Annotated in this window: 216 protein-coding genes, 3 tRNA genes, 3 pseudogenes and 2 riboswitches (2 of these 224 only partly in view); of the genes and pseudogenes, 104 read left to right on the forward strand and 118 right to left on the reverse strand. The window is 64.4% G+C overall.

Going from position 1 to position 229,835, the window contains the following annotated elements; translation table 11 throughout:
- The 9 genes from E3T51_RS00825 to E3T51_RS00865 form a co-directional block, all read right to left on the reverse strand.
- Nucleotides 1–317, reverse strand: the beginning of a protein-coding gene (locus E3T51_RS00825; RefSeq protein ID WP_134526260.1) for a hypothetical protein. It extends 586 nt beyond the left edge of the window; the window shows 317 of its 903 coding nt (coding positions 1–317); it begins with the start codon at nt 315–317; the stop codon falls past the left edge of the window.
- 275 nt (nt 318–592) lie between these two features.
- On the reverse strand, nt 593–1,897 hold the full coding sequence (locus E3T51_RS00830) for a thymidine phosphorylase (RefSeq protein WP_134526263.1): 1,305 nt from the start codon (nt 1,895–1,897) through the stop codon (nt 593–595).
- Complete coding sequence (locus tag E3T51_RS00835; RefSeq protein WP_255412011.1) at nt 1,894–2,310, reverse strand: cytidine deaminase; 417 nt, start codon at nt 2,308–2,310, stop codon at nt 1,894–1,896. Before E3T51_RS00835 ends, E3T51_RS00830 begins: the two co-directional genes overlap by 4 nt.
- A gap of 5 nt (nt 2,311–2,315) precedes the next feature.
- Nucleotides 2,316–3,614 carry an ABC transporter permease gene (locus E3T51_RS00840; RefSeq protein ID WP_134526266.1) on the reverse strand — a complete coding sequence of 433 codons (1,299 nt, stop codon included), beginning with the start codon at nt 3,612–3,614 and terminating at the stop codon, nt 2,316–2,318.
- Nucleotides 3,611–4,903, reverse strand: a complete 1,293-nt coding sequence (locus tag E3T51_RS00845; RefSeq protein ID WP_420898394.1) for an ABC transporter permease — start codon at nt 4,901–4,903, stop codon at nt 3,611–3,613. The genes E3T51_RS00840 and E3T51_RS00845 overlap by 4 nt, the downstream gene beginning before the upstream one ends.
- Nucleotides 4,900–6,420: an ABC transporter ATP-binding protein gene (locus tag E3T51_RS00850; protein WP_134526269.1), complete on the reverse strand. Its 1,521-nt coding sequence runs from the start codon at nt 6,418–6,420 to the stop codon at nt 4,900–4,902. Before E3T51_RS00850 ends, E3T51_RS00845 begins: the two co-directional genes overlap by 4 nt.
- Nucleotides 6,421–6,518: 98 nt before the next feature.
- Complete coding sequence (locus E3T51_RS00855) at nt 6,519–7,622, reverse strand: BMP family lipoprotein (protein WP_104191168.1); 1,104 nt, start codon at nt 7,620–7,622, stop codon at nt 6,519–6,521.
- A gap of 142 nt (nt 7,623–7,764) precedes the next feature.
- The gene (locus E3T51_RS00860) at nt 7,765–8,826 is read right to left on the reverse strand and encodes a BMP family lipoprotein (protein ID WP_134526271.1); all 1,062 of its coding nucleotides are present in this window, start codon (nt 8,824–8,826) and stop codon (nt 7,765–7,767) included.
- A gap of 63 nt (nt 8,827–8,889) precedes the next feature.
- Nucleotides 8,890–10,011: a mannose-1-phosphate guanylyltransferase gene (locus E3T51_RS00865; protein WP_134526274.1), complete on the reverse strand. Its 1,122-nt coding sequence runs from the start codon at nt 10,009–10,011 to the stop codon at nt 8,890–8,892.
- A gap of 96 nt (nt 10,012–10,107) precedes the next feature.
- On the opposite strand from E3T51_RS00865, the gene E3T51_RS00870 reads away from it, so the two are divergent.
- The 10 genes from E3T51_RS00870 (at nt 10,108) to E3T51_RS00915 (ending at nt 19,255) form a co-directional block, all read left to right on the forward strand.
- Complete coding sequence (locus tag E3T51_RS00870) at nt 10,108–11,292, forward strand: glycosyltransferase family 4 protein (RefSeq protein ID WP_134526277.1); 1,185 nt, start codon at nt 10,108–10,110, stop codon at nt 11,290–11,292.
- Nucleotides 11,293–11,402: 110 nt separating this feature from the next.
- Entirely contained in the window at nt 11,403–11,816 is a 414-nt protein-coding gene (gene sdhC, locus E3T51_RS00875) for a succinate dehydrogenase, cytochrome b556 subunit (RefSeq protein ID WP_104191172.1), read from the forward strand.
- An 11-nt stretch (nt 11,817–11,827) separates the two neighbouring features.
- On the forward strand, nt 11,828–12,280 hold the full coding sequence (locus tag E3T51_RS00880; protein ID WP_134526280.1) for a succinate dehydrogenase hydrophobic membrane anchor subunit: 453 nt from the start codon (nt 11,828–11,830) through the stop codon (nt 12,278–12,280).
- A gap of 18 nt (nt 12,281–12,298) precedes the next feature.
- Nucleotides 12,299–14,107, forward strand: a complete 1,809-nt coding sequence (gene sdhA, locus E3T51_RS00885; RefSeq protein ID WP_104191174.1) for a succinate dehydrogenase flavoprotein subunit — start codon at nt 12,299–12,301, stop codon at nt 14,105–14,107.
- The gene (locus tag E3T51_RS00890; RefSeq protein WP_134526283.1) at nt 14,107–14,868 is read left to right on the forward strand and encodes a succinate dehydrogenase iron-sulfur subunit; all 762 of its coding nucleotides are present in this window, start codon (nt 14,107–14,109) and stop codon (nt 14,866–14,868) included. The genes sdhA and E3T51_RS00890 overlap by 1 nt, the downstream gene beginning before the upstream one ends.
- A gap of 73 nt (nt 14,869–14,941) precedes the next feature.
- On the forward strand, nt 14,942–16,015 hold the full coding sequence (locus tag E3T51_RS00895; RefSeq protein WP_134526286.1) for a YihY/virulence factor BrkB family protein: 1,074 nt from the start codon (nt 14,942–14,944) through the stop codon (nt 16,013–16,015).
- A gap of 9 nt (nt 16,016–16,024) precedes the next feature.
- A complete protein-coding gene (locus E3T51_RS00900) occupies nt 16,025–16,879 on the forward strand; it encodes an exodeoxyribonuclease III (protein ID WP_134526289.1) in 855 nt (284 codons plus the stop codon).
- Complete coding sequence (gene trpS / locus E3T51_RS00905; RefSeq protein WP_134526292.1) at nt 16,876–17,880, forward strand: tryptophan--tRNA ligase; 1,005 nt, start codon at nt 16,876–16,878, stop codon at nt 17,878–17,880. Before E3T51_RS00900 ends, trpS begins: the two co-directional genes overlap by 4 nt.
- Nucleotides 17,881–17,927: 47 nt before the next feature.
- Nucleotides 17,928–18,485, forward strand: coding sequence for a GNAT family N-acetyltransferase (locus E3T51_RS00910; RefSeq protein ID WP_166806332.1), 558 nt, complete (start codon nt 17,928–17,930; stop codon nt 18,483–18,485).
- Nucleotides 18,482–19,255 carry an HAD family hydrolase gene (locus E3T51_RS00915; RefSeq protein ID WP_134526298.1) on the forward strand — a complete coding sequence of 258 codons (774 nt, stop codon included), beginning with the start codon at nt 18,482–18,484 and terminating at the stop codon, nt 19,253–19,255. The genes E3T51_RS00910 and E3T51_RS00915 overlap by 4 nt, the downstream gene beginning before the upstream one ends.
- A gap of 79 nt (nt 19,256–19,334) precedes the next feature.
- On the opposite strand, the gene E3T51_RS00920 is transcribed toward E3T51_RS00915, so the two are convergent.
- The 4 genes from E3T51_RS00920 to E3T51_RS00935 form a co-directional block, all read right to left on the reverse strand.
- Nucleotides 19,335–20,276: an endonuclease domain-containing protein gene (locus tag E3T51_RS00920; protein ID WP_166806333.1), complete on the reverse strand. Its 942-nt coding sequence runs from the start codon at nt 20,274–20,276 to the stop codon at nt 19,335–19,337.
- 415 nt (nt 20,277–20,691) lie between these two features.
- The gene (gene glpK, locus E3T51_RS00925) at nt 20,692–22,206 is read right to left on the reverse strand and encodes a glycerol kinase GlpK (RefSeq protein WP_134526304.1); all 1,515 of its coding nucleotides are present in this window, start codon (nt 22,204–22,206) and stop codon (nt 20,692–20,694) included.
- 67 nt (nt 22,207–22,273) lie between these two features.
- Nucleotides 22,274–23,008, reverse strand: coding sequence for an MIP/aquaporin family protein (locus E3T51_RS00930; RefSeq protein ID WP_134526812.1), 735 nt, complete (start codon nt 23,006–23,008; stop codon nt 22,274–22,276).
- A gap of 162 nt (nt 23,009–23,170) precedes the next feature.
- A complete protein-coding gene (locus E3T51_RS00935; RefSeq protein ID WP_134526307.1) occupies nt 23,171–24,952 on the reverse strand; it encodes a glycerol-3-phosphate dehydrogenase/oxidase in 1,782 nt (593 codons plus the stop codon).
- 194 nt (nt 24,953–25,146) lie between these two features.
- Here E3T51_RS00935 and E3T51_RS00940 point away from each other — a divergent pair, with 194 nt between their 5' ends.
- From E3T51_RS00940 to E3T51_RS00970, 7 genes are all read left to right on the forward strand, one after another.
- Nucleotides 25,147–26,049 (forward strand): sugar-binding transcriptional regulator, encoded by a 903-nt coding sequence (locus E3T51_RS00940; RefSeq protein ID WP_241989117.1) that lies wholly within the window; start codon nt 25,147–25,149, stop codon nt 26,047–26,049.
- An 84-nt stretch (nt 26,050–26,133) separates the two neighbouring features.
- Nucleotides 26,134–26,275, forward strand: a riboswitch (FMN riboswitch).
- Between the two features lie 87 nt (nt 26,276–26,362).
- Nucleotides 26,363–27,406 carry a bifunctional diaminohydroxyphosphoribosylaminopyrimidine deaminase/5-amino-6-(5-phosphoribosylamino)uracil reductase RibD gene (gene ribD, locus E3T51_RS00945; protein ID WP_241989093.1) on the forward strand — a complete coding sequence of 348 codons (1,044 nt, stop codon included), beginning with the start codon at nt 26,363–26,365 and terminating at the stop codon, nt 27,404–27,406.
- An 8-nt stretch (nt 27,407–27,414) separates the two neighbouring features.
- A complete protein-coding gene (locus tag E3T51_RS00950) occupies nt 27,415–28,074 on the forward strand; it encodes a riboflavin synthase (protein ID WP_134526313.1) in 660 nt (219 codons plus the stop codon).
- On the forward strand, nt 28,071–29,330 hold the full coding sequence (gene ribB, locus E3T51_RS00955; protein WP_134526316.1) for a 3,4-dihydroxy-2-butanone-4-phosphate synthase: 1,260 nt from the start codon (nt 28,071–28,073) through the stop codon (nt 29,328–29,330). Before E3T51_RS00950 ends, ribB begins: the two co-directional genes overlap by 4 nt.
- Nucleotides 29,330–29,806, forward strand: coding sequence for a 6,7-dimethyl-8-ribityllumazine synthase (gene ribH / locus E3T51_RS00960; protein ID WP_134526319.1), 477 nt, complete (start codon nt 29,330–29,332; stop codon nt 29,804–29,806). The genes ribB and ribH overlap by 1 nt, the downstream gene beginning before the upstream one ends.
- A 33-nt stretch (nt 29,807–29,839) precedes the next feature.
- Complete coding sequence (locus tag E3T51_RS00965; protein WP_104191188.1) at nt 29,840–30,196, forward strand: hypothetical protein; 357 nt, start codon at nt 29,840–29,842, stop codon at nt 30,194–30,196.
- A 153-nt stretch (nt 30,197–30,349) separates the two neighbouring features.
- Nucleotides 30,350–31,702, forward strand: coding sequence for an MFS transporter (locus E3T51_RS00970; RefSeq protein ID WP_134526322.1), 1,353 nt, complete (start codon nt 30,350–30,352; stop codon nt 31,700–31,702).
- A 72-nt stretch (nt 31,703–31,774) separates the two neighbouring features.
- On the opposite strand, the gene E3T51_RS00975 is transcribed toward E3T51_RS00970, so the two are convergent.
- From E3T51_RS00975 to E3T51_RS00985, 3 genes are read right to left on the reverse strand one after another with little or no spacing between them, the layout of a single operon-like run.
- Nucleotides 31,775–32,614 carry an ABC transporter permease gene (locus E3T51_RS00975; RefSeq protein ID WP_134526325.1) on the reverse strand — a complete coding sequence of 280 codons (840 nt, stop codon included), beginning with the start codon at nt 32,612–32,614 and terminating at the stop codon, nt 31,775–31,777.
- On the reverse strand, nt 32,611–33,474 hold the full coding sequence (locus tag E3T51_RS00980; RefSeq protein ID WP_134526328.1) for an ABC transporter permease: 864 nt from the start codon (nt 33,472–33,474) through the stop codon (nt 32,611–32,613). The genes E3T51_RS00975 and E3T51_RS00980 overlap by 4 nt, the downstream gene beginning before the upstream one ends.
- Nucleotides 33,471–34,412, reverse strand: a complete 942-nt coding sequence (locus tag E3T51_RS00985) for an ABC transporter ATP-binding protein (protein WP_104191192.1) — start codon at nt 34,410–34,412, stop codon at nt 33,471–33,473. The genes E3T51_RS00980 and E3T51_RS00985 overlap by 4 nt, the downstream gene beginning before the upstream one ends.
- Before the next feature lie 190 nt (nt 34,413–34,602).
- Here E3T51_RS00985 and E3T51_RS00990 point away from each other — a divergent pair, with 190 nt between their 5' ends.
- On the forward strand, nt 34,603–36,429 hold the full coding sequence (locus tag E3T51_RS00990) for an ABC transporter ATP-binding protein (protein WP_420898396.1): 1,827 nt from the start codon (nt 34,603–34,605) through the stop codon (nt 36,427–36,429).
- Between the two features lie 178 nt (nt 36,430–36,607).
- Here E3T51_RS00990 and E3T51_RS00995 read toward each other — a convergent pair whose 3' ends face one another.
- The gene (locus tag E3T51_RS00995) at nt 36,608–38,458 is read right to left on the reverse strand and encodes a phosphoenolpyruvate carboxykinase (GTP) (RefSeq protein ID WP_134526334.1); all 1,851 of its coding nucleotides are present in this window, start codon (nt 38,456–38,458) and stop codon (nt 36,608–36,610) included.
- Nucleotides 38,459–38,637: 179 nt separating this feature from the next.
- Between E3T51_RS00995 and E3T51_RS01000 the strand changes: the two genes are divergently transcribed.
- The 3 genes from E3T51_RS01000 to E3T51_RS01010 are packed head-to-tail and all read left to right on the forward strand — an operon-like array spanning nt 38,638 to nt 42,124.
- Complete coding sequence (locus E3T51_RS01000) at nt 38,638–40,080, forward strand: helix-turn-helix domain-containing protein (RefSeq protein ID WP_134526337.1); 1,443 nt, start codon at nt 38,638–38,640, stop codon at nt 40,078–40,080.
- A gap of 56 nt (nt 40,081–40,136) precedes the next feature.
- Nucleotides 40,137–41,108, forward strand: coding sequence for a nitrilase-related carbon-nitrogen hydrolase (locus E3T51_RS01005; RefSeq protein ID WP_134526340.1), 972 nt, complete (start codon nt 40,137–40,139; stop codon nt 41,106–41,108).
- 8 nt (nt 41,109–41,116) lie between these two features.
- Complete coding sequence (locus E3T51_RS01010; RefSeq protein WP_241989094.1) at nt 41,117–42,124, forward strand: agmatine deiminase family protein; 1,008 nt, start codon at nt 41,117–41,119, stop codon at nt 42,122–42,124.
- 251 nt (nt 42,125–42,375) lie between these two features.
- Here E3T51_RS01010 and E3T51_RS01015 read toward each other — a convergent pair whose 3' ends face one another.
- The 8 genes and pseudogenes from E3T51_RS01015 to E3T51_RS01045 form a co-directional block, all read right to left on the reverse strand.
- Nucleotides 42,376–43,158 (reverse strand): 3-hydroxyacyl-CoA dehydrogenase, encoded by a 783-nt coding sequence (locus E3T51_RS01015; protein ID WP_134526346.1) that lies wholly within the window; start codon nt 43,156–43,158, stop codon nt 42,376–42,378.
- On the reverse strand, nt 43,158–44,342 hold the full coding sequence (locus E3T51_RS01020; RefSeq protein ID WP_134526349.1) for a thiolase family protein: 1,185 nt from the start codon (nt 44,340–44,342) through the stop codon (nt 43,158–43,160). The genes E3T51_RS01015 and E3T51_RS01020 overlap by 1 nt, the downstream gene beginning before the upstream one ends.
- Nucleotides 44,343–44,391: 49 nt before the next feature.
- Nucleotides 44,392–45,198 (reverse strand): TrmH family RNA methyltransferase, encoded by an 807-nt coding sequence (locus E3T51_RS01025; RefSeq protein WP_134526352.1) that lies wholly within the window; start codon nt 45,196–45,198, stop codon nt 44,392–44,394.
- Nucleotides 45,199–45,400: 202 nt separating this feature from the next.
- Nucleotides 45,401–46,090, reverse strand: a complete 690-nt coding sequence (locus tag E3T51_RS17465) for a DUF4397 domain-containing protein (protein WP_134526818.1) — start codon at nt 46,088–46,090, stop codon at nt 45,401–45,403.
- 147 nt (nt 46,091–46,237) lie between these two features.
- A pseudogene (locus E3T51_RS17470) lies at nt 46,238–46,726 on the reverse strand (DUF4397 domain-containing protein); the annotation flags it as partial.
- A gap of 85 nt (nt 46,727–46,811) precedes the next feature.
- Nucleotides 46,812–47,618 carry an anti-sigma factor gene (locus E3T51_RS01035; RefSeq protein WP_134526355.1) on the reverse strand — a complete coding sequence of 269 codons (807 nt, stop codon included), beginning with the start codon at nt 47,616–47,618 and terminating at the stop codon, nt 46,812–46,814.
- On the reverse strand, nt 47,605–48,159 hold the full coding sequence (locus E3T51_RS01040) for an RNA polymerase sigma factor (RefSeq protein WP_241989096.1): 555 nt from the start codon (nt 48,157–48,159) through the stop codon (nt 47,605–47,607). The genes E3T51_RS01035 and E3T51_RS01040 overlap by 14 nt, the downstream gene beginning before the upstream one ends.
- Nucleotides 48,160–48,440: 281 nt before the next feature.
- Nucleotides 48,441–49,922 (reverse strand): NAD-dependent succinate-semialdehyde dehydrogenase, encoded by a 1,482-nt coding sequence (locus E3T51_RS01045; RefSeq protein ID WP_134526361.1) that lies wholly within the window; start codon nt 49,920–49,922, stop codon nt 48,441–48,443.
- Between the two features lie 175 nt (nt 49,923–50,097).
- Between E3T51_RS01045 and E3T51_RS01050 the strand changes: the two genes are divergently transcribed.
- From E3T51_RS01050 to E3T51_RS01080, 7 genes are all read left to right on the forward strand, one after another.
- Nucleotides 50,098–51,555 (forward strand): fumarylacetoacetate hydrolase family protein, encoded by a 1,458-nt coding sequence (locus E3T51_RS01050; RefSeq protein WP_134526364.1) that lies wholly within the window; start codon nt 50,098–50,100, stop codon nt 51,553–51,555.
- Nucleotides 51,543–52,250 carry a GntR family transcriptional regulator gene (locus tag E3T51_RS01055; RefSeq protein ID WP_134526367.1) on the forward strand — a complete coding sequence of 236 codons (708 nt, stop codon included), beginning with the start codon at nt 51,543–51,545 and terminating at the stop codon, nt 52,248–52,250. The genes E3T51_RS01050 and E3T51_RS01055 overlap by 13 nt, the downstream gene beginning before the upstream one ends.
- Nucleotides 52,251–52,252: 2 nt before the next feature.
- Nucleotides 52,253–53,767, forward strand: coding sequence for a 5-carboxymethyl-2-hydroxymuconate semialdehyde dehydrogenase (hpaE, locus tag E3T51_RS01060; protein ID WP_134526370.1), 1,515 nt, complete (start codon nt 52,253–52,255; stop codon nt 53,765–53,767).
- 61 nt (nt 53,768–53,828) lie between these two features.
- Complete coding sequence (gene hpaD, locus E3T51_RS01065) at nt 53,829–54,905, forward strand: 3,4-dihydroxyphenylacetate 2,3-dioxygenase (protein ID WP_134526373.1); 1,077 nt, start codon at nt 53,829–53,831, stop codon at nt 54,903–54,905.
- A gap of 11 nt (nt 54,906–54,916) precedes the next feature.
- Nucleotides 54,917–55,702, forward strand: a complete 786-nt coding sequence (gene hpaH / locus E3T51_RS01070) for a 2-oxo-hept-4-ene-1,7-dioate hydratase (protein ID WP_134526376.1) — start codon at nt 54,917–54,919, stop codon at nt 55,700–55,702.
- A complete protein-coding gene (locus tag E3T51_RS01075) occupies nt 55,687–56,508 on the forward strand; it encodes an HpcH/HpaI aldolase family protein (RefSeq protein WP_134526378.1) in 822 nt (273 codons plus the stop codon). The genes hpaH and E3T51_RS01075 overlap by 16 nt, the downstream gene beginning before the upstream one ends.
- 61 nt (nt 56,509–56,569) lie before the next feature.
- Nucleotides 56,570–57,310 carry an IclR family transcriptional regulator gene (locus E3T51_RS01080; protein WP_241989097.1) on the forward strand — a complete coding sequence of 247 codons (741 nt, stop codon included), beginning with the start codon at nt 56,570–56,572 and terminating at the stop codon, nt 57,308–57,310.
- Here the strand turns inward: E3T51_RS01080 and E3T51_RS01085 are convergent, their stop codons facing one another.
- Nucleotides 57,311–57,781 carry a hypothetical protein gene (locus tag E3T51_RS01085; RefSeq protein ID WP_134526381.1) on the reverse strand — a complete coding sequence of 157 codons (471 nt, stop codon included), beginning with the start codon at nt 57,779–57,781 and terminating at the stop codon, nt 57,311–57,313. It lies immediately after the preceding gene.
- Nucleotides 57,782–57,950: 169 nt separating this feature from the next.
- The gene (locus E3T51_RS01090) at nt 57,951–58,196 is read right to left on the reverse strand and encodes a hypothetical protein (protein WP_134526384.1); all 246 of its coding nucleotides are present in this window, start codon (nt 58,194–58,196) and stop codon (nt 57,951–57,953) included.
- Nucleotides 58,197–58,428: 232 nt separating this feature from the next.
- Between E3T51_RS01090 and E3T51_RS01095 the strand changes: the two genes are divergently transcribed.
- The gene (locus E3T51_RS01095) at nt 58,429–59,775 is read left to right on the forward strand and encodes an MFS transporter (protein WP_104191212.1); all 1,347 of its coding nucleotides are present in this window, start codon (nt 58,429–58,431) and stop codon (nt 59,773–59,775) included.
- Between the two features lie 82 nt (nt 59,776–59,857).
- Here E3T51_RS01095 and E3T51_RS01100 read toward each other — a convergent pair whose 3' ends face one another.
- Genes E3T51_RS01100 through E3T51_RS01120 form a run of 5 tightly spaced genes read right to left on the reverse strand, consistent with a single transcriptional unit; the run spans nt 59,858 to nt 65,071 of the window.
- A complete protein-coding gene (locus tag E3T51_RS01100) occupies nt 59,858–60,559 on the reverse strand; it encodes an alpha/beta fold hydrolase (RefSeq protein ID WP_134526386.1) in 702 nt (233 codons plus the stop codon).
- A 26-nt stretch (nt 60,560–60,585) separates the two neighbouring features.
- Nucleotides 60,586–61,176, reverse strand: coding sequence for an isochorismatase family protein (locus E3T51_RS01105; RefSeq protein WP_134526389.1), 591 nt, complete (start codon nt 61,174–61,176; stop codon nt 60,586–60,588).
- A gap of 18 nt (nt 61,177–61,194) precedes the next feature.
- Nucleotides 61,195–62,673 (reverse strand): D-alanyl-D-alanine carboxypeptidase/D-alanyl-D-alanine endopeptidase, encoded by a 1,479-nt coding sequence (gene dacB / locus E3T51_RS01110; RefSeq protein WP_241989098.1) that lies wholly within the window; start codon nt 62,671–62,673, stop codon nt 61,195–61,197.
- Between the two features lie 32 nt (nt 62,674–62,705).
- A complete protein-coding gene (locus tag E3T51_RS01115; protein ID WP_134526395.1) occupies nt 62,706–63,692 on the reverse strand; it encodes a Gfo/Idh/MocA family protein in 987 nt (328 codons plus the stop codon).
- On the reverse strand, nt 63,689–65,071 hold the full coding sequence (locus E3T51_RS01120) for a DHA2 family efflux MFS transporter permease subunit (RefSeq protein ID WP_134526398.1): 1,383 nt from the start codon (nt 65,069–65,071) through the stop codon (nt 63,689–63,691). The genes E3T51_RS01115 and E3T51_RS01120 overlap by 4 nt, the downstream gene beginning before the upstream one ends.
- Before the next feature lie 58 nt (nt 65,072–65,129).
- Here E3T51_RS01120 and E3T51_RS01125 point away from each other — a divergent pair, with 58 nt between their 5' ends.
- Nucleotides 65,130–65,399 (forward strand): hypothetical protein, encoded by a 270-nt coding sequence (locus E3T51_RS01125; RefSeq protein WP_134526401.1) that lies wholly within the window; start codon nt 65,130–65,132, stop codon nt 65,397–65,399.
- Here the strand turns inward: E3T51_RS01125 and arsA are convergent.
- Nucleotides 65,396–67,147 (reverse strand): arsenical pump-driving ATPase, encoded by a 1,752-nt coding sequence (gene arsA, locus E3T51_RS01130; protein ID WP_134526403.1) that lies wholly within the window; start codon nt 67,145–67,147, stop codon nt 65,396–65,398. The genes E3T51_RS01125 and arsA overlap by 4 nt on opposite strands.
- A 4-nt stretch (nt 67,148–67,151) precedes the next feature.
- Complete coding sequence (gene arsD / locus E3T51_RS01135) at nt 67,152–67,544, reverse strand: arsenite efflux transporter metallochaperone ArsD (RefSeq protein WP_104191235.1); 393 nt, start codon at nt 67,542–67,544, stop codon at nt 67,152–67,154.
- 95 nt (nt 67,545–67,639) lie between these two features.
- Here arsD and arsM point away from each other — a divergent pair, with 95 nt between their 5' ends.
- The 5 genes from arsM to E3T51_RS01160 all read left to right on the forward strand — a co-directional run bounded on the left by arsM (nt 67,640) and on the right by E3T51_RS01160 (nt 71,632).
- A complete protein-coding gene (gene arsM, locus E3T51_RS01140; protein ID WP_134526406.1) occupies nt 67,640–68,392 on the forward strand; it encodes an arsenite methyltransferase in 753 nt (250 codons plus the stop codon).
- A gap of 156 nt (nt 68,393–68,548) precedes the next feature.
- The gene (locus tag E3T51_RS01145) at nt 68,549–69,007 is read left to right on the forward strand and encodes a hypothetical protein (RefSeq protein WP_134526409.1); all 459 of its coding nucleotides are present in this window, start codon (nt 68,549–68,551) and stop codon (nt 69,005–69,007) included.
- 96 nt (nt 69,008–69,103) lie between these two features.
- On the forward strand, nt 69,104–69,697 hold the full coding sequence (locus tag E3T51_RS01150) for a DUF305 domain-containing protein (RefSeq protein WP_134526412.1): 594 nt from the start codon (nt 69,104–69,106) through the stop codon (nt 69,695–69,697).
- A 137-nt stretch (nt 69,698–69,834) separates the two neighbouring features.
- Complete coding sequence (locus tag E3T51_RS01155; protein ID WP_134526415.1) at nt 69,835–70,686, forward strand: M23 family metallopeptidase; 852 nt, start codon at nt 69,835–69,837, stop codon at nt 70,684–70,686.
- Nucleotides 70,687–70,807: 121 nt separating this feature from the next.
- Nucleotides 70,808–71,632, forward strand: coding sequence for a F510_1955 family glycosylhydrolase (locus E3T51_RS01160; protein WP_134526418.1), 825 nt, complete (start codon nt 70,808–70,810; stop codon nt 71,630–71,632).
- Nucleotides 71,633–71,786: 154 nt separating this feature from the next.
- On the opposite strand, the gene E3T51_RS01165 is transcribed toward E3T51_RS01160, so the two are convergent.
- Complete coding sequence (locus E3T51_RS01165; RefSeq protein WP_241989099.1) at nt 71,787–72,860, reverse strand: tellurite resistance/C4-dicarboxylate transporter family protein; 1,074 nt, start codon at nt 72,858–72,860, stop codon at nt 71,787–71,789.
- Between the two features lie 1,054 nt (nt 72,861–73,914).
- Between E3T51_RS01165 and E3T51_RS01175 the strand changes: the two genes are divergently transcribed.
- The 6 genes from E3T51_RS01175 to E3T51_RS01200 all read left to right on the forward strand — a co-directional run bounded on the left by E3T51_RS01175 (nt 73,915) and on the right by E3T51_RS01200 (nt 78,747).
- Complete coding sequence (locus E3T51_RS01175; RefSeq protein WP_198417816.1) at nt 73,915–74,544, forward strand: RNA polymerase sigma factor; 630 nt, start codon at nt 73,915–73,917, stop codon at nt 74,542–74,544.
- Nucleotides 74,541–75,626, forward strand: coding sequence for a CU044_5270 family protein (locus E3T51_RS01180; RefSeq protein ID WP_134526421.1), 1,086 nt, complete (start codon nt 74,541–74,543; stop codon nt 75,624–75,626). The genes E3T51_RS01175 and E3T51_RS01180 overlap by 4 nt, the downstream gene beginning before the upstream one ends.
- A 548-nt stretch (nt 75,627–76,174) precedes the next feature.
- Nucleotides 76,175–76,534 (forward strand): hypothetical protein, encoded by a 360-nt coding sequence (locus E3T51_RS01185; RefSeq protein ID WP_134526423.1) that lies wholly within the window; start codon nt 76,175–76,177, stop codon nt 76,532–76,534.
- Nucleotides 76,535–76,639: 105 nt separating this feature from the next.
- Complete coding sequence (locus tag E3T51_RS01190; protein WP_134526426.1) at nt 76,640–77,101, forward strand: hypothetical protein; 462 nt, start codon at nt 76,640–76,642, stop codon at nt 77,099–77,101.
- Nucleotides 77,102–77,481: 380 nt separating this feature from the next.
- Nucleotides 77,482–77,922 carry a hypothetical protein gene (locus tag E3T51_RS01195; RefSeq protein ID WP_134526428.1) on the forward strand — a complete coding sequence of 147 codons (441 nt, stop codon included), beginning with the start codon at nt 77,482–77,484 and terminating at the stop codon, nt 77,920–77,922.
- Between the two features lie 306 nt (nt 77,923–78,228).
- On the forward strand, nt 78,229–78,747 hold the full coding sequence (locus E3T51_RS01200) for an adenylyl-sulfate kinase (RefSeq protein ID WP_198417817.1): 519 nt from the start codon (nt 78,229–78,231) through the stop codon (nt 78,745–78,747).
- Between the two features lie 180 nt (nt 78,748–78,927).
- Here E3T51_RS01200 and E3T51_RS01205 read toward each other — a convergent pair whose 3' ends face one another.
- The 7 genes and pseudogenes from E3T51_RS01205 to E3T51_RS01235 form a co-directional block, all read right to left on the reverse strand.
- Nucleotides 78,928–79,668 (reverse strand): class I SAM-dependent methyltransferase, encoded by a 741-nt coding sequence (locus E3T51_RS01205; RefSeq protein ID WP_134526431.1) that lies wholly within the window; start codon nt 79,666–79,668, stop codon nt 78,928–78,930.
- 187 nt (nt 79,669–79,855) lie between these two features.
- Entirely contained in the window at nt 79,856–80,635 is a 780-nt protein-coding gene (locus E3T51_RS01210; RefSeq protein ID WP_241989100.1) for an alpha/beta fold hydrolase, read from the reverse strand.
- Nucleotides 80,636–80,982: 347 nt separating this feature from the next.
- Nucleotides 80,983–81,573: pseudogene (locus E3T51_RS01215) on the reverse strand (transposase); the annotation flags it as partial.
- 370 nt (nt 81,574–81,943) lie between these two features.
- Nucleotides 81,944–82,453 carry a DinB family protein gene (locus E3T51_RS01220; protein ID WP_134526437.1) on the reverse strand — a complete coding sequence of 170 codons (510 nt, stop codon included), beginning with the start codon at nt 82,451–82,453 and terminating at the stop codon, nt 81,944–81,946.
- Nucleotides 82,454–82,598: 145 nt separating this feature from the next.
- Complete coding sequence (locus E3T51_RS01225; protein WP_166806335.1) at nt 82,599–83,147, reverse strand: DUF6578 domain-containing protein; 549 nt, start codon at nt 83,145–83,147, stop codon at nt 82,599–82,601.
- Nucleotides 83,148–83,267: 120 nt separating this feature from the next.
- Entirely contained in the window at nt 83,268–83,984 is a 717-nt protein-coding gene (locus E3T51_RS01230) for a hypothetical protein (protein WP_134526444.1), read from the reverse strand.
- A 329-nt stretch (nt 83,985–84,313) separates the two neighbouring features.
- Nucleotides 84,314–84,922: an LCP family protein gene (locus E3T51_RS01235; protein WP_241989101.1), complete on the reverse strand. Its 609-nt coding sequence runs from the start codon at nt 84,920–84,922 to the stop codon at nt 84,314–84,316.
- A gap of 60 nt (nt 84,923–84,982) precedes the next feature.
- Here E3T51_RS01235 and E3T51_RS17010 point away from each other — a divergent pair, with 60 nt between their 5' ends.
- A complete protein-coding gene (locus tag E3T51_RS17010; protein ID WP_241989102.1) occupies nt 84,983–85,165 on the forward strand; it encodes a hypothetical protein in 183 nt (60 codons plus the stop codon).
- 411 nt (nt 85,166–85,576) lie between these two features.
- Here E3T51_RS17010 and E3T51_RS01240 read toward each other — a convergent pair whose 3' ends face one another.
- Nucleotides 85,577–86,218, reverse strand: coding sequence for an amino acid deaminase (locus E3T51_RS01240; RefSeq protein ID WP_134526447.1), 642 nt, complete (start codon nt 86,216–86,218; stop codon nt 85,577–85,579).
- 164 nt (nt 86,219–86,382) lie between these two features.
- Between E3T51_RS01240 and E3T51_RS01245 the strand changes: the two genes are divergently transcribed.
- The 10 genes from E3T51_RS01245 to E3T51_RS01295 all read left to right on the forward strand — a co-directional run bounded on the left by E3T51_RS01245 (nt 86,383) and on the right by E3T51_RS01295 (nt 95,221).
- Nucleotides 86,383–87,054 (forward strand): HAD family hydrolase, encoded by a 672-nt coding sequence (locus E3T51_RS01245; protein WP_134526449.1) that lies wholly within the window; start codon nt 86,383–86,385, stop codon nt 87,052–87,054.
- Between the two features lie 45 nt (nt 87,055–87,099).
- The gene (gene phnD, locus E3T51_RS01250) at nt 87,100–88,101 is read left to right on the forward strand and encodes a phosphate/phosphite/phosphonate ABC transporter substrate-binding protein (protein ID WP_134526452.1); all 1,002 of its coding nucleotides are present in this window, start codon (nt 87,100–87,102) and stop codon (nt 88,099–88,101) included.
- 22 nt (nt 88,102–88,123) lie between these two features.
- Nucleotides 88,124–88,945 (forward strand): phosphonate ABC transporter ATP-binding protein, encoded by an 822-nt coding sequence (gene phnC / locus E3T51_RS01255; RefSeq protein ID WP_134526455.1) that lies wholly within the window; start codon nt 88,124–88,126, stop codon nt 88,943–88,945.
- Nucleotides 88,942–89,739, forward strand: a complete 798-nt coding sequence (phnE, locus tag E3T51_RS01260; protein ID WP_134526458.1) for a phosphonate ABC transporter, permease protein PhnE — start codon at nt 88,942–88,944, stop codon at nt 89,737–89,739. The genes phnC and phnE (E3T51_RS01260) overlap by 4 nt, the downstream gene beginning before the upstream one ends.
- Nucleotides 89,736–90,602: a phosphonate ABC transporter, permease protein PhnE gene (gene phnE / locus E3T51_RS01265; protein WP_134526461.1), complete on the forward strand. Its 867-nt coding sequence runs from the start codon at nt 89,736–89,738 to the stop codon at nt 90,600–90,602. Before phnE (E3T51_RS01260) ends, phnE (E3T51_RS01265) begins: the two co-directional genes overlap by 4 nt.
- Nucleotides 90,583–91,446 carry a MurR/RpiR family transcriptional regulator gene (locus E3T51_RS01270; RefSeq protein WP_134526463.1) on the forward strand — a complete coding sequence of 288 codons (864 nt, stop codon included), beginning with the start codon at nt 90,583–90,585 and terminating at the stop codon, nt 91,444–91,446. Before phnE (E3T51_RS01265) ends, E3T51_RS01270 begins: the two co-directional genes overlap by 20 nt.
- Nucleotides 91,447–91,955: 509 nt before the next feature.
- Nucleotides 91,956–92,261 carry a hypothetical protein gene (locus tag E3T51_RS01275; protein ID WP_134526465.1) on the forward strand — a complete coding sequence of 102 codons (306 nt, stop codon included), beginning with the start codon at nt 91,956–91,958 and terminating at the stop codon, nt 92,259–92,261.
- A 49-nt stretch (nt 92,262–92,310) separates the two neighbouring features.
- Complete coding sequence (locus E3T51_RS01280) at nt 92,311–93,261, forward strand: permease prefix domain 1-containing protein (protein WP_134526467.1); 951 nt, start codon at nt 92,311–92,313, stop codon at nt 93,259–93,261.
- A 187-nt stretch (nt 93,262–93,448) separates the two neighbouring features.
- Nucleotides 93,449–93,970, forward strand: a complete 522-nt coding sequence (locus E3T51_RS01285) for an HXXEE domain-containing protein (RefSeq protein ID WP_166806336.1) — start codon at nt 93,449–93,451, stop codon at nt 93,968–93,970.
- Nucleotides 93,971–94,747: 777 nt separating this feature from the next.
- The gene (locus tag E3T51_RS01295; RefSeq protein WP_134526835.1) at nt 94,748–95,221 is read left to right on the forward strand and encodes an RES family NAD+ phosphorylase; all 474 of its coding nucleotides are present in this window, start codon (nt 94,748–94,750) and stop codon (nt 95,219–95,221) included.
- Nucleotides 95,222–95,276: 55 nt separating this feature from the next.
- Here the strand turns inward: E3T51_RS01295 and E3T51_RS01300 are convergent, their stop codons facing one another.
- The 8 genes from E3T51_RS01300 to E3T51_RS01335 form a co-directional block, all read right to left on the reverse strand.
- Entirely contained in the window at nt 95,277–95,669 is a 393-nt protein-coding gene (locus E3T51_RS01300) for a VOC family protein (RefSeq protein WP_134526472.1), read from the reverse strand.
- A 51-nt stretch (nt 95,670–95,720) separates the two neighbouring features.
- Nucleotides 95,721–96,245, reverse strand: a complete 525-nt coding sequence (locus E3T51_RS01305; RefSeq protein ID WP_166806337.1) for a GNAT family N-acetyltransferase — start codon at nt 96,243–96,245, stop codon at nt 95,721–95,723.
- 133 nt (nt 96,246–96,378) lie between these two features.
- A complete protein-coding gene (locus tag E3T51_RS01310) occupies nt 96,379–96,639 on the reverse strand; it encodes a Txe/YoeB family addiction module toxin (RefSeq protein WP_134519586.1) in 261 nt (86 codons plus the stop codon).
- Nucleotides 96,636–96,887: a type II toxin-antitoxin system Phd/YefM family antitoxin gene (locus tag E3T51_RS01315; RefSeq protein ID WP_035878994.1), complete on the reverse strand. Its 252-nt coding sequence runs from the start codon at nt 96,885–96,887 to the stop codon at nt 96,636–96,638. Before E3T51_RS01315 ends, E3T51_RS01310 begins: the two co-directional genes overlap by 4 nt.
- A 230-nt stretch (nt 96,888–97,117) precedes the next feature.
- Entirely contained in the window at nt 97,118–97,777 is a 660-nt protein-coding gene (locus tag E3T51_RS01320) for a DUF4166 domain-containing protein (protein WP_241989118.1), read from the reverse strand.
- Between the two features lie 5 nt (nt 97,778–97,782).
- On the reverse strand, nt 97,783–98,391 hold the full coding sequence (locus E3T51_RS01325; protein WP_134526480.1) for an SRPBCC family protein: 609 nt from the start codon (nt 98,389–98,391) through the stop codon (nt 97,783–97,785).
- 276 nt (nt 98,392–98,667) lie between these two features.
- Nucleotides 98,668–99,459 (reverse strand): hypothetical protein, encoded by a 792-nt coding sequence (locus E3T51_RS01330; RefSeq protein ID WP_134526483.1) that lies wholly within the window; start codon nt 99,457–99,459, stop codon nt 98,668–98,670.
- The gene (locus E3T51_RS01335; protein ID WP_134526486.1) at nt 99,459–100,034 is read right to left on the reverse strand and encodes an RNA polymerase sigma factor; all 576 of its coding nucleotides are present in this window, start codon (nt 100,032–100,034) and stop codon (nt 99,459–99,461) included. Before E3T51_RS01335 ends, E3T51_RS01330 begins: the two co-directional genes overlap by 1 nt.
- A 283-nt stretch (nt 100,035–100,317) precedes the next feature.
- Between E3T51_RS01335 and E3T51_RS01340 the strand changes: the two genes are divergently transcribed.
- A complete protein-coding gene (locus E3T51_RS01340) occupies nt 100,318–100,593 on the forward strand; it encodes a hypothetical protein (RefSeq protein WP_206751166.1) in 276 nt (91 codons plus the stop codon).
- 161 nt (nt 100,594–100,754) lie between these two features.
- Here the strand turns inward: E3T51_RS01340 and E3T51_RS01345 are convergent, their stop codons facing one another.
- Complete coding sequence (locus E3T51_RS01345; protein WP_134526491.1) at nt 100,755–101,330, reverse strand: DUF4232 domain-containing protein; 576 nt, start codon at nt 101,328–101,330, stop codon at nt 100,755–100,757.
- Nucleotides 101,331–102,490: 1,160 nt separating this feature from the next.
- On the opposite strand from E3T51_RS01345, the gene E3T51_RS01355 reads away from it, so the two are divergent.
- Nucleotides 102,491–103,336 carry a sigma-70 family RNA polymerase sigma factor gene (locus E3T51_RS01355; protein WP_134526497.1) on the forward strand — a complete coding sequence of 282 codons (846 nt, stop codon included), beginning with the start codon at nt 102,491–102,493 and terminating at the stop codon, nt 103,334–103,336.
- Nucleotides 103,337–103,527: 191 nt separating this feature from the next.
- On the opposite strand, the gene E3T51_RS01360 is transcribed toward E3T51_RS01355, so the two are convergent.
- Both E3T51_RS01360 and E3T51_RS01365 read right to left on the reverse strand, forming a co-directional pair.
- Nucleotides 103,528–103,920: a hypothetical protein gene (locus E3T51_RS01360; protein WP_134526500.1), complete on the reverse strand. Its 393-nt coding sequence runs from the start codon at nt 103,918–103,920 to the stop codon at nt 103,528–103,530.
- A 609-nt stretch (nt 103,921–104,529) separates the two neighbouring features.
- Nucleotides 104,530–105,054, reverse strand: coding sequence for an SRPBCC family protein (locus E3T51_RS01365; protein ID WP_134526502.1), 525 nt, complete (start codon nt 105,052–105,054; stop codon nt 104,530–104,532).
- A 109-nt stretch (nt 105,055–105,163) separates the two neighbouring features.
- Here E3T51_RS01365 and E3T51_RS01370 point away from each other — a divergent pair, with 109 nt between their 5' ends.
- Nucleotides 105,164–105,640 (forward strand): winged helix-turn-helix transcriptional regulator, encoded by a 477-nt coding sequence (locus E3T51_RS01370; protein ID WP_134526505.1) that lies wholly within the window; start codon nt 105,164–105,166, stop codon nt 105,638–105,640.
- A gap of 127 nt (nt 105,641–105,767) precedes the next feature.
- Here the strand turns inward: E3T51_RS01370 and E3T51_RS01375 are convergent, their stop codons facing one another.
- The 6 genes and pseudogenes from E3T51_RS01375 to E3T51_RS01400 form a co-directional block, all read right to left on the reverse strand.
- Entirely contained in the window at nt 105,768–106,409 is a 642-nt protein-coding gene (locus tag E3T51_RS01375) for a hypothetical protein (RefSeq protein WP_134526508.1), read from the reverse strand.
- A gap of 535 nt (nt 106,410–106,944) precedes the next feature.
- Nucleotides 106,945–107,412 (reverse strand): annotated as a pseudogene (locus E3T51_RS01380) (recombinase family protein); the annotation flags it as partial.
- 340 nt (nt 107,413–107,752) lie between these two features.
- Nucleotides 107,753–107,825, reverse strand: a tRNA-Thr gene (locus E3T51_RS01385).
- Nucleotides 107,826–108,011: 186 nt separating this feature from the next.
- Entirely contained in the window at nt 108,012–108,236 is a 225-nt protein-coding gene (locus tag E3T51_RS01390) for a hypothetical protein (protein ID WP_134526514.1), read from the reverse strand.
- Nucleotides 108,237–108,306: 70 nt separating this feature from the next.
- Nucleotides 108,307–109,842: an alpha/beta hydrolase gene (locus E3T51_RS01395; RefSeq protein ID WP_134526517.1), complete on the reverse strand. Its 1,536-nt coding sequence runs from the start codon at nt 109,840–109,842 to the stop codon at nt 108,307–108,309.
- Nucleotides 109,843–109,905: 63 nt separating this feature from the next.
- Complete coding sequence (locus E3T51_RS01400) at nt 109,906–111,078, reverse strand: DNA polymerase III subunit delta' (protein ID WP_134526520.1); 1,173 nt, start codon at nt 111,076–111,078, stop codon at nt 109,906–109,908.
- Between the two features lie 218 nt (nt 111,079–111,296).
- Here E3T51_RS01400 and E3T51_RS01405 point away from each other — a divergent pair, with 218 nt between their 5' ends.
- The 3 genes from E3T51_RS01405 to E3T51_RS01415 all read left to right on the forward strand — a co-directional run bounded on the left by E3T51_RS01405 (nt 111,297) and on the right by E3T51_RS01415 (nt 113,372).
- Nucleotides 111,297–111,629, forward strand: coding sequence for a hypothetical protein (locus tag E3T51_RS01405; RefSeq protein ID WP_134526523.1), 333 nt, complete (start codon nt 111,297–111,299; stop codon nt 111,627–111,629).
- On the forward strand, nt 111,595–112,851 hold the full coding sequence (locus tag E3T51_RS01410; RefSeq protein WP_166806339.1) for a phosphotransferase family protein: 1,257 nt from the start codon (nt 111,595–111,597) through the stop codon (nt 112,849–112,851). The genes E3T51_RS01405 and E3T51_RS01410 overlap by 35 nt, the downstream gene beginning before the upstream one ends.
- A gap of 131 nt (nt 112,852–112,982) precedes the next feature.
- Nucleotides 112,983–113,372 (forward strand): superantigen-like protein SSL4, encoded by a 390-nt coding sequence (locus E3T51_RS01415; protein WP_104193249.1) that lies wholly within the window; start codon nt 112,983–112,985, stop codon nt 113,370–113,372.
- A gap of 86 nt (nt 113,373–113,458) precedes the next feature.
- Here E3T51_RS01415 and E3T51_RS01420 read toward each other — a convergent pair whose 3' ends face one another.
- From E3T51_RS01420 to topA, 4 genes are read right to left on the reverse strand one after another with little or no spacing between them, the layout of a single operon-like run.
- A complete protein-coding gene (locus E3T51_RS01420; protein WP_134526528.1) occupies nt 113,459–114,115 on the reverse strand; it encodes a response regulator transcription factor in 657 nt (218 codons plus the stop codon).
- A complete protein-coding gene (locus tag E3T51_RS01425; RefSeq protein ID WP_134526530.1) occupies nt 114,112–115,587 on the reverse strand; it encodes a sensor histidine kinase in 1,476 nt (491 codons plus the stop codon). The genes E3T51_RS01420 and E3T51_RS01425 overlap by 4 nt, the downstream gene beginning before the upstream one ends.
- Nucleotides 115,588–115,641: 54 nt before the next feature.
- Nucleotides 115,642–116,259 carry a dTMP kinase gene (gene tmk, locus E3T51_RS01430; protein WP_241989103.1) on the reverse strand — a complete coding sequence of 206 codons (618 nt, stop codon included), beginning with the start codon at nt 116,257–116,259 and terminating at the stop codon, nt 115,642–115,644.
- The gene (topA, locus tag E3T51_RS01435) at nt 116,256–119,294 is read right to left on the reverse strand and encodes a type I DNA topoisomerase (RefSeq protein ID WP_134526536.1); all 3,039 of its coding nucleotides are present in this window, start codon (nt 119,292–119,294) and stop codon (nt 116,256–116,258) included. The genes tmk and topA overlap by 4 nt, the downstream gene beginning before the upstream one ends.
- A 206-nt stretch (nt 119,295–119,500) precedes the next feature.
- Between topA and E3T51_RS01440 the strand changes: the two genes are divergently transcribed.
- Entirely contained in the window at nt 119,501–119,737 is a 237-nt protein-coding gene (locus tag E3T51_RS01440; protein ID WP_104193254.1) for a hypothetical protein, read from the forward strand.
- Nucleotides 119,738–119,768: 31 nt separating this feature from the next.
- Here E3T51_RS01440 and E3T51_RS01445 read toward each other — a convergent pair whose 3' ends face one another.
- The 5 genes from E3T51_RS01445 to E3T51_RS01465 form a co-directional block, all read right to left on the reverse strand.
- Nucleotides 119,769–120,146: an Rv3654c family TadE-like protein gene (locus E3T51_RS01445; protein WP_166806340.1), complete on the reverse strand. Its 378-nt coding sequence runs from the start codon at nt 120,144–120,146 to the stop codon at nt 119,769–119,771.
- Nucleotides 120,143–120,493 (reverse strand): TadE family type IV pilus minor pilin, encoded by a 351-nt coding sequence (locus E3T51_RS01450; RefSeq protein WP_241989104.1) that lies wholly within the window; start codon nt 120,491–120,493, stop codon nt 120,143–120,145. The genes E3T51_RS01445 and E3T51_RS01450 overlap by 4 nt, the downstream gene beginning before the upstream one ends.
- Nucleotides 120,474–120,677 (reverse strand): DUF4244 domain-containing protein, encoded by a 204-nt coding sequence (locus E3T51_RS01455; protein WP_134526542.1) that lies wholly within the window; start codon nt 120,675–120,677, stop codon nt 120,474–120,476. Before E3T51_RS01455 ends, E3T51_RS01450 begins: the two co-directional genes overlap by 20 nt.
- A gap of 85 nt (nt 120,678–120,762) precedes the next feature.
- The gene (locus E3T51_RS01460) at nt 120,763–121,962 is read right to left on the reverse strand and encodes a type II secretion system F family protein (protein ID WP_134526545.1); all 1,200 of its coding nucleotides are present in this window, start codon (nt 121,960–121,962) and stop codon (nt 120,763–120,765) included.
- Nucleotides 121,963–122,004: 42 nt separating this feature from the next.
- The gene (locus E3T51_RS01465) at nt 122,005–123,210 is read right to left on the reverse strand and encodes a TadA family conjugal transfer-associated ATPase (RefSeq protein ID WP_134526548.1); all 1,206 of its coding nucleotides are present in this window, start codon (nt 123,208–123,210) and stop codon (nt 122,005–122,007) included.
- Nucleotides 123,211–123,650: 440 nt separating this feature from the next.
- Here E3T51_RS01465 and acs point away from each other — a divergent pair, with 440 nt between their 5' ends.
- Nucleotides 123,651–125,624 carry an acetate--CoA ligase gene (acs, locus tag E3T51_RS01470; protein ID WP_134526551.1) on the forward strand — a complete coding sequence of 658 codons (1,974 nt, stop codon included), beginning with the start codon at nt 123,651–123,653 and terminating at the stop codon, nt 125,622–125,624.
- A 206-nt stretch (nt 125,625–125,830) separates the two neighbouring features.
- A complete protein-coding gene (locus E3T51_RS01475) occupies nt 125,831–127,057 on the forward strand; it encodes an acyltransferase family protein (RefSeq protein ID WP_166806341.1) in 1,227 nt (408 codons plus the stop codon).
- Nucleotides 127,058–127,068: 11 nt separating this feature from the next.
- Here the strand turns inward: E3T51_RS01475 and E3T51_RS01480 are convergent, their stop codons facing one another.
- Nucleotides 127,069–127,539, reverse strand: coding sequence for a RidA family protein (locus tag E3T51_RS01480; protein WP_104193261.1), 471 nt, complete (start codon nt 127,537–127,539; stop codon nt 127,069–127,071).
- 2 nt (nt 127,540–127,541) lie between these two features.
- The gene (locus E3T51_RS16640; RefSeq protein WP_166806342.1) at nt 127,542–127,709 is read right to left on the reverse strand and encodes a Sp36 family protein; all 168 of its coding nucleotides are present in this window, start codon (nt 127,707–127,709) and stop codon (nt 127,542–127,544) included.
- A 71-nt stretch (nt 127,710–127,780) separates the two neighbouring features.
- On the opposite strand from E3T51_RS16640, the gene E3T51_RS01485 reads away from it, so the two are divergent.
- From E3T51_RS01485 to E3T51_RS01520, 8 genes are all read left to right on the forward strand, one after another.
- The gene (locus E3T51_RS01485) at nt 127,781–130,393 is read left to right on the forward strand and encodes a transglycosylase domain-containing protein (RefSeq protein ID WP_241989105.1); all 2,613 of its coding nucleotides are present in this window, start codon (nt 127,781–127,783) and stop codon (nt 130,391–130,393) included.
- Nucleotides 130,390–131,382 carry a metallophosphoesterase gene (locus E3T51_RS01490; protein WP_420898395.1) on the forward strand — a complete coding sequence of 331 codons (993 nt, stop codon included), beginning with the start codon at nt 130,390–130,392 and terminating at the stop codon, nt 131,380–131,382. Before E3T51_RS01485 ends, E3T51_RS01490 begins: the two co-directional genes overlap by 4 nt.
- A gap of 63 nt (nt 131,383–131,445) precedes the next feature.
- A tRNA-Pro gene (locus E3T51_RS01495) sits at nt 131,446–131,519 on the forward strand.
- A 134-nt stretch (nt 131,520–131,653) separates the two neighbouring features.
- Complete coding sequence (locus E3T51_RS01500) at nt 131,654–133,147, forward strand: MFS transporter (RefSeq protein ID WP_134526559.1); 1,494 nt, start codon at nt 131,654–131,656, stop codon at nt 133,145–133,147.
- A 30-nt stretch (nt 133,148–133,177) separates the two neighbouring features.
- Nucleotides 133,178–133,651 carry a VanZ family protein gene (locus E3T51_RS01505; RefSeq protein ID WP_134526562.1) on the forward strand — a complete coding sequence of 158 codons (474 nt, stop codon included), beginning with the start codon at nt 133,178–133,180 and terminating at the stop codon, nt 133,649–133,651.
- Nucleotides 133,652–133,720: 69 nt separating this feature from the next.
- On the forward strand, nt 133,721–134,578 hold the full coding sequence (locus E3T51_RS01510) for a hypothetical protein (RefSeq protein ID WP_134526565.1): 858 nt from the start codon (nt 133,721–133,723) through the stop codon (nt 134,576–134,578).
- Nucleotides 134,579–134,588: 10 nt separating this feature from the next.
- The gene (locus E3T51_RS01515) at nt 134,589–135,716 is read left to right on the forward strand and encodes an acyltransferase family protein (protein ID WP_134526567.1); all 1,128 of its coding nucleotides are present in this window, start codon (nt 134,589–134,591) and stop codon (nt 135,714–135,716) included.
- Between the two features lie 59 nt (nt 135,717–135,775).
- Nucleotides 135,776–136,282: a YdcF family protein gene (locus E3T51_RS01520; protein ID WP_134526570.1), complete on the forward strand. Its 507-nt coding sequence runs from the start codon at nt 135,776–135,778 to the stop codon at nt 136,280–136,282.
- On the opposite strand, the gene E3T51_RS17370 is transcribed toward E3T51_RS01520, so the two are convergent.
- On the reverse strand, nt 136,266–136,790 hold the full coding sequence (locus tag E3T51_RS17370; protein WP_277613338.1) for an acyltransferase: 525 nt from the start codon (nt 136,788–136,790) through the stop codon (nt 136,266–136,268). The genes E3T51_RS01520 and E3T51_RS17370 overlap by 17 nt on opposite strands.
- Before the next feature lie 193 nt (nt 136,791–136,983).
- Here E3T51_RS17370 and E3T51_RS01530 point away from each other — a divergent pair, with 193 nt between their 5' ends.
- From E3T51_RS01530 to E3T51_RS01555, 6 genes are all read left to right on the forward strand, one after another.
- Nucleotides 136,984–138,411 (forward strand): hypothetical protein, encoded by a 1,428-nt coding sequence (locus E3T51_RS01530; RefSeq protein ID WP_134526576.1) that lies wholly within the window; start codon nt 136,984–136,986, stop codon nt 138,409–138,411.
- Between the two features lie 84 nt (nt 138,412–138,495).
- A complete protein-coding gene (locus E3T51_RS01535) occupies nt 138,496–139,515 on the forward strand; it encodes a glycosyltransferase family protein (RefSeq protein ID WP_166806343.1) in 1,020 nt (339 codons plus the stop codon).
- Nucleotides 139,512–142,463, forward strand: a complete 2,952-nt coding sequence (locus tag E3T51_RS16645) for an oligosaccharide flippase family protein (protein WP_166806344.1) — start codon at nt 139,512–139,514, stop codon at nt 142,461–142,463. The genes E3T51_RS01535 and E3T51_RS16645 overlap by 4 nt, the downstream gene beginning before the upstream one ends.
- Entirely contained in the window at nt 142,460–143,692 is a 1,233-nt protein-coding gene (locus E3T51_RS01545) for a glycosyltransferase (RefSeq protein ID WP_134526579.1), read from the forward strand. Before E3T51_RS16645 ends, E3T51_RS01545 begins: the two co-directional genes overlap by 4 nt.
- Complete coding sequence (locus E3T51_RS01550; protein WP_134526582.1) at nt 143,689–144,738, forward strand: polysaccharide pyruvyl transferase family protein; 1,050 nt, start codon at nt 143,689–143,691, stop codon at nt 144,736–144,738. The genes E3T51_RS01545 and E3T51_RS01550 overlap by 4 nt, the downstream gene beginning before the upstream one ends.
- On the forward strand, nt 144,735–145,739 hold the full coding sequence (locus E3T51_RS01555) for a glycosyltransferase family 2 protein (RefSeq protein ID WP_134526585.1): 1,005 nt from the start codon (nt 144,735–144,737) through the stop codon (nt 145,737–145,739). The genes E3T51_RS01550 and E3T51_RS01555 overlap by 4 nt, the downstream gene beginning before the upstream one ends.
- Before the next feature lie 157 nt (nt 145,740–145,896).
- Here E3T51_RS01555 and E3T51_RS01560 read toward each other — a convergent pair whose 3' ends face one another.
- The gene (locus E3T51_RS01560) at nt 145,897–146,211 is read right to left on the reverse strand and encodes a transcriptional regulator (protein WP_166806345.1); all 315 of its coding nucleotides are present in this window, start codon (nt 146,209–146,211) and stop codon (nt 145,897–145,899) included.
- Nucleotides 146,204–146,662, reverse strand: coding sequence for a hypothetical protein (locus E3T51_RS01565; protein ID WP_134526588.1), 459 nt, complete (start codon nt 146,660–146,662; stop codon nt 146,204–146,206). Before E3T51_RS01565 ends, E3T51_RS01560 begins: the two co-directional genes overlap by 8 nt.
- 364 nt (nt 146,663–147,026) lie before the next feature.
- On the opposite strand from E3T51_RS01565, the gene E3T51_RS01570 reads away from it, so the two are divergent.
- Together E3T51_RS01570 and E3T51_RS01575 are read left to right on the forward strand one after the other, a co-directional pair.
- Complete coding sequence (locus tag E3T51_RS01570) at nt 147,027–148,583, forward strand: right-handed parallel beta-helix repeat-containing protein (RefSeq protein ID WP_134526591.1); 1,557 nt, start codon at nt 147,027–147,029, stop codon at nt 148,581–148,583.
- Between the two features lie 478 nt (nt 148,584–149,061).
- A complete protein-coding gene (locus E3T51_RS01575; RefSeq protein WP_134526593.1) occupies nt 149,062–151,002 on the forward strand; it encodes a right-handed parallel beta-helix repeat-containing protein in 1,941 nt (646 codons plus the stop codon).
- On the opposite strand, the gene E3T51_RS01580 is transcribed toward E3T51_RS01575, so the two are convergent.
- From E3T51_RS01580 to E3T51_RS01615, 8 genes are all read right to left on the reverse strand, one after another.
- Entirely contained in the window at nt 150,980–152,179 is a 1,200-nt protein-coding gene (locus E3T51_RS01580; RefSeq protein ID WP_134526596.1) for a glycosyltransferase family 4 protein, read from the reverse strand. The genes E3T51_RS01575 and E3T51_RS01580 overlap by 23 nt on opposite strands.
- The gene (locus E3T51_RS01585; RefSeq protein WP_206751168.1) at nt 152,176–153,276 is read right to left on the reverse strand and encodes a polysaccharide pyruvyl transferase family protein; all 1,101 of its coding nucleotides are present in this window, start codon (nt 153,274–153,276) and stop codon (nt 152,176–152,178) included. The genes E3T51_RS01580 and E3T51_RS01585 overlap by 4 nt, the downstream gene beginning before the upstream one ends.
- Nucleotides 153,273–154,259: a glycosyltransferase gene (locus E3T51_RS01590; RefSeq protein WP_198417819.1), complete on the reverse strand. Its 987-nt coding sequence runs from the start codon at nt 154,257–154,259 to the stop codon at nt 153,273–153,275. The genes E3T51_RS01585 and E3T51_RS01590 overlap by 4 nt, the downstream gene beginning before the upstream one ends.
- Nucleotides 154,260–154,329: 70 nt before the next feature.
- A complete protein-coding gene (locus tag E3T51_RS01595; RefSeq protein ID WP_134526605.1) occupies nt 154,330–155,850 on the reverse strand; it encodes a tyrosine-protein kinase domain-containing protein in 1,521 nt (506 codons plus the stop codon).
- Nucleotides 155,851–155,910: 60 nt separating this feature from the next.
- Entirely contained in the window at nt 155,911–156,822 is a 912-nt protein-coding gene (locus E3T51_RS01600; protein ID WP_166806346.1) for an alpha/beta hydrolase, read from the reverse strand.
- On the reverse strand, nt 156,819–157,874 hold the full coding sequence (locus E3T51_RS01605; protein WP_166806347.1) for an acyltransferase family protein: 1,056 nt from the start codon (nt 157,872–157,874) through the stop codon (nt 156,819–156,821). The genes E3T51_RS01600 and E3T51_RS01605 overlap by 4 nt, the downstream gene beginning before the upstream one ends.
- A 50-nt stretch (nt 157,875–157,924) precedes the next feature.
- A complete protein-coding gene (locus E3T51_RS01610; RefSeq protein ID WP_166806348.1) occupies nt 157,925–158,935 on the reverse strand; it encodes an LCP family protein in 1,011 nt (336 codons plus the stop codon).
- A gap of 156 nt (nt 158,936–159,091) precedes the next feature.
- On the reverse strand, nt 159,092–159,859 hold the full coding sequence (locus tag E3T51_RS01615) for an HAD-IIB family hydrolase (protein ID WP_134526617.1): 768 nt from the start codon (nt 159,857–159,859) through the stop codon (nt 159,092–159,094).
- A gap of 155 nt (nt 159,860–160,014) precedes the next feature.
- Between E3T51_RS01615 and E3T51_RS01620 the strand changes: the two genes are divergently transcribed.
- Nucleotides 160,015–160,638, forward strand: coding sequence for a flavin reductase family protein (locus E3T51_RS01620; protein WP_134526619.1), 624 nt, complete (start codon nt 160,015–160,017; stop codon nt 160,636–160,638).
- Nucleotides 160,639–160,759: 121 nt separating this feature from the next.
- Here the strand turns inward: E3T51_RS01620 and E3T51_RS01625 are convergent, their stop codons facing one another.
- Nucleotides 160,760–162,970, reverse strand: a complete 2,211-nt coding sequence (locus E3T51_RS01625; protein WP_134526622.1) for an acyltransferase family protein — start codon at nt 162,968–162,970, stop codon at nt 160,760–160,762.
- Nucleotides 162,971–163,256: 286 nt separating this feature from the next.
- On the opposite strand from E3T51_RS01625, the gene E3T51_RS01630 reads away from it, so the two are divergent.
- Together E3T51_RS01630 and E3T51_RS01635 are read left to right on the forward strand one after the other, a co-directional pair.
- A complete protein-coding gene (locus E3T51_RS01630) occupies nt 163,257–163,607 on the forward strand; it encodes a TFIIB-type zinc ribbon-containing protein (RefSeq protein ID WP_134526625.1) in 351 nt (116 codons plus the stop codon).
- 98 nt (nt 163,608–163,705) lie between these two features.
- Entirely contained in the window at nt 163,706–164,182 is a 477-nt protein-coding gene (locus E3T51_RS01635) for a hypothetical protein (RefSeq protein WP_134526628.1), read from the forward strand.
- A gap of 27 nt (nt 164,183–164,209) precedes the next feature.
- Here E3T51_RS01635 and E3T51_RS01640 read toward each other — a convergent pair whose 3' ends face one another.
- The 6 genes from E3T51_RS01640 to E3T51_RS01665 all read right to left on the reverse strand — a co-directional run bounded on the left by E3T51_RS01640 (nt 164,210) and on the right by E3T51_RS01665 (nt 170,453).
- Entirely contained in the window at nt 164,210–165,247 is a 1,038-nt protein-coding gene (locus tag E3T51_RS01640; protein ID WP_134526631.1) for a YeiH family protein, read from the reverse strand.
- A gap of 190 nt (nt 165,248–165,437) precedes the next feature.
- Entirely contained in the window at nt 165,438–166,748 is a 1,311-nt protein-coding gene (locus E3T51_RS01645) for a UDP-glucose dehydrogenase family protein (RefSeq protein ID WP_134526633.1), read from the reverse strand.
- A 210-nt stretch (nt 166,749–166,958) separates the two neighbouring features.
- A complete protein-coding gene (locus tag E3T51_RS01650) occupies nt 166,959–167,846 on the reverse strand; it encodes an aminotransferase class IV (protein WP_134526636.1) in 888 nt (295 codons plus the stop codon).
- An 82-nt stretch (nt 167,847–167,928) separates the two neighbouring features.
- Complete coding sequence (locus E3T51_RS01655; RefSeq protein WP_134526639.1) at nt 167,929–168,852, reverse strand: anti-sigma factor; 924 nt, start codon at nt 168,850–168,852, stop codon at nt 167,929–167,931.
- A complete protein-coding gene (locus E3T51_RS01660) occupies nt 168,849–169,433 on the reverse strand; it encodes a sigma-70 family RNA polymerase sigma factor (protein WP_241989106.1) in 585 nt (194 codons plus the stop codon). Before E3T51_RS01660 ends, E3T51_RS01655 begins: the two co-directional genes overlap by 4 nt.
- A gap of 390 nt (nt 169,434–169,823) precedes the next feature.
- Nucleotides 169,824–170,453 carry a DNA-directed RNA polymerase subunit beta gene (locus E3T51_RS01665; RefSeq protein WP_134526645.1) on the reverse strand — a complete coding sequence of 210 codons (630 nt, stop codon included), beginning with the start codon at nt 170,451–170,453 and terminating at the stop codon, nt 169,824–169,826.
- A gap of 102 nt (nt 170,454–170,555) precedes the next feature.
- On the opposite strand from E3T51_RS01665, the gene E3T51_RS01670 reads away from it, so the two are divergent.
- A tRNA-Lys gene (locus E3T51_RS01670) sits at nt 170,556–170,628 on the forward strand.
- A gap of 65 nt (nt 170,629–170,693) precedes the next feature.
- Here the strand turns inward: E3T51_RS01670 and E3T51_RS01675 are convergent.
- Nucleotides 170,694–171,200 carry a MarR family winged helix-turn-helix transcriptional regulator gene (locus tag E3T51_RS01675; RefSeq protein ID WP_166806349.1) on the reverse strand — a complete coding sequence of 169 codons (507 nt, stop codon included), beginning with the start codon at nt 171,198–171,200 and terminating at the stop codon, nt 170,694–170,696.
- 61 nt (nt 171,201–171,261) lie between these two features.
- Between E3T51_RS01675 and E3T51_RS01680 the strand changes: the two genes are divergently transcribed.
- The 3 genes from E3T51_RS01680 to E3T51_RS01690 are packed head-to-tail and all read left to right on the forward strand — an operon-like array spanning nt 171,262 to nt 174,863.
- Nucleotides 171,262–172,371: an ABC transporter substrate-binding protein gene (locus tag E3T51_RS01680; RefSeq protein WP_134526651.1), complete on the forward strand. Its 1,110-nt coding sequence runs from the start codon at nt 171,262–171,264 to the stop codon at nt 172,369–172,371.
- Nucleotides 172,372–172,429: 58 nt separating this feature from the next.
- The gene (locus tag E3T51_RS01685) at nt 172,430–173,848 is read left to right on the forward strand and encodes an APC family permease (protein WP_241989107.1); all 1,419 of its coding nucleotides are present in this window, start codon (nt 172,430–172,432) and stop codon (nt 173,846–173,848) included.
- Between the two features lie 4 nt (nt 173,849–173,852).
- Nucleotides 173,853–174,863, forward strand: coding sequence for an acetamidase/formamidase family protein (locus E3T51_RS01690; RefSeq protein WP_134526654.1), 1,011 nt, complete (start codon nt 173,853–173,855; stop codon nt 174,861–174,863).
- Between the two features lie 167 nt (nt 174,864–175,030).
- Here E3T51_RS01690 and E3T51_RS01695 read toward each other — a convergent pair whose 3' ends face one another.
- From E3T51_RS01695 to E3T51_RS01705, 3 genes are all read right to left on the reverse strand, one after another.
- Complete coding sequence (locus E3T51_RS01695; RefSeq protein WP_134526657.1) at nt 175,031–175,549, reverse strand: pyridoxine/pyridoxamine 5'-phosphate oxidase; 519 nt, start codon at nt 175,547–175,549, stop codon at nt 175,031–175,033.
- 90 nt (nt 175,550–175,639) lie between these two features.
- Entirely contained in the window at nt 175,640–176,887 is a 1,248-nt protein-coding gene (locus E3T51_RS01700; RefSeq protein WP_134526660.1) for a GAF domain-containing protein, read from the reverse strand.
- A 101-nt stretch (nt 176,888–176,988) separates the two neighbouring features.
- Complete coding sequence (locus E3T51_RS01705; protein WP_134526663.1) at nt 176,989–178,275, reverse strand: DUF445 domain-containing protein; 1,287 nt, start codon at nt 178,273–178,275, stop codon at nt 176,989–176,991.
- A gap of 195 nt (nt 178,276–178,470) precedes the next feature.
- Here E3T51_RS01705 and E3T51_RS01710 point away from each other — a divergent pair, with 195 nt between their 5' ends.
- The 4 genes from E3T51_RS01710 (at nt 178,471) to E3T51_RS01725 (ending at nt 183,762) form a co-directional block, all read left to right on the forward strand.
- Entirely contained in the window at nt 178,471–180,642 is a 2,172-nt protein-coding gene (locus E3T51_RS01710) for a heavy metal translocating P-type ATPase (RefSeq protein WP_134526665.1), read from the forward strand.
- 434 nt (nt 180,643–181,076) lie between these two features.
- Nucleotides 181,077–182,207 carry a hypothetical protein gene (locus tag E3T51_RS01715; RefSeq protein ID WP_134526667.1) on the forward strand — a complete coding sequence of 377 codons (1,131 nt, stop codon included), beginning with the start codon at nt 181,077–181,079 and terminating at the stop codon, nt 182,205–182,207.
- Nucleotides 182,204–182,524 (forward strand): hypothetical protein, encoded by a 321-nt coding sequence (locus tag E3T51_RS01720; RefSeq protein WP_134526670.1) that lies wholly within the window; start codon nt 182,204–182,206, stop codon nt 182,522–182,524. The genes E3T51_RS01715 and E3T51_RS01720 overlap by 4 nt, the downstream gene beginning before the upstream one ends.
- The gene (locus E3T51_RS01725; protein ID WP_134526673.1) at nt 182,521–183,762 is read left to right on the forward strand and encodes a hypothetical protein; all 1,242 of its coding nucleotides are present in this window, start codon (nt 182,521–182,523) and stop codon (nt 183,760–183,762) included. Before E3T51_RS01720 ends, E3T51_RS01725 begins: the two co-directional genes overlap by 4 nt.
- A 363-nt stretch (nt 183,763–184,125) precedes the next feature.
- Here E3T51_RS01725 and E3T51_RS01730 read toward each other — a convergent pair whose 3' ends face one another.
- Nucleotides 184,126–185,118, reverse strand: a complete 993-nt coding sequence (locus E3T51_RS01730) for a DMT family transporter (protein WP_134526676.1) — start codon at nt 185,116–185,118, stop codon at nt 184,126–184,128.
- A gap of 72 nt (nt 185,119–185,190) precedes the next feature.
- Between E3T51_RS01730 and E3T51_RS01735 the strand changes: the two genes are divergently transcribed.
- The gene (locus E3T51_RS01735; RefSeq protein ID WP_134526679.1) at nt 185,191–186,096 is read left to right on the forward strand and encodes a LysR family transcriptional regulator; all 906 of its coding nucleotides are present in this window, start codon (nt 185,191–185,193) and stop codon (nt 186,094–186,096) included.
- Here E3T51_RS01735 and E3T51_RS01740 read toward each other — a convergent pair.
- A complete protein-coding gene (locus E3T51_RS01740) occupies nt 186,093–187,058 on the reverse strand; it encodes an aldose 1-epimerase family protein (RefSeq protein WP_134526682.1) in 966 nt (321 codons plus the stop codon). The two genes, E3T51_RS01735 and E3T51_RS01740, sit on opposite strands and share 4 nt — an antisense overlap.
- A gap of 9 nt (nt 187,059–187,067) precedes the next feature.
- On the reverse strand, nt 187,068–187,937 hold the full coding sequence (locus E3T51_RS01745; protein WP_174844547.1) for a DeoR/GlpR family DNA-binding transcription regulator: 870 nt from the start codon (nt 187,935–187,937) through the stop codon (nt 187,068–187,070).
- 85 nt (nt 187,938–188,022) lie between these two features.
- Between E3T51_RS01745 and galT the strand changes: the two genes are divergently transcribed.
- The 9 genes from galT (at nt 188,023) to E3T51_RS01790 (ending at nt 198,827) form a co-directional block, all read left to right on the forward strand.
- A complete protein-coding gene (gene galT, locus E3T51_RS01750; RefSeq protein WP_134526685.1) occupies nt 188,023–189,204 on the forward strand; it encodes a galactose-1-phosphate uridylyltransferase in 1,182 nt (393 codons plus the stop codon).
- 38 nt (nt 189,205–189,242) lie between these two features.
- Nucleotides 189,243–190,406, forward strand: coding sequence for a galactokinase (gene galK, locus E3T51_RS01755; RefSeq protein WP_134526855.1), 1,164 nt, complete (start codon nt 189,243–189,245; stop codon nt 190,404–190,406).
- 144 nt (nt 190,407–190,550) lie between these two features.
- Nucleotides 190,551–191,090, forward strand: coding sequence for a gamma carbonic anhydrase family protein (locus E3T51_RS01760; protein ID WP_134526688.1), 540 nt, complete (start codon nt 190,551–190,553; stop codon nt 191,088–191,090).
- 719 nt (nt 191,091–191,809) lie between these two features.
- On the forward strand, nt 191,810–192,397 hold the full coding sequence (locus tag E3T51_RS01765) for an acyltransferase (RefSeq protein ID WP_420898397.1): 588 nt from the start codon (nt 191,810–191,812) through the stop codon (nt 192,395–192,397).
- Nucleotides 192,398–192,455: 58 nt separating this feature from the next.
- Nucleotides 192,456–194,300: a WecB/TagA/CpsF family glycosyltransferase gene (locus E3T51_RS01770; protein ID WP_134526691.1), complete on the forward strand. Its 1,845-nt coding sequence runs from the start codon at nt 192,456–192,458 to the stop codon at nt 194,298–194,300.
- Nucleotides 194,301–194,426: 126 nt separating this feature from the next.
- Complete coding sequence (locus E3T51_RS01775) at nt 194,427–196,244, forward strand: glycosyltransferase (protein ID WP_134526694.1); 1,818 nt, start codon at nt 194,427–194,429, stop codon at nt 196,242–196,244.
- On the forward strand, nt 196,241–196,885 hold the full coding sequence (locus E3T51_RS01780; RefSeq protein WP_134526697.1) for a hypothetical protein: 645 nt from the start codon (nt 196,241–196,243) through the stop codon (nt 196,883–196,885). Before E3T51_RS01775 ends, E3T51_RS01780 begins: the two co-directional genes overlap by 4 nt.
- Entirely contained in the window at nt 196,882–197,508 is a 627-nt protein-coding gene (locus tag E3T51_RS01785; RefSeq protein ID WP_134526700.1) for a hypothetical protein, read from the forward strand. Before E3T51_RS01780 ends, E3T51_RS01785 begins: the two co-directional genes overlap by 4 nt.
- A complete protein-coding gene (locus E3T51_RS01790) occupies nt 197,505–198,827 on the forward strand; it encodes an O-antigen ligase family protein (protein WP_134526703.1) in 1,323 nt (440 codons plus the stop codon). The genes E3T51_RS01785 and E3T51_RS01790 overlap by 4 nt, the downstream gene beginning before the upstream one ends.
- Here E3T51_RS01790 and E3T51_RS01795 read toward each other — a convergent pair.
- The 9 genes from E3T51_RS01795 to E3T51_RS01835 are packed head-to-tail and all read right to left on the reverse strand — an operon-like array spanning nt 198,824 to nt 209,256.
- Nucleotides 198,824–200,164, reverse strand: coding sequence for a hypothetical protein (locus E3T51_RS01795; RefSeq protein WP_134526706.1), 1,341 nt, complete (start codon nt 200,162–200,164; stop codon nt 198,824–198,826). The genes E3T51_RS01790 and E3T51_RS01795 overlap by 4 nt on opposite strands.
- An 11-nt stretch (nt 200,165–200,175) precedes the next feature.
- Nucleotides 200,176–201,303 carry a glycosyltransferase gene (locus E3T51_RS01800; RefSeq protein WP_134526708.1) on the reverse strand — a complete coding sequence of 376 codons (1,128 nt, stop codon included), beginning with the start codon at nt 201,301–201,303 and terminating at the stop codon, nt 200,176–200,178.
- Nucleotides 201,300–202,568 (reverse strand): glycosyltransferase, encoded by a 1,269-nt coding sequence (locus E3T51_RS01805; protein ID WP_134526711.1) that lies wholly within the window; start codon nt 202,566–202,568, stop codon nt 201,300–201,302. Before E3T51_RS01805 ends, E3T51_RS01800 begins: the two co-directional genes overlap by 4 nt.
- Entirely contained in the window at nt 202,565–204,052 is a 1,488-nt protein-coding gene (locus E3T51_RS01810; RefSeq protein WP_134526714.1) for an oligosaccharide flippase family protein, read from the reverse strand. The genes E3T51_RS01805 and E3T51_RS01810 overlap by 4 nt, the downstream gene beginning before the upstream one ends.
- Nucleotides 204,053–204,059: 7 nt before the next feature.
- Nucleotides 204,060–205,199: a DegT/DnrJ/EryC1/StrS family aminotransferase gene (locus E3T51_RS01815; RefSeq protein ID WP_134526717.1), complete on the reverse strand. Its 1,140-nt coding sequence runs from the start codon at nt 205,197–205,199 to the stop codon at nt 204,060–204,062.
- Nucleotides 205,196–205,990: a NeuD/PglB/VioB family sugar acetyltransferase gene (locus tag E3T51_RS01820; protein ID WP_134526720.1), complete on the reverse strand. Its 795-nt coding sequence runs from the start codon at nt 205,988–205,990 to the stop codon at nt 205,196–205,198. Before E3T51_RS01820 ends, E3T51_RS01815 begins: the two co-directional genes overlap by 4 nt.
- Nucleotides 205,983–207,131, reverse strand: coding sequence for a DegT/DnrJ/EryC1/StrS family aminotransferase (locus E3T51_RS01825; protein WP_134526723.1), 1,149 nt, complete (start codon nt 207,129–207,131; stop codon nt 205,983–205,985). The genes E3T51_RS01820 and E3T51_RS01825 overlap by 8 nt, the downstream gene beginning before the upstream one ends.
- Entirely contained in the window at nt 207,131–208,177 is a 1,047-nt protein-coding gene (locus E3T51_RS01830; RefSeq protein WP_134526726.1) for a GDP-mannose 4,6-dehydratase, read from the reverse strand. The genes E3T51_RS01825 and E3T51_RS01830 overlap by 1 nt, the downstream gene beginning before the upstream one ends.
- Entirely contained in the window at nt 208,174–209,256 is a 1,083-nt protein-coding gene (locus E3T51_RS01835) for a Gfo/Idh/MocA family protein (protein ID WP_134526729.1), read from the reverse strand. The genes E3T51_RS01830 and E3T51_RS01835 overlap by 4 nt, the downstream gene beginning before the upstream one ends.
- A gap of 337 nt (nt 209,257–209,593) precedes the next feature.
- On the opposite strand from E3T51_RS01835, the gene E3T51_RS17025 reads away from it, so the two are divergent.
- Complete coding sequence (locus E3T51_RS17025) at nt 209,594–209,695, forward strand: FAD-dependent oxidoreductase (protein ID WP_255453205.1); 102 nt, start codon at nt 209,594–209,596, stop codon at nt 209,693–209,695.
- A gap of 322 nt (nt 209,696–210,017) precedes the next feature.
- Here the strand turns inward: E3T51_RS17025 and E3T51_RS01845 are convergent, their stop codons facing one another.
- The gene (locus tag E3T51_RS01845) at nt 210,018–210,902 is read right to left on the reverse strand and encodes a bifunctional methylenetetrahydrofolate dehydrogenase/methenyltetrahydrofolate cyclohydrolase (RefSeq protein WP_134526732.1); all 885 of its coding nucleotides are present in this window, start codon (nt 210,900–210,902) and stop codon (nt 210,018–210,020) included.
- A 150-nt stretch (nt 210,903–211,052) separates the two neighbouring features.
- Nucleotides 211,053–212,345: a serine hydroxymethyltransferase gene (glyA, locus tag E3T51_RS01850; protein WP_277613339.1), complete on the reverse strand. Its 1,293-nt coding sequence runs from the start codon at nt 212,343–212,345 to the stop codon at nt 211,053–211,055.
- A 23-nt stretch (nt 212,346–212,368) separates the two neighbouring features.
- Nucleotides 212,369–212,457: riboswitch (ZMP/ZTP riboswitch) on the reverse strand.
- A 124-nt stretch (nt 212,458–212,581) separates the two neighbouring features.
- On the opposite strand from glyA, the gene E3T51_RS01855 reads away from it, so the two are divergent.
- A complete protein-coding gene (locus E3T51_RS01855; RefSeq protein WP_134526734.1) occupies nt 212,582–213,739 on the forward strand; it encodes an LLM class flavin-dependent oxidoreductase in 1,158 nt (385 codons plus the stop codon).
- A gap of 1 nt (nt 213,740) precedes the next feature.
- Nucleotides 213,741–214,379 (forward strand): FMN reductase, encoded by a 639-nt coding sequence (locus E3T51_RS01860; RefSeq protein WP_134526737.1) that lies wholly within the window; start codon nt 213,741–213,743, stop codon nt 214,377–214,379.
- 102 nt (nt 214,380–214,481) lie between these two features.
- Here the strand turns inward: E3T51_RS01860 and mnhG are convergent, their stop codons facing one another.
- Genes mnhG through E3T51_RS01890 form a run of 6 tightly spaced genes read right to left on the reverse strand, consistent with a single transcriptional unit; the run spans nt 214,482 to nt 220,796 of the window.
- The gene (gene mnhG, locus E3T51_RS01865) at nt 214,482–214,814 is read right to left on the reverse strand and encodes a monovalent cation/H(+) antiporter subunit G (protein ID WP_134526740.1); all 333 of its coding nucleotides are present in this window, start codon (nt 214,812–214,814) and stop codon (nt 214,482–214,484) included.
- Between the two features lie 37 nt (nt 214,815–214,851).
- A complete protein-coding gene (locus E3T51_RS01870; protein WP_174844548.1) occupies nt 214,852–215,121 on the reverse strand; it encodes a monovalent cation/H+ antiporter complex subunit F in 270 nt (89 codons plus the stop codon).
- Nucleotides 215,118–215,720, reverse strand: coding sequence for a Na+/H+ antiporter subunit E (locus E3T51_RS01875; protein ID WP_134526743.1), 603 nt, complete (start codon nt 215,718–215,720; stop codon nt 215,118–215,120). The genes E3T51_RS01870 and E3T51_RS01875 overlap by 4 nt, the downstream gene beginning before the upstream one ends.
- The gene (locus tag E3T51_RS01880; protein ID WP_134526746.1) at nt 215,717–217,324 is read right to left on the reverse strand and encodes a Na+/H+ antiporter subunit D; all 1,608 of its coding nucleotides are present in this window, start codon (nt 217,322–217,324) and stop codon (nt 215,717–215,719) included. Before E3T51_RS01880 ends, E3T51_RS01875 begins: the two co-directional genes overlap by 4 nt.
- A complete protein-coding gene (locus E3T51_RS01885; RefSeq protein ID WP_134526749.1) occupies nt 217,321–217,851 on the reverse strand; it encodes a sodium:proton antiporter in 531 nt (176 codons plus the stop codon). The genes E3T51_RS01880 and E3T51_RS01885 overlap by 4 nt, the downstream gene beginning before the upstream one ends.
- Nucleotides 217,848–220,796, reverse strand: coding sequence for a Na+/H+ antiporter subunit A (locus tag E3T51_RS01890; protein WP_134526752.1), 2,949 nt, complete (start codon nt 220,794–220,796; stop codon nt 217,848–217,850). The genes E3T51_RS01885 and E3T51_RS01890 overlap by 4 nt, the downstream gene beginning before the upstream one ends.
- 419 nt (nt 220,797–221,215) lie before the next feature.
- Between E3T51_RS01890 and E3T51_RS01895 the strand changes: the two genes are divergently transcribed.
- Complete coding sequence (locus E3T51_RS01895; RefSeq protein WP_420898398.1) at nt 221,216–222,673, forward strand: amino acid permease; 1,458 nt, start codon at nt 221,216–221,218, stop codon at nt 222,671–222,673.
- 36 nt (nt 222,674–222,709) lie between these two features.
- Here E3T51_RS01895 and E3T51_RS01900 read toward each other — a convergent pair whose 3' ends face one another.
- Nucleotides 222,710–223,975, reverse strand: a complete 1,266-nt coding sequence (locus E3T51_RS01900; RefSeq protein ID WP_134526754.1) for an MFS transporter — start codon at nt 223,973–223,975, stop codon at nt 222,710–222,712.
- A 197-nt stretch (nt 223,976–224,172) separates the two neighbouring features.
- Here E3T51_RS01900 and purU point away from each other — a divergent pair, with 197 nt between their 5' ends.
- Together purU and E3T51_RS01910 are read left to right on the forward strand one after the other, a co-directional pair.
- Nucleotides 224,173–225,033: a formyltetrahydrofolate deformylase gene (gene purU / locus E3T51_RS01905; protein ID WP_104193316.1), complete on the forward strand. Its 861-nt coding sequence runs from the start codon at nt 224,173–224,175 to the stop codon at nt 225,031–225,033.
- Between the two features lie 121 nt (nt 225,034–225,154).
- A complete protein-coding gene (locus E3T51_RS01910) occupies nt 225,155–225,511 on the forward strand; it encodes a YrdB family protein (protein ID WP_241989109.1) in 357 nt (118 codons plus the stop codon).
- 57 nt (nt 225,512–225,568) lie between these two features.
- Here the strand turns inward: E3T51_RS01910 and E3T51_RS01915 are convergent, their stop codons facing one another.
- The 4 genes from E3T51_RS01915 to E3T51_RS01930 all read right to left on the reverse strand — a co-directional run.
- Complete coding sequence (locus E3T51_RS01915; protein ID WP_241989110.1) at nt 225,569–226,261, reverse strand: alpha/beta hydrolase; 693 nt, start codon at nt 226,259–226,261, stop codon at nt 225,569–225,571.
- Entirely contained in the window at nt 226,254–227,258 is a 1,005-nt protein-coding gene (locus E3T51_RS01920; protein ID WP_134526757.1) for a ring-cleaving dioxygenase, read from the reverse strand. Before E3T51_RS01920 ends, E3T51_RS01915 begins: the two co-directional genes overlap by 8 nt.
- 73 nt (nt 227,259–227,331) lie before the next feature.
- Nucleotides 227,332–228,579: an MFS transporter gene (locus E3T51_RS01925; RefSeq protein WP_241989111.1), complete on the reverse strand. Its 1,248-nt coding sequence runs from the start codon at nt 228,577–228,579 to the stop codon at nt 227,332–227,334.
- Between the two features lie 146 nt (nt 228,580–228,725).
- Nucleotides 228,726–229,835 carry the 3' end of a S8 family serine peptidase gene (locus E3T51_RS01930; protein ID WP_241989112.1) on the reverse strand. Its footprint extends 2,589 nt past the window's final position, so the window shows 1,110 of its 3,699 coding nt (coding positions 2,590–3,699); its start codon lies beyond the right edge, outside the window; the stop codon is at nt 228,726–228,728.

Below are 229,835 nucleotides of genomic sequence, written 5' to 3' on the forward strand. Positions count from 1 at the left end.
GCTCGCGGAGCCCGATCCGGGTCCACCACCGTCACGTGGATAAGCGGGTCAGCCTCGAGGTTTTCCGGCAGAGGTACCCCGTACAGGCGGGCAGCAGTGGCGTGGCTGAAGAAGGCGCCTGCAGGCATCCGTTGTTGAAATGCCCGGCAACGGTCTTGCAGGTTCTGAACGCTGCCAGCCGCAACGCAGATCCCCCAGAACGGATGCTCGATATCGCGCGACCGCAGGCGCTTAGCCGAGATGCCCGCTGCCAGCGCCTCGACACAGGTGAACGCTCCGGTCCCGAAGCCGGGAGGGAGCGAAGTTTGGATATGCATGGCCTGAGAGTGCCACGGTCGGCGACCGGCCCGGCAGTTATCCACAGGGTTGCCGGCGGTCGTATGCAATCTCACTCCGCGACCTCGCCCGAGCCAAGTGAGGTGCCACCTTTCGCCCCACGAGCACGGCCCGACTCAGGCGAGATGCCACCTTTCGCCCCATAAAAGCTCACCAAGGGGCCAAAAGCGGCACCTCACCCAGATCAAGGGGCCAGAGATGGCGCCTCACGCTATCACTGGTGCGCGAGAGGGCGCCGGGCACGCGGGTGACGTCGCTAGCGGCTCCCGATGCGCTCCGCGATCAGCGGCCCGCCATACTGCACGGGCTCGCCGGGGTCGCCGATGCGCCAGGCACCAGCGACGGCCTCGAGCGCCCGGGCGAACCGCGCCGGCTCGTCGGCACTGAGTGTGAAGAGCGGCTGGCCGGCCACGACGGTGTCACCGGGCTTGGCGTGCAGGTCGATTCCGGCGGCGTGCTGCACCGGATCCTGCTTGCGCGCCCGGCCAGCCCCAAGCCGCCAGGCACCGATCCCAAACGGCAGCGCCTGCTGTTCGACCAATACGCCGCTCCGCTCAGCGTGCACGACGTGGGTTTCGCGGGCGACCGGCAGCGTGGCATCCGGGTCGCCGCCCTGTGCCCGAATCACGGCACGCCACTTGTCCATGGCCCGGCCGTCGGTGAGGGCCGCGGCTACGTCGACGCCGGTGATTCCGGCGAGCGAGAGCATTTCCTCGGCGAGGGCCACCGTGAGTTCGACCACATCGGCGGGCCCACCGCCAGCGAGCACCTCCACCGATTCGCGCACTTCGTTGGCGTTGCCGATGGCAAAACCGAGCGGCACGTTCATGTTGGTCAGCAGAGCGGATGTTGCCACCCCGGCGTCCTCACCGAGCTCGACCATCGTGCGGGCCAGCTCCCGCGACCGCTCGATGTCTTTCAGAAAGGCGCCAGAGCCGAACTTCACGTCGAGTACGAGCGCACTGGTGCCCTCGGCGATTTTCTTCGACATGATGGACGACGCGATCAGTGGAATCGACTCGACCGTGCCGGTGATGTCGCGCAGGGCATAGAGCTTGCCGTCGGCGGGGGCAAGTCCGCTGCCGGCCGCACAGACCACCCCACCGATCTCCTGCAACTGCTTGAGCATCTCGGCGTTGGTGAGGTTGGCCCGCCAGCCCGGGATGGACTCGAGCTTGTCGAGGGTGCCGCCGGTGTGGCCGAGCCCGCGGCCGGAGAGTTGCGGAACGGCAGCCCCGAACACCGCCACGAGCGGCATCAGCGGCAGGGTGATCTTGTCGCCGACACCGCCGGTGGAGTGCTTGTCGGTGGTCGGCTTGCCGAGGCCGGTAAAACTCATCCGCTCGCCGCTCGCAAGCATGGCCATGGTGAGGGCGCGAATCTCGATCCGGCTCATGCCGTTCAGAAAGATGGCCATGGTCATGGCAGCCATCTGCTCGTCACCGACAAAACCACGCGTATACGCGTCGATCAGCCAGTTGATTTGCGATTCGCTGAGTTCGCCGCGGTCGCGCTTGGTGTGGATCAGGTCGACGGCGTCGAACGCTTCGATGGTGGTCATGGTGTGGGTCCCACAGCAGCGCGGTAGTCGGCGAGTTGGCGGGGCCCGAAGGCATCCGGCAGTACCTCGTCGATGGTTTTCACGCCGGACACCGTTTCAAGCAGCATGCCCGGCGCGGAGTGTTCGTAGAGCAGCTGTCGGCAGCGACCGCACGGCATGAGGATGTTGCCAGTGCCGTCGACGCAGGTGAATGCCACGAGCTGGCCGCCGCCGCTACGGTGCAGGGCGGAAACCAGACCGCACTCGGCGCAGAGGGTGAGGCCGTAGGAGGCGTTCTCCACGTTGCATCCGCTGATCACTCGCCCGTCCGTGACGAGCGCGGCAACGCCCACCGGAAACTTCGAGTACGGCACGTAGGCGGTCTTCATGGCAGCGAGGGCCTGCGAGCGCAACGCCACCCAGTCGATGGTCACTGTGCTCACTTGATGTACGGCTTTCCGTCGGCGGCGGGTGCCCGCGAGCGGCCGACGAACCCGGCGACGGCGAAGATCGTCACGACGTAGGGCAGCATGAGCATGAACTCGCTCGGTACCGGCGAGCCGATGATGCCCAGCACGTTCTGCAGGTTGGTCGCGAAGCCGAACAGCAGCGCCGCGAGGGTGGCCTTGATCGGATGCCACTGGCCGAAGATCACCGCGGCGAGGGCGATGAAGCCCATACCGTTGGTCATCTCCTTGTTGAACGCACCGACCGCGCCGAGAGTGAAGTACGCCCCGCCGAATCCGGAGACGACGCCGCCCAGGGTGACGGCAATGAATCGGGTGCGGTTGACGTTGATGCCGACCGTGTCGGCGGCTTGCGGATGCTCACCCACGGCCCGCACGCGTAGGCCCCACTTGGTGCGAAACAGGCCGAAGAACACCAGGGCGACAGCGACATACATGACGTAGACGATGATGGTCTGGCGAAACAGAACCGGGCCGATGATCGGGATTTCACTGAGCAGCGGAATGTTCAGCCGCGGAAAGACATCCGGTGAGTTGAGGTTGGCACTCGGGGCGAGCACCTGCGAGTAGAGAAAGCTCGTGAGCCCGATCACGAGCACGTTCAGCACGACACCGACGATGACCTGGTCGACGAGGTACTTGAGTGCGAAGGCAGCCAATACCATCGACACGAGCGCCCCGGCCACCATGGCGGCGAGCAGGCCGAGGTAGGGGTTGCCCGTGGCAGAGGCGACAACGGCGGAGCTGAAAGCCCCGGCGAGCAGCTGCGCCTCGATGGCTACGTTCACGACGCCGGCGCGTTCCGACAGCACGCCGCCGAGAGCGCCGAAGATGAGCGGGGCGCTGAGGGTGACGGTGCCGATCAACAGTCCGGGAACGGGAATGGTCGAGCCGGACGCCGCCCAGGCCAGAAAGCCGATCAGGAACAGCAGCGCGAACACGATGGTCAGCACGATCGGGATCTTGCGGTGGCGATAAACCAGCCAGGCCGACGCCACCGCCATGAGCACGAGCACAACGGCGACGACCACCCCGGTCACGAAGGTCGGTAGGGCAACCTCGGGGAGTTGGATGAAGTCACGCGCCTCCGACAGTCGGAAGGTGCTGAGCTCACCCCGCTGACCGCGTCCGAGCCCGACAAACAGGAGCACCGAGGCGATGGCAAAGGCGCCGAACGTGATCGGAATCTTCCAGCTGCGAACCTGCGCCGTCAGCTTGACGATCGGGGCCGACGACGGCAGCGGCGCGGAATCTTGCGTGATCGTACTCATTTCGCCACCACCTCATTGGTCTTGCGCGTCTTGACGTCGCGAATTTCGGGTCCTTTGGTGGTGCCCGGAGTCGGCAGGTGGAATATGGCCCGCACCAGCGGCGGGGCTGCGATGAACAGCACGATAAGCGCCTGCACGACCACGACGATATCGATTGGCACCCCTTCAGCAGCCTGCATCGCGAACCCGCCGGCCTTGAAAGCACCGAAGAGGATACCGGCGGCAAAGATGCCCCAGGGTTTTGAACGACCGAGCAGCGCGACGGTGATGGCGTCGAAGCCGATGCCGGCGTCGATGCCGGCACCGAACCCGGTGGTCACCGTGCCCAGGACTTGGTTGATGCCAGCCAGGCCCACAAGCGCGCCCGAGATGGCCATGGCGTACAGGTAGACGTTCTTCACGTTGATGCCGGCTACCCGGGCCGCGCTGGGGTTTTGTCCGACGGCGCGAAACTGAAAGCCCAGGTTGGACCGGCTGAGCAGCCACCAGACGAAGATTGTGGCCGCGATGACCGTGAGAAAGCCGGCATGGAGGTTGTAGCGCGGGCCGAACAGTTCAGGGAACACCGCCGTCGCTGCCATGGGCGGCGTCTTCGGGTTGTTGCTGCCTGGAGCCTGCAGCGCACCGGGGGTGCGCAGCAGGAACTGAATCAAGTACAGCGCCACGAAGTTCAGCATGATCGTGACGATCACCTCGTGGGCTCCGGTGCGGGCTTTGAGCAGGCCGACAATTCCACCCCAGAGCGCACCGCCGAGCAGACCGGCAACAATCGCGACGATCAAGTGGATGCCGGCGGGCAGTTCCACTGCAAAGGCCACCCAGCCGGCCGCGCCGGCAGCGATGAGCATCTGCCCGCGGCCACCGATATTGAACATGCCGACCCGGAAGGCGAGGCCGACGCCGAGACCCGCCGCGATCAGCGGCGTGGCAAAGGTGAGGGTCTCGGTCAGGGGGCGAATAGCGTTGAAGAAGTTTGGGGCGCGAAAGTTATAGATGGACCCTTGAAACAACGCCGAGTATGCACCCGCAACGGCCTCCCAGACGGCCCCGACCAGGTCGGTCGGTCGGGAAAAAAAGTAGCCGGCCGTTTCCTGCACGCGATCGTTCGTGAACGCGATCAGTACCGCGCCGACAACGAGGGCGAGCACCACTGCGAGCACGGAGATCATTGCGCTGCCGCCGGTGATATCGCGCAGGGCCTGGGTCCACCGTTCGGAGCCGTCCTTCTTCACAACGCCGGGTACCGGATCGGGACCTGGCGCCGGCGCGGCGGCTGTCGTGTCACTCACCGCGCGGCCTCTGCTGCCGGGGCGGGCTCGCCAGCCATCATGAGGCCGAGCGTGGCCCGGGGGGTGTTGCCGGGAACGATGCCCACTATTTCTCCTCGATACATCACCGCGATGCGGTCGGCAAGAGCCACGACCTCGTCGAGCTCGGTGGAAACGACAATGACCGGAATGCCGGAGTCCCGGGTTTCAATGATGCGGGTGTGCACGAATTCGATCGACCCGACATCGAGCCCGCGGGTCGGCTGCGCCGCGACGAATAAGCGCAGGTTGCGGCTTAGCTCGCGCGCGAGCACGACCTTCTGCTGGTTGCCACCGGAAAGCCGACCGGCTTCCATCTCGCTGCCCTGCGACCGAATGTCGAACTCCGCAATTTTCTCGGCGGCGAACTTGGCCCGAAATCCCAGCTGCAGGTTACCGGCCTTCACAAACGGTGCCCCCGAGCTGCGGTCGAGCATGAGGTTCTCGGCGATGCTGAAGTCGGCGACGAGACCGTCTTCGGTGCGGTCTTCGGGTACGAATCCGACGCCGGAGTCGAGAATGTGCCGCACGCTGTAGCCGCGCAGTGGTTTGCCGTCGAGCTCGATCGACCCGGTGACGTGGTGCTGCAGGCCCAGTAGCGCTTCGGTAAGTTCCGTCTGGCCGTTGCCCTGCACTCCGGCAATGGCGAGCACCTCGCCGGCCTGCACGTCGAAGCTGACGTTGTTTACGACGATCTGGTTGCGCGAATCGACCACCGAGAGGTTCTGCACCGATAGCGCGGTGCCTCGCAATTCGGGTGAATTCTTGTGCACCGTCAGTTCGACGGCACGGCCGACCATCAGGGAGGCAAGCTCCGCGTTGGTCGCGGTCGGCGAAGCTTCACCAACCACGGTTCCCAAGCGGATGACCGTGATGCGGTCAGCGACGGCGCGCACCTCCCGCAGTTTGTGCGTGATGAACACGATCGAGGTGCCGGACTCGGCGAGCTGACGCATGATGATCATGAGCTCGTCAGTTTCCTGCGGGGTGAGCACGGCGGTGGGTTCGTCGAACACCAGCACCTTGGCGTCCTGGGATAGCGCCTTAATGATTTCCACTCGCTGCTGCACACCGACCGGAAGGTCTTCGATGAGCGCGTCGGGGTCGATGTCAAAGCCGAAACGGTCAGAGACCTCCCGCACCTTGGCCCTGGCTGCGCTCAGATCAAGTCGACCACCGAAGGTGGTTTGCTCGTGGCCGAGAACGACGTTCTCGGCCACGGTGAATACCGGAACGAGCATGAAGTGCTGGTGCACCATGCCGATCCCGGCCTTCATGGCGTCGCCCGGACCGGCAAACTTCTGGACCTTGTCGTCGAGCAAAATTTCGCCCTCTTCGGCGACATACAGTCCGTACAGCACGTTCATCAGGGTGGACTTGCCAGCGCCATTCTCGCCCAGCAGGGCGTGAATTTCACCCGACTCGACGGTGAGGGAGATGTTGTTGTTGGCGACCAGCGCACCAAAGCGCTTGGTGATGCCGCGAAGTTCGAGCTTCATTCATCCTGAATTCTTGGGGTAGCGCCGGCGGGATCACTGCGCGGGGGGAACGAAATGGGGAGGCCGACAATTCGGCCTCCCCAGGTCACTACAGCGTATTACTGCTTGGGCGAAGCGGGCGATTCGACCGTGATCGAACCGTCGATGATGCCGGCCTTGATCGCGTCGAGCTCGTCAACCATGGTCGCGGCAACCTTGGATTCGAAGTTGTGGAACGGAGCAACGCCCACGCCGTCGTTGTCCAGGGTCCCGACGAACGGGGTGGCGTCGAAATCGTCGGCGCCAGCCTTTGCCACCACCTCGGCCACGCCGACCTTCATGCCCTTGAGGATGCTGGTCAAAAACAGGTCAGCACCGTCTGGGTAGGTCTCGTAGAGGTCGGCGTCCACGCCGATCATGGCGATGTCCTTACCCGAGCTCTTGACGGCCTCGATCGCGCTCAGGAAGATCGGTCCACCAACGGGCAGAAGCACGTCGGCGTTCTGGTCGATCAGGGCCTGAGCCTTGGCGAGCGAGTCGACTCCGGCGGCGAAGCCACCGGTGAACGAACCCGTCTGGGATGCGACGTCCCAGCCGACGGTCTGAACGGTGGTGTCGTTCTGCTCGTTGTAATATGCGACGCCGTCAGCGAAGCCATCCATGAAGATGGTGACCGGCGGGATCTGCAGTCCACCGTAGGTTCCAACGACGCCGGTCTTGCTGTAGCCAGCGGCCGCATAGCCGGCCAGGAAGGCGGCCGGAGCGGTGTCGAAGACAATGGGCTTGATGTTCGGCGCGTCGATCTCACCGTTGAAGTCGAGGTCGGCCGTGTCATCGATGATCGCGTAGTTGACCTCGGGGTTGGCCAGGGCCGACTCCACGGTCGCGGCAGCGAGGTTGAAGCCGACGGTGACGATCAGGTTGCAGCCCTGGTCGACAAGGTTCTGAACGTTGGACTGGTAATCGGTCTCGGCGGCGGATTCGACCGTGATCGGTTCAACCCCAAGGGTCTCGGAGGCCTCGGTAAGCCCCTCAAAACCGAGCTGGTTGAACGATTTGTCGTCGAAACCACCCTCGTCAGACACCATGCAGGGCAGAAAATCGCTCGCCGCGGCGGAGTTGTTGTCGGTGGTGGCGGGAGCCTGAGCACAGGCGGCGAGCATCGCCACGGTACCGAACATTGCAAGACCGGTAAGTACGGTCTTCCGGGTCGAAATTGTCAAGAGGACCTCCAGGGTGCTGCCCAGCGAGATTTCACGGGCGTGGTGGGGTCCACGTTACCCAATGTGAAGCTGCGCGGATGAGCATTGTGGGTGCGCGACCGAGTCGTTACCAAGCCGCGACATTAACTAGGCGATTCTTCTCTTATTGGGGCGAACTGGGGCCCTCGACGACGATGATCCCCGCTATGATCGCGGACCGTATCTGCTCGATTTCGTCGACCAATTCCACCGAGACCAGGGCGGACTGATCATGGAAGTCAGCAATTTCGACGCCGCCGTTCTTGAGCGTGCCGACGAACGGCTCATTGTCGAAGTTGCCGTCCAGGTCGGCTCCGATCGCTTCCACGACCGCAGCGGATGTATTTTTTAATACGCTGGTGAGTACGACCGACTGAAACTGGGTCGGCAGGGTGACGTATCCGTCGTTGTCGACCCAAATAATGGAGACGCCCGGTGTCTCGATCGCAGCAGCGGCTGCGCCCTGCCCCACCTGGCCCGCTACCGGCAGGATGATGTCTGCGCCCAGGTCGATGAGCGACTGGGCGAGAGCCTTCCCCTTGTTGACATCTTCGAAGTCGCCGGTGAAGCTGCCGTCCTGGGTGTCCTTGTTCCAGCCAAGAACTTGCACGTCAGCCTGGTGCTTGTCGTTGTACATGGCGACGCCGTCGACGAAGCCATCCATGAACAGGGTGACGGGCGGCTGGTTGCCGCCACCGAAGGTGGCCACTATGCCGGTCTTGCTCACGCCGGCGGCGAGATAGCCGGCCAGAAACGAGGCCTGAGCGGTGTCGAACACGATCGGTTTCACGTTGGGGGCTTCGACGACCTCGTCGACGATCGCGAAGTGTACGTCGGGGTTGGCGGTCGCCTCGGCGAGGGTGGCATCGGCGAGTTCAAAGCCGACGGTGAGAACGAACTGGCATCCGGTCGCGACGGCCTGACTCACATTGGGTGCCAGGTCGGTCTCCGATGTCGACACGATCGCATCGGTGTCAATGCTGTACTTCGTCGCCGCCTCCTGCAGCCCCTCCCAACTGGACTGGTTGAAGGACCGGTCGTCGAGACCGCCCGAGTTCGTGACCATGCGAGCGCAGTAGTCGGGCTCCGTCGCATCCGTTGTCGCGGTGGGTGTCGGCGCCTGCGCGCAACCGACCAGCAGCAGAGCAGACGCCGCGAGGGCAGAAACAGCAATCAAGTGACGCATAGAGACACTCCCTTAAGCATGAACTGGAATTCTAGTCAGTGCGAACCCAACACCGGTACGGGTCTAGAGCACATCGCTCGACCCGGACAGCTTCAGCGCGTCGACGACCGCCTTGACCTTCTGGGCGTTCGCGCTCGTGGTGACCAGCAACGCGTCGGGCGTGTCGATCACGACAATGTCTTCGACGCCGATCAACGCGATCATGCGGCCGGTGTGGCTGACCACGATGCCGCTCGACGAGTCGGCGAGCACCCGTGCTCCTTCGCCGAGGATGGCAAGGTTAGCTTTGCGTCCACCCGAGTGCAGCTTGGCGATCGAGGCGAAGTCACCCACGTCGTCCCAGTCGAATTGGCCGGGAATCACGACAAGCTTGCCGGCGGCGGCGGCCGGTTCGGCTACCGAGTAGTCGATGGCGATTTTCTTCAGGCGCGGCCAGACTTGATCGACGACGGCGCCACGGGCCGGGGTATCCCAGGCTGCGGCCAGTTCGAGCAGCCCGGCGTGCAGCTCGGGCTCGGCCGCCTCAATCTCGGCCAACAGGCGATCGGCACGGGCAATGAAAATGCCGGCGTTCCACAAGTAACAGCCATCAGCGAGGTAGCGCTCAGCGACGTCGGGGCTGGGCTTTTCGACAAAGGAGTCAACGGCCAGGGCACTCGGTGCCCCGTCGATAGCCAAAGAAGCGGCGCTTTTGATGTACCCGAAGCCGATCGCGGGCTCGGTCGGCCGAATGCCGATCGTGACGATATAGCCGGCATCCGCTGCGACAACCGCCTCCGTCACCGCCGAGCGAAACAGCGCATCGCCCTTGATGACATGGTCGGCAGGGAACGACCCGATGATCACGCCGGGTTCACGCAGCTCTAAGATGGCCGCGGCGAGGCCAATCGCGGCGGTCGAGTCGCGCGGTTCGCTCTCGAGTACGACGTTCGGGTCGGTCAGTTCGGGCAACTGCTGTTCAACGGCCGCACGGTGCGCCCGCCCGGTGACGACCATGATGCGCTGTTCGTTCGAAAGCGGAACGAGGCGGTCCCACGTGTCGCGCAGCAGGGTGTGCCCTGACCCGGTGAGGTCGTGCAGAAATTTAGGGGCATCCGCTCGCGACAGCGGCCACAGCCTTGAGCCGATGCCGCCGGCGGGGATGACGCTATACAGGCGGTCGATGGGCTCAGTGGACGTAATCATGGGCCCAGACTATCCGGCGCCTGCACTCCGACGGCCCGCGACCACTGTTCATGCGCCCGTTACTCGGCGGCAATGCTCGTTGCTTACTCTCAAACCATGCGGATCGCAGTAATCAGCGAAAGTTTTCTCCCCACCGTGAGCGGTGTGACCACGAGCGTCTGCAGGGTGCTCGAGCACCTGGCCGCCACCGGTCACGAGGCCATGGTCATCGCCCCCCACGGCGCCCCCGCCGAGTACGCCGGTTTTCCGGTGCACACCGTCTCCGCGGTCCACTACCGTGAGTTTCCGGTCGGCATGCCGAGCCCGCAGGTGCAGAAACTGCTCGCCGACTTTCGCCCCGATGTGCTGCACGCAGCCTCGCCGTTCCTGCTCGGCGCCCAGGGCATCAGCGCCGCCAACCGGCTCGATATTCCCTCGGTCGCGATCTTTCAAACGGATGTCGCCGGCTACGCACACCGAAACCACCTCGGTCCCGCCACGGCCCTGGCCTGGCGGTTTGTGAAGTGGGTGCACGAGGGCGCCACCCGCACTCTCGTTCCATCGTCGTCGTCGATGGCTGCCCTGGTCCGCCTCGGCGTTCCCCGGCTGGCGATGTGGACTCGCGGAGTCGACCTCGCCGCGTTCCACCCAAATCTGAAGAATGACCCGGCGGTCGCCGCCCTGCGGGAACGAATTGCGCCGCAACACGAAGCCCCCACGGGCTCCGGCGCGAAGCGTGACGTGATTGTCGGGTATGTCGGCCGTATGGCCCCGGAAAAGCAGGTGGAGCGACTGCGTGCGCTGCGCGGGGTGCCGGGCATCCGCTTGGCCCTCGTCGGAGACGGGCCGAGCGTTCCTTCTATTCGGCGCGCTCTCTCGGGCATGCCGGTCACCTGGCTGGGACGCCTGTCGGGCCGCGAACTGGCCGTTGCCTATGCGAGCTTTGACGTGTTCGTGCACGCGGGCACCGAGGAAACCTTTGGACAAACGCTGCAGGAAGCGCACTCCGCCGGCCTGCCCGTGATCGCCCCGCACGCTGGCGGACCGATCGACCTCGTGACGCACGGCGTAAACGGCTACCTGTTTCGGCCGGACGACGACGGTGACCTGCGGCACTGGGTGTGCCAGCTCGTGCGTGACCCCATGCTGCGCGCACGCATGGGCGAAGCTGGTCGTCGCGCTGTGCTCGGGCGCTCCTGGCCGACGGTCTGCGCCGAACTCGTCGAGTACTACGAGCAGGCCATCGACGAGCGTCTGGCCGTGCGCGCCGACACGCACGTGCCACCCTCGATGCAGCGTTAGGTCACCCTAACCGGCACAAGCGGGCGGAGCGCTTGTAGAATAATGTCAGGTGCGGATAGCGCATTCTCGGTCTCACTAAAGAGCCATTATTCAGCCAGGGAGGGTTGTTCATGCCACAGACGGCAGGAACCCTAGATTCTCAGCAGAAGACGACGTCACGTCGCCCCGCCGGCACCCTTTATCGGGGTAACACAGGCATGTGGTCGTGGGTATTGCACCGCATCACCGGCGTCGCAATTTTCTTCTTTCTGCTCGTTCACATTCTCGATACGGCACTCGTACGAGTCAGCCCCGAAGCATACAACGCGGTCATCTCGCAGTACCAGACGCCGATTATGGGACTCGGTGAAGTCGCACTCGTTGGCGCCATCGTGTTCCACGCGTTCAACGGACTGCGCATCATTCTGATCGACTTCTGGAACGCCAAGTACCAGCGGGTGCTGTTCTACGTCGTCATCGGCCTCTGGGTCGTCACCATGCTGGGCTTCGTGCCACGCCACCTCATCAACGTGTTCAGCCACTAGGGGGCGACAAAATGACTTCAACAATCGAAGCTCCCCGCAGCCCGTACACCCGCTCTACCAGGAAGAGCGGTGTCAACTGGGAAAAGTGGGGCTGGATCTACATGCGTGTCTCCGGCGTCGTGCTGGTCGTGCTCATCTTCGGCCACCTGTTCGTCAATCTCATGATCGGCGAGGGCGTCAGTGCCCTGAACTTCGCGTTCGTCGCCGGCAAGCTGGCGAGCCCGTTCTGGCAGACCTGGGACGTACTCATGCTTTGGCTCGCCCTTATTCACGGCGGCAACGGAATGCGCACCCTCGTCAATGACTATGCGACCTCGCGAATCAGCCGCGGCATCCTGAAGGTCGCGATTCTGGTCAGCGTCGTCTCACTGATCGTTCTCGGAACCCTTGTGGTTTACACGTTCGATGCCTGCCCGGCCGGTTCGCCCGCCGACCTTCTTCCCGCTGTCTGCTCAACCCTTTAGGAGCTGCACAAACTCATCATGACGACACCTGCACCCGCGCCCACCTCCACCCTTGTGGACGGCGTTCACTACCACCAGTTCGACATCGTGATCGTGGGAGCGGGTGGGGCTGGTATGCGTGCCGCCATCGAAGCCGGCCCCCACGCCAGCACAGCAGTCATCTCCAAGCTCTACCCGACGCGTTCACACACCGGTGCAGCGCAGGGCGGTATGGCTGCGGCCCTGGCCAACGTCGAGGAAGACAACTGGGAGTGGCACACCTTCGACACGATCAAGGGTGGCGACTACCTGGTCGATCAGGACGCTGCCGAGATTCTGGCCAAGGAAGCCATCGACGCGGTCATCGACCTCGAGAACATGGGCCTGCCATTCAACCGCACCCCAGAGGGCAAGATCGACCAGCGTCGTTTCGGCGGCCACACCCGCGATCACGGCAAGAGCCCGGTTCGCCGCTCCTGCTACGCCGCCGACCGCACCGGCCATATGATTCTGCAGACGCTGTACCAGAACTGTGTCAAGCGCGGCATTAACTTCTTCAACGAGTACTACGTGCTCGACCTCGTCATGACCAACGTCGACGGCGTCGACCAGCCGTCGGCCGTGGTCGCCCTCGACCTGTCGAGCGGCGAGCTGCACGTGTTCCAGGGCAAGGCGTTCATCTTTGCCACCGGCGGTTTCGGCAAGATCTACAAGACCACCTCCAACGCGCACACCCTCACCGGTGACGGTGTCGGTATCGTCTGGCGCAAGGGACTTCCGCTCGAGGACATGGAGTTCTTCCAGTTCCACCCGACCGGCCTGGCCGGGCTGGGCATCCTCTTGACCGAGGGAGCCCGCGGTGAGGGAGCCATTCTGCGGAACGCCAGCGGTGAGCGCTTCATGGAACGCTACGCGCCGACCATCAAAGACCTCGCCCCGCGGGACATCGTCTCGCGCTGCATGCTCAAGGAGGTCGCTGAGGGTCGTGGCGCCGGGCCGGAGAAGGACTACCTCTACCTCGACTGCACGCACCTCGGCAAGGAACTGCTCGAGACCAAGCTGCCCGACATCACCGAGTTCGCCCGAACCTACCTCGGCGTTGACCCGGTTACCGAACCGGTGCCGGTCATGCCGACCGCGCACTACGCGATGGGTGGAATCCCCACCAACGTGAAGGCCGAAGTCTGGCGCAACAACGAGCAGGTCGTTCCCGGCCTGTACGCCGCCGGCGAATGCGCCTGCGTCTCGGTGCACGGCTCCAACCGCCTCGGCACCAACTCGCTGCTCGACATCAACGTGTTTGGCAAGCGCGCCGGCAACAACGCGGTCGAATACGTCAAGACGGCCTCGTTCACTCCCCTGCCGGAAGACCCGGCCAAGGAGGTGCGCGAACTGCTGGAAGGCATCCGCTCGTCGACCGGAACCGAACGCATTTCCGTGCTGCGCAAGATTCTGCAGGAAGAAATGGACAAGAAGGCCCAGGTGTTCCGCACCGACGAGTCTCTCGCCGAGGTCACCGAGACCATTCACCTGCTGCGTGAGCGTTACAAGAACATCGGCGTGCAGGACAAGGGCCGACGGTTCAACACCGACCTGCTCGAGGCGGTCGAACTGGGCTTCCTGCTCGACCTCGCTGAGGTTGTCGTCTACTCCGCCCGCAACCGCAAGGAAAGCCGCGGCGGACACCAGCGTGAGGATTACCTCGTGCGCGACGACGAGAACTACCTCAAGCACACCATGGCGTACCTGAAGGGTGACGCCCTGAGCGCGGATGCCGCCGACCACATCAAACTCGACTGGAAACCGGTTGTCATCACCCGCTACCAGCCGATGGAGAGGAAGTACTAGTGAGTTCCGCCACGATTGATCAAAAGCCCGTCGTTCCCGAGGAGATCAAGTCCTTCACGGTCACGCTCATTATTCGTCGGTTCAACCCGGAGGTCGACAGCGAGCCGCACTGGCAGGACTTCGACGTGCAGATGTACCCGACCGACCGTGTGCTCGACGCGCTGCACAAGATCAAGTGGGACCAGGACGGTTCGCTGACCTTCCGTCGCTCCTGCGCCCACGGCGTCTGCGGCTCGGATGCCATGCGCATCAACGGCCGAAACCGCCTGGCCTGCAAAACGCTCATGAAAGACCTCGACATCACGAAGCCCATCTACGTGGAGGCCATCAAAGGCCTGCCGCTGGAGAAGGACCTCATCGTGGACATGGAGCCGTTCTTCGACTCGTTCAAGGCGGTGCAGCCGTTCCTCATGAACAGCGTCACCCCGGAGAAGGGTAAGGAACGCATTCAGACGGTTGCCCAGCGCGCCCGTTTCGACGACACCACCAAGTGCATCCTGTGCGCCGCGTGCACGTCGAGCTGCCCGGTGTTCTGGACCGACGGCCAGTACTTCGGGCCGGCCGCGATCGTCAACGCGCACCGCTTCATCTTCGACTCCCGCGATGAGAATGCGGCCGTGCGCCTCGACATCCTCAACGACAAGGAAGGCGTGTGGCGTTGCCGCACGACCTTCAACTGCACCGAAGCCTGCCCTCGCGGGATTCAAGTGACCCAGGCCATCGCCGAGGTCAAGCAAGCCATCATGCGCGGCAAGGCGTAACTGCTCGATCTGTTGTGAAGATACCCCCGTCGATTCGACGGGGGTATTTTGGTCGGTCGAATAAGCTGACACGGTGAAAGAGCTTGTAGAGCGCGTTTTTGCTTGGCGCCCCGTGCGGGTCGTGACCCATTTCAACACCGTGGGTGGTGGCATCCTGGCCGCCGGAATGTCCTACCAGGCGATCTTCGCCATCTTCGCGGCCGTCTGGGTGGGCTTCTCTATTGCCGGTTTGTACCTGACCGCGAACCAGGGACTGCTGAATGCCCTGTACGCGATCATCAACCAGTCGGTTCCCGGCCTTATCGGTACCAACGGCATCATCGACCCTGAGCTGCTCGCTACCGCTGGCATTCTTACCTGGACCGGTGCCATCGCACTAATCGGACTGCTCGTGACCGCACTGGGGTGGCTCTCCGCGACGGCGCAGGCCGTGCGCACCGTGTTCGACATGCCCCAACAGACCACATTTTTTCTCTGGGTCAAGTTGCGCGAGCTCGGCCTCGGGCTGGTGTTTGGCCTCGCCCTCATTCTGTCGGCGTTGGTCTCACTCGCGAGCACCGCGCTGCTCGGTGCGTTGTTCGGGATCTTTCAGATACCCCAGGACTCGTTTTTCTACGAGGCTTCGGCCAGGGTGACCGGCCTCATCGTCGTACTTGTCATCGACACCCTCACGCTGGTCGGTCTATTCCGGGTGCTGTCCCGGGTGCGCATTCCCTGGCGGCGGCTGTTCACTGGCGCTCTGCTTGGCGGAATCGCACTCGGCGTGCTCAAGTATCTTGGCGGCGCCCTACTCGGCGGAGCCAGCCGCAATCCATTGCTCGCGACCTTCGCCGTGATCATCGGGCTGCTGATCTGGTTTAATCTGGTGAGCACGGTGACGTTGGTCGCCGCGTCCTGGATTGCGGTCGGCATGAACGACGCGGGAATTCCGCCCCACACGCTCCGTGCTGATGAAGCCGCCGAAAATCAGGAGCGGCGCATGCACGATGCCCTGCGGCTGACCGCGCACTCCGAACTGACCGCAGCGAGGGCCGACCTCGATGCATCGCCCTGGTATGCCCGCTGGAGCGCACGTCGACGGCTCCGCGCGGCTGAAAACGTCGTTGACGGGTATGCCAGGGCGGATGCGGCCGACGCCCGTAAGTAGACTTGACCCATGCCTCAAGCCAAACCGCTCCGCATTGCCAGCATCAACACAAACGGGGTGCGAGCCGCCTACCGCAAGGGTATGGGCGAGTGGCTGAACGAGCGTGACGTGGATATCCTTGCCATTCAAGAGGTGCGCGCCTCCACCGAAGACCTTGAAGGGTTGCTCGGGCCGGACTGGAACATTCTGCACGACGCCGCTACGGCCAAGGGCCGGGCCGGGGTCGCGCTCGCCAGCCGTTCTGGCGCATCCATTCACCGGATAACTCTGGGGGCAGAGGAATTCGACAGTGCCGGCCGCTGGCTCGAGGCCGACTACGAGGTCAATGGCCAGATCATTACCGTCGTGAGCACCTATGTGCACTCGGGCGAGACCGACACCCCCAAGCAGATCGAGAAGTATAAATTTCTCGACGCCATGATCGCCCGGCTGCCCGAACTGACCGCGCACAGCCCGCTCGCGCTCGTGCTCGGCGACCTCAACGTGGGCCATCGCACGCTTGACATCAAGAACTGGCGCGGTAACAAGAAACACGCGGGTTTTTTGCCGGAAGAGCGTGAGTATTTCGACCGTATCCTCGGGGCAGAAGGTGACGAGCGCTACAACGCGGGTGCCGGACTGGGCTGGGTCGATGTCGGGCGCAAATGGGCCGGTGAGGTCGAAGGACCATACACGTGGTGGTCCCAGCGCGGGCAGGCCTTCGACAACGACACCGGGTGGCGCCTGGACTACCATCTGGCCAGCCCAGAGCTGGCGGCATCCGTTCTGAATTATGCGGTCGACCGGGCCGCGGCGTACGACCAGCGCTGGAGCGACCACTCCCCCGTCGTTGTCGACTATGACCTTTCTGGAGACAAGTCATGACCAAACCACGCTTGTATTCGGGCATGCAGCCCTCCGCCGAGTCTCTGCAGATTGGCAACTATATTGGAGCGCTCCTGAACTGGAAGTCGCTGCAGCAGACGCACGATGCGTTCTTCTCCATCGTCGACCTGCACGCCATCACCGTCGCTCAGGAGCCGGCCAAGCTACGCGAAAACACGCGTGGCACGGCGGCGCAGTACATTGCGGCCGGGATCGACCCGTCGGCGTCGACTCTGTATGTGCAGTCGCACGTCGCCGCGCACGCCCAGCTGGCCTGGGTGCTCAACACGATCACCGGGTTCGGTGAGGCGAGTCGCATGACGCAGTTTAAGGACAAGTCCGTGCGGCACGGCGCCGACGCGACATCCGTTGGACTGTTCGCCTACCCGACGCTGATGGCGGCGGATATTCTGCTGTACCAAACCACGGTCGTGCCGGTTGGGGAAGACCAGCGTCAGCACGTGGAGCTCACCCGCGACCTCGCCCTGCGCTTCAACTCACGGTTCGGCGACACCTTCACGATTCCCGAAGTGGCCATCGTGAAGGAGACCGCGAAGATCTACGACCTGCAAAATCCCACGTCAAAAATGAGCAAGTCGGCCGAATCGCATGCCGGTATCATCTGGCTGCTTGATGAGCCCGGCGTCACCAGGAAGAAGATCATGCGAGCCGTGACGGATGCCGACGGCGGCGTGGTCTTCGACCGCGAGAACAAACCGGGCGTGGCCAACCTGCTCACGATCTACTCCGTACTGGCGTCGCAATCAATCGAGTCGCTGGAAAACGAGTACGCCGGGCGTGGCTACGGCGACCTGAAGAAGGGACTCGTCGAGGTAGTTCTGGGTACGTTCGATCCAATCCGCCAGCGTGTGGCTGAGCTGCTGGGTGATCCGGCCGAGCTCGACCGGGTTCTCGCATCCAACGCGGCCCGGGCTGCTACTGTCGCAAATGAAACCCTGGCAACCGTCTACGACCGCGTCGGTTTTCTGCCCCCTCGCTGATGCAGCCGTTCTCGCTTTCCTCACCGCTGGTGCTGCTTGGTGCACCCGTGGCCAAAGACACCGACCGGGTCTTCGAGTATTGCCAGGACCCGCTCTTTGAGCGCTACCTGACCGTTCCGTGGCCCTACCGCTTGGAGCACGCCGAAGGATTCCTCGGTGAGTATGTTCCCGCCGGATGGATGTCGGATCGGGAATATACCTGGGCGTTGCGGGACCCCGCCGGGCCAGAACTGCTGGGCGTGATCGCTCTGCGCTTGACGGGCGAATCCGTCGCTGCGGACGCCTCCGTTCACCGAGTGGGATCAATCGGATTCTGGCTGGGCGCCCCGCACCGTGGCCGCGGGCTCATGCCCGAGGCGCAGCGGCTCGTCGCCGATTGGGCGTTCGCGGCGCAAATCATCAATGTGATGCACTGGGAATGCCTGCTCGGAAACGTCGCGTCAGCCCGAGCGGCGTGGAAGTCGGGCTTTCGATATTCCGGCATGGGGCCATCCATCGCAGCCTACCGGGACGGAAGCCACCCCGACTCCTGGCAGGGCCACCTTTGCGCGGAAGATGACCGCAGTCCGCAGCCCGGTTGGCCCGCAGAGGCCCTCGCCCGATGAAGCCGCCGAGGGTTGTATTGTTCGACCTCGACGACACCCTGTTCGCGCACCGCGCCGCGGTCGCTGACGGCATTCTGCTGCACCTCGACCGGGTCGGTGGCGCCTTCGCATCCAGCGACCGCACAGCGGCGGCGGTGCTCTGGCGTGCCCTCGAAGAGGAGCACTATCACTCGTACCTCGCTGGCGCCCTCACCTTTGCCGGCCAGCGCCGTGCCCGCGCCCAGGACTTCGCCGCCTCGTTCGAGATCGTGCTGACCCACACCGAAGCAGATCAGTGGTTCGACGAGTATTTCCAGAGCTACCGGTCTAGTTGGCGGCTGCACGACGATGCGCTCCCCTGCTTCGAGGAGCTGTCCGAGGTGATTCCCGCGGTGCGCTTTGGCCTCATCACGAACGGCGACCCTGTTTTTCAGGGCGATAAAATTCGTCGTGTCGGCTTGGCCGACAAGTTCGAGCAGGTCGTCACCTCGGGTGCGCTCGGCTTTGCCAAGCCCGACGCCCGCATCTTCGAGCATGCCTGCGCGCTCTTTGGCGTGCCGGTCGAGGAGGCGGTTTACGTGGGAGATCGACTACGCACGGATGCGGTGGGCGCGGCCGCCGCGGGGCTGACAGGGGTCTGGCTCGACCGAGCCGGAGCATCCGCTGCCGCCGTCGCCGGCGTGGCCGCTGCCGCCGTGGCCGACACAAACGATGCCGCCCGCCTCGGAGTTCTTCGCATCGACACTCTCGCCAGCCTGCCGGGCCTGTTTGCCGCCCGTCCCGGGGCATAACTCCTGCAAATTACCAGCTCTGCTCGTCGAGGGCCCGAATTGCGGGCTTCTGTGTCGGCTCGCGCAAAATCTGCAGGAGTTACGCGCCACGGATGCCCGCTGCCTGGGCGATGCTGAAGACTCGGGGGCTCCCATGCCGGCAAATGTCGACGAGCTTCTGAAGGGCCCGAAGTACGCCTTCCGGATCGAACATGATGTCCTGATAGAGCACGCGGAGTGTCACATAGCCGAGGGCTGCCAACAAACGATCCCGGGTGCGATCGCGAATGTGCTCCTCCCAGGTTTTGTGGTGACTCTGACTGTCCGCCTCAACGACTACACAGCCCTCAACCAGTATGTCGACCCGGCCGACCCTGTCGATGTACACCTGGATGTCGCAGCGGTACCCGGCGGAGCGGAACAAGTCGCGAACGACGGACTCTTGGCCTGCATCCACTCGTGCGTCGATGCGGGAACGAAGACCGCCGTGCTTATCGGGGATATGGGCGAAGATCTCATCGAGGTCGGCTGCCCGAATCTTGTGCTCGTGTAGGGCTGTGTCGAGCGCCGCCAAAGCGAAGCGAGGTTCCTGACACTGGATAATCTGGGCGAGGGCGTCACGGGGCCCGACGCAGTATTCGGTGCCATCCGCGCTGTCGATGAGCGGCCACCAGTGCAGCTCGACGCCGTCCCGCGGCGCGGCAGCCAGCGGAACGTGTCGACTTTGGGGGCTACGCAGACGGGAGGCCTCCCGCGGAATGTGCACGTGCGTAAATTGCGAATCGAAGGCAAAAAAACCGATCTCCCGGGCCGCCGATACGCACGCTTCGCGCCCACCGACGCGAACCGCCTCCAGGGTGTGGCGGTCAGTTTCCGGCAACGCATAATGATCGCGACGCACTCGGATGAGCGTGTTGCTACGCACTGCTGCCGTGATGTGTTTGGGTCGCATGCCGCTGTTCAATAAGTCCTGTCGGCTGACGATGCGGCACTGGCCAGCCTGGGAGGTGAGAAATGGGTTCATGCAGACGATCGTCGTCATTCTCCAGTCACTGTGACCTCCCCGCAACCAATCTGGGGACAGCGCTTTGAGCCGCCTGTGCATAACTCTTCCGTGGTTACTCTTCCATTCCGCACCTCACAAGTGGGGCGCATAACTCCTGCAATCTCTGCCCCCGTTCGCAATCTGGCCCCGAAACACGCGGGTCGACCGGACCACGACATCAATTTGCAGGAGTTACGCGTTCGGGTCATCGCCGAGTAACGCCGGTCACCCAAAGGGCCCTCGAGCCGGATTCACGGATCGCCGGGCGCACACCGGGGCATAACTCCTGCAAATTGCAGGCGTTGTAGTTGAGAACCGCGAAAACACGGGCCTACAAAAATTCCACGCGGCAAATTGCAGGAGTTATGCGGCCAGGCAGAGAAGAAGCGCCCGGCGTTCAGAGGGGTGAGGTCTACCGCACGTCGTCGTCTACCCAGTCGAGGGTCTTCGTTACGGCTTTCTTCCAGTTGCGCAAGAGACGAGCGGCTTCCTCTGGATCCAGGGCAGGCTCCCAGCGGGAGTCCTCCTGCCAGTTGGCGCGGAGGTCGTCGAGCCCGCTCCAGAAGCCGACCGCCAGGCCGGCCGCGTAGGCGGCGCCGAGCGCGGTGGTCTCCGCGACGACCGGACGAACGACGGGTACGCCGATGATGTCGGCCTGGAACTGCATGAGCAGGTCGTTGGCCGTGGCACCACCGTCGACCTTCAACTCGGTCAGCGGCACCCCGGAGTCTGCGTTGACCGCATCGAGCACCTCGCGGGTCTGATACGCGATGGCCTCAAGCGCAGCACGGGCGATGTGGCCCTTGTTCACATAGCGGGTGAGACCCACGAGCGCTCCGCGGGCGTCCGACCTCCAGTACGGAGCGAACAGGCCGGAGAAGGCCGGCACGAAGTAGGCTCCACCGTTGTCGGTGACCGTCTTGGCCAGGTCTTCGATCTCGGAGGCATTCTTGATGATGCCGAGCTGGTCCCGCATCCACTGCACGAGCGAGCCGGTGACGGCGATCGAACCCTCGAGCGCGTAGTGCACCGGGGCGTCGCCGAGCTTGTAGCCCACGGTGGTCAGCAGCCCGTTCTTCGAGTGGATGATGTCGGTTCCGGTGTTGAAGATCAAAAAGTTACCGGTGCCGTAGGTGTTCTTCGCCTCGCCTTGGTCGAAGGCAGCCTGGCCGAAGGTCGCGGCCTGCTGGTCGCCGAGGATTCCGGCGATCGGCACCTCGCGCAGCAGGCTGTGTCCGCTTGCAGTGCCGTACACTTCTGAGGACGATTTGATCTCGGGCAGCATCGACTTCGGCACATTGAAGATGGCTAGGATCTCATCGTCCCACTGCAGGGTTTTCAGGTCCATGAACATGGTGCGGCTGGCGTTGGTGACGTCGGTCGCGTGCACGCCGCCCTCGATGCCGCCGGTCAGGTTCCAGAGCACCCAGGAGTCGGTGGTGCCAAACAGAAGGTCGCCGGCATCCGCTTTGGCGCGGGCGCCCTCGACGTTTTCCAGGATCCAGACGATCTTGGTGCCGGAGAAATAGGTGGCCAGCGGTAGGCCGACCGTCGCCTTGAACCGGTCGACGCCGCCATCCGCTGCGAGTCGATCGACGATCGGCTGGGTGCGGGTGTCCTGCCAGACGATGGCGTTGTAGACGGGCACACCGGTGTTTTTGTCCCAGACGACAGCGGTTTCGCGCTGGTTGGTGATGCCGACGGCCTCGATGTCGTGGCGGGTGATGTTTGCCTTCGACAGCGCCTGGCCGATGGCCTCACGGGTGTTGTCCCAGATCTCTTTCGGGTCATGTTCGACCCAGCCGGCCTGCGGCAGAATCTGTTCGTGCTCAAGCTGACCGGTCGAGATGATCGACCCGGCCTTGTCAAAGATGATCGCGCGGGAGCTCGTGGTTCCCTGGTCGATGGCGAGAACGTACTTGGCCATGTGTAACTCCTTTGTTGTTCCAGGTGAGAAATACGATGTTGAAACGATAAAGACTACGTCGGCAGTCCTAGCCCAGGACGGGCAGCAGCACACCCGATGAGGCGCCGGCGAGCACACCGCCGATGATAGGGCCGAGAACCGGAACCCAGGAGTAAGACCAGTCGCTGCCGCCCTTGCCCTTGATCGGCAGCAGGAAGTGCGCGATGCGGGGACCGAGGTCACGTGCGGGGTTGATGGCATACCCGGTGGGCCCACCGAGTGAGGCACCGATGGCGATCACGAGCAGCGCCACCGGCAGTGCGCCGAGTGCGGCCAGCCCGCCAGCCTCGCCGTTGCGGCCGAAGCCGATGACGACGAAGACGAGTACGAAGGTGCCGATGATCTCGGTGACGAGGTTCCACCCATATGAGCGGATGGCCGGCCCGGTCGAGAAGACCCCGAGCTTGTTGGCGGCATCCGGCTCTTGGTCGAAGTGGGGCTTGTAGGCGAGCCAGACGACAACGGCCCCGAGAATGCCACCGATCATCTGCGCCCCGATGTAGGTCAACGTTGATACCACGTTGACGGGCACGCCGGAGCCGAAGGTGTCTTCCCCGCTCGCGATGAGACCAAGGGTGACAGCCGGGTTCAGGTGGGCGCCGGAGTTGTAGGCGGCGATAACGCCGGCGTAGACCGCGAGGCCCCAACCGATCGTGACCATGAGAAAGCCACCGCCGACGCCCTTGTTCTTGGCGAGTGCGACGTTGGCCACCACACCACAGCCGAGTAATACGAGGATGGCCGTTCCCACGACCTCTGACATAAAGACGACACCGAGATTGTCCACATTGACCTTTCAGATGGGGTGCTGTTCACCGCACGGAACAGTGTTGTCGAGCGCGGCTGTCGAGCGTGCTGTCTATCAACGTATCGGCGCACGGGCCAAAGTGAGCAGGTTTCTCTTGCACGTTCGTGCAGATTGTCACTACTCGTCAGCCCCCAGGCGGGCTTGGTCGACCAGGACGGCTTGGTCGACCAGGACGGCTTCGGCGACCGGGGCGAGGTCGACCCCGTGCACGTCGATCAAGGTACCGCGAGCCAGCTCGATCTCGGCAGCGCAGCGTGCGGCATTCCAGCCAAGAACGGGAGCGACAACGAGCGCGATCTCCTCGATCAGAGGAGTGGTCACCGCGCCGACGAAGGCCAGGCTGGTGCGGCGCAACAGCACGTCACTCAGCCGCACGACGCCTTCGGAACCGGCTAAAAACTCGATTTCGCGGCGCGTATAGTCGGTGTTGTGCCGGAGGGGGGCATCCGCTGGGCCGACCGGATCGATGAGAAAGTCAATAACCTCGTTCGCTCTGGTGCCGTAGCGAGCGAGCAGGGCCGCGGCGCGATCGGTGCCGACCGCGTCGCCGTGGGCTTGGACCCAAACCAGTTGGGCTTCCTCCGACGCTGGCCAGTCGCGGCCGCCACCGATAGCGAGACCCTCGGTAGAGACGGTGCGAGGCAGTCCGAGCAGTTTCAGGATGTCGGTGCCCAGGTTCTCGGCGAGAGCGCGGAAGGTGGTCCACTTGCCGCCGACCAGGCTGAGAAGGGTGCCGTCGGCCGCGTCGGTGCGGGGCAGCGGACGGGACTCGATGCGGTAGTCGCGGGAGACGAAACCCGGTGTTTCATCGTCGTGTCGCGGCAATGGACGCACACCGGCGAAGCGAAACACGATGTGCGAACGATCGACCCGCACCGTTGGAAAAACGTGCGCGATCAGATCGAAGAAGTAATCGATCTCGTCTTCGGTGCAGCGAATGGGCTGGGTCATGTCGTGCTCGAGGTCGGTGGTGCCGACCAAAACGCGGCCCTTGAGCGGGTAGATCAACACGATGCGGCCGTCTTCGTGCTCGAAGAAGATCTCCCGACCTCCGGTCGCTGCGAGCAGTTCCGGGTTGTCCAGCACGACGTGGGACCCCTTGGTGCCGCCCATAAATGTGCTCGGCTGGCCGAGAGCATCATTGGTCAGGTCGGTCCATGGCCCGCTCGTGTTGACGACGACATCCGCTTGAAATCGAAATTCCTCGCCGGTGATCACGTTGCGCAGGAGCACGCCGCTTTCATCCATGCCGGCCGCCTCGACATAGTTGGCGGCACGAGCGTGCGGGCCGGCATCGAGGCCGTCGCGCAGGACGTCGAGGGCGAGGCGTTCGGGATCGTGCATGGCGGCGTCGTAGTAGGTGGCCGTGTACTTCAGGCCGGGGTTCAGCAGCGGCAGGGCGGCGAGTGCCTTGGTGCGGCCCCTGAATTCGTGGCGGGGTACCGATCCGCCGTCACGCGAGAAGGCGTCGTAGATCATCATGCCGATTTTGATAAGCATCGCGCCGCGCTCGACGTGCTTGGCGCCTTGCTTGTGGGTGAGAAAGCGCAGCGGCGCGGCCATCACGCCCGAAAAGGTCGAAAAGATGGGGATGGTCGTCTGCAAGGGCTTGACGTAGTGCGGCGCGATCTTGAGCAGGCCGTTGCGTTCCTCGACCGACTCCTTGACCAGTCGGAACTCGCCATTTTCGAGGTAGCGCACGCCGCCGTGGATCATGTGCGAGCTGGCCGAGGAGGCGCCGGAAACGTAATCGTTCTTCTCCACGATGACCACGTCGACGCCCTGTAGGGCTAGATCACGAAAGGTCGCGATGCCGTTGATACCAGCACCGATGATGAGCACCTGGGCGCTCGGGCGATCGGCGATTGCGGTCGAAGTCTGTGAGTTGAGGAACGACATTGTTGTCACCTTTGTCTCGGGGATTGCCCGATAATCTGCACGGGACAAGCCGTATGAATAGATGTAGTCTGACACTTCGACACAATTTCTCAATCGTATTGAACATACGTGCAAGGAGCCCCGTGACCTTCGATACCGATCCCGCGCAGTCCGATCGCAGCCGCGACGCCCTGACCGCCGCGCACCTGTACTACATGCAGGACCTTACGATGGATGCCATCGCTCAGGAGCTGCACACCTCCCGTTCCTCGGTCTCCCGCCTGCTCAGCCACGCGCGCGAGACCGGTCTGGTCGATATTCAGATCAAGTCTCCGCTGGATGCCCCGAGTCGCCTCGAGCAGCAGATCGAGGCTCGATTTCAGATCACCGCTCACGTCGTTCCGGTTCCGGACAGCGCGAGTGACGTCGATCGGCTCGAGCGTGTCGCCCTGTCGGTTGCACGGATTCTCGGACAGTATTTCGACTCAAACATGACCATGGGCATCGCCTGGGGGTCCACCATGAACGCCATCAGCCGGCACATCACCCCCAAACAGACCCACAACTCCCAAATCGTGCAGCTGAACGGTGCCGGAAACATGCGCACCACCGGCCTGGGTTACGCGAGCGAAATTCTCGGTCGTTTCGGCACGGCGTTCGGCGCGCACGTGCAGCAGTTTCCCGTGCCCGCCTTCTTCGACGACCCGGCGACCAAGCATGCACTGTGGCGGGAGCGCAGCGTCAGCCGCCTGCTTGAGATGCAGGCCATCATGGACATCGCCTTATTCGGTCTCGGTTCTCCCTTCTCCGGCGTGGTCAGCCGCGTCTACGCGGGCGGCTACCTCGAACAGGCCGAATTCGATGCGCTCGGCGCAGCCGGCGTGGTCGGCGACGTGGCGACAGTGTTCTACCGCGCCGACGGTTCGGCCGACGGTATCGCCTTGAACGAGCGATCCACCGGCCCGGACTTCACCGTGCTGCGCCGCACACCGCGCCGCATCTGCGTCGTGGCTGGCCGCTCCAAGCTCGCTAGTCTGCGCGGCGCCCTCGCCGCATCGCTCATCACCGACCTCTTCGTCGATGAGAGCACCGCCCGCGCGTTGGTCGAGGCCCCCTGACGTCATTATCACGACAGCGCTTGTCGCCGGGAATAACACGTCACGCAGGCTGTTGCACTATAACTAGAAGAAGAACTTGCAATACACGTGCTCCGGGGTCGGCGTAATTCCGAACCGGCGGTTAGAGTCCGCGACCCGCTAGTTTCTCGGCACCATCGAGGGACCAGCGGTTGAGCTGGTGAAACTCCAGCACCGACGGTCAAAGTCCGGACGGGAGGCGCACGAGTTGGTTGGCCCCTACGGTTGACCGACGGGTTTGTGCATGCTGTACACCCACACCCCCCGGAGCTCGTCCGATACGGATGAGGGCGGGATGACCAACAACGCGGCAGTCGGCCCTGACCGCCCTATCTTGGCCAGCGCAATGCGCCGTGCCCTCGAACTCGCCGCCCGCGGTCCGGCCACCGGCTTGAACCCACGGGTGGGCTGCGTCATCCTGAACGCCAACGGCGAGACGCTCGCCGAAGGCTGGCATCGCGGCGCCGGCAGCCGGCACGCCGAAGTCGATGCGCTCTCCCAGCTCGCCCCAGGCCTGTCCCGCGGCAGCACCGTCGTCGTCACCCTCGAACCGTGCAATCATTTCGGCCGGACCAGTCCGTGCGCCCTCGCCCTCATCGACGCCGGCGTCGAACGCGTCGTCTACTCCGTGACCGACCCCGGCGAGCACGCCTGCGGCGGTGCCAAGCGGCTGCGCACGGCCGGCATCGCGGTGGAGGGTGGCCTGCTCGCGGATGACGGCGAGGCCCTTCTCGGCGACTGGCTTGTCGCCGCCCGCCTTGGCCGCCCCTTCATCACACTGAAGTGGGCCTCAAGCCTCGACGGTCGCGCGGCCGCTTTCGATGGCTCCAGCCGTTGGATCACGGGCGCGGCGGCACGCGTTGACGTGCACCGGCGTCGTGCCGCCAACGACACGATCCTGGTCGGCACCGGCACCGTGCTCGCCGACGACCCGGCGCTGACCGCCCGCGACTCCGCTGGCGACCTCCTCGCCCGGCAGCCCATTCCCGTGGTCGTCGGCCGACGAGCACTGCCGGCATCCGCTGCGGTGCACGCACACCCGCACTCACCACTGTTTTTCGACGGCTTTGACCTGCCCGGCGTGTTGGCCGACCTGCACAGCCGGGGCCTGCGCAGCGTGTTCATCGAGGGCGGGCCTACCGTGGCGAGCGCCTTCGTCGCCGCTGGCCTGGTCGACGAGTACCTCATCTACCTCGCACCAACTCTCCTCGGTGGCCCCCGGCTGGCTCTCGGCGATTTCGGCGTGACTACCATCGGCGACCAGCGCCGTCTCTCCATCCATTCCCTCGATCGGCTTGGCGACGATATTCTCATCGTCGCCAGACCCCTCACTACCTAAGGAACCCCATGTTCACCGGAATAATCGAGGAGCTCGGCCAGATCGAGCGCATCGAGCACACAGCGGATGCCGCCCGCTTCACCATCTGTGGCCCGCTCGTAGTCGATGGCGCCGGCCACGGCGACTCGATCGCCGTCTCGGGGGTCTGCCTCACCGTGGTCGAGCGCACCGCAGAGACTTTCACCGCCGACGTGATGGCGCAGACCCTGCACATGTCGACACTGTCCGACGCCCACGTCGGCTCCCCGGTCAACCTCGAACGTGCAGCGCTCGTCGGCGGGCGCCTCGGCGGTCACATCGTGCAGGGCCACATCGACGGCACCAGCACCGTACTTGCTGTTACTCCGGGCAACGCCTGGCGGGTGCTGCGATTCAGCGTCTCTGCCCAGCTTGCCAAGCTCGTCGTCGACAAGGGCTCGATCGCAATCGACGGTGTCTCGCTTACGGTGAGCAACATCAGCCCGGCCACCGACGAGGCCCAGTGGTTCGAGGTGTCACTCATACCCGAAACCCTCGCCGCCACGACCCTCGGCGAGCGCCGGGTCGGCGATCTCGTCAACATCGAGACCGACATTCTGGCCCGCCACGTTGAACGAATGCTGGCCCTCAGCGCCGCCACAAAGACCAAAGAACCCCAGAACGCAACCGCACCAAGGAGCGCATCATGAGCCTCGCCGATATTCCCGCCGCACTGGACGCCCTGCGCCTCGGCCGACCGGTCATCGTCGCCGACGACGAGGGCCGCGAAAACGAGGGTGACGTCATCATCTCGGCCCAGCTTGCTACCCAGGAATGGATCGCCTGGACCGTGCGCTACTCCTCCGGTTTCATCTGCGCGCCGATGACCAACGAGCTTGCCGACCGGCTTGATCTGCCGGTGATGGTCGTGAACAACGAAGATCCGCTCGGCACCAACTACACGGTGAGCGTCGACGCCGCCGACCGACTGTCGACCGGGATCAGCGCTGCTGACCGCGCCCACACCCTGCGGGTGCTCGCCGACCCCGCGTCGGCACCGGCGAGCCTGCACCGCCCCGGCCACATCCTGCCACTGCGTGCCAAAGACGGCGGTGTGCGCGAGCGCGGCGGCCATACCGAAGCCGGTGTCGACCTGATGAAACTGGCCGGTCTGGCTCCCGTCGCGGCGATCGCCGAAATCGTCGGCGAAGACGGTGAGATGATGCGCCTCCCCGGCTTACTCGAACTCGGCGAGCGCGAGGGTCTGCTCGTCATCACGATCAAAGACCTGATCAGCTACCTCAATGAGCTGCACCCGAATGAAGCCCTACCGACGACCATGCCGCTCACCGAGGCGCCACGGGTCGACTTCGAGGTAGAGACCACGGTGCCCACCCGGCACGGCGCTTTCCGGGTACGCGCATACCGGGACCGCTCGACCGGCGCCGACCATGTCGCTCTCGTGGCGGGCACCCCCGTCGACGGTTCCATCGTGCGGGTGCACTCCGAGTGCCTCACCGGCGAAGCCTTCGGCTCGCTCAAGTGTGAGTGCGGACCGCAGCTGACCGCTTCGCTCGACATCATCCAGGCGGAGGGCGGCGTGGTCGTCTACCTGCGCGGCCAGGAGGGGCGCGGCATCGGCCTCATCAACAAGCTGCGGGCCTATGCACTGCAGGAAGACGGCATGGACACCCTGGACGCCAACCTGGCGCTGGGTCTGCCCGGTGACAGCCGCGACTATGGCGCGGCCACAAGCATTTTGCACGAGCTGGGATTGCGCAAGGTACGACTGCTGACCAACAATCCCGAAAAAGTGCGCCAGCTCGAGCTGCACGGCATCACCGTGACCGAGCGTGTACCGCTTGTCGTGGGCATCGGGGAGTTCAACGAGGACTACGTTGCTACCAAACGTGACCGGATGGGGCACCATATCTCCAACATCGAAATCATGAATGGAATCGCCTAATGGCTGGAACAGGACCAACAATCTCGGTCGACGCCGCGGGCCTGCGGGTCGTCATCGTGGCAGGTCTTTGGCACGACGTGATCACCGACGGTCTCATCGCCGGTGCCACCCGAGTACTTGAAGAAAGCAACGCCGAGTTCTCGCTCGTACGGGTACCGGGCAGCTTCGAACTGCCCGTCACCTGCAAGGTCGCCCTGGACAGCGGGGCCGATGCTGTCGTCGCCCTCGGCGTAATCATCCGCGGCGGCACCCCCCACTTCGATTTCGTGTCGAATGCGGCAACGGATGGCCTCACCCGGGTCGCCCTCGACACCGGCAAGCCGGTTGGCTTTGGCGTGCTGACGCTGGACGATGAGCAACAGGGTCTCGACCGGGCCGGACTGCCCGGTTCGAAGGAAGACAAGGGCGCGGAGGCAGCATCCGCTGCTCTGGCCACCGCACTCGTGCTGCGGGAGCTACGCGGACACATCGGGTAACTGCGGCTGCGTTTGAGTCCCTAGGCTGAACGCATGGACCTTCTACGCAACATTCTGCTCATTCTGCACTTTGTCGGCTTGGCCTCGCTGCTCGGTGGCTTCCTCGTGCAGATCAAGCCGATCATTGCCGGCAAGGGCACGATTGTCACCGCGATGTTCCACGGCGCGCTCACCCAACTGGTCACCGGTCTGCTGCTCGTCGGCATCATCGAGATGGGCTCGCTCGGCCACATCGACAACGCGAAAATCGGCATCAAGCTGCTCGTTCTCATCGTTATCACCGTGCTCGTAATCGTCAATCGCAAGAAGCCGACCGTGTCGTCCCTCGTGCTGTGGGCCATCGGCGCCCTGACCTTCGCCAACGTCGTGATTGCGGTGCTCTGGAAATAACCGGTCTCGAAGGCGATAGCACCGGGGTAAAGTCAGATGGTGTCCCCTACACGCGGCCACACCACTATTCGTGCGTAAACGCTTCCGCGGGAAGTCAGATCGACTTGCGGGTTTCGTTGGCGCCCAGCCACCTTTGCGGAGCGTTCCACCCTCATGACTACAACCACAGCGTCAGTTTCGACGCCGACCACGCCTCTCAATCCGAAGAGCCGCGTCATTATGGCGAGCCTCATCGGCACGACCATCGAGTTCTACGACTTCTACGTCTACGCGACCGCCGCCGTGCTCGTTTTCCCACACCTGTTCTTTCCGACGGGCAACGAGACCACTGCGCTGCTCGCTTCCTTCGCCGTCTTCGGCGCCGCCATGGTCGCCCGCCCGATCGGCGCGCTGTTCTTCGGCCACTTCGGTGACCGCAAGGGACGAAAGGCCACCCTGGTCGGCGCGCTGCTCACGATGGGCATCGCGACGTTCTTGATCGGCCTGCTGCCGACCTACGACATGATCGGCTGGTGGGCGCCGTTCATGCTCGTCCTCCTGCGTCTCGCGCAGGGTTTCGCCCTCGGCGGGGAGTGGAGTGGCGCGGCCCTGGTCGCAACCGAGAACGCACCCGTCGGCAAGCGTGCCTGGTACGGTACCTTCCCGCAGGTCGGCGCCCCGCTCGGCTTCATCATCGCCAACGGCCTGTTTCTCGCCCTTGCCCTCGCCCTTCCGTCGACCGACCCGACCCGTCCCTCAGAGGCGTTCCTCGACTGGGCCTGGCGCATCCCGTTCCTGTTCTCGGCCGTCATGGTCATCATCGGACTCTGGGTGCGTCTGCGCCTGGTGGAGAGCGAAGTCTTCACCAAGGTCGTCAAAGCCGACCGGGTCGAGAAGCTGCCGCTCGCGGCCGTGTTCAAGTCGAACTGGCGCGAACTCATCCTCGGCACGTTCATCATGCTCGCGACCTACGTGCTGTTTTACCTGATGACCACGTTCACGCTCGGCTACGGCCGCGCCGCGACGGATGCCCTGGTTCCGGGACTCGGCTTCAGCTACAACAACTTCATTCTCATGATGATTCTCGGCGTCGTGTTCTTTGGAATCTTCACCCTCGCCTCTGGACCCTGGGCGGACAAGCACGGCCGGCGTAAGACACTCATCATCGTGACCCTGGCCATCATCGTGTTCGGTGCGCTGTTCGTGCCGCTGCTCGGCGCCGGCTTCCCCGGCGTGATGCTGTTTCTCATCGTCGGCTTCTCCCTGATGGGGATGACCTTCGGCCCGATGGGCGCGCTGCTGCCCGAGCTGTTCCCGACCAGCGTGCGCTACACCGGCTCAGCTTTCGCCTACAACATGAGTTCAATCCTCGGCGCAGCCGTCGCCCCGTTCATCGCCATCTGGCTGTGGACCCTCGGTGAGGGAAGCCCGTTCTGGGTCGGCATTTATCTCTCGGTCATGGCTATCATCACCTTGATCGCGCTTCTGTTGAGCCGAGAAACCAAGGATCTCGACCTGCAACGCTAACGGATTGGTTTTAAGAGCGGGAAAATTGTTGCTTCGAGATACTTCCGGCAACGATTTTCCCGCTTTCGCGCGTTAGTCGAGGAATAGTGCGCGCAAGCGGCGCGTGGTCAGGACCAGACCGATGATGATCATCACGACGTAGTAGAGCACGTGCCAGAGCAGACCCGGGTCGATCTGCCCGGTGGTCAAAGCACGCACCAGCTCGACGCCGTGCCAGAGCGGCAATGCCTGGATCACGTACTGGATACCCTGCGGGTAGACGCTGAGCGGATAAAACGTAGCCGAGAACAGAAACATCGGCAGCAACACGAAGTTGATCCAGTCCATCTGCTGGAATGTCTTCATGTAGCTCGTGACCGCCATGCCCACGCTCGCGAAACCAAACGCGATGAGGAGCACCGCGGGCAGTGCGACCAGCGCCCACCACGACAGATTGAGTCCAAGCGCCTGCATGACGAGCAGGAATCCGGTCGCGTAGAGCAGCCCGCGCAGCAGGGCGAGCGAGATCTCGCCCAGCGCTACGTCGAGCGGGCCGAGCGACGTGGACAGCATGCCCTCGTAGAGCTTGGCGAACTGCATTTTAAAGAACACGTTCCAGGTTGAATCGTAGATCGCACCGTTCATCGCGGCGACGGCGAGCAGGGCCGGAGCAATGAACGCCGCGTAGGTCACCTGAGTGCCGTCAGCGGTCTGCACCTGGCCGATCAGGGCTCCGAGGCCGAGGCCCATTGACAACAGGTAAAAGATGGGCTCGACGAATCCGCTGACCACCACGAGCGAATTAGTGCTGCGTGTGGCCCGCCAGCCGCGCGCCATCACACTGCGCGCGTTGCCGGCATACAGAGTGCCAAATGGTCGGGGCGAGCGAGCGGATGCCGCGATCGTCGACGGGGAGAGCTGCGGCCCGGTCATTTGTTCAACCGGCGCACGGTAATACGGCGCGCCCAGATCCAGCCGATGGTCAACAGGGCGGCGAGGTAGAGCACGTGCACCAGGCTCAGCCAGATCGGCTCCGGCAGGCCGTAGGCGAAGACGCGAGAGAGCTCCGTGCCGTGCCAGAGCGGCGAGATCCAACCGATCCACTGCAGGTACGGTGGCAGCACGTCGAGCGGAAAGAACGTGCCCGAAAACAGGGTCATCGGTAAAATCACGAAGCGTTGCACCATGGCGAGTTGACCGGTGTCGTCCTTGAGGGTGGCCGTGTAGGCCATGACGAGCGCACCGAAGGCGAGGCCGGTGAGCAGCGCCACCAGCACGGCCACAAACCCGAGCGCACCGGGCACTGCCCCGAAGACCAGCATAAAGATGTAGAAAATTGTGCAGGTGAGCAGCATGCGCGCGGCGACCGAGATGACGATGCCGTTGATGATCTGGCCGGGTTGGATGGAGCTCGCGTTCATACCGAAAAAGGTCGGGTTCCACTTGAAACCGAGCATGATCGGGTAGGTGAACTCCTCAGCGGCCACGGCGATCGCACTGCTCGCCAGCAGCGCCGGCGCTAAAAAGGCGAGATAACTCACCCCGGCGACGGCGCCATTGCCGAGATTGCCGTCTACCAGGCTGGCCAGGCCGACGCCCATCGCATAAAGGTAGACGAGCGGGCTGCCGACCGCGGTGAAGAGCACGGTCTGGGTATACGACCGCATCACCCGGAACCGGTGCTCGGCCACGTACCAGGAGCCGTAACGCCGGGTGCGCGCCGCCGCCGCGACGGCCGCGGCCAGAGTCTGTGAGCGGATGCTGTCGCTCACGCCGTGCTGAAAGTTGCTCATTCGATCAAATTCCGGCCGGTGAGACGCAGGAACACGTCTTCAAGGCTTGCGCGGCGTACGAGGCTGGTGATCGGGTGAAGGCCGGCCGCGGACATCCGCTCTAATTCGTATTCACCGCTGTCGCTGTAGACCAGGATGCGGTCGGGCAGCACGTCGACCCGCTCACCGTAGCCCTGGATGCGACCGGCGACCTCGGCATTCTGGGTAGAACCGAAGCGCACTTCGAGTACTTCACGGGAGGAATAGCGGCGAATGAGGTCGGCCGGCGAACCCTCGGCCATGATGCGACCCTTATCGACGACGACGAGGCGGTCGCAGAGTTGTTCGGCTTCGTCCATGTAGTGGGTGGTGAGAAGCAGAGTCGTGCCCTGTTCCTTGAGGCGGAATAAGCGGTCCCACAGAATGTGGCGCGCTTGCGGGTCGAGGCCGGTCGTCGGTTCGTCGAGCAGCAGGATGCGCGGGTCGTTGATAAGGGCCCTGGCGATAGTGAGGCGGCGTTTCATACCGCCAGAGAGGTCGTCAACCTTGGCGCCGGCTTTGTCGGCAAGTTGGGCGAATTCGAGCAGTTCGTCGGCGCGGCGGGCGACGCGGGCGCGTGGCAGCCCGAAGTAGCGGCCGTAAACCAGTAGGTTCTCGCGCACCTTCAGTTCCAGATCGAGGTTGTTTTCCTGCGGCACGACGCCGAGCTGCGAGCGAATCTCGGGACCGTAGCGATTGGGGTCAAGACCGAGCACGTCGAGGTCACCGCTGGTGCGGGTGGAGACCGCGCCGATCATGCGCATCGTCGTGGACTTGCCTGCGCCATTGGGCCCGAGCAGCCCGAAGGACTCCCCCGGCGCGACCTCAAAACTGATGCCGTCGACAGCGACGAAATCCTTCGAATTTTTGACGGGATAACTCTTGACGAGATTCTGGGTGGCGATGACAGGCGCTGGCACAGTTCTAACCTAGACCGCCCCCGCTCCAGTGGGCATGGTTCGCATCTGCGGCGGTTAAGATTTACGAGTGACTTCCGCTACCCGTGCGCCCGAAACCTCCGCTGCCTCCGCTTCTCCCACCGCAGTCAAGCCGCCGCGCGGCCGACGCGGTCACCCAGCCCCCACCGGGCCGAGGGCGACGTTCAGCCAGTTGCTGCCCTACCTGTTCGAGCACAAAAAGGTGCTCAGCGTCGTCATCGTGCTGAGCGTGCTCGGCGCTGCCGCGAGCCTGGCCCAGCCTCTGCTCGTCAGCCGAGTCATTACGATCGTGCAGGTTGGCGATCCGCTCGGATCCCTCGTCGGCCTGCTGATCGCCCTCGTAGTCATTTCGGGTTTGATCAGCGGCTACCAGCATTATCTGTTGCAGCGCACCGGCGAGGGGGTTGTGCTCTCGAGCCGCCGCAAACTGGTCGGGCGCCTGCTGCGCCTGCCGATCAGCGAGTTCGACGCACGTCGCACCGGAGACCTCGTCTCTCGCGTCGGCAGCGACACCACCCTGTTGCGTGCGGTGCTCACGCAGGGCCTGGTCGAAGCCATCGGCGGATCGCTCACCTTTATCGGTGCGCTCGTGGCAATGCTCGTCATCGACCCGGTATTGCTCGGCCTGACCGTGCTCGTCATCGCGGTGTCGGTGGTCACCGTTATCCTGCTCTCGCGTCGCATTCGCACCGCGAGCACAGCCGCGCAGGTCAAGGTCGGCGACCTCGCGGCCAGCGTCGAACGCGCGATCAGCGCCATCCGCACCGTCCGTGCGGCCAATGCAACCGAACGTGAAGTTGCCGTGATCGACGAGGATGCCCGCGGAGCCTGGCGCATGGGGATCAAGGTCGCCAAGATCAGCGCCCTCGTCGTGCCGATCGCCGGCATTGCATTGCAGGTCTCCTTTCTCGTGGTGCTCGGCGTCGGCGGTTTTCGGGTCGCGAGCGACGCCATCACCATTGCCGATCTGGTCGCGTTCATTCTCTTTCTCTTCATGATGATCATGCCGCTCGGCCAGTTCTTCGGCGCGATCACCTCGGTCAACTCCGCGCTCGGCGCGCTCGGCCGCATCCAGGAAATCATCGATCTGCCCGCCGAGGACCAGTTCGACCGCGATATCGCCCCACTCGCCATGACGGTTGGCGCCGCGAACGAAAAGGTTCGCCCCGAGGCGGCCGCAATCAGCTTCGAGGATGTGCACTTTGGGTATGCTGCGGCGCCGGTCGAGGTTGACGCCGAAGCAGATCCTGACAGCCCAGCGACAACGGATGCTGCCGGCTCGGTCACTTCCGCCGCCCCCGCAGGCGCCGCGGAAGCCCGTTCGGTACTCAAAGGAGTCTCCTTCAATGCCCCGCGCGGGCTGCGCACGGCGCTCGTCGGGCCCAGCGGTGCCGGTAAGAGCACGATCCTCGCCCTGATCGAACGGTTCTACGACGTCACCGATGGCACTGTGCGGCTCGGCGGGCTGGACATCCGCTCGCTGGATCGCACGGCGCTCCGCTCACAGATCGGTTACGTCGAGCAGGATGCCCCGGTACTGGCGGGATCGTTGCGCGACAACCTCACCCTGGCAACTCCCGACGCCACCGATGACGAGTGCATCAAGGTGCTGCACGCAGTCAACCTGGGCGAGGTACTCGAACGCGACCCGGCAGGGCTCGGAGCTGCCGTCGGCGAAGCGGGCGTGAAACTCTCCGGTGGCGAACGCCAGCGGCTTGCAATCGCCCGGGCGCTGCTCGCGGCTCCGCCGATTCTGCTGCTCGACGAATCCACGTCGAGCCTCGACGGCAAGAACGAGCAGATGATGCGGGAGGCCATCGACGCCGTCGCGGCCGATCGCACGCTCATCGTGATCGCGCACCGTCTGTCGACCGTGGTCGACAGCGACCAGATCGTGGTGCTCGACCACGGCGAGGTGGTCGGCGTCGGCACCCACTCCGAGCTCGTCGTCTCCACCCCGCTCTACCGGGATCTCGCCAAGCACCAGCTGCTCGTCTAGCGCGGCCTGCCGGTACTATTGCCGGTCAATGTGCGACACGCCGGGCAAACGGCGCTGAGGTGACGGCGTGTCGCGAAATCTACCGGCGTTACGTACGCCGATAGCGCAGAGTCAGCAGCTGGCATAACGCGAATGGCTCCGCCACGGGAGGTGACGGGGCCATTTGCGCGGTACGAGACTAGTCCTTCAGGTGGTAGCGCACGCTCGCGAGTTCGGCGCGCAGTGCTGGCGGCACCTTATCGCCGAACTTGTCGAAGTACTCCTCGGTGAGGTCGCACTCGGCGAGCCAGCTGGTCTGGTCGATCGCGAACAGCGAGTCAACGGCTTCCTTCGACAGGTCGAGACCGTCGAGGTTCAGGCCGTCCTCGGCCGGCAGCAGCCCGATCGGGGTGTCGATGGCGTCGGCTGTGCCCTGGATGCGGCGAATCATCCATTCGAGGACCCGCGAGTTCTCGCCGAATCCGGGCCAGATGAAGCCGCCATCCGCGCCCTTACGGAACCAGTTGACCTGGAAGATCGCCGGGGCGTTGGTGCCGAGTTCCTTGCCAACCTTGAGCCAGTGACCCCAGTAGTCGGCCATGTTGTAGCCACAGAACGGGAGCATCGCGAACGGGTCGCGACGCAGCTCGCCGACGATGCCGTCAGCGGCTGCGGTCTTCTCGGATGAGATCGTGGCACCCATGAAAACGCCGTGCTTCCAGCTGCGGGCCTGCGCCACCAGCGGAACGTTGGTGGCCCGACGACCACCGAAGACGATGGCATCGATCGGCACGCCGCCAGCGGCTTCCCAGTCGTCGGCGATCGACGGGCACTGAGCGGCCGCAACGGTGAAGCGCGAGTTGGGGTGGGCTGCGGTACGACCGGAGTCGGGCGTCCAGTCTTTGCCCTGCCAGTCGATCAGGTGGTCGGGAGCCTTGTCGGTGAGGCCTTCCCACCAGACGTCTCCGTCGTCGCGCAGGGCGACATTGGTGAAGATGGTGTTGCCCCACATGGTGGAGACGGCGGTGGGGTTGGTGGTTTCACCGGTTCCGGGGGCGACTCCAAAGAAGCCGGCCTCAGGGTTGATCGCCCAGAGACGACCGTCTTCGCCCTGGCGCAGCCAGGCGATGTCGTCGCCGATGGTTTCGACCTTCCAACCGGGGATGGTCGGGCGCAGCATCGACAGGTTCGTCTTTCCGCAGGCCGATGGGAACGCGGCCGCCATGTGGAACACGCCGCCCTCGGGCGAGATCAGCTTGATGAGCAGCATGTGCTCGGCCAGCCAGCCCTCGTCACGGCCCATGACCGACGCAATGCGCAGAGCAAACGACTTCTTCGACAGCAGGGCGTTTCCGCCGTAGCCGGAACCGTAGGACCAGACCTCGCGGGTGTCGGGGAACTGCACGATGTACTTGTCGTCGTTGCAGGGCCACTCCACCTCGGGGCGAGTGATGCCCGACTGGTCGACGAGCGGGTAGCCGACGCTGTGCACGGTGTGCACCCACGGTTCGCCCGCTTCGATCATGGTCAGCACGGTCTCGCCCATGCGCGTCATGATGCCCATGTTGAGTACGACATAGGGAGAGTCGGTGATCTCAACGCCGAGCTGCGAGATGGGGCCGCCAAGCGGGCCCATCGAGAACGGCACGATGTACATGGTGCGTCCGCGCATGCAGCCGGCGAAGACACCGCGCAGTTCGGCGCGCATGGCGGACGGTTCGGCCCAGTTGTTGGTGGGGCCGGCATCCGCTTCATCGTTAGAGCAGATGAAGGTGCGGTTCTCGACGCGGGCGACGTCCTTCGGATTGGTGCGAGCGAGAAAGCTGTTCGGGCGCCATTCCGGGTTCAGCCGGATGAGCTGGCCGGAGGCGACGAGCAGTTTGGACAGCTCGTTGGCCTCGCGCTTGGAGCCGTCGCACCAGACGATCGCGTCGGGTTCGGTCAGGCGCGCGATCTCATCGACCCAGGCCTGCAGGTTGGGGTCGGTGCTACCCGTGCGGGCCGAGTTGGCGTCCCCGGTGGTCTGGCGGGAGGAGTTGGTGAGGGTCATCGTCTGGCCTTTCTGTTCTGCTCGGGTAGGTGCAAAGTTGTGGAACGCCGGGCTGCGTTGCTCACGTGGCGTTGCGTACGGCCATAATTTTGGCCACAAACCAAGGATGGCCCCCTCTGCAGGAGAGAAACCGTGATATTGCGAGTTAAAAACCACTGTTCTTTAGATATCGTTAAGGAATGGCGCCTCAAGCTTCCGATCTGATCACCCTCGGCCATCGCATCCGTCATTTTCGAAGCGAACGCGGCCTCACCCTCGACCAACTCGGTGAGCGCGTCAGCCTCGCCGGCAGCCAGCTGTCACTGATCGAGAACGGCCGTCGCGAACCAAAACTCTCCACCCTGCAGGAGCTTGCGACGGCCCTGACCGTCGACCTGGCCGAACTGCTCCGCCGGGAAGCACCGAATAACCGGGCGGCCCTTGAGATCGAACTGGATCGGGCGCAGAAAAATCCGCTGTACAAAGCGCTGGGACTGCCCATTGTGAAAGTCACGAAGGGGATGCCGCTGCCGGCCATCGAGTCGCTCCTCGGCCTGCACCGCGAACTGTCGCGCCGGGCCAGCGAAGCCATCGCGACGCCGGAGGAGGCGCGGCGCGCCAATACCGAATTGCGTGAGCGGATGCGCGAACAGGGCAACTACATGCCCGAGATCGAGGAGCTCGTCGAGGAGCGGGTGCGCGCCAGCGGGCACGTGTCGGGCGCCCTCACCCACCGCGAGGTCAGTGTCATGGCCGATCAGCTCGGCTTCAGCCTGATCTATGTAAATGATCTGCCGGCCTCCACCCGGTCGGTCACCGACCTCGCCAACGGGCGCATCTACCTGCCACCCGCCTCGATTCCCGGCGGCCACGGGCTGCGTTCGATGGCGTTGCAGGCGATGGGCCATCGGCTGCTCGGGCACGAACGACCCGGCAGCTATGCCGAATTCCTTTGGCAGCGACTCGAGATCAACTACTTCGCGGCGGCCTGTTTGATGCCGCGCGATGCATCCGTTGCTTTTCTTTCACATGCCAAGCAGGAGCGCGAGTTGGCCGTGGAAGACTTTCGTGACGCCTTTGGCGTCACCCACGAGGCGGCGGCTTTGCGGTTGACCAACCTCGCGACGTCGCACCTGGATATGACGCTGCATTTTCTGCGGGTCAACGGAGACGGCGCACTGCAGAAGGGGTACGAAAATGACGACCTGCCGTTTCCGGTGGACGTCACCGGGTCGATCGAGGGACAGTACGTCTGCAAGCAGTGGAGCGCCCGCAGTGCCTTCACCCACACCAACCGCACCACCGAGTACTACCAATACACCGACACCCCGGCCGGCACCTACTGGTCGGCCACCCAGACCGGGTCAACGGACGCCGGTGAGTTCTCGATCAGCGTCGGTGTACCGTTTGCGCAGGCGAAGTGGTTTCGCGGACGAGAGACCACGCAGCGCACGGTGTCGCGGTGCCCAGACGAGTCATGCTGCCGGCGCCCCAACTCGGATGCCGCCGCCCGGTGGGCGGGACGGGCCTGGCCAAGCGCGCGGCTGCACGCGCACGTACTGTCGCCGCTGCCGTCTGGAACCTTTCCCGGCGTTGACGACTCCGAGGTGTACGCGTTTTTGGAGGCGCACGCGGCGGAGTAGCCGGACCATATAGTTTGAAGCAGATCGTTGATCGCCCAGAACCTCAGGAGAACAGCATGCACCTGATTACGGCCCCGACCAGCCCCGCCTCGCCCACGCGGGTACATCAGCCCGACCGCGCTCCCCTGCGCGTCGGCCTCGTGCAGCACCGCTGGCACGCTGACGAGGCGACGCTGCGGGCCGAGCTGGCCGACGGCATCCGTCTGGCCGCCGAGGCCGGTGCCCGCATCGTTTTTCTGCCCGAGCTCACCCTCAGCAAGTACCCCGGGAATGTGCGTGCCACCGGAATTCCCAAAGCGGACGCCGAGCCGCTCCAAGACGGCCCGACCTTCGCCTTCGCGGCCGCCCAGGCGCGACTGCACAGTGTCATCGTGCACGCGTCACTCTTTGAAAAGCCGGCGGAAACCGACGCCCCCGACGACCCGCGCGGGTACAACACAGCCATCCTGGTATCGCCGACCGGTGAGCTGCTCGGCCGCACCCGCAAAATGCACATCCCGGTCACTGCCGGCTACTACGAGGACACCTACTTTCGGCCGGGGCCCGCCGAAGACGCCTACCCGGTCTACAGCGTGGCGGGCGCACGCCTCGGCCTGCCGACCTGCTGGGACGAGTGGTTTCCCGAGGTTTCCCGGCTGTACGCGCTCGGCGGAGCAGAGATTCTGGCCTATCCCACCGCGATCGGATCCGAACCCCTCTTTCCACACTTCGACACCCAGCCGATCTGGCAGCAGGTCATCGTGGCTAACGGCATCACGAGCGGACTTTTCATGGTCGTGCCGAACCGGCACGGCGACGAGGGTGACCTCACGTTCTACGGCTCGTCGTTCATCTCCGACCCGTTCGGACGGGTGCTCGTCGAGGCGCCGCGCGGGAAGTCCGTGGCGCTTGTGGCGGATCTCGACCTGGCCCAGCGCGCGGAGTGGCTGAGCCTGTTCCCGTTTCTGGTCACCCGCCGCCCGGGCAGTTACGCGCGGCTGACGGCGGCCGTTGACCCAGCGCATCCGTTTGGCGGGCCGGGCGAATGACCTGGCGGATGCCGGCCGAAACCGCCCCGCAGGACCGCGTCTGGATGGCGTTTCCAGCCTCCGGCTACACCCTCGGCGACAGCGCAGAGTCGGCGCACGAGGCACGAAGCGCCTGGGCCGCCGTGGCACACGCCGTGGCCGACTTCGAGCCGGTGACGATGGTCGTCGACCCGGCTGCCCGCGCCGACGCCGCCCGCTATCTGGGGAACGGCATCAAAATTGTCGAGGCCGCGCTGAACGACAGTTGGATGCGCGATATAGGCCCGAGCTTTGTGCATGACGATGAAGGCCGCCTCGGCGCCATCGACTGGACCTTCAACGGCTGGGGCGCGCAGGACTGGGCCAGCTGGGACAAGGATGCCTCGATCGGCCGTTTCGTAGCGGATGCCGCCGGTGCGACCGTGGTCTCGTCGAGGCTCGTGAACGAGGGCGGCGGAATCCACGTCGACGGCGAGGGGACCGTGCTCGCGACGGAAAGCGTGCAGCTCGACCCCGGGCGCAACCCCCGGGCCACCCGGGCCTCGGTCGAAACGGAACTGCGGCGCACGATCGGTGCCGAGCACGTGGTCTGGCTGCCGCGCGGCCTCACCCGCGACCAGGCGCGGTTCGGCACCCGCGGCCACATCGACATGGTCGCCGCAATGCCGTCGCCCGGCACGATTCTGCTGCACGCGCAGAACGATCCGGGGCATCCCGACTATCCCCTCACCCGGGAATTTCGGATTCTGCTGGCTGACGCGCACGACGCGTTCGGGCGACCCTTCACGATCATCGACCTGCCGGCGCCCGCCGTGCTGCGCGACGATGAGGGTTTCGTGGACTACAACTATGTCAACCACCTCGTCGTCAACGGCGGCGTCATTGCCTGCAATTTCGGCGAGGAGCGCACCGACGCAGCAGCCCGGGAGGTGCTCGCAGCCGCCTACCCGGGGCGACGGGTGGTGTCGGTCGACGCGCGGCCACTGTTCGCGCGCGGCGGCGGCATCCACTGCATCACGCAGCAGCAGCCGTCTTAGCCGGTCAGGGCGCTGCGGCGTCATGACGTTGCCCCCCAGATCACGAGAGCGACGGCGTCGACGTTCAGTAGAACGGATGCCCGCGGCCAGCTGGGCGGGCTGGTGAACAGCGGCAACGGAACGGCTAAGTTTGCCCAGACGAGGTGGAGAACAGCGAGGATGCCGCAGGCGAACCCGGCGAGAACGAGGTGCCGAAGATGACTGCCATGCGATTTGCTCCCCTGATGACTTGCTACCTCGACGAACTAACCCTACTTCGGCTGCATCCGAATGGCCCCGTCGAGACGGATAGTTTCTCCGTTGAGCATGGGATTTTCAATGATATGCCGCACCAGGAATGCGAATTCGTCGGGGTCGCCAAGTCGGGACGGGTGTGGCACCTGCGCGCCCAGGGAATCCCGCACCGACTGCGGCAGCCCCTGCAGCATGGGGGTGTCAAAGATGCCGGGCGCAATCGATACGACTCGAATCAGGCTCTGCGCAAATTCGCGGGCGAGCGGAAGGGTCATCGCGGCCACGCCACCCTTGGACGCAGCGTAGGCCGCCTGCCCGATCTGCCCGTCAAACGCGGCGACCGATGCCGTGTTGACGATGACGCCGCGTTCGGCGCCGCCTTGGCGGTGTGGGTCACCCACGGGTTCGGTGCGCTGCATCGCCGCGGCGGCCAGTCGCACGACGTTGAACGTACCCACAAGGTTGATGCGAATGGCGCGCTCGAAGTCTTCAAGCGGCAGCGGCCCGTCGCGGCCCACCGTGCGAGCGCCCGGCGCGATGCCGGCGCAATTGACCACGATACGGAGCGGGCTCAACGCCATCGCGGCGTCGACGGCGGTCTGCACGTCGCCGGCGCTCGTCACGTCACCGGCAACGAACCGAGCCCGGTCGCAAAGCGACGCGGCGATCTCCTCGCCGGGAGCGCCAGGCAGATCCAGCAATACCACGGATGCCCCGGCTTCGTGCAGGGTGCGAACGCAGGCCAGGCCGAGGCCGGAGGCGCCTCCGGTGATGAGGGCGGAGCATCCGTTTATATTCACTAAATCCTCTCGATCAGGGTGGCGTTGGCCATGCCGCCGCCCTCGCACATGGCCTGCAGGCCCCACCGGCCACCGGTCATTTCCAGGTGGTTGAGCAGGGTACCGAGCAGGCGGGTGCCCGAGGAACCGAGCGCGTGGCCGAGGGCGATGGCGCCGCCCCGCGGGTTGAGGCAATCGGGGTCGGCGTGAAGCTCGCGCAGCCACGCCAGCGGCACACTCGCGAAGGCTTCGTTGATCTCGTAGGCGTCGATGTCGTCGATATTCAGGCCAGCCCGAGAAAGGATGCGCTGGGTCGCCGGAATCACGCCGGTCAGCATGAGCAGCGGGTCACTTCCCACCACGGTGAAACTGTGAAATCGGGCACGGGCGTTGAGACCGAGCTGGGCCGCCCGCTTGGCGCTCATGATCAGGGTCGCTGAGGCGCCATCGGTCAGCGGCGAGGAGTTGCCGGCTGTGACATGCCAGCCGAGCTTCGGAAACCGGGCGGCGAGGGCATCGGTGCGAAAGGCGGGGCGCAGGCCGCCCAGCGAGGCGTGTGACGTGCCGGCGCGAATGGTCTCGTCCTCGCTGACCACGCGGCCGTCCGGCCGGGTGACGGTCACGATTTCACCGGAGAAATCGCCCCGTTCGGTCGCCGCAGCGGCGAGCCGGTGGGAGCGGGCCGCGTAGTTGTCGAGGGCGTCGCGGCCGAGGTTCCATTTTTGGTTGATGAGCTCGGCGGAGACGCCCTGGTTGACGAGGCCGTCGGGGTAGCGCGCATGCATGAGCGTGCCGAAAGGGTCCTGTCCGCCGGCCGATGACCCGAGCGGAACCCGGCTCATCGACTCGACGCCACAGGCGATGACGATGTCAGCACTGCCGCTCATGACGGCCTGGGCGGCGAAGGCGGTTGCTTGCTGGCTGGATCCGCACTGCCGGTCGATCGTGGTGCCGGGAACGGTGTCGGGAAACCCGGCGCTGAGCAGAGCGGTGCGGGTGACGTTGGTGCTCTGCTCGCCGACCTGGCTGACGCAGCCTCCGATCACGTCGTCAACGAGCGCCGGGTCGAGGTTGTTGCGGCCGACCAGTTCGCGCAGCACGATGGCCAGGAGGTCGGCCGGATGAATGCCATCGAGAGCTCCCCCGGGTTTGCCCCGGCCCGACGGGGTACGCAAAACATCCACGATGACAGCTTCATTGCTCATGACCACAGCCTAGGCCCGGCGGGGCGACCAAAGCGGGCGCTGTGTTCGGTTACCCGGAGAGCGCCCACATGGCCACTGCACTCGCCGCGGCGACGTTGAGCGAGTCGATGCCGTGCTTCATTGGAATCTGCACAACGCTGTCCGACGATGTGAGCGCCTCGGGCGTGAGCCCCTCGCCTTCGGCGCCGAGCAGCAGTGCCAGGCGTTCATGCCCGGTGCCGTCGAAGTCGCGCAGGCTGACCGCGCCCGGGGTCAGGGCGAGAGCGGCGACGTGAAAACCGTGCCGGGTGAGCAGGGCGCGGGTTGTTGTCCAGTCACCGACGCGGGTCCACGGCACCTGCAGCACGGTGCCCATGGACACCCGGATGGCCCGGCGGTAGAACGGGTCTGAGCAGCGGGGCGTGACCAGAATGGCATCCGCTCCGATCGCGCCGGCGGAGCGAAAGATGGCGCCGACGTTGGTGGGGTCTGACACGTTTTCGATAATGACGATGCGGCGCGCACCGGCCAGTAATGTGTCGGCGTTCGGCAGCTCGGGCCGGTGCATCGAGGCAATCAGGCCGCGGTGCAGAATGTACCCGGTGAGTTCGGCGAGCATTTCTCCCGAGCCCACGAACACGGGAACCTCGGCCGCGTAGTGGCCGAGCACCGAGAGTGCCTCGTCGGCCGTATTGCCGAGCGCGAGCACCGACCGCGGAACATGCCCGGCGCGCAAAGCCCGTTCCAGCACGAGCGCCGATTCGGCGATGTAGAGTCCGTGCTCGGTGCCGCGGGCCTTTTTCAGCGCCACATCGGTGAGGTGGGCATAGTCGACCAGTCGCGCATCGCTCAGGTCGTCGATCGCGATCAGGGGCATCCGCAAAGTCTAACCAGCCACCCGGACTCCGCCCCTCGCCCGGGCGCTCGGTCTCCCGGCCCGGACCACTCCGCGCCTAACTCCTGCAATTTTCCGGCCGAGGCCGTTCGACCCCCGAATTTCCGGGGGGCGAACGGCCTCGCGTCGCAGATTGCAGGAGTTATGCGCCACGGTGGCTCGAACTGGCGCAGCGGAGGTAGAACTACTTCTTGGTGGGCACCGTCTGCACGGCCAGGGCGAGCGTGCCGTCGGCGAGGCTGCCCCAGGCGTACACGATGGTGTTCGTGCTCGAGGCGATGTCGACGTCGGCCGGCCCGATCAGCGCCGCCGTGGTACCGGCAGCGGCAACCGCTGCCGAGATGGTGCCGACCGGCAGCACGAGCAGGGATTCGTTGGGGTTGGTCAGGCCGGTGATGGCGGGGGCGCCGTTGGCGAGCACGTCGACGGCCGGGGCGGCAGCAACGTGGCGCACGGTCAGGCGGCCCTGGCCGTCACCGGGTGCGGACGTGTCGTTGGTGAACAGCGCGGCGGTCGGAACTCCGGCCTCGCTCAGGTGGGCAACCGCGGTGTAGTTCAGTCCGGAAGCGACCGCGAGGTCGACCGGGCCGATCACGGGGGCGCTCGCGTCGGCGGCATCCGCTGCGGTGATGGCGAGAGTGTAGGTGCCGGCCGCGATGCGGAACGTCTTCGTGAGGGTTCCGGGCTCGAAGTCGTCGATGACCAGCTTGTCATCGACGTACACATCGACCACGACGCCAGGGATGGCATGCAGCACCGAAACGGATGCCGACGCGGCGGCCCGCGTGCGCACTGTCTGCACGAACAGGGCCAGGTTACCCTCGGCGAGGCTGCCCCAGGCATAGACGATGGTGTTGGTGCGCGGGGCAATCATGACATCGGCCGGGCCGAGCAGCGGCGCGGTCGTTCCGGCCGCAGCGACGACAGCGCTGATCGTGCCGACCGGCAGGTCGAGCACAGCCTCCGACGGGTTGGTCAGGCCGGCGACGGCGACGGCGCCGTTCGCGAGCACGTCCACGGCGGGAGCGGCCGCGACATGGCGCACGGTGAGGCGGCCCTGCCCGGCAGCCAGCGGCGCGGTGTCGTCACTGAACAGCGTTGCGGTGGGTATACCGGCGTCAGTCAGGTGGGCGACGGCCGTGAAGCTGCGATTCGCCGTGACGGTCACGGTGCTCGAACCACTCAGTGCGAGGCCGACCAACGGTGAGCCATTGGCGCTGCCGCCGAGTTCGAGGGGGTTCGACGCGGAGATGTCGACGGTGTGCGTGCCGGCCGCGATCTTCAACGGCCCGAGCAGGGTGCCCGGCTCGAAGTCGTCGACGACCACGCGGCCGTCGACCGAGATGTCGAGGGTGAGGCCGGGGATGGCATGCAGCACCGACACCGATCCGGTGCCCGGCGAGGTGGATGCCGCGGGTACGGCCGCCTGCGCCGGCGCGAGCCCGGCGAAAGCTACGAGGAGGCCGGCGGATATTCCGACGGCGATGGACTTGCGCATTGCTACCTCCATGGGTCGTTACGGAAGGCGGCTTACCTCCCTTGGTAACACCTTCCCCGCCCCCGCGGGATTCGGATGCACCGACAGTGAGTAATTCTCAGTCACCCGCGAGCAGTTCGCCGCGCACGATCGAGTCGCCGGAGTGCGCCGGGTCGCCGTCGGCGGGTTCGGCCGACACATCGACGAGCGGGTACTGGTCCAGGTCGACGCCGGCGGGAACGGTGAAACGGCCGGTGGACCCGTCCAGAAATCCGAGACTGACCAGGCCGGAGGCATCCGCTTTCAGCAGCCAGACTTCGCGCAGGCTTGCGCCGGCCGGCGCGTCGAGGTCGACGACGACCGAGCGCTGACCGTCGACGGATTCTTCGACCCTGGCCAATCCGCTCGCGGTCCAGCCGGGCAGTGCACCGAGGGTGGCTTCGGCCATAACCCGCTCAGCGCCTCCGGTGGTGGTCGCCACGCCGATGGCGATGCCACCGGCCAGCCCGACCAGGCCGACGGCCGCCGCGACCAGCACCCACCGGAGACGAGGAAACTGGCGAACCGGTGCGAAAGCGGCCGGTTCGCCGCGTTTGCCAGCGGAAGCGTGCGGCTCGGCCGCGGCGTCCGTCGGGTAAGAAAGCCGCGGGGGCAGCGGCGGCGTGCGTACGGCGTCGCTCAGTGCGAGTTCGGCGTGGATGCTCACCCAGACCTCCTCGGGCGGCGTGAGCAGACGGTCGGGTCTGGCCGCTCGACCGAGTTGCACGACCTGCCGCAGGGCCAGGTACTCGCCCGCACACTTGGCGCAGGCCGCGAGGTGGATGCGTTCTGCATCGCTCACGTCGAGTTCGGCCAGGGCGTGCAGGTACAGGTCATCGGTGACGATGTGGGTACGGTCGAGGTGGGCGCGGTCAGTAGGAATCATCGGACACCTCCAGCCGGGTGCGCAGCCGGGTCAGGCTGCGGCGCATGTGGCTCTTGACGGTGCCGAGCGGCAGTCCGAGGCTGTCGGCGATTTGCACCTGGGTGAGGTCGTCGAAGAAGGCCAGGCGCATCACCTGGCGCGGGACCGGCTCGAGCCGGTCGATTTCGTCGCCGACCAGTACCCGGTTGACCACGCTGATGCTGTCGTCGACACGGTGCGCGGGTACGGTCGCGGCGAGCGCTTGTTCGATGCGCCGTTGTCGATTGCGCGCCTCGTGGGTGTCGGCGATCACGTGCCGGGTGATGCCGGTCAGCCAGGCCGGCAGCCGGGATCGGGCCGGGTCGAACCCGGCACGGCCGCGCCAGGCCGCGATGAACACCTTCTGGGTGACGTCTTCGGCATCAGCCGCGTTGGCTAGGGAGCGCACGGCGATCGTGAAGACCAGCGACGACCAGCGGGCGTAGGCGGCAGCCAGGGCACGCTCATCGCCATTCTGGAAGGCGCCGGCCAGGGCTGAGTCATCGTCGGTGGGTGTACTCACGTCGGGGTGGGTCCTTCGGGCCAAAACGCGAACCGGGCAGGGGCGCGGCTGCGGCACCGTTTCGGTGTCGACCTCCGCGCCCACCAGCATAGTGAGTTTCCCTCGACTCGGCAGCAGCTTCACCACGCAGCAGGGGCCACAGCAGCAAACCCGACGTCATCGGCTGCGGCCCTCCCCGACGAAAATCACCTAACCTGGCAGATCTCGCCTCGAAGGCATAACGAATGCACCCGGTCGCGATTCTGCGCGCGGGTTGCGGCATCGCTCGTTACGCGTGCCGGCTAGGACACGGGCGTGAGCGTGTATTTCGTCGACAGGTACTCCTGGATGCCCTCGAGGCCGCCCTCGCGACCGAGACCGGACTGCTTGACACCGCCGAACGGCGCGGCCGCGTTGGAGACGACGCCGGTGTTCAGGCCCATCATGCCGGTCTGCAGTTTGTCGATCATGCGCTGGCCGCGAGCGAGATCGGTCGTGAACACGTAGCTGATCAAGCCGAACTCGGTGTCGTTGGCGAGGCGCACGGCATCCTCTTCGTCGGTGAAGGTGCTGATTGCCAGCACCGGGCCGAAGATCTCATCGCGCAGGATGTCGCTGCCGGGTGCGACATCGGTGAGTACGGTGGGTGCGTAGAAGGTGCCCTCACGCTCGATGGCACTGCCGCCGGTGAGCAGGGTCGCGCCGCGGGTGAGCGCGTCCTGCACGAGGGAGTCGGCCTTCGCGACGGCTTTCTGATCGATCAGCGGGCCAATGGTGATGCCGCCCTCGGTACCACGCCCGATCTGAAAGGCTTCGACCTTTTCGGTGACACGACGGGCGAATTCGGCGGCAACGGACTCGTGCACGATGAAGCGGTTGGCCGCGGTGCAGGCCTGGCCGATATTGCGAAACTTGGCGATAAGCGCACCATCCACGGCCTTATCGAGGTCGGCATCGGCGAAGATGACGAACGGGGCGTTGCCGCCGAGCTCCATCGACGTGCGAAGCACGTTCTCGGCGGAGAGCTTGATGAGCGCCTTGCCGACCGGGGTCGACCCGGTGAAGCTGAGCTTGCGGAGGCGTGGGTCGGCGATGATCGGCTCGGTCACCGCGCCGGACTGGGACGTCGTGATGACGTTGACGACACCGGCCGGCAGGCCAGCCTCTTCAAGCAGGGCCACAAAGTGCAGGGTGGTCAGCGGTGTGAGGGCGGCCGGCTTGACCACGACGGTGCAGCCGGCGGCGAGCGCCGGGGCGATCTTGCGGGTCGCCATGGCCAGGGGAAAGTTCCACGGGGTGATCAAAAGGCAGGGTCCAACCGGATGCTGGGTGACGATCGTGCGACCGGTACCCTCGGGGTTGGTGCCGTAGCGACCACTGATGCGTACGGCTTCTTCGCTGAACCAGCGCAAGAATTCACCGCCGTAGCCGACCTCGCCGAGCGCTTCGGGCAGCGGCTTGCCCATTTCGAGGGTCATGAGCAGGGCAAATTCCTGCTTGCGCTCCTGCAACAGGTCGAAGGTGCGGCGCAGAATTTCTCCACGTACGCGGGCCGGGGTCGCTGCCCAGTCAGCCTGCGCGGCGTCGGCGGCGTCGAGGGCGGCAGCGCCGTCGGCCACGCTCGCGTCGGCGATGGTTTTGATGACACAGCCGGTGGCCGGGTCGACGACATCGAGGGTGCGCCCGCCGGTGGCGGCAACCCATTTGCCGTTGATGTAGAGCTGGCTGGGCACGCGAGCGAGCAGTTTGGATTCGTTCGTTGGCGCTTCGGTAACAACCGTCATTGCATCTCCCATGCTTGTGTCTGCCCGTCGATCTGACGGTAATAGCCTAGCTCTGCCCACCGACAAGGTCGCAGGCCGCTCGGTGTGGGATCGAGCCTCTGTTCGACGGGCTTGCGTCGTTCGCACGATCGTATATCATTTCAAATACACACGCAGCGCTGCGAGAGGACCTCACATGCAGAATCCCACACCATTTACCGGCACCCCCGGCAAGGTGATCGCACTGCATTTAAACTATCCCTCCCGCATTGCCCAGCGCGGCCGCGTGCCGGAGCAGCCCTCGTACTTCCTGAAGCCCGGCACCTCGGTGAGCGCCTCGGGTACCCCGATCGAACGCCCAGCCGGCACCGAACTGCTCGCCTTCGAGGGCGAGATCGCCCTCATCATCGGCCGCAGCATCCGTCGAGTGAGCCCGGATCAGGGCTGGGCGGCTGTCTCTGGCGTCACCGCCGCGAATGACTTCGGCGTCTACGATCTGCGCTACGCCGACAAAGGGTCGAATTTGAAGTCCAAGGGCGGAGACGGCTTCACCCCGCTCGGCCCGAACGTGCTCAACGCCAGGGGCGTTGAACCCGATGCCCTGCGGGTGCGCACCTGGGTCAACGGCGAGTTGGTGCAGGACGACAGCACTGCAGAGCTGGTCTTCCCGTTCGGTCGTCTGGTCGCCGATCTCTCCCAGTTGATGACGCTCGAGCCGGGCGACGTGATTCTCACCGGAACCCCCGCTGGGTCTTCAGTAGTGCAGCCCGGCGACGTGGTCGAGGTCGAAGTGGATGCCCCGACCGCGCCGGGAGCGCCAAGCAGCGGACGACTGGTCACACCGGTCGTCGCGGGCGCGGTCGCAATGGCCGAATACGGCGCCAGTCCGAAGATCGACGATCTGCAGCGAGCTGAGGCCTGGGGGTCAGCCGAAGCAGCCGGACTACCGGAGGCCGGTTCCAGCATTCTGACCGACGAGCTCAAAGCGAAGATCAACTCGGTCGGCACCGCCACGCTCAGCTCGCAACTGCGCAAGCGCGGCCTGAACAACGTATCGATCGACGGACTTCAAACCACACGTCCCACCAAACGCCTGGTGGGGCTCGCCCGAACGCTGCGATTCATTCCCAACCGGGAGGACCTCTTTATCGCCCACGGCGGCGGCTACAACGCGCAAAAGCGCGCCTTTGATTCGCTTCGCCCCGGAGATGTACTCGTGATCGAGGCCCGCGGCGAGACCGGCACCGGCACGGTCGGGGACATCCTCGCCCTCCGCGCGCAGGTCAACGGCGCGGCCGGCCTCGTGACGGATGGCGGGGTGCGCGACGTGACCGCCGTGGCCGCCCTCGAGATGCCCACTTACTTCGCCAACGCGCATCCTGCCGTTCTCGGCCGCAGGCACGTGCCGTGGGACACGGACCTCACCATTGCCTGCGGCGGTGCGGCGGTGCAGCCCGGCGATGTGATTGTCGGCGATGCCGACGGCGTCCTCGTGATTCCGCCGCACGTGATCGAGGAGGTCGTCACCGACGCGATCGAGCAGGAGCGTGAGGAGACGTTTATCGCCGCGATGGTTGCCGCGGGCGAAGGTGTCGACGGGCTGTACCCGATGAACGCCAAGTGGAAGGAACGGTACCGAGCATGGCTGCAGTAATAGCGCTGTCGGTGAGCAAGTCCGAACTCGCCTATCAATGGATCAAGGCGCGCATCTCCGACGGAACGTTCACGCCGGGCTACCGTTTAGTTCTGGGCGCGATCGGTAAGGACCTGGGCGTGAGTGTCGTACCGGTGCGCGAGGCTATCCGCCGCCTTGAAGCGGAGGGGCTGGTCACCTTCGAGCGCAACGTCGGGGCGCAGGTCGCCATGCTCGAAGAGACCGAATATCTCTATACGATGCAAACGCTGAGCGTCGTCGAGGGCGTCGCGACCGCACTGTCGGCGCCGTTCATCACCACCGCCGACATCGAACGCGCCCGCACGGTCAACCAGGCCATGACTGCCTCCCTCGAAGACCTCAACCCGCACCGGTTCACCGAACTCAACCTTGAATTTCACTCGATCCTGTTCGAGAACTGCCCGAACCCGCACATCCTCGATCTGGTGCACCGCGGCTGGAACCGCATGAAGGTGCTGCGCGACTCCACCTTCAGCTTCGTGCCCGGCCGCGCCCGCGACTCAGTAGCGGAGCATGACAACCTGCTTCAGCTGATCGAGGCGGGCGCTGACGCGCTCACGCTCGAGCTGGCCGCGCGCGCTCACCGCACCGGCACGCTGGATGCCTTCCTCGCCTACCAGAAGTCGCATCATCTCCACATCGAAGTCGAACCGTCCCCGAGAGAGAAAGCCTGACCATGACGCAGACGTCTGTCCAGACAACGCACTATGTTCCCGATGACCTACCCACCAGCATCCGTCACTTCATCGGTGGAGAATTCGTCGACAGCGTCGATGGTGAGACGTTCGAGGTGCTCGACCCGGTGTCGAACCAGACCTACGCCATCGCAGCCGCCGGCCAGCAGGCCGACATCGACCTGGCCGTCGCCGCCGCGAAGGACGCCTTCTCCAGTGGACCCTGGCCACGCATGCTGCCCCGGGCCCGCGCCCGGGTGCTGCACCGCATCGCCGACGCCGTCGAGGCGCAGGATGCCCGGCTCGCCGAACTGGAAACCTTCGATACCGGGCTGCCGATCACGCAGGCGCTCGGCCAGGCGCAGCGCGCGGCCGAAAACTTTCGGTTCTTCGCCGACCTGATCGTGGCGCAGGCCGACGACACTTACCAAGTTCCAGGCCGACAGATCAACTACGTCAACCGCAAGCCAATCGGTGTCGCCGGGCTGATCACGCCGTGGAACACCCCCTTCATGCTCGAAAGCTGGAAGCTTGCCCCCGCGCTCGCCTCCGGCTGCACCGTCGTGCTGAAACCGGCCGAATTCACGCCGCTGTCGGCAAGCCTGTGGGCGGAGATATTTCGCACCGCCGGGGTGCCAGACGGCGTATTCAACCTGGTCAACGGTCTCGGCGAGGAAGCCGGCGATGCGCTGGTCAAGCATCCCGACGTGCCGCTCATCTCGTTTACCGGTGAGACGACGACCGGCCAGACCATCTACCGCAACTGCGCGGCGAACCTCAAGGGCATGTCGATGGAGCTCGGCGGCAAGTCGCCCGCCGTCGTCTTCGCCGACGCCGACCTCGACGCCGCCATCGACTCGACCCTGTTCGGTGTGTTCTCGCTGAACGGCGAGCGCTGCACGGCGTCGAGCCGCATTCTGGTCGAGCGCTCGATCTACGACGAATTCTGCGCCCGCTATGCGGCCCGCGCTCAACGCATAGTCGTCGGCGACCCGCACGACCCGAAGACTGAGGTCGGCGCGCTCGTGCACCCTGAGCACTACGCCAAGGTTATGAGCTACGTCGAAATCGGCAAGACCGAGGGTCGACTACTCGCCGGCGGCGGCCGCCCCGAGACACTGCCAGAGGGAAACTACGTCTCCCCCACGGTCTTCGCCGACGTCGCCCCGACCGCCCGCATCTTTCAGGAGGAGATCTTCGGCCCGGTCGTGGCCATCACCCCCTTCGAAACGGATGCCGAAGCGCTCGCGCTGGCCAACGGCGTGAAGTACGGGCTGGCGGCCTACATTTGGACCACCGACCTGGTTCGCGCGCACACCTTCGCCCAGTCGGTCGATGCCGGGATGGTCTGGCTCAACTCGCACAACGTGAGGGACCTGCGCACCCCGTTCGGCGGCGTCAAGGCTTCCGGTCTCGGCCACGAGGGCGGTTACCGGTCGATCGATTTCTACACCGACTCGCAGGCCGTGCACATCACGCTCGCCCCGGTGCACACGCCTCGTTTCGGTGGCAACTAGCCGCTTCGAGCATCAGCTGCAAACCGCAGCACACCGCGTCACCCTCAACGAGGAGAACCCCATGACACTCAGCCCGATCCCCACTCCCACCGCTACCCCGCCCGATATCCTCCGCTGCGCCTACATGGACATCGTCGTGACCGACCTCGCCAAGTCGCGCGAATTCTACGTCGACATTCTCGGCCTCGTCGTCACCGAGGAAAGCGACTCCGAGATCTACCTGCGCAGCTTCGAAGAATTCATCCACCACAACCTCGTGCTGCGCCAGGGGCCCATCGCCGCCGTCGCCGCGATGGCGTTTCGGGTGCGCAGCCCCAAAGACGTCGACCTCGCCGAGGCGTATTACCAGGAGCTCGGCTGCCGCACCGAACGTCGCGCCGAGGGCTTCGTGCCGGGCATCGGCGACAGCGTGCGCGTCGCGGACCCGCTCGGCTTTCCGTATGAGTTCTTTTACGCGACCACCCACGTGGAACGCCTCGCCTGGCGCTACGACCTGCAGGGTCCAGGCGCGCTCGTGCGCCTCGACCACTTCAACCAGGTCACCCCCGACGTCGGCCGCGGCCGTAAATACCTTGAAGACCTCGGCTTTCGTGTCACCGAAGACATCCAGGACAAAGACGGCGTCACCTACGCCGCCTGGATGCGCCGCAAGGACACCGTGCACGACACCGCCCTCACCGGCGGCAACGGGCCGCGCATGCACCACATCGCCTTCTCCACCCACGAAAAGCACAACATCATCTACATTTGCGACAAGCTCGGTGCGCTGCGCAAGAGCGACCTGATCGAACGCGGGCCGGGCCGCCACGGCGTCTCGAACGCGTTCTACCTGTACCTGCGCGACCCCGACGGCCACCGCGTTGAGATCTACACGCAGGACTACTACACCGGCGACCCCGACAACCCCGTCGTCACTTGGGACGTGCACGACAACCAGCGCCGGGACTGGTGGGGCAACCCGGTCGTTCCCAGCTGGTACACGGATGCCTCCCTCGTGCTCGACCTCGACGGCAACCCCCAGCCGGTCATCGAACGCACCGAATCCAGTGAAATGGCCGTGACCGTCGGCGCCGACGGCTTCTCGTACACTCGCAAAGACGACGAGCTGGCCGGCTTCAAACTCGGCACCACCCTTTAGGAGTGGCGCCCATGCTTGATCACACAGTCATTGAAAAGATCGTCGACGAACTTGTCGCGGCCGGCCTCACCCGGTCGACGGTTCCCCTTCTGACCACCCGCCACCCCGGGATGACCGTCGACGACGCCTACGCCGTGCAGAGCCTGTGGAAGGAGCGCGGCATCGCGGCTGGCCGCCGGCTCGTCGGCCACAAGATCGGTCTGACCTCCAAGGTCATGCAGGTCGCCACCGGCATCACCGAACCCGATTATGGTGTGATCTTCGCCGACGAGGTCTACGAGAATGGCGCGAGCATCCGGTTCGACAGCTTCTCGAACGTGCGAATCGAAGTCGAGCTGGCGTTCGTGCTGGGCAAACCACTGTCCGGCCCCAACTGCACCTTGTTCGACGTGCTCGATGCCACGGACTACGTCGTTCCGGCGTTGGAGATCCTCAGTTCGCGCATTGAGATGCCCGGCCGCACGATCGTCGACACCATCTCCGACAACGCGGCGATGGGCGGGATGGTGTTGGGCGGCATTCCCGTGAAGGTTGGCGATATCGACCTGCGCTGGGTGTCGGCGCTGCTGTACCGCAACCAGACCATCGAGGAATCAGGAGTGGCCGCGGCCGTACTGAACCACCCCGCTGCCGGAGTCTTCTGGCTGGCGAACAAGCTCGCCCAGCACGGAACCAGCCTTGAGGCCGGCGAGATCATTTTGGCCGGCTCGTTCACCCGTCCGATGTGGGTGCAGCAGGGCGACACCGTGCACGCCGACTACGGACCCTTGGGAGCCATCACATGCCGATTCGAGTAGCAGCAGAGCCGACCTTTCGCGACGTTCTCGGGGGTACTGAACGGGCGCAGATCGGCATGTGGGTGTGTTCCGGCAGCGCGCTGGTCGCGGAAATCTGTGCCGGTAGCGGCCTGGACTGGCTTTTGATCGACACCGAACACAGCCCGAATGGCCTCGAGTCCACGCTCAGCCAGCTGCAGGCCGTACACGGCTATCCGATCGTGCCGCTGGTGCGCGCTCCGATCGGGGATCGGATCATCGTGAAGCAGCTGCTCGACCTCGGCGCGCAGAACCTGCTCATTCCGATGGTCGACACCGCCGAGCAAGCCCGTGACATGGTGGCCGCGGTGCGCTATCCGCCGCTCGGCGTTCGCGGCGTCGGCAGTGCCCTCGCCCGGGCGTCCCGGTGGAACCGCATCGACGACTACATGGCCCGCGCCAACGAGACGATCTCCCTGTTCTTGCAGATCGAGACGATGGATGCCGTGGCCAATATTGCCGAGATCGCCGCCGTCGACGGCGTCGACGGCCTGTTCATCGGCCCCTCCGACCTCGCCGCGTCGATGGGCCTGCTCGGTCAGCAGGACCACCCCAAGGTCGTCGCCTCGGTCGAGCAGTGCATCCGCACCGTCACGGCGCTCGGCAAGCCCGTTGGTGTCAATGCTTTCGCGGCCGCGACCGCCGAGCGTTACCTCGCGGCGGGCGCCCGCTTCGTGCTCGTCGGTGCCGACGTGGCCATCCTCGCCAGAGCCTCGGAGAAGCTCGCCACCACCTTCATCAGGCCAGCGGGTCCGGCCCGGCCCAAGGTTCCGCGGCGGAGTTACTGAGCGACAGAATGACTGAGCGACAGAATGACTGAGCGACAGAGCCGAATGCGAGAATAGGAGCGTGTCGATCCCAGAATTCGCCGAGACCTCCGGCAACCCCGCCTCGGCGCCCGCCGCGCACTCGCAAACGCTGTCGCGCGGCATCCGTGTGCTGGAGATTCTCGCTGACACCGATGAGCCGATGAGCATCGTCGATATCGCCACCGCCCTCGACGTGCACCGTTCGATCGCCTATCGCATCCTCCGCACCCTCGAAGATCACGGCCTCGTCGTGCGCGACCAGGCCGGACTGGTGCGGCTCGGCCCGCGCCTGGCCGCCTTGGCGCGGGGTGTCTCGCGTGACTTACAGGCCGCTGCCCTGCCCGTGCTCACGCGCATCGCCAACGAGCTCGGCATGACCGCGTTCATCGCGGTCCTCGACCAGAGCGAGGTCGTCACGCTTGTGAGTATCGAACCGCGGAAGGCCCAGGCGACGGTCGCACAGCAGCCCGGCACACGGCATCCGCTAAATATGGGCGCACCGGGAATCGCCATCCAGTCAGGCCTGAACGCCGGTCAGTGGGCTGCGCTCGTTCTCGCCGGAGTTCGCCGGAGCGAGGCCGGTGAGGTCGCCACTCTCGGCTATGCCGCCAGCCACGACGAGGTCGTTCCCGGACTGTCGTCGATCGCCGTGCCCCTGGCTGTGCCCGGGCAATCACCCGCCTCGCTCGCCGTCGTGTACATCTCGAGTCTGCACTCCCCCACCGACATCGGTGCAGCGCTCACCGAGGCTGCGCGCACGATCGTCGCTGAGCTTCGCTGATTATTTGGCCACGCACAGGCTTTGCATGCCCACTCGCACGGTCGAACCAATGTGCCGGGCGCGCAGTTGCGACACGACGCTGGGCTCGTCGGCATAGGCGTAGAACTCGCTGTTCTCGGCGGCGCTGGGGTGGCCATCGGTGGCCCATCCCGTCGTGATTCGAAGATACGCGGCGGCCGCGGCGTCGTAGTTGACGTCCCAGTCGTCGGTGTCCGCGCCGGAGAAGGTGAGTTCCATGCCGTAGCCGATTCCCGTACCCAGGCAGTCGAATGCATAGGGCGCGGCCGCCACAGCCAGGTCGAGGGCGGTGCCAGGAATTGCCCCCTGCCGCTCCGGCTCCTGGAAGGCCGGCCCGAATCGTGCGGTTGTCTGGGTGACGAACGCCGCGAACTGTTGCTCGAGTTCGGCGGCCGACAGCGCCGTCGACGGCTCGGTCGGCCGCACGATGGGCGGCCCCTCCTCCGGCCGCACGAGTTCCACTCCAATCGACGAACCCGAAGCGGAGGCAGCGTCCCGGCCACGTAGGTGAAATTCACACCGGAAGCTGCCGGCGCGACCCTCGGCACCGACCAGACACCCGCGATCACCCCGATTATCATGCTCGCCACGCCCAGCACGAGCACGACGGACAGGCCGATAGTCACGCCCTCAGCGGTCGCGCTGGCCCACGCATCGGGCCCGGTAGAACAGAGCATGCGGGGCGGAAAAAATCGTAGCGCCCGCGGTCGCCCGAGCTTTGTACCCGCGCGCACGTCTCGTAGGGGTCCCAGGCGTTGAGCTCGAAGGTGGCCGTGACGATCGGCCAGAGCAGGGTCACGATCAAGCCGGCGATGAGCACACCGAACGCGCGGCGGGCTCGCAGCACGGCGGACTTCTCCGAAGTCATCCCCTTCAAACTAGCGGTCTGCACGCCGAAATCGCTCGTCACCGCCCCCGTGCAGGGTGCAAAATCGCACCCTGGCAGCCGCAACATACCGATCCCACACAATACTGACCAATAGGTAGGTAATCTTTGGTTTAGCTGCCATACTGCCCCAGTGCCGATATTCTCCGCACGATCCACACACTTTGCCGCAGCACCCGACCCAGCACCGCAGTGAGATACGAGGGAGTATTCCATGGCTTTTACGACCGAGCGCACGCAGGCGACCAGCGCTAAACGGAACGAAGAACGGCGGGTTCTCGCCGGCACGATGGTGGGCACCACCATCGAGTGGTACGACTTCTTCATCTACGCCCAGGCCGCCGGCCTCGTGCTGGCCGGCCTGTTCTTCGCACCGCTCGCCGGAGAGAACGAACCGCTCGCCCAGCTGATCGCCTGGGCCTCGCTCGGCATCAGCTTCCTGTTTCGCCCGCTCGGCGCCATCGTCGCCGGACACCTCGGTGACCGCATCGGCCGCAAGGCCATGCTGGTCTTCACCCTCGTCATGATGGGCGCGGCCACCGCGCTCATCGGCCTGCTGCCAACCTTCGACCAGATCGGCGTCTGGGCACCGATCCTGCTGATCGTGCTGCGCATCCTGCAGGGCTTCTCGGCCGGCGGCGAATGGGGCGGCGCCGCGCTCATGAGCGTCGAGCACGCACCGATCAACAAGCGCGGATTCTTCGGTGCCTACCCGCAGATCGGCGTTCCGGTCGGCCTCATCCTCGCCACCGGTGTGATGATTCTGGTCACCACGTCGATGAGTGAAGAAGCGTTCCTCAGCTGGGGTTGGCGCATTCCGTTCCTCGTCTCCGTGCTGCTCATCGTCGTCGGCTGGGTCATCCGCCGCGCGGTCGCCGAGAGCCCGGTCTTCAAGGAGATGCAGACTCGCAAGAAGGAATCTGCTGCCCCGCTCAAGCAGCTCTTCCAGAACCACTCGCGACAGGTCATCCTCACCGCACTGATCTTCATCGCTAACAATGCGGCCGGTTACATGCTCATCGCTTTCTTCAGTTCGTATGCCACCAAGCCCGCCGAAGCTGGCGGACTCGGCATGGAGCGCACCCCGGTGCTCATCGCCAGCACCGTCGCCGCCGTGTTCTGGCTCGCGTCGACCATGCTCGGAGGAATCCTGTCCGACAAAATCGGCCGCGTGCGCACCTTCCAGCTCGGCTACGCCTTTCTGTTCATCTGGGCGATCCCGATGTTCCTGCTCATCGATACCGGCGACATCGTCTGGTTCGCGCTCTCGCTCATCATCCTGGCAAGCGGACTCGGCTTCTCCTACGGCCCACAGGCCGCGCTCTACGCCGAGATGTTCCCCGCCCAGGTGCGCTACTCCGGCGTCTCAATCGGCTACGCGCTCGGCGCGATCCTCGGTGGAGCATTCGCCCCGCTCATCGCGCAACTGTTGCTCGACGAGACCGGCCAGTCCTTCTCCATCGGCATCTACCTCATGGCCCTCGCTACGATCTCCTTCGTCGCGGTGACCCTGGTCAAGGAAACGCGCGGAGTTCCGCTGGGCATCAGCACCCACGAGTAGCTCTCGTAAATCCGAACCGTGCCGCCGAGAGTAAAATCCGGGCGGCACGGGTATTCCGTGCTCTCTTGGACCGAGCCCGGGCTCAGGTCAAGAATTCCAGGGCTGCTTGCTTGAACTCGCGGGCGGTCAACGCGCTGAGGTGGGTGCGGCCGGGCAGTTCGACGTACCCGGCGCCGCGCTCGGCCGCAAGCAGTGCTACCCCGGCCGGAATCTGGTCGGCACCGCCCGCCACGAACAATTGCCGGATGCCCACTGGCACGTCCAGGGTGCTTCCCGCCATCCCCTGCACGCACGCCATCAGCGCCTCCCGGTCGGCTCCGGCGATGATCGCCGGCCCGAATACGGCGGCAATGGTCGGGTCGGAAGGAAGGTCGCCAGAGCGCAGGAACCGGTTGACCTCGCCCTGATCCCAGGTATCGAATAGTTCGAGCGGCCCGGCTCCGCCGAGCACAAGGCTGCGCACGCGTTCGGGCGCAAGCCGGGCCATGGCGGCCACGACCCGCGACCCCAGGGAATAGCCGATGACATCGACCTGCTCGAGCTCCAGCATGTCGAGCACAGCCACGAGGTCGGCGGCCAGCTGCCTCGGTAGGTAGTCGTCGGGGCGGTGCGGTTTGTCGCTGCGCCCATGTCCGCGCAGGTCGGGCGTGATCGCGCCCCGCCCCACTTCCCCGAGCGCCCGCACCCACCCCGAGCCGCTCCAGGTGACCGCTGCGGTCGACGCGAAACCGTGCACGAGCAAAACCGGTCGTTCCCCCGGCGCGGTATCAAAGGCAATACGCACCCCGTCGAGCCGTCTCGCGAACGAGGTCACTCGACGGCGTCGCTCGCGGCAAAGACCGCGCCGGCGTGCGCCATCTCAGCGAGCGCGGTCGCCGTGGCTTCCGCGGCGACACCGGCAACCAGGTCGGTCAGCACACGCACGCGCTGGCCATGTTCGAGCGCGTCGAGAACGGAGGCGCGCACGCAGTGGTCCGTTGCGAGGCCGACGATGTCGACCTCGGTCACGCCGTGCTCGGTCAGCAACTCCGTCACCGTCTGCCCGGCTTCGGTGGTGCCCTCGAAGATGGAGTACGCGGGCTTGCCCTGGCCCTTGCGAATATGGAAGGTCACGGCATCCGTGGTGAGAGCCTTGTGATATTCGGCGCCCGCGGTGCCGGCCACACAGTGCACTGGCCAGGTCGTGAGGTAATCGGGTGCCGTATCGCGCGCGAAGTGGCCACCGTTGTCGTTGCCGATATCGTGCCAGTCGCGCGAAGCGAAGACATATCGATAGGCGAGCGGATGCTGCGCCAGCAGCGCGCTCACGCCCGCCGCTACTGCGCTGCCCCCGTTAACGCCGAGCGCACCGCCCTCGGTGAAGTCATTCTGAACGTCGATGATGAACAGTGCACGGGTCACGCGGTCTCCTTCGAATGGTCAGTTATTGGACAGATTGTCGCCGCAGTGAAAAAACCCGGTGGTCAGCGTGTCGATGGCGATTTTAGCGCTCGAGCTCACGTTGCCGATGGCGTAAATGGCGAAGGTGAGCGGGGTACCATCGGCGGCACGAACGACCCCGGCGAGCGTGTATCCGGTATCGATCCAGCCGGTTTTGGCGAACACTGCGCCGTCGGCGGCGGCATTCGCCCCGGCGAAACGGTCGTTGTACGAGAGGGATCCGCGCGGTCCGCCGGCGATCGGCAATCCGTCAAAGAGTACGCCGAGGTTGCCCTCGCGGGCGTTGACCTTGATAAACAGGGCCGTCAGGTAGGCCGGCGAGACAGCGTTGTGGGGGCTGAGGCCCGAGCCGTCCTTGATGATCATGCCGGTCGTGTCGATGCCGTAGGCGGCGAGGCCATCGACGATGCCCTGCTGCAGCGCGGAGAACGAGTTGCCGGCACCGTTTTCGATGGCCACGAGGCGGGCGAGCATCTCGGCGATGGTGTTGTCACTCACAATCAGGGACTGCTGAATGAGCGTTGACACCGGCGCGGACTGCACGGCACCGAGTTGGGCGGCGCCGGCCGGTGCGGTGGCCGAACTGATGCTGAGGCCACCGCCGAGCGCGTCGGCGAAGGCCTGGCCGGCCCGGGCGATCGGATCTTCGCTGCGCGCCGACGTGCTGCGGGTCGGGTCGTTGCGGTCACCGTCGACCATCAGCGCGGTGATCTCGGGCATGGAGCCGAGTCCGAGCTCGGTGCGGGCCCAGCCCTCGTCCCAGTCGGGACCGGAAAAGTACGATGCGTCGAGTACGAGCGAGGTGATCGGCGGATTGGTCGGGTCGGCGGCCCAGGCGACCCGGGTCTGGGTAGCGAGGTCGTCGAGGTGGGCAGCGCCGGTGTAGAACGGCTCCTGACCGGTGGGCAGCCGCGACAGGGTGAGATCTCCGCCGCCGACGAGCACGACCTGACCGGGTTCGGCGCCCTGCACTACGCGGGTCGTGGCCCGGTAGTCGCTGCCGAGCACGTTGAGGGCGGCGGCGGAGGTGAGCACCTTCATGACGCTCGCGGTGCGCGACGACGTCGTGCCGCCGCGGTTGAACAGCACTTCACCGGTGCTGGCATTGACGACCTGCGCCTGAAAATCGGCCAGGCGGGTGTCGGCGGCGAGCCCGGCGACCGAGCAGGTACGCAGCCGGCTGGCCGTCGTCACTTCGGCGGGCACCGGCCGCGCCGGGTCGATGGTAGGAGTGGGGCTCGGCGCGACCGCGGGCGACGCCACAACGGATGCCGCTGCCGGCTCCGCCGCGCCGGTCTGGGTTCCGGCGAAAACGGCTCCACTGCCCAGCAGCACGAAGACGAGAGCACCGGCGGCGATCAGCCAGGCCCGGCGGTACCGCGTGAAGACTGCACCGATTCCCCTGCGCGGGGCAGAGTCGACCGCGGGGGCTACGGGTGTCAGCACGGGTTCATCCACCTCCGTATGGTAGCCGACGCGCCTCGGGCCAGCTATTCACCCGGGTAGCGCAGGCCGATCCGGGTCCGAATCGCGTCGAGGGTGTGCATGATGGCGACCGATTCTTCGGCCGGCATGATGTCGCTCGAGAACCTGCCGGCCCGAATCAGGGCCTCGGCTTCGACCGCTTCGAAGTGCATCCCGCGGCCGGTGAACCCCGTCGACACAAACGTTTCGAGCACGGTGCCCACGTTGTCCAGTACCCGAAACCCGGTCGGTGCGTACCAGACGGCGTCGATGTCGATGCGCCCCTCGGTGCCGACGATCGACGCTCTGGTGGGGCCGAGGGTGTCGCTCGCCGAGAAGGTCGTGGCGATCTGTCCGCCTTCATAACGAAAAATCGTCGCGACCTGAGCATCCGCTCCGGTGGCCTTGAACGAGGCACTGGCCAGGATCGTTTCGGGCGCCCCGAAGACGGCGTGCGCGAAATTCACCGGATAGACCCCCAGGTCCAGTAGTGCCCCGCCACCCAGGGCCAGGGAATTGATCCGGTGTTCCGGGTCGTCGGGAAGGTCCTGGGTATGGTCGGCGAGCAGGCTGCGCACGTCGCCGAGCGTACCGGCTGACAGAATCTCGCGGATGCGAACCATGTGCGGCAGAAACCGGGTCCACATGGCTTCGAGCACGAGCAAATTTCTGCTCGCGGCCAGGTCCACTATCTGACGGGCTTCCCGGGCGTTGAGCGCGATCGGCTTCTCGATCAGCACGTGTTTGCCGGCATTCAACGCGGCGGCAGCGTGTTCGGCATGAAACGGATGCGGCGTCGACACGTAAATGACGTCGACCCCGGGATCATCGATTAGCGCTTCGTAGCTGGCATGTGCCGTGGGGATGCCAAATTCGGCGGCGAAGGCATCCGCCGATGCTTGGCTGCGCGACCCGACGGCTTGCACCGTATGGCCGTTCTGTACCAGGTCACTCGTGAACAGGTGGGCGATGCCGCCGGTGGCCAGGATTCCCCAGCGAATCAAATCGGTCATGCCTGGAGTTTATCGGCTGGCACCGACACGGGGTTCTGAATGCCGATGCCTGAAATTATTCCGCCTCCGACCAGCAGAATTCCAGTGACGATAACGGCGCGGTGGAACCCGTCTACGTCGAGCACCGGGCCAACGATAATGCTCGCCGCGGCGATGGCCACGAGTCCGGCGACTCGGGAGATCGCGTTATTGACCGCGGAGGCGATGCCCGCCCGGCCAGGTTCTATCGCGCCCAGAATGGCGGAGGTTAGCGGCGCGACCGTGATCGTCAGGCCCAGGCCAAAGATGATGACGCCGGGCAAAACCTGGCTGGAATAGGCGACGCTGGCGTCGATGCGCAGCATGACGAAAAACCCAATACCGGCGATGATCGGCCCGATACACATGAACAGGCGCGGGCCAAATCGGCCAGCCAGACGGCCGATGACAGTGGATAGGGCGATGCTCAAAATGCTTACTGGCAGCAGGGCCAACCCGGCGAGCGTCGCGCTGTACCCGCCGACCTGTTGCAGGAAGACAGCGAGCAGGAACGTGCCGAGCGACAGCGCAGCGTAGATCAGAGTCGTCGCGACGTTTCCCACCCAAAAGTTGCGCACCCGAAACAGGCTGAGCGGCATCATTGGTGCTTTTACGAGGTTCTCATGCCAGATAAACACCGCAAAGCTCAGCAAACCGACGATGAGCGGCACCAGAATGATCGGACTGCCCCAACCGAAGTTGACCTGTTCGATCAGCGCGAAGACCGGCAGCGCCACGCCGAGCACTCCAAGGACCGCTCCGATGACGTCGACGCGGGGCGCGGCATCCCCTGCCCGGTCGCCCGGCAACCGCGCCAACAAAATCAGGGTGAGCACGATCGGCACGATGTTGATGGCGAACACCAGTCGCCACGACACCAGATCGACCAGCAGACCACCGATGAGTGGACCGGCGATGAAGGCTGTGCTGGTCCAGGCAGTCCAGGTCCCGATCGCGCGGGCCTGTCCGGCACCCGAAAACGTGCTGAAGATGAGGGCGAGCGAGCTTGGTACCAGCAGCGCACCGGCAATGCCCTGGAGGGCACGTGCGCCGATAAGGAAGGGAGCGTTCGGAGCCACCGCACAGAGAACGGATGCGGCGGCGAAGCCCACCAGGCCCCACAACAACACCCGCTTGCGCCCGAACGTGTCGGAGAGCGAACCGGCCAGCAGAATAATGCCGCCGAGAGTGATCAGGTAGGCGTCGACGACCCACTGCTGGGTTGAAATACCTCCGCCAAGTTCACGGGTGATTGCGGGGAGGGCCACATTGATGACGGTGCCGTCGAGGAAGGCAATGAACGAGGCCAGCACCGCGACCACGAGAACGAGCCGTTGGGTATCGGTCGAGGAACGAGTCATGACTTGAGTTAACCCCACGTGCCGCAACGGCGTGCAATTAATAGGTCAGACTAGACCAATGATCACCCTGCAGCAGGATGCCGATGGCTTCATCCGCATGAACCGGCACTTTCCCGACAACTCGCTCATCAACATTAGCTTCACCGAAGGGACCTCGGAAGAATTCAGCGGAACCCGGCTGAACGCCATCTTTGACGACGCCCTGGCCGAGTTTCGCGGGCAGAATCGTCTCGAGGGAGCAAAAGGTTTTTCCCGGGCGCCGGCGAAAACCGTGCAGCCCACGAAGAACATCACCGTCGTCAAGGTGCACCCCGGAATGGCCGTTTAACCGCGACTAGGCGCCGTCAGCGCAGTCAGCCGGTCAACGCCGATCGGTTCATCGGCCAATAACGGCACGATCGCGACCCGATCGGCATGGTCGGACACCCTGTCGATCTGGGTGACTTCGTTGGCTGCGCGCGACTGCAAAAACGGCGTCTCCGGGCGCGCTGCGGCAATGGAGTTGTTGACTATCCAGCCCCACGGCTGGATTCCGGCGCGCTGGAGATCGTGTTGAAGCTCCTCAGCTTCGAGCACCGGCGTCGTCTCGGCCAGGGTGACGAGCAGCACCTTCGTCAGCTCCGGATCCTGCAGCCGCATCAGCGGGGTCACGAACGACATGTTCTCCCCCATTTGGCGGGCAATTTCACGATGGTACGACCCGGTGGCATCGAGCAACAGCAGGGTGTGGCCGGTCGGAGCGGTATCAACGACAACGAATTCGTGACGCGATTCGTGCACGGCCCTGGAGAATTGCCGGAACACCGCGACCTCATCGGTGCACGGCGAGAGCAGGTCTTCGGCGAGTGCGGCCCGGCCAGCTGCGTCGAGAGTGGTGCCCTTGGTTGTCATGACGTGATTCCGGTACTCCCGTATCGCCTCCTGGGGGTCGATGCGGGAGACGCGCAGCCCCGGCACGGTTCCGTGCAGGGTATCGACCAGGTGGGCTGCCGGGTCCGTCGTGGTCAGGTGCACAGCATGGCCGCGCTGGGCGAGGGAAACGGCGAGCGCCGCCGCGATCGTGGTTTTGCCGACGCCACCTTTTCCCATGCACAAAATCAAGCCATGCCCGGCCTGTTCCAGTTCGTCGACGAACTGGCCGAGCGGGGCATCGGGTACTTCGGCCACGGCCTGCGATTCTGCCGCGCCGTTGCCACCTGCGCGAAACAGGGAACGCAGCGCGTCGACACCCACCATGTTGCGTGCCTTGAGCTCGAGAGTGTCCAGCGGCAGGGTGGCCAACGACGCTGGCAAACCGTTCAGCGCCGCTCGCTCGCGGCGGCGAACCGCCAGTGCCATCGGCTCTGTTCCCGCCGCTTTGGGGAGCACACCGTTGATCACGACATAGCCGCCGCGAATACCGATCTGTGCCAGCTCACCGTGGGTGCGATCGATCTCGCTCAAAGCGGATGCCTGCGCGCGCGCCACGAGCACCAGCCGCGTGCGCGCGGGGTCGGCCAGCGCTGCGACCGCAGCGGCGTACACCTTCTTGTGCTTCTCCAGCCCGGACAGCGGGCCGAGGCACGATGGATCGCCCTTGCCCGCGTCGAGAAACTCGGTCCAGGAACCGGGCAACTGCAGCAGACGAATGGTGTGGCCGGTCGGCGCCGTGTCAAACACAATGTGGTCGTAGGTCGCCAGCAGGCTGTCATCGGTCAGCAGGTTCGTGAACTCGTCGAATGAAGCAACCTCGGTAGTGCACGAACCGGACAGGCCCTCAGCGATGCCCGCGAGCTCACGCTCCGGCAGGAGCCCCCGAACCGGGGCGATGATGCGTTCGCGATAGGCATCCGCAGCCTGTTCCGGATCAATTTCAAGGGCATTGAGACCGGCAATTGCGTCAATCGGAGTGACCGTGTTGCCAATCGTGAGACCGAAGACCTGTCCGATGTTGGAGGCCGGGTCGGTGCTCACCAGCAACACGCGGCGGCCGCGGGTAGCAAGTTCAATGGCCGAGGCGCAGGCAACGGATGTTTTGCCAACGCCGCCTTTGCCGGTGAAAAACAGAAAGCGAGGCGGGTCCTTGAGAAACTTCATGGTGCTAGCAGCAGCCGGTGGCGCCGCAGCATCCGCTTTCAGATTTCTCGGTCAGGCCGAGCTGGAGTCGCTGGGCTGGCTCGCTCGTGACGGGAGCGAGGCCGGCGAAGGCGAGCAGCTGGGTTTTCGAGGGGTAGGTGCCGGTCGCAACGGTGACGCCGTCGACGACGGTGAGCGGCAGGCCGGTCGAACCGACGACGTGCATGAAGGCGCGCACGGTCTCATCCGTGGTGAAGGCTAGGGGGTCGGTGGCCAGGTTATGGCGCTGGATGTCAGCACCAAGGTCCTGCAGACTGCGCACGGTCGCCGTTACCTCGACCAGGGACTGGTCGACGTCGACGCCGCAGACTCCGGTGTCGCAGCACAGTGCCGGTTCGTAGATTCGGATGGCAGCCATGTCGATCTCCCTCAAAAGTTCAGTCTTCATTCGCTATATCGATAAGTATCAATGTAGCAGTAGGCTGGGGCCGCACCTACCGAAAGGATCAATTCATGACCGAGAAATCTGAGATCACGGAGCTTGTTCGCGAGCGTTATGCGACGGCCGCACTGCAATTGAACGACGCCCCAAGTACATCGTGCTGCGTGCCGACCGATTTGGGCAACGGCGACGTGTTCGGCTCCGCGCTGTATACCGGCAACGAAAATTTAGAGATCCCCGAGGAAGCGTTTCTGGCCAGCCTGGGCTGCGGCAACCCGACGGCCGTCGCCGACCTGCACCCGGGCGAAACGGTGCTCGATCTCGGCTCTGGCGGCGGCATCGACGTGCTGCTCTCCGCCCGCCGGGTGGGTCCGACCGGCTTTGCCTACGGGCTCGACATGACCGATGAAATGCTCGCACTCGCCCGGGCCAATGCGGCTAAGGCCGACGCCACCAACGTCGAGTTCATCAAAGGGCAGATGGAAGCCATCCCCCTGGCCGACGACAGCATCGACGTCATCATCTCTAACTGCGTGATCAACCTGTCCGTTGACAAGAATGCGGTCATCTCCGAGATGTTCCGGGTCTTGAAGCCTGGCGGGCGCCTCGGAATTTCCGACGTGGTGGCCGAAAACCACCTGAGCGCAGAGGACCGCATCGAGCGCGGCAGTTACACCGGTTGTATCGCCGGGGCTCTTTCGAACCAGGAGTACCTCGACGCGCTCGTCGCAGCAGGATTCGTCAATTCGACTGTGGCGTATACCCACGAAGTCGCCCCTGAAATGCACGGAAGCATCGTCAAGGCGGTCAAACCCAGCGTTTAGTCTCGAACGCCGTTTTTCGCGGAGCAGCCGGTCACAATCGCACCCCACAAGAAGCAATCCTGAAGGCATTCAGGATTCGCCGATGGCCGTGCGGTATTCTGCGAGGGAAGACATTTGGCAGCTCGGTCTTGGGCTGCGGGTAAAGAAGTAGGTGAAATGACGCTGGATCGTGCGGTGCGACGATTGGTCGCACCCGTCTCTGTGTCGCCTCTCATCTCCTTGCTCGCTCTGGTCGCACTGCTTTTTGCAGTCTTTGCCATCCATTCCGAGGCCATGGGGCATGCCATGCACACGCTGGTCCCTGCTTCATCGCCCGTTGCTGCTTCAGCGATTATTGTTGAGCACCACACTCCGGTGACGGGCATGGCTGCAGTCATGGCTGCTCCTGTCATCGCGGCAATCTCGTCCGGAAGCCGCGGTGGGATGCTTGATTGTGCTCTGCTGGCCATGACGTGCGTTTTACTCCTCACCCTCGTCGTCATGGTATTCCTGACTCGACCGCCGACCCGGTATCGACGCCTGCTCGATAGCGGCATGGTTTCAAACTCATGGCGCACCACCGCCCAACCGAGTCAGCGGCCCAGCCTCACCCTGCTGTCTATCTGTCGCGTTTAGACCGAGATGCAGTTCCGAGCCAGCACCTGGCGTCGGAACTTTGCCGCGCCCGCGGCCATCCGGTTTCTACTGCTAAACGACGAATGGATATGAACGATGCTCAAATCACGAACTTTCTTGTACGCTGCTGTGACCCTGGCGGCAGCTCTCACCCTCACCTCATGCGCTGGCGGCAGCCCCGCCGCCGATTCAGCGAGCCCCACTGCCAGCCAAAGCACAGTGGCGTTCAATTCTGCCGACGTGACTTTTGCACAGATGATGATCCCCCACCATGAACAGGCTGTTCAAATGAGCGATGACCTACTCGCCAAGGACGGCCTCGATCAAAGCGTGATCGACCTCGCCACCGAGATCAAGGCTGCCCAGGAACCGGAGATCACGCAGCTGAAAGACTGGTTGACGGCGTGGGGCGAAGATGAGAACAGCATGTCGGGCATGGGCGGCATGGGCGGCGGCTCTGACGGCATGATGTCTGACGACGACATGATGGCGCTGCAGGACGCCGCGGGAGCGGAGGCCAGCATCCTGTTCCTGGAACAGATGACTGCGCACCACGAGGGCGCCGTCGCGATGGCGCAGCTCGAAATTGATGATGGTGAGAATGCGGATGCGCAGGCGATGGCTGCCAACATCGTCAAGACGCAGACGGCTGAAATCGCCGTCATGACCGAGCTTCTCACCGTGCTCTAGAGCGGCACATTCGGGGCGGGTTCTCTGGAAGGCCCGCACCGGAACACCACACTTCTTTTTCTGAATCACCTGCAAGGACATCTTCATGTATCGCCATCAATTTATTCACCTGATGCGTATAACCGGGGCGGTGCTCCGTGGATAACACCGGCCACGTCGCCACGGCGCCGCCCATCTCCGGTGCCGTTCCACAAATGTCACGCCGCGATATGCGCGCAATGGAGAGCATGGTGCGTGCGGGCCGATCCGGCTCATCGAAAACTGTGCCACCGGCTAACGTTGCCACCCGGCCCATCCCGCTGCGCCAGCGTGCTGCCGCTGCCAGTGCCATGGCCATGATCGCGCTATTTGCAATCGGCGCATCCCTACCTGCACTCGCGGTCAACCCGGAACCACCGCAGATCGCAGCCGCGAGCGTCGAGAAGACGGACGATCTCCAAAGCGTCACTGCCGCGGGTACAACATCCGTTCCCTTTAAACGCGGCGGTTACACCATCACGGAAGCGCCTGAACCGGCCTCGTACACCGAGGCTGCCAGCAACGGGGAATACGCCAGCCTGAGTCCGGGCCAGCTCAGCGATCAAGGCTGGGCTTTACCGGTTCTGGGCCGAATATCGAGCCCGTTCGGTTCTCGCCCGAACAAGCCAGTTGATGGTGTGGGCGACTTTCACAACGGCACCGATATTGCCGCTCCCTGCGGTCAGCCCGTCTTCGCGGCTTCCGGAGGAAAAGTTGTCGACTCGGGCTATCAGGGCTCCTATGGCAACTGGGTTCTCATTGACCACGGCAACGGCATTGAGACGGGTTATGCCCACAACAGCCAGCTCCTCGTTGACTCCGGGCAGCTTGTTGTAGCCGGTGAAATTATTGCCATAGTGGGGTCAACGGGTGCGTCAAGCGGCTGCCACGTGCACTTTGAAACTCGCGTCGACGGGGAAGGCATCAACGCCGAATCATTCATGAGCGTCAGAGGAGTCACTCTTGGTTAAATGCAAGCGATCAACGCGCCGAATCATTACCTTGGCGGTACCCCTCGTTGGCCTCTTGGTGTTGACGGGGTGTTCCGCCAACGATGTAGATTCGACGGCGGTATCGCCAGGCATCGCCCCGATGGCCAACGCTTTCGAACACGTGCATGGCCTCGGCGCCGACCCCCTTACTGGAGACACCTACGCGGCCACCCATCAGGGGGTCTGGCTCATCCCGACCGGAGTGCTGCCAGAGACCTATCTGGCCGGAGCGCCACGAGCCGACACGAGCCAACCAACGCAGCTCGCCGGCCTGGCACAGGACACGATGGGCTTTACCGTGGCCGCGCCCGGCCAGTTGATGGCATCGGGTCACCCCGATCCGACCGAACCCAGCGATCTGGCACTGCCTAATTTGGGACTCATTTCCAGCACAGACGGTGCGTTGTCGTGGACGACGCTGTCGTTGGCGGGCAAGACCGATTTTCACGATCTGGATGCCGTTCCCCTCGACGACGGCACCCTCCGCGTCTACGGTTACGACGCGGGCGCCGGAGGCATTTCCGTCAGTGACGACTCCGGCCTAACCTGGTCAGCGGGAGCGCAGCTCGCACTCCGCGACCTGAGCGCCGACCCATCCCAAGCCGATCGGCTCTACGCAACGACAGCCTCGGGCGTTCTGGTGAGCACCGATGCGGGGCGCACCTTCACCGCGTTAGCCGGCGCACCGGCGCTGCTCCTGCTGGATTCCGCCGCCGGAGGATTGGTCGGTCTCGATCCCAACGGCGGAGTCTGGCGCCAGGCCGGCCAGACGTGGACGCAAACCGGAACGACCGGTCGCACCCCCGAAGCGTTCACCGTCGTCGGCGGATCCTCACCGTGGATCCTCGTCGCGGACGCCACCGGCATCGCCGCCAGCAGTGACTACGGAACCACCTGGACCGCACTGGTATCGCTGCCCGGTTAGCAGGCACACCACGCCGCAGGCAAGTCGGCGAAGGGGCCAAAGATGGCTTCTCGCATGCAAACGGATACTCGCGCACGGTTCGCCTTCCATCTCAGGTCAAACCGGCACCCTCTCGCCTGAATAGACCCGGCGCACTTCAGCCCCTCGCCGACGGCTACCGAACGGCGTTCTCGTGCCGTCGGGCATCACGTCGGATGCGACCTGCCCGGATCGGTTGGCGCGCCATCGCTGTAAAAACGAGGAGCCATACCACCAGCGCAGCCCACAGCGTGACGGTACCAATCTGGCCAACAAGCGGCAGCGTGTCGGCCTGACCCAGATAGATTCCGGCGACGGCATACATTCCGACGGGAAACGCGATGCTCCACAGTGTCGCTTGATAGCGCAGTGGTACGTGGCGCTTGAAGTGACGCCAAATCCCCACGGCGATGAGTACGGGGATGAGCCAGGTCGCGAAGGCCCAGAACATCACGGATATGCCGCCGACCAGTCCGCGAGTCGCGCTTACCATCGGAGCATCCGCCATTTCGACGATGCGGGCGCCGGCCAGAACTGTGATCGCGCAGGCGCCCATCGATACCCAGTAGGGCGGATCGAGATCTTCCGGCCGCAGTGCGTAGAGCATCAGGCGCAGTGAGACGAACATCCCAGCGGCTCCATAGAGGAAAATGCCGACCGACCACGACAATATGGCCAGCACCGCGAGCAGCGCCCTGGCATCGCCCGCGACCGGTTCGAGCGCCGCTGCCACGACGGCGACCGACTGGCTCGCAACGACCCAGATAAACCAGGTTCCGTTTGCCGACCCCAGTACGGGGCGTGCCGTGCGGCCCAGTACGGCGAGCCAGGGCACCGCGTAACCGAGCACGACCCAGGCCACACCAGACACGCCCAGGAGCACCGTTGCCGCAAGAAACCATCCTTCCACGGCCAAACGCGCAGCCAGCACATTAGTGCCGGCGACGAAGGTGAAGAACTGGAATCCCCGGTTCGGGTCGTGCAGGTCATCGAGAAAGTCTGGACGGAACGCCACGAACCGCCATGCAGTCAGAACCAGGAGCGCCAGATAAGCTCCGGCACAGACCACCAGGAGCGCATAGCTGAGGCCGGCGACCCCGATCAGGTTCATGCCGATCGAGAGGATGCCGGTGGCCATGACCATGGCGAAATATCCAGGGGGCATCGTGCGTACGGCGGCGCGCACTCGCACACTTCGCTCGGACGCCACTATCACAGGCTAGCCCTTCGAGCGGAACTCGCGGCTCTCGCGCTGGCCCGGAGCCGGACTCAATCTCTGTCAAGTGGACCAGCGGAGACGGCCAGGTGGTGGCGAACTCCACGGATCAGCCGGATCGATATCCGTAGCGACCGCCCGTCAGCCAACATTCGGGACCGCGGCTCAGACGTGCGTGCGGTGTATGACCATGCCGTGTTCATTTACAGGCTCGAAGGCGTCCGGGTCCCAAGCCCCGGGATGCGGGACGGGGCAATTGACGACGGTGTTTCGAGAAGAATGATCGATGTATCTCCCCCCGGGGTCTAAGGGAGGTTCTTGATCACCCGGAAAGGTTGAGAATCATGGAAGCCTTGAAGAAGTATCCGCCGGAGTTGGAGGAACGAGCGCTGCACCTCCTGCTTGCCGCTCGCGAGGATGCCTGCTGGCAATCACCACGCACTCCTTGCGACACGTTGCGGCGTCCTGGCTATTTCGTCGGACGGGAGCGTTCTCGTCGATGCAGAGGATGCTCGGACACGCCTCCGCAGCGATGGCTTTGGATGTCAATGGCGACCTGTTCGAAGACGACGTAGACACCGTTGCAATCGCCCTTAGTAACCGCGCACTTAGAACAAATGTAGGCAAATGCGTCCAATCCGGGGAAAAAACCGCTGAGACGGATTTGGAAACTAACTCTGACCGACAGTTTTAGTAGAGCCGCCTGTCAGAATCGAACTGACGACCTTCTCATTACGAGTGACTGATAGGTGCCCGGAAACACGCGGGAGCGCGTCAAAATCGTTGATTTTACGGTCTTTTTGGACTCGACGTGATCACCGAAATCGGCATCATTTCAGTTCGAATGTGGGCAAATTGTGGGCGAGAAAATCCACTCACGCGACGAATTTGAGATGTCCTGACAGATAGCATTGCGACCATACGCTGGCAGAATCCGCGACAATAGGCCGTTGTCGGTGTCGACAGCGATCCCCATGCCGCAGGTGTTGTCACCTCGTCGACCAGGGCGAGGGGCGAGACGATATCACCGCTCAGGACACTCCTCAATATGACCTCGAAATCTGAACCGACGGACCTGCTCATTTCGATGCCGTCGCCGGCTGATGTTAGTAGCAGCGTCGTTACGGATCTGGCGCATCTCACACACGCTCAGGGAGGCGATCGCGAGGCATTCGTCGCGCTGTACAACACCCACGTCCGCGCGGTGTACTGGTTCGCGCTCAAGATGGTCAGGTCAATCGCAGACGCGGAAGACATCACCCAAGACACTTTCGTCATCGCCTGGAGCAAACGGCACGCGATCAGGCCCGTGGATCAGTCCGTCTTGCCGTGGCTTCTGGTGACCGCCCGCAACGTCGGAAATAATCGCATCCGCAGCCGCGCTCGCGACGATCATCACCGCACCGATAGTGATCTCTCGAATTTCCCTGACCCCCAGCACCGTTCGGTCCACGACGAAGTCCAAAACCACATGCTGTTGGACGCGATCGACCACGCCGTCGGCCAACTCACCGAGACGGACCAAACCCTCTATTACCTCTGCATCGACGAAGGCCTGACCTACGAGCAGGCGGCACGCGCGCTGGGCACGTCCCATGGTGCCGTTCGAAACAGGCTCGCTCGAGTCCGCATCACCCTTCGAGACAAACTGTCCGCACAGAAAGAAGCGCTGTCATGAACACGACAATCGGTCCATCGGAAACTCAAGTCGAGCGGATGCGGGAAGGCATCGTCGACAGAATCGGTGAATCGATGCCGACTCTCGAACACGCAGCCGCCCCGCGCCAATTCCTCGGGACACCAGCACCTGAGCAACTCCACACGCCCCGAGCACTGCCACACAATGTGCGGCAGCTGCCTAAACGATCCGTCCGGACCCGCCGCGTCTCAGCCCTATCCCTGGCTGCGGCAACCCTGGTCGCCATCGCGATTCTGGGGAATTCCTTCGGGTGGGGACTAAACGGGGGCGCATCAGCCGAAGCCTCCAGCTTGCTTGAGCAAACGGCCGTCGCGACGATTCAGACCTCGGACCCGGTGGTCGCGCCCGGTCAGTTCCTCCAGATCAGCACGCGTGCGGTCTTCGCCACCTACGCAGTGGGGCCCAACGACGATCCCAAAAATCTAGCGAGCCGTTCAGTCTTCCTGAGCCCCTCGACGAGCATCCTGTATGTACCGGCGGATAGATTCGGCCAGTGGGTCTGGGAGCGCACCGCTCTCAAGCCCGACATCTTCTTCAGCGAGAAGGCCAGGGAGTACGCTCTCAACAGCTGGGCGCAGCTCAGCCCCGCCGAGCGCACAGAGATTGCCCGAGCGGACGGCGGTAATTTCGATGGTTCGCCCTGGACTCCTGAGGACCTTGCAGCCATGCCCAGCGACCCTGCCGCTTTGCTGTCCTACTTCTATGCGACCTCCGCTGGTGGGTCGAACTCCCCCGAGGAAGACGCACTATCCAGGATCTCCGATGTACTTCGATCCGGGCTGGCCCCGGCCGAACTGCGCGCAACGCTTTACCGGGCAATCGCGATGATTCCCGATGTCACAGTCGTCGAACGTTCAGCCACGCTCAACGGACAGGTTGGCGTAGCCATCGGCCGGCGGGACCCAACGCGTGATTTCAGACAGGACCTCATCATCGACCCCACGACCGGACTGCTAATTGGCGAACGCCAGGTGCAGGTCACAGCCGATGCTAACGTCCCGGCAAACACTGTCATTGGCTGGACGTCAGTCACGACCACCGTCGTCGATTCCACGCCGTAGCGCTTCTCCAAGACCCCACCCAATTACTGGTGAGGCAGGCCGTATGCTCTACCTTGAAAAGACATCGCCTCCTCTGAGCTTCGGCTCAGGCCTCCACCCGTGACATACCTCGCCATGGCGTCTGATTCTTACTCCGCGTGCGCGAGCTCCGACAAGTTTTCGGCAAACCGAGACGCTTGGTCGCGCCGCATCCGTGCCCACTCGTTTGTAGAGCGCTGGGAGCGGTCCGTATCTTTTCCAGGATCGCAGTTCTCACTGTTCAAACTCTGAAATTAGTCGAGGAGTTGCAGGCATCGAAAGTTCTGACAGTCGGCGTCGGCGCCTGGACGGACGAGGTGACGGTAGGCACGGCCGAGCTTGTCGACAAGTCACGCGCATAGGTGGCTGATCCGGGGACGCCATTTCCCGACCTACGGAATTCCAGCCTTGAAATGCAGGATTGGAAGCCCTTCACAATAACGGAGCTTCGGCGACAAGATCCGCTTAACCGCGTCCAGGTCGTCCTCGTAGCTGCGAATGGCGATGCGGTTGTTACGTACGAAGCGGCGGTGACTCATCGTGACGACTCGACTTCGCGATGGGCATGGGATGTGCTCGTCGCAGGTAGTGTGCTTTTTCCTTTCGAATTCGTTGTAGAGAACGACACTGTGGTGAATATCGAAATCACGGGGTTGAAAATCTTTGATTCGACCAACGCTCTTCTGCTTGTGTCTTCGAAGTTTATGATCGAAGCATGTACTGCCACTGAAGTGCGCTTCGAGACCGCTGCCGACGTTCTCACAGTGGAACGTCTGACCGGCGAACATCTCGATCCATGCAGCGGCGGCTTCGACGATCTGATGGGGGCTCAGTGGGGTCGACGAGCAGGATTTTCCCTTCTGACGGCCAATAGGCGATCTGGCCCTTAACAGGTACCGAGGCCATTGCGCTGAGGGCTCATGCTCACTGTCGGTAAGGGGAACCGTCAACGCGAACCCGCCAATTACCCTATGGCCCTCTAGAATCGGGGCGTCATGATGTTCACGCGCCGTATTCTCGCTGCACTGCTCGTCGCGGTTCCGAGCGTGGCCGTCGGAATCGTGGTGATGCGATGGATGCCCTTGCCGAACCCTCTGAACGTGCAGTGGTCCGGTACCGAGGTCTCGAACACGCAACCATTGTGGGTATTCTTCCTGCCTATCGCGGCCTTGACGCTCGGTGGCTTCGCCCTGGGTATCGCCGCCGTCGTCGATCGCGACCACGAGGATCCCTTTCGAGGAACGCTCTACATAGCGGCTGTACTGACTTCAGGCAGCGCCGGGGCGTGCTGGGCGCTCCTCGCGATGAACCTTGACTATGCCGCACCGACCGGTCCAGCCTTCCTCGGCGCGCTGGCGCTTGCGCCGGTGTACGCCCTGCTCCCGTTGGCCGTCGTCGGCATCCACGCACGGCACCGATCGAGCATCGACCAAAACATCGCGGAGGACCTCACATAGACCGTCACTCCTAATGCGCGGATCCCGCGACTTCGCCCGTAAGACGGATGACCAGCGGGCGCGGTGAAGCATGTTGCCGCTCGAGTCGAGTCGCAGAGCAAGTTGACCACACGTACAACACCTCACAAATGGGAGTGTTGCAACGACCGGTTGAATCCGCCAACCCTCTGCGGGACGCCGAGTTCTCCTTGCGATGTTGAGCCCCCGCATCACGACCGCGACGCTCGTGGCGCTCGTGGCGGGTCCCATAAGTTTGGTGCCCGGCCGCTCTGACATGGCCTTGGCCTCTGGAGTTATCCACTTGCCCCGAGGCGTGACGAGTTGTCATCTGACGACTCTGTAGTGCTTCATTCTGCGCGCCGTAATGTAACACTCGTGACATGACTTCCAATATTCGCTTGAAAAATTGCCTCGGGTTGGTACTTCCTGCGGTGGCCATTGTGGTCATTACTTGGTTCATATTCTGGATGGCGCAAGGATTACCCACCATGTGCAACCTCGTCGCCCCGTGCCCAGACAGTGACGTCAGGGTGGCACCCGCTCTGCTTTTCGGCGGGATGATGCTCGCACCGTTGGCGGCGGTAATCCTCATGTCCGTCGTCCGCTCACCGGCGGGCTGGCTCGTCTCGCTGTCCTTTGTCGCCCTCGTGCTGCTAGCAGTGGTCGGGTACGTCGTCATCAGCTTCAGCGGCGGGTTCAGCGCTGATGCGGCGTGGCTGATCGGTCTCCTTGTAACCTGCGGGACAGCAGCGCTCGCCTATGTGGGAACCGTTGCGCTCCGCCGCAAGACTCGAGCGGCTACCCTTCCAAACCGGAGGTAGGCGCGTGAGCCCTCGAAGGTTGAAAACTTCAATTGCCGCCGCAGGGTTGGTCTTGGCTGTCGCGATGATCCTATTCGCGCGCGGTATAGATTCGGCTGATACGCGCGTACTGAAGTGCTCAACGCCGAATAATTCACGAACGTTCACTCCTGTGTGTCCCTGACAGCACAGTCGACATCCGAACGGCGCAAACCCGACCATCGCCTTACATCCCGCAAGCGGAACCCTGAACGAGACGATTGAGCGGTAATTTGATCCACGCCTGCTGAGGCCCCCGGAGAGCACGCTATGTGACAGTCTCGATAGATGATTGACACCGTTTTCCTCAACGGAACGGTCGGCGCCGGCAAGTCGACTATCGCGGCCGCTCTCAGCGTCCTGATGACTGAGAGTGGACGACACCATGCCGTAATTGACCTGGACCACATCAGACGCGCCTGGCCAGCGCCCGAGGGCGACAGATTCAATCACGAACTCGAACTGCTGAATTTGCGCGACTTGGTCGTTAACTATCGGAATGCTGGTATCGAGCACTTCATCCTCGCCGGTGTTGTCGAACAAGCCACCGAAGTGCCCCGGTACGAAGCCGCGTTGAAGAGTCGCGGCCTTCTCCTCTGCCGGTTGGATGCCGATGGTGCCACTCTGATCAGAAGACTCAGTTTGCGCCATGCGGACAACCCAACCGAGCTGGATTGGCACCTGCGGCGCGCGGACGAACTCGCAGCGATCCTCCAGAGGGCGGCAATTGATCACGTCGTCGTGGACGTTTCAGGAGACGCACCAATGGTGACGGCAAGAGAAGTGATGCAGAAGGCGGGTTGGTGAGGGCGCGTTCGGTCTGTTCCGCGTGGAACCTCGAGCGACACGGATTTGGGAAACTATGCCTACCCGGGTTCAGTCGACGTGTTACAGGGGAACCCTCTGCGGAACACTGTTCGAGTGCTGGACGGGAGAGGGGACCGGCACGGTGGCGGCTTGGGAACGGGAGAAGACAGTAGGGGGCCGTCAGGCTGTGGTCGGTGCCGCTGCTCGGTGTGATTTAAAGACCATGATCGGCGAGTCGTCGGTAGAGGGTGTTCGGTTCCAGTCGCTCCATACGCCGTCGACGACAAACCCGGCCTCGCCCAGTTGCTGTTCGATGAGATGGCGTTCCCTGAAGGCGAGGGTGAGCTGTTCTAGAATCTGTTCGCCGGTGTCTTCTAACCGGTTGTGCGCGGTCAGTACGATCTGGCCGGGCTCTGTTTCATTGACGTCGTACCATTCCCGAAGCGGCCCGTTGACGGTGTCACGCAGGGTCGGCTCTGCAGCGGCCCACTTCTCCCAGGCGCGGGCTTGCGGATTACGACTTTCGAATGCCAGCACGCCGCCGTCGCGGAGTGCCTCGCGGATGTCCCTGAGGGTCCGTTCCCACTCACTGTCAGGAATGTGTTGCGCGACGTTCCCGGTCATGACGGCGTAGTCAAACGGCTCGGCTGGTATGTCGCGACTGTCCCCGAGCATCCAGCGCACAGATCGGCCGTTTGCGCGGTTGGTGGCATACGCGAGCATGTTCGGAGAAGGATCGATTCCGACCACCATGCGGTCAGCCCGGGCAAAAGTCGCTGTCAGAATGCCCGTGCCACAGCCAAGATCGAGGATAGCTCGCGCGTCGATCTCATCGGCGACCTGCCGGTAGAACTCGTGGTCCGGGCCGTCAGGGTTGTCGACGTCATAGAGCGCAACGAGTCGCTCGTTATAGTCGTCCATGCACCCACCATATTGGCTTAGTCGGGACCGGAGGAGATATGAGCGTCGAGGCGTTCGTCACCGACAGGGAGGTCGTCGCGAAACGGTTGCGGGGCCAAGACCGGGGCATCATCCCAGCCGTCGCCGGTCCCACCTTTCTGAAGCCAACTCAGCCGTAGGTGGCTCCGCCCGGGCGCTCAGCTGCAGCTCAGCCGGTGCTATCGAGAATCAGGCGCGCCGCTTCCGTTGGTTGGTCCCAGTGCGGGAAGTGACCGCAGTTTTCGAACCAGTGCAGCGTTGCATCCGGGAACAGCTCCGTGGCCCGCGCCGCCTCACTGGGAGCGGTGACCTTGTCCTTCCGCCCCCATCCAATGACCATTTTGCCCTTGAGTGAACCGGCCGGTGCGCCTTTCTGACGGGGTCCGTGAATCAGCGCGTTGAGGGACGGGTCCAGGCTGGTCGATGTCTTGAACCCGCGAAGCTCGTGCAGGACCAGATCCTGTGGCAGCTTCCAGGGGTGGGCGGAGAACTGTGCCATCAGGGCCGTGCGACCCACAGGGTTGCCCGTGAGGAAGGGGAGCGCCGGTTGGATGCGGCGCACCAGTGCGACGGATGCCTTGATGCTTGCACCAAAGATCGCTGCCTGGCGGTCATTCCAGAATCCACCAGGGTCCAGTGCCACCGTGGTGCCAGCGTGCCCGCGGCGTGCCATTTCCATTACCATCCGGGCGCCCAGGGAGCTGCCTACCAGATCAAGGTCACCCAGTTCCGCGTCGCGGATAAAGGCTTCGACGGAATCGGTCAGCGTGGCAATGGTGGTTTCGCCGGTCAGCGGCGCGGATTCGCCGCAGCCGGGGAGGTCGACGGCGATGACATCGCGTTCAGCGGCCAGCGCCGGGATTACCGGGTTCCAGTTGCCAATACTGGAACCGAGCCCATGGATCAGCAGGAGTGGCTTACCGGAGCCTTGCCGAGTTGAGTGCAACATGACTTCACTGTAGGGGCAGTGCAACATATCTGGCCAGAGGTTATCTGGCCAGAGGCCCGACGGCACAGCGATGAGCCGTTAGGCAGCGCACCAACATGTCTTGGATCGAACACATCTCAGGTCGAACACGCCTCAGGCAGGGGCGAAGAGTTCCAGCGCCACGTTGTCGGGGTCCCTGAATTCCATGATGTAACCGGCTCTTCACAATTGAGGGTGTAGTTGGAGCCTGAATCCTCCGGTTTCCAGGAGTGAGCGGGCGACATAGTTGGCGAGGTTGCAGAATCTCAGGGCTGATCCGCCGAGGTGTTTGAGGCGGCATTGGATCGCGTCGGTGGGCCCGTTGGAGGTGCCGGGCCGGTCGAAGTGCCATATCCAATGATCACAGTGACGTACTTGTCGCCCCGGCGGGTATGCCGCCAGACGTGCTCGTCCACGCCGATCACCCGCACCCCGTCAAATCGTCCCGGATCATCGATCAGGGCCCGTTTGCCTTCCGCCAGGACCGCGGTGTTCGCGGTGTTCGCGGTGTTCCAGGCCACGCCCAGGCCCTCAGCGACCCGGGCGACAGTCAGATGCTGACACACGATGCCCGTCAGCGCCCACCGCAGGCCCTGCCGGGAGAGTTTCGCCCGCGGTTCAGCGACCTTCGTGGTGTCCTGCCGCCACACATGCCCGCACCCGCCGCAGCGGTAGCGGCGTACCCGGACCAACAGCGTGGTCGGACGCCAGCCCATCGGTTCGTGCGCCAGCCGACGAGCCACCGTGTCTCTCGCTGCACCTCGGCACCCGCACCGCCGCCACCGCTCATCCGTGTCGACCACTCGACACACCAGCACCGCACGAGCCGGCTCAACGAGCTGCCCCACCGCTTTGAGGCCGAGCTCATCAAGGCGGAAAAACGTGGTCAGGTCAGAGGCATCAAAGGTAGCGTCGAACACGTCGAGGTCTTCCGGATGGACAGCGTAGGAACTTCCATCATCGGAAGACCTCGACGTCGACCCCACGACCGACGCGCCACCTTCCTACACCCTCAATTGCGAAGAACCCTCAATCAGAGATCCTAAAAAATGTGACCGTAATCCGAAATGGTGCTCAATCGCAGCTTCGGTAGGCAGTCCCATCGATCCGCAAGAGGGACGTCCACCGCGACGGATCTGGGGCCAAACCACCCGGCGCCCGAGTTCGCCAATGCTGTGTCGCAGGGGGAACCTTCAACGCGATAGATCCGTGGCAACCCACCGTGGGACCAAGGGGGGCCGATACTGTTCTGAGAGGTACCCTCAGCGATGATTCTGACGTGTCGGTTCGCTAGTGGCCGACCGTGCCGTCGATCGATTCGCGCAGAAAGTCGGCGTGGCCGGCGTGACGGGCGGTCTCCTCGATAAGGTGCAACAGCACCCATCGGAGTGAGAAGTTGCGGCCATCGCCCAGCGCCTTGATCGACAGTTGATCCAGATTTTTCGATTTGAACACTACTTCCCGGCTCCGATCACAGGCTGCGCGGTAGCGACTGCGCAACTGCACCGGCTCAAGGAGAGCCGCAGTGCGGAACTCCCAGTCTGGGTCGCCGTCCCAGTCGACGCTGGTCCATGGCTCTCGATCGGGGAGGCCAGCAAAGCGGACCTCCATCCAGTCCTCTTCCACCAGTGCCAAATGGTAGAGCAGGCCCGCGAGGGTGAGTTCAGATGGGGAGTGCTTCTGTGCCAGTTGCTCGCGGGTCAGTCCTTCGGTCTTCGAAAGCACTGTCTCGCGCTGATGATCGAGGTACTGCGAGAGCATGCTGAACTCCGGACCATGGGGGTCGGCAGCGATTCGCATTCGCTCATCCTTCCAGAACGCGAAGACGTTTCGCAAGGGGGACGTCCAGCGCGACGGATCTGGGGCCAAACCACCCGGCGCCCGAGTGCGCCAATGCTGTGTCGCAGGGGAACCCCAACCGAGACACGAGAAAGCGCCGTAACGCCTACTTACGCAGGCGGACTATCCAGCCGACGACCTTTCCGTGATGACCGCGCGACTGGCGAAAGCTCCGCACACTGTGCTGCATAGCGCCCCCTGTTTCTGACACCAGAACACCGCGTTCCTCTGGATCCTTCGACGGGTGGTAGCGAACCGAGATCTGATCAATTCGGGCAACGCGACCGGACAGCTGCGTCCGATCTGACCGGTCGGAAGGGTCGCGGACGGCGTCGGCATAGGTGTCGAGCTGCCAGGGGATCGTGCGGCGGCCAGCGAACAGCCGGGAAACCCAGTTCTGGTCCATGGGCACCAGCGACCAGTCGACGTGTTGGTCAAGTGCAACGTCCAAACCGTCCTCGGCAACCTGCCATTCTGTGAACCACACGTCGGTATCGCCGGATTCCTGGCTCGGGACGATGCCCTCTGGCTCGACCGCCTCCACGTCCACCCGATCGATTGGCTCGTAGGTGCCGACGTAGCGTACCCGAACATCGGTATCGCGCTTGCCCTCTTTATTCGAAACAGGCATTAGCTGGCTTCCAAGATCCTTCATGGCACCAGACTAGGAACCCCCTTGCCACATTGCAATCTGCCGGGCCATCCCCTCATTAACCTCAGAACATGTCAGAAAAAAAGGCCCGCATGGGGAACGGCGGAGGTCGTGTCGTCCTGGCTAATTCGTGGATCGCGTCCAGGGGCTCACGCTTTCCAGCTGGACGTTCACGACGCTGGGGCCAGCGAGGAGAGTTCCAACAGCCGTGAAGTCTTGTTGAGGGAGGATGCTGTCGGTCGGATCGACGCCATTGAACTGTCGAACGTTGACCCGCCCCGATTCTAAGGACGAGAAAACGACCGGTTGCTCAGCGCCCGCATACAAATAGGCGTCGTAGCCGCCGGCCTCCGGTAGCGCGGGAAGCGCCGAAATCGGCGACACAGTAATGGACCAGTCACCTGCACCGGGCCCGACGGTGATCCAGCCTGCCGGGCCAACGGAGGAGTCAAGGCCATAGGCGACGCTGGCGGAAACGCCTTGATAATCTGCCATGCCAGCCTCATGGTACGTGCCGTCTTCACCATAAACCTGCGCGCCGGACTGCTCATTGGCCCAGTGGCCGGGTGCCCACGTGATCGTGTAGAAGCCAGACTTAGCGTCATCGGGAAAGACAATTTCATCCGCACCGTTACCGGTGACCGTGAAAGCCTCGAACGTCCCGAATGTCTCGTCCGCCCACGCCTGAGCAGAATCCTGTGCAGTGGGTTCATCCGTCTGGGCGGGAGTCGATGAGGCTGACGATGATGAATCAGGTGCGACGGGTTGCTCTGCTTGACAGCCTGACAATATGACAGCCGTTACGGTCGCTGCGGCCAATACGAATGTCGCACGTTTCATAGAATCCCCTTGGTATTTCTCGTCTTCTCCGCCTTGAGATGACGTCGTTGGGCTGCGTCTTGGCGACCCACTGTTTCAGATTGAGTTTCGCACTGCCTAAGCTCGTCAGACAATTCGACAGTTGCGGTCGTGCGTGCTAGGTCTAGGCGTGGACCGTTGCCCTGATGCAAGCTCTTCACCTTGCGCCGTGACCGTAGATGCTGTCCGGACGAACAGAGTGGCCCTCAAGGGGAAAACCTCTTGCGGGAACCTGATGAAGGTCTCCACCGCATCGCGAGAAGCGACACCTGGTCGCGGTGCCCTAGCTCTGACAACACAATTCGAATTTATCAAAGGGTGGTGGCGATCAGGCTGATAGAGTCGTAGTCCGGGTCCTGCGGGTCCACGCCATTATTCGGAACCAACTCAACGGAACCCACCGGTAGCTCTCTGGTCTTGCCCTCCAGGTTGGTGAAGTAGTCGAGCATTCCCTGCGGTACGTCGCTCTTGACGACTTCCTCACCAGCCTTGGCCACACCCTGGAATTTTGTGAGGACGTTGGCCGGATTGAACTGCCTGAGGAGCGCCTCCTGCAAGATGCGCTGACGGGCCATGCGGTCATAGTCGCCCGTTCCATGCCTGGAACGGGCGTACCAAGTGGCGTGGTAGCCGTCCCTATGCTGCTTGCCCGGCTCGAACCACTCAACAACGCCGTTCAGCGCCTCATCGCCGCCGAGCGTAACACGGTCGGTGACAGTGACGTCTACGCCGCCGAGGGCGTCGATCAGGTCGGAGAAGCCTTGCATATCGATCAGCACGTAGTCCTGGATGGTGAGGCCGGTGATTCCCCTGGCGGCGGCGCGCATGCCCTCAATGCCGGGTTCACCGCCGGCGGTCAAGGCGTTCGGGTACATCCCCGGGCTCTTCAGAGCGACCTCGGTGTAGATCGAGTTGAGCATGCAAACATCCACGGCGCAGCGGTTGTCGTAGCCGTAGCCGTAACCGTCCGGGTAGACGGCATGCGACGGCGAGTCCGCCGGGAACGGCACGCCCGCGAGGTCTCAGGGGAGGCCCATGATGTCGGCTTTGCCCGTCTCAGCATCGATACTGACGACCGACATGCTGTCGGGCCGCATGCCCATCCGGTCGGCGCCAGCATCGCCGCCGAGGAGCAGGATGTTGTAGCGTCCCGCGGCGCCTGAGGATGACTGGGTTGAAAAGTCGTTGGCTTTGTCGGTGTCGGCGGGCTCTATTTAGGTCTTCATCGAAAATCGCGGAATCTCGCGGATTCCCCCGTTTTGGAAGAGAACCGACCGGTCCGCACACTTCGATCATAGCTAGACATTCTTGGCCTGTCCCGCACGACCGCAGTAGGTTAAACGTGACTGACCATCGCACTGACTCGATGGGCGGGAACGTGGTGAGCGGGTGCCAAGACGGGGCCGATCAGCTTTTGAATCCTAGCGATAACGAAGCTTGCTCGAACCCGAGACCGACGGGCTTGCGCCGGACCTTGAGGATGACGCGGGCGGCACGGGGTGTCTTGGCGCCCTTCGGGATGGTCCAGGCTACTGCAAGACGAAGGCGTGGAAGCCAAGGAGAGCGAGTCGAGATCAGGACCGTCGACGCGGGTCGACGGCGTTCCACCGCAGCGTGGGCTCCGCGGCATCCCACTCGTCCAAGACCTGCTCCACGGACTCCACCGTGAACGTCGTCACCAAACGGCCTTCAACTATATAGACGAGCGCCCACGCCCCGCCGAATGAACGCCGGTCGAGGGCAACGGATGTCGCGACTCCGGTCACCTCCTGCTGCCGCACGGTTGCACGATCACTGAGGGCGTCCGCCGCTTCGGTCACTCGCTCGAGCAGCGTGCGAGGAGAGGTCCCGGGCACGAACGCATCAGCCGACAACCCGTAGGCGGTGGCGAGTGTGCTCGTCAGCCAGCGGTCTCGTTTGAAACCGAACGGCGTCGGTACCGTCGACAGCAGGTAACCGTATACGTGGAGCAGCCCGGCATTTCCGACCGGCCACTGCGCCGCGAGGCCGGCCCGTGAGTGGAGAGCAGCGAAGAGCGACGCGGAGATCACTGGTCCACCGACGTGTTCGTCGATGACGGTCGATGACCCCCAGCGCTCGAAACGACCGGCACGGGCATCCGCGTCGATTGCCGGACCGAGCCACGTGGTCTGGGCGAGAGTCTCGACGGCGTCTATCTCTGCTCGCACTGCTACCTGTTCGATGTCTTCGTCCACGCAGGCCAGCGTAGACCTCTCCGGTGGCTCCACATCCACGGATTGTTCACCGTGCGTTCAACCTTCTGTGGGCGATCCGTTCACCTCTGGCCTACAAGATGGACGTAATGACCTTCACGAGGAACGACGGCACCAGGCCTGGAACGCGAAGGAGAAGGAGTGCAATGAAACCGACCATCGTCTTCGATCTCGACGGGACCCTCGCCCTGGGCGACGGTCCTATCTCGGCGTATGCACGGGCCATAGCAACGCGGATCGGCGACGACAGCTTCGGCGAGCGCGCGACCGTCGCCCTCATCGCCCACGCGGCCGGGGAGACCTCCTACCGGGACGGATACCACGCCGTCGCCACACTGGCTGCCGAAGATCGCGTCTCTGCCGAGATCGTCAGTGCAGCCTACGACGACTCCCGCGCGCTGCTCGGCACGGCCGGCGCCACCGTCTCGCCTCCGGAGGGCCTGAGCGGTTTCTTGCACGGCATCGTCGAGCACGCTTCCCTGGTGCTGGCGACCAATGCGCCCGACGCGGGCGTGACCGCGCTGCTCGAGGAGTGGGCGATCATCGACCTCTTCGACGCTATGCACTTCCAGGTCGGCAAGCCGGCCGGGCTCGTGCCCATCCTCACTGCGGCTCTGGCCCGCGGCCGCGTGCTGTCAGTGGGCGACATCCACGAGTTCGATCTCGCTCCGGCAGCTGAGCTGGGCGCAGACACCGCGCTCGTCGGCCCCGCGGCCGCCCGGCTCGAGGTGCCTGCCACCATGCGCGGACGCACGATCGCCGACATCTACGAGCGGATCTCCGGCTGGGCCACATCCGCCCCCCACACAGCTTCCTGACCGACGCACCCGACACATCCATCCGATTCGAAAGGCACCATTCACATGCGCAAACATCTGATCTTCACCGGCATGGCGGCGATCACCGTCGTGGCTCTCGCCGGCTGCAGCAGCCCCGCCCCTGACACCGACGACGCGGCCTGGCCCGAGTCGATCACGCTCTCTCTCGTGCCGTCGGTTGAGGGTGCAGACCTCGCTGAGGCACTCGACCCGCTGACCACATACCTCTCCGAGAACCTCGGTATCGATGTAGAGGGTGTCGTCGCTTCCGATTACGCCGCTACCGTCGAGGCCCTCGGCACCGACCAGGCGCAGGTCATCATCTCCGACGCCGGCTCGCTGTACAACGCGACCGAGCGGTATGACGCCGACCTCGTCCTGCGCGATGTGCGCTTCGGCGCCACCTCGTACGCCTCGGTCGCCTACACGAACAACCCAGACAAGTACTGCGACGACGAGCCCGTTATGTCGACCTACGCCGCGAGCGGCATCCAGCTCTCGTCCTGCAACGGCATTGAGATCGAGGGCGAGACCTTGACCGGCGAGGGCCCTGCCGGTATTGAGTCCCTCGCGAAGATCGGCGACGGCACCAAGGTCGCTCTCCAGGCGGCGACCTCGCCCGCTGGTTATCAGTACCCGGTCGTCGCGATGCGCGAGGCGGGCATCGACACCGATGCAGACATCACGCAGGTGCCTGTCGAAGGCAACAACAACGCGGTGCTCGCCGTCTTCAACGGCGACGCCGAGGTCAGCTTCGCCTACTGGGATGCCCGCACCACGGTGACTGAGGAAGCGCCAGACGTGGCCGAGGAGGTCGTGGCGTTTGCGTACACCGAGATGATCCCCAACGGCGGCGTCGCTGTCACCTCGTCGCTGCCAGCGGACCTGGTCGAGCAGCTCACCGAACTCCTCGACGGCTATGCGGACTCGTCGGAAGAGGCCGCTACAGTCATGTTCGACCTCGTCGGGCTGTCCGACTGGACGAACGAGACCGCTGACGAGGAGATCACCCGCTACGGCGAGATCCTCGTCGAGTTCTCGAACTGATCGATATCAAGAAAGAACTGTGATGCTCACTGATTCACAGCGCGAGGAGGTCGGGGTCTCCCCGGCCTCCTCGTCGTGGTCGATCCGTCTTGATGACGTCTCGGTCACCTACCCCAACGGTACCAAGGCCCTCAGCGGCGTCTCCCTGCACATCCCCGCGGGAGAGATAGTCTCGATCGTCGGGCTGTCGGGCTCCGGTAAGTCCACGCTCATCCGCACGATCAACGGGCTCGTTCCGGTCACCAGCGGCACCGTCTCCGTGGGTTCACACGTCGTGACCGGCCTGCGCGGCCGCGAGCTGCGCCAACTGCGTGGCCACATCGGCATGATCTTCCAGGGTTTCAATCTCGCCGATCGCTTAAGCGTGTACCGCAATGTGCTCGTGGGCCGCTTCGCACACACCTCCACCCTGCGCACCCTTCTCGGAGTAAGCTCGGCCCACGACCGGGAGCTGGCGCTGAAGGCGCTGGAATCGGTCGGGATGCTCGACAAAGTGTGGAGCCGTGCCGGTCAGCTGTCCGGCGGACAGAAACAGCGCGTCGCGATCGCGCGCGCCCTCACGCAGGAGCCCAGCGTGATGCTCGCTGACGAACCGGTCGCCAGCCTCGACCCGCCCACCGCCCACACCGTTATGGACGACCTTCGCCGCGTGAACACCGATGAAGGCCTCACCGTTCTCGTCAACATCCACCTGATGGACCTGGCGCGCCAGTACACGACCCGCATGATCGGGTTGCGTGGTGGAGAGGTCGTCTACGACGGGACCGCAGCAGAGGCCACGGAGAAGGATTTCGAGCAGATCTACGGCCGCCCCATCCAGCCAGGCGATCGGATCGACCGATGAGCGAACTCACGCTCCCTCCTCGGCCCCGGTCGCGGGTGCGTGTCGTGCTCATCGTCGTCACCTTCGTCGCGTTCACGTTGGTGACCTGCATTCCCGCCATCGGCGGTATCGAACTCGACCTCGGCGCGTTCGCGCGCAACTGGGACAACGGCTCCGGATTGATCGTGCAACTGCTCCAGCCCGACTTCACGTTCTTCCCGCGAACCGTGCAGCCCATGCTTGAGACCCTGCAGATGGCGATAGTGGCTGCTGCCGCGGCCGCTGCCGTATCGGTTCCGCTCACGCTGTGGGCGGCCTCGCCGACTAATCCGAACGCTTTCACCCGCCACCTGCTGCGCACCGTAGTGAACATCATCCGCTCCGTCCCCGACCTCGTCTACGCCACGATCCTCGTCGCCATGGTTGGAGTCGGTGTTCTTCCCGGACTGATCACGCTGTTCCTGTTCGACATCGGCATCATCGTGAAGCTGGTGTCAGAGGCCATCGATTCCACCGACCACGGATACATGGAAGGTGGTCGGGCCGCCGGCGGCAGCCAGACGCAGATCAACCACCACACGGCGCTGCAGCAGACCTGGCCTCTGTTCACCAACCAGTGGCTGTACACCCTCGAACTCAACGTCAGGATCTCGGCGATTCTCGGCATCGTCGGCGCGGGAGGTATCGGACGCCTCATCGACGAGCGTCGCGCGTTCTACGCCTACGACGACGTCGCGCTGGTTGTGCTTGAGATCCTGGTCGTTGTCGTGCTGATCGAAGCGGCATCCAATCTTCTTCGAAAGCGACTCGTATGAGCACCAACGCAGGGCAGCCCACCTCACGGAATCTGCCGCCGCGTCCGTCGCGGGTCGGCCCGACCGTCACCGCGATCGTGGCCGGCGCAGTTGTGCTCGCCGTCACGATGAGCCTCTCGATCGACTGGGACGACCTGGGTGAGATCCCCGGCAAGGTGCTCCACTACATGAGGCTCATGTTCGAGGCCCCGAACTGGGAGAATTTCCCCCGCGCCCTGTTCGAGACCTGGCGTTCAATCTCGATGGCCTGGATCGGAGCGATCCTGTGCGTTCTCGTCTCGATTCCCCTCGGAATGCTGGCAGCCCAGGGCGTCGGCCCGACGTGGCTACGGATCCTGCTCCGAGGAGTTTTCTCGGTCATCCGGGCCGTCCCAGAGGTCATCATTGCGCTCATCCTTCTCACCATCACCGGCCTCACTCCGTTCACCGGTGCCCTAGCGCTCGGCATCGCCGGGATCGGCACCCAGGCTAAGTGGGTGTACGAGACGATCGAGTCGGTTCAGGATGGCTCGCCAGAGGCCGTTCGCGCGGCCGGCGGCAACACGGCGCAGATCACGCGGTGGGCTTTATGGCCGGCAGCAGCACCCGCACTGATGTCGTTTGCTCTTTACCGCTTCGAGATCAACATCCGCACTTCTGCCGTGCTCGGCCTCGTCGGCGCCGGTGGAATCGGAAGCATGCTCGCCAACTACACCAACTTCCGCGAGTGGGATACCGTGGGCATGCTGCTGATCGTTGTGGTGCTCGCAACGATGCTGATCGACGCGATCTCCGGCGCGATCCGCCAACGTATCACCGCCGGTCCGATAGGCACCGGCGCCGCCTTCAAAACGAGGAAACACGATGTGGTCAGGCTCCGCTGAGGCCCCCGCGACAGCCCGAATCGCCCTGCTGGCACCCTCGTTGCAGCCAAGCGAGCGGCGCGTAGCCGAAGCAATCGCTGGCGACGTCGAAGCGGCCATCGAACGCACCGCGCAGCAGACCGCCGACCTCGTCGGCGTGGGGCGGGCGAGCGTCACCCGCACGGCGCAGTCGCTAGGCTACGACGGCTACCCGCAGCTTCGCGTGGCCCTCGCGCGCGAGACCGTCCCGGGCGGTCAGCAGATCGCGGACGCACACACCGACAGGACTATGCTCGGATCCCTGCGATCGGCGGTAGATCGCTTCGCCGGTCGGCTGAGCCGAAGCGTTTCTGCGCTGACCGAAGAAGACCTCCAGGAGTTCGTGCGCGTCATCGCCGACTCCCAGAGGCTGTTAATCGCGGCCAACGGGCTGTCGTCACCGCTTGGTCTCGATTTCGCCATGCGACTGCTCTCCTCCGGACGACCTGCCGAATACATCTCCGACACCATCGGTCAGCAGATCGCTGCGAAACAGCTGGGACCTGGCTCAGCGTGCCTGGTAATCTCGGGGTCCGGCGCCAACCGTGCATCACTCGAAGTGATGACTGCCGCGCGCGCGAGCGGCGCGACGGTGCTGCTCATCACCTCATTTGCTCACTCCCCCGCAGCCCAGCACGCCGATAATGCCCTCGTTGTGGTGCCGATCACCGACTCATTCCGCGACGAGCTCGTGCATACTTCCCGCGCTGCCCTAATGCTTCTGACCGAGTCGATCGTCGGGCTCCTCGTCGAACGACAGGGCGAGAGCGCTCGGGCCGCGCAGTCGGCTACGCTGTCGGTGGTCAGCCGTTCGCTAACGGACTGAGACTCCTCGCCACAACACTTCCGCCTGGGTCTCGAGTTTTGTCGGGCCCAGGATGACGCGGGACAGATGCTGTCCGGACTGGGGCATACGGCGAATAGGTGCGTCCGACGACGCGTGGTGCCCGGCCGCCAAGGACTGCCAACGACATCGACTCAGCGCTTGGATTTCGGTAAAAGGGGATTCTGACGTCGGGGTTGACCCGAATGGTGCGGATTGGATTAAGGACGCATAAAACAGCACGGCTCCGATGAACGCCGCGAACCACCCGAACATGACCATGCTTTCCAGCATACGTATACCGACATTCGGGCTTGCCGGCTGGGGTTACGCCGTCTCGGCTTGGGCCCGAACGGCGAACCCCGAGTGGGCTTGTCCCGCACGACGTGCACGCGGTCGCGGGATACCCCTGAACGGGCGGCGACGTCTGTGCCGGTCTACACAGGATCAGAGGATGCTCAGACCGGACGAGCATGAGTGGACGCCGAACTTTCGAGAATTAGCCTCGGCGTATGAATGCTGTAACCGTCGTCGTCGTCCTGATCGTCCTCGGCGGCGTGCTTCCTCTCCTCGGCCTTGGCCGAGTCGCCCTGCGCGCACATCGCAGTTTGCCCAAGGCAGACCGCGTCTCGGCGGCTGAGCAAATCGAGGAGGGGCAACGAACGGGATATTTCGCCATAGGTCCGTTCCTTCAAGCGGCGCAGATGACGGATACCGCACCCGTCCTCGAATGGAGCAAAGTCCGATGGGATCTCGGCCTCGTTGGCGGTGGGATACCAGCCGGCACAATTGGGAGCGTTTTTGCGGTCTTTCTCTGACCGCCGCGTCGAGCCCATCTCTCGTCCCTCACCGCATCGGAGAACTGAGATGACCGCTAAACTCACCCAGCGCTATATCACCGCGACGACCAAAAACCTCGGCACGGCATCAGAGAGTGACGTTCGGGCCGAGCTCGAAGGCTCCATCGCCGACGCAATCGACGCTCGCGTCGAACAGGGCATAAGACGAGCGGATGCCGAACGTGCGGTGTTGACAGAGCTCGGCGACCCCGCACTCCTAGCCGCTGCCTACGCCGACCGGCCACTGCATCTGATCGGCCCACGGCACTACCTCACCTGGGCGCGGCTTCTCAAGATCCTTCTCGCAACCGTTCCGCTCTTCACTTTCCTTGGCATTGCACTGATGGAATCCTTCTCGAACGATTCCATCGGCGAGATCATCGCCGCCGGTATCACCATGGGCCTCTCTGTCGCAGTGCATGTCACTTTCTGGGTAACCCTCCTCTTCGCCGTCCTGGAGCGCATCGGCACTACCACCAGGGGTCATTGGAATGTGGATCGCCCGCCGGATTATCCACGTAGTCATGACAACCGCGGAGATTCCGTTGCTTCGCTCACTGGCCTTACGATCTTGGCGGCAGCGATGTTCAGGGATGGCTTCGCAGGCCCTGCACTGCTGGACGCCGAACCGGTCGCGATCCTCAACCCCGACCTGTGGCCTTGGGCGATCAGCGGTCTGTTCACTTTGATAGCAGCACGAGCGGCGCTGTCGGTCAGAATCCTTATCGTCGGGCGATGGACCACCAGCATGGCGATCCTGAATACCACGTTGGCTATCTTGTTCATGAGTCTCATCACCACGCTCCTGGGATGGGGCGAGCTAATCAATCCGGAAGTGATTCTGGGCGTCATCGATGCTGGCGCGAGTATGGACATTGTGCGAGTCATTGCTCTGCTCGCCGGACTTGCGACTGTCGGCTTCGCGAGCTGGAGTACAGGCATCGGCTGGCAGGGCACGGCCAACACGACCAACCGCTAACCAGCCACCGATCCGCCGGATCACCCGCTACCTTCGGTGATGCGCCACGATCGAGTAGCGGAAACACGATGCCGGACGAGGGGCGACTACAGGCCGTATGAGGACCCTCTGCGGGGCTCCGAACGGGCACGAAATTTGCGCGGTACCCCAAAAAAGTTCGGGTGGCGGGCACCGATATGATTTCGTTGTGTCGATCGAGCCATCTGGAACCCGAATTGCTGCGGTGGCACTCTTCGCCGCTTGGCTTGTGCACGACGTGGAAGAAGTGTTCACTTTCCCGGCCACGTCCAGGCTGCTCGCCGCACGTTTGGGCACCGACCGGGTGGTAGTTTCTCCGGCGCAATCTGGACTCGCCATCGCGCTAATGGGAGTGCTCGTTGGCGCGGCCTGCGTTCGCGGTGCGCGCACCCAAGGAAAATCACGTCTCTACCGAGCGGTGTTAGCGGGATTGGAAGCTCACGTGGTCACGCACGTCGCGACTTCGATCTCCTTCAAGAGCTACACCGCTGGGCTCATAACGGCACCCCTGGTGATGTTGCCCGGGGCGCGAGTAGCCCGGGCTGAACTTCTTCGAGGCGGCTCGCCGCTCCTGCCGTCTGACACCGTGCATGGCGGGGTGCTTCTGTTCGCCGCGGCAATAGTTTCGCACTTCATTTCACGCCTCTTCCTCGGAGCAGGTTGCCCGCGGGTACGAATCCCGCGTACGTAGCAAAGCCGGCTTCGGCGTCAGCCAAACCTCACTTCGTCATCGTGAACGTCCGCTTACAAATTTTCGACGTACTTGTTGAGGCTGTAGGAGCCGGCGGGACAGGGACGAGCGCACGTATCAATTGGCACTCGGAGCAAGAGCGTTTTGCGGGCGTCAGAGACACCCGCAAGACAGCGGCCGCGCGCGAAACTCCCTGATGAAGAGAAGAACCAACGAGCAGATGGATACGTCGCAATAATCGCTATTTGACCTAAGGGCCGGCAGGAGGATTGGAAGCCCGCAAGGGGGACCCCGACTGCGACGATTATTGACCCGCTCACAGCGAAGCGGAAGCGTTTCGCCATGAATGGATTACTGATTGGCTACGCACGCGTTTCCACAGATGAACAAGATCTCACCGCCCAACAAAATGCGCAGAACGCGCGAAGGAATGCAGGTGGCCAAATCGAAAGGGCGTCTTCGCGGTAAGCAGCTCAACCTGTCGGTGGCGCAGCAGAAACACTTGATCGAAGTACATAACGCCGGCCTGCATTCCAGCGCGGAATTGAGCTTTTCAACGTCGCGCGGTCGACCGTTTATCGCACTATCCAACGTCAGTTCGAATCGGGCCTTTGAGAGGGGCCCTCAATTGAAATCTCGTTGCCGGATTATCTGGTCCGGCAACGGGAACCCTCCACGGGACGGTCCACGGCGCTCGGCACGTCCGGTAGCGTCGGGAGGGACTGGTCGAGACGTTCTGGGGAGTGATTAGTGCCGGGTGAACCCTTGGTGGAACAGATGGGTGATGTCTGGTCCTGCGTGTCCGGATCGTTCTATCGCGCCGTAAACCCTGCGTATCAAGACGCAGCGCTTCTTGGTTCGCGTCTGGCCGGCAGGTACTCGGAACCGAATCAACGGACTCTGTACCTGAGCTCATCTCCGGAGGGAGTCGACGCGGCAATGATTGCCCATGCTCAGCGTCGTGTCGACGAGCTAGTCGTGCTCAAATTTCACGTGGAGGCCCATAACATTGTCGATCTCCGGGACCCGGCCGTCGTCCTTGTGGCCGGTGTCAACCTTGCAGACGCAGTCGCGCCTTGGCAGGACACTGTGAAAAACGGCGGCGAGCCCGCGTCGTGGAAGGTTCGTCGGCGGCTGGAGAGTCTCGGATCGACAGGCCTGATCGATCCTTCTCGGAAGCGCCCTGGCCATTGGCACCTCACGCTATTCAGGTGGAATTCTGCGGATGCGCCACGCGTGGCTCTCGACTGACCTCTTCGAGTTCCACCTCGACACCGACCGGTTGAATCCGCCAACCCTTAATGGGTCAGGATGCGCCCACTACCTCGACTTTGAAGCCGGCTTCGTTTTCAAGGTAAACGGCGTAGTGGTCGGGGCCTCCAGCGCGGGGGTAGCGATCCGCGTACAGCGAATTCCAGCCGTTGTCCACCGCTGCACTCAGGACACGGTCAACGTCGGCCTCGGATCCTCCATGAAGCGCGAGGTGGTTGATTCCTGGCAACCTTCGGTCGTGTGCGCTACCAGAGAGGGCTGGCGGTCGCGTGGTCACGAGGTAGACGTCCCCGCAGCGCCAGGAGGTTCCGTTGTCCCACTCCTGGTCGACGGACCATCCGAGTTCCGCGAGAAGCCAGCCCCAGGACATGCGAGCGCTGTCCAGGTCTGCGACCCAAATCTCAATGTGGTGCACACCAATTGCCATATCGCTATCGTTCCACGAGCCTCGAGGGTCCTTTTCCTACAGCGGGAACCCTTAGTGGGCGGCGAGGCTGACGGACTGCCGCCACTCCTTGGCCAATATCTCGAACTGTACGTAGTGCGATGTTTGCCCCAAGAAGTCTTCTGTGCTCCCGAGTCCAATTTCTCGCATGCCGAGACGGCGAAGCACTGTGACTGAAGCCGTGTTTGCTTCGACCGCCTCGGCCCAAATTCGTCTGAGCCCAAGGCCATCGAAACCGAATGCAACTCCGGCACGCGCAGCAGCTGTCCCCAGACCACGACCCCACGATGTGGAAGGGCCAACCACATAGCCAAGCTCGCGCTCCACGTGACCACTCCCATGCAGGTCTACGTAGCCAACCGGGCGCTGGGCATCGAGCGCGAGCAATCGAATGAGGTGCGGGTCAGGATGAGAAATCTGCTCACGCCACCATCCCACCGCCTGCTGTTGGGACGCCTGTGTTGACCAGCCCGCGTGAGCACAGAAGAGCGCATCGGTTTGCCATCCGGCAAGCGTCTCGGCGTCTGCCTGCGTCAGTGCACGAAGAGTGAGGTCCACTTCGCCATTATCGGCCATGCCCGCAAAGGGGGACGACCAACGGACGCGTTGAAGCGTGATTCCGCTCCAGTCGATTCACTGAGCAAGTCGCCCGCAACGGGAACCACCTACGGGAACTGAGCTAGACCTCGGGTTAGTAATGTTCGCGGGCTTGCAGGATGACGATGTGGTCGTCCGTGACGTAATAGACCAAGCGGTTCGTGTCGTCGATGCGGCGGGACCACGCGCCGGAGAGGATGTGCTTGAGGGCCTCGGGTTTGCCGATGCCAGCGAACGGATCGCGCAGTGCGTCGGTAATCAGCTGGTTGATTCGCTTGAGAGTCTTACGGTCCTGAGTCTGCCAGTAGACGTAGTCCTCCCACCCATTCGGGTCGAAGGCGATCGTTCGACTCAAGCGTCGAAGAGATCGTGCTGCTCGAACTCGCCACGCCGGGCCCGCTCAATCGCCGTGAGCAACCGCTCGGCATTGGCGGGGCTCCGCAGCAGGTACGCCGTCTCGGTCATCGCGTCATAGTCCTCCTTTGAGAGGATGACAGCGTTTCCGTGCCGGGATACGACCTCGACTGCGATGTGGTCGTCGTTGACCTGCTGGATGAGCCCGAACAGGCTCTTGCGTGCTTCCGTCGCGGTGATCGCCGACATGATTGCCTCCCTGAGTAGTACTTGATAGCGTACCACTGAAGGATGCGGTGAGGGAAGTGCTCCGTTCCCGAATGGGGAACCCCCTACGGGACGAGTGTGCGACTGAAGACAACGATTGGCACGTGCAGCCCCCGGCGCCGCGTCAGCGCGATGGATAGGACGCCGGGCACACCTTCTCGACCCGAGAAAAGCACGCAAACTCTGCGAGGGCGAGCCCGACTGATGATCGCCTAGCCGCGCCGTTCGTGTCGGCGGGGCTTGAGGCGCTCTGGAGCGTCGGAAGCTTCAACGAAGTCGCAGGTGAATTCCCCTTCGTAGCCGAACAGGAATCCAAAGACGCGGTTTCGCACGTCCAGTCTGATTCGGTAGACACCGGCTGCGTCGTCGTAGGATTCGTGCAGTTCTGCCCGGCCGCTGAACAGCAGCGGAAACCGGAACGCGACGGGACCCTCGTAGAAGCGTTGAGCGCCCGAGCGCAACCGCAGTGACCCGTTCGGTTGGACCGACAGGTCAAGGTCGACTGCCAGATGCTGGTGCGTACCCAGGTAATCGAGGACTTTGCCGCCGCTGAGGACCATAGTCGCGTCGAACCGGCTGGGCTGGTCGCGGACCTGGTACTCGCGCACGAAGGTGACGGTCTCGCGCCCGTAGGGGTCGAGGTAGGGGTAGTTCCAGATCGTGAACGGCACGTTCGTGCCGAGATCGGGAATGAGGATATTGCGCACCTTCCCGAGGCGCAGAAATGGGATCGTCCACCATGGCCCTCGTCTGATCTGCAGCATCGTGCCGCGGCCGATGCACGCGTAGCCGGCGTCCAGACCGACTCCGAATCGTCGTTGCAACATCGTATGCAACTGCGCGAAGTCAGCGCCAAGGGCTTCCTGAAACATTGACGTCACGGTGCCTCCAGCTTGTGCAGGGATGTGGGAGCCAGGGTCATGGCGTTGCCGCGCCGGGGTGTCCGCCGGCATCGCGCAGCCTTCGGCCGGCCCGGGCGCCAGAACGCAAGGACGGACCCGATCGTCCAACGCTCCGGCAGCGTTCCGGTTTCGGCCCAGATTCGTAGGCGGTCAAAACTCCACGCGGTCATCCATCCGATAATCCGCCGCATGACCAGCCGGTCGATCGGCCGACCCCACCCCGGCTCATAGTCGAACCCGGTTATGAAAGTCGTCCCCTGAGACGTGGGAATGTACCGCCAGTAACCTCGTCCTGCTCGGAGCGGCGAAAGGCGGTCATCCGTAGTAAATCGCAGCGCCGACGTCAGTGTTCCGTCGGGCCGCTGCTTCTCTCCGAGCGCGGTGCCGGTCCCCGATATCGTGTGAAAGAACAGCCGGCGCTGGTAGATGAAGCGGCTGGCACCAGTCGGAAGCGTCGCGATAGGGGTGATGGTGCTGAAACGGAGATCCCACCGTGGATGCTGATCCGGGTCTTGAGTTAGTTGCCAGACACGGTCAACATCGGCTTTGATCTCGATCTCAACATAGATCGCCTCGTCGCCCATGAATCCAGCTTGCCCCATCGTCGACAATTGCCCGAATCGCGTACCGCGATAAAGAATCGGCGGTCCATATAGATCGTCCTTGAACGGCGAAACGTCGCCCAGTGAGTCAGCGCAGGCCATCCCATTGCAGGACCGTCGACCGGTCCTGCAATGGGATGGCCTTGTCCGTCGATCACGGCTCGGTTGCGCTGCTGTCTTTGATGAAGGATTCGAGTACCCAGGTGACGTCAATCGAGTTACCGGGACTCAGAGCAATTGCGTCGGGTCTAGGTTCCGTCATTTGCTGGGGTCATCCCCACGATAGAGGTGAGGGATTATGGTTTCATCCACGGGGATGTTGTCGAGGATGTGGAACGGCTGCTGGCCGATCATCGTGGTGCCATCGGCTGTGTAAACGCTGATGAACCCTTCCTTGTCCATCGCTTGGAGCTCGCTGCTGTAAACGTAACCCCATTCCCCGTTGGAGGCTCTGGCGGGGGTGAGGTCGGGAACGCCGTGGACGTTGGGCACCCCGTAGGTCTGCCCATCGTTGTTCACGCTCCATTCCGTGGTCGTCGACGTCGCGTACTGCGCGGTGGCCTTCCAGGTCGTGTCCGGATCGGCGGTGATCGTGACCGAGGTGGAGCCCGCCTGTGGGAGCAGACCGTCGTCAACGTGGATTGTTCGTCCGCCGCTTCCTGCGCAGTCCACGCCGCGCCCGTCAGGCCCAGCGGAGCCAGCGCTGGGTACGGTGAGCAGGGCCAGTTGACCGATATCGCTAATGCACGCCCAGTCGATGACGACAACGGTGGCATTAGCCGGGACTGGACCAAGATCGATGTTCGCGGTGCCCGTATTGGTGGTAGAGACGCTGCTGCCGAGGAGCGCCACGGATGTTGTCCCGGGGAGGTTGTAGACGACGACGGCAGCGCCGGTTGTGGCGCCGACCAGTGCCAATGCGCCGAGCCCTACGGCAAGACCACGCGCGCGCCGCTGGTGTCGTTGCAGGCCGCTGTCCTTGGTTCCGATCGCGGCGAGTTCTGCTCGTACGCCTTGAGCGAAGTTGGTGTTCATCTCGGTCGTGCTCATCAGTAGGTCCCTTCTACAGCGGGTTGGAGTGTCGGGCGGAGGTCATGGAGGTCGATTCGGATTCGCTCTCGAGCGCGGTGAAGACGCATTCGTGCGGTGGAGGCTTTGAGGCCGACGACCTCGGCGGCTTCGGCCAACGGCACATCCTCGAGCGTGGTGAGGATGAAAAGTGCACCGTCGACCGCGGACAGGCGTTGGAGCGATTCGGTGAGGCGTTCCTTCGTCTCAAGTGCCGCGGCATCCGGCGGTGCCATTGCTTCGGCTCTGGGCAACGCCCGGAGTACGCGTTCGTATCGCGACCTTGCTCGCTGGGAATTGCGCGAGAGGTTGACGGTCGTGACAAGTAACCACGGGAGCACCGATCCGTGAACTAATCGCACCGTTCGCCGCTTGCGCCACAGTTCAAAGAAAGCGGCCGCCGAGACGTCTTCTGCGTCGTGCGTGTTCGCCATCAAAGCGAGCGCACGGCGGTAAATACGAGCCTGGTGGAGGTCGAATAGGAGGCCGAACGCTACGCCATCGTCATGTCGTGCGCGCTCCCATAACGTGGCTTCGGTGTTCTCGGAATTTTGCATCACACTAAGAAGTGTCCGCTAAGACCCGAACTATCCCAGATCTCTAGAAGAATGTTGTCCCAAGCTGGCGAGTCGATGGCGAACCACTGTCCGCCTGGTCGATATGGCCTTGCCCTTGGTTAGTGGACACGAATTTTGATCCCGAAAGGCAACGCACGCTGCGGGCGGTCAGCTCGGCGTCAAAGGAGCTGATGCTCGGCGACACGTCCCGAAGCGAGCGGTGCCCGTGAGCCGAACCCTCTGCGGGACGATTGCCCAGACGATTTCGCATTCAGGCGTTAAGGTGTCTAAAACAAAGTTTGTGTTCAAGTGTCATTTCCGGAACCGTCAATTGGACAGTAGCGGCGTCGCGTTCGAAGATGGCTTCATGAGAGACAATCGGCGAACTTCACGACGCAGCCGCGCAGCCATCGTGACTTTGGTTCTGCTCGCCGCTGCACTTCCTGCCGCCGCGCGCTTCGAAGTCTTCCACGGAACAGTCTGGCTGTTCTGGTTGGCGTCACTGGCGCTTCTCGTTGCCGCTCTTGTGGTTTGCGTCAGACATATCAAACATTCCTAACCAGCAGCGCAAATAGTTAGGAACTTCCCCATGCAAGCAAGATGGCCCACAGGCGCCTCGTTCGGAAAATCTGCTTTAGTCGATGTTCTGCGCGGTCTGCCCGTAAGTCGAACCCCAAACGGGACGTTCTTGAATCTCGGGCGATCGGCACGAGAACGTGATCAGGTGCTCGCGATGCGCATCTCTGAGTCGATGGGACCGACGCTGGAGCCGGTCATCCATGCTTTTCCGGTGCAGGAGCTCAAACCCTCCATGGCCAGAAACGTCGTCGACGATGCACCGGGCGCCGTGACGTTGAAGCCAGAAACCTGGACTATCGGGTCGCACATGCCGTTGCCGATCTGCGATGCGGGTGAGGCGATATAGTCCGCGTACGCGGCCTCGCCCGGGAGGACCGAAACCGACGTGTCAGAGCGTTCAAAGCCGTCCCTCTCGCGCGCTAAATCACCTAGTTGAGCGCCGAACGCATCGATCAGGGCGACAGCGGGGAAACCCTGAAGGACGCACTCGGTATCGGTCGAATTTGTGAACACCAGGTAGTAGCCGCTCGAATCGACCGTATTAATGGAGACTTCCAAATCGTCGGCACAAACGCCGCTTGGTTGCGCCGCATCCGGTTCTGCGGTCGCAGAGGATGAAGCCGAAGGAGCCGGAGAAGTAGTAGTTTTTGGACCTGCGTCGGCGCCCCCCATGGTGCAGCCAGCGAGTCCCAAGGCCAGCAATGGGGCGGTGGCCATCGCGCAAATCGACCGACGAGAAGGTCGGTGGTTCTTAATTCTCGACTTGTTGTCGCATTTTGAAATGACATGAGGGCCCCTGTTGCATCAATTGATAATTCACAGATAGCTCACCGTTCTACCAGAACCGCAGAGAACTACCTGTAGAACACGATCGTTGCAAAACGCCTTAGTGACCATAAGAATTATCCCGGATGCTCAAATTCGCGAATCGCACGCGACTCGGTGTGTTACCTCAAAGTAACAGTTAGACACCTTCGTTTTTTCTCCACTGATATTCTGAACCGATGAAGCAAATAGGCATGGTTGGCAACTCCGACAAATTCGCTTATCGCTGGGCCAGAACTGACCGACGAAATGGCGCCGAGCTGACGCGCTTGATCACGAAGGCCAGTGTTGGCGCTTTCACGGTCCCGGCGTGGCTATGGCAGGGCGGATTCAACCGGTCGTCGCAGCGATGGGCTTTTCTGGCTCTGACAATAGTCGTTGCATGGCTTGAGCGGGTGTGATGCCGCCGACTCTTCAGGGGACAGCGCGATTGAGAGGAGGGCTGCAAAACGGACCGGTGACGGGAAATGCTCCTTGTGGCTCACTTTGATTCTCCATTGATTGCGGACGGGCGTCGCAGGCTGGGCCTGTGATTGTTATGCAGGGCTAGTGGATAAGCGTTTTTGAGAGGATGACTTTTTCGCCTCTCGTTCCCTTTGTGAGGCAGCACGGTCAGATTAGGCGAGCGACCGCCCTCATCGGGTTGGTCATTTTGTCCTTCTCCGAAAACTTAAGCGGCTGGCGGTCACACGCACCCGCCACGAATCGTCATAGAGATGGGAGATGCAATTCGCAGCCCTGCGCAACCAAACGAACGGGAAGCACACTGATGAAAACAATGACATGCCGACAGCTAGGCGGCCCGTGTGACCACGAGCTTCGTGCACAGACAGCCGATCAGGTCATCAAGGACCAAGACCGCCACCTCAAACAGGCGGTAAAGGACGGTGACGCCACACATGAGCAGGCGCGTGAGGACATGAAAAACCGTTGGAAACACCCGAAGCAGTCGATGGACTGGTACTCAAACACAAAAAAGGCGTTCGTCCAGCTCGCTGAGGACTAAATTAAGCCTCGACCGTCCGCGCAGGCTGATAGAGACTAGGACCACTGTGGACCAGACCGCTCAGTTCGAGCAGCAGAGGCCCCGGTTGCTGCGGGTCGCCGGACGCGTGCTCAACGACCCGCATGAAGCTGAGGATGTCGTCCAGAACGCGTGGCTGCGAATGGATGCGGCAGACGGCGACATTGACAATCTTCCGGGCTGGTTAACGACGGTTACGACCCGATTGTGTCTGGACCGGCTGCGGGCTCGCATCCCAGTCCCCGAAGCGGACGTCGACGTAGTTGAGACTTCACCCGACGCGTCTGAGGAAATAGCTCTCGCTGAGACGGTTGGTGTTGCCCTTCACATCTTGCTTGATCGGTTGACCCCGACAGAGCGAGTTGCGTTTGTGCTGCACGACAGCTTCGGATTCGACTTTCACACGATCGCGGAAATCTTGGGGCGGACACCGGTGGCCGCACGCAAGATGGCGTCAAGGGCACGAAGCAAAGTGGCGCAGCCGGCGACACGGCTTACTGTTTTGGAGGGACAAGCTGACTGGCAAGTGGTAGACGCTTTCCTGGCCGCAGCCCGGAACGGTGACTTCACCAGATTGCTGGAGCTCCTCGCTCCGAACGCCATAGTGGAAGGCGACCCCGCCGCCATCACCCTTGGAACGCCGGACCACCTAGAGGGGGCCGAACAGGTGGCGCGGTTCTTCAATGGCGCAGCCAAGGCCGCGTTCCCTGTCTACGTTGCAGAGCGGCCGGGTGCCGCCTGGATTCACCGCGGCGAACCGAAAGTTGTTTTCGACTTCAGAATCAATCGTGGAGTGGTCCAGCGAATCGACTTCCGCGCGGAGTCAAAGATCCTGAAACAAGTCCAGCACCGCCACGGGCAGCAGCGAGTTTGAACGCACCGAATTCCCCCGGGCTCCTACGGCCATGGGCGCGTTCGCGACACCGGTCGAGTTACTCCTGACCTAAACGGGCCACCGCGCGCCGGCGCCCGTAAGCCGGACGTCGAGCGCGACAGATTTGGGCCAAACCACTTGGCGGCCGAGTGCGCCGACGTTGTGTCACAGGGGAACGTCTTGCGGGACGCCTAGCCGGGAATGCCTTGGCGTCCCGCTGCGGCCAAGGAGCGCGTGCGCGCATTTCCGATGGCGATGAGGAGTCCACCAACGGATGCAACGGCGGCACAGACGAGGAATGTGATGGTGGTGGTCCAGCCAGGGCCGGCTATCACAAAGCCTTGACCGTCTGCACGCTGCCAGTTACAGGCTCGCCCTAACGGCCACCAGGAGAAAGATCCGTGCACCCGCACGGCTTCCGACGTGACCGCGAAAGGGGCGGACACCCGCCGTGGTCCTTCCACGAGGCACTTGTAATCGAGTCCGCCGTACGTGGCGGACAACCAAGCCAAGGCGACTACGCAGAGAGCAGCGATAACACCGACCACGATCAGAGAAATGCCGATAGACCGCGTCAGTGCCATCCTGCTTTTCATCCTGCGCCGACTCTATTGCAATTCCGGCCCGCCTTCGCCTTGTCGTGGATCCGCAAGGGGAACCCTCAGCGGGACGGATGCCGGGCACGAACCCCAGCGCGAATGGCTGCTGCGGGCCCATGCCAACATCTGCTACACGAGCGCAGCGCTCCGGTCAGAACGGCGGAGAACGCCTCTTCGATCACTGCTGTGACGGTTGTACGCGGTCTACGATATCGCGCAACATATCGACCTCGATCCGTAGCGCACTGGTTTCCTGCGGGGTGAGGCTTACCCATGTGCGGGCTCGTCTGCCGTCGTATCCCCGTCGGGGCACTACGCGTTCGAGTTGCGTCGAGGCCCGTGAGATTCGCAGTGCGCTCAGCATTGAGGGCAGGCCAGCATGAGCCGATTTGTCGGGCGGAACGCGGTCTCCGTCAACGCGAACTCGCACGCCGCTTTCCATCGCAGATCAAACGTGGACCTCCGTCCTGAGGGTGTTCATGGTGCGGAATATATCGGAACCGGGCCGATGCCCCGGGCCGCACGATGCGGCCCCCGCGGACTGACGTTGCTGAGGCCCGGCAGTGATTGCTGCTGCCGGGCCTCAGATTCACGTCAGCTTGCGTTGTTCGCGAGCCTGGCTGCCTCGGCCACCTGATGGTGCAGCTCTGCATGATCGGCGGCGGTGAGCGCCTCGTCGCCATTAAATGAGTACGGCTTGCCTTCCCCGGTTTCGATGAACGCCTTGAGACTACCGTTCACGAACATGCCCCACGCGTTCGAGCACACGTCGTAGCACTCGTCCTCGGGCTCGAGGCCCTCGTGGGTGAGGGTGACCCGCGTTCCGCCGTCGGCCTCCTCGATGTCGAACCGGACGGTCGTGCCGTTCCACTCCTGCTTGTCGGCGGTGAAGTCGAGGTAGCTGCCCGTGACGAGCCATGCGATGCGTCGTGCCGGTTCGATATCGGTGACCCGGAATCCGCTGTAGTGCAGCCCGGGGACGACGTAGACGAACTCGTCGCCGACTGCGGTGGTCGAGCCGGTGATCCGCCCCCACCACCCGGGGACGTCGTTGATCGCGTCGAACGCCTTTTGCGGCGTGGCATCCACGGTGATCGTCGTCGTGAAGTTCGCGTTCATTTCTCTGCTCCTTTGCGTGCCTCCCTCGGCGGAGAGGCCTCCTAAATTTGCTTGATGCAAGTGAGCGTAACCCCAGCAACTTGCATCATGCAAGTGGTAGAGTCGAGCCATGTTGGGGAAGGCTTATGACACGCAGGTGTGCTCGATCGCGCGATCGCTCGAACTCGTCGGCGAGCGGTGGAGTCTGCTCATCATCCGCGACGCCTTGTTCGCTCGGGTGACGCGCTTCGGCGACTTCCAGCACAACCTCGGGATCGCGACCAACGTGCTCACCTCGCGGCTGGATTCGTTCGTCGCGAGCGGCATCATGGAGCGCGAAGGTTCTGCCGACTACATCCTCACGACCAAGGGCCGCGCACTCGCGGTCGCGCTCATCGCCCTCACCGAGTGGGGCAACGCCTGGGCGTCCCCCATCGAACCACCGATCCTGTACCGACACGCCGCCTGCGGTGACGGCGCGGTGCACGCGGTCACGACTTGTGAGACGTGCGGCATCGTGCGGGCGGAGGAGGTTGCCGTCCGCATCGGTCCCGGCATGCCGGCCGACTACCTCGCCGGGCGACGCGGAGGAACCCGCGCGGGTTGATCGAACCCCGCGGCCACTGGGACTCGTCACGGAGAACCCACTCTCTCACCCTCGTCCCGCAAACCGAACCCCCTGCGCGACGGATCCGCGGCCAATCGGGCCGATTGCCGAGCGCCCAGATTCTGGGTCAGTGGGGGGACCGTAGCTGGTCGCCCGGCTGGAGCGCCGTGCCGGCTGCGCACCCGAGCTCTCCGGGCTGAAGCAGAATCTTGGGTACCTGCAACACCTGCACGCCGTCGACGTCTCGTTTCACGAGCAGGCAGTCGTCCCCATCGCCCATCGCGAAGCCGATGTCGCCCTCGACTACCGTCACCTCTGGATTGAACGCGACCTCACGCTCACCGGTCGGCTGCGGCATTCGCTTGACGATCTCAGCGACTATGTCGTCAGCGGATGCCGCGGACGGCGCGCTTGTCAGCACCTCGACGACGAGAGCCTCCGCTCCGTCGGGAACAACGTCAACCAAGCGGGTGTCGACCGGAGGGGGGATGCGCTTTGCGTCCGGCGGGCAAGCGATGTCGTGGGCGACCGCTATGTCGTCGCTCCATTCGCCGGGCTCCTCGGTCGCGACGCCCCAGAAATCGAACTGCGACTCAAAGCAAGCGACGTGCGGCCCTTCGTTCGGGGTGGGCTGCATCGTCGCACGAAACTGCAGCGCTCCAACTGGTTCGCCGTGGATCGCGCCGGGATATGGTTCGTAGCCGATCAACTCGACTACGGTCGATTTCTCGGTGTCGGTGTCAGCCCAGCGGGCATAGTCATCGATCACGTCCGTCCCCTCACGGTAGAGACCCCGAGAGACGTCAGCGACTGCCTTGCGCGCCGACACTTGTGACACCGCGTCCGACGCCGGGACTGCTCCCGCGCAACCAGTGAGCGTGCCGCACACCGCGAGGGACAACCATGCGACGGGGCTCGGACGGTGTCGGTTCGAAACGGAATGGCGCACGTTGTTGATCAAACCACAAGTCGGCCGGATGTTGTTGCGTGGGGGATGGCCCACATCAGCACGGCGTCAACGCCGAAGGCGAAGTCAAGCGGTGGTAATCATGTCATCGACGGTACCGCGGCTCCCCGCCCGCAAGCCGGACGACCACCGGAACGCCCGAACACGCAGGGAATACCAACAGTTCCTCGGAGGGTTTCGCGACACTCCATGCCCGTATACCCCGCCTGAGAAAATGCCCGGTGAAGGGGGACAACCGGGACCGAAGGTCACCACCTCGAAGACGGCTCTCGGCGCGTCACCTCGAGGAAATTATCACACAAATTCCGATTACTTCACCCGCGAACACAATCGAGCTTCACGCACCGAGTGCGGAAATTCTTCGATACGAAGTGGCACGCGACATGCTCAAATCTCGCGCGACCTGCGTGGCGGATTCGCCCGCGTTGACCAGGCGCCGGGCATTGAGGACTTGGCTTTCGGTGAACTGTGGGCGGCGGCCGCTGAGATCCTTGCCGGCCGCGCGACGCTTGTTGACACTGTCAATGATGCGTTCGCGTTTGATGGCCAGTTCAATCTCGGCCAACGCGGCCATAACCGTGAACACCATGCCGCCCATCGGTGTGCTCGCGTCCACGTCTCCCCCGCCCAGGTTCAAAACGCGAAGCGCGGCACCGCGCGTGCGCAGCGCTTCCGCGAGCTCCAGCATGTTGGCTGTCGACCGGCCCAAACGGTCAAGCGTGGTGACAACGAGAGTGTCGCAACCTTCAAGGGCGTCTAGGGCCGTGTCAAACTCCCGTCGCCGTGCCCCCCCCCCCCCNCCCCCCCCCCCCCCCGAACAAGTCGATGAGCTGGCCACACTCTGCGCGCCCACCTCGACAGTGATCTACCTGCTGGCCTATACGGGCCTCCGTTAGGGCGAGATGGCCGCCCTAAAGGTCAAACGCCTCGACTTGGGACGCCGCGGCCTGGACGTAGCTGAAGCCGTTACAGAACCAACGGGCGCCATCCTCTGGGGCACGCCGAAGAACCATGAGCCACGATCAGTACCGTTTCCGGCGTTCTTGACCAAAATGCTCCAGGCCCAATGGGCAAATCCGGCAAATTCGGAGAAACACACCACTGGACCGGTTTCAGAAACTTCATCTGACCAGCAAATTCAACGGAGCCGCCTGTCAGAATCGAACTGACGACCTTCTCATTACGAGTGAGATGCTCTACCAACTGAGCTAAGGCGGCGTTACCAGAACGCCCCATAAGGCACTCGGTGACACAGCCACCAAGCCTAGTCGTTTCTGCGGGTGATTCTGTACACGTCTGCGAATGACGCATCCACGCGGACCGACAACGGGCTCGCTCCATCGCCCGCAGACCAGCACCGCCAGGCATGACGGATGGTGGCCACGGCCACGGGGCCAGGGCGCGCTAGTACCGCTCGGCCTGATCTTGGGCGAGAGCCGGCGCATCCGCCGTAAAGCGTCGCTTGCTGGTCTGCTGTACGTCGTCTTCAAGGTCGCGCAGAGTAGCCGTGCGCATGCCGAAGAGGTAGACGTTTTCCTTTATGACCGAGAGGCGCTGCTCGGGGATCTCCCGGTCTGCGGCCGTGCACTGCAAGCACTGGGAGAGCAGCGTTGACAGGTCGACCAGCACGTCGCTGTCAGGGCACTTCAGCTTCGATCGACATGCTTCAGTTACTTCACAGCACGCAAAGCTGCCTGGGTCAGCACTGCGGGTCGGATGCCGGCACGATACCGTCGACAAGATACGAGTCGACAGCATCGTTCACGCAGGAATTCGACTTGTTGTAGGCGGTGTGCCCCTCACCCGTATAGGTCACCAGGCTGCCACTGTCGAGCTGTTCGGCCAGCTTCTGTGCCCAGATGTAGGGGGTTGCCGGATCGTTGGTGGTGCCGACAACCAAAATGGGCGCCGCCCCGGACGCGTGTATCTCGGTGCGTTCGCCGGTGAACTTGTAGGGCCAATTGGCGCAGCCAATGTCGCCGAAGCTCATGAACGGGCCGATCACCGGGGCCGCGGCTTCGAGCTCGGCGGCTTGGGCGCGCATTACGGTCGGGTCGGCGTTGTATGAATAATCGATGCAGTTGATGGCCATGAACGATTCGGTCGAATTGTCGGTGTAATTACCGTCGGCGTCGCGGCCGTTGTAGGCATCCGCGAATTGAAACGCGCCGTCGGCGCTACCGTGCAGTACGGTATCCAACATTGTGCTCAGTTGCGGCCACGCTGTGGCCTGGTAGAGCGGGTAGATGATCGCCGTGAGAAGCGCGTTTCCGCCGAGTTGACGGCCGTCCGTGGCAGTGATGGGGCTCGCGTCCACCGAATTCAGCAATGCGCCGATCGTTGTCATTGCGCTGTCGACGCTTCCTCGGAACGGGCAGTCCTTGCCCTCGAGACAGTCAGTGAGGTACGCGCGCAGAGCGTTTTCGAAACCCACAGCTTGGGTCTTGGTCACCTCGAAATTGCTGGTCGACGGGTCAACGGCTCCGTCGAGCACAAGACGGCCGACCTTCTCGGGAAAGAGTTCGGCATAGGTGGCTCCTAGAAAGGTGCCGTAGGAGTAGCCGAGGTAGTTCAAGTGGGTATCGCCGAGCACTGCGCGCAGAAGGTCGAGGTCGCGGGCTGCGCTCTTCGTGTCGACCGTTCCGAGCAGTGGCCCGGTCTGCTGGGCACATGCCGCCGCGAAGGCGTCGGAGGAGGCCGCGAGCTCGGCAATCCAGGCGTCCGTTCCGCGCTCGGCGGTCGTCAGCCCGTAGAGGTACTCATCCATCGCCGAGGAGTCGTAACAGGAGACCGCCGAGGAGCGCCCAACGCCACGGGGGTCGAACCCAACGACGTCGAAGCTCTCCTGCAGGGTGGCGTCGGTCGCAAAGTCGAGAGAATCCTTGATGAAGTCATAGCCGGAACCACCAGGCCCGCCAGGATTCACCAACAGCGAGCCGATCCGGTCGTTGCCGGTAGCGACCTGGCGTACCAGGGCGAGCGATATATCCCCGGCGGCCGGGTCGCTGTAGTCGAGCGGCGCAGAGGCCTCGGTGCACTGCAGGCCGTCGCCACAGTCGTCCCACTGCAGCACCTGACTGTAGAACGGATCGAGGTTGTCCGCCACCTGCTCGCCGGTGGGGGTGGAATCAGTGGGCGCGGGGTTCGCTGTGAAGAGGGTGGCGCATCCGCTGAGAGCGAGTGTCAGAGTCAGGGCTACGGCCGCGATGCTGGTAGCGCGATTGCGTCGGTTCAACGTGTTCCTCTTTCATGGCGTCAAGCGGATGCTGCGATTCAGGCTACCGAAGGCGGCTGGGAGTCACTGTGGGCGACGGATCGCCGACACGAGCATCGCTTCGAGGGCGAGGGCGGGGGCAACATTGGATTGAATCCGCTGGCGTGCCACGGCAATCGCGTCTATCGTGGCGACCGTGGCTGCTGGGGCGCTGGACACACTCGCCGTGCGCAGCTCGGCGAGCAGCTCACGGTTGATCACAGCTTGCTCCCGGCCAAGCTGCACCATGCAGACGTCCCGGTACAGCGAGGCCAGGTCAACCAGAATGCGGTCGATGCCGTCATGCAGGCTGCGTTTCGCCCGACGCTTTTGGTCGTCTTCAAGATCTTTGATCTGGCCGCGCAGCCCCGGCGGCACGGACTGCCCGGCCTCGATTCCGAGCGAGCGCAGCATGCCGTCGCGCTCGGCGGCATCCAGTTCGAGGGTGATCGCCTTCGCGTCGTCTCCCGCGATCGCGAGCAACCGCGCGGCCGCATTGACGGCCGACGACACCGAGCGGATGCCGAGGGCCGCGCGCAGGGTCTCCTCGCGACGTTCCCGCGCATCCGCATTGGTGGCAAGCCGTCGAGCCATCCCGATGTGGCTTTGGGCGAGCCGGGCGCTGAGCTCTGCAACGGCGGGGTCGACGCCATTGCGGCGTACGAGCAGGTCGGCGACATCGGCAACACTCGGAACGCGCAGGCGCACGGTGCGCACGCGGGACCGGATAGTGGGGAGCAAGTCTGCCTCGCTCGGCGCGCACAAAATCCACACGGTGCGTTCGGGTGGTTCTTCGAGGGCTTTGAGGAGCACGTTCGAAGTGCGTTCGACCATGCGGTCGGCATCTTCGACGACGACGACCCGGTAGCGACCGACCGATGGCGAGTACTGCGAGCGAGCGACGGCTTCCTTGACGGACTTCATCGGGATAATGACGCCCTCAGTACTGAGCACGCTGAGGTCGGGGTGGGTGCGCGCGTCGACTTGGCGGGCGGCCGCGAGGTCGCCGTCGGGGGTACCGGGGCTCAGCAGGGCCGCCGCAAAAGCGAAGGCGAGGTTAGAGCGGCCGGAACCCGGCGGGCCGGTGATGAGCCAGGCGTGGGTCATGGAAGACGATTCGGCGGTGGCGGTACCGGTGCCGGACGGTGCCCGCTGCGCCGCTGCCCGAAAGATGGCGATCGCGTCGGCCTGTCCCGTTAGGTTGTCCCACACTGCCATGAGTCAAGGGTAACCCGCCCCGCCGACACCGCCGTGTTCAAGGCACGAAGCGATCGAGGCCCGGGCCGGAACGCGGGCCCGGGCTAGAAGCTGGGCCCGTTTTCGCAAGGTGGGCCCGGAACGTGCGCAGCACTCTTGCGCTGTGGTCGCGGCTCAACATGAGAGCCTTCTCATCTTGCTCTCGGCGAACACGCGCGGTGGGGCCCCACACTGGAACAATGCAGACGCTCTATAAATTGTCCCTCGGTGCCATAGTCGTGGTCATCCTCAGTGCCGGGTCCGCAGGGGCTGTCGCGTTGACGTCTGCCCTGACCATCGACGACCAACCCGGCCTCGTTCAGCCGACCGATCCCGTAAGCACCGTCGCAGACCCGAACGCGACCGGTGCAGGCGCTCTGCCCGAATCCTCGCCGACGGCCAGTCCGACGGCACCCGTCGCTGTGCCCCCGGCAGGATCGCAGACCATCGATGATGATGACGACGACGACCTCGATATTAACGACGTTGACGACGTTGATGTTGACGTTGACGTTGACGTTGACGACGACTGACCCTGGCGGGCCGCATCCGCTCGAACAGGCGCCCGATATCCTCGAGGCTGTCGCGGAGTCACTCGGCATGACCTTGGTTGGGCTGCACCGGTTCAGCATCGAGACGACCGCGCGCGGGTTCACCGCCGGGTACACCATCGAGTTGAATTCGGGCACGCACGATCCCGAATCGCACACCGTCTACCTCGAATCCAATCCCACAACACGGGACCGGCCCGGCGTACTCGCGTTTCGTGACGAGCAGACCGGCGAGAGCGTGGCGGCCTGGTTGTACCCGAACGATCCCGAGTTGCCGGCGCTGGCCGCGGCGGTTTACCCCGATGCCGCCAGCATCCTTCTCGACCGCCTCGGCCTGCACTCCAGCAGCCTCAGCGTCACCGTTGCGGCCTACCGCCCGGGAAAGCGGGCCGTCGTGCGCATGATCGCGCCCGAGTTCACGGTGTATCTCAAGGTCGTTCGCCCGGCTGCTGCGGGGCCGCTGCACGCCCGCCATCTGCTCTGGGGAGCCGCCGGCGTTCCAGTACCGCGCAGCAGAGGCTGGAGCGCCGATGGATTTATCGCGCTTGAGTCCGTTTACGGCGTCGAGGCCAGCCAGGTGGTCGCGCAACTACCCCTCGGCCCGTTTCTCGATGAGCTGGATCGCCTCACGCACGAGATTAGCCTGATCGAAAGTTCTGACCCGGCGCGAGCGTCACTGTCAGAGCGTCTGCCCTGGTACGTGCAGCGGGTGTGCTCCCTGCTACCGGCCGAGGCGCCCCGGGTCACCGCGCTCGGCGCCGCCATCGAACGGATGCGCGCCGCTGCGACGCCCGCCGAACCAGTCACGGTGCACGGCGACCTGCACCTCGGCCAGATCTTTCTGGACCCGGATTCGCTCGTTTCCGGTTTCGCATCACCCAACCGTCCGCGCATATCCGGCGTGCTCGACATCGACACGGCCGGGCTGGGCGACCCGGCCGACGATGCCGCTGCCCTCTACGCACACCTCGTCGTGAGCGCCCTGCACCACGATGACCAGGCAAGCCCCGCGGCGGCCGAGAGCTGTCGCGCTTTGGCAGCCGCCGCACGCAGCCGGTGGTCCCGGCACGACGATACATTCGCTTACCGAGCACGATACATCGCGGCAACGCACCTTCTGGGGCACGTGTTGAGTCCCGGCGCGCACAGCACACAACTTCTTTGCGCGGTCACCGAACTCGTCGGCGACCCCTCTCCCTCCTAAGACCAGCGGATGCCGCCGGCCAAAATGAGAGTCCTCTCACGTCCGGCACCGAGGCTTCTCATCCAGGGGCACGAATCTTGAAGTAACCGAAGACGAGCACACGCTTGGCTCAATACCCACAAGGAGACACCATGAACCTCAAGATGACGACAAAAAAGCGCTGGATCGCCATGGGCGCCGGATCCGCACTCGGCATTGGGCTGCTCGCCGGTGGCGCAGTGACCGCAGCAAACGCTTTTGAGATCGAAGACCGTTCGGGAGCTTCGATTGGTGTGCAGCCGGTGGGGGCCGTCTCGCCCACCACCGCGGTTCCGTTCAGTACCCCGAACGTCTCGACGTTCGACGATTCAGACTCATTCTCGAGCGACTCGTCCAGCACCTCGAGCATCGATTCCACCCCGAGTGCGGCGAGCGTCACATCAACGGTATCCGCCCCGTCTGTCGTGACCCCGGTCTCCGCCCCATCCGTTGCGTCCCCCGCCAGCCCGGTGTCTGTGCAGAGCCCGGCGTCTGTTGACTAGGCAGAACATCACCACTGCGTAACGCCTATGAAAGCCCGGGCCCAGGCCCGGGCTTTCTTGCGTCGCCAGGGCGCACCGAACCGGCCTTACTTGAGTCGATATCCCATCCCGCGTACCGTCTGAATGCGTTCAGGCCCGAACTTCGCCCTGAGGTACCTCACATACACGTCTACGACGTTGGATCCCGGATCGAAGTCGTAACCCCAAACCCGACTCAACAGCTGCTCCCGGCTGAGCACCTGATCCGGGTGCCGAAGAAACTCTTCAGCGAGGGCAAATTCCCGGGCGGACAGTTCCACCGTTCGCGCCCCTACTGTCGCGCGTCGGGTGCGCAGATCAAGCACGAGGTCCCCATAGGCCAGACCGGTCGGCGAACTCTGCTCGGCAGCACGCAGGCGCAAACGGATGCGTGCCAGCAGTTCATCGAACTTGAACGGTTTCGCGAGATAGTCATCGGCACCGCCGTCGAGGCCGGCGACCATATCACTGGTCTTGGAGCGAGCCGTCAGCATAATGATCGGCAGCGGCAGCCGCTCTGCCCGGATTCGTTTCATCACCTCGAACCCGTCGATGCTCGGCAGCCCCACATCAAGCAGCAACAGGTCGAAGGTACCGGTCTGGGCATAGCTCACCGCGTCGAGGCCGTCACCGACCACGGTCGATGAGTATCCGGCCGCCCGCAGACCCTTGCTTACGAACAGGGCAATGCGCGCCTCGTCCTCGGCGATGAGAATGCTCGTCATTTCGCTGGCACCACGTCGACAACGCGGCGCGGCAGGAGGATACCAAACCGCGACCCGTCCGGTGACGTCACCAGATCGACATAGCCGCCATGCGCCCGCGCAATGGCGTCGACGATCGGCAGTCCGAGACCGGAGCCTTCGACCCCCCGTCCGGAATCGACCCGGCCGAACCGTTCAAAAATGCGGGCCTTCGCCTCGGCCGGAATACCAGGGCCGTGATCGCGGATCCAGAACTCGACGGCGTCGGCATGTTCGGTACTGCCAATTTCGATGCCCGTGCCGGGTGCCGAATGTTTGGCGGCGTTGTTCGCCAGCTGAATGAACGCCTGCGTGAGGCGCGCGGGGTCGACGGGAACGACAACGTGCGCCCGCTCGGCCAGGATCCACACGTGGTCAGGGAGCGCACTGACCTTGAGGTAGAACTGCTCGGTAAGGTCGGCGGCATCCGTTGGTACTCGCTGCAGATTGCCGCGCTGAGCATTGGCGAGTGACTCAATGTCGTCGATCAGCCCAGTCATGCGGTCGAGTTCGTCGATGGCAATTTCGCGAGCGGATGCGACATCGTCGGGATTGCGCGGATCCAGCAATTCGAGATGGCCGCGAACAATGGTGATCGGCGTCTTGAGTTCGTGGCGTACATCGTCGAGCAGTTGTCGCTGGGCGGTCAGCGACTCATCGAGACGCTCGAGCATGTCGTTGACGGTTCGGGTGAGCTCGGAGATATCGTCGCGGCCGATCACCGGGATGCGCTCGTGCAGGTCAGATGCGGTGATCCGCGAAGCCGCGGTCTGCAGCTGGCGCACCGGCCGAAGCAACCGGCCGGCGACGAACCACCCGACCAGCCCGATGGCCACGAGCGCTGCGGCCGCTACGGCCGCATAGATGCGAAACGCGCTCGTCAATTCGCCGAGCTCGGCATCAAGGTCGAAGGCCGTGACGAAGATTCCGACTTCCCCGCTGCCCTCCACGGTCACCGGTGCGGCGATGTAGCGCAGGTTGCCGAGTTCGGATACGGCCGTGCCGCGCACGACATTGACACCGGCGACCTCGTCGAGGATGCGCAGAATGAACCCGGCGTCGTCTTCCAGGTGAAACGACAATTCGGTGCCCGGAATCAGCGCCGGAACACCGTCGATGATGCCGAGGGTGCTCTCGTTGGGGCTCGGAACGAGTCGAGCCATTACCGCCTGCAAGGCTGCCCTGGTCGAGGAATAAGTCGAGCCCGAAGCTTCAGGCAAAGCGTCAACCTCGTTGAGATTTGTAGTCTGCGCCCCGGTGACGATGAAGCGCACACTCTCCACACTCGTCGCGAGACGAGCATCGACGTCGTGTAGGGCACGATCGCGCTGCACGAGGTACGCCGTCCCGCCGGCTACTGCCAGGCCGAGGCCGGCAACGACCAAAATGGCGGCGAGGATACGCACCCGCACCGACCAACCGGATCGCACAGCGGCCGATGAAGACGAGCTCATAGTTTCAGTATCCACAAACGGGGTGACGCACGTCAACGATCCGGGCCTTGGACATTAGAGGAGGGGCGCTACCCGAGCTCTGATGCTGGCGGCGATGTCGGCTGCCGGCGCTGCGGCATCCAATACCAAGAACCGGTCGGGTTCGGCGGCAGCCAATTCGAGGAACGCAGCGCGCACCCGGGTATGAAAGTCGTTCTTCTCGGCCTCGAGCCGGTCGAAGACTTTGTCGTCAGCATCGAGCCGGGCCCGGGCTACGCGCGAGTCGAGGTCGAGCAGCACGGTCAGGTCGGGAAGCAGACCTTCGGCTGCCCAGAGCGACAGGTCACGCACCTCGGTGGCACCGAGCACCCGCCCGGCCCCCTGATAGGCGACAGAGGAGTCCAGGTAGCGGTCCTGCACGATCACGTCACCGCGGGCGAGCGCCGGCCGCAGCTTGGTGCCCACGTGCTGGGCGCGGTCGGCGGCGTAGAGCAGCGCCTCCGCGCGCGGGTCGACCTCCCCGCGATGGTGCAGCACGATCTGCCGAATCTCCACGCCGACATCTGTTCCCCCGGGCTCGCGGGTGCGCACGACAGTGCGCCCCCGCTCTTCGAGCCAGTCGGTCAACAGCTGCGCCTGCGTGGTCTTGCCAGAGCCGTCGCCGCCCTCAAGGGTGATGAACAGACCGGTCACGACGCCTTCGGCGCGATCGTGGTCGTGGCAGCGGATTCAGCAGCCGAACTGGCCGCTTTCTTCACGGCCGGCTTCTTGACCGCCGGCTTCTTGACGGCCGCCTTCTTGACGGCCGGCTTGTTGACCGCCGGCTTCTTGACCGTGGGCGTGCCCGCCAACGCCGCCTTGGCTGCCGCGTTCGCGGCCCGGGTCGCGGCGGCCTTCTTTGCAGTGGCCGCCTTCGCTGCTGCAGTCGGCACCTTCTTCACCGCTGGCTTCTTGACGGCGGCCTTCTTGGCCGGTGCCTTCTTGCGCGGCGCGGCCGGCCCCTTGGCCCGCTTGTCCGCGAGCAGCTGCACTGCACGGTCGAAGTCGATTTCCTCGATGTCCTCCGACTTGGGAATGGTCGCGTTGGTGACCCCGTCGGTCACGTAGGCGCCAAACCGGCCGTCCTTGATCTTGATCGCCTTGCCACTTTCAGGGTCGGGTGCTTCGAATTCCTTCAGGGCACTCGACGCCCGGCGCGCACCGTACTTCGGCTGCGCGTAGAGCTCGATCGCGCCCGGAAGGTCGATGTCGAAGATCTGGTCTTCGCTCGTGAGCGACCGGGTATCGATGCCCTTCTTCAGATACGGCCCGAACTTGCCGTTCTGCGCCAGAATCTCGGTGCCGGTCTCCGGGTCGAGCCCGACCGTGCGCGGCAAGGCAAGCAAGCGCAGCGCCGTTTCGAGGTCGACGGTGGCCAGGTCCATAGATTTGAAAATGGATGCTGTACGCGGCTTGTCAGCTAAGGCCACCTTTTTCGCGGCCGGCTTGCGCTTCGGCTTCGCGACGGTGACCTCGCCGGTGGCGGGGTCGACGGCTTCGACGGGTACGGCGACAACGGCCGGAACGTCGGGCTCGGCCGGAGCCGGCGCGAGCTCGGTGACGTACGGTCCGAACCGGCCGTCCTTGGCAACGATCTCCTTACCGTTCTCCGGGTTGAGTCCGATGACCCGGTCCGTGACGACGGGAGCGTCGATGAGCTCGCGTGCTTTGGTGGCGGTCAGTTCGTCGGGCGCGAGTTCCGGCGGGATGTTTACGCGGCGGGGCGGGGCATCCGCTGCAGCGTCGGGGTCGATGACCTCGAGGTAGGGACCGTACTTGCCGATACGCAGGGTGATGTTGTCGCTGATGGCGACCGAGTTGATCACGCGCGGGTCGATTTCGCCGAGGTTGTCGATGACCTGACGAAGGCCCCGGTGCTTGTCGCTGCCGAAGTAGAAGCTGTTGAGCCAGTCGAGGCGGTTGGCTTCGCCGCCGGCGATGCGGTCGAGGTCGTCCTCCATCTCGGCGGTGAAGTCGTATTCGACCAGGTCGCCGAAGAATTCTTCGAGCAGGCGCACGACCGAGAACGCGATCCAGTTGGGAACGAGTGACTGGCCGCGCGGCGTGACATAGCCGCGCTCGGTGATGGTCGAGATGATCGAGGCGAACGTCGACGGGCGGCCGATGCCAAGCTCTTCGAGCTTCTTCACCAGGCTGGCCTCGGTGTAGCGGGCGGCCGGGGTCGTCTCGTGCCCCTTGGCCTCGAGGTCCTGCAGAACCAGCTTCTGGCCCTCTTCGAGCGGCGGCAGCTTGGACTCGGTCGCAACGGCCTCCGCGTTGCGCTCCTCGTCCTTCGACTCCTCGTAGGCGAGCATGAAACCACGGAAGGTGATGACGGTTCCGCTGGCCGAGAACTCGGCGAGCGCGCCCGACGCCGAAGCATGCTCCGATGTGCCCGTCGGGCCGGCCGCGATTGTCACAGAGGCCGTCGAGCCGGTGGCGTCCTTCATCTGCGAGGCGACGGTGCGCTTCCAGATCAGCTCGTACAGCCTGAAGTCGTTGCCACGCAGGCTCGACGCGAGCGACGCCGGGGTGCGGAAAGTGTCGCCGGAGGGGCGAATGGCCTCGTGCGCTTCCTGTGCGTTCTTGCTCTTACCCTTGTAGGCGCGCGGGGCGTCCGGAACCGTCTCGGCGCCGTACAGGGCAGCGGCCTGGGTGCGTGCGGCGGTGAGGGCCTGCTGTCCGAGCGATGGCGAGTCGGTACGCATGTAGGTGATGTACCCATTTTCGTACAGCGACTGGGCCACACTCATGGTCTGCCGGGCGGTGAAGCGCAGCTTGCGCGCCGCTTCCTGCTGCAGGGTCGAGGTCGTGAACGGTGCGGCGGGGCTGCGACGATACGGCTTGGAGGTGACCTTGGTCACCTCGAGCTTCACACCGGGACTCTTCAGAGCGATGGTCAGGGCCTGCGCAGCGGAGGCGTCGAGGGTGACGGCCTTCACGCTGGGCTTGAGCGCACCGGAATCGTCGAAGTCGCCACCGGTGGCAATGCGCTCACCGTTCAGGCGCACGAGCTTGGCATCGAACGCCTGATCAGCCTGCGAAGCGGATGCCGCAAGTCGCGCGAGCAGATCCCAGTACCCGGCGGAGACGAACGCGAGGCGCTCCTTCTCCCGGTCGACGACGAGGCGGGTCGCGGCGCTCTGCACGCGACCGGCGGACAGGCCGGGGCCGACCTTGCGCCACAGCACCGGGGAAATCTCGTAGCCGTAGATGCGGTCGAGGATACGGCGGGTCTCCTGCGCGTCGACGAGGGCCGTGTCGAGGTCGCGGGTGTTGTCCTTGGCGGCGAGGATGGCGTCTTTGGTGATCTCGTGAAACACCATGCGCTTGACCGGAACCTTGGGCTGCAGCACCTGCAGCAGGTGCCAGGCGATGGCCTCGCCCTCGCGGTCCTCATCAGTTGCGAGCAAGAGTTCGTTCGCATTCTTGAGGGCCCGCTTGAGCTCACTGACGGTCTTCTTCTTGGCGTCGGAGACTACGTAGTACGGTTCAAAGCCGTTCTCCACATCGACCGAGAATCGGCCGAGGGCGCCTTTCTTGAGCTCAGGCGGCAGGTTTTTCGGCTCGATCAGATCGCGAATGTGACCGACCGAGGACAATACCTCGTAGCCGTCGCCGAGATACGCGGCGATCGACTTCATCTTGGTCGGTGATTCAACAATGACCAGCTTCTTAGTGCCTGGCACCAGACTCCTCTTTATACGTAGTGACCAAAAATGGGCCAAGGCACACCATACACACCGGAATGGAGTGCCCGCCTAATCGACGGGCACGTCTCGGCGCGTCACGCTCACGCACACGGCGCTCCCAGCCACCGCCCAGTTCGCTCTGAGCGAGACGCCCAACAATCCCGAACCCTTGCCGTTTGCCCGCCCAAGTGCAGAATAGTCCCATGGGTACAATGACGGCCACATACACCGCGAAGTTGACGGATGGGCCCCTTCAGGGCAAAACAATCACAACGACCTTTCTCGACTCGGGTGATCCGCAGCCGCGCATCGAGATCCCGGCCGAGTCCGGCAAGCGCTATCTTTACGCCCGCGGCGCCGGCCTGGAGTTCGAGGGTTCCGATTCCCCCGGCCGGCCGAGCGCGGTCGAATACCACTATCTTGAGGTGCTCCTCTCCTGATTCGCCCGGCCCGGCTTTGAGCGGGAGTACATCAGGGCGGCGGCCCGGCCCGGGCATTCGCGAAAATATCTATGCCCTGCACCCGCAGCCCCACCGAAACGGATGCGATCAGCCCCGTTACCGAGCAGCGCGTGAGGGCAGTTTCATTCAGCGAGGCCACAGCCCGCGCAGCCTCGCACGGGTAACCTGCGATCGCGCCGGAGGCTGTGTCCGCGGCGGCGAGCGCGGCCGCGTCGGCCGCGTTCGCGACGGACCGGCCAGCCGCGAGCAGGGCGAGGACCGATACGACGAGCGTCGTCAGTAACACTGTGGCAGCGAGCAGCGCGAGGGCGAGGATCGACCCCGCTCCCCGCTGGGAGCTTTCGCCGGCGACGTCGGGCACATTCGCCGTGTCGCCGCATGCGCTCATTGACCGCCGGCCAGGGCACATGAGTGTGCTTCGAGGTTCAGCCCGGCAAAGATCCCCGGCAGGCTGTGCGTGGCAACTCGAGCACAGACGAAATCGCCGCGACGTTCCGAAACCAGGCTGGCCCCCGGCACGCTTTGAAGGACGAGGCCGGCGGCGCGCGCCTCGGTGTCGCCACGGGCGAGCGCACGAGCGGCGCTGGCAGCGGCATCCGTCAGCCGTACTTGCACGCCGACCACCTGCACTGCACCGAGGCAGCAGGCCAGAACGAGCACGACCGCCGGCAGCGCCGTGGCGAATTCAGCGGTTGTGCTGCCCCTGTTGTTTGCGCTACCCGATGCTGAGGGCACGTCGCACCAGATCGGTGAGCATTCCCCGCACTTCATCACTGCGCAGAATGACGATGAGCAGCCCGGCAAACCCGACCGCGGCCATCGTGGCGACAACGTATTCCGCTGTCGCGGCTCCGGCTTCGTCGGCCAGGGTTTTCAGGGTGTTCTTTGTATACACAGACTCGTCTCCTTCGGCGTCCATCGACGCGGGTTGGGCGGCACGAGCACGTTCATCCTGCTTCCATCCGCCAGCGCGCGCCGCGGCATGCGCTTATATGTGGAGAGTTTCAGAACGTCGTCAGAGTGGAGGAGAGCACGCTGAGCAGCAACGGCACCACGCCCACCAGCATGAACGCGGGCAGAACGCAGAGGCCGAGCGGCAGCATGAGCGTTACCGAGAGAGTTGCGGCCCGACGTTGTCCAGCGCTTCGGGCATCGCGACGCAGCTGTTCCGCCTCGCTGCGCAGCAGCTCCGCCGCGGGAACTCCCGCACGCGTCGACAAGCCAAGTATCCGGTCAACGGAGCCACCATCAGCGCCGGGCGCAATGCCGTATCGCTCGGCGGCCGTGTGTACCAACGCCCGCGAACGGTCGATCGACCCGCCACCGGACATGGCAATTGCCATAAGTTCCAGTCGCAGCCCTGGTGTCAGGTCGGTCGGGCCCGCCCGGCGCACCAGCGCACGGTTCCAGCCTGCTGCGGCAAGCATCAGAAGAGCGCCGCCACCGAGACAGACCAGCCCCGGCACGGTCAAAAACAGGGTATGCAGGGAATCGAAACCCATCAGGCTGCCGAACACGACTCCGATCACGGGCAGCACCATCACCAGTCGTGCCGTGGCCCGCGGCGCGGCGAGCGCCACCTCCAGATCGCGCTGCACCTGGGCGAGTTCGCGCAGCGACCCAGCGAGCTCACGCAGGCACCCGGCCAGCGGCGCACCGGCCTGCGTGGCCACCTGCCAGGCCGCAGCGAGCCCGAGCCAGGCGCGCTCGGCTTGGCCCGCCGCGTCGTCGCGTCGCCGAGACGGCCGTCCAGCGGAGGCCCGCGCGGCGACGATCCCGTGCGGAGTCTCCGGTGGTTGCCGACGCGCCTCGACGGCGATCGCATCGGCCACGCTGTCGCCCCGAGCCGCGGCGCGCGCTGCAGCACGCAGGATAGGCGCGGTGGCCGTGCCCGCGTGCTTCGAATCGGCCGCCCGGGGCTTGATCGGTGCGGTGATCGGAGCCGCCTCCGCGTCCGTCGCTGGCACGGCCCCCTGCCGGCTTCTGACCCGCCCACGAACTGACCTCTCCGGTCCGCCCATCCCCGGAGACAAGCCGGCATTCTGCTGGTCGGCGCGAGGCGCCCGAGGCGCAGCCGCGCCGTGCTCCGGCAACAGGTAGCCCCAGGCCGAGACCGGGGAAACACCGGCCGACAGCAGCACGGCCAGCCGTTGCGTGACCGCCGCGACCTCTTCGACCGGCGGTACCGTGTCAGCGCGACGCATCGTCGCACGTTCTGCGAATCGTGACTGATCGATCTTGGAGCATCAGATCGCTTCGATCGAGAGACGGTCACGGCTATCGAGGGTGAATCGGCCAACCGCGTCGAGCCTGCGAACCCCGTCGGTGCGTTCCAGGTGCAGCACCAGCCCGATAGCACTTACCGTTTGTCGCGCCACGGCCGAAGCGCTCATCCCGGCGAGTGAACCAAGCGCCTCCAGTCGAGCCGGCACGTCGTCAAGCGAATTAGCGTGCAGCGTGCCCGCTCCCCCGTCGTGCCCGGTGTTGAGCGCGGCGAGCAGCTCCCGAATCTCCGACCCCCGGCACTCGCCGAGCACGAGGCGATCCGGCCGCATGCGCAGTGCTTCCCGCAGCAGCGCCTCCAGGCCGATGCGCCCCGCCCCCTCCAGATTGGCCTGCCTGGCCTCGAGGGCCACCACGTGCGGATGCCGAATGCGCAGCTCCGCGACGTCTTCGATCGCGACGATGCGCTCGTCGGCTGGCGCTTCCCCCAACAGGGCCGCCAGCAGCGTAGTTTTTCCACTCCCCGCAGCACCGGTGATGAGCAGATTTTGGCGGCCGTGCACCGCAACACGCAGCCGATTCAGCCGGGCAGCGCATGCCTCCCCCGTGCCAAACAGTCCGGCGTCAGCGAGTGCACCGAGGCTCCGGTCGGCAGCGTGCGGCAGCCGAATTGACAGCAGGGTTCCCGTGCTCGATACCGGCGGAAGCACGGCGTGCACCCGAATCCCATCGGCCAACCGTACGTCGACGCAGGGGCTTGCCTCATCGATGTGTCGCCCACCAAGGGCGATCAGGCGCACAGCCAGCTCACGAACCTCGACCTCACCGAGGTGCCAGGCCGGCACGAAGGCGAGGCCATGTCCGGCATCGATCCAGAGCCCGGACTCCCCGTTGACAAACAGGTCCGTGGTGTCCGGAGCTGAGGCATAGCTGGCCAGTGGACCCAGCGCGCGCACGTTCACGCGCTCGCTGCCGACCGCTGCCGAGACTGCTGCCGAGACTGCTGCTGCCGCGTCGGCTGGCGGCAAAGTGCCAGCGGCATCCGGTTTTGCAGTGCGATGCCGAGCTAAATTCGCCGGTGGTGCGACTGATGAACGTGAAGTGTCCGACCGCGCAGACCAGGGATCTTCCACGGGTGCCAAGGACGACACTGCAGCAGCCGGCGCGGCAGAAATCGTCTCGGCAGCTGGCACGGCGTAGGACGGAACGGCGATGAAAGGCTGGCCCATGCCCCGACGGTACGGTGAGCCGGCCCAGTGACAGCTTCCCCGGCACAATCCGTGCACAGCCTGTTGGTCAGGTCCGCTGGGGAGGAGCCGCACCAGCATGAATCCACAACCACGAGCCGTGAATCGCTTAAATAGAAGGGGCGGCACCTATTGGGGGGAACAGGTGCCGCCTAGCGTCGCGCAGATTGGGGGGAACCGTACGCGATGCTGGTCAAAACTTTCGTTCAGACGTGTTTTAGTTTACGCAGACGTGCTCAGATTGCAAGTCCAATGTCCTCATTTGTGAGGACACCCGGCCGGGGGGTGCAAAATCACCCCGAACCGAGGGTTCATTTCTCAGTTTTTCGTTTGTGTATACAGAGATTGGCCCAGTACCGGTAGGGTTCAATTGAGCTGGCAATGTCCTGCATGCACGTACCGCAAAGGAGCGAATTACACATATGACGGTTAAAATTGACACCCTCCTGCACGAATCGCGTCGATTCGCGCCCACTGCCGAGTTCGCCGCACAGACGATAGCGACACAGGACCTGTACGCAGTCTCACAGAAGGACCCGGCCATGTTTTGGGCTGATCAGGCCCGCAATTTGCTGTACTGGCACAAGCCATTCACTAAGACTCTGGACTGGACGAACCCGCCATTCGCGAAGTGGTTCGAAGACGGCGAACTCAACGTCGCATATAACTGCCTCGACCGTCACGTTCTCGCCGGCAACGGCGACCGCGTCGCGCTGTACTTCGAGGGCGAACCCGGTGATTCCCGCAGCTACACCTACTCCGAACTGACTACCGAGGTCAAAAAGGCCGCCAACGTGCTGCTCGGGCTCGGCGTCACCGCCGGCGACCGCGTGGCCGTCTACCTGCCGATGATCCCAGAGGCCGTCATCTCCATGCTCGCCATCGCCCGCATCGGCGCCGTGCACTCGGTCATTTTCGGCGGGTTCAGCGCCGAGAGCCTGCGCTCGCGCATTGATGACGCCAACGCCGTGCTCGTCATCACGGCCGATGGCGGCTACCGCAAGGGCAAGATCAGCGCCCTCAAACCAGCCGTCGACGCCGCCCTGCAGACCAACGATTCTTCGGTGAAGAACGTGCTCGTGGTCAAGCGCACCGGCCAGGATGTGCAGTGGAACGACCGCGACATCTGGTGGTCCGACGCCATGAAAACAGCCTCTCCCGAGCACGAAGCGGAGGCCTTCCCGGCCGAGAACCCGCTGTTCATTCTGTATACATCGGGTACGACCGGCGCACCCAAGGGCATCCTGCACACCAGCGGCGGCTACCTCACCCAGAATGCGTTCACCCACCAGAACGTGTTCGACCTCAAGCCTGAAACGGATATCTACTGGTGCACCGCCGACGTCGGCTGGATCACCGGACACAGCTACGTGGTCTACGGCCCCCTAGCCAACGGCGCAACCCAGGTGCTCTACGAAGGCACCCCCGATTCTCCGCACACCGGTCGCTGGTGGGAAATCATCGAGAAGTACAAGGTCTCGATTCTGTATACAGCGCCGACCGCCATCCGTACGTTCATGAAGCTGGGACGCCAGATTCCGCAAAAGTTCGACCTGTCGAGCTTGCGCGTGCTCGGCTCCGTGGGCGAACCCATCAACCCCGAAGCGTGGATGTGGTACCGCGAGGTCATCGGCAGCAGCCTGACCCCGATCGTGGACACCTGGTGGCAGACCGAGACCGGATCGATCATGGTTTCGGCCCTCGCGGGGCTCACGGAGACAAAGCCCGGCGCCGCGCAGGTACCGGTGCCCGGAATCACCATCGACGTACTCGACGACGACGGCGTGCACGTTGGCCATGGAAACGGCGGGCTGCTCGTGGTCACCCAGCCCTGGCCGGCGATGCTTCGCGGGATCTGGGGCGACCCGGAGCGCTTCAAGGAGACCTACTGGGACAAGTTCGAGGGCACCATCGGCGCGAAGGACGGTCCGCTGTACTTCGCCGGGGACGGCGCTCGGCTCGACCACGACGGTGACATTTGGTTGCTGGGCCGGGTCGACGACGTGATGAACGTGTCGGGCCACCGCCTCTCCACCGCCGAGATCGAGTCATCCCTCGTGGCGCATTCGCTCACGGCTGAAGCTGCCGTGGTCGGCGCCGCCGACGAAACCACCGGTCAGGCGGTCGTCGCGTTCGTCGTGATCAAGTTCAGCCAGTCCGAGATCGCATCGCACGAGGACATCGTCAGCATTCTGCGGGCCCACGTAGCCCAGCAGATCGGCGCGATTGCCCGTCCGCGTGACATCTACGTCGTCGACGAGCTGCCGAAGACCCGCTCGGGCAAGATCATGCGGCGCCTGCTGCGCGACGCGGCCGAGGGACGTGACGTCGGCGATGTGACGACCCTCGCCGACACCATGGTGATGAACACCATCACCGCGCAAATGAAAAAGTAGTCATTCACTACCTGCACCACCAACGACGGCCGTCTTCCATTCGGAAGGCGGCCGTCGTTCGTCCCCCGGCACCATAACTCCTGCACTGCGACGCCGCAACAGATCTGGCCCCTGATTTCACGCGGATGTTTCGCGCGGCCCCCATAAATTGCAGGAGTTATGCACGTTCCCGCCCTGAAACCAGCAGGCGGTCCTACTGTGTGGGCATGACCGAAGCAGCGGCACCCGTGCGCGGTCGCCTGAGCCGACTCGATGCACTGCGCGGAATGGCCGCCCTCGTCGTTCTGGCGCACCATGTGTCCATGACGGTTCCAGAGATCGCCGCCGCCTACGACTCGAGTATCGGCGTCACGCTGTTTTCCGTCGGGTGGTGGGCCACGCTGTCCCCTCTGAAGGCTCTTCTCGCCGGGCCCGAGTTCGTGCTGGTGTTCTTTGTGCTGAGCGGCTTCGTGCTTGTGCGTTCCCCGCTGGCCGCCCGCGAGGCCGGGCCACGCTACGACTGGAGCGCCTATTACGTGCGCCGCGTGATCCGTTTGGCGGTACCGGTCGTGGTGTCGGTGGGCCTGGCTGTCGTCTGGATTGTTTTGGTGCCACGCACGGTCGGCGCGGCGGGCGGGCTCTGGCTGGCCCGGCAGGACACGCCAGACCTCGGCCTCGGCAACCTGCTGCGCGAAGCCAGCATCATCGGCGTAACCCGGCGGCCCGACATCAATCCGCCGCTCTGGTCTTTGGTCTGGGAATTGTGGTTCTCCCTGCTGCTTCCGGTGTTCGTCGCCGTCGCAGCGTTCACCCGCAAACCGGTCAGCGTCCCCATTCGCCGCATTCTGCTCTGGGTCGTCATACTGTGCGCGCTCGCCGGCATCGGCTACGTTACGACGACCCAATCGCTCATGTATCTGCCGCCGTTCGCTCTCGGCGCTCTTCTGGCTGCCAACTATGACGAACTGCAACGCTGCAGCGACCGGCTGGTCGAGAGCGCTAGCGGCCGGGTGCTCGGGTGGACGCTGGCCGCGCTCGGCCCGTTTCTGCTCGTGGCTTACTGGATGCTGCGCCCGCTGACCAGCGGCGCGTGGAGCGACGTCACGCTCTCGCTGCGGGTGGCCGGCGCGTTTGTGATCGTCGCGACGGTGGCTTTCTGGCCCGCCTCGACGTCGGAGCGGGGCCTGGCCCTTGCGCCGCGGACGCGGCGAACACTCGGCTGGCTCGGGTCCGTCAGCTTCAGCCTGTACCTCGTGCACTTTCCCATCGTGGTGGCCTTCGCAGTGCTCGCCGGCCCCGCCCACTGGTGGCTGGGCGCCCTCGTGTCGGTGCCGCTCAGCCTGGTGGTAGCCCAGCTGATGATGCGGTTTGTCGAGCGACCGGCGCAGGTCTATGGCACGCGAGCCGGGGCATCCGTTTCACAGCGGATGTCCGGGCTCGCAAGCCGCCCGTAGGCGCGGGTCAGCTACGCGAACGCCACGATGAGCTCAACCTCGACCGGGGCGTCGAGCGGCAGCACCGCAACGCCGACGGCCGAACGGGCGTGACGGCCGATGTCGCCGAAGATCTCCACGAGCACGTCGGAGGCACCGTTGACGACGATTGGCTGGCCGGTGAACGCAGGGTCGGAGGCGACGAAGCCCGTCACCTTAACGACCTGGGTAATACGGTCGAGCGACCCGATCACGCTCTTGATGGCAGCGAGACCGTTGAGCGCGGAGGTGCGGGCGTACTCCTGGGCGTCGGCAGCCGGCACGAGGCCGTGACCGTCGCCGACCTTGCCGGTGGCGGGTAGTGCACCAGAGACCATGGGCAGTTGGCCGGCGGTGTAGACGAAACCATTGCTGATAACGGCGGGCAGGTACGCGGCGACCGGCGGCACGACGCTCGGCAGTTCAATGCCCAGTTCGGCCAGGCGTGCTTCAATGTGGGACATAATTACGCCTCTTCCTTAGGGGTGAGCGGGCGCTTGAGGTAAGCGACCAGGCCGCCCTCGGGGCCGGTTACGACCTGCACGAGTTCCCACCCGTCAGAGCCCCAGTTGTTCAAGATGGCGGCCGTGTTGTGGATCATCAACGGCGTTGTGAGGTATTCCCAGGCGGGCATGTGACTCCTATTGAGGCGGGCATTCAGATTTGTCGCTTACGCTCAAGTGTATGTCTGCCAAAAATCGAACCGTGAGCGGGGCTCTGGGGGGTTTCCTGGGTTTCGTCGGGATGAGCGCCGTTGCCGGCATTCTCGTGACCGCCGCCGTCGCCCCAGCCGTTGCTCTGTCCGGCATGGCCGCTACGAACACCATCAACGTGTTCGATAGCCTGCCCGAGTACCTGTCCATCGATCGGCTCGCCCAGAAGAGCAACATCTACGCGTCGACGAACGCCGAGGATCCGGTGGGCACCCGCGTGCTTCTGGCCTCGTTCTACGAGCAGAACCGGGTCGATGTCCCCTCCGACGCGATCAGCCAGTTCGCCAAGGATGCCGCCATCGCCGGTGAAGACCCACGCTTCATGGAGCACGGCGGCGTAGACATCCAGTCCAGCTTCAACGGGGCAGTGCAGACCCTGGCCGGCGGTGAAACCCGCGGTGGATCCTCGATCACTCAGCAATACGTCAAGAACGTGCTCATTCAAAAGTGCGAGGTGATGACCGACGAAGAGAAAGCCAACGCCTGCTACAAAGATGCCACCAAGACGACCGCTGACCGCAAGCTGCGCGAGATGCGCCTGGCCATCGGCATTGAGAAAAAGTACGAAAAAGCAGACATCTTGCGCGGCTACCTCAACATCGCCGGCTACGGCGGAACGGTCTACGGCATTGAAGCCGCCGCAAGTTACTACTTCAACACCACCGCGCTCAACCTGACACTGCCGCAGGCGGCGAGCCTGGTGGCGATCGTCAACAACCCGGTCAAGTTTCAGCTTGACCGCCCCGCCAGCGAGACTAACGGCGCCGCCAACGGCTACGCCGACAACAAATCTCGGCGCGACTATATTCTCAACGAAATGCTCAAGTACGACAAGATCACCCAAGTCGACCATGATGCGGCCGTTGCAACACCGATCGAGCCCGTCATCACCGTTCCTAGCACCGGCTGCCAGACCGCCGGCGATAACGCGTTCTTCTGCGACTATGTGACCAAGATTCTCAAGAACGACGTGACTTTCGGTGCCACCGCAGAGGAACGCATCGACAACTTCACCCGCGGCGGGTTCGACGTCTACACGACGCTCGACCTCGACCTTCAGGCCACCGCCGTCGCTGCGCTCAACGCGAGCGTCCCCAAGGTCGTCAACGATTGGAACGTTGGCGGCGTGGTGTCGAGTGTAAAGGTCGGAACCGGAGCCGTTCTCGTAATGACTCAGAACAAGGACTACAGCCAAGACCCCACAGTGCAGGCAACCGGCGCCAATTACACGAGCCTGAACTACAACACCGACTTCGCCTACGGTGGCTCTGGCGGATTCCAGCCAGGTTCTACCTACAAGGTGTTCACGCTGGCCGAATGGCTGAAGGAAGGGCACGCCCTCACAGAACGAGTTGACTCGCGAGTCAAGGCGAACTGGGGAACGTTCCAGGACAGCTGCCTCGGACCGCAGAATTATGGCGCAGGATTCGCCCCGGGTAACGACGGCGGCGAGGGCGGCCCCAATGAAACAGCACTGCACTCAACCACTCGATCGATCAACACCGGCTTCGTCGGCATGGCCAAGAAGCTCGACCTGTGCGGAATCAGAAAAACTGCTGAGGCCTTCGACATGCACGCGGCAGACGGTGGTGAACTCGGCCAGAACGCAGGCACGGTCCTCGGCACGAACTCCGTCGCCCCACTCAGCATGGCCGTCGCGTTCGCCGGCATCGCCAATAATGGCATGACCTGCACCCCGGTCGCCATCACGAAGATGATCAGTTCGGACGGCACCGAATTGCCGATCCCGAAGTCCGACTGTACCCAGTCGGTGGAGCCCGCAGTGGCCGCCGGAATGCAGTACGCGATGCAGACCGTCATGGGGGGCAGCGGAACAGGCTACTCATCGGCCAGCAAGACCTCACCGCGGCTGCCGATGATCGGTAAGACCGGAACGACAGATGACGCCCAGAACACCTGGATGAGCGGCGCCACCACCCAGGTGGCCACCGTCGTCGGCGTGGTCAACGTCGGTGGCAACAACTGGAAGAATCAGCGCACCCGCAGCGGCCAACTGTTCGGCAAGAGGGGTTCAGAGGTGCGCCACACCATCTGGCCCAAGATCATGTCGGCCGCCAACGCCAAGTACGGCGGAGCTGACTTCCCCGAGGCATCCTCCAACGTGATCAACGCGGTCGCCGTTCCGGTGCCCGACGTGCGCGGCAAGTCGATGGCCGAAGCCAAGACGATTATTGAAGCGGCCGGGTTCTTCTTCGTCGACGGCGGCGTAACCAGTTCGGAGCTGCCAGCGGGAACCGTGGCCAGCACCGATCCGGCCGGCGGGTCGGCATCCACTCGCGGCGCCACCGTCACGGCACGCTCGAGCGACGGCACAGGAGTCACGATCCCCTCGGTGATCGGCAAGACCGAAGCGGATGCCCGAAGTACCCTCTCCGGCGCTCCCTACGGTTTCACCGTGGCCAAGACTGAACAGCCAACCGCGGACAAGGCGCAGGACGGCAAAGTCATGGCCATCCAGCCCGGCGAGGGAACGGCCGGCCGCCCCGGCGACGCCGTAACCATCGTTATCGGCAAGTACACGCCGCCGACTCCCCCGACCACGACCGCGCCCAACTCCGGCCCCAATAACGGCCGGGACGAGTGACCGCGCTTCGCCGGCTCGGACAGGGCGGACGACTCGTCGGCACGTCGCTCGCGGCAGCCGGCGCGGTTGGCCTGGCCGCCTTCACCTGGGGCGCGCTTGTGGAGCGCAACCGCTTCACGCTGCGTGAGATGAACGTTCCGGTGCTCGCGCCGGGGTCGACCTCCATTCGGGTGCTGCATCTGTCCGACCTGCACATGGCTCCGTGGCAGAAGAACAAACAGGAGTGGGTGCGCAGCCTCGCGTCCCTGAAACCCGACCTTGTCGTCGATACCGGCGACAACCTCGGTCATGAAGACGGTGTCAGCGGCATTGAGTATGCCCTCGCACCGTTCCGCGGCATTCCCGGTGTGTTCGTCAACGGCTCCAATGACTACGTCGGACCGCAGGTGAAAAACCCGTTCACTTACTTCGGGGGGCCGTCAAGCCGCCGCACCATTCGCCGGGAAGAGCTCGACACCGATGCGCTGCGCCGGGTGTTCGCCGATCTCGGCTGGACCGACATCAACAATGCAGCCGAGGCTCTCGACCTGAAAGACACCCACGTGGAGTTCTTCGGCGTCGACGACCCGCACATCGGGCGGGACCGACTCGACCTGATCACGCGGGCGATTGACGACCTACGGGCCAACGATCCGCTCGGTGACGACGTCTGGCCCGACCCCGAAGAGGCCGCAGCCCCGCGCTCCACACTGACGGTGGGCGTGGCGCACGCGCCCTACCAGCGGGTGCTGAACTCTTTTGTGAACCATGGCGCCCAACTGATTCTGGCCGGCCACACTCACGGCGGCCAGGTCTGCGTGCCGGGTTTCGGTGCCCTCGTAACCAACTGCGATATTCCACGCCGCCAGGTCAAGGGCTTGAGCCTCTGGAACCATGGCTTGAGAACCGCATTCCTGAACGTCTCGGCCGGCCTTGGAACCTCTATCTATGCGCCCGTACGTTTCGCCTGCCCGCCCGAGGCGACGCTGCTCACCCTGACCTCCGCCTAACTACCGACTCAATTCGTCGTCGGAGGGTGTGAGCGCCTATACTGATTGAGGCTCACGGGCCATCGGGGTATGGCGCAGCTTGGTAGCGCGCGTCGTTCGGGACGACGAGGTCGCAGGTTCAAATCCTGTTACCCCGACAGCAGTAAATTCGGCGGACAACGCATAATCCCCCACTCCACTCGAGTGGGGGATTTGTTGTAGCATCGCCTGTCGGCACCGGCGTCACTCCTGCCGAGGATCACCGGGAGACCGGCGCGAATGGATCTCCCGCATGACTTCTACGCCCGCCACCCCAACGACGTCCGTCGTTCCACGCCGGGCATGGCAGGCGCTAATCGTTCTTCTCGCCGGTATGTTCATGGCTCTGCTCGACACGGCCATCGTGAACGTTGCATTGCCGAGCATCCGCACGAGCCTCGACGCCAGCGAGGCTACGCTGTCGTGGATCATCTCCGGTTACGCCCTCGCCTTCGGCCTCGCGCTCATTCCGGCGGGGCGGGTCGGCGATCGGTACGGGCACAAATGGGTCTACTTCACCGGCCTGGCCCTGTTCACCATCGCCAGCCTCGCCTGCGGGCTCGCGCAGAATGACCTGCAACTCATCGTCGCCCGCGTCGTGCAGGGACTGGCCGGCGGCGTATTCGTACCGGCGGTCACCGCCGTCATTCAGCTGATGTTCCCACCGATGGCCCGCGGCAAGGCCTACGCGATCATGGGCTCGGTCATCGGAGTCTCCACTGCGCTTGGCCCCATTGTCGGCGGCCTGATCATCGAGGCCTTCGGCGCCTCGAACGGCTGGCGCCTGGTCTTTTGGGTGAACCTGCCGATCGGCGTTCTCGCCCTGATCGCCACTGTCTTTCTCCTGCCCGGTGGCGCCGCACTCCCCCGAGCGACACCGGTGTCGCGTACGGGCACCGACTGGTTTGGACTCGCACTCATCTCGGCCGGCCTGGTCGCTCTTTTGGTTCCACTGATTGAGGGCCAGGACCAAGGCTGGCCGCTCTGGACCTTCCTTACCCTCGCTGCCGGCGTGCTGCTCGTGGTGGCCTTCGGTGCCTGGGAAGTCTCCGTCGCACGGCGTGACGGTAGCCCGCTCGTACCCCCTCACCTGTTCGCGCACCCGGCGTTCACCGGCGGAGTCGTTCTCGCGCTGGTCTACTTCGCAGCGTTCACCAGCATTTTCTTCACCATCTCCATTCTCTGGCAGGCGGGTCTTGGGCACAGCGCGCTCGATTCCGGCATCGTCTCCATTCCGTTCGCTGTCGGCACGATTCTCGGCGCATCGCAGAGCGACCGACTGGCCAAGCGCCTGGGGCGCACCGTTCTCGTCGTCGGCGTAGCCCTCGTCACGATCGGCCTGGTCTGGATCTGGCTGGTCATGCTCCTGACCACTCCGGGGGACCTCACAAATTGGCACCTGCTGCCGCCCCTGTTCATCGCGGGCCTCGGTAGTGGCTTCTTCATCGCCCCGAACGTGTCCTTCATCGTCGCGACCGTCGACCCTTCTGAAGCCGGCGGCGCGAGCGGCGTGATCGGCGTGATGCAGCGCGTCGGCAGCGCGGTGGGTATCGCCGTAATCGGCAGCGTATTCTTTGGCACGCTCACGGTCACCGGCCCGGGAGCGGATGCCCTCGCCACCGCTTTCACCCACAGCGCCACAATGGCGATGGCGGTGAGCGCCGGGTTTGCCCTTGTCGCGCTCATGCTCGTCTTTGCCCTGCCGAAACGCGTCGCGGACAGCCGCCCGGCCGCAGCCGCCGAGTAGTGCAGAGTTGATCAGTAACGAGGAGGTGTCATGAACGCCATTCGACGACATCGACACAGCCTGCTGCGTGGCGGCGCCCTGTGGATTGTGCTGGCCTATTTTGTGGCCCTCGCTCTGATCGCATTCTGGCCAACGCCCGTCGACCGCGACGTGCATGGGGCGATCGGGGCTTTCGTAACCTGGTTACACGCGCAAGGTATGCCAAATCAAGTTGGCTACGACACGATTGAGTTCACCGCTAACATCGCGCTGTTCATTCCGGTCGGCCTGCTCCTCGTGGTCCTGGCCGGGGCGCGCCGCTGGTGGCTCGGCCCGGTGATCGGCGCCCTGATCAGCGCCATGATCGAGCTCGGCCAGCTCGTTTTTCTGCCCGAGCGGTTCGCGACCGTCAACGACGTCGTAGCCAACAGCCTTGGGGCGGTGGTCGGCACCGTACTGGCGCTGATCGTGCTTCGTATCACCCTCGGGCCGTGCCCCGCAGCCCGCCCAATCCAACTTCAATGACTTTGAGATTGGACCGCTTCGATTCTCTCTGCTATCTTCGGCAGCATGGATCGTCGAGGGTTTCTCACTTTGTCAACTGCTGGCGCAGCAACACTTGGTTTCGGTGCGCTCGGCGCACCCGCCGCGTTCGCTGCTACCGCTCCGAAACTACCGGGAGAGGTGTCGCGCCTCTCCAACGTACTCACCCAGAAGGGTAGAAAGCTCTACGACAACATCGAAGTGGACATCGGCGGTGATCGTGCCCGCCTGTTCATTCCGCAGACGATCTCGATGAACTCAGCGGCCGCTGTGGGTGCCGTCTGGTTCTACCATGCAGCCTCCAGCTCACACAACGCTCTCAACGGTGGCTTCAAGTACCCCGGCGAGCTCGTTGTCGACCAGAACAGCATTGCCATCTGCATCAACGCCGGTGGCACCCAGTACACCAACTCCATCGCCACGACGGCGCAGAAGAACGCGTGGACCTACCTGAACGCGCTGTACACCGTGCGCCGCAATTTTCTGCGCGCCACCTCCTTTGGCGGATCGCTCGGCTGCTACACCTATGGCAAGAAGCTCATCCCGTACATTCGCGGCCTGTACATGGTCAACGGCCTCTACGACAACGAGTGGCTCTACGCCTACGACACCAAAAACCAGGCACACGTCGGAGACGCCTACGGCAACGACCTCACCCTGATCAAGGGAACCAACCCCGCACGCATCAGTGCGACCCCGTGGACCAATAGCCGGGTCAAGGTGCTTGTCTCCGATGATGCCCACCCCGATAACGTCGTCGTGCCGAGCAGGAACGGCCTCGCCCTGATCAATAAGATCAAGCCGGTCGCCGCCGATGCCCAAGTGATGTACCACACGCTCGCCCACGGGACACCGGGTTTTGCCCACACCGACATGATCAAAACCTTCGCACAGTGGTCGGTCGGATAGAGAGGTACTAGTGGGCAATGACATCGATCGCAGCAGGGTGGACTGGGTCGATGGCGCGAAGGGTATTGCAATTTTGCTCGTCGCCCTGGCGCACGCGGTGCAGTGGACGGTTCTTTCAGGCCTGGCCCCCGAACTGTGGAACAAGATCAATCTCGTCTTCATCGTGTTTCGCATGCCGCTGTTCTTTCTCGCCTCCGGACTGTTCGCCGCGTCGATCATCACACGCACCTGGCCCACTCTTTGGCGAACCCGGCTAAGCCTGCTGGTCTGGGCTCTGCTGCTGTGGACAGTCATCCGCTTTGGGTATTTCTCCCTGCTGCCAAACCCCGCGGGCTTCGACGAGACCAACCCGCTCGATCTGCTGCTCGCCCCGTTGCGGCCCAGCAACGGCCTCTGGTTTCTTTACGCCCTCACCCTGTTCTTCATTGCCTCAAAGCTCATGCGAAATCGCGTCGACTGGCGGGTGCAGATCGCTGTTGCCGCCGCGCTGTCGGTGTTGTTCTTCGCGCGCGCCGACACCGGCAACATCGCCTGGAACGGCATCGGCCGCTACTTCGTGTTCTTTTTGCTCGGCTGCTACCTGCGCGGGTGGATACTGGCTTTCGTCAACCGGCCCAGCCGGTTCGGCGCCCTCTGGCTCGGCCTCGGTTTCGGCGCGGGGTTCCTGGTGCTGGCCGGCGTGATTCTCACCGTCGACGCTCGGGTACCGTTCATCACGGGTACTCTCGTCGTGGTGAGCCTGCTGGCCCTCGGCGCCGGCCTCCTCGTGGCCCGGTTTTTGGTGGGCTTTCGGGCGTTCACCTGGCTGATCTATGTGGGCCGCAACACGCTGCCAATCTACGTCGTGCACGTTTTGTTCGTCTCCGCCCTGACCAGCCTGCTTTTGCTCGCCCGCGGCCAGACCTGGCTCGACCGCCTCGGCCCGGCGCTCCCCCTGATCGTCGCGGGTGGCGCGGTCGCCGCCTCCCTGCTGTTGTGGCGCCTCGTGCGCGACCTGCCGGTGCTCCGCTATGGTTTCGCCGTGCCGGCCTGGTTCTCCGGTCGCGCTTCCGCCAGAGACGTAACGGCACAAGCTGCGGCATCCGTTTCGGCTGAGTCGGCAGAATCCCCAGAGCGGATGCTGCCACGCAGCGATTAAGACGAGCTCGCCGGCGACAGCGCGCGCTGGTCGTGCTCACCGGCCTGGTGCTACTGATCATGGGACTTGCAGCCGTCACCACTCGAACCGTCATGTTTCCCCGCGAGGACCCAGCAGGCCCGGCCGACGCCATCGTTGTTCTCGGAGGACTCGGCAGCGCTGCCGTGGTTGCGAAGGCCGTGGACCTTGCCGAAACCGGGTACAGCGAGAAGATTTTCATTTCAGACGCGTTCGGCGGTGACACTCGCCCGGCAAATTTGTGTGCGCGCGCCGTTCCAGTACCTGGCACGACGATCCAGGTGCAATGCTTCGACGCGCTCCCAACGACGACCCGCGGTGAAGCCGAAGCGATCGCCGCGTTCGCGACCGCCCAGGGGTGGAATCGGGTGATTGTGGTCACCTCGAGCTACCACGTGAGCCGTGCCCGGATGCAGGTCAGCCGGTGCTACACCGGTTCCCTCGCTGTGGTCGGCGCCCGGCAGCCGATGGATCCGCTGAAGTGGGCTTACCAGTTCGTTTACCAGAGCGCCGGTTTCGTCAAGGCCTGGATTAGGCCGGCTTGTTGACCTGAAACCCCTCGGCGATCGAGTCGACCCGCTGGCGGTACGTCTGGCCGACCATATCCGTCTCGGCCGGCCACGTGGCAAGCCCCGCGTGGAACCCGGGCCAGTCCTTGATCGGCCGGGCCGGAACGCCGGCCACGATGGTGCCGTCCGGTACCGATGCGGTGACCACCGACCCAGCTCCAACCACGCACCGGTCGCCGATTCGAACGCCCGGCAGCACGGTGACGCCGGCGCCGATGAAGACATCGGAGCCAACCTGAATCGGCGCAAACCGGTAGCGGCGGCCGCGCTCATCCCGGTAGAGCCAGCCGGATCCGTCATGGGTGATGAACGTCACGCCGGAGCTGATGGTCACGCGGTCACCGACCGAGATGAGCCACGGTTCCGTCGTGATGATGTCGGAGAGGATGCGGCATCCGGCACCGATCTGCACGCCCAGGGCACGCAGGGCGTAAACCCGGCCCCGGGTGCTTCGTTGAAATCTGTAGGTCAGGCGGGAAAATTTCACCGGAAACTCCACTTTCTTGGTGGTGCAGACGTTCAGTGACCCGCTCAAAGTATCGGTTTTCGAGCGATCGTGCTGGCGCTGAGGAAAATTCACGTGTTATCGTTGCGCCTGATCATAAATCAGGCTACGGCCAGATCTCGTTCACCCACTGCGCGACCACTATTGACTGCACGACCTCCCCCGAAGGCGGCCGATGTTCGATTCCACCATGCTGCGCCTGCGCCGCACGCCGATAATTCTCGTCGCGCTTGCTGCGCTGTTCGTGATCGTGGCCAGCCTGGTGCTGCCACGCTTCGTCACTGAGCTTGGCATCATCGTGCTTCCGCTGGCCCTGCTGGCTTTCGTCGCCGTCGTGACGCTGCTCCTGGTGCCAACGCACATCCTGCCAGCCATTGCGCTGGCAACTTTTGCGCTCATTCCGGCCCGTATTCTGCCGCAGGACGGCCCGATCGGCGCCCTGCCGCTGACGACCATGATCATCGTCATCTGGGCCGTGCGTCGACTGCTCAATGGCTCCGGCGACCGGCAGCCCGACGCTACGCCAGCCCCCTTCCGGTCAGCCACCCGCTACTTCGCCCTGCTGTTTTTGGCCTGGTCGCTGTTCTCGCTCGTGCGCAGCACCGACCTGCAGGCAAGCCTTGGCTGGATCATCAGCTTCAGCGCCGGGGTGCTGCTTCCGCTCGCCATTGTCACCGCCAGCCGGGAGGCGTACTGGATTCGACGGGTCTGGCTCGTGCTCGGAGCCACCCTCGGCGCATACGCGCTGATCGAGGGCGCGCTGCGCGCCAATCCGGTCTGGGGCACCCTGTTCAGTGTGCTCGGCCTCAGCGACAGCCAGCACTGGTCGGTGTATCGCGCGACCGCATCGTTCGGGCATCCGCTCTTCGCCGGCTTGTTCTTCGCCGTGGCCTGCGCGCTCGCCATCGGCGTGTGGCTGCGGGAAAGTTCGAAACCTGCCCTCGCCGCCGCCGTGCTCAGCGGTCTCGGGCTCGTCGCCACCGTTTCGCGCGGCGCCATCCTCTCTGCGGCCATCGCCATCGCCTTCGCTTACGCGGTGTCGCTCGTACTTCGCGGCGACAAACGGTGGGGCAAGTTCGCGTTGCTCGCGGTGCTGATGGTCGTCGCAGTGGTCGGGCTGTTCCAGTTCGACGCTTTCACAGCCCGCAACAACTCGATCGAAGCCGAACTGTCTTCGCAGGCACGTGACCTCGGTGTCTGGGTATCGATACAGGCCGCAAACTTCACCGGTTGGATCGGGTCGGGCCCGGGCACCTCTGGCATCACCGGGCGCCTGTTCGACGACGTGACCATCGAGAACTCGCTGCTGCAACTGCTCATCAGCATCGGGCTGCCCGGGGTGGCGTTGTTCCTGCTCCTGATCGGTTCGGCCGTCGCTCATGCGCTCTCCCGCCGGGCAGTCGGAGCGGCAACCGCCCTGGTGGCGTACACGGTATGCATCGCCGGCTTCAACGCGATCGACGCCCTGCGCCCGATGCACCTACTGCTCGGATGCCTGCTTCTTCTCGCCTTGCATCCGACGCAAGCGGATGCCGCTCCCCCGCTCGAGCTCCGCAAAGGGCGGGAGACTCCTCGCCCCAAACGGGGGTATGCGCGGCTCTAACGCCTTCGAAGCGCGCACGCTACGCTAAATCGAAAGATTCTCAGTTTCGCCGGTCGTTTTCACCGGCCCGTGACAGATATGGGCGTGATGAATACAGGCACGACACACATCACCGTGTTGCAATCCTTGAGCCCGCCCGACGGCACCACCCGGTACGTCAACCAGGTGGTCGAGGGGGCGCCCGATGCAGTGACCATGCGCTTCTTCACCTGGCGCACCGCGCTGCTCGGCCGTTATGACGTTCTTCACGTGCACTGGCCGGAGTTACTCATTCGCGCGCCGCGCCCTGTGAAGGCACGGCTGCGTCGCGGGGCGCTGTATGCGCTGCTGCTGCGGGCCCGGCTGCAGCACATTCCTATCGTGCGAACCATGCATAACCTGGCCCCGCACGAAGCCGGCGCGGGTGCCGAGACCCGCGCTCTCGACGCGCTCGACGCACGCACGGCGCTGGTCATCCGCCTGAACCCAACCACGCCGGTGGAGCCCGAATCCCGGGCGGTCACCATTCTGCACGGCCACTACCGTGACCGCTTCAGCGACATGCCGCGGCCCGATTCGATCAGTGGGCGCATCCTCTACTTTGGGCTCATTCGCCCGTATAAAGGCGTCGAGACTCTTCTGCAGGTGTTTCGGGCGCTGCCGGGACCGGACCTGACGCTCCGCGTTGTGGGGCGGCCATCGAGCGGTCTCGGCGAGATCATCACGGCCGAAACCGCACAGGATGCACGCATTAGCTCGGTGCTGCGCTTCGTGTCCGACGAAGAATTAGTGGTCGAAGTCGGCGGGTGCGAGCTGGTCGTGCTGCCTTACCGCGAAATGCATAATTCGGGGGTGTTGCTCGTGACGCTGTCGCTCGATCGCCCGGTGCTCGTGCCGTCGACGCCGTCGAACCGGGCCCTGGCCGACGAGGTCGGGCCCGATTGGATCTACCTCTACGACGGCGAGCTCACACCGGAGATTTTACGCGGCACCCTCGAGCGGATGCGCGCCGCCGGCTCCCGCCCGCGCCCGCGCCTCGACGATCGGGACTGGAATACCCTCGGCCTGCAGAGTTATCGAACCTACCTGCGGGCGCTGGAACTGGCCGGGCGGAGCATCCGTTGACCGCGACGCTTCCGCCCGATGCGCCCGAAACACCTGAGCTGCCCGAGAAGCCACGGTCCACCGCCGGCCTGGGCCGCACCGCCGGACGCGGCGCGTCGACGACACTGGTCGGCCAGCTCATCCGCATCGGCGTGCAGCTCGGCGGCATCGTCGTACTTGGCCGACTGCTCGACCCGAGCGACTATGGTCTGGTCGCATCGGTCGCCGCGATCATCGGCGTCGGCGAAGTGCTGCGTAATTTTGGGCTGTCGTCGGCCGCCATTCAGGTGCGGGACCTGAGTCGGCACCAAAAAAACAACCTGTTTTGGATCAACAGCCTGATCGGGCTCGCGCTCATGCTGCTGGCGGTGCTCTGCAGCCCGCTCATCGCTACCCTGTACGGCGACGACCGGCTCGTGCTGCTCACCCAGGTGCTCGCGGCCACCTTTCTGCTCAACGGCCTTGCCACCCAGTTTCGTGCAGACCTCAACCGCAATTTTCATTTCAAGGCCCTCGCCGGGTCGGAGATCGGAGCCCAGGTCGGTGGCCTCGCCATCGGCATCGTGATGGCGCTGAACGGTTTCGGCTATTGGGCCCTCGCCGGGCAGCAGCTCAGCCAGGGCATTCTGACCATCATCATTCTCATCCCAGTCACCAACTGGTTTCCCGGCTGGTATCACCGTGCCGCGCCGATGCGTCACCTGATCATGTTCGGGTCGAACCTGGCTGGCACCCAACTGCTCGGCTACGCCAGCCGCAACACGGACTCGATCGTGATCGGCGCGACCCTCGGTGCCGGGCCGCTCGGGCTGTACAACCGCGCGTTCCAGCTGCTGCTGCTGCCGCTCAACCAGATAAACGCACCATCCACCCGGGTGGCCCTGCCCGTGCTGGCGCGGTTGCAGGACGACCCGCCCAAATACGACCGGTTTATTCTGCTCGGGCAGACCATCATGCTGCACGCGGTCACCATCGTGCTCGCTTTCTCCTGTGCCCAGGCCCTCCCAATCATCAGCATCGCCCTCGGCAGCAACTGGCTCGGCTCCGCCCCGATTTTTCAGATTCTCGCCATTGCCGGGTTCTTCGAGGCCGCCGCCTACGCGACCTACTGGGTATTCCTGTCGAAGGGCGTCACCAGGCAAAACCTCTATTTCGCCCTCGCCACCCGGCCGCTGCTCGTCGTGTTCGTGCTGGTCGGCTCACTCTGGGGCGTTCACGGCGTCGCCGCCGGGTATTCGTTCGGCGTCGCGCTGATCTGGCCGATCGGTCTGTTGTGGATCAGCCGGGTCACAACGGCGCCAGCGCGCGCCATGTTCCTGGCCGGCGTACGCGCCATTCTCGGCTATGGCTTCGCGACCGGTATCAGCTGGGCCGCCGTGCAGTGGATTCCGATCGACCTGCCGTTCGCGCGTGTCGCGCTCGGCGGTGTCACCCTGCTCGCGGCGATCGGCCTGGTCATGCTGGTCTGGCCGACCTTCCGCCAGGATGTGCGCTCGATCGCCCAGGCGCGCAGCTTTCTGCGCTCAGCGAAGGCGTCGAAAGACGGTGACGTCGACGCGACCGTCGACACCGACCAGCTAACGCCCACCCACACCCCCACCCGGACCCGAAAAATGGGGCGCACACGCTTGCGCATCATCCGCCGGCTGGACCGGGTGGTGCACGGCTTGGCCGCGGCATCCACTTTGCCTTTCCTGCGCGATCGTGCCGCTCTGAAACGCGCGATCAGCCGACTGCGCCCGTTCGATGTGCGCGGTGACCTCGCGCACGTGCTCGTCGCCCCGCCCGGGGAGGGTAACATCGGCGACCAGGCCATGGTCGAAGCCTTCCTCGAAAACGTGACCGGACCGGTGCAGGTGCTTGTGCGGCGGCCGGCCGACATAGAGATTCCGTTGCAGCACGCCCGGCGAGCGCAACTCGTTTCGATTCCACACCTCATCTACGGGAAGGGTCGGGTGCACCGGCAGGCCATGGCAGTGCTGGCTCCCGTACTGGGCGGCGCCCGGTCGCTGACCGTGATCGGCGCCGACATTATGGACGGCGCGTACAGCGTGCGTGCTTCCGCCCGGCGAGCGGATATTGCGAGTCTGGCGCGCAGCGTCGGCGTCGAAGCGCGCATCCTCGGCTTCAGCTGGAACGGCCACGCCAACGTGGGAGTGCGGCGGTCGCTCGCGCGGGCCGGCCGCATGGGAACGCGGTTACAACTGCGTGACCCCGTCTCCAGCGCGCGCGCCCGCGCCGATCGATTCGACACCGTGGTCGACGTCGCCGATGCCGTGTTCGCGGCCCGGACCAACTCCACCCTCGCCGTAACGGAATATCTCGGAGCCACGCCGGCCCGCTATGCCGTCGTAAATGCCAGCGCTCTGGTCGGCCGCAGTTTCGACCAGACCACAGAGTACGCCCGGATCGTGACGGCGCTGCTGGAGGCGGGACTTCAGGTGGTACTGCTGCCGCACGTCGTGCGCACCAGCGGCGACGACGCTGCCGCCTGCCGGGCCGTGTTCGATCGGTTGACTGAGACTGATCCTCTGGCCCCGCCAGCCCGAGTGACCGATTCCCGCGTTGTTTTGGTGAATCGCTTGCTCACCCCGGCCGAAGTGCGCGGGTTGTGTGCTGGCGCCGAAATCGTACTGACCGGCCGCATGCACCTCGCCGTGCAGGCCATGTTCCACGGGGTGCCTGCCGTCGCGCTGTCCACCCAGGGCAAGGTCGCGGGCATGATGCGGCTTTTTGACACGCAGGAACTGTGCGTCGAGCCGGGCGTCGGCCTGGCCGGACGCATGATTCCGGTGGTGTTATCGGTGCTGGCCGATCGGGAGAGGTATCGCGACCGGTTGGCTGCGCGGCTGCCCGAGGTGCAGCGCCTGGCCGCCCTGAACTTCTCGGGCTTGCCGAGTGCTACGCATACCCATCCTTTTACCCTCACGGCCCCGAGCCCGACTTCCCACAGACAAGGCCCCGCATGACACTCTCCGTGCAGACCCCGCCCGATTACGCGCCCGAGCATCCCTCGCTCCGCCGCATCCTCTTCGTTATTCCGTCATTGCATGGTGGGGGGGCAGAATTCGTGGCCCGCACCTGGATGGGCTGGCTCGCCGACCAGGGCTACGAGGTGGCTGTCGTGCTCACCTCCGCTGAGGTGAAGCCGGAGTACCTGCCCGATGGTGTCGCGGCTTTCTCCCTGTCCGGGCAGCGCGGGCACCTGCAGAAGGCCACCGCACTTCGGCGCCGCCTGCTCGACTGGCAGCCCGACGTGGCGATATCGCTACAGGCCCACCCGAACCTGGTGCTGCTGACGGCCGCTCACCTGATGCCAGCACGCCTGCGCCCCCGCGTGCTCGTGAGTGAACGCAACCTGGTGTCGCTCGGGCTGCCCGGATCGAATCTTGCCCACCGGGTGAAAATCTGGTTTGCCAAGCGCCTGTATCCGTGGGCCGACCACGTGATCGCCATTTCGCATCCGGTCGCCGCTGAGATGATCGCGGCTTTCGGAGTGCACGGTGACCGCATCACCGTCGTCGCCAACCCCGCAACGGCAAAACTACGCGGCACCCGGCGCGGGCAGGGCACGACGGGGGCGCACGCCCAGGTCGGGGGCGACGACGGCACGGAACTCGTCGAGCCGGGGGGAACGACGATCGTGGCGCGATCCGAACGCCGTCCAGGATCAGCCAATGGCATTCAGATCGTGCTGGCCTGCCGGCTCGTGGCGCAAAAGCGGCCGCTGCTCGCCATCGCGGCCGCCGCCGAGCTCGCCCGTCGCGGCATCGTCGTCGAGGTCGTCTCCTTCGGCGGCGGTCCGCTGCTCGACGACGTACAGGCCGCAGCCCGGCAGGAAAACGTGACCTTTCACCATCGCGGCTGGGTCGAAAATTGGTTCGACCACTTCGGCGATAACTCGGTGGCACTGCTTACCTCAAGCAGGGAGGGTTTCGGCAACGTGCTCGTTGAAGCGGCCGCCGCCGGCTACCCCTCGGTTGCCGTTTCGGGGGCCCTCGGGGTAGCGGATGCGATTGTGCCCGGCATCACGGGCGAACTAGCGCTGTCCGCGCATCCAGCGGACCTTGCCGACGCCATTCTGCGGGCGGTGGACCTCCCCCTCGAGCACATCGAGCCCTGGCTGGCTCGTTTTTCGGAGGAAGCGAGCGGCGGCGACCTGGAACGGGTCTTGCTTCGGGTCGTGGAACGCGCATGAGAATCTTCGCTTCGGCTATGGGCCAGATCGACAACGTCGGCGATACCGTGCTGCGACGGGCCTTTCTCGATGCACTTCGAGGCGCCGGTGAACTGCAGGTCTTCGTCGGGGCCCGATCGGATTTTTACCTGAGCGGGCTCGGCCTGCATGACGAAGACCGGGTGTACCGCACCAGCGCAGAATGGCGACGCGAGATTTCGCGATCGACTCTGCGGGAGGCATCCGTTTACGCCTTTAACGCTGGCGAAATGGAATTGCAGCGCGCCTATGCTCTGCGCTACCTGCGCCTCGCGCCCCACCTCGCGCTCAACCGGCTGCGCGGCGGGCATGCCGTACACGCCGGGTTCGGCGTGCGGCAGAAGACGCGCTGGCGCATTCCAGTGGCGGCAACACTGCGCCTGTGCGACCTCGTGGCCTGGCGTGACACCTACAGCCGCGGCACAATGGGCCTGGGCCGCATCGCTCCCGACTGGGCCTTCGCTACGGGGGCAGAAGATGTTGATCTGCTCGCGTCAACCGCTTCTCGCCCGCTGCTGGCCGTGTCGGTGCGCTACAACGGGCGGCGCCCCGACGACACGTGGCTGGCGGCACTGCGCGGCCTGGCCGATACCCTCGAACTCGAGATCGTGACGGTGTCACAGATCGAACGAGACGGGCCGCTCGCCGAGGAACTGGCCGTCAAGCTCGGCGGCACGGCGCTGGTCTGGGACGGTCCTGACCATCTCGCTCAGGAGCAGAAACTACGGGCGGTCTACCAGCGGTCACTGCTCGTGGTGAGCGACCGGCTGCACGCTGTCGTGATCGGCCTGAGCGAGGGCGCGCTGCCGCTCGTGATCGCCGATGCTGCCCAGTCGAAGGCGGCTCGCACCCTCGACGCGGTCGGCATCAAGGGCGCCACGATCGGCTGGACTCTGCCCGACCCCGCGGCACTCGAGCGCCGGGCGCGCGACGTGATCAGTCGCCGGGAGCCGATTCTGCGCCACGTCGTCGAGGCGCGCGCTTCCCTACGGGAGCTGACCCGTTCTATTGAAAAGCTCACAGCATGACCGGGGCACACGTGGCGGGCTCGCCGGTTGTCAGCGTCATCATGCCGGCCTACAACGCCGCCGCGTTTCTGGAAAGCGCCATCGAACGACTCCTGGCGCAAACCATCGACAATTTCGAGATCATCGTGGTCGACGACGGCTCAACGGATAAGACGGCTTCGATCGGCCTGCGAGCGGCTGCAGCGCACGCCGCCGTTCATTACTTTCGCCAGGAGCAGAACGGCGGCGTCGCACGGGCGAGGGCACGAGCGGTGGCCGAGAGTCGGGGCGAGTTTGTGTGGTTCGTCGATTGTGACGACGAATGGGCGGACTCTGCGCTGGAGAAGCTCGTGGCGGCGGCCAGGTCTACGGGCGCCGACGTGATCGTCTGCGGTGCGACGTATGTCTACCCCGGCCAGCGGCGCCCGTTGGTTGCGCCACTTGTAAACGATCCGATCACCGGCGCAGAGGCTTTTGTGCTGCTGCTCGACGGCAAGCTGACCGGGCATCTCTGGAATAAGTTGTTCCGCCGTACTCTCACAAAGGAGATCGAGTTCACCCCGACCCGCGTGCATTCCGACCTGGCCATGGTGGCCCAACTGCTCGCCGCCGCCGATCGCGTGGCATTCATCAGCGACTCCCTCTATTCCTATGTTGTGCGTAGTGGGTCGATCATCCGCTCAGGGTTGCGCCGAGCCGAGTCGCTTCTGCTGGTGGAGCAAGCCATCACGAGCGCGGCGATCACCCTGGACACCCGCATCATCGGTTCTAACTCGTACGGCTATTTTCGGCTGCGCTACGTGCTGCTCTCCGGGCTGAAGGACGCGCTGACCGGGCCGTACGATGCTGAAGAGCGGGACGAGATCGTCTCCGAATTGCGTTCCCGCCTGACCTGGCGCCTCATATTGTTAGCCGCGCGCCGACGCGATTGGAAACGACTAGCGCTGGCGGGCACGGCAAAGCTGAGCATTCCGCTGCATCATCAGTTGCTGCGCCTGGCCGCCAAGCAGGGTGCCGCCTAAGCGGTGTCGCGAGTTTTGGCACGCACTCGCCAGGCCGTCAGCGGCGGCATTTGCTTCGTCGAGCGGTGACTTTCCGCCGCCGAACCGTGAGAGTTTGGCGCTTTCAATCGATTTTCCAGGAGCAATTCACGGCTCGGCGACGGTGGGGTCCGAAAACTCACGGTTCGGCGTTGATCGCGCCCGTGATCGTGCGCAGGAAGGCCACGTGGCCTCGAAAAGCCCCGCGGCCGGATTCGGTGAGCTGCACCCGGGTGCGCGGGCGACTGTCGACGATTCCCTTGATGATGTCGACGTAGCCGGCGGCCTCGAGGATGCGCAGGTGTTTGCTGAGCGTGGGGTCGCTCACCTCAAGACTCTCGCGCAGCAGCCGGAACTCCGTGGTGCCTAGCCGGTGCAGCATCGCGCATACGCGCAGCCGCACGGCACCGTGGATCGTCTCGTTGAACTGGTCCGCCGGTTCGCCGTCAGTCACCCTGGACCACCGACCGCGCGAAAGCTCGCTCCATGCGGGCTCCCAACGCGAGCTTCAGCACGAGAACGACGGCAGCCGTGGCGACCAGGATCCACAGCAGGTCGAACTGGCGATGAGCGAGGACGCTCACCACGATGATTGGCAGGATCACGGCGACCTGCACGAGCCCGGCGCGCCACGTGCGGGCATCAGACCACGGCTCGGCCGTCGTGCGCGTAAAGACAGGGCGCAGCAAACCGAGTGAGATATAGATGAACCCGATGGCACTGGCTCCGATATAGAAGCCCGCGTCATCCAGGGCGAAGCACAGCACGAACGCGGCGAGCAGCAGCCCCTCGATCAACTGGTACCACCATGGGGCAGTGATGCGCACGGCGGCACGGCCACGATCTGCACCGAGTTGCTCAAGAGCGCGACGGGCCTCGGTGGCGGTTACCTCAGGATTTTCCATATTGGCAACTGTACACTTGCCGACTTGGTAACTAATGGGACCTCGCAGGATGCGGGACAGCGTTCGAGCCTTGTTACGCACAGTCGCCTTTCTGAGTGTTTTCACAGGAAAGTGAAACGGATTCGACTTTGGGCCTCGATAAGCTCAAAGTCACAGTTCAATCCGAATAGTCCCTACGGTCTCGGTCTCGGTCTCGGTCTCGGTCCTCGAACGCTGAATACGCATCGCATCACGCAACGGCCGGGCCAGTAACGGGCACAGCCGAATCTTCACCCGGCTATATGCGACACGGCACCGCCAGCATCCGCGCAGAATCGCGCCCCAGCTATTCGTTCGCGACCCCGACTCTCCGGAGGACCCTACCGTGCCCCTTCTTCGTTACCGTGACCCCCGCAAAGCCTTGCCCCGCACACCCGCCCGCCGCGCCATGCTCGCCGTTGCCGCCTTCACTGCCGTCACCGTCGCGGTTCTCGCGTCGCTGACCATTCCGAGCCCGGGCGGCGAAGCCACCGCCGCACCCGCACCCACAGTTATCGACAGCTCCTCGGCAAAGATCAGCTACACCGGCTCCTGGCGCAGTACGCGCAACGCCGCCGACCGCGGCGGATCCGTAAAATTTCAGTCCAGTGCGGGCAGCGCGTCGATGACGTTCAAGGGAACCAGCGTCGCCTTCATCACACGCACCACGAAAAGCTCGGGAAGGAGCACCGTCGCAATCGACGGCAAGGTTGTCGCCACTGTGGACGGCTACTCTTTGAAAACTAAGCACAGGCAGACAGTTTTCAGCACGACGAGTCTGTCGGGCGGCACCCACACCATCAAGATCAGCCGCACCGGCAAGAGAGACGCTCGCGCGAGCGGCACGAACAGCATCGTCGACGCGTTCGTCGTAAACGCCACGTCCAGGCCAGCACCAGCACCAGCACCAGCACCAGCACCAGCACCAGCACCAGCACCAGCACCAGCACCAGCACCGATCCTCGCACCCGCGCCGTCCCCGACCGTGCACCGCTACGCCGACTGTCCCGCTGCCACGACGACCGTGCACACCGTCGACGAGCTGAGGGAGGCCATCGACCGCGCCCGGCCCGGCACCGTTATCAGAATGGCCCCCGGAACCTATCGCGGTCAGATTGACATGCACGCCAACGGAACGGCGGCTGACCCGATCTGGGTCTGCGGCCAGCGCGACGCCGTGATCAACGTCGGGAGTATCCAGAAGAACCACGGCATCCAAATCAAGAATTCTTCTAATCTGGTCATCGCCGGCATGACCGTCACGAACAGTCTCAAGGGCATCAGCGTGATCGGCGGCACGAACGTGACGATCGCCGACACCCGCGTCGACAACATCGGCTATGAGGGCATTCACCTGCGCGCCTACACATCCGACAGCACCGTGGTCGGAAATGTCATCTCGAACACCGGAATGCGCAGCGCGCCCTTCGGCGAGGGGATCTACATCGGTACGTCCGAAAATAATTGGTGCGACCAGACCGATTGCCGGCCCGACCGAACCGACGGCACGCTCGTGCTGGGCAATCACATCAGCCTCACCGGGGCCCAGCCGATCGAAGTCAAGGAGGGCACTTCGGACGGCGTCGTTCGCGACAACATGATCGACGGAGCCAACGGCATGAGCGCCGCCCAGGAGTGGGTCAAGGTCAAGGGCAACAACTGGATGATCGATGGCAACACGGGCTCCAACAGCCCCCTGCACGGCTTCGCGGTCAACGGAAGCGTCGCCGGCTGGGGTCTTCACAACACCTTCACCGACAACGTGGGGGCGGTGAACGCCGGTGGTTACGCCTTTTTCATCCACGAGAAGGGCCGCAAGGGTTCCAGCGACACGGACGTGTCGTGCTCAAACTCGGTCACCCGCGCCGGGAAAGGGTTGACCAACATCGCCTGCACTCCGTAGCCGACCACGAACGCCCCCAGCATGCCCGCTTGGGCTGGGGGCCGCTTTCATGCGACGGCAGACGCAAAAACTTTGCAGAATGACGAGACCTCAACGGTTTCAATTAGACTCTCGGCACTTTCTCAGCAATGACGGTTTCCCGCCCACGGCAAACCTGTCAAACCGCTAGAAACCCCGACCCCCCTTCACGGAGCATAGCCCACAATGGGCAATAGCACTGATCAGAGCGATATCCTTGAGGCCATCTCAGTTTTTTTCTCACGGTAGCTCGACCCGACGCTCACCGTGGCACGCGCGCGCACGCGACGTAGGTCCGCAGCATCCGTGTGTTTTGTGCCCACAAACCCATTTACACACGGGTAACGCGCAGCAGCTCAGACGCTAATTGACGAAGTGATCACGGCAGCACGAGCGCCAGACATCACGAAGATCACCTGCGTCAGGACCATTCGGGTTCACGGACGTAACCATCCTGTCCATGAACATCCGGAAGGTCCATATGTTGTTCCCCCGCATTGCACGACGTGCCACCATCGCGGCCGTCGCTATCGCCGCGTTGGTTCCGCTCACCGCCGTCATCCCCGTCGGCGTCGCTTCAGCCTCCGCTGCCACAGCTCCCGCCGGCACCACGGTCGTCGACAGCAACTCAGCAGAGGTGAAGTATTCCGGTATCTGGCGCACGACGGGCTCACCGTCAGACAACGGCGGATCCATCAAATTCGCCTCGACCACGTCGAGCGCTTCGCTCACCTTCACCGGTTCAACGGTGGCCTACGTCACTCGCATGACCAGCAGCTCCGGCACGAGCGTTATCACCATCGACGGCAAGACCGTCGCCACGGTCAACGGCTACTCGGCCTCGACAAAGTACCAGCAGAGCCTGTTCAGCACCTCGAGCCTCTCGGCGGGTACGCATACCATCACCGTGACCCGCACCGGCCAAAAGGATGCGCGCTCCACGGGCACCAACAGCATCGTCGACGCCTTTGTCACCCTGGCGCCTTCCGGAACGCCTGCATCGGTGCCTGCATCGGCCCCGTCGCCTGCATCGGCCCCGAGCGCCACCGCTCCCGTGGAAGCTCCGTCCGGTTCGACCACCTTCGAAGGTGACTCCGCGTCAGTCAAGTACAACGGCACCTGGCGCACGTCCGGCTCGACCAACGACTCGGGCGGCGGAGTTCAGTTCTCCACGACGGCGGGTAGCGCCTCGTTCACCTTCCAGGGATCGAGCGTCGCCTTCATCACCCGCCTCACCAGCAGCGCGGGCACAAGCACCGTCGCGATCGACGGCAAGAACGTCGCCACGGTCAACGGTTACTCAGCAACCACCGCCTACAAGCAGAACGCGTTCAGCACCACCAGCCTCTCGGCGGGTACACACACCATTACCGTGACCCGCACCGGGCAGAAAGATGCCCGGTCCACCGGTACCAGCAGCATCGTCGACGCCTTCATCGTGTCAGCCGTGCCGAGCACGGCACCGACCGCAGCTCCGATCAGTACCCACCGCTACGCTGACTGCCCCGCTGCCACCGTCAACGTGACGACGGCTAGGGAGCTCATGACGGCCGTCTCCCAGGCCCAGCCCGGAACCGTCATCAAGATGGCCCCCGGCACCTACAACGAGCAGATCAATATGACCGCGAACGGAACGGCCTCCAACCCGATCTGGGTCTGCGGACCGCGCAGCGCCGTGGTCAACGTCGGCAGCATCCAGAACAACCACGGCATCCAGGTCTCCAATTCCTCCAACCTCGTGATCGCCGGAATGACCGTCACGAACAGCCTCAAGGGCATCAGCGTCATCCGCAGCAGCAACGTCACCGTCGCGGACACGCTCGTCGACAACATCGGCTACGAAGGCATTCACCTGCGTGCCTTCACCACCGACAGCAAGGTCGTCGGCAACACGATCAAGAACACCGGCAAGCGCGACCCGTTCTACGGTGAGGGCATCTACATCGGAACCTCAGACGCCAACTGGTGCGCCCAGACCAGCTGCCAGCCCGACAAGACCGATCGCACGCTGCTCATGGCCAACAACATCAGCCTCACCGGCGCCCAGCCGATCGAGGTCAAGGAAGGCACCTCCAGCGGCATCATCCGCGACAACATTATCGACGGCGCCAGCGCCATGCCGCGCGCTGAGGAATGGGTCAAGGTCAAGGGCAACGACTGGAGCATCTACAACAACACGGGCAAGAACAGCACCATGCACGGCTTCGCGGTCAACGGGAGTGTCGCCGGCTGGGGTCTCCGCAACATCTTCTACGGCAACACCGCCCCGGTCGGCGCCGCCGGCTACGGCTTCTTCATTCACGAGCAGGGAACCAAGGGCACCAGCGGCACCAAGGTCTACTGCTCGAACACCGTCACGGCTGCCGGGTCCGGTTTCGCTAGCCAGGCCTGTATTTCCTAGCAACACGTTCTGATCGTCGGTCGAGCGCAGCCTTCCAGCTGCGCTCGACCAGCGGAAAGACGGCGGCAGCCGAATAGGCAGCCTCGAAGGCGGATCTGGCCAGCTCCGCCTTCTTTGCGCGCCAGGCGGCATCCGTCATCGCGTGTCGCAGCGCTTCTTCGAGCGAGTCGACGTCGCCGGGTTCCACGATCACCCCCACACCGTTGGCGAGCACGGCCGGCACGCCGCCGACCCGCGTCGCCACCACACAGTTCCTGCGAGCCATGGCCTCGAGAATGAACATCGGCATGGCCTCGTCGCGAGAGGGCAACACGGCGATCGCTGAACGCTCGAGCAACTTCATCAGTGCCTCATGGCTGAGCGCCCCCACGAATTCGCCGTGCACCAGCGGTACGGCAGGCAGGTCACCGATGGGGCCGGCAATCACCAGTTTCCAGAGCGGATGCTCGGCCGCGAGCCGCTGCCACGCCGCCACGAGCACGTCGACGCCCTTGCGGGTGCTGACGGCGCCACCGAATACCACGAGCGGTTCGATGTCGCGGCGCACGCCGTCGGCGACGGCGTTCGGCACGAGCACGACCCGCTCCCCCGGCACGAACTCGGCGGCCGCGTCGCGCGACTCGGCCGACAGGGTCAGCACCACGTCGGCCGCGCGTAGGACGCTTCCAACCAAACCGGGCCGTTTCTCGGCGAAATCGGTAAAAGAACTTCCGTGCAACTGAGCTATCGTGCTAAACCCGCGCGCGTGAGCGAGGGCGAGCAGCGCTCCTTCACGCGCGAAGGACCCCCCCTGCGAGAGGTGCGCAATCACGACGGTTCGCTCGGGCCGAGCCAGACGCAACACCTTCCAGAAAGCGGATACCGCAAGCACGGCCGCCCGAGCCCCGCCACTGCCATCGCGCGAGGACACCATGCGCAGGTCGAAATCGGCGAAGGAATGGGCCAGATAGCCGTTGACGACCTGACTCATGCCGCCGGCGACCTCGCCGCTGCGCCCAATGTGCACCGCTGTCAGCCGTTCGGCCGGTGACGCCGCGACAAAGGGAATAATCGGAACGAGGGCCGGCCCTGGCGTGGAGGCGGCGCGGGAGGCAGCAACCGCTGCGGCTGATGGCGGCACGATGGTGGTCGGTTCCGTCTCGATCGGGTCGGTGTCGCCCGCTTCGGCGAGGCTCACCGCGCGGACTCGCTGGTCAGCACCTGGTCAAGCAGGCGACGCACGGTGTGTAATTCCTCCTGCGCCTCGGCCAGGCCGGCCAGGATGGCCACGCGGCGGCCGAGCAGGTTCTGCAGTCGAGCAGCGATCTGCGCAGCGGTCAAGCCCGCGCTGACAATGCTCACATCGTGCAGCCCGGCGGCCGCGAAATGCCGGGCAATCTTGTCTGACTTTGCGTTGACGAGGAGCGCGGCCGGGACCGCTCCCTCGGTGAGGGCGCCCACGAGCACGTGCAGGCGGTCACTGACGGCGAGCGCCGCCCTCCGATACAAGTCACGCAATCGCTGCTCCTGCTCGTCGTGGCCGGTGCCGTTCCAGCGCAGCGCCTGGCCACCGAGGTCGGCGGCCAGCTGACCACACTTGTTGTCATCGCGCAGAACCTGGGTGACACACCAGATTTGCAAGCCATTGTCGGCCGCGACGGCGCGCACCCCGGCGAGCCAGGCGACGCTCGGGTACTCGAGGTCGGAGCGCATCGACACCACGAGCACGTCGCGGCGCGCTGTGCCGCTTGAATCGGCACCGCTGCTGGCACCTGCGAAGGCCAGGTCGGGCATGATGCTGCCCCGGCCGAGATACCCGGCCGTGGCAGCGTCCCGCCACAACGACACGTTCGACAGCGCGATCGAGGGTCCCATCAGCGCACGCGGCAGCGGCGCGAAGTTGCGGCTGCCCACACCAACCCGGGCGACTCGGCCGTGCCGGGCGCGCACGAGTGCGAGCACCGGCAGCATGGCGAGGTGCTCTTTCATGCCGACCAGGGTCAGTTGAATCTCGCCGGGTTTGAAGACGTACGAGGCCTGGCCGCGGGCCGCGCTGCGAAGCGCCGCCGCGTACCAGCGCCGAAACGAACGATATTGCACGTCGCCCGAGGTGAGGCCGAGCCCCTCGGCATACCCGTCGGGTGCCTCGCCGACATAGACGTGCAGCGGGCCGCTCCCCCGTAGCCAGTCGAGCAATTGGCGACGCAGCAAAATGTCGCCGATGTTGTCATATTGGCCGCGAGCGGGGACAAATATTTCGCGTACCATCCGCTCGGCAGGTGCCCTCTGACTCATCGGTCGCTGGGCAGCGGAATGCGCACGCCGGTGTCGATGGCACGGCCGGCAGCGAAGCGGATGACGTCAGCCGTCAGGTCGGGCGAGTCAACGGCCTTGGCAATACCGAGGTATTCGGCGAGCTCCGCGATCTGCATCTGGTGGTCATCAACGTGTTCGCCGCGGTGCTTGCGTCGGGTCACGATTACCGGAAAAATGCCCAGCTCGAGCAGCCCCATAAAGGTACCGACACCGGCGTGGGTGATCACGACGTCGGAGTTCAGGGCGACGGCCACGAACTGCGCGGTCGGCATCATCTGGTGTACCTGGCCGGGGAGATCGATGCGGTCGGTGGTGAAACCGAGTTGCCAAACGGTGCGCTCGTCGGCCAGACCACTCGCCAGCACGGAATCGACGAGGGAATCGAAACGGTACCCCTCGATGGTACCGAGTGTCACGAACAGACTGGGGCGTACCGGTGCGGCCCGAACCAACGAATGGTACGTGGACAGCACGCTGGGGTGCGTTCGCCAGCGGTTGGTCGCCCAGGCCGGATGCTGGGTGCGCACGCTGACCAGACGGCTGGCGGCGAGCATCCGCCCGCTGAGTGACGGCCCCTCGACACGGGAGACGCTCTCGATATACAGGCTCGGCACGCCGCTGATGGCGGCCTGCGGGAGCGCCGCAACGGCGAGACCGGCGCCGGTACTCACGGCCCCCTCAAAAATTTCGTGTTTGAGCACCCGGCGAACGATGCCGGCCGCGCGCATCATGCCGAGGTAATCGCGCGGACGCACGTACGGCACATGGATGCGCCGCTGGCCGGCCAACAGCGACCGGCTCTGCACGGAATCAAAGGTGACCCAGAGAGAACTGGGCGAGGCACCGAGCCCCGGCGCGAGCCGCACCAGCTGGGCCAGGTGCCCTCCGGTGGAAGCGACGAGCAGAAGCTTTCGTTGCGGGGAGGGCGACGAATCGATCGGGTTGAACGAGTGCACGGACACTGAGGCTCCCTTCGGGTAAAGCCCTTGCAGAACTGCTTCGAACATGCCTAAACGCAATGGAACGCTGGGCCTACCAGGTGACGCGGGTGGCGGTGGCTGATGGGGCAGACTCACTGTCAGGCGGGGTCGAATGACTCGAGTCGTTCTTGTCCGCGTCGGTCGCTGGGGTGGCACGAGGCGCCGGGCGGGAAGAGGCCGCGAAGCCGCCGTCACGCACGAGGGCATCGGGACCGCGGGTGGGAACCATAGCCAGCACTACGCCGAGGGGCGTCGTGCCGACAGCTTTCAGCGCGTCGAAGGCGGCCAGCAGTTCGGGCTCGCGCACCCGATTAGCGCCGACGACGAGAATGGTGCCGCCGGTCCAGCGACTCAGCACGGCTGCGTCCGTCACCGCAAGCACCGACGGGGCGTCGAGGAGCACGTAGTCGTAACTGCTGCTCAGCACATCGAGCACCGTGCCCATGGCTGTCGATCCGAGCAGTTCGCTCGGGTTAGTGGGGATCTTGCCCGACGACAGCACGGTGAGCGGATGCTCCGCGCCCCACGATTGCAGGGATTCCTTGAGCTGCACGTCGCCGCGGAGCACGTCGGTCAGTCCATGATCGGCGTCGAGTCCGAGGTAGTCGGCCAGCCGGGGCGTGCGCAGGTCGGCGTCGATGACGGCAACCGTCGCGCCACTCTCGGCCAGCACGATCGCGAGATTGACGAGCGTGGTTGTCTTCCCCTCGCCCGAAACGGAAGAGGTTACAACGAGGCTGCGGCGGCCAGTGTCGGCGTCGGCGAACTCAAGGTTGGTGCGCAGCACCCGGAAGGCCTCGGCGCGGGCGGTGGACGCACCGTCGGGCGAGATGATCGCATTACCGCGGGCTTCCAGCGGGATACCACCGAGCACAGGAACGACGGTCAATCGCTCGATGTCGTCGCGGTTGTAGATGCGACGGTCAAGCAACCCGAGGATCAGTGCGGTGAGCAGTCCGCCCAGAAGACCGATGAACAACCCGACGGCGAGGTTGAGGTAGAGCTGGGGCAGCGCGGGGTTGTTGGGGGCGACCGCGGGGTCGAGCACGCCTACTGTCACCGGGCTAGCACCCCCATCGGCGGGCTTTTCCAGCTGGTTGATGACAACGTCGGTGAAACTCTCCGACACGGCCTGCGCGAGCTGCTGGGCGGCATCCGCTGTGGAGGCGAGAGCGCTGAGTTCGATAACGGCCGAGCCGGGCTGGGTCGTGGCCGTGATCCGCTCGGCCAGGTCAACCGCACTCTCATTGAGTCCGAGTCTGGCGATCACCGGGTCGAGCACGCGGGGGCTCGTGGCGACGTCGAGGTAGTACGGCAGCTTCTGCACTACGAAGTTATTGCCCTGTACCAGGTCGCCGGGAGTTGACCCGTTTTGAATCTGCGTGGCGACGAATACGCGGGTGGAGGCCTGGTACTGCACGGGGGTGAGCAGCGCGGCGGCTGCTCCACCGACCACGCCGAGCAGGGTGAAAGCAACGATGAGAATCCATCGCTTTCGGAGTATTCGAACCAGCCGCTTCAGTTCCATGAGCACTTCTCCCCGCATAATCGACGCGTCGTGCTTCGGGTGCACGACGACAAGATCCTATGTTGGCATAAAAATCCTCACTTATGGACGGTCAGACTTGAGGTTTTAATCAGTCCGTCTTGCGGAGTCGACTAAATTTTCGATCAGAAACTGACGAATCCTCATTCTTGTGGCCTCGTCGAGGAGTTCCAATGCGTGTCTTTTACCGGCTTTCACGTCTAGGGTGACGGGCACACCGACCCTTTTAAGCGCTAACGCCATGGCTTTGCCCTGTTCCACGGGAACCAGCTCTTTTTCTGAAATGGCGATGTAAAACGCCGGGTCGGTCTTGTCCACGGCGTACAACGGCGACGCCTCGCGGGAATTTGAACAGTCGGTGAAGTCGGAGCAGCCGAGGTATTGCAGAATGGAGTCAATCGCCGTTTTTGACGGGTCACCAAGCAGGAGGCCGTTTTCGGTGAGGTCGACCGCCGGAGACATCGCCACGACCGCCGCGACCCGACCGTCGCCAGTGAGGCTGCCCGTGCCCTTGGTGCCGATCGAGGAGGCGATGATCGCGCCCGCGGAGCTTCCAAACAGTCCGATACGTTCGGGGTCGATGCCGAATTCCGCGACCTGAGCGCTCTCCCGAAGCCAGGCGAGCGCGTCGGTGACATCGTTCACCTGTGCCGGGTAGGCAAATTCGGGCGCCAGGCGGTAATCCACCGAAAAGGCGGCTATACCCCCGTCGGCCAGCTCCGAGCAGAGCGCGTTCATACCGCCGAAGTCTTTGGTACCGCTGTCGAAGCCGCCGCCGTGAATGAGGATCATGGCGGCTGTGGGAGCTTGGGAACTCTTGGGCAGGCAGGCGTTCAGCAGCAGCTTCTGACCGCTTACCGTGCCGTACTGCAGGTCGTTCTGCAGCACGACCGAGTCGCTGTGCGTACGCGCGACGGGCGTGGTGGCAGCGCATCCGCTCAGCACAAGACCTACAGCGAGCAAACCAACGCATGCCTCGAGCGCACGACATTTTTTCACAGCAGGTCGCCGTTTGAATGAGCCCGACGCGGGACCGACTTGGCCTGGCGTTTGCGGAACGGACTGACCCAGAGGAACGAGAACCGACGCAGGAGCTTGGCCAGGTAGAGCGAGGCGACGAGCACAATGGCGGCGAGCAGGAACGGCAGGGCATTCCCGGCACGTTCGAGCCAGGGGGACTCTGCGAATGGTGCCAGGAGCGCAAGGGCGCTGGCCACGAGAAACAGGTGCAGTAGATAGATTTGAAAGCTGTATTGGCCGAGCGTGCTCATAAAGTTCAACCATCTCACTCGAACCAGCAGGGTGGCCAGGGTGACGCCCATCGCGACGGCAACCATGCTTTCGAGCAGGATCAACCCCGGAACGCGGGAGAGATGAAGCGGTACGAGCAGCACGGCGAGGCCGACGTAGGCAGCGACGAGCACAGTCGCGTGCCAGACGCGCACGCGGGCGGCCAGGCGATAAATGGCGTGGGGAAAGTAGACGGCGGTGATGAAGAAGATGAAGTTGGCGGCGACGCGGTCCCAGCCGACGTTGTCGAGGTCGAGCACTCCCGGCGTTGTCGAGAGCATCGCGACGACGCCGGCGAGAAGGAGTTGCAAACTGATCGGCAGCTTACGAAGAAGCCAGGCAAGCAGGGTGAAGATGGCCAGAGCCCAGATGAACCAGTAGCTGCTGGTGGGCCAAACCGGCAGCAGGACAAGATTGAGCAGGTCGGTCGGGGACCGCTCGGTGCCGCGCAGGTGCGGCACGACGAGGTAGAACACGACCCGGATGACAGACCAGAGCAGGTATAAATACACGAGCACGAGCAAGCGCCGACGCCAGAGGTCCTTCAGATTCCAAGTGAGCATACGCCGCGCGGTGAGTCCGGCGATGAAGAAGAAAACCGGCATGGGAAAGTAGCTCAGCAGGAGGCGCAACCGTGGGGTGCTGCCGGCCAGGCCGAGGTCGTTCAGGAATAACGACGAGTGGTAGAGCACGACGAGAATAATCGCCGCACCCTTGGCGAAGTTGATCCACTCGCGGTTCTCGGTCTGTATCTCTTTCACAAGCGAAATGTACACGAGAAAAACTCAGGATGGTATCGCAGCCGGTATTTTTAGGGTCGATAGTCTGCGAGTGTGTCGGTCTGGAAAGCCTGCTGCAGGGGTGCCAGCGCGCCTCTATCGACATGGACGAAGGACTGCCCATCGTCGGATATTCCAGTGCCGCTGGTGGGCAGAGTGAAAAATGTGAGGTCACTGCCCTGCAGGTCCCGAAGTTGCAGTTCGAGGCCGGCCAGGAGGGCGAAGTCGAGGCCGTCGTCCACTGCAATCCACGGGGTGACCGCGGTGATCAGGTCAACTACGGTAGCGGGGTTGGTCACGGTGCGGGAGCTCATGACGGTGCTCAGCATGGCCTTGAAGAAACGCTGTTGGTTGCGCACCCGGGTAAAGTCACCGTCGGCGAAGGCGTAGCGCTCGCGCGAGTAGGCCAGCGCCTCGGTACCGGTCACGACCTGCTTGCCGACGGCGAAGGTGTGTCCCTTGATCTTGGAAGACTCAAACTCGACCGGGTTGTCTATTTCGACGCCGCCGAGGGCATCCGTTATGGCCTGGAAGCCCTCAAAATCAATTACGGCGACATGGTCGATGCGGGTCTTGATCAAGCTTTCCACGGTCTGGACAGCGAGCGGCACCCCACCCCAGGAGAGCGCGGCGTTGATTTTGGACTGGCCGCGGCCGGGAATCTCCACCCAGCTGTCACGCATGATCGACATGACCCAGACCCCTTCATGATCGGCCGGAATATGTACAACCATGATCACGTCGGAGCGCTGGCCGGTGAGGTCGCTAATCGAGGCATTGTGCACGCCGCGGCTGTCAGAGCCGAGCACGAGAATGTTCCGGGCCTCGGCGGCTACCCCGGTGCTTGGAGCCGGACGCAAGCTCGCTGGCGGAAATACCTGGTCGATGGTCGCGACCTGGTCGTCGAAGGATCGGCTGAGTTTGTAGGCACCGACCCCGCCCGCTCCGGCACCGATAAGCACGAGGGAGAGCAGGCTGACGAGGGTGAGATGCCAGGCTTTTTTGCGTCGCGACTTTTTCTGGTGCCGGAGTGCGCTCTGCACGGTACAGCCTCCTGATGCCGCTTTTGGGAGCGGTGAGCACACCGTAGGCCGGTCACCCATTCAGCGGAATAGGGTACCTACCAGTCAGCCTCGAACTGGGGGTAAAAGCACTGCGGTGGCGGACAGGAAAAGGTGTCAGGTACGGGGGCTCAGCGGTCAGACGGTGACGTAGCGCGGAACCAGGTCTTCAAGCAGGGCGGCAGTGTCGGGCCAGCCTTCGACGGCGATGCATTCGACGCCGAGAACCTTGACCGGGTAGTCGTTGCCGTTCTCATCGAGGCGGTCACCGACAAACAGCATGTCGTCCAGATCGACACCGGTCAGGGTGGCCAGGCGCTTCATTCCGTAAGCCTTGTCGATGCCCTGTCGGGTGATGTCAACGGAGGTCGATCCGCCGGAGCGCACCTCAAGGTCGGGCAACAGCGCCTGCACGGCGCTCCGAAGGGCATTCTTCTTCTCACCGGTCGGGTCCCAGGCGATTTTGGAGGCGATCGGAGCCGCCTGGCCGAGCGCGGAGAAAGTGATCTGCGAGCCGCGATCTTCGAGGATCGGTCCCCAGGGGTCGCTTTCCCAGAAGCCGAGGTCGCGAGCGGTCTGCTCGACGGCTTCGAGTGCGCGAGTTTTCTGGTCCGCACTGAGGTTCTCGGCGTAGACCTGGCTCCAGCCCTGCGAGTCGCTGCGGTAGTACTGGGTGCCGCAGGTCGGCATGAGGTGCAGCCGGGCGAGTTTCTCCGGGCTGATCTCGGGCAGATTGTCAATGATCTGCGCCTGGAATTGCCCAAACTGGCCGCCGGAGATGACGCAGACCTCGGTGACGCCCAGCAGCTTGACCAGCAGGTCAATCATGATCGGGTCGAGCGCGGACTTGGACGGCGCGAGCGTATCGTCGAGGTCGAAGGCCACCAGGCGGGGAAGAATAGGCATCAGCCCACTCTATCGGCGCGGGCAGCCGGGAGCTGCTGCCGGGCGGATGGACGGCTTATTCGGAGTGTTCGTGTCGGCGGATGCGCTCACGTCGCAATGCCTGCCCGCAGTGACCCGCTGGCCCGAATGGCAACGCGAGTTGTTAGCCTGAGCGGGTGCGTACTAACTTTGACCCCCGGAATTTGCCGCGTCACGACTTCTACCGCCTGCTGAATTCGCTCGTGGTGCCGCGGCCAATCGCGTGGGTGTCGAGCCGGTCGGCGGCGGGTGTCGACAACCTGGCGCCGCATTCATTTTTCACCGTGGCATCCGTTTCGCCGGCCATCGTTCAGTTCACCTCGGTGGGGGTGAAGGACACCGTGCGCAACATTCTGGCGACCGGAGATTTCGTGGTGAATTTCACGCCGGAGTCGTTGTTCGAAGAGGTCAACGCAACCGCCACTGACTTCGGGCCGGCGGAGAGCGAGTTCGACCGCGCCGGACTCACCAGGGAGCCCAGCGTAACCGTCGCCTCCATGCGGGTGGCCGAGTCCCCGGCGGCGATCGAGTGCCGCCTGCATTCCACGCTGGAGCTGGGCGATTGCACGCTCGTGTTTGGCGAGGTCACGCACATCGCGGTGTCATCGACGGTGCTGGACGGGGAGCATCCGCTCATTGAGCAGCTGCGCCCGTTGTCACGCCTGGGCCTCGACGAATGGGGAACCATCGGCGAGGTCAAGACGATCCGGCGAATCCGTGCGAACGACTGGCCCCGCGAATTTCGGCCGAGAGAGCGCTGAGCATTGCGCCCGAAGCGCATGATCACGCCGGGTCCAGCTGGCCGCTGCGCCGGTTATTGGAGCAGGCACCCCAACCGGGCGCGGCAAGTGCCACGTCAAGCGGATGCGCCGTTCGCTCCGGCTAGGCGGCCGGCGTAAACAGTGCCTCGGCGAGCAGCGGACCGAGCTGGGCGCTCGCCTCGCGCACGAAGTGCTGTCCGTCGAAAAACACCGGCGTGTTGTCGATGAACGCCGGGCAACCCTCGTCGACGCAGAGCCACGGAAGGATGTCCACGTACTGGGCGAAGTCACCGAATTGCTCGATCGCGTCTTGCTCGCTCGCAATGACCTTTTGGTAGAGGCTCGACGGGCTGTAGGCGCAATCTCCGGGGGTGCTCGTGAGGGTCTTGCACTCGGCGAACGGAGTGCTGGCCGGCGGCGGCGATAGCACAGCGACATGCTCGGTCGATCCCTGCAACGCCGTGAGCGTGTCGGCGGTCGCGACCTGCCACTCGGTGAGGGCTGCTGCTCCTTCGTTGCCGCTGGCGAGGCGCACGATGGATCCGGCCAGGCTCGACATGATGACGAGGTCGGGCGAGAGTCGGGCTACCTCGGCGTAGACCCAGGCATGGTGGTCGTCGCATTTGGCGGCCGAGGCGTCGGAGGCGCTCTTGGCGGCGACCGAGATGTTCACGGCCGGGCAGGAGAACATGGTCAGGGACCGCACGTTGTAGCCGAGCGGTTCGAGGGCGGAACGAATCGCGGGCATGTAACTTATTGCCATGGAATCGCCAAGAAGCACCGCCGTTTTGGTCGCCGCCGGATCGCCGTAGAGACAGTCGGCGGCGTTCTTCTCGCTGACTGAAAGACAGTCGTCGTCGACCCATTCCGGGGCTCCGGAGTTGTCGCCGAGCGCATCGAAAGCCGGGGTGGTCTCTGGCCAGGCCGTTGCAGCGAGAGCCGCAGCGATGGTGGCCTGCCGAGCGGCCAGCAGGGTGGCTGGCTCGGTGGTCGTCTTCACTCCCGGGTCGGCTACCGCTCCGAGCGGGGCTGAATTCGCGGACGGCCCGGATGGCGTGCCGCCCCTCAGTGCGATAAACGAGACAGAGACGAGAACGAGAGCCACGATCACGAGGGCACCGATCCAAGCCTGGGCCGGGCTGATCCCGGTGCTGTGCTGGGGGGCAGGACGGCGCATCCGTTCTCGCTTTCGGGTGAGGGAGTTTTCGAGCCAGAGTGAGTGACGAATGGGGTCTTCAACGTAGTGAAAGGAAAACACCGAGAGGGCGACCATGAGAAGGGCTGCGAGCGGCAGGTAGAGCGGCGAATCCGCGGCGAAAATGGTGGCGAGCAGAATCATGACCGGAAAGTGCCAGAGATAGAGGGAGTAGGAGATCTTGCCGACATAGCGACTGACGGGGTTGGTCAGGGGGAACAACAGGCGCTGCTCAGGCTGCCCGATGCCTGCGGCGATCACGAGGGCAGCTCCCGCGACGGGTAGCAGGCCCCAGGGCGCTGGAAACGGTGAATCCCTGCTGATCAGCACGAGGCTGGCGACGATGAGGGCGAGGCCGAGCCAGGCGATCGGGGGGCGCACGCGTAGAGGCAGCTTCGCCAGGCCGGGCGCGGCGGCGGCCACGAATGCGCCGATTCCAAGCTCCCAGGCGCGGGCTCCGGTGGAGAAGTAGGCGATGGCGGGGCTCGTCGAGGTTTCGAAAAAGCTCCAGGCCAGGAAGGCGAGGGTGATGACGCCGGTGGTCGCAGCGACGAGCGTGATGAGTGCCCCTGCGCTCAGCGTGCGGCGGCCGGCGAGGGCGAAGATGACGAGAAGCAGGAACGGCCAGACGAAGTAGAACTGTTCTTCCACCGCGAGCGACCAGTAGTGCTGCAGCGGGGAAACGGCGTTGGTAGCCTGCAGGTAGTCGGTGCCGACTGCGGCGAAGTGCCAGTTGGCCACGAACAGTGCCGAGTAGATTCCATCCCACAGGGTACTGAGGGCACGGGCGCTCGGAAGCACCAGAAATCCGACCGCCACGGTGACGACCAGCACGAGCAGTGAGACCGGCAGGATGCGCCGGATGCGCCGGCGATAGAAATCGACCAGGGAGATGCGGCCCGTTCGTGCATGCTCCTTGAGCAGGAGGCTGGTGATCAGAAAACCGGAGATCACGAAGAAGATGTCGACACCGATGAATCCGCCGGATGGCCAGCCGAGCAGATGGTCGAAAATGACCACGACCACGGCGACCGCGCGCAGTCCTTCGATGTCGCCGCGGAAGGAGCGGGTGGCGGATTTGCTGCCAGAGCGGTCGGCTGCGCGCTCGCGCCGCTCCGCGGTGGACTGAACGGACATGTATAGCCTCCGACTCGGGTTTCGGAACTGGTGCGTATGCGGCCCGACTTTCGGGCATGCCCTGCGATTATGACGTAATCTCAGCTACCGGGGCAAACACGTCGATAAACTTCTACTGCTCCAGACGAAAGTTGCCTCGAAGGCTGCGCCGCCACGACGAGTCCCGCCGATAAACGTCCCGGGTACCGCGCTGGGTGCCGTTCCGCTCGTGCACTCGCACCCGCTCTCAGCAAGAGCCGGTGTTCACTGTTTAGGGTTGAAGACCGACCTGTTCTGGAGGACTTCTATGAAATGCCCAACCGACTCCGCCACCCTCGTGATGAGCGAACGCAGCGGCGTAGAAATTGACTACTGCCCGGAATGCCGCGGCGTCTGGCTCGACCGCGGTGAGCTTGACAAGATCATTGATCGCGCCGAAAAGGAATTTGCCGCTGCGGCGCCGGCTGCCACCGCGGCACCGGTGGTTGTCGCTGTACCCCAGCAACAGCAGTATCCGGATGCCCGCACCCGGGCTCCGCAGTATGGCGAGCGCAACAACGACCGCGACCGCGGGTATGACCGAGACCGCGATCGCGACAGTCGGGATGGTTATCGCCCGAAAAAGAAGGAAAGCTGGCTCGGAGACCTTTTCGGCTAAATCCCGAAGAATTGGAGTTTGTCGATGACTTGGAACGATGCTCAAGTCAGTGCTGAACCAACTTCACCCGGTGGCTCGGCGTGTTCGCTGGGGGCAGCGTGACCGCAGCATTTGCGGTCACGCTCGCCGGGGTATCCGTTCTCATTCTGCTGGCGCGGCCGTTGCTGCCTCAGCTTCCCCTGGCCGGGCGCTCGGTCAGGCTGTCGTGGGCAGACGCTGTTCTGTTCCTTGGCGGCATTGTCGGTCTGGCATTCCATTGCTCCGCCATGTTTTATCGATCACTGTTTGACGGGATCAGGCCGCTGGGCCCCCTGGTGGACATGGTCAACGAGATGAATGCTGCGAGCATCATCCTGTTCGTTGTCCCGGCGCTGCTGGTGTTGATCGGCGTGCGCCGACACTATCGGGTGGCGCTGGCGGTGCTGGCGCTGACCCTGCTCTCGGTCGGGATCACCATGTATGCGGGGAGTCCGCTGAACGTGCATCTTGGCGCCATTTTTGTCGCTGTCGTCGCTCTCGCAGGCCATGTTGCGCTCTTCGTCAGACCGCCGTGGCAACGGGCCGCGAAACCGTAGCGGGCGCGAGCACACCGGGCTCCCCGGTCAGGACAGGTGCACGGCCCCCAGGGCGAGCGCTGCGATCAGTACCCACGACAGCAGCCCGACAGCGAGCGGCCGGCCACCCGTGCGCAGTAGCGTACTGAGGTTGACGGCCGTTCCGAGGGCAAAGAGTGCCATCGCCAGCAAGCCGGTCTGAAGAACCTCGGCGGCATCCAGCACGGGCACGGGCAGGGGAATCAACGTGCGCACCAGCATTGCCACGATGAATCCAGCGACGAAAAGCGGAACGATGGGCGGGCGCTTCGCCACACCCCTTTGAGTATCAGGGCTCTCCGCAGTGGCCATGAGGGCGGTATCCGCTTGTGCAATATCGCGCCCCGCTTGCCGGTGGCGTTCCACGACCGACGCAACCGCGACGATCGGGGCGAGCATGAGTACCCGAGTGAGTTTGACGACGAGGGCCACGGCGAGTGCGGATGATCCGGCGATTTGCGCGGTCGCCACGACCTGGCCGACATCGTGCACACCGGCCCCGACCCAGTGACCGTATTGCAGTGCGCTCAAGCCGAGCGGATGCCACAGCAACGGCAACACGGCAATGGCGAGGGTTCCGCACAGGGTCACCAAGGCGATCGGAGTGGCCGTCTCTTCGTCTTTGGCCTTGACGACGCCGCTCATGGCGCCGATCGCCGAGGCGCCGCAGATGCTGAATCCGGTGGCGATGAGCAGGGGTTGGTGCCCGGGCAGGTCGAACCAGCGGCCGAGGCCGAGAGTGCCGGCGAAGGTGAGCAGCACGATTGCGACGGTGGTGGCAATCGTCACCCAGCCGAGCGCGGCGATGTCGACGAGGCTGAGTTTAAGACCGAGCAGCACGATGCCCAGCTGCATGAATGATTTGGCGGCGACGGACAGGCCGGGCGCGAGAGCGCCGGTGAGCGCCGGGCGCGCGGCGAGGATCTGGCCGACGACGATTCCGAGCACGACGGCGGTCGTGAGCAGGGGGATGCCCGGTATGGCGAGGTGCACGCCCCAGGCCGCGGTTGCGGCGAGGGCCGCGACGAGCATTCCCCGAAGCCACATTGGTACGAGTCTAGGCGGGGCGGGCCCCGAACCTTGATCGGCATCCGGGAATGCCCGGGCCCATGTTGTGAACGTGGGCCCAGCTTCTAGGCTGGGCCCACGTTCATAAGGTGGGCCCGGTGCTGAACGCCCCGTTTACAAAGTGGGCCCGCGATCCGGGCCAGAGAACGCACTGCACCGAGACTTCAGGCTACGGACGACCGAGGCCGTGGTAGGTCCAGCCGGCGGCACGCCAGGCTGCGGGATCGAGAGCGTTGCGGCCGTCGATCACCGTCTTCGTTTTCACGAGCGCACCGGCCCACACCGGGTCGAGATGCCTAAACTCGGGCCACTCGGTGACGAGCACGACGGCATCCGCTCCCCGCAGGGTGTCTTCGAGCGATTCTGCGTATTGGAGCTGCGGATGCCGCGCCCGTGAGTTCTCGATGGCCTGCGGGTCAGTCGCCACGACGTCGGCCCCCAGTCCGCGCAACTGCACGGCCACGTCGAGCGCCGGCGAATCACGCACGTCGTCGGAGTGCGGCTTAAAACTCAGGCCGAGCACCGCGACCTTGGCGTTGTAGACGGAGTCGCCGAGCGCCCCGACGGTGAGATCGACCACACGCTGGCGGCGACGCAGGTTGATCTTGTCGACCTCCTTGAGGAAGGCCACGGACTCACCGCGTCCCAACTCTTCGGCGCGTGCGGTGAAGGCGCGAATATCTTTTGGCAGGCAGCCGCCGCCGAAACCAACGCCGGCACCCAAAAAGCGACGACCGATGCGGCCGTCGTAGCCGATGGCATCCGCCAGCTGTGTCACATCGGCGCCAGTGACCTCGGCGATCTCGGCCATGGCGTTGATGAAGCTGATTTTGGTCGCCAGAAACGCATTTGCGGCGACCTTGACGAGCTCGGCGGTGGCATAGTCGGTTACGACGAGGGGGGTGTCGGCGGCGAGCGCCGTGGCGTAGATCTCGTTGAGCAGCTTCACGGCGTGCTCACCGGGCGCGCCCGCGGCGACCCCGTAGACGAGACGGTCCGGGCTGATGGTGTCCTGCACGGCGAATCCCTCGCGCAGAAATTCCGGATTCCAGGCCAGCGAAGCCCCACTGCCAGCCTCGATGAGCTCGGCCAGGCGCGCGGCGGTTCCCACCGGCACCGTGCTCTTGCCCACGACCAGGTCGCCGTCGGACAGATGCGGAATGAGCGATTCGATCGAAGCATCAACGTAGCGCAGGTCAGCACTGTAGCTGCCGGGCTTCTGCGGTGTTCCGACTGCGATGAAGTGCACCTGCGAGCCGGCGGCATCCGCTATGTCGGTGCTGAAACGCAGACGCCCACTGTTCCTGGCCGAGGTCAGAACCTCGGGCAGTCCGGGTTCGAAGAAGGGGGGCTTGCCGACGGCCAGCTGGGCGATCTTGGCGGCGTCGACGTCGATGCCGACGACGTCGTGCCCCAGCTCGGCCATCGCCGACGCGTGCACGGCACCCAGGTAGCCGCATCCAATGACAGAAATTCTCATGTATTCCTTTCGGTCATCCCAGAGCATACTGGGCGCGGCACTTAGGCCCAATTCGAGGGTGTCGACAAACGGATGCCGCAGCCCGGCCCGACAAGGTCAGCGCACCGCCTGCGGGTCAGCACTCCGCCTGCGGGTCAGCGCGCCGCCTGCGGGTCAGCGCGCCGCCAGGGGTGGCGCCCCGACCCGTAGCGGGCGCGGCGAAGCGCGCGGCTACGCCGTGCGTGCCAGCAGGTACGTGTTCAGGGCATCCGTCAGCGCCTGGTCGGCGGCAAACGCCGCACCGTCGAGGGCGACGACGGACACGGCCAGGCGCACGCTGGAGACGAGCCAGGCGGCATCCGCTTGGCGAAGTTCCTCGACCGTGACGTCGCGGTAGCCGACGGAAGCGCCCTGCGCGCGCAGGTAGTCGAACATGCTCTGCTGCGTGGTGCCGTGCAAAATGGCGCCGCTCGGCGCGGGCGTGACATACTCGCCGCCTATGCGCAGCACGACGCTCGAGGTCGGGCCTTCCATGACGAAGCCGTCTGTGGTGAGAAAGATGGTGTCGTCGGCGTCGCGACGGTGCGCTTCGCGAATAGCCGCCATATTTACCGCATAGCTCAGCGTTTTCGCGCCCATCAGCAGCCAGGGGGCTCGCTCGGCGACTCCCCGCGGGTAGCCGCGGTCGAGGGTGATCACGCGCACTCCGTTAGCCCGCACGATGCTGAAGTCCGCCGCGGCGGCGGCGTGCAGCCAGGCGGTCGGTGCCGGACCGTGCTCGACGCCGCGGCTGAGCACGAACTTGAGCGCGATTTCACCCCGCTGCGGAACGCGCGAGACCACGTACGCGATCGCAGCGCGCCACTGGTCGGCGTTCGGCACCGGCAGGTCGCAGATGCGCGCGGAGTTGCGCAACCGGCTGATGTGCGGCTCAACCTCCTGCGGGTGGCCGTTGACGACGGCGAGGGTCTCGAAGACTCCGTCGCCGCGCTGGGTGCTCAGCTCGCCAACGCGCAGCGCCGGGGCGGACGAATCCATCTCGCGGAATGTATCGGCGAAGTCCTGCTGCAGCGAGTCAGCGGGCACAGGGTCAATCAACAGAGTGAAGGGCAGTCTCATGTCCCGAGCCTAGTTGGGCATCCGCTCCGGGCGCACACAAGCGCTTACGGCCGCACCCACCGAAATGGGAGCGGCCGGCTTATCAACTCTGGAACGCGACGATCGGGTCAGTCGTCGGCTGGTCGGAGCCGCCGCTGGGCTCAACGGTTACGCCGACCTGGTCGCCGGCATGCATCGTGCCGTCGAGTACCCGCCAGGCTGTGCTGTCACCCCGTGAGTCGAAGGTGCCAGCCGGAGCTGCACCCTCACCATTGATGTACCAAAGTTGGTAGTCCTGATCGCTTGGCAGCACCGGCAGATTATCGACGAGCACCGCGGAGATTCCCAGCTTGTTCGACCAGACCAGGGTGGCTTCCTGGCCGTCGGCAGTTGTCGTGGCGGCACGCTGAGAATCGTCGGCCGCGTTGATCTGCGCGAGCCCGGATGCCTGCTGGGACTCGAACTGGTTGGTGTTGAGCGTTTGGCCGAGCACGGTTCCGCCGACGAACAGCGCAACAGCAGCAGCGGCGGCCAGCATGATCTGCGCCGGACGTTTGAACCACCGCGCCTGGGCACGTTCGGCTGCCGTCGCCGAGCCGTGCGGGCTGCTGGCTGCACCATTGCTCGAGCGGATGTCCGTGATGGCCGACGGCGCGTCGGCAGACACCCCCCCGGCGGTCGCCGGCGGTGTACCGGGCAAGCCGGGTGTGCTCGGAGCGGGGGTCGTCTCAACGGCGGAGGCCGCGGCCTCCGTCGGGTCGGGGCCAGCGGCACGCGGCAGGGGCGGAAGCTGCGGGGTCGATGCGAGCAGGGACATGAGGTTGGCCTTGACCGCGGCTGAGGGCTGCACAGGGGCCACGGCGAGGCCGAGGGCCACGGCGGTGTCGTTCAACTCGGCAGCCTCGATGCGCGCCCACTCGGATTCGGCGAGATGTGCTTCGAAGGTAGCCGTGTCGTCGGCGTCGAGGGCGTGCAGGGCGTAAGCGCCGGAAAGATCTGCGGGGTGCTGCTCGTTACGGCTGCTCATGATGCCACGCCCAGTTCGTCGCGAAGGCGGATCAGCCCGTCGCGGAGCCGCGTCTTCACTGTGCCCAACGGGATGTGGAGCATGTCGGCGACCTCGCTGTGACTGAACCCGCCGTAATACGCGAGGCTCACAGCCTGACGCTGCAGCTGAGTCAATCGAGTCATCGCCTTCTCCACCCTTTCATGTTCGATTCGTACTTCAACGGTTTCGGCCACGTGATCGTAGGCAACGGCCAGGTCACGGATTCCGATTTTGGTATCGCGGTCCCGTCCGGCCTGCGACGACCGAATTCGGTCGACGGCCCGCCGGTGTGCCATGGTGAGAATCCAAGTGCTCGCACCACCACGCGTTGGTTCGTATCGCGACGCCGACTGCCAGATCTCCAGAAAAATCTCTTGGGTCACTTCTTCCGACTGCGCGTGGTCGACAAGCAGACGCTTGACCAGGCCAAGCACCCGCGGGGCGATCTGGTCATATAGTTCTCCGAAGGCCGATTGGTCACCGTGGGCTACTCGAGCAAGCAGCTCCTCCTTGGGGGCAGGGGCTGCCGGCGCGAGGTCTCCGGCGGAATCAACAGTCATGAGACCTAGCATGTCAGGTCTCGTCCCGTTCCATGACTAGGGTTCGGTGCGAAGTACCCATTGGATTGGTCGCTACGAGAATTAGCCCGCAAGAAAAGCGGATGCCCGCGGCCAGATTCGCGTCGCCGCGGCCGGAATGCAGAAGGTCGGGCCGCAGAGCACCTCTCGGCGCGAGGCCGCTCGAAGCGGCGAATAATGGAACCCGGGATTACTGCGGCCCGACCAGGTTCCAGTGTATTCGAACAGGGCGGTCGGCGTCGAATGTTCGCCCTTGGCGCACAAGGGAATATGCGATTGCCGTGGCATCGCCCGACCGGGCCCACCTTATGAACCTGGGCCCGGTTTATAAACTGGGCCCAGGTTCCGGGCCTGGGCCCGAGCCGTGCGGGACTATTCGAGGGAGTCGCGGCGCCAGAGACGCGCACAGGCCGCGAACTCGGCGGCGGTCGTCGAGAAGCGCAACGCACGCGTGGTCAGCTCCGAGGACCGATGCGGCTCGGTCAGCTCGAGATCGTCGGCGATGCTCGTGGCCCCGACCGCCGTGACCCGGCAATAGGCGGCGCCGCGGTCCAGCGCCACCGCGAAGTCTCCGGTGAATAGTCCGCGCAGAATCTCGTCCGCGAGAGTCATGATCTCGGCTGGACCGGTGGGCACGGCAGCGCCGGCAACCAGTGGATCGATCGTTGCGGCAGCATCCGTTCCGCGTTGGTAGAGGTAGGCACAGCCTTCGGGGTCCTGCCGAATCAGCATGCGAATGAGGTAGATGCGCCAGAGAGCGCCCGGCAGGCTGCGGGGTGTGGCCCGGGACCACAATTCGGCGACCGCGTCGATGCCGTTTTCGTCGGTGTAGGCGACCAAGCGCTCGACCGTCTCGGGGTCGGGGTCTTTGCGCACCCGGTTCAGCAGGGCCTGCGCTGTCTCGTGGGCGACCCGGCTGATAGCGGCGGGATCGTCACCACCCTGAAATGCCTCGAATTTGTTCGCAGAGAACAGGGTGGGCTTGTGGAAGTTGTCTGCCATGGCGGTTCTCCTCGTTTCACTGTGCGCTCGGGTGGCGTTTTTTCTCGTCCTCCACGCTACCGAGAAAAGCTGAGCGTGAATCCACGGTAGATTAGAACCTACGGGCCTCTAGCTCAGTTGGTAGAGCAAAGGACTTTTAATCCTTGGGTCGTCGGTTCGAGCCCGACGGGGCCCACAATGATCGCGCACAGGACGCGGCACAGGCGCACTGAATCTCCACAAGATTCAGTGCGTCTCTCGTTAGCGAGGCCGGACGTGCTGCGATTGCAGGTCGAGACTCGCACCTGCGTCCAATGCGCGCGCGGCGAAGTCGGCGGCTTCAAGCAAAGCCGTTGCGGCATCTGGCCCGAGCCTCTGCTGGAGCGTTTGCTCCCAGGCGACGACAATCTGACGAATGCGCTCGAGTTTGTGACGGCCCCGGTCGGACACATGCACTGTGATTCGTCTGCGATCGGCAACGGTCGGCAATCGAAAGGCGCACGCCGTGTCCTCCAGCGCATCCACGATACGGCTCAGGCTCGCGTTCGCCATACCCGATGCCTCGGCCAGCTCTCCCATCGTCGGCGAGTCAAGCCTCTCCAAAGTCTCTAAAATTCGCCACTGATCGGGCGTTGCGCTTTCTTCCGAAAGCGCAACTGTCAACCCGAGCGCGAGACGCCGTTCGAGATTTGACAGCGTCCAGACCAACTCCGCAAGTGGAGCCGCGAATTCCGGTCCCGGCCGTGCGCTGGGCGAGTCCTCGGCCATTCCACTCCTTGGCAAGTACGTGCGATGAGACCTGGTGTTTCTCAGGCATAATAATTGTCCTATGACGTCACCGGTCAGCATATTACTCCCGAGCGAAGTTCTGCTGAGCGGCCCCGATCCGCACGCGCTTCGACTGGGACTTCTTGCACCGCTGTCGGGCTTGCTGGGCGTGGCTGGCCCGGCGATCATCAACTGCGCAATCCTGGCCGGAGAAGAAATCTGTCTGGCCACCGAAACAGTCATGGAACTCGTCCTGATCGATGCGGGCGGAATGCCCGACGCCGTCGCGCGCGAAGTCGACCTCCTGGTCGGAGCAGGGTTGGTCAATGGCCTGGTCGGAACCCACACATCCAATATTCGAGTAGCCGTGGAGGCGCGGGTGGCCGACCGAGTGCCCTACGTTTTCACTCCGCCGCACGAATTCAGTCGGGCCCGCGCAGGGAGCGTTTTTCTCGGCAGCGACCCCAAAGAACATCTGCGCCAGCCGATCGCCTGGTTGGCCCGGAACCGACGGATAACGCGGTGGGCGCTCATTGGTAGTGACTATGTTTGGCCGCGCCAAGTACACCGAGCGGCGACTTCGGTGCTGCGGGAGCTCGGGCAACCCATCGTGTTGGACCGACTCGTGCCGATGGGCCACGTCGATGCAGCCGAACTCGTAGCGGCAACCCGACGCGCAGGCGCCGACGCGATCCTGGTCTCGCTGGTCGGGCGCGACGGCATCGAGTTTCATCGCGGAGTCACCGAACTGGATGCCGGCCAGTCTTTCGTCAGGCTGTGCACCGCCCTCGACGAAAATTGTCTAATCGCCGTCGGCGGCGACTCAAGTGGTGAACTGTATTCCGCCATGCCCACTTTCTTGCAGCAAGGTGATGATCGACACCTTCGGCTGCTGGAATCCTACGTCGCACGCTTTGGGCTCACGGCACCCCTTCCAGGGGCCTACGCCGAGGGATGTTACGACGGCGTGCACGTGTTGGCGGCCCTCTGTAGGAGCGGCTTGCTCGCAGTGACCTCCGCTGCCAACGCGGCCGAACAATTATTTGCCGCAAGCTCGGGCGGTGCTGCGAGTGGGTCAGAGCTCGGATACGACCTCACGCGACGACCGATGCGCTTAGCGCGTGCGAATGACACTGATTTGGAGATTGTCGGGATGTCCAGCAGGGTGTAGCCTGATAAAAATTTCCACTTGGAAACAATAACGTCTGTCGACGACGATTGGACCACGCGTGAACGCCACGACCAACTCTGGTGGCTTAGCCACTTCCGGTATTGAACAATTTGGCTACAAGCAGGAGCTGAAGAGAACGCTGACTTTCAGTGACCTCATCATCTACGGCCTGATCTTCATGGTCCCGATCGCACCATTCGCCATCTTCGGCGGAGTCTTCCACGACTCGGGCGGAATGCCGCCGGTCGCGTACATCATCGCGTTGATCGCCATGATGTTCTCGGCCAATTCGTACTCGCAAATGGCCCAGGCCTTCCCGATGGCCGGGTCCGTCTACACCTACGCCGGTCGCGGGATCAACCGCCCTGTCGGCTTCATCGCCGGTTGGATGATTCTGCTGGACTACATCCTCATTCCGACCCTGCTGTACTTTGTCGCTGCCATCGCGATGAATGGCATCATCAGCCAGATCCCAATTTGGCTTTGGCTGGTTCTCTTCGTTGCGCTCAACACGGTGATCAACTACCTGGGCATCCACCTTGCCGCCGTCGTGATCCGCGTCATGCTGGTGCTCGAACTCTTGGTACTGGCCATTTTCCTGATCGTCGGCATCGTCGCCGTCTCGCAGGGCAAGGGCCAGGGTTTCAGCTTCGACGCTTTCTACAATTCGGAAACGTTCTCCCTCCCCCTGCTATTCGGCGCCGCGTCCATTGCCGTGTTGTCATTTCTGGGCTTCGATGGAATCTCCACCCTGGCTGAAGAAAACAGCGGCAGCAGCAAATCTCTCGGTCGCTCGATGATCGCCGCGCTCTGCCTGCTAGGCGTTTTGTTCATCGCACAGACCTGGGTCGCCTCGATGCTGGTGGAAGACCCTGCAGCCCTTATCGCCAACGGAGACCCGACGGGAGTGGCCTTCTACGAGGCGGCCGCTGTTGCTGGCGGACCGTTCATGTACATCCTGACCGCAGCCTCGACCGCCATCGCCTGGGGTTTTGCCAATGCACTCGTCGCTCAGGCATCGACGTCTCGCCTGCTTTACGCGATGGCGCGCGACCGCCAGTTGCCCAAATTCCTCGCCAAGGTGAGCGAGAAGCACAGCGTACCGGTCAACGCAACATTTCTAGTCGCCGCGATCTCTCTCGTCCTGGGACTGTTCCTGACTGTTCTGCCAGACGGGCTGGGCGCCATCGCCGCTCTGGTCAACTTTGGCGCTTTGACGGCATTCCTGCTGCTGAACGTATCGGTCGTGTGGTGGTTCATCGTGAGGCAGAAATCCCGCCGCTGGTTCGTGCACCTGATTTTCCCGGTGCTGGGATTCGTGGTCCTCTCCTTCGTGCTCTACAACGCCCGAGTATCCGCCCAGATCCTCGGCGTGGCCTGGCTGATCCTGGGAGTCGTCGTCGCGGTCGTGCTCTACAAATCGGGTCGCATGACCAACCCTGTCCCCGTCGAGCCGGCACAGATCAGGGTGAGGTAGCGATATGACAGTGCACCAGCTCGCTCCCCTCCCCGAACAGTATTCCTATGTGTTCGGCGGGCGCACCCCCCTGTTGAGTGTGCGCCCCGGCGACATCATCGAGGTCAGCACGGAGGACTGCTTTGGCGGTCGGGTAACGAATCCGGGGGACGTTCCCAGCCAGATTGTGCCGTTCAACGAACTCAATCCGGTCTCCGGTCCGATCGAGGTGGCCGGCGCAGAACCCGGTGACCTGCTGGCCGTACATTTCGTTTCCATCGTCCCGGCGCGCCAATACGCCATCTCGAGCACTTTCCCCCTCTTTGGCGCGCTCTCCGCGACGCACGAGACGGCAATGCTGCACGAGCCGCTCGAGGAGCGGGTGTGGTTCTATCGTCTTGACCTGGATGCCTGGACGGCTATTTTTCGCGCGAAGAACTCGGACTACACGCTCGCTCTCCCGCTCGATCCCATGCACGGAACGGTGGGTGTCGCTCCGGCAGGCGGTGAGGTTCGGTTGGTCGTGACGCCGTCCACCCACGGTGGCAACATGGACACACCGGAAGCGCGCGCCGGAACAACTCTCTATCTTCCGGTCAATGTCGCCGGGGCGATGCTGTCGCTCGGAGATGGTCACGCGCGCCAGGGTGAGGGCGAGGTGTGTGGCACCGGACTCGAATCGGCAATGAACTCGGTGATCGCCCTCGACCTGATCAAGGGCGGCGCCTCGGCGTGGCCTCGGCTCGAGAACGATGAATTCATCATGAGCACGGGGTCGGCGCGCCCACTGGAGGACGCGTTCCGGATCAGCCAAAAAGATCTCGTGAGCTGGGCATCCGATCTCACCGGTCTCGACACGCTCGATGCGTACCAGCTCGTCAGCCAAATGGGACTCGCGCCGGCCGCAAACGTGTGCGATCCCAACTACACGATGGTGGCCAAACTGCCCAAGTGGACTTTGAAGGATGCACAGGCCTATGGCGGGGTGCACTCTCGGTTGCGCGCCGCGGCCGTGGAATACACTGCGGCACGGTAGCCCTGGCGTCACGATCCCACGGGTTCGACGCACACTCGCATGCGCTGATGATGTGTCGATGGCGCCCGCATCAGTGCGACTGACAAAAAATGAGGCTGCCCGCAAAGTTTCGAATTCAGCCACCACGATCACGCCTGATCGGGCGAACGACTGTCGCGAGCCCGGCTTTAAAGCACGTACCGGTGGCGAATGTGGTGGCGATCACTGCTCGCCTGCCAAAATTCCACTTCCGTGGGATGCAGGGCAAAAAGCTGCCAATCGGGGTTGTCGCGGCCGTCGGCACCGGGACGCTCATCCCAGTCGCGAGCGGATGCCTCGGCCGAAAGCAGGGTGACTGCGCCACTAACGCGCACCTGACGACCAAATTTCGCCCAGTAGAAATTCATGGCGGCTTGCGGGTTTGCAGTAAGTTCCCGGCCTTTGCGGGACCCCACGGTGCTGGCAAAGTGCCAGGCTCCATCGTCGATGTTCTTCAAAATCATCATGCGGGACGATACCTGTCCGGTTTGGGTCGTCGTCGCGAGGCTGAAAGCGTGCGGCTGCAATACCCCGTCCGCGAGCGCTGCTTCGAGCCACTCGAGGAACAGGTCAACGGAATCGGCCGGTGCATCGGCTGGATCGAATTTCGGGAGATCGTTCGGAAAATCCGGGAGGGCCCGGAGGCGTTGACTGAAGGATTCGCTCACGCCGCGAGCTTACCCGCAGCTAAGAAAAGTGAGCGTCAGAGTGCTGCGAGTGATCTACCCGGCTGGCATCGCCTCGAGCACCACCACCGATTACGCCGGGAGGTGTGCCGGACCCTCGCTCGACGGCACCTGCAACTCGCGCTGCACCAGCAGCGCAAGTTCGCGCAATAGCACCTGGTCGACTTCGGCGAGCGAGCGCGGGGCCGGGTCGAAGACGCAGAGCGATCCGATGCGCTCCCCCGACGGCGATTCGATCGGGAATCCGGCGTAGAAACGGATGAGCGAATCACCGAGCACGAGCGGGTTCTGGCTGAACCGCTGGTCCTTTTGGGCGTCTTCCACCACGAAGGGTCCGTCTCCGGTAATCGTGTAGGCACAGAGCGAGTCAGCGCGCGGAATCTCTGGTGCTGCCACTCCGACCCTCGCCTTGTGCCATTGACGATCGTGGTCGATGACGCTGATCACCGCCGACTCGGTTTCAAAAAGTCGCTGAGCCAGAACGACGAGTTCATCGAACCGGGCCTCCGGCGGGGTGTCGACAATACCGAGGCGGTCGACGGCCGCCTGCCGGATGCGTTCCCGGCTGGCAGCATCCGCTACCCGTTGACCGACGTGTTCCGCGTTGATGCCGAGTCGTACCGCATCGAGGGTGTCAGCCATGGCATCGGCCAGCAGCACGGCCCAGTCCCGGTAGTCGGCTGGCGTGCGATGGCGGTCGGGCGTGAGCGTGGCAGCGGGTGAAAAGGGCAGAAAGGTGGTGCGCGGTGCCTCAGCGGCCACCTGCGCGCTGACCCGGTTGAGGTCTGCTGCGGAATGATCGGCGATGAATCCGAGCGGGAGGTTGAAGATCTCGATACTCCGAATCGGCGCGATCCCCAGAATGTAGAAGTAGGTACTTTGTGAGGTCTCACGTTGGAGCACCGTGAGTAGTTCTCCGAGGCGGGCGCGCCATTCGCGACGACTCACGAGTGTCAAAGCCTCATTGACACCAAGTGTCAGCACGACGGCGTCGAAGCGGCTGAGGCTTGGCAGGTCCAGTGCGGGGAGCGCGTTCGCCGCCGTCATCGTTCGATTGGCCACAAGGTCGATGTCTACTCCGCGACCGGTGAGCGCCGACAGCTCCCGGGCAAGCGAGCCGGGCAGGGCGAGTTGGTGGCTGAGCACACCCCAGCCAACAGCCGGTCCGCAGCCCAGAATGAGCACCCGATCGCTGTCGATTCCGGGAGCATGCGCCTGAGGCACATCGCTCGGCCGGGGCAGGCGGCGATCTTGACGCTCGGCGCATGCCGTCCACGCGCGCATCAGCGGCCGAACGGCCCACCGGGTCAGGTCGTGCATGTGGCGCCTTTCAGGAACAACAGAAAAACTTATTCTGCCCCGAATGGGGGAAAGCCCAAACACCACGGCCGTGATTTTCAGCTACTTCCCGGACTTCCGGCTCAAATCAGCGCGGCCACCGCGTTCGCGAGCGTGAAAATGGCCAGCCCGGCGAGGGCGCCGACCACGGTTCCGTTGATGCGAATGAACTGCAGGTCGCGGCCCACCTGCAACTCGATCTTCGCGGCTGTCTCTGCGGCCGGCCAGCGCTCCACGGTTTCGGTGATCACCCCGGCGATCTCGTGGCGATAGGTGGAGATGACGTGACTGGCGGTGTCGGCGAGCCAGCGGTCGATGCGGGAGCCGAGCGCGGCATCCGTCGTGAGGCGGTTGCCGATGTCGTGCAGAGTCGAGCGGATGCCCACCAGCAGCGCGCTGGCCGGGTCGTCGAGCGCCTGAGTGAGTGAGGCCTTGATGGCCTCCCAGGTGTCGCCGGCGAACTCGCGCAGCTTGGCATTGTCGAGAACCTCGGCCTTGAGATTTTCGACGCGGTTGATCATGGCCTGCTCATACTGCAGGTCGTGCATGACCTCTCCCAGGTAGTCATCCAGGGCCTTTCGCACCGGATGCTGCCGGTCCTGGCGGGCGGACGCGACAAAAGCGAGGACCTCACGGTAGGCCTTGTCATCGACGAGCTTGTCGACGAATCCGGGCAGCCAAGTGGGCAATCGCTGCGACACCACGCGGCCGAACGCTTCGGGGTGGTCGCGCAGCCAGCCGTCGGCGCGGTCGAGCAGCAGGTCGACGGCCGCGTGCTGCTGGCCGCTCGTGACCAGCCGTTCCCCCACCCGGCCGAGGCTCGGGGCCCACTCCGGTTGGATCAGGTGCTCGCGCGCGACGGATTCGATGAGGTTCTTGATGGCGTCATCACCGAGCAGGTTGAGCACCCCTTGGCCGGCGACAGCGAGCTCGTCGGTGAGCCTTTCGACGTTCTTGTCATCGCCGAGCCAGGCGCCGACGCGGCGGGCTGGTTGTACCGATTCGAGCTTGCCGCGGATGACCGCCTCGGAAAGAAAGTTGGTCTCGACGAACTCGCCGAGGCTCGCGCCGATCTCGGCCTTGCGGTTGGCGATGATGTTGGTATGCGGAATGCGCAGGCCCATCGGGTAGCGAAACAGGGCGGTCACGGCGAACCAGTCGGCGATGGCGCCGACCATGCCGCCCTCGGCGGCGGCACGCACGTATTCGAGCCAGGGGTAGCGGTCTTGCAGGGCGAACGAGACGGTGAAGATGATGGCCATGAGGGCGAGCAGGCCGGCCGCGAGTCGCTTCATGCGGGTGAGCGCGGTACGGCGGGCAGTGTCGTTCGGGGATTCGGCGGGGGGTGCCGTGGATATGCTCTGCGCCATGACTTAAGCCTGCCCGATTGCGCGGCAGAGTGCTGCTCATTCCTGCGTGTTCCGCTCGGAACCGTTCACGGGCACCTCGCCCGCGGCGACGAGCGCTGCAGTGCAACGGTGCTCGTCGGTACCGGAACTGAAATGAATATACCCTAAGGGGGTATACTTCGTGAATATCTTCAGATTCGGAATCGAGGAAATGATATGACACGGCCTGACGCGGACCACGGCACAGACGGCAGCACGGCTCACCTAAAGCCGGATCACGCGGCCATGAACCACGGCGCCATGAACCACACAGGCCACGGCGATCACGTCGGGCAGTTCCGGCGCCTGTTCTGGACCATGCTCGTCATCGCGGTGCCCGTGGTGGGGTTCAGCCACATGTTCGGGGCGCTCGTCGGGTATGCACTGCCGGACATCGCGGGCGTCACCTGGATCTCCCCCGTGCTCGGAACCGTCATGTATGTCTGGGGCGGACGACCTTTCCTCACCGGAGCGGTGTCTGAGCTGAAGGCGCGCAAGCCCGGAATGATGCTGCTGATCGCCCTGGCGATCACGGTCGCGTTCCTTGCTTCCTGGGGCGCGAGCCTCGGCCTCATCGACGCCGAGCTCGATTTCTGGTGGGAACTCGCGCTGCTGATCGTGATCATGCTGCTCGGCCACTGGATCGAAATGCGCTCGCTGGCGCAGACATCCACTGCACTGGAATCGCTCGCTGCGCTGCTGCCCGATGAGGCCGAGCGGGTCGAGGATGATGGCCTCGTTAGCGAGCACAGTGTGGTGGTCTCACCGAGCGACTTGGTGCTCGGCGACCTCGTCGTGGTGCGGCCGGGCGGGCGCGTACCGGCCGATGGTCAGGTCACCGAGGGTACGTCCGACGTCGACGAATCGATGATCACCGGCGAGTCACGGCCGGTACGGCGCTCGCGCGGCGACCAGGTCGTGGCGGGGACGGTCGCGACTGATTCAGCCCTGCGGGTGCGCGTGAGCGCCGTCGGCGATGACACCGCGCTGGCTGGAATCCAGCGGCTCGTCACCGAGGCACAGAACTCATCGTCACGGGCGCAGCGCATTGCCGACCGGGCGGCCGGCTGGCTGTTCTGGTTCGCGCTCGGCGCCGGTGTCGTGACCGCGATCGTCTGGACGCTGCTCGGCCAGCCGCAGGATGCCGTCGTGCGCACGATCACCGTGCTCGTGATCGCCTGCCCGCACGCCCTCGGACTGGCGATTCCACTCGTGGTGTCGATCGCCACCGAGCGTGCAGCGAAGGGCGGCGTGCTCATCAAGGATCGCCTCGCCCTTGAGAGCATGCGCCAGGTCACCTCGGTTCTGTTCGATAAAACCGGCACACTCACCAAGGGCGAGCCAACGGTCAGCCACGTGGCCGTCGCAAGCAGCCACGCGGATGCCGCAGCGCGCGTTCCTCAAGTCGGCGCGGCTTCGGCGGACGCTAACCTGTTTTCGAGCGACGACGTGCTCGCGTGGGCGGCGTCCGTGGAAGGTGACAGTGAACATCCGCTGGCTCGCGCCATTGTGAATTCTGCGCGCGCGCATGCTCTGACCGTGCCGCGGGCGAGCGACTTTCAGACTGCGGCGGCGGTGGGTGTGACCGCCCTGGTCGATGGGCACAGCGTGAGTGTCGGCGGGCCGAACATGCTCGACGAATACAAGGCGGCGCCGCTGGCCGAGACCGTGGCGTGGCAGAGCCAGGGCGCTATCATTTTGCACGTGCTGCGCGACGGCATTGTCGTCGGCGCGATCGGCCTGGCCGATGAGATCCGCGAGGAGTCACGGCAGGCGGTGGATGCCCTGCACCGACAGGGCATCGAGGTCGTCATGATCACCGGCGACGCCCAAGCCGTGGCCCAGTCAGTCGCAACCGAGCTCGGCATCGACCGGGTGTTCGCGGGCGTGCATCCGGAGGACAAGGCGCGCAAAGTGGCCGAGCTGCAGCGCGAAGGCCGCCGCGTGGCAATGGTCGGCGACGGAGTGAACGACGCCCCGGCGCTCGCGCAGGCCGACGTCGGCATCGCGATCGGCGCCGGGACCGACGTGGCGATCGCATCGGCGGGAGTCATTCTCGCGAGCGACGATCCGCGGTCGGTGCTCTCGGTGATCGAGTTGTCGCAGGCGAGTTACCGCAAGATGAGGCAGAACCTCTGGTGGGCGGCCGGGTACAACCTGCTGTCGGTTCCGCTCGCCGCGGGTGCGCTCGCACCGATCGGCTTCGTACTGCCGATGGAGATCGGGGCCCTGCTCATGTCGGTGTCGACCGTGGTCGTTGCCCTGAACGCGCAACTGCTGCGCCGCCTCGATCTGCGCCCGGAGGCGAGCGTGCGCGAGCGTGCAGCTTCGCAACCCCGAACGAGGTGAAACACAACCCAATCGGATAGGGTCGATTTGCGCGGGGAACACGTCGGTACCCGATATGGCGCGGCGCAGCGGAACAGGGGAACAGGGGAACAGGGGAACAGGGGAACAGGGGAAATCATTTCACAGTCATGGTCTATTGATTTACCCGAAACTCGACGCATCATCGCTGCTGTCGCGGCAGAAGCCGCGGAGTTCGACACCGCCGCTTCCGCGCTGACCAGCGAGTTGGCCGAGGCCTCGGCGGCCGTGCCCGGATCGAGGACCGCGACGGCACTGCTCGAGCTCGCCGAATTCCAATTAATAGTCAGCGTCGCCTAGGCCAAGAGCCACCTCGAGTCGGCGACCCTTCACACTGCCGAGGCTGTGGACGCCTTCGAACGTGGCGATCTGGAAATGGCCGAACATAATCAGGGGAAACTCGACGAGGTAGCCCGATGACCACCTTCGTGCTCGAAACGCTGCCGGATGGAGCCGTGCTCGAGCAGCACGGCACCACTCTCGTCATGCGCGCAGACACGCTCGCCGAATCGATGACCCGCGCAGAGGGCCAGTGGCGTGGCATGCCGGCCGCATACCAGGCTCCCGAAAGCTCCACCGTGTATTCGGCCATGACGACACCACGCTCAATCGTGGATGAGATTGGCCAGACCACCCGAAGCGCCCGAACGGCGCTCGACAATTACAGCGCGACGCTCTCCACTCTGAAAACGCGAAGGAATGACCTCCGGCAGCAAATCAGCGCATTCGGGAGTCTCGACGCCGAGGTCACCATCGATTTCGGCCAGATTCGGTGCACTCTGCAAGCCGACGTCGCTCGGTTTAATGCCAATGCAATCGCCGCCGACGAGGAGTGTGCCTCAGCCCTCGGCTCCCTTCTGCAGTACCAACCACTGTGGGGCAGCACCGGCGTTGACGCGCTCAGCAGCGTTCCCGGAGGTGTCGCACAGGGCCTCGCAGCCGAGCTCCTGCACCGCTATCGAATCCTCTATGTGCCCACCCCCGGCGCCGTTCTCCCACTTATTCCGCGCATCGACGCGATCGTGCCCGACGAGATCATCAAGGGGGTGGGGTACACCCGTCTTTCCAGCGGCATTCTGGTCACGGTCGGAACCGCAACCTCTCCGGTGCCAACCTCCATCTCACTGCCGGACGGCTGGAAGTCCAGGCCATTCCTGGCAGCCGTCCTCGACGCCGTGGCGCCGCCCACGTGGGCGCGAACCGCTGGCAAGGTTCTGGGCGTTGCCGGCGTCGGCCTCACCGTGTGGGGCCAATACTCCGACCAGTACAACTCAGACCTCAAGGCGCACCCGGAATGGGACGACGGCGACCGCGCAGCCAGCGCAACCCAGAACGCCGTCATCGTCGGAGGGGCGAGCGCGGCCGGCGGCGCAGGTGGCGCGTGGGCCGGTGCATTGGCGGGAGCCGCCATCGGCAGCATTTTGCCCGGACCGGGAACGATAATCGGCGGCGTCGTCGGCGGAGTGATCGGCGGCATTGCCGGCGGGTGGGGCGGCGACAAAATCGGCAACGGCATCAAAGACACGTGGAACGGATTGTTCGGATGAGTTGGATTCTGCTCGGCATCGGGCTGCTCGCCCTGACCCTCGGCACACTCGCCTACCGCCGCATCTGGAACAACTGGATAGTCCCCGTCACCCCCGGGCATTATGGCTACAGTGTCGGTTTCGGGTTCACTTTTCTGGGCCTTGCCGCGATCGTCTTATCTGCAGGCCCTCTCGCGCTAGCTGCCGAGGCGAGGGCTTTCACCCTCGTTTTGGGCGCCATCGGTGCTCTGAGCATGCTCACATTCACGATGTCCCTGTTCTGGTTGCCTAGATTCCTGTTGCCAGGCTGGTTCAGAACTCTGAAAGAACTCAAATGACGTTGTTCAGCGCCACTCTGCCCGACCTCGACGGATGGGAGAGCCTGTCGCACGAGGGTGCCGAGCGCGTGCTCGCCCTCGCGAACACCGCCACTGGTGCATTTCGACCCAATATCGTTCTCACGTCGACGCCGTCGACCGCGCCGATCGAGGCCGCCTCCAGCGTCGCCATCGCGGCAATCCTCACCGACCACCCCGGCTCGCAGATCATCGCGGTCGACCTGTGGGCTAAGCAGGCTGTGGACGGGCGCATGATCACGGCGAGTTACCCGCAGGGCGACCAGCAGATCGTCATCCAACGCTGGATTTGGGCGACCGGACTGCGACACGTTAGCCTCACGGCATCCGCTGCGACGCATCAGTTTCTGGCCTGCGCGCCGACGCTGTCGTATGTTGCCACTGTGCTTGTGCTGTCCGGCGAGATCAGCGCCACCCAGGTAGACGTCGACGCGGCCCCGAAACTCGACCGCGCTGCCACCCTGGCGGCCGGGGAACCGCTCGAACTTCTGAGGCGGGTTCCCTCGTTTCAGCCGTATACCCCGCCGATACTCGAGATCTCCGAGGCGGCACAGGGCGCCCTGCTCGCTGCGCGCACGACCGGTGCGTTGCCCTGGCGCTCCCCCGCCCAGGCAGAGCTTCGGGCCAACAGACTGCTCGAGGGCAACAGCCGTCGGCTCAGCCCCTTTGCCCTGCAGGTCGTGACTCACTGGGACGCCGGCGCCATCCAACTCGAAGCCAGCACGACCCTCGGCGGGGTCACCCGAAGCCTGCGCAGCTGGACGCGGGGCGAGTCCACTCTGTTCGCCTTCTCCGCCACTTCGCAGAATGCACCCGATCCCGGTAATTTCGCCATCGAGATGCGCCCGGTCGGCCAGACCGTCGACGTCATCCTGCGCTTTCTGGGTGTCGGGCCGACGTGGACACGTGCGACTGAGCCCGGGCATCTCTCGGTCAGGGCGTTGGATGAGCGTCTCGCGGCGGATGCTTCGGCCGTCCTGGCGCCGCCAACGGACGCCAACGACGCGTTTGAGCGTTTCTGGAACCAGGAGTGGACCGAACTTCGGGTTCGCTCGGTGCACGCGTCGGTTCGCGTCATTGCCACTCCCTCGGCCGGTCTGCTCAGCGTGGGCTCTGCAGAGGCCGTGCCCGGCGAAGCGGTCATTCCAATCGCGGCTTTGCCGAGCTACGCGCTCTACACCCACCTGCTCGAACTCTTCGAGACCGCGCTGCGCGGCTGACACACGCACGCGAGCCGCGGCATCCGCTTGCCGGGCCCACCTTTTGAACACGGGCCCAGTTTCTAAACTGGGCCCGTGGACCGGGCCCAGGCCCCGTCCCTGGTAGGCGGCCGTGGCCGACGGTGTCGACCCGCACACCGCCTAGTAGGGCTCAGCACAATCGGCTGGGTGCTGGTCGGCCTCCCCTTCCTCGCCAACCCGTGTGCTCGCGTCACCGACCCGTGAGTTGCATCTGCCGACCCGTGAGTCTTGCGCCCATTCAAACGATTCAGCGCTCCGAAACTCACGGCTCGGCGAACGTCGCGGGTGAAAACTCACGGCTCGGCAAAAGGGGCGCGCTGACCGGACCACCCGAACGGAAGCTCACCCCACGTTCAAACGGTGGCTCGCTTCGATGCGCTGGCCCCAGAACGTTCCCACGATGATCAGCACGGCACCGACTGCCCCGATGAGGCCGAGGGCTTCGCTGCCGAGCGACACCCCCACGAGCACCGCCCAGATCGGTTCGGTGCCCATGAGCAGGCTGGCCCTGGCCGCCGAGGTGCGGCGGATCGCCCACATCTGCGCCAGAAACGCGAACACGCTGCAGGCCAGGCCAAGGTAGAGCACGCCGATCCATGCAGCTACGTCGAAGGTCGAGACTGCCGCGACGAGGCCGTGGATATCGAAAGCGCTAAAGACGACCGCCCCGACGAGCGCCTGCAACAGGGTGAGGGTGATGGTGCTGTCACTTTGCCCACGGGTGAGATGGCCCATCATCGTCACGTGCAGGGAGCGCACGAGCGCCGCCGCGAGAATGAGCAGGTCGCCCACATTCGGCTGGGCAAACCCGTTGTCGGAGACGAGCAGGGCGACGCCGACAACGGCAAGCACCGCGGCCACGAAGAATGGGCGCGGCAGCCACCGGCGGGCCACGACCGATTCCAGCACCGGAGTGACAATGATCGTCAGGCTGATGATGAGGCCCGCATTCGTGGCCGACGTGAATGCCACGCCCTGAGTTTCAAGCCAGAGAATGCTCGCCTGGGTCACCCCGAGCAACACGCCGACCCCGAGCGCGCGCCGCGACGGCAGTCGTTCGCGCCGCATCACCCAGACGATCAGCAGGGCGAGCGCCGCGACCAGAAAGCGCAGCGCGAGCACGGCCGATACACTCGCCTGTTCGGTGAGCACCTTCGCACTGAGGTAGCTTCCACCCCAGACCGCGGCCACGAGCAGCAGCACAAGATCGACGCGATAGCGCCCGAGGTGCGGCAGCACCGTTCGGCCGGGCAGCACCGTTCGGCCGGGCAGCAACGTTCGGCCGGGCAGCAACGTTCGGCCGGGCAGAGTGCGGTGGGGTGGCGGAATGGTCATGGGTTAATGGTGCTGGGCGGCATCCATTAATTCTAGAGGCCTTTTTTTCAACGGATGCTTTAGCCTGAGCTTATGGAATTGCGTCAATTGGCTGTGTTGCGGGAACTCGGCGAACGCGGAAGCGTCGCAGCAGTGGCCCGTGCGCTGCACGTCTCGTCATCGGCGGTTTCGCAGCACCTCAGCGCCCTGCAGCGACGAGCCGGCGTTCCCCTCACCGAGAAACGCGGTCGTGTGCTCGGATTGACGCCGGCCGGGGTGGCGCTCGCGCTGGCGGCTGCCGACGTATCAACGGCGATGGCGCGCGCCGATGAGGCCGTGGCGCGGTTTCAGAACGACCCGGGACTGCCGGTGACCGTGAGCGCGTTCCACAGTGCCGGTCTGGCCTGGTTCGGCCCGTTACTGAACCGCCTGCACTCCTGTGGCGGGCCGACCGTGGGCTGTGGCGACGAAGATGTGCCGCGGGAGCGCTTTGCTGCGCTCGTCGCCGACTATGACCTGGTCATTGCGCACCGGGTTCCTCATGATCCGGATTGGCCGAGTACGGTTGCGGTCACGCCGCTGTTGTTGGAGCCGTTCGATGTGGCCGTGCCGGTCGGGCATCCGCTCGCCGGTCGCGCGTCCCTGTCGGTTGATGATATTCGCCACGAACCGTGGGTCTCCGGGCACGTCGGTTTTCCGCTCGCGGAGGCGGTGAACGTGGTCGCCGCGGCGGCGGGTCAGCCACTTCGGATCGTGCATCGCATCAACGAGTTCTTCGTGGCGGCTTCGGTCGTGGCTACCGGAGCGGCTGTTGCGCTGCTGCCGCGGTACACGATGGCGCCCCGCGAGGGTGACGGCGTGGTGCTCGTGCCGTTCCGCGACCTGCCGGTGGCGCGGCAGATCGATGCATTGAGTCGACCGGAAACCCTCGCCCGGGCATCTGTTCGGCGCGTGCTGGCCGAACTGGTCGTGGTGGCCGGGCAGCATCCACCGGCTTAGGCGAAAAAGTCGAACCCGGCGTGACGGATGCCCCAGCGCACGATCCAGTCCTCCCCCGGTTGCAGCCAGTGCAGGCCAGCGCCGGAGTTGAACGCATCGGCGGGTGCCGTCATCGGTTCGATGGCGATCGCCTGGCCGCGGATTGGATCGACGGCTCCGGTTCGCACCGGAAAAATGTGCGGCGTGAAGACCTGTACATAGCGCATATTCTCGTCGCCCCACAGGGTGACGCTGCGGCCATCCGCTGCAGTGAGGGTGTGTTCGCCGGGCGCGCCGGAACCGGGACGGGCCAGGCCCACCCCGCCGAAGCCATCATCGAGATCGAGGTCGCCGACCACGACGCCCCCGCGCAGGTCGAAACGGGTGCCATCGACGGGAGTTTCGCCGGTCGGGTTGAGGCGGTCGTCTACGTCGATATGGGTTGCGGCGTCCACTCGTACCACGAGATCGCCAGTCGGTACGTCACCTATTTTCAGATACGGATGCGCTCCCACAGCTACCGGCGCCGCCTCGGTACCGACGTTGGTCAGCCGGTGTGTCACGTTCAGACCGTTCGGAGTGAGGGCATAGCTCACCTCGGTGTCGAGGTGAAACGGGTAGCCGGACTGCGGAAAGCTCGTCGCGCCGAGCGTTACCGAATCGCTCTGCCGGGACACCTCACGGTAGGCAGTGAAGCGGAGCAGCCCATGGATGGCGTTGTGGCGGGCCGGCTCGGTGAGCGCGAGTTGGCGGGTAACCTCGTTCTGGATCCATTTACCGTCGCGAATGCGATTGGGCCACGGCACGAGCACGATGCCGGCAGCCATGGGCGGTTGGGATGCCTCGGAAAAGCTCTCGATCAGGTCTATGCCGTTCACGGAATATGCCCGGAGACCTGCCGCCACCTCGGTCACGACGGCTCGGGACGTTCCGTTCGCGGTCTGCAAAGTCAGGCCGTATTGAATTCCGGTCGGTGCGCGCATCCGTTTAGCCTAGAGCCGGTCTGGCGCACCATGCGCGATTTCGGGGAGTAAGACGGTCAGTCCGACCTCACGCAACGAATCCAGCATCGCCGGATCCGCAGCGGCATCCGTAATGAGGGTGTGGAAGGCGCTCAGCGGGCCCACCCGGCCGAGATGCACCTGGCCCAGCTTGGATCGGTCGGCCACGACAACCACCCGCTCCGCCGCGGTGAGCATGAGCGCTTTAATTCCGGCCTCCGGCAGGTTGATGTTGGTGACACCGCCCGCAATGTCGACGCCGTTACAGCCAATGAAGACCAGGTCGGCATGAACCTGACTGAGCACCAACCCGGCGAGCGGCTCGACCAACGAATGCTGCAGCGGGCGCAGTGACCCTCCGGTGACGATCACGGAGAACCGTGGGATGGCCTGTTCCAATTCCAGGGCGATGCTAAGCCCATTGGTGATGATGACAACGTCATGCAGGTCGTCCCGAGCAACCAATGCACGGGCAACCGCGTGGGTCGTGGTGCCCACGTCAAGAATCACGCTCTGCCCACTTTGCACGAGCCCCGCCGCGATCTGGGCAATTTGCTGCTTGGGAATGATGGAGGCTTTCAGAGCTTCCTCGAACGAGTGCTCGCGTTCGGCGCGAAAACTTTCGCCATCGCCCGGGGAATGCGCCGGCACCGCTCCGCCGTGCACGCGCCGAACAGCGCCCCGAAGTTCCAGGGCGTCAAGGTCGGCCCTGGCCGTCACTCCCGAAATGTTGAAGGCGCTCCGCAACTCGCTCACCCGCACGAAGCCTCGTTCGTCCACCAGGCGCTGCGCTTGCTCGCGGCGAACGTGAGCGGGAAGCGAATCGGGTATCGGGCTGCGCGTCGGTTCGGTTGCGGTCATCAAATAAGTATCACTTAGTTTCTTTTGCTTTTCAATACGCAATTATTTGGTTTCGTTTGCACAAATTTGCTACTGTGACAGGGCCATGACGAATCCAGACACCCCCCGCCCGCACTTTGTCGCCGATGAGAAGATTGCGCGGCAGTTCAGCACTCTCGCCGACGGTCGCGACCTGGTTTATTTCGACGACCCCGACACTGCGCTGTCGCCGAATCGGGAACCCGACCTGCGTGAACCGGCCGCCCGGGCGACCACCGCGACCATGCGTCAAGATCCACTAACCGGCGAATGGGTCTCCATTGCCGCTAATCGCCAAGACCGGGTGTTCTTGCCGCCCGCCAATCTCGACCCGCTCGCACCACAATCCCCCGGCAACGCCTCGGAGATTCCAAGCAACTACGACGTGGCCGTCTTCGAGAATAAGTCCCCCTCATTTGGTCCTCTCCTGGCGGATGCCTCCCCGGTTGATCCGGCCGATCTCGACCGCATCGGCATCGGTCGTACCCGCACGTCCGTTGGCCGCTGCGAGGTGGTGTGCTTTAGTCCCGAGCATGAGGGATCCTTTGCCAGCCTGTCGGTGATTCGAGCCCGAACCGTCATTGAGGCCTGGGCAGAACGTACCCACGTGCTGTCGCAGTTGCCGGGCGTTGAACAAGTATTCCCGTTTGAGAATAGGGGTGAGCAGATCGGGGTGACCCTGCGGCATCCGCATGGCCAGATCTACTCGTACCCGTACGTCACCCCCAGAACCCAGCGTTTGGTCGACTCCATCGACCGCTATGGAGCCACCCTCTTCGCCGATATTCTGGCGAGCGAACAGTCCAGCGACCGGATTATTCTTCGCGGCGAACACTGGAGTGCCTTCGTGCCCTTCGCCGCGCGGTGGCCGATCGAAGTGCACATGCTACCGCACCGCCAGGTACCGGACTTTGCCGAAACCTCCCTCGCCGAGCGCGATGAGTTGGCCGTGTTGTATCGTCGGCTGCTGCGCGGCATCGATGCGATCTACTCGACCCCGACTCCCTATATTGCCGCGTGGCACCAGGCGCCGGTGCGGGTGCATCGGGCGGACATCCGTTTGATGCTGCAGCTGACCAGCCCGCGACGCGCGGAGGACAAGCTCAAGTTTCTCGCCGGTTCGGAGGCCGCCATGGGCGCCTGGATCGGCGACGTCACTCCAGAGGATGCTGCCGCCACGATTCGCGCGGCCGTCGCGCGCGCCGCCGAGGCGGACTCCGCCGCAATTGCTTTGGGGACGCACTCGTGACCGTCCGGAATGCTGACGGCGCCGGCGCGGTCAGCGCGTTGGGTCGCGCGGCCCAGGCTGGCTTCCAGAGTCGGTTCCATCGATTGGCGACAGGCCTGTGGTCGGCGCCCGGCCGGGTCAACCTGATCGGTGAGCACACCGACTACAACGACGGGTTCGTGCTGCCACTCGCCATCGACCGGCGCACGGTCGTTGCGCTCGCGACCAGAACCGACCGAGTCGTTCGCGTGGCGAGTTCTTTCGCGGCCGAGACCGTCGAGGTTTCCCTTGACGAGCTGGTTCCCGAGAACCTCGACGGCTGGTCAGCGTACCCGCTGGGCGTGGCCTGGGCACTCGGGCAGTTCGGAGCGGACCTCGCCGTCGTGCCGGGCTTCGAGGTCTACATCGACTCCGACGTGCCGGTAGGAGCCGGGCTGTCGTCGTCGGCAGCGCTCGAAAGCGCCGTCGCGGTAGCCCTCAACGACGTGTGGGGCCTGGACCTCGATCGGTCGACACTGGCCCGCGTTGGCCAGCTCGCCGAGAACCGGGTCGTCGGTGCCCCGACCGGCATCATGGACCAGTCGGCATCGCTGCTCGGCCAGCCCGACGCTGCGGTATTTCTGGACTGCCGAAGCCTTGCGGCTGAGGTCATCCCGCTCGGACTCAACCCGGCCGGCCTCGAGCTACTCATTATCGATACCCGGGTGAGCCACTCGCACGCGACGGGCGGGTACGCCGCCCGCCGAACGTCGTGCGAGGCCGGCGCCCGCGCTTTGGGTGTGCCGGCACTGCGCGATCTGAGCCTGGACGATCTCCCCCGAGCGCAGGCACTGCTCGACGACGAAACTTTTCGCCGAGTGCGTCACATCGTGACGGAGAACCAACGCGTTCTCGACACCGTGCAGATCCTGCGATCAAGCGGATGCACCGCGATCGGACCGCTGTTGAATGCCTCACACCGGTCGATGCGTGACGACTTCGAGATTTCAGCCCCCGAACTGGACGTGGCCGTGGACACCGCCCGGAGCGCAGGTGCTATCGGCGCGCGCATGACCGGCGGCGGCTTCGGTGGCGCGGCCATTGCCCTGACGCCGACCGACCAAGTGCCGGCCGTGACGGCCGCCGTGCTGGCGGCCTTCGCCGACCGAGGCTTCGCAACCCCCGACCTGTTCGTGGTGCACGCTGCCGATGGGGCAGCCCGCGACGGTGGCAAGCGCCCCTGAGCCGTTAGGCCCCGGGCTTCTCGGGGCTTCTCGGGGCTTCCCGGGGCTTCCCGGGGCTTCTCGGGGCTTCTCGGGGCTTCCCGGGGCTTCCCGGGGCTTCTCAACGGAGGGGGCCCCGGGAGCGGCTCGGCTAGGCTGACGCGTATGAGTACTGAGCGCGCCGCCCGAATCATTGCCCTGCCGAACACACCGGCTCCGAGCATCGCTGAAACCGCGTTCATCGCCCCCGGCGCCGTCATCGTCGGCAATGTCACCCTCGCCGACCGGGCCAGCGTCTGGTACAACTCCGTGCTGCGCGCAGAACTCGAGCCGATCACGATCGGGGCCGGTTCGAACCTGCAGGACAACGTCTCCTGCCACGTCGACACCGACTTTCCTCTCACTCTCGGCACGGGAGTGTCGGTCGGGCACGGCGCCGTGCTGCACGGCTGCACGATTGAAGACAACGTGCTCGTCGGCATGGCCGCGACCATTCTGAACGGCGCCGTCATCGGCTCCGGATCGCTCGTTGCTGCCGGAGCCGTCGTGCTCGGCGGCACCGTCGTGCCGCCCGGCTCGCTCGTAGCCGGTGTCCCTGCTAAGGTTCGGCGCCCCCTGACCGACGAGGAGATCGCCAGCATCCGTCGCAACGCCGAGAACTATCTCGATCACACCGAACTGCACCGCGCAGCCCTCGCCGTCTAAAATCAAGCTCAATAGCACCAAGAAACGCTGGGTCACCGCAGAACGCTTGTGCGCCACCCTTTCAAAATCACGGTTGTTCCAGTCAGCCGCCTAAGCCGCCGCTAGACCAGCAGGGCCTGCTCGGCGTCCATGACCACGTTCGAAGGCGCAGTGGCGTGAATCACCGGACCGCCGCCGCGGGGCTCATTTGGAGATCCCCGGCGACCGTCACATCGAGGCCGTTGCCAGCTCCGAAAGCACCCAGAAGGCAACAAAACGAGTAACCAATCGTGGGGCCGCGGCCCACAATAACGACTTTCTGGCCTGCAATCGCCGCGTCGAAGCGGCGCGCACATCGACAATTCCGTAAGCGGCGTGGCACGAAGCTCATGCGTTGCTGCACCCTAGCGGCTCGAGCTGAGAGCGACCAGCCCCCGGACGGGTCGTACCGCCACACGCGTCCACCCCGATATGGTGCACTCACTGGTACTTGAGAGATATTCAAGTTGACCGCAAGCCGGACGCATCACGGTGGGAATCCCCCGAAATATGCCCGATTGGCGCCTTCCAGAAACTCCTATTCCTCCGAACTGCAGGGATTCCATGAAGGCGTCAGTCCGTCGATTTCCTACACCCAGTCACCCCCCAGTATTGGTTACTTCCGCGCGCAGCGCCGCACCGAACGCGGGTTTCGAACGGACAACCGAGTGACCGACTCCGCGACATTCCCGCACGCCACCATCGCCCCCACCGCCAACGTCGACATACAAGCCGACATCGGATCAGGGACGGCCATCTGGCACCTCGCCCAAGTGCGCGAGCACGCCGCTATCGGCCGAGATTGCATTGTGGGGCGGGGTGCGTATGTCGGCCCTGGCGTCGCCATAGGGCACAACTGCAAAATACAAAACTATGCCCTGATCTACGAACCTGCCCGTTTGGAGGATGGCGTCTTCGTCGGTCCCGCGGCCGTATTTACGAACGACACATTTCCACGGGCAGTGAATGTCGACGGCACACTTAAAGCCGCGAAGGATTGGGATGCCGTCGGCGTGTTCGTGCGCACGGGTGCTTCGATCGGTGCCCGCGCCGTGTGCATCGCCCCACTGACGATCGGGCGATGGTCGATGGTCGCTGCCGGCGCCGTCGTGACCCGGGATGTACCCGACTACGCCCTGGTCGCCGGAGTGCCCGCCCGGCGCATCGGCTGGGTGGGGCGCAGCGGCCATCCGCTCACCGACGAAGGAGACGGCCGGTTCGTCTGTCCAGTCACGGGTGACCGGTATTACGAATGCGGCGGCGCGCTCCTAGAAGCGGCCGTGACCTGACCCCGGGCATCCATCCCTCCCCGTGCGCCCCGCGCGCCAGACCCCTTTGGAGCTACAGATGACAGTCAATGATTCACGAATCGTGCTGGGCGGGTCGGTGGTCGACCTGATGGAAATGAAGGATGCGCTGGAACGCATTTCGAATCACCTCACCAACAGAACGGAAGCCCCACTCGCGGTGGCCTCAGTCAACCTCGATCACGTTCATCATTTCGGAACCGGTGCACATTTGGCCGGAATCCTGCACCGTGTACCGCCCAAAAACCGCTCAGCATCCGTCGAATGGCTCAAGCTGATCGACGGAGCACCGCTCGCCGCCCACGCGCGACGGTTGACAGGGCATCGCTGGCCACGTATCGCCGGCAGCGACCTGATCGGACCCATTCTTGAGCGAGCCGGGCACTTAGGCGTACGTGTCGGCTTTCTCGGGGGTATGGAAGAGACCCACCAACGTCTGCGCTCCGAGTTCGCGCGCTCACAGCCAACGTTGCGGGTGGCCGGTTATTGGGCACCGAGTCGCGAGGTCGTATCAGACCCGGCGCGCTCGGCAGCCCTCGCTGCGGAGATCAAGAGTGCCGATGTCGACTTGCTGGTCGTGGGGCTCGGAAAACCACGGCAGGAGTTGTGGATAGCCGAACACGGCCCACAAACGGGGGCGACCGTGCTACTTGCCTTCGGCGCCGTCGTGGATTTTATGGCCGGACGCGTTCGTCGCGCTCCGCGCTGGGTTGCTAATCACGGTTTGGAGTGGGCCTGGCGTCTGGCGATCGAGCCCACCCGCCTCGCGTCACGCTACCTCGTCGATGGTCCGGCCGCCTACCTTCTGGTTCGACGCACCAGTAAATCCGACGCTGTCTATTCCAGGGTGAAACGGCCGTCGCGGCTAGAACCACATCCTTCCCTGGTCACCAATCCCCACCAGAGCGTCGCACCCGGTAGCCGGCACGGTGCCATCATCATCCCGGCACACAATGAAGCTGACGTGATCGAGCGCACCCTTGGGTCGATTGCGGGCCTGGCCGCGGAAGGCCAGGTCGAGGTCATCGTTGTCTGTAACGGATGCACTGACTCTACGGCGGCGCTGGCCCGTCGCTTCGCCGGAGTCGTCGTGCTCGAGATCGAGAATGCGTCCAAACCGGGCGCGATGAATGTCGGCGATGACACCGCACAATCGTGGCCTCGTCTGTATCTCGATGCTGACATTGAGATCACACCTGGCGCAGTGCTCGACGTGTTCGAGGCCGTGCGTTCGCCGTCGATATTGGCTGCACGCCCCGCTTTTTCCTACGACACGACCGGGGCTTCACTCCCGGTTCGATGCTACTACCGGGCTCGCGTGCGAATTCCGGATACGGGTGCTGTGCTCTGGGGAGCCGGAGGGTATGCGCTTAGCGCCGAAGGACATGACCGTTTTGGCCGCTTCCCAGAATTGACCGCCGACGACGCATTCGTCGACAGCGTGTTCACAGAATCGGAGAAGCGAGCGCTGTCGTCGGTGCCGACCCTCGTACGTACACCACGCCACGCGGCCGGGCTGCTCGCGGTGCTGACCAGACAGCGGCGTGGTGTCGTGGAGCTCGACACTGCCGGATCCACGCAAAAACGGGTATTGGCGATTCTCGCGTCGGTGCGAGGGCCGGCCGACGCCGTGGATGCTTGCTGGTACGGCGTGCTCACCCTCGCAGCTCGCCTGAACCAGCCGTGGACCGCGCGCACGTCTCTGCCCCTCTGGGAGCGGGACGACTCCAGCCGCTCCGAAGAAAGCGGAACCATCCCATCGGCACCGGCTGCAGTGAAGCCGGCGGCGGCGGCAAGGGCCTACCTCGCTGCGGCAACCGCGCCCCCTTCGGGGGCGTCGCCGATACCCCCGGTGGGCGCTAACCTCGAGCGTCAGATCAAATGAGTAAGACTCAATGCATTTTGCACGCCAGCAGCGAAACCTCCTCAACCATTGCTCGACCGGCAAGGGATACCACGTGAACACGCCCAGAATTTCATGCACGCGCGCCCGTCCTAACGGGGAGTGGCTATGACCCTGATGGCAGGCCCCTGCGTGGCAGGGGATGTCGACGTGGATGTGGTCATTGTCACGTACAACAATGGAACCGAAATCGACACCGTACTGCACAGCCTGAAGGCTGGGGCTCCGACCCTGCGACTGCGTGTCGTCGTAGTCGACAACGATTCAACCGACGACACCCTGATCAAGCTGGCCGCCCACTCGGACGTACGAGTGCTGCACAGCGGGGGCAATCTCGGCTACGCCGCCGGGATCAATATCGCCCGCCGCGCGATTGGCACCTCACGGGCAATACTGATCCTCAACCCGGACGTCGAGGTGATGCCCGGCGCCATTGCCGCCCTCCACAGCAGAATGACGCAGACCGGGGCGGGGATCGTCGTGCCTCTCCTGCAAGACCTAGCCGGCGTGCGCCAGGCCTCGCTCCGCCGTGAACCGTCCGTAGCGCGCACTTTCGGCGACGCTCTTTTCGGGAATCAGCTCGGTCGTCGCCCTGGCTGGTTGTCGGAGATCGATCGCAGGGCGTCACACTATCGACTTCCCCGACCTGTGGAGTGGGCCACCGGCGCTGCCCTTCTCATCAATGGCGACCTGGCTGAACGCCTCGGGGACTGGGATGAACGCTATTTTCTGTACTCCGAGGAAACGGACTATTTTCGCCGCGCCCGCCGCGCTGGGGCCGTCGTCTGGTTCGAACCGGCGGCCATCATTCGCCACCGGCAGGGCGGATCGGGCGGATCATACGCTCAGACAGCACTGATGGCCGTCAACCGGGTACGCTATGCGCAGGTGTGGGGAACGCCAGCGCACGCCGCCTGGATTCGCGGTGCGGTCATGCTCCATGCCTGCCTGCGGCTGAACCAACCCGCCCAACGCCATACGGCCACCATTCTGGCTCGTCGCAGCCGTTGGCACGGCCTGCCTCACGCGACCCCGACCCGCGCCGCGAAGGTCGGCCCGATCGCCTCATCCAGCATCGAACACGTGCTGTTGACCCGATTCAACCTGCCCTCCGCTGGACCGGAACGAGTGATTCGGGCACAGGAAGGCTGGCTGGCTGAGCGGATCATCCTGTTCGAGCGCTACTGCGTTCCATCCGTTCGCTCCCAGACCAACCAGAACTTCACCTGGATCATCTATTTCGATCCCGAAAGTCCAGCCTGGCTTCGGCAACGTGTGACCGCTCTTCAGGCGGATGGCGTGTTTCGTGCCGTGTTTCGCTCCTCGGTGAGCCGAGCTGAACTCATTTCTGATATTCGCACCGTAGTGGGTCGAAAGCGCGATGTACTCATCACCACCAATCTGGACAACGACGACGGCCTTGCCACAGATTTCGTGGACCGAGTGCAGCAAGCGGATGTCCCCCAGCACCGTGCTGCCGTCTACCTCACGAACGGCCTCATAGTGAGTCGGAACCGTGTCTACCTGCGGCGGGATGCACATAATGCCTTCTGCTCCGTGTGGGAAAACTGGGACGACCCCGTTTCCTGCTGGGCGGGCTGGCACAACCGCCTGGGCGAGTCCATGCCCGTTATCGAAATCGATGGCGCACCCGGCTGGCTCCAGGTGGTGCACGGCTCGAACGTCAGTAATCGGGTGCGCGGTCGGCTTGTATCTCCGCTGCCATACGCCCAATTATTCGGGCCTCGACTCAACGTGCTCACCGTGCCCGCGCATCGCCGGATGCTCATCGACCATCTGATCTCGGTGCCAACCAGAATCACAAGGGAGGCACTGCGCGCCGGGGTCAAATGGGTGGCTGTACGGCTCTTTGGCACGGCGGGACTGGCCGATATCAAACTCCGGTTCGTTCGGTGGGTCCGTTGACGACTCGCGACCTGCTGCAGATTCTCGCGCGACGGTGGTACGTCGTGATGGTGGTGCTCATAGGGACCGGCCTCCTGTATGCCACCCTCGCGCGGCCCGGCTCATATTACAGCGAGGTTCAGGTTGTCTTCGTTGCCCCGGGAGATGTTGCCCTCGCGCCGTTCAACGACCAGCGGAGGGTAACCCTTGTCAGTTTCGCCTCCGCCATTGAGAGTGAGGTACACAACGGGCGCCCCACTAACCGGTTGGCCGAACGCGCCCCCCTCTTCGGTGCGGGGGTTGATCAGGGCTACCAGGTGCTCATGCCCAACCGCGGCGGACAGTGGCAATACAGCTTTCCAGATCCGGTGCTCACGGTTCGCGCCGTTGGACCGGATCCAGAGTGGGTCACGGCAACAGTTGACGGGCTCGTCACGCGCATCACCGCCCTGGTCGCGCACCGGCAGCAGAGCAACGGCGTGCCTATCGTCGACACAATTCACATCGAGCGGGTGCCCGATGAGACGAGTGCGAACTATGTCGGAAGCTCCACCGATGCCCGCGTCCGGGCATTGGTTTCACTCATCCTCGTTGGCTTCGCAGTGGCGGTATTCCTGGCCGTCACGATCGACCGAATATCGCAGAAAGTGCAATCGAAATGACCCTCAACAATTTTCTGGGCAGTCTGGCACGCCGCTGGCTTCTTTTGCTAGCGGCACTTGCGCTCACCGCAACCCTGTCTTTCGCCGCGTATTCCGCCGCACCCCCGAGCTATGAGCGCGCGGCGAGCATCCTGCTGATGCCGGGCACTCAGACTATTCCCGCCGGGGGAAACCCCTACCTCTATCTCGGCGGTCTCGGCCAGGCAAGTGAGGTTCTGGCGGCAGCCATGAACTCGAACTCGGTGCGACAAGATATTCTGCTCGGCCATCCAGGCGCGGAGATCTCCGTGGCTCGAGACCCGGCAAGCAGCGGCCCACTCTTGGCGGTATCCGTTTCGGGGCCGAGCGATGCGGCCGTGACCGCCGTGCTCGACCGGGCGCTGACGGCCATCTCCGAGACCTTGACCGCGCTCCAAAATCAAGCGGATGTGCCAGCAACGGCTCAGATCGACGCATTGCAACTCACCGGCGAGCCCACTAGCGTGCTAGTGCTCAAGGATCAGTTCCGGGTGGTGGCCCTGGTGGCGGTCGGCGGCGTGGCACTATCGCTGCTCGGGTTGGGTTTCATCGACGGGTTGCTCCTGTCTCGGCAACGCGGCCTACGCGCCAGCTCCCGCGAGTGAGCGCGTCGCCTGCCGCGATCCTGCGCATCTCCCGACGGCGAACGGACGGCCAGACTCGAGGTTTCGACGGCCTCACCGTGCTCACGGTTTACCTTGTGCTCCTCTTGGCGGTGCCGTCCAACCTCACCTTCACCGCGCTCGGGTCGGCCGGGCGGCCAGCATCCCTGTGGGCCCTGCTTGCTGGAATGTGGTGGTGCTGGTGGCAGGTGCAGCGCCATGCGCAATCGGGCTGGCGGCCGCAGCCCGTTCGACTCGCCGTCTTCGGTTTACTCATCATCGGCGCACTCAGCTACGCCACCGCTCTCTTGCGGGGGCTTCCAGCGGACGAAACGAATCCGGCAGACAACGGCATGTTGCGCCTGGCGGCGTGGGCTGGCATCCTGCTCGTGGCCAATGACGGCCTACGCACGGTCAAGGCATTGCACCGACTCCTGCGACGCATCACTTGGGCGGTGGCGGTTCTGGCCGTCGTGGGGATCGCCCAGTTTCTCACCGGAAATCCCCTGATCGACTGGATCTCCATCCCTGGAATGAGTTCCGACCTCGCAGTCCTGAACTCCCGCGGCGGTTTCACCCGAGCGTCGGCGACCGCCAGCCAGCCCTTGGAATACGGCTTGGTGCTGTGCCTGACGTTTCCCCTCGCCATCGTTTTGGCATTGGAAGACAGGACTCGTCACCTGATCGCACGCTGGCTTCCGGCTGTGATCATAGCTGTCGCCTCAGTTCTCTCGGTCTCTCGGTCAGAACTGGTCGGACTGCTCGTTGGCCTGGTTGTGCTCTTCCCCAGCTTCTCCGGGCGGGTTCGGCTGGTTCTCGGTGTTCTGGGCGTGACACTTGCCGGCATGATCGCTGTTTTGGTGCCTGGCCTGTTGGGAACAATCCGCGGGCTCTTCACGGGGATCGCGGCGGACCCGAGTACCCTCTCCCGGACGAACAGTTACGACACCGCAGTGGAGCTGGTGAGCAGGTTCCCCCTTGTCGGGAAGGGGTTCGGCACGCTCCTGGCCCGCTATCACATCTTCGACAACGAGTACCTGCTGCTGGCCATCGAACTCGGTCTTCTGGGGCTCGTCGCTTTTCTCACGCTTGTGATCACGGCGCTCCTCTCCGCCGGTCTGGCTCGCGAGCGCGCGACCACTCGGATCGACCGCCAGCTAGCACTGGCCCTGCTCGCGTCCACCCTGTCCGGGGCCGTCATCATGGCCTTCTTTGACGGACTATCCTTCCCGATGTCAGCGGGAATGCTGTTCCTTGTTCTGGGCCTCTGCGGTGCCGCACTTCGACTTTTCTCGAATGCCCGGGTACCGGAATCCGCTTAATCGATCTTGACGCGGTAGACGTGATAGCTGTATTCCTCGGAGAAAGTATCGCGGAAGCGCCCGGCAGAATCGATTGTGAGGGTGCGTCCCTCGCCCAGCACAGCAGCCGAAGATCCGTGCACGCTCGAGGGCAGCATGAAGGTTCGATCGCCCGGCACCGATGATCCGTCGATCATTGCGAAAACGTAGGCACACCCGTCGTGGCTTTTGAGCATGGTGTCCAGCTCGACACCGAAAGAATACTCGTATGACTGGGTGTTGATGACGCTGGCCAGCCCGTGAATTTGTGCGTTCACTTCTTTCACGGCCTCGACCTGGGCATTTCCGCAAAATTCCGGAGTCACTTGCGATTGCCGGAAGGCATTAACCGTCTGACACGACCCGCCCAGGCTCTGGTTGAAGTAGGCAATTCCGCGGGCCTCGTTAATTATGGAGCTCACCACTGCGCCCTTGAGTTGGCCCGGGTTGATGTTGTTCGTTGGCGGCGCTTCGGATGGACCGCCATTGAGGTTTTCCACCCACTGCCAGCGGGGCTGCATGTGGCCGTCGACGGCATCCTGTCGCGTTAGTCCAGTGGCAATTTTTCCGTAGCTCGACGCTGTGCGGCAATTGGACTGCTGCACCGGTTCGAGGTAGGCGTCCCGATACGGCTGCCAGTCACAATAGGGAATCGAGTACCAATACATGTCGACCGAGACGACATCGGTATACCCGTTCACGTACTGCTGCGCAACGCGCTGATCGAGGTCTGTCGACACCACCATCTGGGTGAAATTGGCGTACTTGAACCGGCCGTCATCGGGAATGGCATCGACAATTCCCTGCAGGTGCGCCTGTCCCTGTGCCGGGGTGAACCGGCCATCGACCTCATCGTCAAGAAAGCGACCCACCCAGTTTGCGCTGTCGTCGGCAAAACTATCATTCAGTTTTCCGCCGATCCAGAACACTCCGTTGTCGGCGAACAGGTGATAGGGGGTACCTTCCCACATGCCGCTGTAGGTGTTTATGCCCAACGATTTGTCATATTGCACTTCAGCATCAGAGCTAAAATTTCCGAACCAGGACACGATAGGAAAAAAGTTCGGGTCGCTCCAACCGGCAGCCTGCGCCTTCTCGAAATTATCCCAGTACGCGGGTCCACCCTCCCACGGAATGCGCGGCAGGGCCAAGGCTCCCGAGACCGGCTGCACCGAGTCGGGCCGCACCGGTTCGACCGTGTTGGCCTCCGATGTGCCCAGCAGCACGATGGGCAGCCCGACCGCAACGACGAGCGCAGACGAGACCGCGACGACTTTCCACCGGGAGCCTCGAGCAGACAATCTACGATAAATTCTCATATTCCATTCCTTCACGCCTGTACGCCCGAAACAAGAAGACCAAGCAACTGCCGAGCTCGAGCATTCCAACTATGTTGTCGGGCGAAAGCGATGCGCCTGGCACGGTCCGCGGGATCGGCCGGTCGCGCAAGGATCTCCCGCACCAGGCGCGCGAAATCCTGCGGGTCGCGAGCCACGGAGATCAGGTCGGTGTCGAGCCAGCGCACCGCGGCCAGGTCAGTGGACACGACGGGCAGTCCGGCAGCCAGATACTCGAGGATCTTGAGCGGGAAACTGGCCCGGTTGAACGGCGAGTCCGCGTACGGCGTCAGTCCAACGCCCATGCGGGCGAGCCGGGCAGGCAATTCCTCGAACGGCACCGGGCCGTGCCAGGTCACTCCCGGTCCGGCGAGGAGTCGGTCCAGTTCCATGCGTGTGGCGGCATCCCGGTCTGTTCGAGGACCGACTATATCCAGCGGTGTGCCGCCAGCCCGCACGGCCTCTAAAATTCCTACGTCGAGGCGTTCGTTGAGCTGGCCTACGAGCCCGGCACTCGCCGTTTCGGCCGCGGCGGGGAGCGCTCGATTCGGCTCGCAGCCGTTGGGCAAGATGAGCACGGGAACTCCGTAATCGCGTTCCAGCAGTGCGGCCAGTACGGGAGACACCGCGGCGACGACATCCGCCTGCCGCACATTGCGGGCTAGGAGTGCGCGCACCCGATGGATCGGCAGGCCCATCAACGCGGCTCCAGCCGGCCAGTCATCGGTCACGTACAGCACGCGAAGCCCCGGAACACCCACCGGGAACCCCTCCCTCGGGGAGGCGAGGACAACGGCCGTCGCTGAGGTCCCGGCCGCCGAGAGTGACGAGCGAATTCCGCGTGCGAGGAGCCGCGCGGTCACGGAACGTATTACCGGCCGGGAAGCGCCGGGCGGCGCGAGGGTCTGCAAACAGGTGACTCCGGGAGCCACTAGGGAACGTCCGGCTCGGTTCGTCTCGTGGGCGCCGACGCGCGTGCGGGTCAGCATGGAGAATGGAGGGTCAACCCAGAGCACCGGGGCCAGTGTCCCTAACGCGGTGACCAGACGGCGGTCGGTGCCGGCCACACCGGACCAGCGACTGCCGGGGATGTACACGACGACACCGGGGCCAGCCGTCACAGCGCATCCGTCGGGATCTGAAGCGACGACCGGGCGGAACCGGTGACCGGACGGGCGTTGAAATCGTCGGCGCGCTCGCGACCCAGCGCTCGCCGCACTCGTTTGGCCGCGTAGTAGCGAGCGTAACGAGCCAACCCTGCGGCGTCACCGGCAAGGGTCGGCAAAGTACCTGTGCTCTCGTCCAGCGCCGCCAGATAGTGACCCTCCTGGGACCTCGCAGCCCGCGTGACCGAGAAACGCTCCTCGACGAGAGTGCGGCCGAAATCGCCCAGGTCCCGTCGCCGATGTTCGTCACCGAGCACCTCGCGCAGGATGCCGGCCAGCGCCCCCGGCCCATCGGCGGTCGAGCGGCCAACTCCGTACCAGCCGGTCCAGAGGAAGTCCTGCACCGAGTCCGGAGTCAGGAGGCGCCAGAACCCGCGCTCACCCTGCACGACCAACGGTTTCGCGAAGGCCAGCGCCCGGAGGGCCGACCCACCCATACCGAGCGAAACATCCGCAGCAGCGTAGGCCGGCCGCGGATCGGCGAGCTGGCCGGTGAGCACGATCGTGCCCGCCCCGGCCTGGGCGTTGATCACACGAGCCTTCGCCTCCACCTCCCCGCGAGCCGGGCCGTCACCGACGAGCACGAGTCGGGTGGGCAGATCCCGGTTCAAAATCCCGACGGCATCCATGGCCGCCAGGGTTCCCTCGAGTTTGAGTTCGTGAGCAAAGCGCGTCACGGATACCACCGTCATCCGCCCGGCATCGAGGTGCCAGCGACGGCGGAAACCCGCCACTCCTGAATCGAAGCCCGGGCAGTTGAACGCCACATCGACGGGAGGTTCGAGCACCGCCACCCGTCGACGGCCGTTGCGCCGTTCTGCCGCCGCGATCTCGGCCGTGCCGACCAGGAGCGCTACGTTGCGGGGAATGAATGGCGGGACAGACATCGACATCACGGTGACAACGGCCGTGGCGCGGCTGCGGCGGGACGCCAACACCGTCTCGAGGGCCGGCGGCCACTCGTAGCCGTGCAGGATGTCGATGTGGCGTTCCTCGACCAGGGTCATCAGAGCTGCAACAACGCCGGGCGAGGGGCGCCGCCCAGGGCAGGGCGACTCCACGAACTCCAGTCCGAGTTCCTCGATTCGATCGTTCAAGGCCCCGGGCCGGCCGAAGATGACGACACTGTGCCCAAGGGCGGCAACCCCGGCAGCGAGCTCGACCGCATTGAGCTGGCTTCCGCCGAGACCGAGGTCGTGCGGGTAGACGAGGATCCTCATGACATGACACCGCCATCCGATCGCCCGGCCGGAGCCGGAATCTTACCCAGGCCGCGCAAGGAGCGGAGTGTTTCGCGCTCGCGATGGAGAAGCAACCCCATCACGGCGAGAGTGAGCAGGCCCGACGGCAAGGCGGCGATCAACGGGTTATCGATGAGCACTCCGGCCGTAAGGCCCGCACCCAGCACCAGCAGGCCCGCCGCCAGCGGCAGCCCGACCGGAGCGGCCATCTGCCGGATCAGGATCCCAGATCTCTTCAGTCGCACCAGGTAGAGCGGGAGCACCACGACCCCGGCAACCACGACCTGCGCGATGCCGATTCCGGCCAGCCCGAACCACAATGCACCGACGATGAGCGCCGGCACGAGGGCGGCCAGCCACCACAGCTGAATACCGAGAAGCGACCCGGTTTTTCTGAGTACGACCAGGAAGTCGTAGGCCAGCTCGAAAACAATCCGGAACGCTGCCAGCAGAGCCAGCCAGGTGAGAGCGACCGCTGCGGGCGCCCATTCATCGCCGTAGACAAAACGGACCACCGGGTCGGCGGCGCCGGCGAGGAAGAAGCAGACCGGCACCGCAGCGGCCGCGAGCACACGCAGGATGGCCCGGAATGCGAGGTTCATTTCAAGTTGGTCGTGTTGCAGACGCGAGAAGGCTGTGGGCGCCACGCTGCGCAGCGGCTGCGAGAACATACTGACCGGCCAGCTGGCAAGGTTGAACGCGAGCACAAAGAACCCCAACATCGTCGCGCCGAGAAGGTGGCCAGCCACGAGCTGGTCGGCGTAACCCACAAAAAAGACGATCAGGCTGGCCCCGGCCAGCGGCAGCCCGAACGAGAACAGGGCACTCGCTTTCCCTCGGTCGAAACCGAGCCGGTACGGCAGCGGCGAGAAAGCGAGGAACAACACGGCGGAGACCAAGGTTCCCGCGACGCGCCCGACCGCCAGGCTCATTGCGCCCCATCCCAGCAGGGCCAGCGTGACCGACAATACCGCGCCGATCCAAACGTTCACCTGGTCGATGATCATTCTGGTTCCCTGCCGGTACTCCCGCTGGAGCATGGCCGCTGGAGTCGCGACAATCCCGTTCACCAGCACGCTGAGCACCAGCAGCTGCACGACACCGGTGGCCTCAGGATCCCCCATCATGCCGGCGAACCAGGGCGCGGCGAGATAGCCACCGATGCAGAAGATTGCGCTGCCCACGAGGGAGATCGTGGTAACCGTCGGTGCGATCTCACGCGGGTCCCCCGGCCACCGCACGATCGCCAGGCTCACGCCAAACTCGTTGATACTCAGGATCGCTACGAGGGCGATGAACGCGACGGCATAGGTACCGAACTCTTCCGGCCCGAGGACACGAGCCAGGACGATGCCGATGCCAAGGGTGCCCAGGCGCGACACGGCCGTGTTGGAGAAGCTCCAGAACAGGGCCCGCGAGGCATTTGGAGCCTCCCGCAGTTTCTTGACACCCTGCCCGCCCATCACCGCTTCACCCGGCTGCGCGGGTGCCGGAGACCACGGCCGTGCTGCGCCCGATCGCCAGGGCCAGACGCTCGGCGACGTAGTCCTGCTGCGCGTGCGTCAGGCCGGGGTAGATCGGCAGGGACAGAATTTCGTTCGCCAGACGCTCGGCGACAGGGAAGGCGCCGGTCGCCGGAACTGGTCCGGCGAAAGCCGGCAGCAGCGGAACGGGCAGCGGATAGTGTATGCCGACGCCGATTCCCTCGGCGGTCAACTCGGCCAGAATACGGTCCCGGTCGGGCACACGCACCACATACTGGTGATAGACGTGCTCGTTGCCGGGGACGGTGCGAGGGCAGGTCACGCCCGAAAGCCCGGCGAGCAGGCCGTCGTAACGCTCGGCGAGGTGGCGCCGCTCCGCATTCCAGTCATCGAGGCGGGTCAGCTTGGCGGAAAGAACGACGGCCTGCAGGGAGTCGAGGCGGGAATTCGTGCCGACCTCCCAGTGCTCGTACTTGCGCACACCGCCGTGGTTGCGGAGCATCTTTACGCGCTCCGCGATGGCGTGCGAGGACGTCATCACCGCGCCGCCGTCGCCGTACGCACCCAGGTTCTTGCCGGGGTAGAAGCTGGTGCCCGCGACGTCACCGAGGGAACCGGCACGGCGACCGTGATAGCGGGCACCCTGCGCCTGCGCGGCATCCTCGATCAACGCCACGGACGGCCCCACGACGGCCCGGATCTCGTCGACCGCAGCCGTCTGTCCATAGAGGTGCACCGCAATGACCGCTCGCGTGCGGGGGGTCATCCGGGTACGTAAGTCGTGCGGATCGAGCAGAAAATCCTCGTCGCAGTCCGCAAAGACCACGGTGGCGCCAGCACGGAGAACCGCCTCGGCGGTAGCGACGAATGTGTTCGCCGGAACGACGACATCGTCGCCGGGACCGATCCCGGCCCCGCGCAGGGCCAACTCGATCGCATCCGTGCCCGTTCCAACACCGATGGCATGCCCGACGCCGCAATAATCGGCGAATGCCGCCTCGAATTCGCGGACGGCCGGGCCGAGGATGTAGCTGGAAGTGGCGATTACCCGGTCGAAGCCGGAGCGGATCTCATCGGCTACCTGGGCGTGCTGTAGCGAAAGGTCGAGCATAGGGACGGACGTCATTCGATTCCTCCAGTGGGCCAGGGTGCTCTAAGTACGGGTACGACAAGTGCCGGCAGTGTCGGTCTGGCTGCAGGTGGCACGGTGGTTGGTGGCACGGTGGTTGGTGGCACGGTGGTTGGTGGCACAGCAGCTGCCTCCGGCGGGAGCGGGTCACCCGCGGCCGCGCGGAGGCGGCGGGCTGGCACGCCCACCCACGTTTCCCGATCTGGCACATTCTCCAGCACGGCAGATCCCATTCCCAGTACCGCCCCCGGGCCGATGCGGACCCGTTCCCGCACGGCCGCGTTCATGCCGAGGTAGGCGCCGGAACCGATCGATACGTCGCCGCCGAGGGTGACCCCGGCGCAGAGCGTGACGAAGTCATCCACTCGGTCGCCGTGGGTCAGCGTCACCTGCGGCATCACAACGGTGTGTCGACCGAGAATAACGTCGGCGGTGAGCACGACGCCGGCGAGCACGATGCTGCCCGAGCCGATCCGGCAGCCCTCAGGTACCTCGACGCTCTGGTGCACGAGGGAAACGTAGCGGTCCTCCGTCACCCCGAGCGCGAGGAGCCTGTCGGCGATCCGTGCCCGTGCCTCGCCGCGTCCGACGCAGATCAGGACCCGCGCGGCCGGGTGACGCGTGACCTCGTCCAGGCTGCCGAGCACGGAAACACCGCCGACGGTGGTTCCGCGCTGCCCGGGGAGGTCGTCGAGGATGCCGATGGGGGCGTATTCCGGATGATTCCGGAGCAGTATGAGCACTTCCCGGGCGAGTCCGCTCGCGCCCACCAGCAGGAGCTCAGTCATGGCGGATCGCCCCTTCCAATTGCAGGGTTTCGATGATGCGCGCCTGGTCGTTCTCCTCAAGCTGGTGGTAGAGCGGCAAGATAAGGGTGGTGTCTGTCAGGTGGTCGGTCACGGCGAGGGACGCGTGCCCGGTATCCCGACTGCGGTAGGCCGGCTGCCGGTGCGCGGCCATAATGCCGCGGCGAGCCGAAATGTTTGCTGCCGCAAGCCGCACAAGCAGTCCGTCCCGGTCGAGGGGATAGTCCGACCCGACCTCGACCCAAAAGGACTGGAAGTTCGTCGTTCCCCAGCTCGGATCTTTGATCACGCGCAGGCCGGGAATTTCGGCGAATGCCGCCTGATAGCCCGCCGCGATCTCTCGGCGCCGTTTTACGATGGCGGGCAGTCGGCCCACCTGAACAATTCCGACGGCTGCCTGCAGGTCGGTCATTCGAAAGTTGAATCCGATTTCCCGGTATTCCTCGGGCGGCGAGAGCACCGAGGCATGCCGGTCAGTGGCCGAGACACTCATTGAATGCTCCCGGAGCTGGCGGGCACGCTCGGCCCACTTCGGTCGAGACGTGGTGAGCATGCCGCCCTCGCCCGTCGTGAGGATCTTACGCGGGTGGAACGACCACGCAGTCAGCTCGGCGCCGGCTCCCACGGGGCGTCCCTGGTACGTGGAACCCGCCGCGCAGGCCGCGTCTTCGATCACCACGATCCCGAGGGGATCACAGAGCGCCCGAATGGGCACCAGGTCAACGGGCATACCGCCCTGGTCAACCACGATGACCGCCCGGGTCGCGGGAGTGAGAGCCTCCCGAACGGTCTCGGCGGTCACGTTGCCCGTGGTCGCATCGACGTCGCAGAAGACCGCGCGCGCGCCGACATACGACGCTGCGTTCGAGGTGGCGATAAAAGAGAAAGAAGGTACGACCACGTCGTCACTCGAGCCGATTCCGGCCACAACGAGCGCGAGGTGCAACGCTGTCGTGCAGTTGGACGTCGCGACCGCGAACGGAATCTGCATTGTGCGTGCATAGAGTTTTTCGAAGTCCGCCACCCGGGGGCCCTGGGCCACCCAACCGGATTCGATCACCGCAGTCACCGCCGCGACCTCCTCCGCGCCCATCCAGGGCTTCATCACGTTGATTCGGGACATCACACGGCTTCCAACGCAACCCAGTTGCGGTCTTCCATGAGCTCGACTTGATCGGGGTTGTCCGCGGCAGACGCCCGAAACCAGGCCACGAGCTCGGCGACACCACGTTCGAAGGGGACGGTCGGTGCGAAGCCGGTCAGCGACATCATGAGCGTCGGGTCGCCGAGCAGTCGCCGCACGTCGCCCGGGCGGGCGCTGTCGTGCACGGGCAGCAGGTCTGGGCGTTCGACGGCGAGGGCCACAGCGGCACACAGGGCGTTCATCGTGACCTCTGCCCCGGAGCCCAGGTTCAGGGTTTCGCCGGCCAGTCCGGAACCCTGCGCGAGCAGGGCAAGCGCCGTCACGGTGTCGAAGACGTGCATAAAGTCTCTTGTCTGCTGCCCGTCGCCGAAGATCACCGGGCGGTGGCCGGCGAGCAGCCGAACGATTGTGCGGGGCAGCACCTCACCACTGTCCCCCGCAAAGTGGCTTCGGGGACCGTAGGTGTTGAAGGGGCGCACCACGACGGTGTCCATGCCATAGGTGCGAAAGAATGCTCGGCTGGAGGCCTCGCCTGCCAGTTTGCTCGCGCCGTAGACCGTTTCAGGCCAAGTGGGGTGCCGTTCGTCCATGGGCACGTACTGGGCAGTGCCGAAGACCTCGCTCGTGCTGACATAAATGAAACGACGGATGCCTTCGGCGCGAGCGCTACAAAGCATCAACAGGGTTCCGCGCGCGTTCACGTCGTGGTTCTCAATTGGATCGTGCAAACTGTGCCGCACACCCAAACAGGCAAGGTGATACACGATGTCAATACCGTGCAGAGCTTTCTCGCGGACCACATCGTCGCGAACATCGCCCACGACCAGGGTGAAGCGCTCATTGGCATTCTGACCGACCAGGTTTTCGTGATTGCCGTTGGTGAGGTTGTCAAGAGCACGAACTTCAGCAGCCCCTTGGGCGAGGAGAGTATCCACGAGGTGGCTCCCGATGAATCCCGCACCGCCGGTGACGAGAATGCGCAGGCCGCTGAGGTTGTCAGCCTGTGCCCGGTCTAGGCCGCTCACAGCACTACCGCCGTACGGCCGACGTCCAGTGCTGGCGCCCCGTTTTCGGTCAACAGACTCAACTTGCCCTCATTCGCGAGGCTGCGACTGGCCGCTTCGAGTACGGCGAGCACGCGCAGACCGGCCTCGCCGTCGGTACGAGCGGGGCGCTGCTCACGGATGCTGGCCGCGAACTCTTCCGCCATCACGGCGAGCGCCTCCCGTTCGGACAGTGCCGGCGACCAGGTGTCGCCAAGGCGGTAAGACACCATCGAGGCGGCGCGGTCGATGCCATCAACGCTCTGCTGGGTGAGGTCCACCCCGCGGTCGTAGACGCTGAGGCGCTGCTGTGGGTTGAGATCGTCCCAGACGAGGGTGCGGGTGGTGCCACCGATGACCATCCGGCGGATCTTGGTGGGGCTGAGCCAATTCACATGCACATGTGCAATCGCCTCGTTGGCCAGCGGGATGGTCAGGTAGCCGATGCAGGCTTTTCCGGCCCCGAGCGGATCGGCTCCCTGGGCGGCGACGCCGGTGGGACGCAGCCCGCCAGGCAGCAGGAAGTCGATGATCGACAAGTCGTGTGGGGCGAGATCCCAGAACACATCGACGTCCGGCTGCACGAGACCAAGGTTGATCCGAACCGAGTCGATGAACAGGATATCTCCGAGTGCGCCTTCGCGCACGAGTTCCCGCATTTTCAGCACCGCCGGCGTATAGCAGTACGTGTGGTCAGCCATAAGGATCAGACCCGCGGCAGCGGCCGTTCGCACCATGTCTTCGCCGCGTTCAGCGGTGTCAGCCAGCGGCTTCTCCACCATGACGTGCTTGCCCGCCGCGAGGGCGGCACACGCGATCTCGTGATGTGTGGCGGCCGGTGTGGCGATCGCCACCGCATCGATATCGTCGGCGGCAAGAAGCTCATTGAGCGCGGTGACAACTCGAACACCGCCATGTCGATCCGCAACGAGCTGGGCTCTCTCCCGATCTCGGTCGCAGACGGCGACCAGGTCCCAGTCCGGGCTGGCATCGAAATTTCGGGCCAGGTTTGGACCCCAGTATCCAGCGCCAATCACGGCGATTCGTAGCTTTGCGATGATAAATGCCCACCTTGTCGAGTTGTGTGCGGGGAAGTTGGAGCAGCAGCCCCGTCGCTTCGTTACGCGGGAACAACCTCATGACTGTGACGCGTGGACAACCGTCGCATGCATGCTGGCAACAAGTCGAACTTTACTCACGACTGAACCTTGGCATAGGGCGCCGCGTGAGCGCATGCCCCCGAAGAGGGGTGCGTCGAAGCGCACTGAGACATTCCACACTCAGCTGTTCGTCAGTTGCAGCGGATGATCCGGACGCCTTCGGATCGGATCCGTTGGGGTCTACTGGCGGCGCTGCCCGACGCTGAAAGAAGCATCCATATTCAAACGTCGCGTCTCGATCGTCGGTGGAGGTATCGTCGGTTTGGCTGTTGCCGATCGGCTGGCCCGACGAGGAGCCGAGGTCATTCTCTTTGAGAAGGAGTCGCGCCGGGCTCGATGACAGCGCGCATGTGGGAGTAGACCTGCTGATCAATTGCGCCGGCCTAGACAGGGATCGAATCGCGCTGCGCGCCGGGCTGACACCCTCGATGCGGTCACCAGCCCGGGTTTTTTCAATCTAGCACGGAGTAACGTTCGCACCGGCGCGCAGGGGTCGCTCGATCATTCTCGAAACAGTTGTTTGCCGCCAGCCTGGCCCGCCTGGTGCCGAAATCACCAGCCGCCACAAGCGCCCTCGAGATCGCCCGGCACGGTCACAGAGCTCTCGCGACTCAGCTGAGTCGGTTTGCCGGGGCGAACCCGCGCCGTTTGGAATCTGCTCGCTAGGCCAAAAGGGACTGCTCGGCGGCCTTGACCACGTTGGAGAGCAGCATGGCGCGGGTCATCGGCCCGACTCCGCGCGGGTTGGGCGAGAGGTGCCCGGCGACGGATGCCACGTCGGGGTGCACGTCGCCGGTCAGTCGGCCCTTGCCGGTGAGCGGGTCCTGCACCCGGGTGATTCCCACGTCGAGCACGGCGGCTCCCGGCTTGATCCAGTCGGCCTGAATCAGGTGCGGCACGCCAACGGCGGCCACGACGATGTCGGCGCGGCGTACCTCCCCGGCCAGGTCGACCGTGCGCGAATGGGTCAGGGTGACCGTCGCGTCGAGGCCCTTACGGGTGAACAACAGGCCGAGCGGACGACCGACGGTGAGGCCACGGCCCACCACGACGACCTTCTTGCCCACGATCGGTACATCGTAGCGGCGCAGCAGCTCGACAATGCCGGCCGGGGTGCAGGGCAACGGGGAGCGCAGCTCGCCCTCGATGCCGAGCACGAGCCGACCCAGGTTGGTCGGGTGCAGCCCGTCGGCATCTTTTGACGGGTCGATGAGTTCGAGCATGGCGTTCTCGTTGTGGCCGACCGGCAGCGGCAGCTGGATGATGTAGCCGGTCACTTCACGGCTGTTGTTGAGGTCCTTGATGGCGGCACGTACATCCGCCGAGGTCGCCGAGCCGGGAAGATCGATGCGCAGCGATCCGATACCAACCTCGGCGCAGTCGCGGTGTTTGCCCGCAACGTAGGTCTCGGAGCCCGGGTCATTGCCCACGAGCAGGGTGGCCAGACCCGGCACCACACCGTGCGAGCGCAGGGCAGCGATGCGACCCCGCAGCTCAGCTTTGATGTCGGAGGCGGTCTTGACCCCGTCGAGTGTGATTGCCGTCATCATGGTTCCCTCGTGTTGTCGATCGGTTCAGTTCGCTCGCTTGCAGGAACGGGGCCCGGGCCCCGTTCAGCGGTGATGACCGGGCACCGGCGCGCGTTGGGCGTGAGCAGATGCCGCCGGCCCAGCCTGCGGCATCCGCTCACGAGAAAGCTACTGCTGCAGGCCGGAGTACAGCGGGAACGCCTGGGTGAGTGCGCCGACGCGGGCGCGGAGCGCAGGGATATCGGCGCCGGGCTTGAGAGCCTCGGCGATGACGTCGGCGACCTCAGTGAACTCCACGTCGCCGAATCCGCGGGTGGCGAGGGCCGGCGTGCCGATGCGGAGGCCGCTCGTGACCATCGGCGGGCGCGGGTCGAACGGAACCGAGTTACGGTTCACGGTGATCCCCACCTCGTGCAGGGCATCTTCGGCCTGCTGGCCGTTGATCTCGGAGTGGCGCAGGTCGGCGAGCACGAGGTGCACGTCGGTGCCGCCGGTGAGCACGTCAATGCCGTGTGCCCGCGAGTCGTCGGCGGTGAGGCGATCAGCGAGGATGCTGGCACCGCGCAGCGTGCGCTCCTGGCGTTCCTTGAACTCGGGCTCGGCGGCGAGCTTGAACGCGGTGGCCTTGGCGGCGATCACGTGCATGAGCGGCCCGCCTTGCTGGCCGGGAAACACGTTGGAGTTGAGCTTCTTGGCCAGGGCCATGTCGCGCGACAGGATGAAGCCAGAGCGCGGGCCGGCGAGGGTCTTGTGCACGGTACTCGACACGACGTCGGCATAGGGAACGGGCGAGGGGTGCAGGCCGGCGGCAACGAGACCGGCGAAGTGGGCCATGTCGACCCAGAGCAGCGCGCCGACCTCGTCGGCGATGGCGCGGAAGGCTTCGAAGTCGAGGTGACGCGGGTAGGCAGACCAGCCGGCGATGATGACCTTCGGCTTGCTCTCGAGCGCCTTGTCGCGCACGACGTTCATGTCGACGCGGAAGGTCTCCGGATCGACGCCATAGGCGACCGGGTTGTACAGCTTGCCGGAGAAGTTCAGTTTCATGCCGTGGGTGAGGTGGCCACCGTGGGCCAGCTCGAGGCCGAGGATGGTGTCTCCGGGCGTGGCAATGGCTGAGAGCACGGCAGCGTTGGCGGTCGCGCCGGAGTGCGGCTGCACGTTTGCGTAGGCGGCACCGAACAAACTCTTGGCCCGATCGATGGCCAGCTGCTCAGCGACATCGACGTATTCGCAGCCGCCGTAGTAGCGGCGCCCCGGGTAGCCCTCGGCGTACTTGTTGGTGAGCACCGAACCCTGCGACTGCAGCACGGCACGCGGAACGAAGTTCTCGCTCGCGATCATCTCGAGGTAGTCGCGCTGGCGGCCGAGCTCCTGCGCGAGCACGGCGGCGATCTCGGGGTCAACGACCGAGAGCGGTTCGTTGAAGGTTGACGTCAAAGCGGTGGCGGAATCAGGCACGGAGTTCTCCTTATATAAATGGATGTTGCGGCCCAGGCGTGCGGCCACTAACCGTGTCAGTCGCTCCCCGATGGTGACCCATCTTCGTGCTACGCCAGTTGCGACTCCGCCAGCATATCAGCGGATGCCGTCGGTCCCAACATCCGCTCGCGAATCTCCAGCAGCCGGGAATAGCGGCGGGCGGGTGGCCGTTGTCATGGATATACATGCACACGCATTGAAATTTGGAGGATGGCATGCAGTTCGGAATCTTCACCGTCGGGGACAGCACCACCGATCCCACCACGGGCGACACCCCCACCGAGAACGCCCGGATCAAGGCCATGCTCACCATTGCGCAGAAGGTCGAGGAGGTGGGCCTCGACGTCTTCGCGACCGGCGAGCACCACAACCCGCCGTTCGTTCCGTCATCGCCGACGACCATGCTCGGCTACATCGCGGCGAAAACCGAACGGATCATCCTGTCCACTGCGACGACGCTGATAACGACGAGCGACCCGGTGAAAATCGCCGAGGATTTCGCCATGTTGCAGCACGTCGCCGACGGCCGCGTGGACCTTACGCTCGGCCGCGGAAACACCGGCCCGGTCTACCCGTGGTTCGGAAAAGACATCCGTGAGGGCATCCCGCTGGCCCTGGAGAACTACGCCCTGCTCCGCCGGCTTTGGCGCGAGGATTTCGTCGACTGGGAAGGCCAGTTCCGCACCCCACTGCAGGGGTTCCAGTCCACCCCGCGGCCACTCGACGGTGTGCCGCCCTTTGTCTGGCACGGCAGTATCCGCAGCCCCGAAATCGCCGAGCAAGCCGCCTACTACGGCGACGGATTCTTCTCCAACCACATTTTCTGGCCCGCCTCGCACACCGCGAAAATGGTGCAGTTTTACCGCCAACGCTTCGAGCACTACGGCCACGGCACCGCGGCACAGGCCATCGTCGGACTCGGCGGCCAGGTGTTCATGAGTAAAAACTCCCAGGACGCCAAACGTAGGTTCCGCCCCTACTTCGACAATGCGCCGGTCTACGGCAATGGCCCGAGCATGGAGGACTTCACCGCACAGACCCCGCTCACCGTGGGCAGCCCGCAGGAAGTCATCGACCGCACCCTCGGTTTTCGGGACTACGTCGGTGACTACCAGCGCCAGCTTTGGCTGATGGACCACGCCGGCTTGCCGCTGAAAACTGTACTTGAGCAGCTCGACCTGCTCGGCGAAGAGGTCGTGCCTGTGCTCCGCCGCGAGTTCGCGAAGAACCGCCCGGCCGACGTGCCAGAGGCCCCGACCCATGACTCCTTGGTGATCGCCGGTGCCACCCGAGTGAGGGATGCCACCCTCGCGGTGATCCACGACAACCTCGACACCGCCGCCGCAATCGCTCCCGGCACGACGGGAGCCTGAGTTGGCCGAGCGCTCCCTGGCGGTCGTATCCGCAGGCCTCAGCCAGCCGTCATCCACTCGTCTGCTGGCCGATAAACTCGCCACCGCCACGGTAATGCGTCTCCAGGACGAGGGTGTCACGACCCGGGTGGTGACCTACGAGTTGCGCGACTACGCGCAGGACGTGATGAACAACATGCTCACCGGGTTCGCCAGCCCGCGCCTGGAAACGATGATCGAGGCCGTCACTACGGCCGATGGCCTGATCGCCGTCACCCCGATTTTCACGACCAGCTACAGTGGCCTGTTCAAGTCTTTCTTCGATGTGATCGACAATCGTTCCCTCACCGACCAGCCGGTTTTGATCGGCGCCACCGCCGGCACTGCCAGACACTCACTGGCCCTCGACTACGCCCTGCGCCCGATGTTGACCTACCTGCACGCCGTCGTGGTGCCCACCTCCGTGTTCGCCGCTTCCGAGGACTGGGGCAGCGGCCATGGCGGTCTCGACAGCCGACTGGCGACCCTGCCGGCCCGCATCGAACGCGCTGCCGGTGAACTTGCCGCCCTGGTCGCCTCCTCCGACCGTTCCAGCCGTGTGCGCGACCCGTTCGAGCTGCCAGCCAGCTTCAACCCCGCCGGCTTCAACCCCGCCGGCTAACCTTCGGCTCGCTAGCAGGGCTCGCGGCACTCGTTGAGGAAGCAGGCACCCCGAGGTAGAGGTGCCGTCATCCCCCATCAGTGCCGCGAGCGATGCCGCCGGTCAGCGGTTCTTTAGCTCGTCGACGATGAGCAGGTCGGGCCGCAGGTGTTCGGTCTCGTAAGCGGCCCGGCCCACGAGGTGCGCGGCCATCGGCGCTGTCAGGGCTTGGAAGACGACGATCGCGACAACGAGGGTCACTGTGCCGACGGAGAAATTGTTGATCGCGACATCCGCTGTCACGGCCAGGAGACCGAAGATCTGCGGCTTGGTCGCCGCGTGCAGGCGCGACAGAACGTCGGGAAAACGGATGAGTCCGATTCCGGCGGCGAGGCACATGGTCGCGCCGGCGAGCACGAGAATCGCCGTGAGCACATCATGCAGCACGGCACTCATTCGTGCACCTCGCGTCGGGTCGGGTGCAAGACGGCACTCATGCGCTGTCCCGGCCGGGCAGAAAGCGGGCGACGCTCAGCGAGCCGAGCACCGCGAACAGGGCCAGCACGAGCAGCACCGGCAGGGTGTCGGTATGCCGATTCAGGGCCATCTCGGCACCGAGGGCGCAGATGATCGTCGCGACGAGCACGTCGGAGGCGATGACCCGGTCGAGCACGCTCGGGCCGATGACGATGCGATACACCGAGAGCAGCGCCGCGATCCCGAACATGATCGAAGCGAGCACGGCCACAATCTGCAGAATCATGATTGTCCCTGTTTGTTTTGGTCGGCGCGACGAGCATCGAGCCGGTTTGCGGGCAGCACCCCGCGCATCCGCTCGACGTCTTCGCGGGAGCCGAAAGCGCGCACAATACGCCGCTCGGTGTCGAGTACCTGCCGCCGAAAACTCTCGATGTCAGCGGCGCTGTGCATGTTGAGCACGTGCAGGTACAAAATAGATGATTCCCGGTCGATGTCCACCACGATCGAGCCGGGCACGATCGACGTGGCGACGGCGGTCCAGGTGAGAATGAGGTCGCTGCGGGTGTGCAGCCGAATCGCCAGGATTGCGTTCGACGTGATCAGCCGGGGCTTGACGGCCAGCCAGGACACGTCGATCGACGCCCGCACGATATCCAGAATGAGGCGCACGAAGAACACGACGGTGTGCAGCGGATGCACCCGCCCGCTCAGTTGCACCGGCACCAGATAGAACGCCACGGTCACCACGATACCCACGACGAACGCGACCAGCAGATTGAGCCAGGAGAACTCGCCCCAGAGCAGCATCCACAGCACGATCAGGGCGATCAGCGGCGGAATCTGGTTGCCGATCGCTTCGAGGCGTTCGCGCGGTGTGGTCACTTTGCGCCACCCTCGAAGTTGGTGCCCACGTTACTGTCGGCGATGGAACCGGTGCCGCCAGGGAACACGGCGTCGATATACGTCGATGGCGAGCTGATGTTGGCAGCGGCGCGGGTAGCCAGGTCGAAGATCGGCCCGGCGAAAACGCTGAGGCTGACGGTCAGCACGAGCATGGCGCTGGTCGCGCCGACCATGAGCGGTGAGATCGTCTTCTTGAGTACAAGCCCCGCGTCTTCAGGGTCTTCGGTGAGCGACATCGACATCGACGAGGTGTAATCCTCGACCTGCTTTTTGGGCCGCCAGAACGCCATGTTCCAGGCCCGGGCGAGGGCATACAAGGTGAGCAGCGAGGTGAGCGCGCCGACCGCGATCAGAACGTAGATGATTGGGTCGCCGACGATCGTGCCGGCCTGAAAGAGTGCGATCTTGCCGAGAAAGCCCGAGAACGGCGGAATACCACCAAGGTTGAGGGCCCCCAGAAAGAACAGAATGGCCACCAGCGGCGACGACCCCAGTAACCCACCGAGCCGCGACAGCGACGTGGTACCGCCGACCCGGTCAATGAGCCCCGCTGCCAAAAACAGGGTCGTCTGAACGGTGATGTGGTGCACGACGTAGAAGATGGTCGCAGCGATGGCGAGAGGGGTGCCGATCGCGATGCCGAACAGCATGTAGCCAATGTGGCTGACCAGGGTGAACGACAGCAGCCGTTTGATGTCGGCCTGGGCGAGCGCGCCCAAAATGCCCACGAGCAGGGTCAGCCCAGCCACGATCATGAGCGGCATCGAGAACTGATTGTCGGGAAAGAACAGCGTCTGGGTGCGCAGGATCGCGTACACACCGACCTTGGTGAGCAGCCCGGCGAAGACCGCGGTGACTGGCGCCGGCGCGGTCGGGTAGGAGTCCGGCAGCCAGAATGACATTGGGAATACGGCCGCCTTCACTCCGAACGCGATCAGCAGCAGCAGCCCGAGAACCAGCTGGATGTCGGCGGGGAGGTCGGGCATCCGCTCAGCGATCAGGGCGAGGGTGACGGTGCCGGTGGCGCCGTAGATGAGGGCGATCGCGCTGAGGAACAGCATGGACGACACCAGGCTCACGACAATATAGGTGATGCCCACTCGAATGCGGGCGCCGGTGCCACCGAGGGTTAGGAGCACATAGCTGGCCGAGAGCAGCATCTCAAAACCGACATACATGCTGAACAGGTCGCCGGCGACGAAGGCATTGAACAGTCCGGCAGCCAGCACGAGATAGGTCGGGTGAAAAATCGAGACCGGTGTTTCGGTATCACCGTCAATGATGCCCTGGCCCACCGCAAACAGCAGCACGCCGAGCAGCATGAGCGCCGAGATGAGCAGCATGAGCGCCGAGAGCCGGTCGACGACGAGCACGATGCCCCACGGTGCCTGCCAGTCGCCGACCTGCACCACGGCCGGGCCGAATCGGTCGACCAGTACGAGCAGCATGGCACTCATCACCGTGGCGGCGGTGAGGCTCAGCACGCTGACCAGCACCTGCAGGCGGCGGCGCCGGCCGAGCATCAGCGCTACGGCCGCACCAAGCAGCGGCAGGCAGACGATGAGGGGAACGAGGGCGGTCACCGCGCGTCCCCCCGATCAGAAGCGGATGCGGCGGCCCGGCCGGCAGCATCCTTCTTGTGGGAGACGGTGTCTTCGTCGCTCGTCGCGCCGTCACCGCGCTCGAACTCGTCGATCGATTCGGCGACCGCATCGTCGTCGTCTGAGGAGGAACGGAAGGTAGTGTCGGCGTCGTCGGCGCTCTCGGCGGCGTGTTCGTCGGTGAGGGTATCGCCCTCGTCGCCGAGCTGGGCCAGCCACCAGGACCGGTAGATGAGGGCGAGCAGCAGCGCGGTGATGCCGAAGTTGATCACGATCGCGGTGAGCATGAGCACCTGCGGAATCGGATCGACCATGTCCTCAACGCTCGTATCGGTAACGATGGGGGAACTGCCCGGTCGGCCGCTCATGATGAAGATGAGCAGGTTGGTGGCGTTGCCGACCAGCAGAAAGCCGATCAGCACCCGGGTGAGGCTGCGTTCAAGCATCACGTAGACGCCGGCCGCGTACATGACGGCCATCACGATGACGAGGGTGAGGGAGGCACTCATCGGGTGACCTCCTCAGTAGTCGTTGATGCGCCCTCTGGGACGGTATCCGGCCGCGGTCCGATCTCATCGTTCTCGCTCTGCCGATCGATCTCGCTGCCGAGGCTGCGCAGAATGTCGTAGGTCAGGCCGATGACGACGAGGTAGACACCGATGTCAAAGATGGTCGAGGTGCCAAACGACAGGTCACCAAGCACGGGAACGGTCGCCGTGAAGTAGGCCGATTCGAGCGGGATACCGTCGAAGAACAGCGAGACGACGGCCGTACCCACGGCGAGAATGACGCCGAGGCCGAGAAGCTTGCCCGGGTCGATCGGGGCGGCTTCGCTGAGCTCGTAGCGTCCGCCGGCGAGATACCGGGCCACGAGCGCCAGACCTGCCAGAAGTCCGCCGGCGAATCCACCGCCGGGCAGGTTATGGCCGGCAAAAAGCAGGTAGATCGACACGATCATCGCGGGGTGGAAGAGCAGGCGCACGAGCACCTCGATGACAATCGACCGGCTGCGTGGATCATTTTTGCGCCCGGCGAGTAGAAAAGCCTGCCGGCTGACGGCGTGGCCTTCGCTCGAGAGTTCGGGATCGGCGACAACTCGGCGGCGGTTGGCCGCCGAGCGCAGGCTGCGGGATTCCTTCAGGCGCGGCACGACGGCGTTGCGACCCGAGACGAACAGCAGGCTCGCGACGCCGGTTGCGACGACGATGAGCACCGACACTTCGCCCATGGTGTCCCAGGCGCGTATGTCGACGAGCATCACGTTGACGATGTTGTCGCCGTGACCGTCTTCGACCGACAATCGGGGCAGGGCGCCGGCGATGCTCTCGAACTGGCGAGCGCCGAGCGCGATGAAGCCGATGGTTCCCATCACGAGGCCCACGAAGCTGCCGATCAGCAGGCGGCGCTTGGGGCGCACCGGTTTGTTGTGCTGGGCAATGTTTGCGGGCAGGCGGCGCAGTACGAGCACAAAGATGACCAGGGTGATCGATTCGACCAGCGCCTGGGTGAGGGCGAGGTCGGGCGCGCCGTGAAAGGCGAACAGGACGACGAGGCCGTAACCGGTGACACCGGCAAGGATGACCGCGGTCATCCGCTGCCCGACCCGCGCCGCCATGACGGCGCAGATGGCCATGATCAGCGCGATGAGCACCTGGCCGGGGTAGTCCCAGAGCACGATTGTGTCGGGCCAGGTGCGGTTCACGAAGGCCGCAAATCCGAGGGTGAGCACGAAAACGGTGAGAATGGTACCGAGGTACTGCGGGAGCCCGCCACGCTGTGCAAAATGGGTGACCCGGGCCGCAAGACGGTCGACGCCGCGAATGGCCTTGCCGTAGCCGCGGCCGGCATCGATAACGTCAGGAACCTTGGCCTGCAGCCGCAATACTCCGCGGCGAGCGCGGAACATGAGCGCTCCGAGCAGCAAAACAACCACGCTCAGGTACAACGCTGGTTCCAGCCCATGCCAGAGCGCCAGGTGATATGGCGGTTCGGTCAGGCTGCCGACGCCCGGCACTGTGTCAGCGTAGGGCGCGAGCAACGGGTCGAGCGCCGAGGCGAACAGGCCAAGGCCAATCGTCGCCACCGTGAGCACACCGGGGGCGAGAAGCGTGTCCCACGGGCTCGCGTGCAGCACCGTGGCCGGCTGATCCTTGCGCGTTCCAAAAGCACCCCAGAAGAAACGGATGCTGTAGGCCACAGTGAGAACGGACCCGACGGCCGTGCCGATCAGCGCCGCATAACCCCAGCCGGAACCGCCAACACCGGCGTCGAGTAGCGAGGTGAACACGGCCTCCTTGGCGACGAAACCCAGTAGCGGTGGCAGGCCGGCCATCGACGCGACCGCCACGAGCGCGATGACGGCGAGCGCAGGGGCGCTGCGACCGACGCCGCTGAGTTTGCGCCAGTCCCTGGTGCCGGCCCGGTGGTCGATGACGCCGACCACGAGAAAGAGTGTGGCCTTATACAACGCGTGCGCCAGCAGCAGAGCGGCACCGGCGAGCGCGGTGTCGCGGGTGTTGAACCCGATGGCGATCATGAGAAAGCCGAGCTGGCTGACCGTTCCGTAGGCGAGCAACAGTTTGAGGTCATACTGGCGCAGCGCCCGCCAAGCGCCGACGACCATGGTCCAGACGCCGAGGGTGACCAGTACCGGCAGCCAGCCGTCGCTGTCAGCGTAGCCGGGGGCCAGGCGGGCGACGATGTAGATGCCGGCTTTGACCATGGCGGCGGCGTGCAGGTAGGCGCTGACCGGGGTCGGCGCGGCCATCGCAGCGGGCAGCCAGAAGTGGAACGGCACGAGCGCACTCTTGGAAAGCGCCCCGACCAGAATGAGCAGAATCGCCCAGGTGCCCATCTGGGTGGTCACCGGGTTCGCCACGATATAGGCGAGGCTCGTGGTGCCGGAAGCGACCGAGATCATCACGACGCCGACCAGCATCACCAGGCCGCCGAAGGTCGTCACGATCAGGGCCTGCAGGGCGGCGCCGCGGCTCTCGCGTTTGTGCGTGTAGTGCCCGATCAAAAGGTAGGAGAGCACGCTCGTGATCTCCCAGAACATGAACATGATCACCAAGTCATCGGCGGTGACCAGCCCGTACATGGTGCCAGCGAAAGCGAGCAACAGCGCGGCGAACCGGCCGAGACTCGGCTCGTCATCGGTGAAGTAGCGGGCGCAGTACACCAGTACGAGGGCGCCGATTCCCGTGACGACAAGGGCGAGCATCCAGGCCAGGGTGTCGACCCGAAAGGAGAGGCTGATGCCGAGCTGCGGAATCCACGGGATCGACTGGGTTACGGCCCCGCCCGTGGTGACCGTGGCCGTCTGGGTGAGCGTGTAGGCGAAGGCACCGGCCGGAAGCAGGGCGATCAGGTAGAAGACGCGGGTACCCAGATGCCGGGTGAGCCACGGCGTGAGTACCGACAACACGACGAATGCGAGAAGGAATGCAACCATGCGTCCTCCAGGCTTGTCAGGTCGGGGCGTGGAGATTTAGTCTACCCGCCAATAGACGGCACCCGAACGGGGAAGAGGGATGTCGGCGCCTCTCACAGCCGAGCTCAGGGGACCGCGGGGTAGGGTTACTTCGTCCCCCCGGCCGACGTTGCCCGCCGCTAGAAGCGCGCGAGTGTACAGTTTCCGGCCACTTCCCGTGCCGCTCTCGACCACTTCTTTGAACGCACACTTTCGTTGTGAAGAAGTTGCTCCTGAGCGTCCGGCCAGCGAAATCGAGCACCGTTGTGAGCCCCTCCCACGGCCAGAAGCCCTCATCCACTCCCGCATCGGGTGCCTCGTCTTCTGAGCCGCACGGACACCACGACCACGCGAATCCGCCCGAGGAGACCCCCTTCGAACACATCGAAGACGCCCTGAGCGTGCACGAAGATGACGCGCTGCATAAGGGGCTCAAGTCTCGCCACGTGCAGATGATCGCGATCGGCGGGGCGATCGGCACCGGGCTGTTCCTCGGTGCTGGCGGACGCCTGGCCAGCGCAGGTCCCGCCCTGGTCTTTGTTTACGCGATCTGCGGTTTCTTCGCCTTTCTCATTCTGCGGGCGCTCGGTGAACTGGTGCTGCACCGTCCGAGCTCGGGCTCCTTCGTGTCCTACGCACGCGAGTTCTTCGGCGAAAAGACGGCATTCGTGACCGGCTGGCTGTACTGGCTGAACTGGGCCATGACAGCCATCGTCGATGTGACAGCCGTTGCCCTGTACATGAACTTCTTCGCCACCTACTGGGCACCGTTCGGCTCGGTACCGCAGTGGCTGTATGCCCTCGCGGCCCTCAGCCTGGTCATGTTCCTCAACCTGCTCTCGGTCAAGGTGTTCGGTGAGCTGGAATTCTGGTTTGCGCTCATCAAGGTGCTCGCGATCGTGGCATTTTTGATCGTCGGAACCTGGATGGTGATTTTCGGCACGCCGCTGGACGGCGCCACGGCCGGGTTTACGCTGATCGGCGAAAACGGGGGCTGGCTGCCCAACGGGCTGATCGCATCCGTTTTGGTCGTCCAGGGCGTCGTTTTTGCCTACGCCTCGATCGAGCTGGTCGGCACGACCGCGGGCGAGACGAAGAACCCCGAGAAGGTGATGCCGAAGGCGATCAATACGGTCATTATTCGCATCGCGGTGTTCTACGTGGGCTCGATCCTGCTGCTCTCGCTGCTCTTGCCATACACGGCCTACAAAGCGGGCGAGAGCCCGTTCGTCACCTTCTTCGCCACGATCGGAGTCGACGGCGTCGACGTGATCATGAACCTCGTCGTACTCACGGCAGCGTTGTCTTCGCTGAACGCGGGCCTGTATTCCACTGGACGCATACTCCGGTCGATGTCGCTCGCCGGTTCGGCACCGCGCTTCGCGGGCAAGATCAGCCGCAACGGGGTGCCGTTTGGCGGCATCCTGTTGACCGGGATCGTGACGCTGCTCGGCGTCGGACTCAACGCCATTGTGCCCGACGATGCCTTCGAGATCGTGCTCAACATGGCTGCGATCGGCATCGTGAGCGCCTGGGGCATGATCGTGCTGTGCCAGCTTCGACTGCAAGCCTGGGCCAAACGGGGCATTCTGGTGCGCCCGGTTTTTCGCATGCCGTGGGCGCCCTACTCCGGCTACGTGACACTCGTATTCCTGGTCGCGGTGCTCGTATTGATGGCATTCGACTGGCCCGTCGGCACGCTCACGATCAGCTCACTGGTGCTCATCATTCCGGGACTGATGATCGGCTGGTACGCCTGCCGCGGCCGCATACTCGAAATCGCGGCGGCCCGCGAGGGCTTCACCGGCCACGTACCGGTGGTCGCCAACCGTCCGTTATCCGACCGACCCCGCCACTAGCCGTCCGCTTTCTCTGAGCGTCACGCCGCTCGCTGCTCAGTCGCGGCGGCGGATCGTCATGCGGTCGGTGATGATCACGAGCAGGAGCGCCACGACCAGCACCCCGACGTAGACGATCGGCACCGTGTCGAGGCCGACGTTGTCGATCAGCACCGCACCGAGCAGTGCGCCACCGCCGATACCAGCATTGAACGCGGTGGTGTAAAAAGCGCTTGCGGTGTCGCGGATGTGCGGCGACGCGGCGTGCAGCATCCGCGTTTGCAGCAGCGGCGGCAGCATGCCAAACGTCATGCCCCACAGCACGAACGCGGCGATCGCGACGGGTAGGGTCGCCGTGAACATGGCGAGCAGGCTCACACTGACGGCGCTCGCGGCGAGGCCCAGAACCAGGCCGAGGCTCGGTCGGGGTCCGAAAACCGTGCCGACGAGCAGCAGTCCAACAGCACCGGCCACGCCGTAGGCGAAGAGCAGCGGGGCCAGAAGAACGGGGGCGACGCCGAGCCCATCGAGCAGGAACGGCGTGATGTACGTGTAGAAACTGTAGTGGCCGATCATCGTGATGCCGGTGATGCTGCAGATCAGCGCCACCGCCGGCACGGTCGCGTCCCGACGGTTTTTCGTCGCCGGTTTGGTCGTGTCAGCGAATGCCGACGCTCCCGTGGAGTGCCTCGCCACCGGTGGCAGAAACTTCCAGACCAGTACCGCACCGACGAGCATCAGGGCGGCGAGCACGACGAAAGAGAGGCGCCAGCCGAGCAGATGCCCGCCCGCAGTGCCGAGTGGCACCCCGAAAACGAAGGCCAGTGTGCCGCCTGCAACCGTGATGGAAACCGCGCGGCCGATCTGCGCTTTCGGCACGAGGTGAGCAGCGTAGGCACCGACAACCGACCAGAACAAACCGTGCGCGACGCCGCCGAGCACTCGGGCGGCGACGACGAACTCGTACGTCGGAGCGATGGCGGTGAGGATATTGCTCACCGCGAAGATGATGAGCACGACGATGATCAGGCCGTGACGCGGAAAGCGGCGGGTCCAGATGGCGACCGGGGCGCTTGTGAGCACGACAGTGAAGGCGAACCACGAGACGAGAAGACCGATTTGCGACTGCGCAACGCCCAGACTTCGGCTCATTTCGGGGAGCAGACCGGTCGGCAGCATTTCACTCGTGACCGAGAGGAATACGGCGGCGGACAGGGTGATCAGCCCGGCCCAGGGAAACGGAGGTTCGGTCGCGCGGGAGCGGGCGGACGGCACGACGGGGATCGAGCCGGTGGGCAAAAAAATATTTGCTGTATTAGTCATGTCTGCATTCGTGCCGAGAGCCGAAGCTGGCCGCTCTGACCATTCACACCGAGGTCACGGCCACTCGACTACGCGCCGACGTGCGCGCCCGGGGTCGACTTGTTCAGTACGACCGTCGAGTAGTCTACCCACGCGAGGTGAGGCGGCAAGGTAGCCCAGCTACGGCATCCGCCCAGGCCGCCCGGTACTCTGAGGCAATGACTTCTTCCACCCCGCATCACTGGGTTATCACCCTGGTCTGTGCCGACCAGCCGGGAATCGTGCACGCGGTCAGCGGCGCGATCGTGCAGGCACAGGGCAATATCTCCGAGAGCCAGCAGTTCTCCAGCGATGACACCGGGCGGTTTTTCATGCGCCTGCAGGTGCAGTCGCGGGCAACCCGGCCCGAGCTCGAGGCGGCGCTCGCCCCCGTGATCGAACGCTATGCGATGGCGTCGATCATCGATGTCGTCGGACGCCCCCTGCGCACCCTCGTGCTCGCCTCGTCGGCCGGCCATTGCGTGAACGACCTGCTTTTTCGACAGCGCGGTGGGCAGCTTTCGGTCGAGATTCCGCTCGTGCTGAGCAATCACGGCACGCTGCGCGACCTGGTCGGGTTTTACGGGGTTCCGTTCGAGTCATTACCGATAACGGATGCCGCCAGCAGGGCCGCTTTCGAGGCGCGCGTCGTCGAGGCGGTCGACGAACTCGATATTGAACTCGTCGTGCTTGCTCGCTACATGCAAATTCTGTCGCCGGAGCTCTGCGCGAAGCTCAACGGTCGGGCGATCAACATTCACCACTCGTTCCTGCCGGGGTTCAAGGGCGCCAACCCGTACCGCCAGGCGCACGCGCGGGGCGTGAAACTCATCGGGGCGACGGCGCACTTCGTGACCGGCGATCTCGACGAGGGGCCGATCATCGAGCAGAACGTGGTGCGGGTAGACCACTCGCGCACGCCCACCGAGCTCGTCTCGATCGGCCAAGACGAAGAGAGCCGCACGCTCACACAGGCAGTGAAGTGGTTCGCCGAGAACCGAGTGCTGCTCGACGGAGCTCGCACGATCATCTTCAAGTAGCCGCGCGCTTTCGCAGGCCCACCTTTACGGCTAAGGGCGAAGTTTGTATCCTGGGCCCGTGGCCCCAGCCACGGGGTCGGAATCGGAACGTGGGGGCGGAGCGCATCGCTAAGCTTGATGGGTGACAGATAAGCGCGAACTGCCGAAAATCGGCCCCAACGACATGCTCCGGTTCGTGCTCGAACTCTTCGCCTTCATCAGCCTCGGATTCTGGGGCTTCATCGCCTGGCCACTCCCCTGGCCCGGCATCCTGTTCGGCCTCGCCACCCCGGCTTTCGCGATTCTGGTCTGGGCCCTGTTCCGGTCGCCGAAAGCCGTTTTTCGGCTTGACCCGTTCGGTAAGGCCTTTATTGAGATTGCCATCTTCGGCGCGGCCGCGATCGCCTGGTGGGACCTCGGCTTTCCCCTCATTACTGTGATCTTCGCCCTTGTCGCCACCGTCAGCGGCGTCATCTCTGGGCGCAAAGAACTCCGCTAGCGCGCTTGAGAGCGCCACGCGCCCGTTGGAACGGGCTCTTGGCACACCCCCGGCAGGCTACGCAAGAGCGCGGAGCCAGGCCACCGCGGCCGCAACATCCGTTTCGGCGATGCCGTGCCCGCCGGGACGCAACTCCTGCTGCACCCGCGCGCCGCGCGCTTCGAGCAACATCACGAGTTTCTGAACGCTCGACAGCGGTGCCATCGGATCGCTCCGACCGTTCAAGAGCAGCAGAGCGGATGCCGCCAGCTCGCTCCCTGCGACAGGTTGTGCGCTGGATGCAACCCGGTCGAGCGGATGCATGCCGGAGAAGGCGACCACCCGCGGCACTGTTTCGGGGTGTAACAGCGCCGTCGCAATCGCGATGTTGGCGCCGTTCGAGAATCCGATGGCGACCAGCGGGCGGTCACCCAATTCGTAGTGGTCACGCGCCCAGACCAGGAATCCGGCCAGCTCATCGGCTCGTCGAATCACGTCGTCGGTGTCGAAGACACCCTCCGACAGGCGCCTAAACCAACGGTTCATCCCGTTCTCCTGCACGCGACCGCGCGGGGCGAGCACGGCGGCGTTCGGGTCGAGCGCCGCGGCCAAAGCACTGATCTGCTGTTCATCGCCGCCGGTACCGTGCAGCATCAGCAGCACGGGCGCGTCGACAGACCCGGGTTGAAACAGGTGCGGCCACTGGGCATGCCCGCCGACGGCGCTCATTCGGCTGGCCCGCCAGACGGCTGCGTGGTGATGCTCATTCACTGACCGAGGCGGCAGTCGGTACCGGCGCGGCATCCGCTGCCACGGGGTTGTTCTCGGGCGGCAGAGTGATCGGCACGACCGCATTCTCAATGGCCTCGCGACTCGGCTCGAGCCACGGCGGAAGCTTGAGGGACCGGCCAAGCTCGAGCAGCGGCTCGTCAATGTCGAATCCGGGGGTGTCGGTCGCGATTTCAAAGAGTACGCCACCGGGTTCGCGAAAGTAGATGGAGGTAAAGTACTGGCGGTCGAGAATGGCGGTCACGCCGTAGCCGCGGTCCACGAGCTGCTCACGCCATTCGATCTGTGTGGCCCGGTCAGGCACCCGGAAAGCCACGTGGTGCACGCTGCCGCCGGCGGTCAAGCCGGGCTCATTCGTCGGGTCGGCCAGCACATCGACGAGGTTGCCGGGCGCGCCGTCGCCAGCACCGACGCGAATGCGACCATCCGTTTCACTGATGACATGCATACCGAGGTCGGTTGTGAGCACCTGCACGGTCTTGGCCGGGTCGGCAACGGTGAGCACGGACGAGTGCTGCCCACGAACTGCGAACTCGGCGGGCACGGCTGCGGAGTCCCAGGGATTACGCGGATCCACCGTCGACGATGCCACCAGGTCGAGCTGCAGCCCGTCGGGGTCGCGCAGCGAGAGCCGCTCCTCGTGGGAAGAACGCCCGGTCACGCTGGACTCCACGCCGAGCTTCGCGAAGTGGTCCTTCCACCAACCGATGCTGCCAGCCGGAACCGAGAAGGCGGTCGTCGTTGACTGGCCGGCGCCGGTGCGGCCGCTGCGAATGCCGGTCCAGGGAAAGAAGGTGAGCAGCGATCCTGGGCGGCCGGAATCGTCGCCGTAGTAGAGGTGATAGGTGCCCGGGTCGTCGAAGTTCACGGTTTTCTTGACGAGGCGCAGGCCGAGCCCGGTGACGTAGAAGTCGATATTGCGCTGCGGGGCTCCGGCGATCGCGGTGACGTGGTGCAGCCCGCTGGTCTGGACGGTCATGGGCATTCTCCTTGAAAATCAATCGTTCGATGTTCATGCAAACGCATGTATCGCGGATTTCATTCCCTGATTCTCAGACGCGACGTTCCGACGGCATCCGTAGCGCATAGGCGGCGGCGATGACCAGGAAAATACCGCCGACCGCGAACCCGGCCGAGAACGAGAAGGTGTCAACGAGCAGACCCGCGACCAGCGGACCGACAATAGCACCGGCATCCGCACACATCGAGAACACCGATACCGGGCGTCCGCCGCGGGCCCCAGCGGCATCGCCTACGGCTGCGGCCGGCGCGGTTCCCATGAACGCTGCGGCGACTCCGTAGACGCAGAGCAGGGCGCCGAGAACCCAGATATTCGGTGAGAACGCGATCGCCACAATCGCGAGTCCGGCGACAGTGAACGCCCCGATGATGGCCGGTCTGCGCCCGACGGTGTCGACAAAGCGGGCGGCCGGCGCGAGGGCGAGCGCCTGGGCCACGGCGGCAGCGGCGAGGGCGAGACCGGTCCACGAGCTCGTTCCACCGAGAACCACGACGACGAACAGGGGGATGAGGGTCGTACGCACCCCGAGCGAAGTCCAACCCTGGGCAAAGTTGGCGATGCAAGCCGCACGAAAGCGCTCATCGCGCAACACGGTGCGAAACGGCGTGCGCTCGGCGGATGCGTCGGCTCCGGCCAGCGCGGCGTCTCGGCCGCCCGAGCGCAACAGAAACAGCCCGATCAGGCCAGCAACGGTGAGGGTGCCGGCGTAGAAGAAGAAGGGCGCGGTCAGGGAGATCGTGGCAAGCAGGCTGCCGATCGCCGGACCGGCCATGCCGCCGATGAGGAATCCGCCCTGATAGAAGCCGATCGCGCGGGCTCGCCGGCCCGGTTCCGCTGTGCGCAGCAGCAACGTCATCGCCGACACCGAGAACATGGCTGAGCCGATACCACCCGCACCGCGCAGCAGCAACAGTTGCAGATAGCTGTCTGCGGCGCCGACCAGCCCGCTGGAGAGGGCGACGATTCCGATGCCGATTGCCAGAACGGTGCGTTCCCCCGCCCAGTCGATCAGGCGCCCGCAGACCGGACTGAACACGAAACGCATGAGCGCGAACGCCGATACAACGGCTCCGACCTCGAGGTTGCCCACCCCGAAACTCTGCACGTAAACCGGAAGCACCGGAACGACAACGCCGAACCCCACCATCACAAAGAAAGCGATGACGCCGAGCACGATCACGTCGCGATTCAAGCGGGGCTTCGAGCTCGTGCTGCCCGCGGCTAATTCGGGTACAGCGGGTGCGCGGCGTCGCCCCCGCATCCATTCCGCCACTCGCATCCCTCCAGCCTAAGCTGCCGCACTGGTTGCCCCGTGCCTGGTCCGGGCCCACCTTATGTCCATGGGCCCAGTTTCTAACCTGGGCCCAGGGACGGGGCCTGGGCCCCGTCCAGAAAGAGACGAGGCCCGGGGCGAGGGCTGCGGGGCTACCGCACGATCAGCAGGGAACGCGTCGGGCTCGTCGCGGCAGCGACCGCGTCGTTGCCGGCGTAGTGCCCGACGACTTTGTACAGCCCACGACTGAGCTTCGGCAGCGTGAGGCTGCCATGCCCGTTCGCGTCGAGCGCCACGATGAACCGGCGCTTATCGACCGTGACTGTCGCTGTGTCGCCGACCTCACCCTTGCTGGTAACAGTGACGGACACGCTGACCCGGCTGGAGAAGAAGACGGCCCGGTGGCTGATGCTCAGCGCAACCTTCGCGGCATACTTCACGACGAGACCGGCCGATGTTGCTATGGAACTCGGCCCGCCCGATACCGTGGCGGTCACCATCACGGTCACTGTCGTTCCGGCGAGCGCCTTCGTCAGTGTGAAGCTCGCCGCGGTTGCACCGGTAATATCGACGCCGTCGCTCTGCCACTGGTAGCCGAAGCCGAGGCCCTCGGTGTTCCACTGGCCAGGATCAGCAGTCAACACCGACCCGATCTCGGCCGTACCCGACACGCTCGGTGCCACCGTGTTCACCGGGGCATCCGTGTCGCCGCCCTCGCTGGCAGCGACAGTGAGGATCGTCGACGCGGTACTGTCGCCATAGTCGACCACACCGAGGTATGGCGTGTTCGGTACGAGTCCGGCCCAGCTCAACGTATACGTGATCGGTACCCCCTGCGGTCCCTGGATCGCCGGCGGGGTCGCTGCAAACCCATTGCTGGGCTCCCCCGACGAGACCGAGAAGGTGTTCACGTCGAACGCGGTCGAGCCGGAGAACACATCAACGACCACCTGGTAGAAACCGGCCTCGGGGTCGTCCAGGTCGACGTGCTCGTCGGCCGAACCGGTAGCCGACTGCCAGCCGGCAACCGGGTTGCCGCCCGCGCCGTCGAGCAACAGCACGAACAGGTCCAGGTCGGTTGAATCATCGACGGCGTTCAGATCGAACCGGGCCAGCCGGCCCTCCTGGATCTCCACCTCGTAGGTGAACTGATCGCCGGTCGCGCCCGCATCCGTGTGCGGGGCGAAGGGGTCGTCGGCGTTGTTCTGGTGCACCCCGTTGGCCAGGCCGCTGAGGTTCAGGGCCACCGGATCTGAACCGCC

Origin of the sequence: Cryobacterium serini, assembly GCF_004404025.1 — a bacterium.
In the GTDB taxonomy this organism is placed as follows: Bacteria; Actinomycetota; Actinomycetes; order Actinomycetales; family Microbacteriaceae; genus Cryobacterium; species Cryobacterium serini.

Bases quoted from the DNA above. Each gene is read 5' to 3' on its own strand.
- E3T51_RS01115 (WP_134526395.1), bottom strand. From the start codon at position 63,692: ATGACCGATTTGATTCGCTGGGGAATCCTGGCCACCGGCGGCATCGCC.
- E3T51_RS01020 (WP_134526349.1), bottom strand. From the start codon at position 44,342: ATGAGCAATGAAGCTGTCATCGTGGATGTTTTGCGTACCCCGTCGGGC.
- E3T51_RS01770 (WP_134526691.1), top strand. From the start codon at position 192,456: ATGACAGTCAATGATTCACGAATCGTGCTGGGCGGGTCGGTGGTCGAC.
- E3T51_RS01220 (WP_134526437.1), bottom strand. From the start codon at position 82,453: ATGCGAATCGCTGCCGACCCCCATGGTCCGGAGTTCAGCATGCTCTCG.
- E3T51_RS01190 (WP_134526426.1), top strand. From the start codon at position 76,640: ATGATGTTCACGCGCCGTATTCTCGCTGCACTGCTCGTCGCGGTTCCG.
- hpaD (WP_134526373.1), top strand. From the start codon at position 53,829: ATGACACTCAGCCCGATCCCCACTCCCACCGCTACCCCGCCCGATATC.
- E3T51_RS01785 (WP_134526700.1), top strand. From the start codon at position 196,882: ATGACCCTCAACAATTTTCTGGGCAGTCTGGCACGCCGCTGGCTTCTT.
- acs (WP_134526551.1), top strand. From the start codon at position 123,651: ATGACGGTTAAAATTGACACCCTCCTGCACGAATCGCGTCGATTCGCG.
- E3T51_RS01690 (WP_134526654.1), top strand. From the start codon at position 173,853: ATGACAGTGCACCAGCTCGCTCCCCTCCCCGAACAGTATTCCTATGTG.
- E3T51_RS01740 (WP_134526682.1), bottom strand. From the start codon at position 187,058: ATGCGCGCACCGACCGGAATTCAATACGGCCTGACTTTGCAGACCGCG.
- E3T51_RS00870 (WP_134526277.1), top strand. From the start codon at position 10,108: ATGCGGATCGCAGTAATCAGCGAAAGTTTTCTCCCCACCGTGAGCGGT.
- purU (WP_104193316.1), top strand. From the start codon at position 224,173: ATGACTTCTTCCACCCCGCATCACTGGGTTATCACCCTGGTCTGTGCC.
- E3T51_RS01275 (WP_134526465.1), top strand. From the start codon at position 91,956: ATGAATGCTGTAACCGTCGTCGTCGTCCTGATCGTCCTCGGCGGCGTG.
- E3T51_RS01295 (WP_134526835.1), top strand. From the start codon at position 94,748: ATGGGTGATGTCTGGTCCTGCGTGTCCGGATCGTTCTATCGCGCCGTA.
- E3T51_RS01885 (WP_134526749.1), bottom strand. From the start codon at position 217,851: ATGAGTGCCTCCCTCACCCTCGTCATCGTGATGGCCGTCATGTACGCG.
- E3T51_RS01920 (WP_134526757.1), bottom strand. From the start codon at position 227,258: ATGACCGTCCAGACCAGCGGGCTGCACCACGTCACCGCGATCGCCGGA.
- E3T51_RS01870 (WP_174844548.1), bottom strand. From the start codon at position 215,121: ATGATTCTGCAGATTGTGGCCGTGCTCGCTTCGATCATGTTCGGGATC.
- E3T51_RS00965 (WP_104191188.1), top strand. From the start codon at position 29,840: ATGGACCTTCTACGCAACATTCTGCTCATTCTGCACTTTGTCGGCTTG.
- E3T51_RS01760 (WP_134526688.1), top strand. From the start codon at position 190,551: ATGAGTACTGAGCGCGCCGCCCGAATCATTGCCCTGCCGAACACACCG.
- E3T51_RS01400 (WP_134526520.1), bottom strand. From the start codon at position 111,078: ATGGCAGTGTGGGACAACCTAACGGGACAGGCCGACGCGATCGCCATC.
- E3T51_RS01125 (WP_134526401.1), top strand. From the start codon at position 65,130: ATGATCACCCTGCAGCAGGATGCCGATGGCTTCATCCGCATGAACCGG.
- E3T51_RS01235 (WP_241989101.1), bottom strand. From the start codon at position 84,922: ATGCTCAACTCGATCTACACCGAGGTCGCTCTGAAGAGCCCGGGGATG.
- E3T51_RS01420 (WP_134526528.1), bottom strand. From the start codon at position 114,115: ATGACGAGCATTCTCATCGCCGAGGACGAGGCGCGCATTGCCCTGTTC.
- E3T51_RS01545 (WP_134526579.1), top strand. From the start codon at position 142,460: ATGACACTCTCCGTGCAGACCCCGCCCGATTACGCGCCCGAGCATCCC.
- E3T51_RS01000 (WP_134526337.1), top strand. From the start codon at position 38,638: ATGGCGCCTCAAGCTTCCGATCTGATCACCCTCGGCCATCGCATCCGT.
- E3T51_RS01410 (WP_166806339.1), top strand. From the start codon at position 111,595: ATGTTGACGTTGACGTTGACGTTGACGACGACTGACCCTGGCGGGCCG.
- E3T51_RS01005 (WP_134526340.1), top strand. From the start codon at position 40,137: ATGCACCTGATTACGGCCCCGACCAGCCCCGCCTCGCCCACGCGGGTA.
- E3T51_RS00970 (WP_134526322.1), top strand. From the start codon at position 30,350: ATGACTACAACCACAGCGTCAGTTTCGACGCCGACCACGCCTCTCAAT.
- E3T51_RS01555 (WP_134526585.1), top strand. From the start codon at position 144,735: ATGACCGGGGCACACGTGGCGGGCTCGCCGGTTGTCAGCGTCATCATG.
- E3T51_RS16640 (WP_166806342.1), bottom strand. From the start codon at position 127,709: ATGCCCGCCTGGGAATACCTCACAACGCCGTTGATGATCCACAACACG.
- E3T51_RS01705 (WP_134526663.1), bottom strand. From the start codon at position 178,275: ATGGCGCAGAGCATATCCACGGCACCCCCCGCCGAATCCCCGAACGAC.
- E3T51_RS01445 (WP_166806340.1), bottom strand. From the start codon at position 120,146: ATGAGCGCATGCGGCGACACGGCGAATGTGCCCGACGTCGCCGGCGAA.
- galT (WP_134526685.1), top strand. From the start codon at position 188,023: ATGACGAATCCAGACACCCCCCGCCCGCACTTTGTCGCCGATGAGAAG.
- E3T51_RS01320 (WP_241989118.1), bottom strand. From the start codon at position 97,777: ATGTTTCAGGAAGCCCTTGGCGCTGACTTCGCGCAGTTGCATACGATG.
- E3T51_RS01660 (WP_241989106.1), bottom strand. From the start codon at position 169,433: ATGACTGTTGATTCCGCCGGAGACCTCGCGCCGGCAGCCCCTGCCCCC.
- E3T51_RS01825 (WP_134526723.1), bottom strand. From the start codon at position 207,131: ATGTCCCGAATCAACGTGATGAAGCCCTGGATGGGCGCGGAGGAGGTC.
- E3T51_RS01315 (WP_035878994.1), bottom strand. From the start codon at position 96,887: ATGTCGGCGATCACCGCGACGGAAGCACGCAAGAGCCTGTTCGGGCTC.
- arsA (WP_134526403.1), bottom strand. From the start codon at position 67,147: ATGAAGTTTCTCAAGGACCCGCCTCGCTTTCTGTTTTTCACCGGCAAA.
- E3T51_RS01845 (WP_134526732.1), bottom strand. From the start codon at position 210,902: ATGACGGCAATCACACTCGACGGGGTCAAGACCGCCTCCGACATCAAA.
- E3T51_RS01145 (WP_134526409.1), top strand. From the start codon at position 68,549: ATGACGCTGGATCGTGCGGTGCGACGATTGGTCGCACCCGTCTCTGTG.
- E3T51_RS01925 (WP_241989111.1), bottom strand. From the start codon at position 228,579: ATGCGAGTGGCGGAATGGATGCGGGGGCGACGCCGCGCACCCGCTGTA.
- E3T51_RS00850 (WP_134526269.1), bottom strand. From the start codon at position 6,420: ATGAAGCTCGAACTTCGCGGCATCACCAAGCGCTTTGGTGCGCTGGTC.
- E3T51_RS01330 (WP_134526483.1), bottom strand. From the start codon at position 99,459: ATGAGCACGACCGAGATGAACACCAACTTCGCTCAAGGCGTACGAGCA.
- E3T51_RS01225 (WP_166806335.1), bottom strand. From the start codon at position 83,147: ATGAAGGATCTTGGAAGCCAGCTAATGCCTGTTTCGAATAAAGAGGGC.
- E3T51_RS00915 (WP_134526298.1), top strand. From the start codon at position 18,482: ATGAAGCCGCCGAGGGTTGTATTGTTCGACCTCGACGACACCCTGTTC.
- E3T51_RS01270 (WP_134526463.1), top strand. From the start codon at position 90,583: ATGTGGTCAGGCTCCGCTGAGGCCCCCGCGACAGCCCGAATCGCCCTG.
- ribB (WP_134526316.1), top strand. From the start codon at position 28,071: ATGAGCCTCGCCGATATTCCCGCCGCACTGGACGCCCTGCGCCTCGGC.
- E3T51_RS01415 (WP_104193249.1), top strand. From the start codon at position 112,983: ATGAACCTCAAGATGACGACAAAAAAGCGCTGGATCGCCATGGGCGCC.
- E3T51_RS01120 (WP_134526398.1), bottom strand. From the start codon at position 65,071: ATGACTCGTTCCTCGACCGATACCCAACGGCTCGTTCTCGTGGTCGCG.
- phnC (WP_134526455.1), top strand. From the start codon at position 88,124: ATGCTCACTGATTCACAGCGCGAGGAGGTCGGGGTCTCCCCGGCCTCC.
- E3T51_RS01075 (WP_134526378.1), top strand. From the start codon at position 55,687: ATGCCGATTCGAGTAGCAGCAGAGCCGACCTTTCGCGACGTTCTCGGG.
- E3T51_RS01045 (WP_134526361.1), bottom strand. From the start codon at position 49,922: ATGACGGTTGTTACCGAAGCGCCAACGAACGAATCCAAACTGCTCGCT.
- E3T51_RS01465 (WP_134526548.1), bottom strand. From the start codon at position 123,210: ATGGGCCAGCCTTTCATCGCCGTTCCGTCCTACGCCGTGCCAGCTGCC.
- mnhG (WP_134526740.1), bottom strand. From the start codon at position 214,814: ATGAGTGCCGTGCTGCATGATGTGCTCACGGCGATTCTCGTGCTCGCC.
- ribD (WP_241989093.1), top strand. From the start codon at position 26,363: ATGACCAACAACGCGGCAGTCGGCCCTGACCGCCCTATCTTGGCCAGC.
- E3T51_RS01625 (WP_134526622.1), bottom strand. From the start codon at position 162,970: ATGTCCGTTCAGTCCACCGCGGAGCGGCGCGAGCGCGCAGCCGACCGC.
- E3T51_RS01345 (WP_134526491.1), bottom strand. From the start codon at position 101,330: ATGGCCACCGCCCCATTGCTGGCCTTGGGACTCGCTGGCTGCACCATG.
- E3T51_RS00880 (WP_134526280.1), top strand. From the start codon at position 11,828: ATGACTTCAACAATCGAAGCTCCCCGCAGCCCGTACACCCGCTCTACC.
- E3T51_RS01405 (WP_134526523.1), top strand. From the start codon at position 111,297: ATGCAGACGCTCTATAAATTGTCCCTCGGTGCCATAGTCGTGGTCATC.
- E3T51_RS01665 (WP_134526645.1), bottom strand. From the start codon at position 170,453: ATGGCAGACAACTTCCACAAGCCCACCCTGTTCTCTGCGAACAAATTC.
- E3T51_RS01365 (WP_134526502.1), bottom strand. From the start codon at position 105,054: ATGAACGCGAACTTCACGACGACGATCACCGTGGATGCCACGCCGCAA.
- hpaE (WP_134526370.1), top strand. From the start codon at position 52,253: ATGACGCAGACGTCTGTCCAGACAACGCACTATGTTCCCGATGACCTA.
- E3T51_RS01505 (WP_134526562.1), top strand. From the start codon at position 133,178: ATGAACGCCATTCGACGACATCGACACAGCCTGCTGCGTGGCGGCGCC.
- E3T51_RS01050 (WP_134526364.1), top strand. From the start codon at position 50,098: ATGCAGAATCCCACACCATTTACCGGCACCCCCGGCAAGGTGATCGCA.
- E3T51_RS01180 (WP_134526421.1), top strand. From the start codon at position 74,541: ATGAACACGACAATCGGTCCATCGGAAACTCAAGTCGAGCGGATGCGG.
- arsD (WP_104191235.1), bottom strand. From the start codon at position 67,544: ATGGCTGCCATCCGAATCTACGAACCGGCACTGTGCTGCGACACCGGA.
- E3T51_RS01425 (WP_134526530.1), bottom strand. From the start codon at position 115,587: ATGAGCTCGTCTTCATCGGCCGCTGTGCGATCCGGTTGGTCGGTGCGG.
- E3T51_RS01550 (WP_134526582.1), top strand. From the start codon at position 143,689: ATGAGAATCTTCGCTTCGGCTATGGGCCAGATCGACAACGTCGGCGAT.
- trpS (WP_134526292.1), top strand. From the start codon at position 16,876: ATGACCAAACCACGCTTGTATTCGGGCATGCAGCCCTCCGCCGAGTCT.
- E3T51_RS01650 (WP_134526636.1), bottom strand. From the start codon at position 167,846: ATGAGACTGCCCTTCACTCTGTTGATTGACCCTGTGCCCGCTGACTCG.
- E3T51_RS01900 (WP_134526754.1), bottom strand. From the start codon at position 223,975: ATGACTAATACAGCAAATATTTTTTTGCCCACCGGCTCGATCCCCGTC.
- E3T51_RS00860 (WP_134526271.1), bottom strand. From the start codon at position 8,826: ATGCGTCACTTGATTGCTGTTTCTGCCCTCGCGGCGTCTGCTCTGCTG.
- E3T51_RS01715 (WP_134526667.1), top strand. From the start codon at position 181,077: ATGACCACCTTCGTGCTCGAAACGCTGCCGGATGGAGCCGTGCTCGAG.
- E3T51_RS00995 (WP_134526334.1), bottom strand. From the start codon at position 38,458: ATGACCCTCACCAACTCCTCCCGCCAGACCACCGGGGACGCCAACTCG.
- E3T51_RS01585 (WP_206751168.1), bottom strand. From the start codon at position 153,276: ATGAGTCAGAGGGCACCTGCCGAGCGGATGGTACGCGAAATATTTGTC.
- E3T51_RS01230 (WP_134526444.1), bottom strand. From the start codon at position 83,984: ATGAAACGTGCGACATTCGTATTGGCCGCAGCGACCGTAACGGCTGTC.
- E3T51_RS01090 (WP_134526384.1), bottom strand. From the start codon at position 58,196: ATGACTTCGGAGAAGTCCGCCGTGCTGCGAGCCCGCCGCGCGTTCGGT.
- E3T51_RS01160 (WP_134526418.1), top strand. From the start codon at position 70,808: ATGGCCAACGCTTTCGAACACGTGCATGGCCTCGGCGCCGACCCCCTT.
- E3T51_RS01630 (WP_134526625.1), top strand. From the start codon at position 163,257: ATGAAATGCCCAACCGACTCCGCCACCCTCGTGATGAGCGAACGCAGC.
- E3T51_RS01810 (WP_134526714.1), bottom strand. From the start codon at position 204,052: ATGGGCGGGCAGGGTGTCAAGAAACTGCGGGAGGCTCCAAATGCCTCG.
- E3T51_RS17010 (WP_241989102.1), top strand. From the start codon at position 84,983: ATGCGACGGCGAGTCCGCCGGGAACGGCACGCCCGCGAGGTCTCAGGG.
- E3T51_RS01575 (WP_134526593.1), top strand. From the start codon at position 149,062: ATGAACATCCGGAAGGTCCATATGTTGTTCCCCCGCATTGCACGACGT.
- E3T51_RS01460 (WP_134526545.1), bottom strand. From the start codon at position 121,962: ATGCGTCGCGCTGACACGGTACCGCCGGTCGAAGAGGTCGCGGCGGTC.
- E3T51_RS01025 (WP_134526352.1), bottom strand. From the start codon at position 45,198: ATGCCCCTGATCGCGATCGACGACCTGAGCGATGCGCGACTGGTCGAC.
- E3T51_RS01095 (WP_104191212.1), top strand. From the start codon at position 58,429: ATGGCTTTTACGACCGAGCGCACGCAGGCGACCAGCGCTAAACGGAAC.
- E3T51_RS01730 (WP_134526676.1), bottom strand. From the start codon at position 185,118: ATGACCATTCCGCCACCCCACCGCACTCTGCCCGGCCGAACGTTGCTG.
- E3T51_RS01520 (WP_134526570.1), top strand. From the start codon at position 135,776: ATGGGACTTGCAGCCGTCACCACTCGAACCGTCATGTTTCCCCGCGAG.
- E3T51_RS01820 (WP_134526720.1), bottom strand. From the start codon at position 205,990: ATGACTGAGCTCCTGCTGGTGGGCGCGAGCGGACTCGCCCGGGAAGTG.
- phnD (WP_134526452.1), top strand. From the start codon at position 87,100: ATGCGCAAACATCTGATCTTCACCGGCATGGCGGCGATCACCGTCGTG.
- E3T51_RS01035 (WP_134526355.1), bottom strand. From the start codon at position 47,618: ATGATTCCTACTGACCGCGCCCACCTCGACCGTACCCACATCGTCACC.
- E3T51_RS01150 (WP_134526412.1), top strand. From the start codon at position 69,104: ATGCTCAAATCACGAACTTTCTTGTACGCTGCTGTGACCCTGGCGGCA.
- E3T51_RS00900 (WP_134526289.1), top strand. From the start codon at position 16,025: ATGCCTCAAGCCAAACCGCTCCGCATTGCCAGCATCAACACAAACGGG.
- sdhC (WP_104191172.1), top strand. From the start codon at position 11,403: ATGCCACAGACGGCAGGAACCCTAGATTCTCAGCAGAAGACGACGTCA.
- E3T51_RS01710 (WP_134526665.1), top strand. From the start codon at position 178,471: ATGACACGGCCTGACGCGGACCACGGCACAGACGGCAGCACGGCTCAC.
- E3T51_RS00975 (WP_134526325.1), bottom strand. From the start codon at position 32,614: ATGACCGGGCCGCAGCTCTCCCCGTCGACGATCGCGGCATCCGCTCGC.
- E3T51_RS01195 (WP_134526428.1), top strand. From the start codon at position 77,482: ATGACTTCCAATATTCGCTTGAAAAATTGCCTCGGGTTGGTACTTCCT.
- E3T51_RS01210 (WP_241989100.1), bottom strand. From the start codon at position 80,635: ATGTTGCACTCAACTCGGCAAGGCTCCGGTAAGCCACTCCTGCTGATC.
- E3T51_RS01280 (WP_134526467.1), top strand. From the start codon at position 92,311: ATGACCGCTAAACTCACCCAGCGCTATATCACCGCGACGACCAAAAAC.
- E3T51_RS01735 (WP_134526679.1), top strand. From the start codon at position 185,191: ATGGAATTGCGTCAATTGGCTGTGTTGCGGGAACTCGGCGAACGCGGA.
- E3T51_RS01655 (WP_134526639.1), bottom strand. From the start codon at position 168,852: ATGAGCAGCCGTAACGAGCAGCACCCCGCAGATCTTTCCGGCGCTTAC.
- E3T51_RS00980 (WP_134526328.1), bottom strand. From the start codon at position 33,474: ATGAGCAACTTTCAGCACGGCGTGAGCGACAGCATCCGCTCACAGACT.
- E3T51_RS01175 (WP_198417816.1), top strand. From the start codon at position 73,915: ATGACCTCGAAATCTGAACCGACGGACCTGCTCATTTCGATGCCGTCG.
- E3T51_RS01725 (WP_134526673.1), top strand. From the start codon at position 182,521: ATGACGTTGTTCAGCGCCACTCTGCCCGACCTCGACGGATGGGAGAGC.
- E3T51_RS01745 (WP_174844547.1), bottom strand. From the start codon at position 187,937: ATGACCGCAACCGAACCGACGCGCAGCCCGATACCCGATTCGCTTCCC.
- E3T51_RS01645 (WP_134526633.1), bottom strand. From the start codon at position 166,748: ATGAGAATTTCTGTCATTGGATGCGGCTACCTGGGTGCCGTGCACGCG.
- E3T51_RS01680 (WP_134526651.1), top strand. From the start codon at position 171,262: ATGACGTCACCGGTCAGCATATTACTCCCGAGCGAAGTTCTGCTGAGC.
- glpK (WP_134526304.1), bottom strand. From the start codon at position 22,206: ATGGCCAAGTACGTTCTCGCCATCGACCAGGGAACCACGAGCTCCCGC.
- sdhA (WP_104191174.1), top strand. From the start codon at position 12,299: ATGACGACACCTGCACCCGCGCCCACCTCCACCCTTGTGGACGGCGTT.
- E3T51_RS01455 (WP_134526542.1), bottom strand. From the start codon at position 120,677: ATGGACGCCGAAGGAGACGAGTCTGTGTATACAAAGAACACCCTGAAA.
- E3T51_RS01565 (WP_134526588.1), bottom strand. From the start codon at position 146,662: ATGGAAAATCCTGAGGTAACCGCCACCGAGGCCCGTCGCGCTCTTGAG.
- phnE (WP_134526458.1), top strand. From the start codon at position 88,942: ATGAGCGAACTCACGCTCCCTCCTCGGCCCCGGTCGCGGGTGCGTGTC.
- E3T51_RS01480 (WP_104193261.1), bottom strand. From the start codon at position 127,539: ATGTCCCACATTGAAGCACGCCTGGCCGAACTGGGCATTGAACTGCCG.
- hpaH (WP_134526376.1), top strand. From the start codon at position 54,917: ATGCTTGATCACACAGTCATTGAAAAGATCGTCGACGAACTTGTCGCG.
- ribH (WP_134526319.1), top strand. From the start codon at position 29,330: ATGGCTGGAACAGGACCAACAATCTCGGTCGACGCCGCGGGCCTGCGG.
- arsM (WP_134526406.1), top strand. From the start codon at position 67,640: ATGACCGAGAAATCTGAGATCACGGAGCTTGTTCGCGAGCGTTATGCG.
- E3T51_RS01795 (WP_134526706.1), bottom strand. From the start codon at position 200,164: ATGAGAATTTATCGTAGATTGTCTGCTCGAGGCTCCCGGTGGAAAGTC.
- E3T51_RS01055 (WP_134526367.1), top strand. From the start codon at position 51,543: ATGGCTGCAGTAATAGCGCTGTCGGTGAGCAAGTCCGAACTCGCCTAT.
- E3T51_RS01675 (WP_166806349.1), bottom strand. From the start codon at position 171,200: ATGGCCGAGGACTCGCCCAGCGCACGGCCGGGACCGGAATTCGCGGCT.
- E3T51_RS01325 (WP_134526480.1), bottom strand. From the start codon at position 98,391: ATGGGCGACGAGGCGATCTATGTTGAGATCGAGATCAAAGCCGATGTT.
- E3T51_RS01245 (WP_134526449.1), top strand. From the start codon at position 86,383: ATGAAACCGACCATCGTCTTCGATCTCGACGGGACCCTCGCCCTGGGC.
- E3T51_RS01205 (WP_134526431.1), bottom strand. From the start codon at position 79,668: ATGGACGACTATAACGAGCGACTCGTTGCGCTCTATGACGTCGACAAC.
- E3T51_RS01720 (WP_134526670.1), top strand. From the start codon at position 182,204: ATGAGTTGGATTCTGCTCGGCATCGGGCTGCTCGCCCTGACCCTCGGC.
- E3T51_RS00865 (WP_134526274.1), bottom strand. From the start codon at position 10,011: ATGATTACGTCCACTGAGCCCATCGACCGCCTGTATAGCGTCATCCCC.
- E3T51_RS01700 (WP_134526660.1), bottom strand. From the start codon at position 176,887: ATGCACGACCTGACCCGGTGGGCCGTTCGGCCGCTGATGCGCGCGTGG.
- E3T51_RS01775 (WP_134526694.1), top strand. From the start codon at position 194,427: ATGACCCTGATGGCAGGCCCCTGCGTGGCAGGGGATGTCGACGTGGAT.
- E3T51_RS01370 (WP_134526505.1), top strand. From the start codon at position 105,164: ATGTTGGGGAAGGCTTATGACACGCAGGTGTGCTCGATCGCGCGATCG.
- E3T51_RS00830 (WP_134526263.1), bottom strand. From the start codon at position 1,897: ATGACCACCATCGAAGCGTTCGACGCCGTCGACCTGATCCACACCAAG.
- E3T51_RS01805 (WP_134526711.1), bottom strand. From the start codon at position 202,568: ATGAGGATCCTCGTCTACCCGCACGACCTCGGTCTCGGCGGAAGCCAG.
- phnE (WP_134526461.1), top strand. From the start codon at position 89,736: ATGAGCACCAACGCAGGGCAGCCCACCTCACGGAATCTGCCGCCGCGT.
- E3T51_RS01855 (WP_134526734.1), top strand. From the start codon at position 212,582: ATGCAGTTCGGAATCTTCACCGTCGGGGACAGCACCACCGATCCCACC.
- E3T51_RS01335 (WP_134526486.1), bottom strand. From the start codon at position 100,034: ATGCAAAATTCCGAGAACACCGAAGCCACGTTATGGGAGCGCGCACGA.
- E3T51_RS01815 (WP_134526717.1), bottom strand. From the start codon at position 205,199: ATGACGTCCGTCCCTATGCTCGACCTTTCGCTACAGCACGCCCAGGTA.
- E3T51_RS17465 (WP_134526818.1), bottom strand. From the start codon at position 46,090: ATGATTGCCCCGCGCACCAACACCATCGTCTATGCCTGGGGCAGCCTC.
- E3T51_RS00940 (WP_241989117.1), top strand. From the start codon at position 25,147: ATGCAGGACCTTACGATGGATGCCATCGCTCAGGAGCTGCACACCTCC.
- E3T51_RS00920 (WP_166806333.1), bottom strand. From the start codon at position 20,276: ATGACGACGATCGTCTGCATGAACCCATTTCTCACCTCCCAGGCTGGC.
- E3T51_RS01530 (WP_134526576.1), top strand. From the start codon at position 136,984: ATGTTCGATTCCACCATGCTGCGCCTGCGCCGCACGCCGATAATTCTC.
- E3T51_RS01300 (WP_134526472.1), bottom strand. From the start codon at position 95,669: ATGGCAATTGGTGTGCACCACATTGAGATTTGGGTCGCAGACCTGGAC.
- E3T51_RS00930 (WP_134526812.1), bottom strand. From the start codon at position 23,008: ATGTCAGAGGTCGTGGGAACGGCCATCCTCGTATTACTCGGCTGTGGT.
- E3T51_RS00935 (WP_134526307.1), bottom strand. From the start codon at position 24,952: ATGTCGTTCCTCAACTCACAGACTTCGACCGCAATCGCCGATCGCCCG.
- E3T51_RS01615 (WP_134526617.1), bottom strand. From the start codon at position 159,859: ATGCCTATTCTTCCCCGCCTGGTGGCCTTCGACCTCGACGATACGCTC.
- E3T51_RS01640 (WP_134526631.1), bottom strand. From the start codon at position 165,247: ATGTGGCTTCGGGGAATGCTCGTCGCGGCCCTCGCCGCAACCGCGGCC.
- E3T51_RS01440 (WP_104193254.1), top strand. From the start codon at position 119,501: ATGGGTACAATGACGGCCACATACACCGCGAAGTTGACGGATGGGCCC.
- E3T51_RS01360 (WP_134526500.1), bottom strand. From the start codon at position 103,920: ATGGCACTGACGCGGTCTATCGGCATTTCTCTGATCGTGGTCGGTGTT.
- E3T51_RS01475 (WP_166806341.1), top strand. From the start codon at position 125,831: ATGACCGAAGCAGCGGCACCCGTGCGCGGTCGCCTGAGCCGACTCGAT.
- E3T51_RS01200 (WP_198417817.1), top strand. From the start codon at position 78,229: ATGATTGACACCGTTTTCCTCAACGGAACGGTCGGCGCCGGCAAGTCG.
- E3T51_RS01890 (WP_134526752.1), bottom strand. From the start codon at position 220,796: ATGGTTGCATTCCTTCTCGCATTCGTCGTGTTGTCGGTACTCACGCCG.
- E3T51_RS00950 (WP_134526313.1), top strand. From the start codon at position 27,415: ATGTTCACCGGAATAATCGAGGAGCTCGGCCAGATCGAGCGCATCGAG.
- E3T51_RS00840 (WP_134526266.1), bottom strand. From the start codon at position 3,614: ATGAGTACGATCACGCAAGATTCCGCGCCGCTGCCGTCGTCGGCCCCG.
- E3T51_RS01500 (WP_134526559.1), top strand. From the start codon at position 131,654: ATGACTTCTACGCCCGCCACCCCAACGACGTCCGTCGTTCCACGCCGG.
- E3T51_RS01010 (WP_241989094.1), top strand. From the start codon at position 41,117: ATGCCGGCCGAAACCGCCCCGCAGGACCGCGTCTGGATGGCGTTTCCA.